This is a genomic window from Kitasatospora paranensis, from assembly GCF_039544005.1.
GTDB classification, from domain to species: Bacteria; Actinomycetota; Actinomycetes; order Streptomycetales; family Streptomycetaceae; genus Kitasatospora; species Kitasatospora paranensis.
In genome coordinates this window covers 2315241-2545926 of the sequence record NZ_BAABKV010000001.1, presented here as the reverse complement: position 1 = coordinate 2545926, position 230686 = coordinate 2315241, and the positions used below count along the sequence as shown (strand labels likewise).

Annotated in this window: 162 protein-coding genes, 1 tRNA gene and 42 pseudogenes (3 of these 205 cut by a window edge); 105 read left to right on the top strand and 100 right to left on the bottom strand. The window is 73.8% G+C overall.

Annotated features, from left to right (window positions below):
• A protein-coding gene (locus tag ABEB13_RS12545; RefSeq protein WP_345705572.1) for a hypothetical protein crosses the window boundary here: on the bottom strand, nt 1–6 show its beginning. 141 nt of this gene lie to the left of the window's left edge; only the first 6 of its 147 coding nucleotides appear in the window; it begins with the start codon at nt 4–6; its stop codon lies off the left edge, out of view.
• A protein-coding gene (locus ABEB13_RS12540) for a LysR family transcriptional regulator (protein ID WP_345705571.1) crosses the window boundary here: on the bottom strand, nt 1–755 show its 5' portion. 4 nt of this gene lie to the left of the window's left edge; only the first 755 of its 759 coding nucleotides appear in the window; its start codon is at nt 753–755; its stop codon lies off the left edge, out of view. Before ABEB13_RS12540 ends, ABEB13_RS12545 begins: the two co-directional genes overlap by 10 nt.
• A gap of 72 nt (nt 756–827) precedes the next feature.
• Here ABEB13_RS12540 and ABEB13_RS12535 point away from each other — a divergent pair, with 72 nt between their 5' ends.
• The 5 genes and pseudogenes from ABEB13_RS12535 to ABEB13_RS12515 all read left to right on the top strand — a co-directional run bounded on the left by ABEB13_RS12535 (nt 828) and on the right by ABEB13_RS12515 (nt 7099).
• Nucleotides 828–1703, top strand: coding sequence for a dihydrodipicolinate synthase family protein (locus tag ABEB13_RS12535; protein WP_345705570.1), 876 nt, complete (start codon nt 828–830; stop codon nt 1701–1703).
• A gap of 239 nt (nt 1704–1942) precedes the next feature.
• Nucleotides 1943–2968 carry an aspartate-semialdehyde dehydrogenase gene (locus ABEB13_RS12530; RefSeq protein WP_345705569.1) on the top strand — a complete coding sequence of 342 codons (1026 nt, stop codon included), beginning with the start codon at nt 1943–1945 and terminating at the stop codon, nt 2966–2968.
• 971 nt (nt 2969–3939) lie between these two features.
• A pseudogene (locus ABEB13_RS12525) lies at nt 3940–5123 on the top strand (NYN domain-containing protein).
• A gap of 175 nt (nt 5124–5298) precedes the next feature.
• Nucleotides 5299–6287, top strand: a pseudogene (locus ABEB13_RS12520) (ABC transporter ATP-binding protein).
• 17 nt (nt 6288–6304) lie between these two features.
• Entirely contained in the window at nt 6305–7099 is a 795-nt protein-coding gene (locus ABEB13_RS12515) for an ABC transporter permease (RefSeq protein WP_345709647.1), read from the top strand.
• Between the two features lie 283 nt (nt 7100–7382).
• On the opposite strand, the gene ABEB13_RS12510 is transcribed toward ABEB13_RS12515, so the two are convergent.
• The 4 genes and pseudogenes from ABEB13_RS12510 to ABEB13_RS12490 all read right to left on the bottom strand — a co-directional run bounded on the left by ABEB13_RS12510 (nt 7383) and on the right by ABEB13_RS12490 (nt 10883).
• Nucleotides 7383–7733, bottom strand: coding sequence for a hypothetical protein (locus ABEB13_RS12510; protein WP_345705568.1), 351 nt, complete (start codon nt 7731–7733; stop codon nt 7383–7385).
• A gap of 217 nt (nt 7734–7950) precedes the next feature.
• On the bottom strand, nt 7951–8445 hold the full coding sequence (gene ybaK, locus ABEB13_RS12505) for a Cys-tRNA(Pro) deacylase (protein WP_100890695.1): 495 nt from the start codon (nt 8443–8445) through the stop codon (nt 7951–7953).
• A 29-nt stretch (nt 8446–8474) separates the two neighbouring features.
• Nucleotides 8475–9203 (bottom strand): LON peptidase substrate-binding domain-containing protein, encoded by a 729-nt coding sequence (locus tag ABEB13_RS12500; protein ID WP_345705567.1) that lies wholly within the window; start codon nt 9201–9203, stop codon nt 8475–8477.
• 85 nt (nt 9204–9288) lie between these two features.
• Nucleotides 9289–10883, bottom strand: a pseudogene (locus tag ABEB13_RS12490) (oxidoreductase).
• Nucleotides 10884–10957: 74 nt separating this feature from the next.
• Here ABEB13_RS12490 and hisD point away from each other — a divergent pair.
• The 8 genes from hisD to hisF are packed head-to-tail and all read left to right on the top strand — an operon-like array spanning nt 10958 to nt 16789.
• Complete coding sequence (gene hisD, locus ABEB13_RS12485) at nt 10958–12265, top strand: histidinol dehydrogenase (RefSeq protein ID WP_345705564.1); 1308 nt, start codon at nt 10958–10960, stop codon at nt 12263–12265.
• Nucleotides 12262–13410 carry a histidinol-phosphate transaminase gene (locus ABEB13_RS12480; RefSeq protein ID WP_345705563.1) on the top strand — a complete coding sequence of 383 codons (1149 nt, stop codon included), beginning with the start codon at nt 12262–12264 and terminating at the stop codon, nt 13408–13410. The genes hisD and ABEB13_RS12480 overlap by 4 nt, the downstream gene beginning before the upstream one ends.
• Nucleotides 13411–13416: 6 nt before the next feature.
• Entirely contained in the window at nt 13417–14010 is a 594-nt protein-coding gene (gene hisB, locus ABEB13_RS12475; protein ID WP_100890700.1) for an imidazoleglycerol-phosphate dehydratase HisB, read from the top strand.
• Nucleotides 14007–14159: a hypothetical protein gene (locus tag ABEB13_RS12470; protein WP_345705562.1), complete on the top strand. Its 153-nt coding sequence runs from the start codon at nt 14007–14009 to the stop codon at nt 14157–14159. The genes hisB and ABEB13_RS12470 overlap by 4 nt, the downstream gene beginning before the upstream one ends.
• A gap of 18 nt (nt 14160–14177) precedes the next feature.
• Complete coding sequence (hisH, locus tag ABEB13_RS12465) at nt 14178–14813, top strand: imidazole glycerol phosphate synthase subunit HisH (RefSeq protein WP_345705561.1); 636 nt, start codon at nt 14178–14180, stop codon at nt 14811–14813.
• A gap of 28 nt (nt 14814–14841) precedes the next feature.
• On the top strand, nt 14842–15567 hold the full coding sequence (priA, locus tag ABEB13_RS12460; protein WP_100890703.1) for a bifunctional 1-(5-phosphoribosyl)-5-((5-phosphoribosylamino)methylideneamino)imidazole-4-carboxamide isomerase/phosphoribosylanthranilate isomerase PriA: 726 nt from the start codon (nt 14842–14844) through the stop codon (nt 15565–15567).
• Entirely contained in the window at nt 15564–16022 is a 459-nt protein-coding gene (locus ABEB13_RS12455) for a RidA family protein (protein WP_345705560.1), read from the top strand. The genes priA and ABEB13_RS12455 overlap by 4 nt, the downstream gene beginning before the upstream one ends.
• Complete coding sequence (gene hisF, locus ABEB13_RS12450) at nt 16019–16789, top strand: imidazole glycerol phosphate synthase subunit HisF (RefSeq protein WP_345705559.1); 771 nt, start codon at nt 16019–16021, stop codon at nt 16787–16789. Before ABEB13_RS12455 ends, hisF begins: the two co-directional genes overlap by 4 nt.
• Nucleotides 16790–16930: 141 nt before the next feature.
• Here hisF and ABEB13_RS12445 read toward each other — a convergent pair.
• From ABEB13_RS12445 to ABEB13_RS12435, 3 genes and pseudogenes are all read right to left on the bottom strand, one after another.
• Nucleotides 16931–17629, bottom strand: a pseudogene (locus ABEB13_RS12445) (VOC family protein); the annotation flags it as partial.
• Between the two features lie 29 nt (nt 17630–17658).
• Nucleotides 17659–18507, bottom strand: a complete 849-nt coding sequence (locus ABEB13_RS12440; protein WP_345705558.1) for a VOC family protein — start codon at nt 18505–18507, stop codon at nt 17659–17661.
• Nucleotides 18508–18610: 103 nt separating this feature from the next.
• The gene (locus tag ABEB13_RS12435) at nt 18611–19249 is read right to left on the bottom strand and encodes a TIGR03085 family metal-binding protein (protein WP_345705557.1); all 639 of its coding nucleotides are present in this window, start codon (nt 19247–19249) and stop codon (nt 18611–18613) included.
• A 123-nt stretch (nt 19250–19372) separates the two neighbouring features.
• Between ABEB13_RS12435 and ABEB13_RS12430 the strand changes: the two are divergent.
• Nucleotides 19373–20064: pseudogene (locus tag ABEB13_RS12430) on the top strand (ester cyclase).
• Between the two features lie 33 nt (nt 20065–20097).
• Here the strand turns inward: ABEB13_RS12430 and ABEB13_RS12425 are convergent.
• A complete protein-coding gene (locus ABEB13_RS12425) occupies nt 20098–20616 on the bottom strand; it encodes a hypothetical protein (RefSeq protein WP_345705556.1) in 519 nt (172 codons plus the stop codon).
• Nucleotides 20617–20814: 198 nt separating this feature from the next.
• Here ABEB13_RS12425 and ABEB13_RS12420 point away from each other — a divergent pair, with 198 nt between their 5' ends.
• The 21 genes and pseudogenes from ABEB13_RS12420 to ABEB13_RS12325 all read left to right on the top strand — a co-directional run bounded on the left by ABEB13_RS12420 (nt 20815) and on the right by ABEB13_RS12325 (nt 43933).
• Nucleotides 20815–21129, top strand: a complete 315-nt coding sequence (locus ABEB13_RS12420) for a type VII secretion target (RefSeq protein WP_380231606.1) — start codon at nt 20815–20817, stop codon at nt 21127–21129.
• Nucleotides 21126–22790 carry a WXG100 family type VII secretion target gene (locus ABEB13_RS12415; RefSeq protein WP_345705554.1) on the top strand — a complete coding sequence of 555 codons (1665 nt, stop codon included), beginning with the start codon at nt 21126–21128 and terminating at the stop codon, nt 22788–22790. The genes ABEB13_RS12420 and ABEB13_RS12415 overlap by 4 nt, the downstream gene beginning before the upstream one ends.
• A 92-nt stretch (nt 22791–22882) precedes the next feature.
• Nucleotides 22883–23359: a hypothetical protein gene (locus tag ABEB13_RS12410; RefSeq protein WP_345705553.1), complete on the top strand. Its 477-nt coding sequence runs from the start codon at nt 22883–22885 to the stop codon at nt 23357–23359.
• A gap of 23 nt (nt 23360–23382) precedes the next feature.
• Nucleotides 23383–23757 carry a phosphoribosyl-AMP cyclohydrolase gene (gene hisI / locus ABEB13_RS12405; protein ID WP_345705552.1) on the top strand — a complete coding sequence of 125 codons (375 nt, stop codon included), beginning with the start codon at nt 23383–23385 and terminating at the stop codon, nt 23755–23757.
• Nucleotides 23758–23844: 87 nt separating this feature from the next.
• Nucleotides 23845–25361 (top strand): annotated as a pseudogene (locus tag ABEB13_RS12400) (anthranilate synthase component I).
• Nucleotides 25362–25388: 27 nt separating this feature from the next.
• Nucleotides 25389–26435 carry a TIGR02234 family membrane protein gene (locus ABEB13_RS12395; RefSeq protein ID WP_345705551.1) on the top strand — a complete coding sequence of 349 codons (1047 nt, stop codon included), beginning with the start codon at nt 25389–25391 and terminating at the stop codon, nt 26433–26435.
• Nucleotides 26436–26548: 113 nt separating this feature from the next.
• Nucleotides 26549–26809 (top strand): HGxxPAAW family protein, encoded by a 261-nt coding sequence (locus tag ABEB13_RS12390; RefSeq protein ID WP_345705550.1) that lies wholly within the window; start codon nt 26549–26551, stop codon nt 26807–26809.
• 87 nt (nt 26810–26896) lie between these two features.
• On the top strand, nt 26897–27253 hold the full coding sequence (locus tag ABEB13_RS12385; protein ID WP_345705549.1) for a DUF2752 domain-containing protein: 357 nt from the start codon (nt 26897–26899) through the stop codon (nt 27251–27253).
• 376 nt (nt 27254–27629) lie between these two features.
• The gene (gene trpC / locus ABEB13_RS12380) at nt 27630–28436 is read left to right on the top strand and encodes an indole-3-glycerol phosphate synthase TrpC (protein WP_345705548.1); all 807 of its coding nucleotides are present in this window, start codon (nt 27630–27632) and stop codon (nt 28434–28436) included.
• 8 nt (nt 28437–28444) lie between these two features.
• The gene (gene trpM / locus ABEB13_RS40515) at nt 28445–28594 is read left to right on the top strand and encodes a tryptophan biosynthesis modulator TrpM (protein ID WP_380231601.1); all 150 of its coding nucleotides are present in this window, start codon (nt 28445–28447) and stop codon (nt 28592–28594) included.
• Nucleotides 28595–28647: 53 nt separating this feature from the next.
• Complete coding sequence (gene trpB, locus ABEB13_RS12375) at nt 28648–29880, top strand: tryptophan synthase subunit beta (RefSeq protein ID WP_345705547.1); 1233 nt, start codon at nt 28648–28650, stop codon at nt 29878–29880.
• 2 nt (nt 29881–29882) lie between these two features.
• Nucleotides 29883–30692, top strand: coding sequence for a tryptophan synthase subunit alpha (trpA, locus tag ABEB13_RS12370; protein ID WP_345705546.1), 810 nt, complete (start codon nt 29883–29885; stop codon nt 30690–30692).
• A 214-nt stretch (nt 30693–30906) separates the two neighbouring features.
• Nucleotides 30907–31197, top strand: a complete 291-nt coding sequence (locus tag ABEB13_RS12365) for a hypothetical protein (RefSeq protein WP_345705545.1) — start codon at nt 30907–30909, stop codon at nt 31195–31197.
• 128 nt (nt 31198–31325) lie between these two features.
• Complete coding sequence (locus ABEB13_RS12360) at nt 31326–31841, top strand: MauE/DoxX family redox-associated membrane protein (protein WP_345705544.1); 516 nt, start codon at nt 31326–31328, stop codon at nt 31839–31841.
• A gap of 56 nt (nt 31842–31897) precedes the next feature.
• Nucleotides 31898–32755 carry a DsbA family protein gene (locus ABEB13_RS12355; protein WP_345705543.1) on the top strand — a complete coding sequence of 286 codons (858 nt, stop codon included), beginning with the start codon at nt 31898–31900 and terminating at the stop codon, nt 32753–32755.
• A gap of 91 nt (nt 32756–32846) precedes the next feature.
• Nucleotides 32847–33793: pseudogene (gene lgt / locus ABEB13_RS12350) on the top strand (prolipoprotein diacylglyceryl transferase).
• A 231-nt stretch (nt 33794–34024) separates the two neighbouring features.
• Nucleotides 34025–34738, top strand: coding sequence for a VIT1/CCC1 transporter family protein (locus ABEB13_RS12345; RefSeq protein WP_345709646.1), 714 nt, complete (start codon nt 34025–34027; stop codon nt 34736–34738).
• A 494-nt stretch (nt 34739–35232) separates the two neighbouring features.
• Nucleotides 35233–39816, top strand: a complete 4584-nt coding sequence (gene gltB / locus ABEB13_RS12340; RefSeq protein WP_345709645.1) for a glutamate synthase large subunit — start codon at nt 35233–35235, stop codon at nt 39814–39816.
• The gene (locus ABEB13_RS12335; protein ID WP_345705542.1) at nt 39809–41269 is read left to right on the top strand and encodes a glutamate synthase subunit beta; all 1461 of its coding nucleotides are present in this window, start codon (nt 39809–39811) and stop codon (nt 41267–41269) included. Before gltB ends, ABEB13_RS12335 begins: the two co-directional genes overlap by 8 nt.
• Nucleotides 41270–41543: 274 nt before the next feature.
• Nucleotides 41544–42408 (top strand): annotated as a pseudogene (locus ABEB13_RS12330) (helix-turn-helix domain-containing protein).
• A gap of 53 nt (nt 42409–42461) precedes the next feature.
• Nucleotides 42462–43933, top strand: a pseudogene (locus ABEB13_RS12325) (aldehyde dehydrogenase family protein).
• A gap of 62 nt (nt 43934–43995) precedes the next feature.
• Here the strand turns inward: ABEB13_RS12325 and ABEB13_RS12320 are convergent.
• Together ABEB13_RS12320 and ABEB13_RS12315 are read right to left on the bottom strand one after the other, a co-directional pair.
• Nucleotides 43996–44508, bottom strand: coding sequence for a GNAT family N-acetyltransferase (locus ABEB13_RS12320; RefSeq protein ID WP_345705541.1), 513 nt, complete (start codon nt 44506–44508; stop codon nt 43996–43998).
• Nucleotides 44487–45464: a hypothetical protein gene (locus tag ABEB13_RS12315; protein ID WP_345705540.1), complete on the bottom strand. Its 978-nt coding sequence runs from the start codon at nt 45462–45464 to the stop codon at nt 44487–44489. Before ABEB13_RS12315 ends, ABEB13_RS12320 begins: the two co-directional genes overlap by 22 nt.
• A gap of 149 nt (nt 45465–45613) precedes the next feature.
• Between ABEB13_RS12315 and ABEB13_RS12310 the strand changes: the two genes are divergently transcribed.
• On the top strand, nt 45614–45850 hold the full coding sequence (locus ABEB13_RS12310) for a DUF6296 family protein (protein WP_345705539.1): 237 nt from the start codon (nt 45614–45616) through the stop codon (nt 45848–45850).
• A 46-nt stretch (nt 45851–45896) separates the two neighbouring features.
• Here ABEB13_RS12310 and ABEB13_RS12305 read toward each other — a convergent pair whose 3' ends face one another.
• The 5 genes and pseudogenes from ABEB13_RS12305 to ABEB13_RS12285 form a co-directional block, all read right to left on the bottom strand.
• Entirely contained in the window at nt 45897–46547 is a 651-nt protein-coding gene (locus ABEB13_RS12305; protein ID WP_198524140.1) for a response regulator, read from the bottom strand.
• Nucleotides 46540–47637: a sensor histidine kinase gene (locus ABEB13_RS12300; RefSeq protein WP_345705538.1), complete on the bottom strand. Its 1098-nt coding sequence runs from the start codon at nt 47635–47637 to the stop codon at nt 46540–46542. The genes ABEB13_RS12305 and ABEB13_RS12300 overlap by 8 nt, the downstream gene beginning before the upstream one ends.
• Nucleotides 47638–47847: 210 nt before the next feature.
• Entirely contained in the window at nt 47848–48633 is a 786-nt protein-coding gene (locus ABEB13_RS12295) for an ABC transporter permease (protein WP_345705537.1), read from the bottom strand.
• Nucleotides 48630–49525, bottom strand: a pseudogene (locus ABEB13_RS12290) (ABC transporter ATP-binding protein). The gene ABEB13_RS12295 and the pseudogene ABEB13_RS12290 overlap by 4 nt, the downstream one beginning before the upstream one ends.
• Nucleotides 49526–49706: 181 nt before the next feature.
• Nucleotides 49707–51528 (bottom strand): annotated as a pseudogene (locus ABEB13_RS12285) (bifunctional metallophosphatase/5'-nucleotidase).
• A 416-nt stretch (nt 51529–51944) separates the two neighbouring features.
• On the opposite strand from ABEB13_RS12285, the pseudogene pyk reads away from it, so the two are divergent.
• Together pyk and ABEB13_RS12275 are read left to right on the top strand one after the other, a co-directional pair.
• Nucleotides 51945–53389 (top strand): annotated as a pseudogene (gene pyk / locus ABEB13_RS12280) (pyruvate kinase).
• Nucleotides 53390–53629: 240 nt separating this feature from the next.
• Nucleotides 53630–54595, top strand: a complete 966-nt coding sequence (locus ABEB13_RS12275) for a hypothetical protein (protein WP_345705536.1) — start codon at nt 53630–53632, stop codon at nt 54593–54595.
• A gap of 58 nt (nt 54596–54653) precedes the next feature.
• Here ABEB13_RS12275 and ABEB13_RS12270 read toward each other — a convergent pair whose 3' ends face one another.
• Both ABEB13_RS12270 and ABEB13_RS12265 read right to left on the bottom strand, forming a co-directional pair.
• On the bottom strand, nt 54654–55439 hold the full coding sequence (locus ABEB13_RS12270; protein WP_345705535.1) for a helix-turn-helix domain-containing protein: 786 nt from the start codon (nt 55437–55439) through the stop codon (nt 54654–54656).
• A 128-nt stretch (nt 55440–55567) separates the two neighbouring features.
• Nucleotides 55568–55650, bottom strand: a tRNA-Leu gene (locus ABEB13_RS12265).
• Nucleotides 55651–55742: 92 nt separating this feature from the next.
• On the opposite strand from ABEB13_RS12265, the gene ABEB13_RS12260 reads away from it, so the two are divergent.
• Nucleotides 55743–56393, top strand: coding sequence for an ANTAR domain-containing response regulator (locus tag ABEB13_RS12260; protein WP_345705534.1), 651 nt, complete (start codon nt 55743–55745; stop codon nt 56391–56393).
• 98 nt (nt 56394–56491) lie between these two features.
• Here the strand turns inward: ABEB13_RS12260 and ABEB13_RS12255 are convergent.
• The 7 genes and pseudogenes from ABEB13_RS12255 to ABEB13_RS12225 form a co-directional block, all read right to left on the bottom strand.
• Nucleotides 56492–57207, bottom strand: a pseudogene (locus tag ABEB13_RS12255) (ABC transporter ATP-binding protein).
• A 16-nt stretch (nt 57208–57223) separates the two neighbouring features.
• A pseudogene (locus ABEB13_RS12250) lies at nt 57224–58054 on the bottom strand (ABC transporter ATP-binding protein); the annotation flags it as partial.
• Between the two features lie 8 nt (nt 58055–58062).
• A pseudogene (locus tag ABEB13_RS12245) lies at nt 58063–59882 on the bottom strand (branched-chain amino acid ABC transporter permease).
• A 16-nt stretch (nt 59883–59898) separates the two neighbouring features.
• A pseudogene (locus tag ABEB13_RS12240) lies at nt 59899–60827 on the bottom strand (branched-chain amino acid ABC transporter permease).
• 127 nt (nt 60828–60954) lie between these two features.
• On the bottom strand, nt 60955–62178 hold the full coding sequence (locus ABEB13_RS12235; protein ID WP_345705533.1) for a branched-chain amino acid ABC transporter substrate-binding protein: 1224 nt from the start codon (nt 62176–62178) through the stop codon (nt 60955–60957).
• A gap of 285 nt (nt 62179–62463) precedes the next feature.
• Nucleotides 62464–63123, bottom strand: coding sequence for a Tat pathway signal sequence domain protein (locus ABEB13_RS12230; RefSeq protein WP_345705532.1), 660 nt, complete (start codon nt 63121–63123; stop codon nt 62464–62466).
• Between the two features lie 106 nt (nt 63124–63229).
• Nucleotides 63230–63654: pseudogene (locus ABEB13_RS12225) on the bottom strand (PaaI family thioesterase).
• A gap of 250 nt (nt 63655–63904) precedes the next feature.
• Between ABEB13_RS12225 and polA the strand changes: the two are divergent.
• Both polA and ABEB13_RS12215 read left to right on the top strand, forming a co-directional pair.
• Nucleotides 63905–66582: pseudogene (gene polA, locus ABEB13_RS12220) on the top strand (DNA polymerase I).
• Between the two features lie 213 nt (nt 66583–66795).
• The gene (locus tag ABEB13_RS12215) at nt 66796–67380 is read left to right on the top strand and encodes a DinB family protein (protein ID WP_345705531.1); all 585 of its coding nucleotides are present in this window, start codon (nt 66796–66798) and stop codon (nt 67378–67380) included.
• A 54-nt stretch (nt 67381–67434) separates the two neighbouring features.
• On the opposite strand, the gene hrpB is transcribed toward ABEB13_RS12215, so the two are convergent.
• Entirely contained in the window at nt 67435–69933 is a 2499-nt protein-coding gene (hrpB, locus tag ABEB13_RS12210) for an ATP-dependent helicase HrpB (protein WP_345705530.1), read from the bottom strand.
• Between the two features lie 5 nt (nt 69934–69938).
• Nucleotides 69939–70853 carry a class I SAM-dependent methyltransferase gene (locus tag ABEB13_RS12205; protein WP_380232176.1) on the bottom strand — a complete coding sequence of 305 codons (915 nt, stop codon included), beginning with the start codon at nt 70851–70853 and terminating at the stop codon, nt 69939–69941.
• A 422-nt stretch (nt 70854–71275) separates the two neighbouring features.
• Here ABEB13_RS12205 and rpsA point away from each other — a divergent pair, with 422 nt between their 5' ends.
• Complete coding sequence (gene rpsA / locus ABEB13_RS12200) at nt 71276–72772, top strand: 30S ribosomal protein S1 (RefSeq protein WP_345705529.1); 1497 nt, start codon at nt 71276–71278, stop codon at nt 72770–72772.
• Between the two features lie 176 nt (nt 72773–72948).
• A complete protein-coding gene (locus ABEB13_RS12195) occupies nt 72949–75192 on the top strand; it encodes an MMPL family transporter (protein ID WP_345705528.1) in 2244 nt (747 codons plus the stop codon).
• A gap of 5 nt (nt 75193–75197) precedes the next feature.
• Here ABEB13_RS12195 and ABEB13_RS12190 read toward each other — a convergent pair whose 3' ends face one another.
• Nucleotides 75198–75341 carry a hypothetical protein gene (locus ABEB13_RS12190; protein ID WP_157818891.1) on the bottom strand — a complete coding sequence of 48 codons (144 nt, stop codon included), beginning with the start codon at nt 75339–75341 and terminating at the stop codon, nt 75198–75200.
• Between the two features lie 125 nt (nt 75342–75466).
• Nucleotides 75467–75943, bottom strand: coding sequence for a MarR family winged helix-turn-helix transcriptional regulator (locus ABEB13_RS12185; RefSeq protein WP_345705527.1), 477 nt, complete (start codon nt 75941–75943; stop codon nt 75467–75469).
• A gap of 62 nt (nt 75944–76005) precedes the next feature.
• Here ABEB13_RS12185 and ABEB13_RS12180 point away from each other — a divergent pair, with 62 nt between their 5' ends.
• Complete coding sequence (locus ABEB13_RS12180) at nt 76006–76647, top strand: MBL fold metallo-hydrolase (RefSeq protein ID WP_345705526.1); 642 nt, start codon at nt 76006–76008, stop codon at nt 76645–76647.
• Between the two features lie 144 nt (nt 76648–76791).
• A complete protein-coding gene (locus ABEB13_RS12175; RefSeq protein ID WP_345705525.1) occupies nt 76792–77424 on the top strand; it encodes a hypothetical protein in 633 nt (210 codons plus the stop codon).
• Nucleotides 77425–77482: 58 nt separating this feature from the next.
• Here the strand turns inward: ABEB13_RS12175 and ABEB13_RS12170 are convergent, their stop codons facing one another.
• On the bottom strand, nt 77483–78400 hold the full coding sequence (locus ABEB13_RS12170) for an alkaline phosphatase family protein (protein WP_345705524.1): 918 nt from the start codon (nt 78398–78400) through the stop codon (nt 77483–77485).
• A 207-nt stretch (nt 78401–78607) separates the two neighbouring features.
• Between ABEB13_RS12170 and coaE the strand changes: the two genes are divergently transcribed.
• Together coaE and ABEB13_RS12160 are read left to right on the top strand one after the other, a co-directional pair.
• Entirely contained in the window at nt 78608–79207 is a 600-nt protein-coding gene (coaE, locus tag ABEB13_RS12165) for a dephospho-CoA kinase (RefSeq protein ID WP_345705523.1), read from the top strand.
• Nucleotides 79208–79273: 66 nt separating this feature from the next.
• On the top strand, nt 79274–79813 hold the full coding sequence (locus ABEB13_RS12160; protein WP_345705522.1) for a GNAT family N-acetyltransferase: 540 nt from the start codon (nt 79274–79276) through the stop codon (nt 79811–79813).
• A 486-nt stretch (nt 79814–80299) separates the two neighbouring features.
• Here ABEB13_RS12160 and ABEB13_RS12155 read toward each other — a convergent pair whose 3' ends face one another.
• Entirely contained in the window at nt 80300–81148 is an 849-nt protein-coding gene (locus ABEB13_RS12155) for an SAM-dependent methyltransferase (RefSeq protein ID WP_345705521.1), read from the bottom strand.
• Nucleotides 81149–81267: 119 nt separating this feature from the next.
• Complete coding sequence (gene soxR, locus ABEB13_RS12150) at nt 81268–81756, bottom strand: redox-sensitive transcriptional activator SoxR (RefSeq protein WP_345705520.1); 489 nt, start codon at nt 81754–81756, stop codon at nt 81268–81270.
• A gap of 90 nt (nt 81757–81846) precedes the next feature.
• Here soxR and ABEB13_RS12145 point away from each other — a divergent pair, with 90 nt between their 5' ends.
• Both ABEB13_RS12145 and ABEB13_RS12140 read left to right on the top strand, forming a co-directional pair.
• On the top strand, nt 81847–82581 hold the full coding sequence (locus ABEB13_RS12145) for a transketolase (RefSeq protein WP_380232181.1): 735 nt from the start codon (nt 81847–81849) through the stop codon (nt 82579–82581).
• An 86-nt stretch (nt 82582–82667) separates the two neighbouring features.
• Nucleotides 82668–83561 carry a transketolase family protein gene (locus ABEB13_RS12140; protein ID WP_345705519.1) on the top strand — a complete coding sequence of 298 codons (894 nt, stop codon included), beginning with the start codon at nt 82668–82670 and terminating at the stop codon, nt 83559–83561.
• Between the two features lie 42 nt (nt 83562–83603).
• Here ABEB13_RS12140 and ABEB13_RS12135 read toward each other — a convergent pair.
• Nucleotides 83604–84779, bottom strand: a pseudogene (locus ABEB13_RS12135) (MFS transporter); the annotation flags it as partial.
• Between the two features lie 248 nt (nt 84780–85027).
• On the opposite strand from ABEB13_RS12135, the gene ABEB13_RS12130 reads away from it, so the two are divergent.
• Nucleotides 85028–85855: an MBL fold metallo-hydrolase gene (locus ABEB13_RS12130; protein ID WP_345705518.1), complete on the top strand. Its 828-nt coding sequence runs from the start codon at nt 85028–85030 to the stop codon at nt 85853–85855.
• Nucleotides 85856–85887: 32 nt separating this feature from the next.
• Here the strand turns inward: ABEB13_RS12130 and ABEB13_RS12125 are convergent, their stop codons facing one another.
• The 4 genes and pseudogenes from ABEB13_RS12125 to glgX form a co-directional block, all read right to left on the bottom strand.
• Complete coding sequence (locus tag ABEB13_RS12125; protein WP_345709642.1) at nt 85888–86982, bottom strand: M20 family metallopeptidase; 1095 nt, start codon at nt 86980–86982, stop codon at nt 85888–85890.
• A 44-nt stretch (nt 86983–87026) separates the two neighbouring features.
• Nucleotides 87027–88761: pseudogene (treZ, locus tag ABEB13_RS12120) on the bottom strand (malto-oligosyltrehalose trehalohydrolase).
• Complete coding sequence (treY, locus tag ABEB13_RS12115) at nt 88758–91127, bottom strand: malto-oligosyltrehalose synthase (RefSeq protein WP_345705517.1); 2370 nt, start codon at nt 91125–91127, stop codon at nt 88758–88760. Before treY ends, treZ begins: the two are co-directional and overlap by 4 nt.
• A gap of 93 nt (nt 91128–91220) precedes the next feature.
• Complete coding sequence (gene glgX, locus ABEB13_RS12110; protein ID WP_345705516.1) at nt 91221–93332, bottom strand: glycogen debranching protein GlgX; 2112 nt, start codon at nt 93330–93332, stop codon at nt 91221–91223.
• A gap of 404 nt (nt 93333–93736) precedes the next feature.
• Between glgX and ABEB13_RS12105 the strand changes: the two genes are divergently transcribed.
• The 3 genes from ABEB13_RS12105 to ABEB13_RS12095 all read left to right on the top strand — a co-directional run bounded on the left by ABEB13_RS12105 (nt 93737) and on the right by ABEB13_RS12095 (nt 97554).
• Nucleotides 93737–95005, top strand: coding sequence for an SAV2148 family HEPN domain-containing protein (locus ABEB13_RS12105; RefSeq protein ID WP_345705515.1), 1269 nt, complete (start codon nt 93737–93739; stop codon nt 95003–95005).
• A 328-nt stretch (nt 95006–95333) separates the two neighbouring features.
• Nucleotides 95334–96611 (top strand): iron uptake transporter deferrochelatase/peroxidase subunit, encoded by a 1278-nt coding sequence (gene efeB / locus ABEB13_RS12100; protein WP_345705514.1) that lies wholly within the window; start codon nt 95334–95336, stop codon nt 96609–96611.
• A 208-nt stretch (nt 96612–96819) separates the two neighbouring features.
• Nucleotides 96820–97554 carry an exonuclease domain-containing protein gene (locus ABEB13_RS12095; protein ID WP_345705513.1) on the top strand — a complete coding sequence of 245 codons (735 nt, stop codon included), beginning with the start codon at nt 96820–96822 and terminating at the stop codon, nt 97552–97554.
• Nucleotides 97555–97597: 43 nt separating this feature from the next.
• Here the strand turns inward: ABEB13_RS12095 and ABEB13_RS12090 are convergent, their stop codons facing one another.
• From ABEB13_RS12090 to ABEB13_RS12080, 3 genes and pseudogenes are all read right to left on the bottom strand, one after another.
• Nucleotides 97598–98506, bottom strand: coding sequence for a polysaccharide deacetylase family protein (locus tag ABEB13_RS12090; RefSeq protein WP_345705512.1), 909 nt, complete (start codon nt 98504–98506; stop codon nt 97598–97600).
• A 185-nt stretch (nt 98507–98691) separates the two neighbouring features.
• Nucleotides 98692–99583: pseudogene (locus ABEB13_RS12085) on the bottom strand (phosphotransferase).
• A 109-nt stretch (nt 99584–99692) separates the two neighbouring features.
• Complete coding sequence (locus tag ABEB13_RS12080) at nt 99693–101930, bottom strand: MMPL family transporter (protein ID WP_345709641.1); 2238 nt, start codon at nt 101928–101930, stop codon at nt 99693–99695.
• 497 nt (nt 101931–102427) lie between these two features.
• Here ABEB13_RS12080 and ABEB13_RS12075 point away from each other — a divergent pair.
• From ABEB13_RS12075 to ABEB13_RS12050, 6 genes and pseudogenes are all read left to right on the top strand, one after another.
• Nucleotides 102428–104586 (top strand): annotated as a pseudogene (locus ABEB13_RS12075) (MMPL family transporter).
• 287 nt (nt 104587–104873) lie between these two features.
• The gene (locus ABEB13_RS12070; protein WP_100890772.1) at nt 104874–105077 is read left to right on the top strand and encodes a cold-shock protein; all 204 of its coding nucleotides are present in this window, start codon (nt 104874–104876) and stop codon (nt 105075–105077) included.
• 208 nt (nt 105078–105285) lie between these two features.
• The gene (locus ABEB13_RS12065; RefSeq protein ID WP_345705511.1) at nt 105286–106962 is read left to right on the top strand and encodes a DEAD/DEAH box helicase; all 1677 of its coding nucleotides are present in this window, start codon (nt 105286–105288) and stop codon (nt 106960–106962) included.
• A gap of 215 nt (nt 106963–107177) precedes the next feature.
• Entirely contained in the window at nt 107178–107498 is a 321-nt protein-coding gene (locus tag ABEB13_RS12060; RefSeq protein ID WP_345705510.1) for a hypothetical protein, read from the top strand.
• Nucleotides 107498–108433 (top strand): WXG100 family type VII secretion target, encoded by a 936-nt coding sequence (locus ABEB13_RS12055; protein WP_345705509.1) that lies wholly within the window; start codon nt 107498–107500, stop codon nt 108431–108433. Before ABEB13_RS12060 ends, ABEB13_RS12055 begins: the two co-directional genes overlap by 1 nt.
• A gap of 14 nt (nt 108434–108447) precedes the next feature.
• Nucleotides 108448–109041, top strand: coding sequence for a hypothetical protein (locus tag ABEB13_RS12050; protein ID WP_345705508.1), 594 nt, complete (start codon nt 108448–108450; stop codon nt 109039–109041).
• Nucleotides 109042–109066: 25 nt separating this feature from the next.
• On the opposite strand, the gene ABEB13_RS12045 is transcribed toward ABEB13_RS12050, so the two are convergent.
• Complete coding sequence (locus ABEB13_RS12045; RefSeq protein ID WP_417466425.1) at nt 109067–109825, bottom strand: helix-turn-helix transcriptional regulator; 759 nt, start codon at nt 109823–109825, stop codon at nt 109067–109069.
• A 190-nt stretch (nt 109826–110015) separates the two neighbouring features.
• Here ABEB13_RS12045 and ABEB13_RS12040 point away from each other — a divergent pair, with 190 nt between their 5' ends.
• Nucleotides 110016–110543: a hypothetical protein gene (locus ABEB13_RS12040; protein ID WP_345705506.1), complete on the top strand. Its 528-nt coding sequence runs from the start codon at nt 110016–110018 to the stop codon at nt 110541–110543.
• 51 nt (nt 110544–110594) lie between these two features.
• Here ABEB13_RS12040 and ABEB13_RS12035 read toward each other — a convergent pair whose 3' ends face one another.
• On the bottom strand, nt 110595–110816 hold the full coding sequence (locus tag ABEB13_RS12035; RefSeq protein ID WP_345705505.1) for a nuclear transport factor 2 family protein: 222 nt from the start codon (nt 110814–110816) through the stop codon (nt 110595–110597).
• Between the two features lie 25 nt (nt 110817–110841).
• Between ABEB13_RS12035 and ABEB13_RS12030 the strand changes: the two genes are divergently transcribed.
• Nucleotides 110842–111018 carry a hypothetical protein gene (locus tag ABEB13_RS12030; RefSeq protein ID WP_345705504.1) on the top strand — a complete coding sequence of 59 codons (177 nt, stop codon included), beginning with the start codon at nt 110842–110844 and terminating at the stop codon, nt 111016–111018.
• A gap of 130 nt (nt 111019–111148) precedes the next feature.
• Nucleotides 111149–111721 (top strand): TetR/AcrR family transcriptional regulator, encoded by a 573-nt coding sequence (locus tag ABEB13_RS12025; protein ID WP_345705503.1) that lies wholly within the window; start codon nt 111149–111151, stop codon nt 111719–111721.
• A gap of 112 nt (nt 111722–111833) precedes the next feature.
• On the opposite strand, the gene ABEB13_RS12020 is transcribed toward ABEB13_RS12025, so the two are convergent.
• Together ABEB13_RS12020 and ABEB13_RS12015 are read right to left on the bottom strand one after the other, a co-directional pair.
• On the bottom strand, nt 111834–112082 hold the full coding sequence (locus ABEB13_RS12020) for a LysR substrate-binding domain-containing protein (protein ID WP_345710005.1): 249 nt from the start codon (nt 112080–112082) through the stop codon (nt 111834–111836).
• A gap of 176 nt (nt 112083–112258) precedes the next feature.
• Nucleotides 112259–112780, bottom strand: a pseudogene (locus ABEB13_RS12015) (LysR family transcriptional regulator); the annotation flags it as partial.
• Nucleotides 112781–112850: 70 nt separating this feature from the next.
• On the opposite strand from ABEB13_RS12015, the gene ABEB13_RS12010 reads away from it, so the two are divergent.
• The gene (locus ABEB13_RS12010) at nt 112851–113585 is read left to right on the top strand and encodes an SDR family oxidoreductase (RefSeq protein ID WP_345705502.1); all 735 of its coding nucleotides are present in this window, start codon (nt 112851–112853) and stop codon (nt 113583–113585) included.
• 145 nt (nt 113586–113730) lie between these two features.
• Complete coding sequence (locus ABEB13_RS12005) at nt 113731–113982, top strand: hypothetical protein (protein ID WP_345705501.1); 252 nt, start codon at nt 113731–113733, stop codon at nt 113980–113982.
• Between the two features lie 32 nt (nt 113983–114014).
• Here the strand turns inward: ABEB13_RS12005 and ABEB13_RS12000 are convergent.
• From ABEB13_RS12000 to ABEB13_RS11950, 11 genes and pseudogenes are all read right to left on the bottom strand, one after another.
• Nucleotides 114015–114805: pseudogene (locus ABEB13_RS12000) on the bottom strand (sirohydrochlorin chelatase).
• 11 nt (nt 114806–114816) lie between these two features.
• Nucleotides 114817–115719 carry an ABC transporter permease gene (locus tag ABEB13_RS11995; RefSeq protein WP_100890784.1) on the bottom strand — a complete coding sequence of 301 codons (903 nt, stop codon included), beginning with the start codon at nt 115717–115719 and terminating at the stop codon, nt 114817–114819.
• Nucleotides 115706–116511, bottom strand: a pseudogene (locus ABEB13_RS11990) (ABC transporter ATP-binding protein). Before ABEB13_RS11990 ends, ABEB13_RS11995 begins: the two are co-directional and overlap by 14 nt.
• A 132-nt stretch (nt 116512–116643) precedes the next feature.
• Nucleotides 116644–117794, bottom strand: a pseudogene (locus ABEB13_RS11985) (aliphatic sulfonate ABC transporter substrate-binding protein).
• A gap of 246 nt (nt 117795–118040) precedes the next feature.
• Nucleotides 118041–119366: a sulfate adenylyltransferase subunit 1 gene (locus ABEB13_RS11980; RefSeq protein WP_345705500.1), complete on the bottom strand. Its 1326-nt coding sequence runs from the start codon at nt 119364–119366 to the stop codon at nt 118041–118043.
• A 2-nt stretch (nt 119367–119368) separates the two neighbouring features.
• Nucleotides 119369–120307 carry a sulfate adenylyltransferase subunit CysD gene (cysD, locus tag ABEB13_RS11975; protein WP_345705499.1) on the bottom strand — a complete coding sequence of 313 codons (939 nt, stop codon included), beginning with the start codon at nt 120305–120307 and terminating at the stop codon, nt 119369–119371.
• Nucleotides 120304–120885: an adenylyl-sulfate kinase gene (gene cysC, locus ABEB13_RS11970; protein ID WP_345709640.1), complete on the bottom strand. Its 582-nt coding sequence runs from the start codon at nt 120883–120885 to the stop codon at nt 120304–120306. The genes cysD and cysC overlap by 4 nt, the downstream gene beginning before the upstream one ends.
• Nucleotides 120886–120941: 56 nt before the next feature.
• On the bottom strand, nt 120942–121640 hold the full coding sequence (locus ABEB13_RS11965; RefSeq protein WP_345705498.1) for a phosphoadenylyl-sulfate reductase: 699 nt from the start codon (nt 121638–121640) through the stop codon (nt 120942–120944).
• On the bottom strand, nt 121624–121800 hold the full coding sequence (locus ABEB13_RS11960; RefSeq protein WP_198524146.1) for a hypothetical protein: 177 nt from the start codon (nt 121798–121800) through the stop codon (nt 121624–121626). The genes ABEB13_RS11965 and ABEB13_RS11960 overlap by 17 nt, the downstream gene beginning before the upstream one ends.
• The gene (locus ABEB13_RS11955) at nt 121797–123521 is read right to left on the bottom strand and encodes a nitrite/sulfite reductase (RefSeq protein WP_345705497.1); all 1725 of its coding nucleotides are present in this window, start codon (nt 123519–123521) and stop codon (nt 121797–121799) included. Before ABEB13_RS11955 ends, ABEB13_RS11960 begins: the two co-directional genes overlap by 4 nt.
• 188 nt (nt 123522–123709) lie before the next feature.
• Nucleotides 123710–123793: a putative leader peptide gene (locus tag ABEB13_RS11950; RefSeq protein ID WP_317634116.1), complete on the bottom strand. Its 84-nt coding sequence runs from the start codon at nt 123791–123793 to the stop codon at nt 123710–123712.
• 346 nt (nt 123794–124139) lie between these two features.
• Between ABEB13_RS11950 and ABEB13_RS11945 the strand changes: the two genes are divergently transcribed.
• The 6 genes and pseudogenes from ABEB13_RS11945 (at nt 124140) to araA (ending at nt 131298) form a co-directional block, all read left to right on the top strand.
• On the top strand, nt 124140–125384 hold the full coding sequence (locus tag ABEB13_RS11945) for a YihY/virulence factor BrkB family protein (protein WP_345709639.1): 1245 nt from the start codon (nt 124140–124142) through the stop codon (nt 125382–125384).
• Nucleotides 125385–125529: 145 nt separating this feature from the next.
• Nucleotides 125530–125790, top strand: a complete 261-nt coding sequence (locus ABEB13_RS11940) for a DUF5133 domain-containing protein (RefSeq protein ID WP_345705496.1) — start codon at nt 125530–125532, stop codon at nt 125788–125790.
• A 288-nt stretch (nt 125791–126078) separates the two neighbouring features.
• A complete protein-coding gene (locus tag ABEB13_RS11935; RefSeq protein WP_380232290.1) occupies nt 126079–127041 on the top strand; it encodes a LacI family DNA-binding transcriptional regulator in 963 nt (320 codons plus the stop codon).
• A gap of 419 nt (nt 127042–127460) precedes the next feature.
• Nucleotides 127461–129091: pseudogene (locus ABEB13_RS11930) on the top strand (ribulokinase).
• Between the two features lie 6 nt (nt 129092–129097).
• A complete protein-coding gene (locus ABEB13_RS11925; RefSeq protein WP_345705495.1) occupies nt 129098–129775 on the top strand; it encodes an L-ribulose-5-phosphate 4-epimerase in 678 nt (225 codons plus the stop codon).
• 14 nt (nt 129776–129789) lie between these two features.
• Nucleotides 129790–131298: an L-arabinose isomerase gene (gene araA / locus ABEB13_RS11920; protein ID WP_345705494.1), complete on the top strand. Its 1509-nt coding sequence runs from the start codon at nt 129790–129792 to the stop codon at nt 131296–131298.
• Nucleotides 131299–131400: 102 nt separating this feature from the next.
• On the opposite strand, the gene ABEB13_RS11915 is transcribed toward araA, so the two are convergent.
• The 8 genes from ABEB13_RS11915 to ABEB13_RS11880 all read right to left on the bottom strand — a co-directional run bounded on the left by ABEB13_RS11915 (nt 131401) and on the right by ABEB13_RS11880 (nt 140540).
• On the bottom strand, nt 131401–132600 hold the full coding sequence (locus ABEB13_RS11915) for an MFS transporter (protein ID WP_345705493.1): 1200 nt from the start codon (nt 132598–132600) through the stop codon (nt 131401–131403).
• A 75-nt stretch (nt 132601–132675) separates the two neighbouring features.
• On the bottom strand, nt 132676–133101 hold the full coding sequence (locus tag ABEB13_RS11910) for an RICIN domain-containing protein (RefSeq protein WP_345705492.1): 426 nt from the start codon (nt 133099–133101) through the stop codon (nt 132676–132678).
• A 152-nt stretch (nt 133102–133253) separates the two neighbouring features.
• On the bottom strand, nt 133254–134489 hold the full coding sequence (gene mmsB / locus ABEB13_RS11905; RefSeq protein ID WP_345705491.1) for a multiple monosaccharide ABC transporter permease: 1236 nt from the start codon (nt 134487–134489) through the stop codon (nt 133254–133256).
• Nucleotides 134490–134492: 3 nt separating this feature from the next.
• Complete coding sequence (gene mmsA, locus ABEB13_RS11900; protein WP_345705490.1) at nt 134493–136055, bottom strand: multiple monosaccharide ABC transporter ATP-binding protein; 1563 nt, start codon at nt 136053–136055, stop codon at nt 134493–134495.
• 99 nt (nt 136056–136154) lie between these two features.
• The gene (gene chvE / locus ABEB13_RS11895; protein ID WP_345709637.1) at nt 136155–137216 is read right to left on the bottom strand and encodes a multiple monosaccharide ABC transporter substrate-binding protein; all 1062 of its coding nucleotides are present in this window, start codon (nt 137214–137216) and stop codon (nt 136155–136157) included.
• Between the two features lie 360 nt (nt 137217–137576).
• Nucleotides 137577–138899, bottom strand: coding sequence for an MFS transporter (locus ABEB13_RS11890; protein ID WP_345705489.1), 1323 nt, complete (start codon nt 138897–138899; stop codon nt 137577–137579).
• On the bottom strand, nt 138896–139384 hold the full coding sequence (locus ABEB13_RS11885; protein WP_345705488.1) for an acyl-CoA thioesterase: 489 nt from the start codon (nt 139382–139384) through the stop codon (nt 138896–138898). Before ABEB13_RS11885 ends, ABEB13_RS11890 begins: the two co-directional genes overlap by 4 nt.
• Nucleotides 139385–139508: 124 nt before the next feature.
• The gene (locus tag ABEB13_RS11880; protein ID WP_345705487.1) at nt 139509–140540 is read right to left on the bottom strand and encodes a methyltransferase; all 1032 of its coding nucleotides are present in this window, start codon (nt 140538–140540) and stop codon (nt 139509–139511) included.
• A gap of 309 nt (nt 140541–140849) precedes the next feature.
• Here ABEB13_RS11880 and ABEB13_RS11875 point away from each other — a divergent pair, with 309 nt between their 5' ends.
• Both ABEB13_RS11875 and ABEB13_RS11870 read left to right on the top strand, forming a co-directional pair.
• Nucleotides 140850–141779, top strand: a complete 930-nt coding sequence (locus ABEB13_RS11875) for a proline iminopeptidase-family hydrolase (protein WP_345705486.1) — start codon at nt 140850–140852, stop codon at nt 141777–141779.
• Entirely contained in the window at nt 141776–142636 is an 861-nt protein-coding gene (locus tag ABEB13_RS11870) for an LLM class F420-dependent oxidoreductase (protein ID WP_345705485.1), read from the top strand. Before ABEB13_RS11875 ends, ABEB13_RS11870 begins: the two co-directional genes overlap by 4 nt.
• A gap of 55 nt (nt 142637–142691) precedes the next feature.
• On the opposite strand, the gene ABEB13_RS11865 is transcribed toward ABEB13_RS11870, so the two are convergent.
• The 6 genes and pseudogenes from ABEB13_RS11865 to ABEB13_RS11840 form a co-directional block, all read right to left on the bottom strand.
• Nucleotides 142692–143207 (bottom strand): GMC oxidoreductase, encoded by a 516-nt coding sequence (locus tag ABEB13_RS11865; protein ID WP_345705484.1) that lies wholly within the window; start codon nt 143205–143207, stop codon nt 142692–142694.
• Entirely contained in the window at nt 143204–144256 is a 1053-nt protein-coding gene (locus ABEB13_RS11860) for a GMC family oxidoreductase (RefSeq protein WP_345705483.1), read from the bottom strand. The genes ABEB13_RS11865 and ABEB13_RS11860 overlap by 4 nt, the downstream gene beginning before the upstream one ends.
• A gap of 83 nt (nt 144257–144339) precedes the next feature.
• A pseudogene (locus tag ABEB13_RS11855) lies at nt 144340–145562 on the bottom strand (beta-ketoacyl-[acyl-carrier-protein] synthase family protein).
• On the bottom strand, nt 145559–145807 hold the full coding sequence (locus ABEB13_RS11850) for an acyl carrier protein (RefSeq protein WP_100890808.1): 249 nt from the start codon (nt 145805–145807) through the stop codon (nt 145559–145561). The pseudogene ABEB13_RS11855 and the gene ABEB13_RS11850 overlap by 4 nt, the downstream one beginning before the upstream one ends.
• Entirely contained in the window at nt 145791–146861 is a 1071-nt protein-coding gene (locus ABEB13_RS11845) for a beta-ketoacyl-ACP synthase III (protein ID WP_345705482.1), read from the bottom strand. Before ABEB13_RS11845 ends, ABEB13_RS11850 begins: the two co-directional genes overlap by 17 nt.
• Nucleotides 146862–146982: 121 nt before the next feature.
• Nucleotides 146983–147789: an AfsR/SARP family transcriptional regulator gene (locus tag ABEB13_RS11840; RefSeq protein WP_345705481.1), complete on the bottom strand. Its 807-nt coding sequence runs from the start codon at nt 147787–147789 to the stop codon at nt 146983–146985.
• 241 nt (nt 147790–148030) lie between these two features.
• Between ABEB13_RS11840 and ABEB13_RS11835 the strand changes: the two genes are divergently transcribed.
• The 11 genes and pseudogenes from ABEB13_RS11835 to ABEB13_RS11785 all read left to right on the top strand — a co-directional run bounded on the left by ABEB13_RS11835 (nt 148031) and on the right by ABEB13_RS11785 (nt 166509).
• Nucleotides 148031–148894: a DUF5829 family protein gene (locus tag ABEB13_RS11835; RefSeq protein WP_345705480.1), complete on the top strand. Its 864-nt coding sequence runs from the start codon at nt 148031–148033 to the stop codon at nt 148892–148894.
• A 124-nt stretch (nt 148895–149018) separates the two neighbouring features.
• A pseudogene (locus tag ABEB13_RS11830) lies at nt 149019–152144 on the top strand (amino acid adenylation domain-containing protein); the annotation flags it as partial.
• Nucleotides 152145–152212: 68 nt separating this feature from the next.
• Nucleotides 152213–154117, top strand: a complete 1905-nt coding sequence (locus ABEB13_RS11825) for an amino acid adenylation domain-containing protein (protein WP_345709636.1) — start codon at nt 152213–152215, stop codon at nt 154115–154117.
• Nucleotides 154114–155895 carry a condensation domain-containing protein gene (locus ABEB13_RS11820; protein ID WP_345705479.1) on the top strand — a complete coding sequence of 594 codons (1782 nt, stop codon included), beginning with the start codon at nt 154114–154116 and terminating at the stop codon, nt 155893–155895. Before ABEB13_RS11825 ends, ABEB13_RS11820 begins: the two co-directional genes overlap by 4 nt.
• 106 nt (nt 155896–156001) lie before the next feature.
• Nucleotides 156002–158284, top strand: a complete 2283-nt coding sequence (locus ABEB13_RS11815) for a MupA/Atu3671 family FMN-dependent luciferase-like monooxygenase (protein WP_345705478.1) — start codon at nt 156002–156004, stop codon at nt 158282–158284.
• Complete coding sequence (locus ABEB13_RS11810; RefSeq protein ID WP_345705477.1) at nt 158242–158550, top strand: phosphopantetheine-binding protein; 309 nt, start codon at nt 158242–158244, stop codon at nt 158548–158550. The genes ABEB13_RS11815 and ABEB13_RS11810 overlap by 43 nt, the downstream gene beginning before the upstream one ends.
• Nucleotides 158550–162788, top strand: coding sequence for a type I polyketide synthase (locus ABEB13_RS11805; RefSeq protein WP_345705476.1), 4239 nt, complete (start codon nt 158550–158552; stop codon nt 162786–162788). Before ABEB13_RS11810 ends, ABEB13_RS11805 begins: the two co-directional genes overlap by 1 nt.
• A 1-nt stretch (nt 162789) precedes the next feature.
• Complete coding sequence (locus ABEB13_RS11800; protein ID WP_345705475.1) at nt 162790–164022, top strand: metal-dependent hydrolase family protein; 1233 nt, start codon at nt 162790–162792, stop codon at nt 164020–164022.
• Between the two features lie 17 nt (nt 164023–164039).
• Nucleotides 164040–164240 (top strand): MbtH family protein, encoded by a 201-nt coding sequence (locus tag ABEB13_RS11795; protein ID WP_345705474.1) that lies wholly within the window; start codon nt 164040–164042, stop codon nt 164238–164240.
• A 30-nt stretch (nt 164241–164270) separates the two neighbouring features.
• Nucleotides 164271–164879 carry an NADPH-dependent FMN reductase gene (locus ABEB13_RS11790; RefSeq protein ID WP_345705473.1) on the top strand — a complete coding sequence of 203 codons (609 nt, stop codon included), beginning with the start codon at nt 164271–164273 and terminating at the stop codon, nt 164877–164879.
• Between the two features lie 25 nt (nt 164880–164904).
• The gene (locus ABEB13_RS11785) at nt 164905–166509 is read left to right on the top strand and encodes an acyl-CoA carboxylase subunit beta (RefSeq protein WP_345705472.1); all 1605 of its coding nucleotides are present in this window, start codon (nt 164905–164907) and stop codon (nt 166507–166509) included.
• 105 nt (nt 166510–166614) lie between these two features.
• Here ABEB13_RS11785 and ABEB13_RS11780 read toward each other — a convergent pair whose 3' ends face one another.
• Complete coding sequence (locus ABEB13_RS11780; RefSeq protein ID WP_345705471.1) at nt 166615–169548, bottom strand: helix-turn-helix transcriptional regulator; 2934 nt, start codon at nt 169546–169548, stop codon at nt 166615–166617.
• A gap of 312 nt (nt 169549–169860) precedes the next feature.
• Here ABEB13_RS11780 and ABEB13_RS11775 point away from each other — a divergent pair, with 312 nt between their 5' ends.
• The 5 genes and pseudogenes from ABEB13_RS11775 to rsgA all read left to right on the top strand — a co-directional run bounded on the left by ABEB13_RS11775 (nt 169861) and on the right by rsgA (nt 174765).
• Nucleotides 169861–170946, top strand: coding sequence for a ferritin-like domain-containing protein (locus tag ABEB13_RS11775; RefSeq protein WP_345705470.1), 1086 nt, complete (start codon nt 169861–169863; stop codon nt 170944–170946).
• Between the two features lie 177 nt (nt 170947–171123).
• Nucleotides 171124–172257: pseudogene (locus ABEB13_RS40510) on the top strand (DHA2 family efflux MFS transporter permease subunit); the annotation flags it as partial.
• Between the two features lie 107 nt (nt 172258–172364).
• Nucleotides 172365–172541, top strand: a complete 177-nt coding sequence (locus ABEB13_RS11760; protein ID WP_345705467.1) for a hypothetical protein — start codon at nt 172365–172367, stop codon at nt 172539–172541.
• Nucleotides 172538–173287 carry an SDR family NAD(P)-dependent oxidoreductase gene (locus ABEB13_RS11755; RefSeq protein ID WP_345705466.1) on the top strand — a complete coding sequence of 250 codons (750 nt, stop codon included), beginning with the start codon at nt 172538–172540 and terminating at the stop codon, nt 173285–173287. The genes ABEB13_RS11760 and ABEB13_RS11755 overlap by 4 nt, the downstream gene beginning before the upstream one ends.
• Nucleotides 173288–173689: 402 nt before the next feature.
• Nucleotides 173690–174765: pseudogene (gene rsgA / locus ABEB13_RS11750) on the top strand (ribosome small subunit-dependent GTPase A).
• A 115-nt stretch (nt 174766–174880) separates the two neighbouring features.
• Here rsgA and ABEB13_RS11745 read toward each other — a convergent pair.
• The 7 genes and pseudogenes from ABEB13_RS11745 to ABEB13_RS11715 all read right to left on the bottom strand — a co-directional run bounded on the left by ABEB13_RS11745 (nt 174881) and on the right by ABEB13_RS11715 (nt 182048).
• Nucleotides 174881–176304, bottom strand: a pseudogene (locus tag ABEB13_RS11745) (GH1 family beta-glucosidase).
• 35 nt (nt 176305–176339) lie between these two features.
• Nucleotides 176340–177176, bottom strand: a complete 837-nt coding sequence (locus ABEB13_RS11740; RefSeq protein WP_100892943.1) for a carbohydrate ABC transporter permease — start codon at nt 177174–177176, stop codon at nt 176340–176342.
• A gap of 5 nt (nt 177177–177181) precedes the next feature.
• Nucleotides 177182–178122, bottom strand: a pseudogene (locus tag ABEB13_RS11735) (carbohydrate ABC transporter permease).
• Between the two features lie 62 nt (nt 178123–178184).
• Complete coding sequence (locus ABEB13_RS11730) at nt 178185–179489, bottom strand: ABC transporter substrate-binding protein (RefSeq protein WP_345705465.1); 1305 nt, start codon at nt 179487–179489, stop codon at nt 178185–178187.
• A 571-nt stretch (nt 179490–180060) separates the two neighbouring features.
• Nucleotides 180061–180534: an ASCH domain-containing protein gene (locus tag ABEB13_RS11725; RefSeq protein WP_345705464.1), complete on the bottom strand. Its 474-nt coding sequence runs from the start codon at nt 180532–180534 to the stop codon at nt 180061–180063.
• 58 nt (nt 180535–180592) lie between these two features.
• Nucleotides 180593–180904: a DUF6980 family protein gene (locus tag ABEB13_RS11720; RefSeq protein ID WP_345705463.1), complete on the bottom strand. Its 312-nt coding sequence runs from the start codon at nt 180902–180904 to the stop codon at nt 180593–180595.
• A 130-nt stretch (nt 180905–181034) separates the two neighbouring features.
• Nucleotides 181035–182048 (bottom strand): LacI family DNA-binding transcriptional regulator, encoded by a 1014-nt coding sequence (locus ABEB13_RS11715; protein ID WP_345709635.1) that lies wholly within the window; start codon nt 182046–182048, stop codon nt 181035–181037.
• Nucleotides 182049–182388: 340 nt separating this feature from the next.
• Here ABEB13_RS11715 and ABEB13_RS11710 point away from each other — a divergent pair, with 340 nt between their 5' ends.
• Both ABEB13_RS11710 and ABEB13_RS11705 read left to right on the top strand, forming a co-directional pair.
• Nucleotides 182389–184074 (top strand): DNA-3-methyladenine glycosylase 2 family protein, encoded by a 1686-nt coding sequence (locus ABEB13_RS11710; protein ID WP_345705462.1) that lies wholly within the window; start codon nt 182389–182391, stop codon nt 184072–184074.
• Between the two features lie 290 nt (nt 184075–184364).
• Nucleotides 184365–184850 carry a methylated-DNA--[protein]-cysteine S-methyltransferase gene (locus ABEB13_RS11705; RefSeq protein ID WP_345705461.1) on the top strand — a complete coding sequence of 162 codons (486 nt, stop codon included), beginning with the start codon at nt 184365–184367 and terminating at the stop codon, nt 184848–184850.
• 111 nt (nt 184851–184961) lie between these two features.
• Here ABEB13_RS11705 and ABEB13_RS11700 read toward each other — a convergent pair whose 3' ends face one another.
• Nucleotides 184962–185456, bottom strand: coding sequence for a MarR family winged helix-turn-helix transcriptional regulator (locus ABEB13_RS11700; RefSeq protein ID WP_345705460.1), 495 nt, complete (start codon nt 185454–185456; stop codon nt 184962–184964).
• A 398-nt stretch (nt 185457–185854) separates the two neighbouring features.
• Here ABEB13_RS11700 and ABEB13_RS11695 point away from each other — a divergent pair.
• Nucleotides 185855–187186, top strand: a pseudogene (locus ABEB13_RS11695) (MFS transporter); the annotation flags it as partial.
• Between the two features lie 372 nt (nt 187187–187558).
• Here the strand turns inward: ABEB13_RS11695 and ABEB13_RS11690 are convergent.
• The 3 genes and pseudogenes from ABEB13_RS11690 to ABEB13_RS11680 all read right to left on the bottom strand — a co-directional run bounded on the left by ABEB13_RS11690 (nt 187559) and on the right by ABEB13_RS11680 (nt 189700).
• Nucleotides 187559–188175: pseudogene (locus ABEB13_RS11690) on the bottom strand (DUF305 domain-containing protein).
• A gap of 149 nt (nt 188176–188324) precedes the next feature.
• Nucleotides 188325–189017, bottom strand: a complete 693-nt coding sequence (locus tag ABEB13_RS11685) for a thioredoxin-like domain-containing protein (RefSeq protein WP_345705459.1) — start codon at nt 189015–189017, stop codon at nt 188325–188327.
• A gap of 116 nt (nt 189018–189133) precedes the next feature.
• Nucleotides 189134–189700 (bottom strand): hypothetical protein, encoded by a 567-nt coding sequence (locus ABEB13_RS11680; RefSeq protein WP_345705458.1) that lies wholly within the window; start codon nt 189698–189700, stop codon nt 189134–189136.
• A gap of 1855 nt (nt 189701–191555) precedes the next feature.
• Here ABEB13_RS11680 and ABEB13_RS11675 point away from each other — a divergent pair.
• Nucleotides 191556–191945 carry a hypothetical protein gene (locus ABEB13_RS11675; RefSeq protein ID WP_345705457.1) on the top strand — a complete coding sequence of 130 codons (390 nt, stop codon included), beginning with the start codon at nt 191556–191558 and terminating at the stop codon, nt 191943–191945.
• Between the two features lie 87 nt (nt 191946–192032).
• On the opposite strand, the gene ABEB13_RS11670 is transcribed toward ABEB13_RS11675, so the two are convergent.
• From ABEB13_RS11670 to ureA, 7 genes and pseudogenes are all read right to left on the bottom strand, one after another.
• Nucleotides 192033–192659 carry a TetR family transcriptional regulator C-terminal domain-containing protein gene (locus tag ABEB13_RS11670; RefSeq protein WP_345705456.1) on the bottom strand — a complete coding sequence of 209 codons (627 nt, stop codon included), beginning with the start codon at nt 192657–192659 and terminating at the stop codon, nt 192033–192035.
• Nucleotides 192660–192854: 195 nt separating this feature from the next.
• Nucleotides 192855–193016 (bottom strand): hypothetical protein, encoded by a 162-nt coding sequence (locus ABEB13_RS11665; RefSeq protein WP_157818894.1) that lies wholly within the window; start codon nt 193014–193016, stop codon nt 192855–192857.
• 165 nt (nt 193017–193181) lie between these two features.
• Nucleotides 193182–194009: a tyrosinase MelC2 gene (gene melC2, locus ABEB13_RS11660; protein WP_345705455.1), complete on the bottom strand. Its 828-nt coding sequence runs from the start codon at nt 194007–194009 to the stop codon at nt 193182–193184.
• Nucleotides 194010–194063: 54 nt separating this feature from the next.
• Nucleotides 194064–194465: an apotyrosinase chaperone MelC1 gene (melC1, locus tag ABEB13_RS11655; protein ID WP_345705454.1), complete on the bottom strand. Its 402-nt coding sequence runs from the start codon at nt 194463–194465 to the stop codon at nt 194064–194066.
• Nucleotides 194466–194847: 382 nt separating this feature from the next.
• Nucleotides 194848–195890 (bottom strand): annotated as a pseudogene (locus ABEB13_RS11650) (agmatine deiminase family protein).
• A 20-nt stretch (nt 195891–195910) separates the two neighbouring features.
• Nucleotides 195911–197628 (bottom strand): annotated as a pseudogene (locus ABEB13_RS11645) (urease subunit alpha).
• On the bottom strand, nt 197625–198335 hold the full coding sequence (ureA, locus tag ABEB13_RS11640) for an urease subunit gamma (RefSeq protein WP_345705453.1): 711 nt from the start codon (nt 198333–198335) through the stop codon (nt 197625–197627). Before ureA ends, ABEB13_RS11645 begins: the two are co-directional and overlap by 4 nt.
• 749 nt (nt 198336–199084) lie before the next feature.
• Here ureA and ABEB13_RS11635 point away from each other — a divergent pair.
• Together ABEB13_RS11635 and ABEB13_RS11630 are read left to right on the top strand one after the other, a co-directional pair.
• Entirely contained in the window at nt 199085–199471 is a 387-nt protein-coding gene (locus ABEB13_RS11635) for an ATP-binding protein (protein WP_345705452.1), read from the top strand.
• A 138-nt stretch (nt 199472–199609) separates the two neighbouring features.
• The gene (locus ABEB13_RS11630; RefSeq protein ID WP_345705451.1) at nt 199610–201853 is read left to right on the top strand and encodes a SpoIIE family protein phosphatase; all 2244 of its coding nucleotides are present in this window, start codon (nt 199610–199612) and stop codon (nt 201851–201853) included.
• A gap of 74 nt (nt 201854–201927) precedes the next feature.
• Here the strand turns inward: ABEB13_RS11630 and ABEB13_RS11625 are convergent.
• From ABEB13_RS11625 to ABEB13_RS11605, 5 genes and pseudogenes are all read right to left on the bottom strand, one after another.
• A pseudogene (locus ABEB13_RS11625) lies at nt 201928–202970 on the bottom strand (DUF2637 domain-containing protein).
• Nucleotides 202971–203100: 130 nt separating this feature from the next.
• Nucleotides 203101–203927, bottom strand: a pseudogene (locus tag ABEB13_RS40505) (iron-sulfur protein).
• 99 nt (nt 203928–204026) lie between these two features.
• Entirely contained in the window at nt 204027–204857 is an 831-nt protein-coding gene (locus ABEB13_RS11615; RefSeq protein WP_345705449.1) for a hypothetical protein, read from the bottom strand.
• A gap of 199 nt (nt 204858–205056) precedes the next feature.
• On the bottom strand, nt 205057–205872 hold the full coding sequence (locus ABEB13_RS11610) for a hypothetical protein (protein ID WP_345705448.1): 816 nt from the start codon (nt 205870–205872) through the stop codon (nt 205057–205059).
• Between the two features lie 169 nt (nt 205873–206041).
• Nucleotides 206042–206602, bottom strand: a complete 561-nt coding sequence (locus tag ABEB13_RS11605) for a nucleotidyltransferase family protein (protein WP_345709634.1) — start codon at nt 206600–206602, stop codon at nt 206042–206044.
• Between the two features lie 205 nt (nt 206603–206807).
• Between ABEB13_RS11605 and moaA the strand changes: the two genes are divergently transcribed.
• Together moaA and ABEB13_RS11595 are read left to right on the top strand one after the other, a co-directional pair.
• Nucleotides 206808–207827, top strand: a complete 1020-nt coding sequence (gene moaA / locus ABEB13_RS11600) for a GTP 3',8-cyclase MoaA (RefSeq protein ID WP_345705447.1) — start codon at nt 206808–206810, stop codon at nt 207825–207827.
• A 126-nt stretch (nt 207828–207953) separates the two neighbouring features.
• Nucleotides 207954–208697: an HNH endonuclease family protein gene (locus ABEB13_RS11595; protein ID WP_345705446.1), complete on the top strand. Its 744-nt coding sequence runs from the start codon at nt 207954–207956 to the stop codon at nt 208695–208697.
• 75 nt (nt 208698–208772) lie between these two features.
• Here ABEB13_RS11595 and ABEB13_RS11590 read toward each other — a convergent pair whose 3' ends face one another.
• On the bottom strand, nt 208773–211082 hold the full coding sequence (locus ABEB13_RS11590; RefSeq protein WP_345705445.1) for an ArnT family glycosyltransferase: 2310 nt from the start codon (nt 211080–211082) through the stop codon (nt 208773–208775).
• Between the two features lie 124 nt (nt 211083–211206).
• On the bottom strand, nt 211207–212388 hold the full coding sequence (locus tag ABEB13_RS11585) for an alpha/beta hydrolase (RefSeq protein WP_345705444.1): 1182 nt from the start codon (nt 212386–212388) through the stop codon (nt 211207–211209).
• 243 nt (nt 212389–212631) lie between these two features.
• Between ABEB13_RS11585 and ABEB13_RS11580 the strand changes: the two genes are divergently transcribed.
• The gene (locus ABEB13_RS11580; RefSeq protein ID WP_345705443.1) at nt 212632–214860 is read left to right on the top strand and encodes an MMPL family transporter; all 2229 of its coding nucleotides are present in this window, start codon (nt 212632–212634) and stop codon (nt 214858–214860) included.
• 92 nt (nt 214861–214952) lie between these two features.
• Here ABEB13_RS11580 and ABEB13_RS11575 read toward each other — a convergent pair.
• Both ABEB13_RS11575 and ABEB13_RS11570 read right to left on the bottom strand, forming a co-directional pair.
• A pseudogene (locus ABEB13_RS11575) lies at nt 214953–217504 on the bottom strand (discoidin domain-containing protein).
• 382 nt (nt 217505–217886) lie between these two features.
• A complete protein-coding gene (locus ABEB13_RS11570) occupies nt 217887–219131 on the bottom strand; it encodes an ROK family transcriptional regulator (protein WP_345705442.1) in 1245 nt (414 codons plus the stop codon).
• Between the two features lie 147 nt (nt 219132–219278).
• Here ABEB13_RS11570 and ABEB13_RS11565 point away from each other — a divergent pair, with 147 nt between their 5' ends.
• The 4 genes and pseudogenes from ABEB13_RS11565 to ABEB13_RS11550 all read left to right on the top strand — a co-directional run bounded on the left by ABEB13_RS11565 (nt 219279) and on the right by ABEB13_RS11550 (nt 223706).
• Nucleotides 219279–220595 (top strand): ABC transporter substrate-binding protein, encoded by a 1317-nt coding sequence (locus ABEB13_RS11565; protein ID WP_345705441.1) that lies wholly within the window; start codon nt 219279–219281, stop codon nt 220593–220595.
• 10 nt (nt 220596–220605) lie between these two features.
• Nucleotides 220606–221510: pseudogene (locus ABEB13_RS11560) on the top strand (carbohydrate ABC transporter permease); the annotation flags it as partial.
• Nucleotides 221503–222345: a carbohydrate ABC transporter permease gene (locus ABEB13_RS11555; RefSeq protein ID WP_345705440.1), complete on the top strand. Its 843-nt coding sequence runs from the start codon at nt 221503–221505 to the stop codon at nt 222343–222345. The pseudogene ABEB13_RS11560 and the gene ABEB13_RS11555, both read left to right, overlap by 8 nt.
• A 20-nt stretch (nt 222346–222365) precedes the next feature.
• Complete coding sequence (locus ABEB13_RS11550; protein ID WP_345705439.1) at nt 222366–223706, top strand: GH1 family beta-glucosidase; 1341 nt, start codon at nt 222366–222368, stop codon at nt 223704–223706.
• A 93-nt stretch (nt 223707–223799) separates the two neighbouring features.
• On the opposite strand, the pseudogene ABEB13_RS11545 reads toward ABEB13_RS11550, so the two are convergent.
• Nucleotides 223800–225753 (bottom strand): annotated as a pseudogene (locus ABEB13_RS11545) (CocE/NonD family hydrolase).
• A 107-nt stretch (nt 225754–225860) separates the two neighbouring features.
• On the opposite strand from ABEB13_RS11545, the gene ABEB13_RS11535 reads away from it, so the two are divergent.
• Both ABEB13_RS11535 and ABEB13_RS11530 read left to right on the top strand, forming a co-directional pair.
• Nucleotides 225861–226253 carry a helix-turn-helix domain-containing protein gene (locus ABEB13_RS11535; protein ID WP_345705438.1) on the top strand — a complete coding sequence of 131 codons (393 nt, stop codon included), beginning with the start codon at nt 225861–225863 and terminating at the stop codon, nt 226251–226253.
• 79 nt (nt 226254–226332) lie between these two features.
• Nucleotides 226333–226743 carry a VOC family protein gene (locus tag ABEB13_RS11530; protein ID WP_345705437.1) on the top strand — a complete coding sequence of 137 codons (411 nt, stop codon included), beginning with the start codon at nt 226333–226335 and terminating at the stop codon, nt 226741–226743.
• A 69-nt stretch (nt 226744–226812) separates the two neighbouring features.
• On the opposite strand, the gene ABEB13_RS11525 is transcribed toward ABEB13_RS11530, so the two are convergent.
• Nucleotides 226813–227631, bottom strand: coding sequence for a hydrolase (locus tag ABEB13_RS11525; protein WP_345705436.1), 819 nt, complete (start codon nt 227629–227631; stop codon nt 226813–226815).
• A gap of 406 nt (nt 227632–228037) precedes the next feature.
• Here ABEB13_RS11525 and nicT point away from each other — a divergent pair, with 406 nt between their 5' ends.
• Nucleotides 228038–229144 (top strand): Nickel transporter NicT, encoded by a 1107-nt coding sequence (nicT, locus tag ABEB13_RS11520; protein WP_345705435.1) that lies wholly within the window; start codon nt 228038–228040, stop codon nt 229142–229144.
• Between the two features lie 324 nt (nt 229145–229468).
• Nucleotides 229469–230686, top strand: the 5' portion of a protein-coding gene (locus tag ABEB13_RS11515) for an endonuclease/exonuclease/phosphatase family protein (protein WP_345705434.1). 1224 nt of this gene lie beyond the right edge of the window; the window shows 1218 of its 2442 coding nt (coding positions 1–1218); its start codon is at nt 229469–229471; its stop codon lies off the right edge, out of view.

Genomic DNA, 230686 nt, shown 5'->3' with positions numbered 1-230686 from the left:
CACCACGCCGGGGGCGGGTCGGCGGCGCCCAGGTGGGGCACGAGGCCGACGCCCTGGCCGACCGCGACCAGGGCGAGCACGGTGGCGAAGTCGTCCACCTGGTGGCGGACCTGCGGGGTGAACCCGGCGGCCCGGCAGGCCCGGACGGCCATCGCGCGGCACAGCGTGCCGGCCGGCGCGACGATCCACGGCGAGCGGCGGTGCCCGGCCACCGTGCCGGCGGCCGTCGCGGCGAGGTACATCGGCTCGGTGAAGACGGGCTGGGTGACTGCCAGGCCCGGTTCCGGCTCGGTGGGCACCAGGTCGTACTCGTGGACGAGGGCCACGTCCAACTCTCCGGCGCGCACCGCGGCAGCCACCGAGGCCGGGTCGACCTCGGTCACCATGGGCTCCAACCCGGGGTGCCGGGAGGCGAGTTGGGCGAGCGCATGGGGGATGATGGCGCGCGCCGCGGACGGGTAGGTGCCGATCCGCAGCGGCCCGGCGAGGCCCCGGCGGGCGTGCGCGAGTTCGGCGACGGCCTGCTCCAGGCGCTCCAGCACGGCCTCCGCGTGGCGGACGAGGTTCTGTCCGGCGGGGGTGAGCGCGACCCGGCGCCCCGTCCGTTCCAGCAGCGGCACCCCGGCCTCGCGTTCCAGCACGGACAGCTGCTGCGAGACGGCGGACGGGCTGAACGCGAGGGCCTCGGCCACCGCGGCGATCGTGCCGTGGTGAGCGAGTTCGCGCAGCAGGCGCAGGCGGCGGACATCGAGCATCGGCTCAGCTTACGAGAAGCCTCGGAAATGTGAACTGGACCTGCACGATCGCCGCGCGGCAGGCTCGTCGTCATGGAACTCCACGGCATCCACGTCCCCCTGGTCACGCCCTTCGCCGAGGACGGCTCCGTCGCGGCCGACGCGCTGGAGGGCCTCGCCCGCGACGCCCTCGCCGCCGGCGCGGCCGGCCTGGTCGCGCTCGGCACCACCGGCGAACCGGCCACCCTCTCCGAGGACGAGCGGCACACCGTGGTCGCGGTCCTCGCCGAGGTCTGCCGCGCGTACGGCGCCCCGCTGACCGTCGGCGCGGGCGGCAACGACACCCGGCGGTCGGCCGACGCCCTGGCCGCGCTGGCGGGCACCGCCGACGCCGCCCTGGTGACGGTGCCGTCCTTCCTGCGGCCGGGCGAGGCCGGCGCCCTGGCCCACCTCGCCCACCTGGCGGAGCGCAGCCCGGTACCGCTGGTCGTCTACCACATCCCGTACCGGACGGCGCAGCCGCTCGGGGCGGCCGCCCTTCGGGAGGTGCTGGCGACGCCGAACGTCGCGGGCCTGAAGTACGCGCCGGGCGGCATCGACCAGGACGCGGTGGAACTGCTCGCGGACGGCCCCGCCGGGGTGATGGCCGGCGACGACGTCTTCCTGTCGCCGCTGCTGGCGATGGGCGCGAGCGGCGGCATCCTGGCCTCGGCGCACCTGGCGACCGGCCGTTTCGTCGAGCTGGCGGACGCCTGGCACAAGGGCGACGCCGCGCACGCCCGCGACCTCGGGCGGCGGCTGGCCCGGCTCTCCGCGGCGGCCTTCGCCGAACCCAACCCGACCGTCGTCAAGGCCGTGCTGCACGCCCAGGGACGGATCCCCACCCCCGACGTGCGGCTGCCGCTGCTGCCCGCCGCACCCGGCCGGGTCGGCCCGGTGCTCGCGGCGCTGGCCGCCCTCGACGACTGATCCGTTCCGGTACGAATCGATTACGGACGAATCCCGGTGCGCGCCGAGCGGCCCCGCAGTTCTTGCGGACACCGCGGACTTCGCCCGCAGGGGCTTGCGGCCCCGGCCCGCAGCGGCCCGGGCGAGGCGGCCCACAGCGTGGGACGCCGCCGCGGCGCACCCGTCTGACAAGGCATGATGGCAGGGCGCGGAGGCGGGACGACACAGCCGGACGCGCACGACACTTCAGGAGGAGCAGGATGAGGATCGGCATCGTGGGTGCCACCGGCCAGGTGGGCGGCGTCGTCCGCAGCATCCTGGCGGAACGGGACTTCCCGGTGGAGCAGCTGCGGCTGTTCGCCTCGGCGCGTTCCGCCGGGCGGACGCTGCCGTGGAAGGACACCGAGGTCACCGTCGAGGACGCGGCCACCGCCGACTACAGCGGCCTGGACATCGTGATCTTCTCGGCGGGCGGCAGCACCTCCAAGGCGCTCGCGCCCAAGGTCGCCGCGGCCGGCGCCGTCGTCATCGACAACTCCTCCGCCTGGCGCCGCGACCCCGAGGTCCCGCTGGTCGTCGCCGAGGTCAACCCGCACGCGATCGCGGACCGCCCCAAGGGGATCATCGCCAACCCCAACTGCACCACCATGGCGGCCATGCCCGTGCTGCGCCCGCTGCACGACGAGGCCGGGCTGGTCTCCCTGGTGGTCTCCACCTACCAGGCCGTCTCCGGCAGCGGCGTCGCCGGCGTCTCCGAACTGCACGACCAGGCCCGCAAGGTGGTGGACGGCGCCGCGGCGCTCGCCCACGACGGGTCGGCCGTCGAGTACCCGGCGCCGAACGTCTACAAGCGTCCGATCGCGTTCAACGTCGTCCCGCTGGCCGGGTCGATCGTCGAGGACGGCTCCAACGAGACCGACGAGGAGCAGAAGCTCCGGCACGAGAGCCGCAGGATCCTGGAGATCCCGGAGCTCAAGGTCTCCGGCACCTGCGTCCGCGTCCCGGTCTTCACCGGCCACTCGCTGCAGGTCAACGCCCGCTTCGCCCGCCCGCTCACCCCGCAGCGCGCGGCCGAGCTGCTGGCCGGCGCGGCCGGTGTCGAGCTCACCGACATCCCGACCCCGCTGCAGGCCGCCGGCCAGGACCCGACCTACGTCGGCCGGATCCGCGCGGACGAAACCGTCGACAACGGCCTGTCGCTGTTCCTCTCCAACGACAACCTGCGCAAGGGCGCCGCGCTCAATGCCGTCCAGCTTGCCGAGCTGGTCGCCGCCGAGCTCGGCTGACCTCCCACGCGCCCGCCGGCGGCCCCGCACCCGTGACCCACGGGCGCGGGGCCGCCGCACGTCCGGGGCCCGCCGTCAGGACGGCCGGACGGGCAGCTCGGCGGAGGCCGCGTCGCCCGTCCACTTGTCGCCGGGGAGTACCACTGGAAGTCGCCGGGCCCGGTGACCTTCGCGGTGGCGGACACCGTGCCGGAGACCGTCGAGACGGCCTTGCCGACCGTCGTCCAGCGGTTCGACCCGGCCGGCCTGAACTGCAGGTACGCCACGCCCTCCGGGTACCCGTGGTAGCGGTTGTCCGTCCAGAAGGAGCGCGCCAGCCAGCCCTTCACGGTGACGCTCTGGCCCGTCCGGACGGCCGTCGGCACACCCGAGCCGGACAGCTTCGCGGCCCGCTTCAGCGAGAACCCGGCCGCGGTCTTGCCCACGTACCGGTCGCCGTCGTTCGCGGTGACCTTCAGGTCCACGAACCAGGTGCCCGCCTCGTCGTTGAAGACCTGCTTGCGCTTCGGGTCGACCGTCACCGTGCCACGGCAGGTGGACGCCTGCGCCGAGGTCGCGGTGCACCGCATCGGGCCGACCTTCAGCACCCCGTAGTTGGGGCCCCAGACGCCGATCGGATCCACCGCGCGGATCCCGGAGCCGTCCCGGGCCTGCACCTCCACCGGGAAGGTCGCCGGCCGGTCCGGGCCGAGCAGGATCGGCCGCCCGCCGTTGACGGTTATCGAGGTGACGGTCGTGTCGCCGTGCGAGGAGTCGGTGGTGATGGTGGGCACTGCGAGGACGGCCACCGCCGCACCCGCCGCCACCGCGCACAGCGCCCAGGAAGTCTTCCGCATGATGCCCCCAGTATCACCGCAACCGGCGGGTGCCCCGGACGCCGGTCCCGCCGTCGCGGTTCGGCGCCCGGCCACCGGGTAAGGCAGTGCCTAACCCCGCCCCACCGGGGGCGCCGCGAGGGAGAGGAGCGGGCCGTGGACCGCTGCGTTGTCCTGGTGGACGCCGGTTACCTGCTCGGCGCCGCCGCCAGCCTGCTCGTGGGCGAGCCCGCCCGCTCCCGGGTGAGCGTCGACCACACCGGGCTGGTCGCGGCACTGCGCGAACGGGCCGAGGCCGAGACCGGCCTCCCCTGCTGCGGGTCTACTGGTTCGACGCCGCCCCCGACCGAAGACCGCTCCCCGAGCACCGCCGGCTGCGGGTGCTGCCGCGGGTCACCGTCCGGCTCGGCGCGCTCACCCGCGCGGAGGGCCGCTGGGTGCAGAAGGGCGTGGACGCCGCGATGCACGCCGAACTCACCGAACTCGCCCGCAACCACGCCTGCTCCGACGTGGTCCTGGTCACCGGCGACGGCGACCTGCTGCCCGGCGTGATGTCCGCCAAGGAGCACGGCGTCGCCGTCCACCTGTGGGCCCTGCAGGCCGCGGACGGCGACTTCAACCAGTCCGAGGACCTCGTCGGCGAGGCCGACGAGCGGCGCGTCCTGGACCGTGCCTGGATCGAGAGCTGGGCGCGGCTGCGCGAGCTCCCCGGGGTCTTCCCCGCCCCCGGCGCCCCGCCCGGGATCGCCGCCGTCCTCGCCGCCCCGCCCGCGCCCCGCCCCGCCGAGCCGGCCCCCGCACGGCCCCAGCCCGCCGCCGCGCTCAAGGTCGTCCCCACCCCGAAGGACCTCGCCGACCGCGCCCCGCTGCCCCCCGGCGGGTCCGCCGCAGTCTCCGCCGCCGGGCCCGTCCTGCGCTGGACCTCCGAACGCGGCTGGCTCGACCGTCCCTACCCGCAGGGCACCCCGGCCTCCCCGGCCACCGCCGGCGACGCGCTGCCCACCCTGGCCCAGCTCACCACCTCCGCCCAGCGCTGGGCGGACCGCGAGGAGGACATCACCAGCATCGGCGGCGATCCGCACGAGGTCGGGCAGGTCTTCGCCCGCCGCTGGATCGACCGCCTCGGCGAGGTCGGCCGGCTGACCGTGCTGTGGACGGACTACCCGCGCATACCGCACCGCCTCGACGGCGAGCTGCTCCGCTACGCCGCCAGGTTCGGCCTGCTCGCCCACAAGGACGACCAGATCGACGAACACGACCGGTACGCCATCCGCGACGGCTTCTGGAAGGAGCTCGCCGTCCGCGTCCCCGGCGGCCAGGCCGCGATGGCCGACGACTAGGGCCGGACGCGGTACCAGGACTCAGGGCTCGTCCGACGACCGGGGCCGGACCGGGGGCAGCGGCCGGTGCGCCCCGGTCGTCCCGGATCGGCCCCGTTGTCCGGTTCGGCGGCGGCGGAGCGTAGAGTCTTCGGTCGTGAGCGACACCGACCGGCAGGCACCCGCGGCCCCGACCCTGGGCGCCGGCGGCAGGCCGGTCCCCGAGCCCTGCTGCACCGTCCGAGGGCTGGCCAAGACCTTCCGCAGCGGCCGCGGCGCCGAGGCCTGCGAGGTCCGGGCCAACGCCGGGATCGACCTCACCGTCGGCCGCGGTGAGATCTTCGGCCTGCTCGGCCCGAACGGTGCCGGCAAGTCCACCCTCGTGCGCCAGCTCACCGGCCTGCTCCGGCCCGACGCGGGCACCGTCGACATCCTCGGCCACGACATCGTCCGCCACCCCGAGCGGGCCGCCCGGCTGCTCGGCTACCTCGGCCAGGAGTCCACCGCGCTGGACGAGCTGACCGTCGCGCTGGCCGCCGAGACCACCGGCCGGCTGCGCGGTCTGACCCGCGCCCGGGCGCGCGCGGAGGCAGCCGACGTCCTCACCGAGCTCGGCCTGGAGCCGCTGGCCGGCCGTCCGATCGCCAAGCTCTCCGGGGGCCAGCGCCGGCTCGCCTGCTTCGCGGCCGTCCTCGTGGGGAGCGTCCGCTGCTCGTCCTGGACGAGCCCACCACCGGGATGGACCCGGTCGCCCGCCGGGCGGTCTGGGCCGCCGTGGACCGCCGCCGGGCGGAGTGCGGCACCACCGTCCTGCTGGTCACCCACAACGTGATCGAGGCCGAGACGGTGCTCGACCGGGTCGCCGTCGTGGACGAGGGCCGGGTGATCGCCTGCGACACGCCCGGCGGGCTCAAGGCGCTGGTCGACGGCGACGTCCGGCTCGACCTGGTCTGGCGCACCGAGGCGCCGCTGGACGTCCCCGCGGTCGCCCGGCTGGCCGAACGCGCCGAGCGCAGCGGCCGCCGCTGGACGGTGCGCACCACCCCCGAACAGGCCCGCGAGCTGGTCGCCGCCGTCACCGGCGGAGCGGCCCTCGCGGCGCTCGACGACTTCACCCTGGCCACCCCGAGCCTGGAGGACGCCTACCTCAAGCTCGGCGGCCGGCACAGCGGACTGGCGAAGTGAGGACTGCCGACGTGACGATGCTCGACGCCCCGGCCCCCGCCGTCCCCGCGACCGCCGCCGAGCTGGCCCCCGCCGCCCGGCTGCTGCCCGCGCTCGCCGCCGTCTACCGGGCGCAGCTGGCCCGGGCCCGGGTGGCCCGGATCCCGCTGCTGTTCGTGGCGACCTTCCAGTCGCTCGGCATCCTGGTGATGATGCGCGGCGTCGTCGATCCCGGTGACAACCCGGCCGCGCACGCCGTGGTGGCCGGCTCGGCGGTGCTGGTGGTCGCCTTCGTCGCGCTCAACCTGCTCGCCCAGTACTTCGGCAGGCTCCGGGCCACCGGCGGCCTCGACCACTACGCGACGCTGCCGGTGCCGCCCGCCGCGGTGGTGCTGGGCGCGGCCGGCGCGTACGCGTCGTTCACGCTGCCGGGCACGGTGGTGACGGCCGCCGCCGGTGCCTGGATGTTCGATCTGCCGGTCGCCCACCTGTGGGTCCTGCTGGCCGTCGTCCCGCTCGCCGGGGCGGCACTGTCCGGGCTGGGCGCCGCCTTCGGGCTGCTCGCGCCGCGCCAGGAGATCGCCACGCTGCTCGGCCAGCTGGGCATGTCGGCGGCCCTGCTGCTGGGCGTGCTGCCGGTCTCCCACCTGCCGGAGCCGGTGCGCCGGCTGCGCGACCTGCTGCCGTCCACGTACGGCGTGGAGGCGTTCGCCCGGACGTTCACGGCCTCGCCCGACTGGGCGGCCGTCCTCGGTGACCTGGCGGTCTGTGCGGCCGTCGGGCTCTGCTCGCTCACGGCGGCGACCTGGGCGTACCGGCGGGCCACCCGCTGACGGGGGACGATCGGACCGCGTCCGCCCGGTCGTGAAACGATGAGCCCGTGACCGTACCGAACACACCTCCGGGGCCGGGCGCCGAGTCGGCCGCCGCGCACGATCCGTTCGCCCCGCCGCCGCTGCCCGAGCGGCCCGCCCGGTCGAAGGCACCGCTCGTGCCGGAGCTGCGGATCGGCGCGCTCGCGGCGGTCGGCGGGGCCCTGCTCGGTGTGGTGCTCGGCCTGCTGTGGCTCTGGCTGGCGCCCAGGGTGGGGCTGGTCGTCAAGGGCGACCAGCTGCTCTACACCGACCCGGAGGGCGAGCAGCGGGCCGGCGCGGACTCGGTGTTCGCGCTGCTGGCCCTCGGCGCCGGGGTCGTCACGGCGCTGGCCGCCTTCCTGCTCACCCGGCGGCGCGGCGGCGGCATCGCGGTCGCGGTCGGCCTCGCCGTCGGCGGGGTGGCGGGCTCGCTGATCGGCTGGCAGCTCGGAATCCGGCTGGGGCCGGCCTCGGACCTGGTGGCCCACGCCAAGCAGGTCGGCGAGGGCGGCCGCTTCTCCGCGCCGCTGGAGCTCGGCGCCCACGGTGCGCTGCTGGTCTGGCCGGTCACCGCGATGGTGGTGCTGCTGGTGCTGTCCGCCGCGTTCGGCAAGCGCGAGCAGGACCCGCCGCCGTACTGGGCCGGCCCGTGGGGCGCGCCGCCGCCGGCCGAGCGCCCGCAGGCCGCCGGCCCCTTCGACGGTGACTCCGCCGATCCCGCCACCGGCCCGCGGGACGCCGGCCCGGACGGCACTGGGCCGCACAGCCCCACCCCTGACGGTCCGCACGGCGGCGGGCCCGGGCGCTTCGGCGCCCGGGCCCGCCCCGGGTCAGCGCCCGATGGCCGCCGTGCCGGCACCGGTGAGGGCGAGCAGGTCGGCCGGGGCGAGCTCGACCTCCAGGCCGCGCCGCCCGGCCGACACGAAGACGGTCGGATGGGCGAGCGCGCTGTCGTCCAGGACGGTCCGCAGCGGCCGCCGCTGGCCCAGCGGCGAGATGCCGCCGAGGACGTAGCCGCTGCTGCGCTCGGCGGCCGCCGGGTCGGCCATCGCCGCCCGCTTGCCGCCGACCGCCGCAGCCAGCGCCTTGAGGTCGAGCGCGCCGGAGACCGGGACGACGCCCACGACCAGGGCGCCGTCGACCTCGGCGACCAGCGTCTTGAACACCCGCTCCGCGGGGACGCCCAGCACCTCGGCGGCCTCCCCGCCGTAGGAGGCGGCGGCCGGGTCGTGGTCGTAGGCGTGCACGGTGAACGCGACGCCCGCACTCTCCAGCGCGACGGTGGCCGGGGTGCCCTGGCCGCCCTTCTTCGTCTTCTTCGCCATCGGTGGCGGCCCTCCTGGTCGGGGCGGGGTCAGTTCGGGCTGAAGGCCTGGCGGGTCAGGTCGGTCGCGGGCACCGACGGCAGCCAGGCCAGCAGGGCCGTCTCCCGGCGCAGCAGCTCCAGCTCGGCGTCGAGGCGCTGGGCGGTGTCCGGGCAGGCCAGCAGCTCCTGCTTGACCGGGGCGGGCAGCACGGCGGCGGCCGCCACCAGGTAGGACAGCACCTGCGGGTCGAGCGGCAGCTCCTGCTCGCCGGCCAGGGTGGACTCCTTCGCCCCGGCCAGGCGCTTGCGGTACAGCCGGAACGCGCGCTCCACCCCGGCGGCCAGCGCGCCGGCGCCCTTGCCGGACTGCTCCTCCAGCTCCTCCGTCTCGCCGACCAGGTACGGGCCGGTGGCGTCGATCGAGAGCAGCCGGAACCGGGTCGTCCCGGTGATCAGCAGTTCGTACCGGCCGTCGGACTGCTCGCGGGCGGTGGTGACGTCGGCGACGCAGCCCACCCGGTGCAGCGCCTCCAGCGGGTCGCCGGTCATGGTGCCGAGGCCGTCCAGCGGCCCGGCCGGGCCCGCGCTCTCCCGGACGGGGGCGACCTCGCGGCCGTCCCGGATCGCGAGCACGCCGAACCGGCGCGGCTGCTCGTCCGGTCCGGCGAGCAGGTCGGCGACGAGTCGGCGGTAGCGCTCCTCGAAGACGTGCAGGGGCATCACCAGGCCCGGGTACAGGACCGTGTTGAGCGGGAAGAGCGGGAGCCGTTCTGTCACGGCGCACAGCGTAGTTGCCCGGGCGCCCCGCGCGCCCGGGCGTTTCGTGGCGCGCCGGGCCCGGTGCCGCCCGGGCCCGTGCCGGTCAGCCGCGCTGGAGCAGCCGGGTGGCGCCGGTCACCACCGTCGTGGCGAGGATCCAGCCGGTCAGGACGAGCCCGGCGGCCACCCACTGGCCGGTATGGCCCGGGTTCCAGCCGTCCTGCCCGAGGTCGACCACCGGCAGCAGCCGGCTCAGCGCGAACAGCGGCGCGTTCCAGGTCGGCACCTCGTCGGCCTTGAGCGCCGGCGGCGGGTTCGCGGCGAAGTACGCGGTGCCCAGCAGCCAGGCCAGCAGCAGCCACAGCGCGGCCCGGCCCGGCCGGTAGCCGTAGCCGACCGTGACGTCCTGCAGCAGCCCCCACAGCCGGGCGTGCACCGGCAGGGCCCCCGCCGCCGGCGCTGCTTGGCGTACAGCACCTCGCGGGCGTCGTCGTCCCGGCCGTCGCGGCGCAGCGCGGAGGCGAGCTGCTCGTACGGCTCGGGCTGGTACTCGCCGAGCGAGGACTCCAGCCAGGCGATCCGCTGCTCGACGTCGAACGGCGCGGCAGGCCGCAGCGAGTCGTAGGCGAAGCCGTCGAGCACCACCAGGCCGGCGCCCGGCCAGGACGCCGGCGTGTCGACCAGGTTGCCGACCTGGGCGCGGGAGAGCGAGACCCGCCCGCCGGGCGCGGTGCGGCAGGCGAAGCGCAGCTCGGGCGTGCGGATCCGGCGCAGGGACAGCTCCTGCTGCGGGGAGAGCGCGAACTCGGCGTCGTGGATCAGGCAGGCGCTCTCGAAGCGGGCGTCGACCAGCCGGACCCCGCCGCGGGCGCGGAACGGGGTCACCGAGGCGCCGGGTGCGATCGGCATGCCGTAGCCGTACCCGTAGTGGGTGGGGGAGGACGTCCAGCTGCTGTCGGCGGAGCCGGTCAGGTACAGCGTGTTGCCGACCGACGTCCGGGCCAGGTTCAGGCAGTTGCGGGTCGGGTCGGCGATGCTCAGCTGTGCGCCGCGCAGCGAGAGCCGCCCGCCGATCCGGCCGGTGCGGATGCCGAACTCGCCGTGCGCGACCAGCCGCTCGGCCTCCAGGTCCTGGTGGACGGTGAGCCCGTCCGCGGCGAACGCCCGACTGTGCCGGTCGGCGCCCAGCACGGCCTGGTTGAGCAGCAGGTCGGTGCCGATCCTCGCGTCGGTGAGCCGGACGCCCTGCGGTATCACGCAGCGGGCCAGGTGCAGGTCGCCGTCGGCGGCCAGCCGGGCGGCCTCCAGCCGCGGTATCAGGCAGCCGATCAGCCGGACGGTGCCGACCCTGGCCTCGGACACCAGCACCGTGCTGTCGAAGCGGCAGCCGTGCATCTCGATGTAGGACGGCACGGTGGCGCCGGCCAGCCGGAGCGGGCCGGTGACGTACGCGCCGTCGAGCCTCAGCCCGGCGACGCGCCCGGGCGCGGCCTCCGGTCCGGACAGCAGCAGGTGGGCGAGCACCTCGGCGCGGACCGTCCGCTCCGGCCCCCAGTCGGCGCCGCCGGCCGCGTCGTCGTCGGCGCCGTCCGTCCTCAGGTCGAGCACTTCGCCGCGCCGGAAGGCCTCCCACAGCCGCTCCTCCACGGGTGTCCAGCCGTGCGGCGGCCCCTCGCCCATCGTCCCCCCAGTGATCATCGGCAGTCTCACCCTTCGTATCACGGACTGAAATGCCGGACCGCCCGATTCGGCCACTCCTTACACTGGGGCCTGTGATCTCTCGAATCGACCTGCGCGGCTCCGTCACGGACCCGCGCGACCTGCTGCCCCGTGCCGAGTTCGACGTGGAGGCCGCCCTGGAGAAGGTGCGGCCGATCTGCGAGGACGTCCGCCATCGCGGGGTCGCGGCGCTGATCGAGATCACCGAGCGCTTCGACGGCGTGCGGCTGGAGAGCACCCGCGTCCCCGAGGAGCGGATCACCGCCGCCCTGGAGACCCTCGACCCGAAGGTGCGCGCCGCGCTGGAGGAGTCGATCCGCCGCGCCCGGATCGTGCACGCGGACCAGCGCCGCACCGGCCACACCACCCAGGTGGTGCCCGGCGGCACCGTCACCCAGCGCTGGGTGCCGGTCGACCGGGTCGGCATGTACGTGCCGGGCGGCCTGGCGGTGTACCCGTCCTCCGTGGTGATGAGCGTCGTCCCGGCGCAGGCGGCCGGCGTCCGCGGCATCGCGGTCACCTCCCCGCCGCAGAAGGCATTCGGCGGCGGGGTGCACCCGACGATCCTGGCGGCCTGCGCGCTGCTCGACGTCACCGAGGTGTACGCGGTCGGCGGTGCCCAGGCGGTCGCGATGTTCGCGCTCGGCACGGAGGAGTGCGAGCCGGTCAACATCGTCACCGGTCCGGGCAACATCTACGTGGCCGCCGCGAAGCGCCTGTTCGCCGGCCGGATCGGCATCGACTCCGAAGCCGGCCCGACCGAGATCATGGTCCTCGCCGACGACAGCGCCGACGCGGTCGAGGTCGCCTCCGACCTGATCAGCCAGGCCGAGCACGGCCCGACCTCCGGCTCGGTGCTGGTCACCGACTCCCCGGAGCTGGCCGACGCGGTCGAGGCGGAGCTGAAGGACCAGGTCGCCCGCACCAAGCACAGCGAGCGGGTGGCCCGGGCGCTCGGCGGCCCGCAGTCCGGCATCATCCTGGTCGACGGCGTCGAGCAGGGGCTGGCGGTCGTCAACGCGTACGCCGCCGAGCACCTGGAGATCCAGACCCGGGACGCGCACGCGGTCGCCGCCGGGGTCCGCAACGCGGGCGCGATCTTCATCGGCCGGTACACCCCGGTGTCGCTCGGCGACTACGCGGCCGGCTCCAACCACGTGCTGCCCACCGGCGGCTGCGCCTGCCACTCCTCCGGACTCTCGGTGCAGACCTTCCTGCGCGGCGTCCAGGTCGTCGAGTACGACCGCGAGGCGCTGGCCGGCATCGCCGCGCACGTGGTCGACCTCTCCACCGCCGAGGACCTCCCGGGCCACGGCGACGCGATCCGCGCCCGCTTCGACTGGACGGTCCCCGGCTCTTGAACATCGACGACCTCCCCATCCGCGACGAGCTGCGCGGCCAGTCCCCGTACGGCGCGCCGCAGCTCGACGTCCCCGTCCAGCTGAACACCAACGAGAACCCGTACCCGCTGCCCGAGCCGCTGGTGGCCCGGATCGCCGAACGGGTCGCCGAGGCCGCCCGGCACCTCAACCGCTACCCCGACCGGGACGCCGTCGAGCTGCGCGAGGGCCTGGCCGACTACCTCACCCGGACGACCGGCCACGCCGTCACCCGGACGCAGGTGTGGGCCGCCAACGGCTCCAACGAGGTGCTCCAGCAGCTGCTGCAGACCTTCGGCGGCCCCGGCCGCACCGCCCTCGGCTTCGAGCCCTCGTACTCGATGCACGCGCTGATCTCGCGCGGCACCGGCACCGGCTGGATCTCCGGCCCCCGCAACGAGGACTTCACCGTCGACCTCGACGCGGCCGTCGCCGCGATCGCCGAGGTGCGGCCGAACGTCGTCTTCGTCTGCTCGCCGAACAACCCGACCGGCACCGCCGTCGCCGCCGACACCGTCCTCGCCCTGTACGAGGCCGCGCAGGCCGCCCGGCCCAGCCTGGTGATCGTCGACGAGGCGTACGTCGAGTTCTCGCACCGCGCCTCGCTGCTGCCGCTGATCGAGGGCCGGCCCAACCTCGTCGTCACCCGCACCATGTCGAAGGCGTTCGGCGCGGCCGGGCTGCGGCTCGGGTACCTCGCCGCCGACCCGGCCGTGGTCGACGCCGTCCAGCTGGTGCGGCTGCCCTACCACCTGTCGGCCGTCACCCAGGCCACCGCGCTGGCCTGCCTGGAGCACACCGACACCCTGCTCGGCTACGTCGAGCAGCTCAAGGCCGAGCGCGACCGCCTGGTCGACGCGCTGCGCGGCCTCGGCCTGTCGGTCACCGACTCCGACGCCAACTTCATCCAGTTCGGCCGCTTCGCCGACACCCACGCCGTCTGGCAGGCGATTCTCGATCGGGGCGTGCTCGTCCGCGACAACGGCGTCCCCGGGTGGCTGCGCGTCACCGCCGGTACGCCGGCCGAGAACGACGCCTTCCTGGACGCCGTCCGCCTCTCCCTCCCGTCGCCCGCCCCCACCCTTGATCGTGCGCGCCTCGCGCGCGCAGCCAGTCAGGAGCTGTAACCCCGAATGTCCCGTATCGGCCGCGTCGAACGCACCACCAAGGAGACCTCGGTCCTCGTCGAGATCGACCTCGACGGCACCGGAAAGACCGACATCTCCACGGGCGTCGGGTTCTACGACCACATGCTCGACCAGCTCGGCCGCCACGGCCTCTTCGACCTCACGGTCAAGACCGACGGCGACCTGCACATCGACACCCACCACACCATCGAGGACACCGCCCTCGCCCTGGGCGCCGCCTTCAAGCAGGCGCTCGGCGACAAGGTCGGCATCTACCGCTTCGGCAACTGCACCGTCCCGCTGGACGAGTCGCTCGCCCAGGTCACCGTCGACCTCTCCGGCCGCCCCTACCTGGTGCACACCGAGCCCGAGTCGATGGCGCCGATGATCGGCGCCTACGACACCACGATGACCCGGCACATCCTGGAGTCGTTCGTGGCGCAGGCCCAGGTCGCGCTGCACGTCCACGTGCCGTACGGCCGCAACGCGCACCACATCGTGGAGTGCCAGTTCAAGGCGCTCGCCCGGGCGCTGCGCTACGCCTCCGAGCGCGACCCGCGCGCGGCCGGCATCCTCCCCTCGACCAAGGGTGCACTGTGAGCAAGTCCGCCGTCGCGCTGATCTTCGTCGGCCTCTTCCTGGCCGGCGGCGTCATCTCGTTCTGGAAGCAGAAGCTGCCCAAGGGCGTCATCGCCGTGGTCGCCATCGGCGCCGTGATGTGCCTGGGCACCGGCCTGATGCGCCTCTAAGAGACGGGATCCCCCTTCATGGCCAAGAACGTCGTCGTCCTCGACTACGGTTCCGGCAACCTCCGTTCCGCGCAGCGCGCCGTCGAGCGCACCGGCGCGAACGTCACCGTCACCTCCGACTTCCAGGCCGCCCTCGACGCGGACGGCCTGCTGGTGCCCGGCGTCGGCGCCTTCGAGGCCTGCATGCGCGGCCTCAAGGCCGTCCGCGGCGAGCAGATCATCGGCCGCCGGCTCGCCGGCGGCCGGCCGGTGCTCGGCATCTGCGTCGGCATGCAGATCCTCTTCGAGCGGGGCGTCGAGCACGGCGTCGAGACCGCCGGCTGCGACGAGTGGCCCGGCACGGTCGAGCCGCTGGAGGCCCCGGTCGTCCCGCACATGGGCTGGAACACCGTCGACGCCCCCGAGGGCAGCCGGCTCTTCGCCGGCCTCGACGCCGACACGCGCTTCTACTTCGTGCACTCCTACGGCGTGCGCCACTGGGAGCTGGAGGTCCACAGCGAGCGGCTGAACCCCCCGCTGGTCACCTGGGCCACCCACGGCCACCGGTTCGTCGCCGCGGTGGAGAACGGCCCGCTGTGGGCCACCCAGTTCCACCCCGAGAAGTCCGGCGACGCCGGCGCCGCCCTGCTGACCAACTGGGTCACCACCCTCTGAAGCCCCTTCCACGCTTGGAGAGCCGTACGTGAGCCGCCTCGAACTCCTGCCCGCCGTCGATGTCCGCGACGGCCAGGCCGTCCGCCTGGTCAAGGGCGCCTCCGGCACCGAGACCTCCTTCGGCGAGCCGCTCGCCGCCGCCCTCGCCTGGCAGGCCGCCGGCGCCGAGTGGCTGCACCTGGTCGACCTCGACGCCGCCTTCGGCACGGGCGACAACCGCGCCCTGGTCGCCGAGGTCACCGGCCGCCTCGACATCAAGGTCGAGCTGTCCGGCGGCATCCGCGACGACGCCTCGCTCGCCGCCGCCCTCGCCACCGGCTGCACCCGCGTCAACCTCGGCACCGCCGCGCTGGAGAGCCCGGAGTGGGTCGCCAAGGTCATCGCCGAGCACGGTGAGAGGATCGCGGTCGGCCTCGACGTCGTCGGCACCACCCTGCGCGGCCGCGGCTGGACGAGCGAGGGCGGCGACCTGTACGAGGTCCTCGCCCGCCTCGACTCCGAGGGCTGCGCCCGCTACGTCGTCACCGACGTCAACCGCGACGGCACCCTCACCGGCCCCAACCTGGAGCTGCTGCGCACCGTCTGCGCCGCCACCGACCGGCCCGTCGTCGCCTCCGGCGGCGTGTCGTCCCTCGACGACCTGCGCGCCATCGCCACCCTGGTCCCGGAGGGTGTCGAGGGCTCGATCGTGGGCAAGGCCCTCTACGAGCAGAAGTTCACCCTCGAAGAGGCCCTGGAGGCTGTGTCCCGATGACCGCAGGATCACCGAGCGGCTCCGCCGGGAGCCCGGCCGCGCCGGGTCCGCACCGGGTCTCCGGCTCCTCCCCCTGGGAGGAGCAGTTCGGGTACTCCCGCGCGGTCGCGGTCGGGGACTTCGTCCTGGTGGCCGGCACCACCGCGTTCGACGACGGCGTCGTGCAGCACGAGGGCGACCCGTTCCTGCAGACCGTCGCCGCGTTCCGGATGGCCTTCAAGGCCCTGGAGCGGTACGGCCTGTCGCCGGCCGACGTGGTGCGCACCCGGATGTACCTCACCCACGTCCGGGACGCCGACGAGGCCGGCCGGGCGCACAAGAAGCTCTTCGACGCGATCCGCCCGGTGGCGACCATGGTCGTGGTGGAGGGCCTGATCGACTCCCGGATGATGGTCGAGGTCGAGGTGGAGGCCTACCGCTCCGGGCTCGCTGACTCCCTGGAAGGCAAGCCGTGACCCTCGCCGTACGTGTCATCCCCTGTCTGGACGTCGACGCCGGACGGGTCGTCAAGGGTGTCAACTTCCAGAACCTGCGCGACGCCGGCGACCCGGTCGAGCTCGCCAAGCTCTACGACGCCCAGGGCGCCGACGAGTTGACCTTCCTGGACATCACCGCCTCGTCCGGTGACCGGGAGACCACCTACGACGTGGTGCGCCGCACCGCCGAGCAGGTCTTCATCCCGCTCACCGTCGGCGGCGGGGTGCGGGCCGTCGAGGACGTCGACCGGCTGCTGCGGGCCGGTGCCGACAAGGTCGGCGTCAACACCGCGGCCATCGCCCGCCCGGAGCTGGTCCGCGAGATCGCCGAGCGCTTCGGCCGGCAGGTGCTCGTCCTCTCGGTGGACGCCCGGCGCGCCCCCGAGGGCACCGCGACGGCCTCCGGCTTCGAGGTCACCACGCACGGCGGCCGCCGCGGCACCGGCCTGGACGCCGTCGAGTGGGCCGTGCGCGCCGCCGAACTCGGCGCCGGCGAGATCCTGCTGAACTCGATGGACGCCGACGGCACCAAGGACGGCTACGACCTGGAGATGATCCGGGCCGTGCGCAAGCACGTCTCCGTCCCGGTGATCGCCTCGGGCGGCGCCGGCAAGCTCGCCGACTTCGCCCCGGCGGTCGACGCCGGGGCCGACGCGGTGCTCGCCGCCTCCGTCTTCCACTTCGGCGACCTGACGATCGGCCAGGTCAAGGGCGCGCTCCGGGAGACCGGCCACCCCGTCCGCTGAGCGGGCCGCGACCGACCGCAGGCGCCGGGCCCGGACGGGCCGCGGCGCCTGCGGGGCGTCAGGACTGCCGGGGTCGGGCGTGATGACCGCGAACTGCGCCCCGAACGGGTCGGCCAGCACCGCGAGCCGGCCCACCGTCGGGATGGTCTCGGCGGGCAGCACCACCGTGCCGCCGCCGGCGGTCGTGGCCGCGACCGCCGCGTCGGTGTCGGCGACCGCGAAGTGCACCAGCCAGCCGGCCCCCAGACCGGGGTGCGGCCCGGCCGCGCCGCCGAAGCCGGCGGCCTGCTGGTCGTCGCCGTCCGCGGTCGACAGGATCGTGTACTCGACGCCCGGCAGCCCGGAGTCCGCCGAGCGCCAGCCGAACAGCGCCCGGTAGAAGCCGAGGGCCGCAGGGAGGTCGGCGCTGTGCAGCTCCGTCCAGCAGAGCGCGCCCGTCTCGCCGACCTCGTCCAGTCCGCGGGTGGTGCCCGCCTCCCAGGCGGCGAACCGCCCGCCGGTCGGGTCGGTGAGCTGGACGAGCCGGCCGGCGTCCATCACGTCCATCGGCGGCACCCGGACGGTGCCGCCGGCCTGCTCGGCGGCCTTGGCGGTGGCCTCGGCGTCGGGCGTCAGGAAGAAGACCGTCCAGGCGGTGGCCGCGCCCGGCTCCTGGAGCGGGCCGGCGGCGGCGACCGTCCGGCCGCCCTGCTGGAGGAAGACGTACCCGCCGGTGTCCGGCCCGGCCGAGACGGCGGACCAGCCGAGGACGGAGCCGTAGAAGGCGGCGGCCGCGTCGATGTCCGGCGTGCCGAGGTCGATCCAGCAGGGTGAACCCGTGCGGAAGTCCGTGGGGGCCATGAGGGGTGCTCCTTCGGTGGCTGGTGGGGTCAGGACTGCGGCATGTCGCTGCGGATGACGGCGAAGACCACGCCGTGCGGGTCGGTGGCCCAGCCGAGGCGGCCGACGCCGGGCACGTCGGAGCCCGCCATCATCACCGCGCCGCCGCCCGCGGCGGCCCGGTCGAGCGTCGCGTCCACGTCCTCGACCTCGAAGTAGGGCACCCACCGGACGGGCTCCCGGTCGCCCTGCAGCGGTGCGATGCCGCCCAGCGAGGTCGCCTGCTGGTCGCCCTCGGCGGGGGACAGCACGACGTAGTTCATGCCGGGCATCTCGACCGTCTCGGTGCGCCAGCCGAACAGCGCCCGGTAGAACGGGACGGCGGCGGCCGGGTCGGCGGTGTGCAGCTCGGCCCAGCAGAAGCTGCCGGGGCCGCCGACCTTGTCCAGGCCCTTGGTGTTGCCGGGCTGCCAGAGCGCGAACTGCACCCCGGCCGGGTCGCTGAGCTGGGCCATCCGGCCCTCGGACATGACGTCGAACGGCTCGGCCCGCACCGTGCCGCCGTGCTGCTCGGCGGTCTTGGCGGTGGCGTCCGCGTCCGGCACCTGGAAGTAGATCATCCAGGCCGGGGTGGCGCCCTGCTCGGTCAGTGCCCCGATCGCGGCGACCGTGCTGCCGTCGTGCCGGAGGTAGCCGTACCCGCCGGCCTCCTCGCCGAGCGAGTGGAACGTCCAGCCGAAGACGTCCTGGTAGAAGGCGGCGCTCGCCGGGATGTCCGCGCTGCCGAGGTCGAGCCAGCAGGGGAGCCGGCCTGGAAGTCCGTGGTGAGCATGGTGACGGGTGCCCTTCGAGGGTGGCGTGGGCGGCCGGGCCCGCCCGCACGGGTGCACGGACGGCACAGCCCCGGGCCACCAGCCAGTGTGACCCGCGCCACTGACAATCGGCGCGTTCAGTGCCGCGCCGGGGGCGCGGGGCACCGCGCAGGCCGCGGACGGGCGCCGCTCAGGGCAGCGCGAGCGCCCGCCGCAGGGCCTCCAGGGCGTTCTGCGGGCCGGCCGCCTCCACCGCCGTCCGCGCACCGCGGCCGAAGGCGAAGAGCACCAGCTCGGCCGGTTCGCCGGTGACCTCGACGGTCGGCGCCGTGCGGTGCGGCAGATCCACCGAGCGGCCGTCGGGCCGCCGGAGCACCAGGCCGACCGGGGACTTCGGCCGGGTCTCCAGCCGGGCCAGCGTCGGCAGCCGGCGCCACAGCTCCTCGGCCGGCCCGGCGGGCTGCGGACCGGGCCGCCACTGCTCCGCGGCCCGGCGGACGTCCTCCGCGTGCACGAAGAACTCCACCAGGTTGGCCGCCGCGTCCACGCCCGGCAGGGCGAACGGCGACAGCGCGGGCGGCCCCTCGCGCAGCATCCGGACCAGCTCCGGGTAGGGCCGGCGGGCGTACCCGGCCTGGACCCGGGCCGTCCAGCCGGCCATCGGCCGCAGCCGGATGCCCGTCGCGGCGTCCGGCCGGCGCTCGCGCAGCACCACGTGGGCCGCGAGGTCCCGGGTCGTCCATCCGGTGCACAGCGTGGGGGCGTCCGGTCCGGCCGCGGCCAGGAGGTCGGCCAGTCGCTCGCGTTCGATCCGTGCAGGGTTCGGCATGGGCACCACCGTAAGGGGCGCGCGCGCGTTGCCGCCGGGCGGGCACCGGAGGATCGTGGAATCCGGGTGCGCGGCGGCCGGCGGACGATCGATGGCCAGGGGGCGGCCACCAGGAGGTGTGCCATGACCTTCGTCCAGATCATCGAGGGCCGGACGGACCGGGTCGACGAGCTCGACCGGCTGATGGACAGCTGGGCCGAGCAGACCAGGGGACGGCGGACGGCGAACCACGCCGTTGTCGGCACGGACAGAGCGGACGCGCGCCATTTCGTGGAGATCGTGGAGTTCGCGTCCTACGAGGAGGCGATGCGCAACTCGGCGCTGCCGGAGACCGACCGGATCTTCCACGAGATGGTCGCCCTGTGCGACGAGCCGCCGACCTTCACCGACCTCGACGTCGTCCGCGACGAGCAGATGAACAAGCGGACGGTCGGCCGGCTCTTCGAGGGCTGCCCGCCGGGAGCATGGACATGCTGGACGGGATGGTCGCCGCGGACTACCGCGACCACGACATCGCCAAGGACGGGGTCACCGAGGGCCGCGACGGGCTGCGGCAGGTGGTCACCGCGTGGCGGACGGGCTTCGACTTCGCGTTCACCGTGGAGAGCCTGCTCGCGGACGGCGACGAGGTGGCCGTCCGGTGGAGCTGGACGGGCATGCACCAGGGCGAGTTCATGGGCCTGCCGGCCACCGACAAGAAGGTGGAGATGACCGGCGTGACGATCTTCCGGTTCCAGGACGGCATGATCCAGGAGGGCTGGTGGCAGTGGGACAACGTGTCCGTGATGCGCCAGCTCGGCCTGCTCCGGCTCTGACCGGGGCCGGGCCCGGGGCGTGCCGGGCGGGCCCTACCGCAGACTGCCCGTCAGCTTGCGGCCGTCCTGCCGGTTGCTGACCGTCATGGTGCAGGTGGCGTCCCGCATGCCCTGCTTGTAGTACTGCAGGTAGGGCCCCAGCGGGAAGCCGTAGTACGGCCCGCCGCCGCCCTGGGCCGCCGTCCGCGCGGCGAGCGGGTCCTTGCACAGGTCGCGCAGCGCCCGGCCGATCTGGAGATCGCTGGTGAGGCCCTCGGGCAGCACCACGTCGGCGATCGCCTCGCCGTCGTGGGGGCCGCTGCAGGGCCGCTCCTCGGCGCGGGTGATCACCTTGCTGAGCTGCGGGTGGTCCAGGCAGGTGCCGGGGGTGAAGAAGGGGTAGGGCAGCTGCTTCGTCGGGCTGGCGGAGGGGCTCGGCGGCGCGCTGCTCGGCGGCGGCGCCGACGCGGCCCGCGGGTGCCGCTCGGGCCACAGCAGGACGGCGGCGACCACGGCCGCCACCGCCACCACGACCACCACCGCGGCGATCCGCCGCCCGCGTGCCTGTGCCACCCCGACCCCCTCGGCTCGCTGCCATTGTGGCCTGCCGCGGGGGCTCGCGTCAGGGGTTCGGGATCACCCGCGGGGAGGGGTAACCCTTGGTGAAAGCTTTGACGACTGATTACTTTGTGTGCGCTCCCATGGGCGGTTCGGCCTGATCATGCCTCAGTAGGATGATCCGTCAATATCGGCACGGGAAAGGCATATGCCATGGGGGACACCGGGTTTCGGGTTCAGCCCGAAGGGCTCGGTCGCTATGCGTCCATGATCACCGAACAGCTCGAGCAACTGCAGCGGATCCTCTCGGCGACCGCTGCCATCACCGTCTCGTCGGACGCCTTCGGCCACCTGCCCAACGCGCAGAACCTCGCGCAGACCTACCAGGAGCACGCGAGCGCCAACGGCCAGAACATCTCCGACCTCGGCCAGGCACTGTCCGGCACCTCGGAGGGGCTCACGTACACGGCCCGCAACTACACCGAGCAGGAGCAGAGCATCGGCGCGGTCTACGGGGGCGGGCAGTGAGCAGTACGCACCAGCGGACCCACACCGTGCCCCACCAGCCGCACCCCGGACCGCACCCGGGCCCGGCGCCCGCGCCGCACCCCGGACCGGCACCCGCGCCGCACCCGCACCCCGGACCGGCACCCGCGCCGCACCCGGGGCCCGCGCCGGACGACGGCCGGCCGAACGACCGTGACCGGCCCGGCCCGGACGACGGGGGCAACGGCGACGGCCCGGACGCGCCCGCCGACCCCCGCGAGGGCTGGATGGCCGGCTACGGCCGGCAGGTCGGCGAGAAGGTCCGCGACAAGGCGGCCGAGAAGACCGGCGACTGGGTCAACGACAAGCTGTTCGGCTCCGACGAGGAGGCCGGCGAGGGGCCCGGCGGAAGCGCCGAGGGACGGGTCGGCGCCGAGGGCGGGGCCGGCGGCGCATACGGCGGCGAGGGCATCGGCGAAGACGGCGGCGAGGGCGAGGCGGGCGCCGAAGGCCTCGGCACGGCCACCGGGGGCGTGGTCGGCGGCATCGCCGGATCCGCGTTCTCCGACCGCATGGTCTCCCCGGTCGGCCCCTACCCCGGCGCGATGCCCGGCGGATCCGGCAGTGCCGCGTACGGCTGGTCCCAGGCCGGTGCGGCCGAGGCCCCGGCACCGCTGGAGGCGGCCGGGCACCCCGACCGCAGCGGTCTCGGCGGCATGCTGGACGAGGCCGTCCAGTGGGCGCTGGAGAAGTCCGGCCTGATGGACGAGCTGGAGAAGGTCACCGGCAACCTGGCCGAGCTGAACGCCGCCGCCGAGGAGTGGCAGGCCCAGGCCCGGGCCGTCCAGTCGGTCGCCGACCAGCTGCGCGGCGGTGCCCAGCCGCTGTCCGGCTCCTGGGAGGGCCAGGCGTCCGACGCCTTCGGCACGCACATGGGCGAGGTGGTCGATGCCCTCGACTCCACCGCCGAGGGCATGTACCAGACCGCGGAGATCATCAGCCGGGCGGCGCAGGAGTGCGCCGTCGCCGAGGGCATGGTGGTCGACATCATCGCCGAGGCGATCGAGGCGCTGATCGTCTCGCTCGCCGCCGAGGCCGTGATCGCCGTCTTCACCGCGGGCATCGGCGTGATCGCCGACGCCCTGATCACCGAGGCCGAGATCGGCGTCTTCGTCGCCCGGGTCGCCAAGGTCTCCACCGAGCTGGCGGAGAACCTGGAGAAGCTGCTCAAGGCACTCAAGGAGCTCGGCCAGGCGGTCAAGGCCGTCCGCAACCTCCGGACGGCGCGGACGGCGCTGGACGCCGTGAAGGACGTCAAGGCGGCCGCGCAGGGCCTGCGCGAGTTCGAGGAGGGCGGCGACGGCCTGATGAAGGCCGGCAAGGCGGCCCTCAAGGACAAGGACTTCTCCGGCCTCACCGACTACGCGGCCCGCCAGGCCGTCAAGAAGGGCGACGAGTACGTCACCGGCAAGGCGCAGGACGCCTTCAAGGGCGCCCTCGGCATGGGCGAGGACGAGGAACTGCCGTCCGGCACGCCCGGCGAGGCGGCCAAGGACGCCGCCAAGGAGGCGGCCAAGAGCGCCTTCCTGAGCGACACCAACAAGGACGCCATGAAGGACGAGGTGCTCACCGACCTCGGCCTGCACCACGAGCCCGCCCCGTACCGGGTCGACCGCTCGCGGATCGAGACGGCCTTCGGCTGACCCGTCCGGCGGGGGTTCCGGACGCTCCGGCACCCCCGCCGCGCCGCCCGCTACGCTGGGGGCGGCACGGCCCGACAAGGGGTCGATTTCTCATGCGCGTCGGCATCACCGGACACGAAGCGCTCTCGGACCTGACCGAGATGCTCGTCCGCGGCCGGATGTGGCAGCTCGTCACGTCCTACGGCTCCTACCAGCTGGTCGGGGTCGGCTGCCTGCGGCCCGGACCGGAGACCTGGTTCGCGCAGGCCGTGCTGGAGCACGGCGGCCGGATCGAGGTCATCGTCCCGGCCGGCGGCCACCGCCGCGGCGTCCCCGCCGGCGAGGACTGGCCCGCGGCCCGGCGCCGCCTGCTCGACCTGGCCGGCGCCGTCCACCGGCTGGCCCCCGGGCCCACCGGCGGACGCGGCGACGACACCTGCCACGCCCTGGTCGGCACGGTCGACGAACTGATCGCCGTCTGGGACGGCCGCCCCGGCAGCGAGCCCGCCCGGGTCGTCGAGGCCGCCCGCCGCGCCGGACTGTACGTCCAGGTGGTCTGGCCGGACGGCTGCGAGAGCCCGGCCGCGTGATCACACCTGCGAGAATGGGCCGCATGTCCTCCACACCCGCCGCCCCCGGCACCACCGCCCTGGACGCCGCCGTCGCCGCCCGCCTCAAGCGCTCCGCCGACGGCCTGCTCCCCGCGATCGCCCAGCAGTACGACACCGGCGAGGTGCTGATGCTCGGCTGGATGGACGACGAGGCGCTGCACCGCACCCTCACCACCGGCCGCTGCACCTACTGGAGCCGCAGCCGCCGCGAGTACTGGGTGAAGGGCGACACCTCCGGCCACGTCCAGCTGGTGAAGAGCGTCGCGCTGGACTGCGACGGCGACACCCTGCTGGTCAAGGTCGACCAGACCGGCGCCGCCTGCCACACGGGCGACCGCACCTGTTTCGACGCCGACGTCCTGCCGTCGGCTCGCTAACCTTTCCCCAGCTCCCGGCACAGCCGGCCCCGGCACAGCCGGCCCCCGGCACAGCCTGCCCCTCCTCCCCGAACGGTGCCCGCCCTCATGGATATCGAGGCCTTCCGCAAGCTCGCCGCAGACACCCGGGTCATCCCCGTCACCCGCCGGCTCCTCGCGGACGGCCTCACCCCGATCGGGCTGTACCGCAGCCTGGCCGGCGAGCGGCCGGGCACCTTCCTGCTGGAGTCCGCCGAACACGGCCGCAGCTGGTCGCGGTACTCCTTCGTCGGCGTGCGCAGCGCCGCCACCCTCACCGTCGGCCCGGACGGCGACGCCCGCTGGCTCGGCACCCCGCCGGTCGGCATCCGCCGGGACGGCGACCCGCTGGCGGTGCTCCGCTCGGCGCTGGCCGCCCTGCACACCCCCGGCACGCCGACGACGGCCTGCCGCCGCTCACCGGCGGCATGGTCGGCTACCTCGGCTACGACGTCGTCCGCCGGCTGGAGAAGCTCCCCGACCTCACCCCGGACGACCTCCGCCTGCCCGAGCTCACCATGCTGCTCGCCACCGACCTCGCCGTCCTCGACCACGCCGACGGCACCGTGCTGCTGATCGCCAACGCGGTCAACCACAACGACCTGGCGAGCGGCGTCGACGAGGCGTATGCCGACGCGGTGGCCCGCCTCGACGTCATGGAGGCGGACCTGCGGAAGCCCGTCGACCCGGGCCTCGCCACCTTCACCCCGACCGCCGCCGAGGCGCACTCGCCGTTCGGTGGCGCGCCCTACCGGGCCGCCGTCGAGACCGTGAAGGAGCGGATCCGGGCCGGCGAGGCCTTCCAGGTGGTGCCCTCGCAGCGGTTCGAGGCGCCCTGCCCGGCCTCCGCGCTGGACGTCTACCGGGTGCTGCGCACCACCAACCCCAGCCCCTACATGTACCTGTTCCGCTTCCCCGGCCCGGACGGCGGCGCCGAGGGCGCCTTCGACGTGGTGGGCTCCAGCCCGGAGGCGCTGGTCAAGGTCACCGAGGGCGAGGCGATGCTGCATCCGATCGCCGGCACCCGGCACCGCGGCGCCACTCCGCACGAGGACGCCGAGCTGGCCGCCGAACTGCTCGCCGACCCCAAGGAGCGCGCCGAGCACCTGATGCTGGTCGACCTCGGCCGCAACGACCTCGGCCGGGTCTGCGAGCCCGGCAGCGTCGAGGTCGTCGACTTCATGGCGATCGAGCGCTACAGCCACGTCATGCACATCGTGTCGACCGTCACCGGCCGGGTCGCCGCCGGCCGCACCGCCTTCGACGTGCTCACCGCCTGCTTCCCGGCCGGCACCCTCTCCGGTGCCCCCAAGCCGCGGGCGATGCAGATCATCGAGGAGCTGGAGCCCACCCGGCGCGGCCTGTACGGCGGCTGCGTCGGCTACCTGGACTTCGCCGGCGACGCCGACACCGCCATCGCGATCCGGACGGCCGTGCTGCGCGACGGCACCGCCTACGTGCAGGCCGGCGCGGGCGTGGTGGCCGACTCCGACCCGCACGGCGAGGACACCGAGTGCCGCAACAAGGCCGCGGCGGTGCTGCGCGCCGTGGCCACCGCCGCCACCCTGCGCCCGCCGGTATCGTGAGGTGACCGGAGGAAGGGGACGGCCGGCATGACCACCGACCCGCACGCGATCGTCCGCGCCGCGGCCGGGCAGATCGGTGCCCAGCTGGGCGGTCGGGGCGAGGTCCGCACCGCGCTGCCGGTCTCCGGTGTCACCGCCGACCTCGCGGTGCTCGCGCCGGGCCCGCCGCCCGTGGTCGAGGCCGTGCTGGACGTCGCGCCGGGCCCTGCCGCGGACGAGGAGGACCGGCTCGCCGGACGGCTGCGGGCGCACGCCGCGTCCGGTGTCCCGGTGTACGTGGTGGTGGACCCGGCGGCGGCGCTCTGCACCGTCCACACCGACCCCGAGCCGTCCGGGCACTACCGCACCGCCGAGCAGCTGCCGTTCGGCACGGACCTCTTCGTCCAGCTGCCCGGCCGGACCCTGGTGATCGGCACCGACGCCTTCCCGGGGACCCCGGCTGACCCGGCCGGCCATGCGGTCGGCGATAGTGGACGGGTGAGTTCCTCCCCTTCGAACAACAGCCGTCGCTCGCTCGCCCTGATGCTGCTGCTGACCGTGCTCGGCGCCGTCCTCGTCCTGACCTCGGTCGGCCGGACGTGGGCCGAGGGCGTGGTCGCCGGCGCCACCGGCGGGCGGACGGCGGTCAGCGCCACCGGCTCGCGGCTGACCGGCCTGCCCGGCGGCCTCGCGCTGGTCGCGATGGCGGCCGCGGTCGCCGTCTTCGCGGTGCGCGGCCACGCCCGGACGGCCGTCGGCGCGCTCGCCGCCCTGGCCGGCCTCGGCGTGGTCGCCGGGGCGCTGATCGGGGCCACCGACACCGCCGGCCTGGACGCCGAGGCGGCCGGCCGGCTCGCCCTGGCCGGTGCGCACGCCGAGCAGGTCGGGCACACCTTCTGGCCGTGGGTCGCGCTGGCCGGCGGGGTGCTGCTCGCCGCCGCGGGCCTGCTGACCCTGCGCTCGGGCCGGGGATGGCCCGCGATGGGCGCCCGCTACGACGCGCCGACCCGGAAGGCCGCCGCGGCGCCCCGGCCGACGGACAGCGCGGCCGAGCTGTGGAAGGCCCTCGACCGTGGCGAAGATCCCACGGGTTGAGCCAGGGGCCGCCTTGGGGATGGGTGTGAGGGCCCGGCACAATGGATGACGTCAACCCGTCGAGCGCCTCGCGGCCGCCCGGCCGGGATCCGCAGAACAAGGAGCACCAACAGATGTCGGCAGCAGCGCACGGCCACACCCCCGCCGCCTGGACCGGCGTGACGATCGCCTTCGTCGGCTTCACCGTCAGCGGCATCGCCATGATCATCCCCAATGTCCTGCTGGTCTGGGCCGGGCTCGCGATCGTCGTGATCGCCGGTGTCGTCGGCAAGGCGATGGCGATGGCGGGCATGGGCAAGCAGCCGAGCCCGCACTTCGCCGCCACCGTCGCGGCCCCGGCCGCCGAGGAGCGCACGGCGGTCAGCGCGGGCTGACACCCGACACGGTGCACCGGACGGCGGGCGCCACGCCCGCCGTTCCCCTTGGCCCCGGCGCCGCCCGGCAGGAGCACAATCGTCAGCGTGAACGCTCCCGCCGCCCCGGTGCCGCTCGGCCGCCGGATGCTCCGCCCGCTGGCCGCCCTGACGGCCGTGGCGCTGCCCACCGCGTACGTCGCCTCCGTGGACCCGAACAGCCCCGGCCACTACCCGGTCTGCCCGGTGCTCCGGGCCACCGGCTGGTGGTGCCCCGGCTGCGGCGGCCTGCGCTGTGTCCACGCCCTCACCCGGGGCGACCTGACCGCCGCCGGCCACGACAACCTGCTGGTCATGGTGCTCGCCGGGGTGGTGGCGGTGCTCTGGCTCCGCTGGGCCTGGGCGGCGCTCACCGGCGGCCCGGCCCCCGGGTGGCGATCGGCGGCCGGCAGACGGTGCTGCTGATCGTGGTGCTCGTGGTCTTCACGGTGCTGCGCAACACCCCCGCCGGCGCCGGGCTCGCCCCTCCGCTGGTGTGAGCCCCGGGCGGCCCCGACGACCTCCGGCGGCCCCTCGGCCAGAGTCCCGGCAGAGGCCCGAACAAGGGTGCGGGTGAGGGCGTGCGCGGCCCGCGGCAGGTCCGCTGGGCGAGACGCGCGCCGGGCGGATGCGCCCCGTGCGCCCGGCGCCCGATACCATCGAAGAGCCGACGGGGGCGCATGCGCACGAGATCCTCACCGGTTCGTGCCGAAAGGCCCCGGCCGGTTCGACCGGACGGCCAGGCCGGACGGGCGCAGACCCGGACCGGCGACGAGCTAGCAGAAATGATGGGGGCGCTCGCGTGAGTGTGCTCGACGAGATCATCGACGGGGTCCGTGAGGACCTCGCCGAGCGACAGGCCCGGGTCTCCCTGGACGAGCTCAAGGAGCTCGCCGCCAAGGCGCCCGTGGCCAAGGACGGCGTGGCCGCGCTGCGCGGCGACGGTGTCCGGGTGATCTGCGAGGTCAAGCGCTCCAGCCCCTCGAAGGGCGCGCTGGCGGCCATCGCCGACCCGGCCGCCCTGGCCCGGGACTACGCGGCGGGCGGCGCCGCCGCGATCAGCGTGCTGACCGAGCAGCGCCGGTTCGGCGGTTCGCTCGCCGACCTCGACACCGTGCGTGCCGCGGTCGACACGCCCGTCCTGCGCAAGGACTTCATCGTCACCGCCTACCAGCTCTGGGAGGCCCGTGCGCACGGCGCCGACCTGGCGCTGCTGATCGTTGCCGCGCTGGAGCAGCCGGCCCTCGTCTCGCTCATCGAGCGCGCCGAGTCGATCGGCCTGACCCCGCTGGTCGAGGTGCACGACGAGGAGGAGATCGCGCGCGCGGTGGACGCCGGCGCGAAGATCATCGGCGTCAACGCCCGCAACCTCAAGACCCTCGAGGTCGACCGCAACACCTTCGCCAACGTGGCCGACACCATCCCGTCCGGGATCGTGAAGGTCGCCGAGTCCGGTGTCCGCGGCCCGCTGGACGTCATCCAGTACGCCAACCTCGGCGCCGACGCGGTGCTGGTCGGCGAGTCGCTGGTGACCGGCAAGGACCCGAAGGCCGCCGTGGCCGACCTGGTCGCGGCCGGCGCCCACCCGGCCCTGCGCCACAAGGGCTGACCCCCGCCATGTCACTCGCGTCCCGACTCGCCCCCGGCTGCCGCCCGCGCGGCTGCCGCGCGCCCGCACGCCGGGTGCTGGGGCGGCGGGTGCGCTACGTGATCGGCTGTGAGCCCGGCCAGGTGCCGGGCCGTCGATGGCGCGGGACGTGCGGCTGAGCAGGCCGCTCCCGTACGTCACCGCACCCATCGACCCAGAAGGACGCTCCACCATGTCCGAGAAGGACTATCTGCCCGGGGCCCAGGTCCCGGACGCCCGCGGCTACTTCGGCGCCTACGGCGGACGTTTCATCCCGGAGGCGCTGGTCGCCGCCGTGGAACAGGTCGCCGAGGAGTACGAGAAGGCCAGGACCGACCCGGCCTTCGCCGCCGAGCTCGACGGCCTGCTGAAGGACTACACCGGCCGGCCGAGCCCGCTCACCGACGTCCACCGCTTCTCCGCGGAGGCGGGCGGCGCGCGCGTCCTGCTCAAGCGCGAGGACCTCAACCACACCGGCTCGCACAAGATCAACAATGTGCTGGGCCAGGCCCTGCTCACCAAGCGGATGGGCAAGACCCGGATCATCGCCGAGACCGGCGCCGGCCAGCACGGCGTGGCCACCGCCACCGCCTGCGCGCTGTTCGGCTTCGACTGCACCATCTACATGGGCGAGGTCGACACGCAGCGCCAGGCGCTGAACGTCGCCCGGATGCGGATGCTCGGCGCCGAGGTCGTCTCGGTGACCTCCGGCAGCCGCACCCTCAAGGACGCCATCAACGAGGCGTTCCGCGACTGGGTCGCCAACGTCGACTCCACGCACTACCTGTTCGGCACGGTGGCCGGCCCCCACCCGTTCCCGATGATGGTCCGCGACTTCCACCGGGTCATCGGCGTGGAGGCCCGGCAGCAGGTCCTGGAGCGCACCGGGCGGCTGCCCGACGCGGTCGTCGCCTGCGTCGGCGGCGGCTCCAACGCGATGGGCATCTTCCACGAGTTCATCCCGGACGCCGGCGTGCGCCTGATCGGCTGCGAGGCGGCCGGCGAGGGCGCCGAGACCCCGCGGCACGCGGCCACCCTCACCAAGGGCGACCCCGGCGTGCTGCACGGCTCCCGCACCTACGTCCTGCAGGACGAGGACGGCCAGACCATCGAGAGCCACTCCATCTCGGCGGGCCTGGACTACCCGGGCGTCGGCCCCGAGCACGCCTGGCTGAAGGACACCGGCCGCGCCGAGTACCGCCCGGTCACCGACGACGCCGCCATGCAGGCGCTGCGCCTGCTGTCCCGCACCGAGGGCATCATCCCGGCCATCGAGAGCGCCCACGCGCTGGCCGGCGCCCTGGAGCTCGGCCGCGAGCTCGGCCCGGAGGCGACCATCCTGGTCAGCCTCTCCGGCCGCGGCGACAAGGACATGCACACCGCAGCCGAGTACTTCGGCCTGTACGACAGCAACGGGGGCAAGTGACCATGGCGTCCAAGCTCAGCACCACCCTGGCCGCCGCCAAGGCCGAGGGCCGCGCGGCGCTGATCGGCTACCTGCCGGCCGGCTTCCCCACCGTGGACGGCGGCATCGCCGCGATCGGCGCCCTCCTGGAGGGCGGCTGCGACGTCGTCGAGGTCGGCCTGCCGCACTCCGACCCCGTCCTGGACGGCCCGACCATCCAGACCGCCGACGACATCGCGCTGCGCGGCGGCGTCCGGATCAAGGACGTGTTCCGCACCGTCGCCGAGGTCGCCGCCGCGCACCCCGGGGCCCCGGTCCTGGTGATGACCTACTGGAACCCGGTCGACCGCTACGGGGTCGCCCGGTTCGCGGCCGACCTCGCGGCCGCAGGCGGGGCCGGCTGCATCCTGCCGGATCTGCCGGTCGAGGAGTCCGACGAGTGGCGCAAGGCCGCCGGCGAGCACGGTCTGGACACCGTGTTCGTGGTCGCGCCGAGCAGCAAGGACGGCCGGCTCGCCGAGGTGACCGCGGCCGGCAGCGGCTTCGTCTACGCCGCCGCGGTGATGGGCGTGACCGGCACCCGTGCCGCCGTCGGCAACCTCGCCGAGGACCTGGTCGCCCGCACCCGGGCCACCACCGACCTGCCGGTCTGCGTCGGCCTGGGCGTCTCCGACGCCGGCCAGGCCGCCGAGGTCGCCGCCTTCGCGGACGGCGTCATCGTCGGCTCGGCGTTCGTCCAGCGGATCCTGGCGGCCGACGGCGACGAGGGCCGCGCCCTCGCGGACGTCCGGGCGCTGGCCGCCGACCTGGCGGCGGGCGTGCGCCGCCGCTGACGCACCCGCTCCCGACCGACGGCCCGTCGCCTTCCGAGGTGACGGGCCGTCGGCGTCGGTCGGCCGTCTGCTTCACCCCAACGAGTGAACGGCGGGCGGGTCGCGCATCGCGCGCGATTGACCGGCGTTGAGTGGAGGGACGGGTTGACGGAGGCGTCGGCCCCGTCCCGCCCCGTGCGCCGTACCGTCCCCCGACATCCCGAAAGGGCTGCCCGTGCCGTGTCTCCACCGTGCCGTACTGCTCCGTGCGGCGGCCGCCGCGCTCGTGCTCGCGACGGCGCTGGGGGTGGAGGCCGCCGCCGGGCACGCCCTGGCCAGGCGGGGTGCCGAGCGGGCCGAACGGGACGCCAGGGCCTGCACGGCGGCCGTGCGGGCCGCCGCCGAGCTCCGCGCGGACCGCTCCGCGGCGGCCGGCCGACCGCTGCCGGGCGAGGCCGCACCGGCCGTGCGCTGCCCGCGGCCGGAGCGCCCGGGCCGCCCGGCGGGAACGGACAACACCCCCTAAAACATCACTCGTTAGGCGTAATTCGCCAAAGTGGAGGAACCGTACCTCTTCCCCTACGGTTCATCCGTCAGGAAGCCGCGCCCGGCGGCCCGCGGCCAGCCCGCGGCGGTGATTTCTAGGGGAGTCCGATGGCCAGCCAGCAGACGGTGCAGGCGCACCGCCCCGGAGCCCTGCGCCGAGTCGTCCAGGGGCCGGCCTCCGAGTGGATCGGCCTGGCCGTCCGGCTGGGCCTGGCCCTCGTCTGGGGCTGGGCCGGGCTGGCCAAGATCTCCGACCCGGCCGAGGCCGCCCAGGCCGTCCGGGCCTACGAGATCCTGCCGGAGTCCCTGGTCAAGCCCATCGGGTACGGCCTGCCCTTCCTGGAGCTCGCCCTGGCCCTGCTGCTGCTGATCGGCCTCGGCACCCGGATCGTCGCCGTCGTCTCCGCCGCCCTGCTGCTCACCTTCATCGCGGGCATCACCTCGGCCTGGGCGCGCGGCATCTCCATCGACTGCGGCTGCTTCGGCGGCGGCGGCGCCGTCGACGCCTCCAAGACCGAGTACCTCCAGGAGATCCTCCGCGACACCGGCTTCCTGCTGCTCGCGGCCTGGCTGATCGCCCGTCCGAGGACACGGCTGTCGGTCGACTCCTGGCTCGCCTCCTGACCACCCTGCGGACACGCCCCCACGAACCGGACCGGCCCACCTTGGACACAGCACCCATGAGCGAGAAGAACCGCGAAGGCAAGCGCACCGCCCGCGAGCGCCTGAAGGCGCAACAGGCCGTCGACGACGCCCGCAGCAAGCGCAAGAAGCAGCTGGCCGTCGGCGGTGTCGTGCTGGCGGTGATCGCCGCCGCGGTGGTGGTCGGCGTGGTGGTGCAGAATCAGCGCTCCAAGCCCGACACCCCGACGGCCGCCCCCGCCGGCACCATCGGCGACAAGAACCTCGTCATCCCGGTCGGCGCGGCCGACGCCCCCTCGGTGCTCACCGTGTACGAGGACCCGCGCTGCCCCGCCTGCGGCGCCTTCGAGCGCGAGTTCTCGCCCACCATCGACCAGCTGCAGGACCAGGGCAAGCTGGTCGTGCACTCCCACATCGTCTCGTTCATCGACCGCTCGCTCGGCGGCAAGGGCTCCAAGACGGCCGCCAACGCGCTGGGCTGCGCGCAGACCGCCGGCCGCTTCCGCGACTACCACGACGTGCTCTACCGCAACCAGCCGGACGAGACCTCCGACGCCTTCGGCGACAAGAAGACCCTGCTCGACCTCGCCAAGCAGGTGCCCGGGCTGAGCACCCCCGCCTTCGAGAGCTGCGTCAACGACGGCACGTACGCGGGCTGGGTCTCCGCCGTCCAGCAGGACTTCGACAAGTCCAGCTTCAAGTCCACCCCGACGCTGCTGCTCAACGGCGAGCCGATCTACCCGAAGAAGGGCGACGAGCAGATCTCCCCGGACAACCTCGTGAAGTGGGTGAACGAGGCCAACCAGGGCAAGAAGCTCGGCGCCACCGGCTCGAACGGCCAGAGCCCGGCGCCGTCCAGCACCGCCGCGGAGTCCAACACGCCGCCGTCGCCCTGAGGCGCTGAGCCGCAGGCCGGGGACCGTTCGGAGAATGTGACCCGCTCCGGTGCCGGTCCGGCGCTCCCGACACGGTAGCGTCGGACCTGCCATGGATCTCGCATACATCCCGAGCCCGTCGCGGGGCGTCCTCCACCTGGGACCGGTCCCGCTGCGCGCCTACGCGTTCTGCATCATCATCGGCGTCGTCGTCGCCGTCTGGCTCGGCAGCAGGCGCTGGGTCGCCCGCGGCGGTGCCAAGCACACCGTCGGCGACATCGCGGTCTGGGCCGTCCCGTTCGGCCTGGTCGGCGGCCGGCTGTACCACGTGATCACCGACCACCAGCTGTACTTCGGCGACGGCCGCAACCCGTGGAACGCCTTCAAGATCTGGGAGGGCGGCCTCGGCATCTGGGGGCGATCGCGCTCGGTGCGGTCGGCGCCTGGATCGGCTGCCGCCGCCGCGGGGTGCCGCTGCCCGCGTACGCGGACGCCATCGCACCGGGCATCGCGCTCGCCCAGGCCTGCGGCCGCTGGGGCAACTGGTTCAACCAGGAGCTCTACGGCAAGCCGACCACCCTGCCCTGGGGCCTGGAGATCCACCACGTGGAGGCGGACGGCACCGTCGTCGACGGCATCTTCCAGCCGACCTTCCTGTACGAGTCGCTCTGGTGCGTCGGCGTCGCCCTGCTGGTGATCTGGGCCGACCGCCGCTTCACCCTCGGTCACGGCCGGGCCTTCGCCCTGTACGTCGCGGCCTACACGGTGGGCCGGTTCTGGATCGAGTACCTGCGGATCGACGAGGCGCACCACATCCTGGGCCTGCGACTCAACGACTGGACGGCGATCATCGTTTTCGTCGGGGCCGTCACCTACCTGGTCGTCGTGGGCCGGACGCGCCCCGGCCGGGAGGCGCCGGACTCCATCGACCCGGCGGCGGGCGCCGACGCGGAGCCCGGCAGCGAGGCCGACACCGAGCCGTCCCGCCCCTCGGACAGCGGTCCCGGTGCCGAGCGCACCGCCGCCGCGACCGACGAACCTTCGCAGCAGCCCACCTGAGCTGCGCCTTTTCCGCACCGCGGCCGCCTGCCACTCGTTGTGGCCGGCGGCCGACGGCGTGTTCGGGCAGCCTTACTTTGCTGGAAAGTACCAGGTCAACGGGCTACGTTCGCAGGGTGAGAGCCCTGCGGGCGGCCAGGATCCACGGTGCTTCGCCGTGGCCGGGTGCGGCAGGGGGGACGTGTCAGGAGAGGGGCCCATCACCATGAGCACTGCGATCGCCGAACCGATATCCGGCGAGCCCAAGCCGCGGATCCCCGCGGAGGGCACCACCGCGACGTCAACGGCGGCTGGCTGCGGCCGGCGGTGTTCGGCGCGATGGACGGTCTGGTCTCCAACCTGGCCCTGATGACCGGCGTGGTCGGCGGCGACGTGGGGCACAGCGCGATCGTGCTGACCGGCCTGGCGGGGCTCGCCGCCGGGGCCTGCTCGATGGCGGCCGGCGAGTACACCTCGGTGGCCTCCCAGCGGGAGCTGGTGGAGGCCGAGCTGGAGGCCGAGCGGCTGGAGCTCAGCCGCAACCCGCAGGGCGAGCTGGCCGAACTGGCCCAGCTGTACGTGGCCAAGGGCGTCGACCCGGACCTCGCGCAGGAGGTGGCCCGGCAGCTGTCCCGCGACCCCGAGCAGACGCTCGCCGTGCACGCCCGCGAGGAGCTCGGCGTGGACCCGGACGACCTGCCGTCGCCGATCGTCGCGGCGGCGTCCTCGTTCGGCTGCTTCGCGATCGGCGCGCTGCTGCCGCTGCTGCCCTACCTGCTGGGCGCGACCGCGCTCTGGCCGGCGCTGCTGCTGGCCGCGGCGGGCCTGTTCCTGTGCGGTGCGGTGGTGGCCCGGGTGACCGCGCGCAGCTGGTGGTTCAGCGGTGTGCGGCAGCTGCTGCTGGGCGGTGCCGCGGCCGGGGTGACCTTCCTGCTGGGTCGGCTGATCGGCGGACAGGTCGGCTGACCGGCGGGTTCGTGCCGCGCACCGGGCCCGCGGGCCCGGTGCGCGGTTTCGTGCGATGCCACAGACGACCGCATGACTATGCCTTGGGTTGCGTGACGTTCCACACATGGGACGCGGTCGAGCGCCTGTCCTAGGCTCGCTGCGGGGCGTACGAACCCTCGGATTCCATTCCGGGGGTGCGCCGCCCGGGTTGGAATCGCAGGCGCCCCTCCCGGGGGTTGATGGCCGGAGCGTTTCGGCGCCGTTTCGCCCGGTGGGCGGTTGGGCACACTGGTGGAAACGTGCGGATCGACGACTGCTCCGCCGCGCCGGTTCTACCCATCGGTAACCGCCGCTGACCTGCGGGTTATGTCCGCCATGTGGACGCCATATTCCACTTCCCGGGATATCCGGCATCATGTAACCTGCACGAAATCGCATGAGGGCCAACGTCGTCCCTATTGCTCACGCACTTGCCAAAGACGACGACGGGAGAGCCGATGCTGTCTGCATCCATGCACTCCGCCAACGAGCCCGAGCAGGCCCCTTCGCGGCCCTACGCGCTCGTTCCGGATGCGCGACCTGCTGCTCAGGGCCTGTACGACCCGCGGAACGAGCACGACGCCTGTGGCGTCGGCTTCGTCGCCACGCTGACCGGCATTGCCGACCACACCGTCGTCGACCAGGCGCTCACCGTCCTGCGCAACCTGGAGCACCGCGGCGCCACCGGCGCCGAGCCGGACTCCGGTGACGGCGCGGGCATCCTGACCCAGGTCCCGGACGCATTCCTGCGCAGCAAGGTCTCCTTCGAGCTGCCCGCCGCCGGCTCGTACGCGGTCGGCATCGCCTTCCTCCCGGACGAGGACACCGCCGACGCCGCCGCCGTCGCCCGCATCGAGGCCATCGCGGCCGAGGAGGGCCTCGCCGTCCTCGGCTGGCGCGACGTCCCGGTCACCCCGGACCTGCTCGGCGCCACCGCCCGCAGCGTCATGCCCCGCTTCCGCCAGGTCTTCGTGGCCGGCGGCGACCGGGCCGGCATCGAGCTCGACCGGGTTGCCTTCGTCGTCCGCAAGCGCGCCGAGCGCGAAGCCGGCGTGTACTTCCCGTCGCTCTCGGCCCGCACCCTGGTCTACAAGGGCATGCTGACCACCGGCCAGCTGGAGCCCTTCTTCCCCGACCTGTCGGACCGGCTCTACGCCTCCGCCGTCGGCCTGGTGCACTCGCGGTTCTCGACCAACACCTTCCCGAGCTGGCCGCTCGCCCACCCGTACCGGTTCGTCGCGCACAACGGCGAGATCAACACGGTCAAGGGCAACCGGAACTGGATGACCGCCCGCGAGTCCCAGCTCGCCACCGACCTCATCCCGGGCGACATCAGCCGGATCTTCCCGGTCTGCACCCCGGACCACTCCGACTCGGCGTCCTTCGACGAGGTCCTGGAGCTGCTCCACCTCGGCGGCCGCTCGCTGCCGCACTCCGTGCTGATGATGATCCCGGAGGCGTGGGAGAACCACGCCACCATGGAGCCCGCCCGCCGCGCGTTCTACCAGTACCACTCCAACCTGATGGAGCCCTGGGACGGCCCGGCCTGCGTCACCTTCACCGACGGCACCCAGGTCGGCGCGGTCCTCGACCGCAACGGCCTGCGCCCGGCCCGCTACTGGGTCACCGAGGACGGCCTGGTCGTCCTCTCCTCCGAGGTCGGCGTGCTCGACATCGACCAGGAGAAGGTCACCAAGAAGGGCCGCCTGCAGCCCGGCAAGATGTTCCTCGTCGACACGGCCGAGGGCCGCATCGTCGAGGACGAGGAGATCAAGTCGGCGCTGGCCTCCGAGCACCCCTACGAGGAGTGGATCGACGCCGGGCAGATCCAGCTCGCCAAGCTCCCCGAGCGCGAGCACATCGCCCACACCCACGCCTCGGTGACCCGCCGGCAGCAGACCTTCGGCTACACCGAGGAGGAGCTGCGCGTCATCCTGGCGCCGATGGCGAAGACCGGCGGCGAGGCGCTCGGCTCGATGGGCACCGACAGCCCGATCGCCGCGCTCTCCGAGAAGCCGCGCCTGCTGTTCGACTACTTCGTGCAGCTCTTCGCGCAGGTCACCAACCCGCCGCTGGACGCCATCCGCGAGGAGCTCGTCACCTCGCTGCTGAGCAACCTCGGCCCCGAGGGCAACCTGCTCGACGCGACCCCGTCGGCCTGCCGCTCGGTCGGCATCACCTTCCCGGTGATCGACAACGACGAGCTGGCCAAGCTCATCCACATCAACGCCGACGGCGACCAGCCCGGCCTGAAGGCGGTCACGCTCTCCGGCCTCTACAAGGTCTCCAGCGGCGGCCAGGGCCTGGCGGCCCGCCTCGCCGAGATCGCCGCCGAGGCCGACGCCGCGATCGCCGAGGGCGCCCGCATCGTCGTCCTCTCCGACCGCCACTCGGACGCCGAGCACGCGCCGATCCCGTCGCTGCTGCTCACCTCCGCGATCCACCACCACCTGATCCGCACCAAGCAGCGCACCCAGGTGTCGCTGATCGTCGAGGCCGGCGACGTGCGCGAGGTGCACCACGTCGCGCTGCTGGTCGGCTACGGCGCGGGCGCGGTCAACCCGTACCTGGCGATGGAGTCCGTCGAGGACCTGGTCGCGCAGAACGTCTTCATCCAGGGCGTGGAGGCCGACAAGGCCATCAAGAACCTGATCAAGGCGCTCGGCAAGGGCGTCCTCAAGGTCATGTCGAAGATGGGCATCTCCACCGTGGCCTCGTACCGCGGCGCCCAGGTCTTCGAGGCGATCGGCCTCTCCCAGGGCCTGGTGGACGCCTACTTCTCCGGCACCACCACCAAGCTCGGCGGCATCGGCCTGGACGAGATCGCCAAGGAGACCGCGGCCCGCCACGCCAAGGCGTACCCGGCCTCCGGCATCCCGGCCGCGCACCGCGCGCTGGAGATCGGCGGCGAGTACCAGTGGCGTCGCGAGGGCGAGCCGCACCTGTTCGACCCGGACACGGTGTTCCGCCTGCAGCACTCCACCCGCACCCGGCGCTACGACATCTTCAAGCAGTACACCGGCCGGGTGAACGAGCAGTCCGAGCGCCTGATGACGCTGCGCGGCCTGTTCAAGCTCGACGGCAAGGGCCGTGCCCCGATCTCCGTCGACGAGGTCGAGCCGGTCTCCGAGATCGTCAAGCGGTTCTCCACCGGCGCCATGTCGTACGGCTCCATCTCGATGGAGGCGCACGAGACGCTGGCCATCGCGATGAACCGCCTCGGCGGCAAGTCCAACACCGGCGAGGGCGGCGAGGACCCGGAGCGCCTGTACGACCCGGAGCGCCGCTCGGCGATCAAGCAGGTCGCCTCCGGCCGGTTCGGCGTCACCAGCGAGTACCTGGTCAACGCGGACGACATCCAGATCAAGATGGCCCAGGGCGCCAAGCCCGGCGAGGGCGGCCAGCTGCCCGGCCACAAGGTGTACCCGTGGGTCGCGAAGACCCGGCACTCCACCCCGGGTGTCGGCCTGATCTCGCCGCCGCCGCACCACGACATCTACTCCATCGAGGACCTGGCTCAGCTGATCCACGACCTCAAGAACGCCAACCCGGCGGCCCGCATCCACGTGAAGCTGGTCTCCGAGGTCGGTGTCGGCACCGTCGCCGCGGGCGTCTCCAAGGCGCACGCCGACGTGGTGCTCGTCTCCGGCCACGACGGCGGCACCGGCGCCTCGCCGCTGACCTCGCTCAAGCACGCGGGCGGCCCCTGGGAGCTCGGTCTCGCCGAGACCCAGCAGACCCTGCTGCTGAACGGCCTGCGCGACCGCATCGTGGTGCAGACCGACGGCCAGCTGAAGACCGGCCGCGACGTCGTCATCGCCGCCCTCCTGGGCGCCGAGGAGTTCGGCTTCGCGACCGCCCCGCTGGTGGTCTCCGGCTGCATCATGATGCGCGTCTGCCACCTGGACACCTGCCCGGTCGGTGTCGCCACCCAGAACCCGGTGCTGCGCGACCGCTTCTCCGGCAAGCCGGAGTTCGTGGTGAACTTCTTCGAGTTCATCGCCGAGGAGGTCCGCGAGATCCTCGCCGAGCTGGGCTTCCGCTCCATCGAGGAGGCCGTCGGCCACGCCGAGCACATCGACGCGGCCGCCGCGATCGACCACTGGAAGGCGGCCGGCCTCGACCTGGCGCCGCTCTTCCACGTGCCCGAGCTCCCCGAGGGCGCGGCCCTGCACAACACCACCGGCCAGGACCACTCGCTGGACAAGGCCCTCGACAACCAGCTCATCGAGCTGGCCGAGGACGCCCTGGAGCGCGGCGAGGCCGTCCGGATCCAGCTGCCGATCCGCAACGTCAACCGGACGGTCGGCACCATGCTCGGCCACCAGGTGACCAAGCGGTACCGCGGCGAGGGCCTGCCCGAGGGCACCATCGACGTGACCTTCACCGGCTCCGCCGGCCAGTCGTTCGGCGCCTTCGTGCCGACGGGCATCACCCTGCGGCTGGAGGGCGACGCCAACGACTACGTCGGCAAGGGCCTCTCCGGCGGCGTCGTGATCGTCCGCCCGGCCCGCGACGCCGCGGCCATCGGCGCCGACGCGCAGAACCACGTCATCGCCGGCAACACCATCGGCTACGGCGCCACCGCCGGCCGCATCCACCTGCGGGGCAAGGCCGGCGAGCGCTTCGCCGTCCGCAACTCCGGCGCTACCCTGGTCGTGGAGGGCGTGGGCGACCACGGCCTGGAGTACATGACCGGCGGCCGGGTGGTCATCCTCGGCGAGACCGGGCGCAACCTCGCCGCGGGCATGTCCGGCGGCATCGCGTACGTCCTCGACCTGCGTCCGGCCAATGTCAACGGCGGCATGGTCGGCATCGAGGCCCCCGACGCGAAGGACCGCGAGTGGCTGCGCGAGACCGTGCAGCAGCACTACGAGGAGACCGGCTCCACCGTCGCCGCCGAGCTCCTGGCCGACTGGGGCAGCGGGGTCTCCCGCTTCTCCAAGATCATGCCCACCGACTACAAGGCTGTGCTCGCCGCCAAGGATGCCGCTGAGCGCGACGGGCTCTCCGAGTCCGAGACCACTCGCAAGATGATGGAGGCGGCACATGGCTGACCCGAAGGGCTTCCTGACCACCCCGAAGCAGCTCGCCGAGCGCCGTCCCGTCGACGTGCGCCTGCGGGACTGGAACGAGGTCTACGTCGAGCGCAGCCTCCTGCCGATCATCACCGAGCAGGCCGGCCGCTGCATGGACTGCGGCATCCCGTTCTGCCACAACGGCTGCCCGCTCGGGAACCTCATCCCCGAGTGGAACGACCTGGCGTTCCGGGACGACTGGACGGGCGCCATCGAGCGCCTGCACGCGACCAACAACTTCCCGGAGTTCACCGGCCGTCTCTGCCCGGCGCCCTGCGAGTCGGCGTGTGTCCTGGGCATCAACCAGGACGCGGTGACCATCAAGAACGTCGAGGTCACCATCATCGACAAGGCCTGGGACCGGGGCGGCGTCGCCGCCCAGATCCCGGAGCGCCTGTCCGGCAAGACCGTGGCCGTCATCGGCTCCGGCCCGGCCGGCCTGGCCGCCGCCCAGCAGCTCACCCGGGCCGGCCACACCGTGGTCGTGTACGAGCGCGCCGACCGCGTCGGCGGCCTGCTGCGCTACGGCATCCCCGAGTTCAAGATGGAGAAGCGCCACATCAACCGCCGCATCGAGCAGATGCGCGCGGAGGGCACCCGGTTCCGTACCGGTGTCGAGGCGGGCGTCGACATCAGCGGCCAGCAGCTGCGCGAGCGCTTCGACGCGGTCGTGATCGCCGCCGGCGCCACCACCGCCCGTGACCTGCCCGTCCCCGGACGGGAGTTCAAGGGCGTGTACCAGGCCATGGAGTACCTGCCGCTGGCCAACAAGGTGCAGGAGGGCGACTTCGTCGACTCCCCGGTCAGCGCCAAGGGCAAGCACGTGGTCGTCATCGGCGGCGGCGACACCGGCGCGGACTGCGTCGGCACCGCCCACCGCCAGGGCGCGGCCTCGGTCACCCAGCTGGAGATCATGCCGCGGCCGAGCGACGCCCGCCCCGGCCACCAGCCATGGCCGACCATGCCGATGACCTACAAGGTCACCTCCGCGCACGAGGAGGGCGGTGAGCGGGTCTACTCCGTCAACACCACCCGCTTCACCGGCGACGAGGACGGCAACGTCGCGGAACTCCACCTCGTCGAGGTCGAGTTCAAGGACGGCACGTTCGCTCCGGTGCCCGGCACCGAGCGGGCGATCCCCGCCCAGCTGGTCACCCTCGCCATGGGCTTCACCGGCACCGACGTGAAGAACGGCCTGGTCGAGCAGCTCGGCGTCGAGCTGGACAACCGCGGCAACGTCGCCCGCGACGGCAAGTTCGGCACCAACGTGGACGGCGTGTACGTCTGCGGCGACGCCGGCCGCGGCCAGTCCCTGATCGTGTGGGCCATCGCGGAGGGCCGCTCGGCCGCCGCGGCGGTCGACAAGTACCTGGGCGGCAAGACCCCGCTGCCCGCGCCCATCCGCCCGACCGACCGCCCGCTGGTGGTCTGACGGCACCGTTCACCCTCACCTGAACCGCCGGGCACTCCCCGGCTGCTCCACACCGCGACCCGTCAGAGCCGCCGGGCCCTGCGGTTTCGGCGCCTGCCCCCTCCCCGACCAAGTGGGGGGCAGGCGCCGACTGCTGTCCGGGCCCGGCCGGGCACCCCGGGGGCTTCCTGGGAATCGGCCGGGAGTCCGACCGAAGGCCACTTCCGGGCACTGCGTGCACCTGGCAGACTGCCGCGGACGGACAACTGCCGCACGGTCCACGGAGGTCGGCGCGATGAGCATGCTCCACACGGGCGGCGGGGCCACCGCGCACCGGCTGCTGCTCGGATCCCGGCTGCGCCGGCTCCGGGAGGCATCCGGGGTCTCCCGGGAGGACGCGGGGTACTCGATCAGGGCCTCCGAGTCCAAGATCAGCCGGATGGAGCTCGGCCGGGTCGGCTTCAAGGAGCGCGACGTCGCCGACCTGCTGACCCTCTACGGCCTGCCGGAGGGGAGGAGCGGGCCGCCCTGCTCGCCCTGGTCGGCGAGGCCAACGCGACCGCCTGGTGGCACGGCCAGGAGGACGTCGTCCCGCCCTGGTTCCAGACCTACCTGGGCCTGGAGCAGGCCGCCTCCGTCATCGCCTGCTACGAGGTCCAGTACGTCCCGGGGCTGCTGCAGACCGAGGCCTACGCCCGGGCCGTGGTGCTGCTGGGACGGCACACCGCCTCGCCCGAGGAGGTGGACCGCCGGGTCGCCGTCCGGATGCGCCGCCGGCAGCTGCTGTCGGCCAGCCGGGCGCCGCGGCTGGAGGCGGTGCTCGACGAGGCGGTGCTGCGCCGGTCCTGCGGGGGCCGGAGGTGATGCGCGGGCAGCTGGAGCACCTGATCGCGCAGGCCGCGCTGCCGGGCGTGGTCGTCCGGGTGGTGCCGCTGGGCAGCGAGCGGCCCGGGGCGGACGCGGGCGCCTTCACCGTGCTGGGCTTCCCCGGGGCGGAACTCCCGGACGTGGTCTACCTGGAGCAGTTCACCACCGCGCTCTACCTGGACCGCCCGGTGGAGGTCTCGGAGTACGCCGCGGCGCTGGAGCGGCTGCGGGCGGCGGCCCTGTCGCCCGAGCGTTCACTCGACCTTCTCCGGACAGTTCTTCGGGACAACTGATCGTCGGTCAGTAGGATGACTTCTCGTCAGATCCGTCAGTACGGACGGAACTCATGGGAAGGCAGCGGATGTCCCACTTCACCGAACTGTCGCAGCAGTACATCGACGGCCAGTGGCGCCCCGGCAGCGGATCGTGGGACATCGTCGACATCAACCCGTACAGCGGCGAGAAGCTCGCCGCGATCACCGTCGCCACCGTCGGAGAGGTCGACGAGGCCTACCGCGCCGCCGAGCGCGCCCAGCGCCAGTGGGCGAGGATCAACCCCTACACCCGCAGGCTGGTCTTCGAGCGGGCCCTGCGGGTCATCGAGGACCGCGAGCAGGAGATCACCGCCACCATCATCGCCGAACTCGGCGGCACCCGGCTGAAGGCGGGCTTCGAACTCTCCTCGCCAAGGACATGCTGCGCGAGTGCATGCAGCTCTCGCTGCGCGCCGAGGGCCGCATCCTGCCGTCCCCCGTCGACGGCAAGGAGAACCGGGTCTACCGGCTGCCGGTCGGCGTGGTCGGCGTGATCAGCCCGTTCAACTTCCCGCTGTTCCTGTCGCTGAAGGCCGTCGCGCCCGCGCTCGCCCTCGGCAACGGCGTCGTCCTCAAGCCCCACCAGGACGCGCCGGTCACCGGCGGCACCCTGATCGCGAAGATCTTCGAGGAGGCCGGGCTGCCCGGCGGCCTGCTCAACGTGGTGCTCACCGACATCGCCGAGATCGGCGACGCCTTCATCGAGCACCCCGTCCCCAAGGTCATCGCCTTCACCGGCTCCGACCAGGTCGGCCGGCACGTCGCCACCGTCGCCGCGAGCCACTTCAAGCGGACGATCCTCGAACTCGGCGGCAACAGCGCGCTCATCGTCCTCGACGACGCCGACCTCGACTACGCCGTCGACGCCGCGGTCTTCAGCCGCTTCGCCCACCAGGGCCAGGTCTGCATGGCCGCCAACCGCGTCCTGGTCGACCGCTCGGTCGTCGACGACTTCAACGCCCGCTTCGTCGCCAAGATCCGCACCCTGACCGTCGGCGACCCGCAGGACCCGGCCACCGACATCGGCCCGCTGATCAACAGCGCCCAGGCCGACGGCATCACCGCCCAGGTCGACCAGGCCGTCGCCGAGGGCGCCGAGGTCCTGCTGCGCGGCGCGACCGTGGGCACCCTGATGGACCCGGTCGTGCTCACCGGCGTCCCGCACGACGCGCCCATCCTGCGCCGGGAGATCTTCGGCCCCGTCGTCGTCGTGGTGCCGTTCGACGGCGAGGACGAGGCGGTGGAGATCGCCAACGACAGCCCGTTCGGACTCAGCGGCGCCGTGCACACCGGCGACATCGAGCGCGGCGTGCGGATCGCCCAGCGGATCGAGACCGGCATGATCCACATCAACGACGGCACCATCGCGGACGAACCGATCGTGCCCTTCGGCGGCGAGAAGAACTCCGGCGTCGGCCGCCTCAACGGCGACGCCACCGTGGACGCCTTCACCACCGTCAAGTGGATCTCCATCCAGCACGGGCGCAGCCGCTTCCCGTTCTGAGCCCGGCGGGTGCGGGCGGCCGGCCCGCCCGCACCCCTCCGGTCACGCGTTCGGCCGTCCGGTCACTCCTGCGGCCGGCCGAGCCGGAAGGCCTCCAGCTCCGTCCCGTACCAGCGGTCCGTGCGGCCCAGCGGGGCCATCCCCAGCCGGCGGCAGACCGCCATCGACGGCTCGTTGCCGGGCCGGACGACCGCCAGGATCTCCGCCAGACCGTCCGCGAACCCCTTCGCCACCACGGCCCGCGCGGCCTCGGTGGCGAAGCCGTGGCCCCAGGAGTCCGGGTGGAAGTGCCAGCCGACCTCCACCTCGCCGTCGCCGTCCGGCATCGGGACGAGCAGCACCGACCCGGCGACCACCCCGGTGTCCCGCCGCTCCACCGCCCACACGCCGTACCGCGGGTCCGCCGACCGGCCCCGAAACCGCTCGATCATCGCCGCGGCCTCCTGCGGCGACTCCAGCACCCGCGGCGCCGCACCCAGCCAGCGGGCGACCTCCCACCGCGCGTACAGGTCGAACGCCCGGTCGCGGTCCTCCGCCCGCCACGGGCGGATCGTCAGCCGCTCGGTCTCCCACACGTCAGCCTCCAGGTCCGGATCCAGGGCCACGATCCTGCCGCACCCGCCCCGCCCCGCGACAGCCCCCGCTCAGCCCCCTGCACCGGCTGCCCGCTCTGCTGGGCCTGCGGCAGCCCCGAGACGAAGTCCAGCACCGCCCGGGAGCCCAGCGGGCGGGTCAGGCGGAAGTCCTGCGGGCCGGCCGTCACCACCGCGGGGCAGGCCTCGCCCCGCCGCGCCGTGGACCGGGTGTGCGCGATCAGCACCACCGCCGCGTCCGTCTCGTACACCTCGCCCGGCAGCACCTCGCTGCACCCGCCGTGCTCGACCATCGCCGTCAGCGTCCGGCCGTCCGCCGACGTGCCGGACCACTGCGCGGACTCCGACCCCGGCCCCGGGCCGGACGGGCCTCCGTCCGGCAGCCGCTCCGCCGCCACCGCCGGATAGGTGAACGGCGCCGCGTACCCGGCGACGCCGAACTCCCACACCGGGATCACCGCGGCCCCGCGGCTGGTGCGCACCGTGCGGGTGGCCGGCCGCGCACCCGTCACCGTCAGTACGGCGTCGCAGTGCCCGCTGCACACCGCCCCGCCCTGCGTCAGCCCCCGGAACACCCGGTCGGCCGAGAGCAGCGGCAGCGACAGCCGGGAGCCGTCCGCCCACACCACCTCGGCCTTCCCCGACAGCGTCTGCGGCAGAGCGCCGCGCAGCACCAGCCGGCCCGACAGGTAGGCGGCCTTGTCCTCCCCGTTGTGGAAGGCGTCCGCCGGCAGCCACTCGGCCGGCACGTCCAGCGGCCAGTAGCCCGTCCGCCACCGCTGCTCCGAGGCCGACCCCGGCCACGCCGCCGCGAGCCGCACCGCGCGGGCGTGCGGAGTCTCCGCCCGGTCGTACCCGGCCGGCCCCATCGGGCCGCCGCACCCCGCCACGACCGCCACCGCCAGCCCCGCCGCCACCGCCGCCCGAATCCCGCGCACGGACATCCCCCTTGTCGGAAAACCGATTTGGCGGCGATGGGACGCGCCGGGCGGCCCGCCGGTTCCCGGAGCGCGCGCCGGGCCGCCAGGGGCCAGACTGGGACGGTGGGCACGCCCGCCCACGCCCGTCCCGGACCAGGAGGTGCCCGGTGCCCGAGTACGAACTGGTCTTCACCCACCCCGGGGAGTCCGACGAGGACGTCGTCGCCGTCCACGCCACCGGCACCCTCGGCCCCGGCGGCCACCCCGTCTACACCGACGACAGCGGCATCGTGCGCGCCGAGATCAGCGACCGCGACGAAGTCCGGATGCTCGCCACCGGCGGCCAGCAGGACCTCTCCGCCCCCGCCGCCGTCCGCCGCCGCCCGCGCAGCCACCACGGCTGACCACCCCGACGGCCTAACACCCCGACGGCCGAACCGCCCCGACGGCTCAGCCGACCGGACCGAGCAGCCCCCGCCGGTACCCGACCGCCACCGCGGCCGCCCGGTCCTTCACCTCCAGCTTGGCGTACAGGTGCAGCAGGTGCGTCTTCACGGTCGCCTCGCTGATGAACAGCCGCACCGCCGCCTCCCGGTTGGTGCAGCCCTCCGCGACCAGCGCCAGCACCTCCAGCTCCCGCGGACTCACCGGCTCCTCCTGCGGCGTCCGGACCTGGCTCATCAACCGCGTCGCCACCGACGGCGACAGCACCGACCGGCCCTCCGCCGCCGCCCGCACCGCCCGGAAGAGCTCCTCGCGCGCACTGTCCTTCAACAGGAAGCCCGTCGCCCCCGCCCGGATCGCCGGCAGCACGTCACTGTCCGTGTCGTACGTCGTCAACACCAGCACCCGCGCGGCGGACCCGCGCTCCGCCAGCGCCCGGATCGCCGCCACCCCGTCCATCCGCGGCATCCGCAGATCCATCAGCACCACGTCCGGGGCGAGCGCCGCCTCCAGCACCAGCGCCTGCGCACCGTCACCGGCCTCCCCGACCACCGCGAACCCCGGCTCCGCCGCGAACATCCCACGCAGCCCGTCCCGGACCACCGGATGGTCGTCCACGATCAGCAGCCGCACCACGCCCGACCCGTCCTCAGCCATGCCGCTCCTCCCGCGCCAGCGCCGGCAGCGCCGCACTCACGGCCGTCCCGCCACCCGGCTCCGACTCGATCTCCAACCGCCCCGCCAACGCCTGCACCCGCTCACGCATCACCGCCAGCCCGTACCCGCCCCGCCCGTCCGCCGACCCCGCCACCCCGGCCGGATCGAACCCCCGCCCGTCGTCCCGCACGTCCAACGTCACCAGCCCCGCCATGTACGACAGCGTCAGCCGCACCCGCGACGCCGCCGCGTGCTTCGCCACGTTCGCCAACGACTCCTGCGCCGCCCGCAGCAGCGCCACCTCCACCTCCGGATGCAGCGGACACGGCCCGCCCGTCACCGCCAGCTCCGCCGCCACCCCGTGCAACCGGCCCCAGCCCGCCACCAGCTCCTCCAGCGCGGCCGGCAGCTCCGCATCCAGCAACTGCCGCGGCCCGAGCGCCGCCACCGCCCGCCGGGCCTCCACCAGACTCTCCCGGGCCAGCGCCGCCGCGTTCTCCAGATGCCGGCCCCGCGCCGCCGGCTGCGCCGTGTGCTGCGCCGCCTGCAACTGCGTGACGATGCCCGCCAGCCCCTGCGCCACCGTGTCGTGGATCTCCCGCGCCATCCGCTGCCGCTCGTCCGTCGCACCCGCCTCCCGGGCCTGCTGCACCAGCTGCGCGTGCAGCCCCGCGTTCTCCGCCAGCGTCCCCGCCAGCCGGGCATTGGCCTGCGCGAGCTCCCGCGCCGCCTGCCGGTGGTGCCGCGCCTGCGCCTCCACCACCCGGCCGAACGCCACCAGCATCCCCGCCACCAGCAGGTTGAAGAACAGCACCGCCAGATAGCCGAACCAGGCGTCCCGGCCGTCCGGAATCCGCCCGCCCACCTGCGACAGCGCCACCGGGCAGGCCGTCAGCGCCACCCCCACCGCCTGCGCCCGCCGCGGCAGGTACAGCAGCGTGTGCAGATAGCCGCCCAGCCCGAGGAAGCCGTACACCGGATTGCCCAGGTTCAGAACGGCGATCAGCACCAGCAGCCCCGCGAAGTGCGCCACCGCCACCGGGCCCGCCGCCCGCGGCCCGAACGCCACCCGGTTCAGCGCCTCCCGCACCAGCAGCCACCCCAGGGCGGCCCCCGACCAGAACAGCGACACCCGCAGCGGCGCCGCCCCGGCACCCGCACCCCGACCGCCAGCGCCGTCGACACCGCCAGCGCCCCGTACGGCAGCACCCCGATCGCCCGCGACAACCGGCGCTCCCGGCGCTCCAACCGCTCGGCACCGGACCCGCCCGGCCCGGCGCCCCCACCTCTGCCACGACCCCTACTCCCACCGGAACGACTTCGCCGCCACCACGCCCACCACGACCGCGAACAGCACCATTGTCGCCACGTCACCCGACTGCGGCCAGCGCCCCTGCCAGGCATCCTGCACCGCCTGCGTCGCCGCCCCGCTCGGCAGGAAGTCCCCGATCCGGCGCAGCACCCCCGGCATCAGCGCCCGCGGCACCCACAGCCCCGAGAAGAACATCAACGGGAAGAACAGCGCCGTCCCCACCGCATTGCCCACCTTCGCCGTCGGCGCCAGCGCCGCCACCAGCAGCCCGCACGCGAACAACGACGCCGCACCCAGCAGGAACACCACCACCAGGGCCAGCGGCTGCCGCGGCAACGCCACCCCGAACCCCGCCCGGCCGACCACCACCACCAGCACCAGCGACACCACCGCCACCACCAGGTACACCAGCGTCAACGCCCCCAGCACCAGCCCCGCCGGCACCGGACTCGCCGACAACCGCCGCAGCACCCCGCGCTCCCGGTACCCGGTGAACACCGGCGCCACCCCGTTCATCGCCAGCATCGTCAGACCGAACACCACCGTGATCGGCGCATACGCCGCCACCGTGCTCAGGCCGCCCAACTCCGGCACCGGCGTACGGAACCCCGGCACACTCCCCAGGATCGCCACCAGCAGCGACGGGAACACCACCGTGAAGAACCACGCCGCCGGCTCCCGCAGGAACAACCGCGCCTCCGACCCCACCAGCGCCCGCAGCGCCCGCCAGGGGAACCTCCGCGCCGCCACCGGCGCCCCGCCCGCCGCACTCACCGCGCACCCCCGACCAGCGCCAGGTAGGCGTCCTCCAGGCCGGCCTGCTCGATCCGCAACCCGGTCACCACCATCCCCAGCCGGGCCAGATGACCCGTCACCTCGTCCACCACCGCACCCACCCCCGACACCGTGACCGTCCCGCCCTCCCGCGACACCCGCCGCACTCCCGGCAGCGCCGCGAGCACCGCCTCGTCCAGCGGCCCCGACGGCCGGAACGACACCGTCGCCCCCACCCCCGCCACCAGCTCCTGCGGCGACCCGCACGCCACGATCCGGCCGCCGTGCAGCACCGCCGCCCGATCGCACAGCGCCGCCACCTCCTCCATGGCGTGCGACACCAGCACCACCGTCACCCCCGCGTCCCTGACCCGGCGCACCGCGTCCCACGCCGCCCGCCGCGCCTGCGGGTCCAGGCCCGTCGTCAGCTCGTCCAGGAACACCACCCGCGGCCGCCCCACCAGCGCCAACGCCACGAACAGCCGCTGCTGCTGACCCCCGACAGCCGGCCGAACCGCACCCCGGCCTGCCCCGCCAGCCCCCACTCCTCCAGCAGCTCGCCCGGATCGCACGGATCGTCGTAGAACGACGCGTACAGCTCCAACGCCTCCCGCACCCGGATCCGCTCCTGCAACCGGGCCTGCTGCAACTGCACACCCACCACCCGCCGCACCGCCGCCCCGTCCCGCTCCGGATCGAGCCCCAGCACCCGCACCCGACCGCCGTCGCGCCGCCGCAGCCCCTCCACGCACTCCACCGCCGTGGACTTCCCCGCCCCGTTCGGCCCGAGCAGCCCGAACACCTCGCCCCGCTCCACCGCGAACGACACCCCGCGCAGCACCTCCACCGCGCCGTACGACTTGCGCAGACCCGACACCTCGATGACCGCCACCACGACCGCCCTCCCCGGCGGGCCCCGCAACCGGCCCCGTGCCGGTCCCTCACCCGCCACCACGAGCCTCCCGCCCCGTGCCCCCGCCCGGCATCGAACGACCCGCCACCCCCGGACACCGGACGGCGGGCGCGGTATCCACCGATCGGTGGATACCGCGCCCGCCGCCCCCGGGTACCGCCTAGAACAACGGCACACCCGCCCGGACGAGGCGCCACGTCACCGCACCGAAGTCCGCGGGGTCGATGACCCCTTCGCCTTCACCCAGGCGATCATCGTGTTGCGGATCTCGTCCGAGCTCGACCACACCGACGCGGCCGCCGCCACGTGCGGGAAGTTGCCGCCCCCGTTCGCCCGGTAGTTGTTCACCGCCAGCACGAACTGCGCCGCCGGATCCACCGCCGCACCCTGGTACGACAGGTTCACGATCCGCGAGCCCACCGGCTGCGCGATGTCGATGTCGTACGACACCCCGAACACCGAGTCGAAGTTGTAGTCCGGCGTCGCCTGCTGGTTGGTCAGCGTGTCCAGGTTCACCGGATCACCCGGCGCCAGCTGCGCGAAGTACTTCGCTGAGAACTCCAGGTAGTCCTTGATCTGCGCACCCGTCAGAATGCGCGCCTCCAGCGTGTTCTCGTAGATGTACAGCCCCGCCGCGTCCCGCAGCCGCACGTCACCCGCAGGAATCACCGCCGTCCGGTTGAACGGCGCCGCCTGCGCCAGCACCGGCAGGCTCGCGTACTGCGTCGACGCCAGCCCCGCCCGCACCGTGTCCGCCTGCACCCGCCCGATCAGATCGATGATCGGCACGTCCTTGTACGGCGCCTCCGCGATCGACAGCGCGCTCTTGCACGTCCCGATCACCTGGTTGACGTACGCCACCACCTTCTTGTGCTGCGCACCGATCAGCTTCACGATCGCCGGGTCCTCCGGCACTGTGTTGGTGTTCAGCACCCGCGACGACACCGCCGTCACCTTCCACGCGCCGTGCGCGAACTCCACCTCGAAGTCGAACGCCGACAGCCGCTGCGCCCAGCACAGCGGCTCCGACAGCACCACCGTCCGCCCGGTCTCCTTGTTGACGATCAGCCGCTGCGCCACCTCCTTGTGGGTGTGGCCGACCAGCACCGCGTCGATGCCCGGCACCGTCTCGGCCATCTCGCCCGACGCGTCCTCGGGCCAGGGCAGCTGGTCGCCGTAGGTGGTCGCCTCGTCGATGCCCGAGTGCGCCGAGACGATCACCACGTCGGCGCCGGCCGCGCGCATCCGCGGCACGTACTTCTTCGCCATCTCCACGATGCCGGGGAAGACCATCTGCCCCGCCACGTTGGCCTTGTCCCAGATCGCGATCCCCGGGTTGGTCAGCCCCAGGATGCCGACCCGCAGCGGGCGGCCGTGCCCGAGGCGCAACTCCTTGATGACGTACGGGGGAAGGCCGGCTTCTCGGTCTTCGCGTGCAGCGCGTTGGCGCCCAGCAGCGGGAAGTCCAGCTGCTCCTCGAAGGCGCGCACGGTCGGGATGCCGTAGTTGAACTCGTGGTTGCCGAGGGCCGCGGCGTCGTAGCCGATCGCGTTCATGGCCTCGGCCATCGGGTGGCGCGGCGGGCGCTTGGCCGCCGTGATCGGCTCCACCCGGGCGTAGTAGTAGGTGAGCTGGGTGCCCTGGATGATGTCGCCGGCGTCGATGAGCAGCGTCCGATGGCGGCCCTTCTCGCTGCGGATCTGCTTCACCAGGGTGGAGATCTTGGCGAGGCCGACGTCGTTGTGCGCCTTGTCGTCGTACTCGGCGTCGGTGAAGTAGTCCCAGTTGAGCACCCGGCCGTGCAGGTCGGTGGTGCCCAGCACGGTGAAGGTCTCCTTCCCGCCGGGCGCGCAGTGGGCGTCGGCGGCGTCCTGGGCCGCGGCGGCCGGGGACGCCGCGGCGACGGAGGCGCCGCCGACGAGGGCGGCGCCGGCCGCGGTGGCGGCCGAACGGGTCACGAAGTCACGGCGGTTCAGGGGCATGGACGACTCCAACGGGGCAGAGGGGACCGTCGGCGGTGGCGCGCGGTCGGGCGGTGCCGTGCCGTCAACGGTGTTGACGCGCGTAGAGAAACGCGCGTAGAAGTCTGCCGCCAAACCGCCGGGTGCGACAGCCCCCGACGTTGCCGACAAGTGAGATCTTGACGACCCGTGGATGACGGCCCGCGGGCGCGGGGCGCGCGCCGTCCGCGCGACGGAGCGTCAACCCGTCGCGCGCCGCTCACCCGGCGGGGGAACCCGTCGCCTGCCCGGCGGCGTCCGCGCAGGTCGCGGAGGGCCGCTCGGCACGGCAACTCGAACTCACACCAAGTGAAGTCACGATGTGTCAGTTTGTTCATCAAAACTTTCTGCAACCGCCGCAGGGGAGCCCTCCGGAACCCCGTTGTTACGCGCCGGTAATGCCTACGCTCTACAGGCATGCGCCGAGCAAAATCGTCTGTACCCTCGGGCCTGCCGCCGACTCGTACGACCAGATCAAGGCCCTGGTCGAGGCCGGCATGGACATCGCCCGACTCAATCTCAGCCACGGCTCCCCACTCGAACACGAGGAGCGCTACCGCCGGGTCCGCAAGGCCTCCGACGAGACCGGCCGCAGCGTCGGCATCCTCGTCGACCTCCAAGGCCCGAAGATTCGCCTCGGCACCTTCGCCGACGGCCCTGTACTTCTTGAACGCGGCGACGAGTTCACCATCACCGTCGACGACGTCGCCGGCACCCGCGACCGCTGCGGCACCACCTACCGCGGCCTCGCCACCGACGTCACCCCCGGTGAACGCATCCTGGTCGACGACGGCCGGGTCTGCCTGGAGGTCACCGCCGTCGACGGCCCCGACGTGCACACCACCGTCGTCGAGGGCGGCCTGGTCTCCGACCACAAGGGCCTCAACCTGCCCGGGGTCGCCGTCTCCGTGCCCGCGCTCAGCGACAAGGACGTCGCCGACCTGCGCTGGGCCCTGCGCCTGGGGGCCGACCTGATCGCCCTCTCCTTCGTCCGGAGCGGACGCGACGCCGAGGACATCCACCGCATCATGGCCGAGGAGGACCGCCGCGTCCCCGTCATCGCCAAGATCGAGAAGCCGCAGGCCGTCGAGGAGCTCGAATCCATCGTCGACGCCTTCGACGGCCTCATGGTCGCCCGCGGCGACCTCGGCGTCGAAATGCCGATGGAGGACGTGCCGATCGTCCAGAAGCGCGCCATCAAGCTCGCCAAGCGCAACGCCAAGCCGGTCATCGTCGCCACCCAGATGCTCGACTCGATGATCCACGCCTCCCGGCCCACCCGTGCCGAGGCCTCCGACGTCGCCAACGCCGTCCTCGACGGCACCGACGCCGTGATGCTCTCCGGCGAGACGTCCGTCGGCAAGTACCCCGTCGAGACCGTCCGCACCATGGGGCGCATCATCGAGGCCGCCGAGGCCGACATCCTCGCCGCCGGCCTGCCCCCGCTCACCGACCGCAACAAGCCCCGCACCCAGGGCGGAGCCGTCGCCCGCGCCGCCGCCGAGATCGGCGACTTCCTGCACGCCAAGTACCTCATCGCGTTCACCCAGAGCGGCGACACCGCCCGCCGCCTCACCCGCTACCGCTCACCCATCCCGGTGCTCGCCTTCACCTACGAGCCCGCCGTCCGCAGCCAACTCGCCCTCACCTGGGGCGTGGAGACCTTCCTCGGACCGTACGTCCCGACCACCGACGACATGGTCGCCCAGGTCGACGCCCAACTGATCGGCCTCGGCCGCTGCCAGAAGGGCGACATCGTCGTCATCACCGCCGGATCGCCCCCGGCCTGGCCGGCTCCACCAACCTCGTCCGCGTCCACCACGTCGGCGAACTCGACAACTGACCCGGCCCGTTCACCCGCGGCCCCCGCCCCGGCGGGGGCCGCACCCGTGCCGGGTCATGCCGTGCCGGGGCGGGGCCGGGGCAGCTCCCGCCCCGCACCGTCACACCACGGCTGCGAACACCCCGACGGCGCACCGGAACCGTCCCCATCCGGTGACAGCCGGCCTCCCGCCCGCCCACCGCGGGTACGTTCCCGTCGACCGGCCCGGCAGCAGGGCCGCCCGAAGGGGGAGCACCGATCATGAGCAGCAGCACCAGACCCCGCACCGCGAGACGCGCCGCCCTCGCCGCCGCCGCCCTCCTCACCGCCGGCCTCGCCACCGCCTGCACACCCGACGGCACCCCGAGCCCCGCCGCGCCGCCCGCGAAGACCGCCACCGCGGCCGCCGGCCACACCGCCGCCGGAACCGCAGCGGCCGGCTCCACCACCATCGGCCGCACCCTCTACTGGGGCGGCCTGCGCTTCGACGTCAAGACCGCCGCCGCCACCCCCGCCACCGACACCACCGGCGGCAGGCTCGTCCTCACCACCACCGTCACCAACACCTTCCGCACCACCCCCGTCAACGACTGGCCCACCATCGGCATCGACGTCAACGGCACGCCCCTCACCGGCGACCACGGCACCGCCGTCCCGCCCACCCCCGGCGCGAGCAACACCCTCCCGATCACCTTCACCACCCCCGCCGGCTTCACCCTCGACGGCGCCTCCCTCGTCCTCGGCGACCCCGGCCAGGCCCAGGCCGTCCTCCCGCTCGGCACCGGCGGCCGCGCCGCCGTCGACCTGAAGCCCCTCGACCTCGCCCTGCCGGCCAACCACACCGTCACCGGCGGCCGCCTCGCCCTCGCCCTCAAGAGCGCCCAACTGCGCGCCGACACCGGCAACACCGCGCTCAAGCTCGGCGAGCGCGCCCTCTACCTCACCTACGACATGACCGGCACCGTCGGCCCCGCCGGCATGGCCGTCAGCGGCGACAGCCTCCGCCTGCGCCTGCCCGGCGGCCAGGAGATCGGCCCCAGCAGCGCCCCCATCGAGGCCATCTACCCGGACCGGCCCACCCGCCAGAACCAGGCCGCCTGGTTCGTTTTCAGCGGCGCCACCGACGGCGACTACACCCTCACGGTCACCGACCCCGACCACAACGGCACCCCCGCCACCGCCGTCTTCCACGTCACCGGCGTCACCACTGCCGGCCCCGTCGGCTGACCGCCCGAACCACCCCTCGACCGACGGCGCAGCCCACCACTGGGGGAGGGCTGCGCCGTCACCACTTGGGCCCGACGTGCGCGTCCAGCAGCGCGACACAGGCCCGCCGGGCGACGGAGATGCCGACCTGGCCGCGCGGACCGGGGGCCGAGGCACGCCACCGCACACCGACCGCGTCCAGCGTCCCGGTGAACAGGGCACGGATGTCCGCGGAGGTGTTGGAGAAGAAGTACCGTGGGTACTCGTGGCAGCGGACAGCCCCGCCGACCGACCGGGTGGCCCGGTTGACGACCCGACAGCCGTCCGAGTGCAGCAGGCCGCGGATCAGCTCCCACGGATGGGCGCCCACGATCTCCTGCTGCCAGGGCTCCAGCGCGATCCGCCGCTCGTGCTTCCTGCCAGGCCCGTGCTGCGGGAACAGACAGGGCAGGTGGGTCGAGTAGACCTTGACGTCGTGGCAGCCCTTGCGCCGGACCCGGCAGGGCGCGTTGTTCGGCAGGACGGCGCGGACGGCCTGCTCCGCGGCATCCATGATGCCGGGCCACCGGTCGTCGCAGCTGATCGTCAGACTGGGGGATCGGTGCTGCGCCGGGTGGGAGATGTGGCCGTCCCCGAGGTAGAGCCCGAGCAGGTAGCCGTAGGCCGCGGTGTCCAGCGCGTCACCGTGGCAGTGCGGACACGTCGACCGCCTGCGGCCGGGCAGCTCACCGCGCTGCGCCCGGTCGCGGTGCTTCCACCAGGAGACCGTGCCGACCGGCACACCCAGCCGCCGGGCCACAGCGGCGTTGGGGACGCCGTCCCGCAGGAGGCGGACGGCCTGCTCGCGCAGCGTGGGTGCGGTCATACGGCCACCATCGCCCGGGCGGGCGGCGGGCGGGTGCGGACGCGGACGGAATCACTCGTCGTGGGGAATCACCCGGCGTGCGGAACGCGCTGCGCCCGCCGTGACGACCGACGGTGGAGGGGGTGCGGTGCCGGGTGCGGGATTCGAACCCGCAAGCCCTTTCGGGCAGATGTGTTTGAGACATCCGTGTATGCCATTCCACCAACCCGGCTCGGTCAGGCGTGAGCAGGATACCGTGTGCGCGTCCCGTGCCGCAGCTAGGTAGGCTCGTGCCTGCAGCACCCCGCCGGAACGAGGAGCCCCGTGAGCACCGCCGACGAGCAGCCAGAGCCGCTTGAGCCCGAGTCGCCCCAGATCACCCGAATCGTCATCGCCGAGGACGAGGCACTGATCCGCCTCGACCTCAAGGAGATGTTGGAGGAGGAGGGATACACCGTCGTCGGCGAGGCCGGGGACGGCGAGACGGCGGTGAGGCTGGTCGAGGAGCTGAAGCCCGACCTGGCGATCCTCGACGTGAAGATGCCCGTGCTCGACGGCCTGTCGGCCGCGGAGCGGATCCACGAGCAGCACCTCGCCCCGGTGCTGATGCTGACCGCGTTCTCGCAGCGCGAGCTGGTCGACCGGGCGCGGGACGCGGGCGCGATGGCGTACATCGTGAAGCCGTTCTCCAAGAGCGACCTGGTGCCGGCGATCGAGATGGCGGTGTCCCGGTACACCGAGATGCGGACGCTGGAGGAGGAGATCGCGGATCTCTCCCAGCGGCTGGAGACCCGCAAGCTGGTGGACCGGGCGAAGAGCGTGCTGCAGACGAAGTTCGGGCTGAACGAGCCGGCGGCGTTCCGCTGGATCCAGAAGACCTCGATGGACCGCCGGATGACCATGGCCGCGGTGGCGCAGGCCGTGATCGAGGAGGGCGAGTCCCAGGACCGCAAGAAGTCCGACACCGAGAGCTGACGTCCGGACGACGTCCCGCCCACGGACGACGTCCCGCCCACGGACGAGGGGCCCGGCCGCGGGATGCGGCCGGGCCCCTCGTCCGTGGGCGCTGCGGGTCAGTCCTCGCCGAGGTAGGCCTTGCGGACGGACTCGTCGTGGAGCAGGTCGGCGCCGGTGCCGGTGAGCACGATGCGGCCGGTCTCCATGACGTAGCCCTGGTCGGAGAGCGAGAGCGCGGCCTGGGCGTTCTGCTCGACGAGCAGGATGGTGGTGCCGGCGGCCTTGAGCTCGACGATGGTCGCCATGATCTTCTGCATCATGAGCGGGGACAGGCCCATGGAGGGCTCGTCGAGCATGAGCAGCTTGGGCCGGGACATGAGGGCGCGGCCCATGGCGAGCATCTGCTGCTCGCCGCCGGACAGGGTGCCGGCGGCCTGCTTGCGGCGTTCGCCGAGGATCGGGAAGAGCGTGTAGGCGCGCTCGACGTCCTCGGTGATGCCGGCGCTGTCCTTGCGGAGGAAGGCGCCGAGGAGGAGGTTCTCCTCGATGCTCATCCGCGGGAAGATGTGCCGGCCCTCGGGGAGTGGGCGAGGCCCAGTGCGACGATCTTGTGCGCGGGGACGCTGGCCAGCGGGGCGCCGTCGAAGGTGATGGTGCCGCCGGCCGGCCTGAGCAGCCCGGAGAGGGTGCGCAGGGTGGTGGTCTTGCCGGCGCCGTTGGTGCCGATCAGGGTGGTGACCTCGCCCTGCTTGACGGTGAAGCTGATGCCCTTGACGGCTTCGATCTTGCCGTAGGCGACGCGGAGGTCCTCGACCTCGAGAAGGGCTGTCACTGGTCTGCCTCCGTGCTTGCTGCCGTCTCGGTGGCGCCTTCGAGGGGGCTCCGAGGTAGGCGGTGATGACGCGCTCGTCGTTCTGGACGGTCTCCTTGTCGCCTTCGACGATCTTCTGGCCCTGGACGAGCACGGCGGTGCGGTCGCAGAGGTTGAAGATGAAGCGCATGTCGTGCTCGATGACGAGGATCGCGATGCCCTTGTCGCGGATGGCGAAGACGAGCTCCTCGGCGGCGCGGGTCTCCTGGGGGTTCATGCCCGCGGTGGGCTCGTCCAGGAGCAGCAGGCCGGGCTCGCTGGCCATGGCCCGGGCGATCTCCAGCTTGCGCTGCTCGCCGTAGGGGAGGTTGCGGGCGAGGTGCTCGGCCTTGTGGTCGAGGCCGATGAACTCGAGGAGTTCCATGGCCTTGTCGCGGCTCTCGGCCTCGGCCTTCTTGTAGCCGGGGCCGCGCAGGATGGCGGAGAAGAGGCCTTCCTTGGTGCGGGTGTGCCGGCCGACGAGGACGTTCTCCAGGACGGTCATGTTGGCGAAGAGCCGGATGTTCTGGAAGGTGCGGGCGATGCCGGCCGAGGTCACCAGGTGGGGCTTGGGCGGCAGGACGGTGCCCTGGTACCGGACGGTGCCCTCGGTGGGGACGTACAGGCCGGTGAGGCAGTTGAAGAAGGTCGTCTTGCCGGCGCCGTTGGGGCCGATGAGGCCGACGATCTCGCCCTTGTTGACGGTGAGGTCGACGTTGTTGACGGCGGTGAGGCCGCCGAAGCGCATGACGACACCGCTGGCGTGCAGCAGGGGGGCGTCGTTCTCGGTTCCGGCGGGCCGCGGGGCCGGGACGGTCTGGGTGCTCATGGTGTCTCTCACGCCCCTGCGGTGGTGAGGCCGGCGGGGGAGCCGGGTTCGGTGCTGGCAGGTGTGGCGTCGGCCTCGGCCGGGGCGTCGTCGTCCTTCTCGTGGAACTCGAGCTGGGCGCGGCGGTTGGCGACGAGTCCTTCGGGGCGCAGCCGCATGAGGAGGACGAGGGCGATGCCGAAGAAGAGGAGCTGGTACTCCTTCAGGAAGACGAGCTTCTCGGGGATGAGGTAGAGCAGGGTGGCGCCGAGGAGCGGTCCGCTGATGGTGCCCATGCCGCCGAGGACGACGGCGGCGACCAGGAAGGCGCTGTTGGGCGGGACGGGTCCGGCGAACTGGTACGGGTCGGGCACGACGCTGTAGCTGACGTGCGCCATGACGGTGCCGGCGAGGCCGGCGAGGAGGCGCCGAGGGCGAAGGCGAGCAGCTTGAGCTTGAAGCCGTTGATGCCCATGGCCTGGGCGGCGGTCTCGTCCTCGCGGATGGCGACCCAGGCGCGGCCGATCCGGGAGTCGTTGGCGCGGCTGAAGATGACCACGACGAACGCGGTGACCAGCAGCATCAGCAGGAAGTAGTTGGCGAACCGGCCCAGGGTGAAGCTGCCGAAGGTGTGCGAGTCGCCGAAGTTGAAGCCGCCGACGGCGAGGTCCGGGATGTTGCGGATGCCGTTGGGGCCGTTGGTGACCTTGGGGCCGGAGATGCCGTCGAGGCTGTTGACGGCGATGCGGAAGATCTCTCCGAAGCCGAGGGTGACGATGGCGAGGTAGTCGCCGCGCAGCCGCAGGGTGGGGGCGCCGATGATGACGCCGAAGACCAGGGCGGCGGCCATGCCGACCAGGGCGGCGGCCCAGAACGGGAGGTGGAGGCCGACCGGCGAGCTGGTGGAGCCGGAGACCAGGGCGGCGGCGTAGGCGCCGACGCCGAGGAAGGCGACGTAGCCGAGGTCGAGGAGGCCGGCGAGGCCGACGACGACGTTGAGGCCGAGCGCGACGGTGGCGAAGATCAGGATGTTGACGCCGACGGAGGCGAAGTGGTCGTCGCTCTGGGTGAAGGGGAAGGCGGCGGCCGCGGCGAAGGCGGCGGCGGTGGTGATGCCGCGGTGGCGGCCGGTGATCGCGGTGAGCCGGGAGACGAGGCCGGCCCGGATCAGGGCCCAGGCGCCGAGGCAGGTGAGGATCAGGAAGCCGATGAACAGCTCGCCGTACTCGGTGACGATGCCGTAGGTGAAGACGGTGAGGCCGAGGGCGGTGGCCGCGATGATGACCAGGGTCTCGGCCCAGCGGTTCAGCGGCTTGGCGGGTGCGAGGTCGGGGCGGGGCCCGACGAGGCGTATCAGGGTGGTGAGCAGCCAGCGGAGCTGCCCGGCGACGCCGGCGACGCGGGGGAAGCCGATGGTGGCGGGCTCCTGGGGCAGGCCGAGGGCGCCGACCACGGGGATGAGCGAGGCGACGCCGGCGATCCAGCCGCCCGGTTCGAGGTTGGCGAAGCCGCCGAGTTCGGTGCCGATGGCGATCAGCGTGAACCAGGTGGTGGCCGCGCCGGCGACGGCGAGGACGAGGGCGGGGGCCTCGGCGCCGGCGGGGGTGAGCCAGCGGGTGCCCTTGACGCCGTAGAGCGGGAGGGCGAACACGATGCCGAGGATGCCGGCGGCGAGGGTGAGGATCTGCAGGCCGCCGGGGTAGCCGTCGACGGTGAGGTCGCCGGGGAAGTCGGAGGTCCACGTCCAGTGGATGAAGGTGGAGGCGGCGGTGGCGACGCTGCCGGCGAGGACGAGGGCCTTGGCCGCTGCGAGGGGGAGCGGCACGGCGGGGCGCTTGGTGGTGGTCATGGTGTGCTCTCCTTCCTCAGGCCCGGTCCGCGACGCGTTCGCCGAGTAGGCCTTGTGGCCGTACGAGGAGGACGACGATGAGGAGGACGAAGGCCCACACGTTGGCCCAGGAGCCGCCGCCGAGCTGGTGCATGCCGGGGACGTCCTGGATGTAGGCGGTGGCGAGGGCTTCGGCGATGCCGAGGACGAGGCCGCCGAGCATGGCGCCGTAGATGTTGCCGATGCCGCCGAGGACGGCGGCGGTGAAGGCCTTGAGGCCGGCGAGGAAGCCCATGCTGGGGGCGACCTGGCCGTAGCGCAGGCCCCAGGCGATGGCGGCGACGGCGGCGAAGGCGGCGCCCAGGGCGAACGCGATCACGATGATGCGGTCGGTGTTGACGCCCATCAGCTTGGCGGTGTCCGGGTCCTGCGCGGTGGCCTGCATGCCGCGGCCGGTGCGGGTCTTGCCGACGAAGGCGGCGAGGGCGCCCATGCACAGCGGGGCGGCAATGAAGAGGAAGAGGTCGGCGGGCTGGAGGGTGACGCTGCCGACGTGGAAGGGGCCGCCGGGCAGCTGGGGAAGCTGCGGCCGGACTTGGCGCCGGGGTAGAACTGCTCGACGACCTGCTGGAGCGCGAGGGAGAGGCCGATCGCGGTGATCAGCGGGGCGAGCTTGGGTGCGCCGCGCAGCGGGCGGTAGGCGAAGCGCTCGGCGCCGACGGCGACGATGACCGAGACGAGCACGCCGCCGAGGAGCATGAGGGGCAGCGCGAGCCAGATGCCGGTCCCGGACGGGAGCACGGTGTAGGTGGTGAGGGCTCCGAACCCACCTGTCATGAAGATCTCGCCGTGGGCGAAGTTGATGAGCTGGACAATGCCGTAGACCATTGTGTAGCCGATCGCGATCAGCCCGTAGAGGGAGCCGAGGATCAGGCCGTTGGCCAGCTGCTGCGGCAGTTCGTGCACCGCTGGGCCTCCGAGGTGGGTTGGAGCGTGGGTTCGCTGGGGGTGGGAGACGGACCGTGGAGCACGGCGGGGACGCTGGTTCGCAGCGCCCCCGCCGGGTGGATCGTGGTGTGGTGCTCCGGGTTCGTCAGCCGGCGAAGGTGCCGGACTTGGCGACCGTCCAGGCGTTGTCCTTGACCTGGTAGACCGTCAGCTGCTTGTTGACGGCGTCGCCGTACTCGTCGAAGGCGACCTTGCCGGTGACGCCGTCGAAGGCGACCTTGCCGACCGCGGTGACGACCTTGCCGCGGGCGTCGCTGGGGACCTTGCCGTTGTTGGCGGCGACGACGGCCTTCACGGCCTGGACGATCGCCCACGCGGCGTCGTAGGAGTAGCCGCCGTAGGCCGCGTACGGGTCGGCGTAGCCGGCCGCCTTGTAGTCGGCGACGAACTTCTGGGCGGACGGCAGGGACTCGACCGGGGCGCCGACGGAGGTGGCGAGGTCGCCGTTGGCGTTCTTGTTGGCCTTGTTGATGTACTCGGGGTCGTACATGCCGTCGCCGCCGAAGACGGGGGCGGTGACGCCGGCCTTCTTGAGCTGGTCGGACAGCGGGCCGGACTGCGGGTACTCGCCGCCGTAGTAGATGACGTCGGCGCCGGCGGCCTTGGCCTTGGTGACGACGGCGGAGAAGTCGAGGTTGTTCTCGTCGATGTGGTCCTGGCCCTTGACGGTGCCGCCGAGCTTGGTGAACTCCTTCTGGAAGGCGGCGACCAGGCCCACGCCGTAGGTCTTCTTGTCGTCGATCAGGTAGACGGTCTTCTTGCCGAGGTCCGTGTACGCGTACTGGGCGGCGAACGGGCCCTGGATGGCGTCGGTGGTGGCGGTGCGGAAGTAGGTCTTGAACTGCCGCTTCTTCTCGGTGTCGAACTTCTCGCCCTGGGTCAGCGCCGGGTTGGTGTTGGCCGGGGAGATCTCGGTGAGGTTGGCGGACTCGAAGACCTGCTGCATGGACTGCGCCACGCCGGAGTTCAGCGGGCCGACGACGCCGACGACGCTCTTGTCGGCGACCAGGGCGGTGGCGTTCTGCTGGCCTTCCTGGGGCGACTTCTTGTCGTCCAGCGCCTTCACCTTGAAGGTGACGCCCGGAACTTCCTTGTTGTCGTTGGCGATCTTGGCGGCGAGCTCGACGGAGTGCTGGATGCCGAGGCCCAGCGCGGAGAGCGGGCCGGTCAGCGGGGCGTCGACACCGATGGTGACGGTGTCGCCGCCGGCGGCGGTGTCGCCGGACTTCCCGCCGCGGGAGCCGCAGGCGGAGAGGGTGAGGGCGCCGACGACTGCGATGCTCACGACAAGCACGGAACGGTTACGCACGAAGTTCCCCTTCTGGATCAGGTAGGCAGTGCGCCGGAGTGGCGGTGCCGGGTCGCGCGCTGGGGCTGGCCCGATCGGTGGCGCGGTGACTGGCCGTGACTCTAGAACGGGTTCGGCGGCTCGGGCAGACCTGCGGGCATGCTGTGATTCTCTTGTTATGAGTTACCCGTGAGGGAATCTCGGATATTGGTCATTTGCGCCCCGTCGTGCGCGGGATGCTAAGGGCCGTCTCGCCCATCGAAACGGCGTCGAGTCGAAAAAGGGCCTGCCACAGGCGTTGTCCGACTATCGGACTGGAGTGTTCGGGGCTTCCGTGGCGGACGTGGGCGTCCGCTGAGCGGAATTCGGGCATGCCGCATGAAGGTTTTCGGACAGATCGCGGGCGTACCCGGCGCCCAGGATCTGACTCACGGTCTCGATTGCGCGCGTGTTACGCAGCGTTACATCCAGGAGAGGCATTCCGGCGTCCGGCGGCGCCCCCGCGCAGTCCGTCACCCGGAAGTCGACCGTCAGCACCGCGGTCCCTCCGGCCGCCACCGCCACCGGCAGCCCGCCCGCCACCGAAACGGACAGACCGGGATAGTTCGAACGGACGGCCGTCACCTCGAAAGGGCTGTCGGCCTCCGCGCGCAGCCGCAGCGCGAAGGAGCCGCCCGGCCCGGCCGCGGCGGCCGCCTGCCCCAGGTAGTGGAAGTGCGAGACCTGCGACGGCGCCGGCGGCGGATCGGCCGCGGCCGGCGGCGGGTGGCGCCCCGGGTGCCGGGCCGCCAGCACCGCCACGACCGCGGCGAACAGGCCTGCCAGTACGAATCTCTGGCGGCGCGTCAGGAGCCGTACGGCCGGCGGGGCGGGGCGTGCCACCGCGGTGCCCTCGGCCGCCTCGACGGGGCCGAGGGCACCGCGCCCCGCGGGTGGACCGTCGCCGTCGCGCCCCCTGCCGGACATGCCACCGCCCCTCGTCCCGGCAAGGCCTGCCCTGGGTGGGCAGTGGTCAAACCAGTGCCCCGGCGACGGGTCCGGGCGAGGGGCGGCCGGGGCCGGGTCGGGCCGGTCAGACGTCGCGCAGCATGCAGGTCAGCCGGCAGCTGGTGATCCGCCGGCCGGTGTCGTCGGTGACCGCGATCTCGTAGGTCGCCGCGGTGCGCCCCTTGAAGACGGCCGTCGCCACGCCCGTCACCAGGCCCGAGGTGGCGGACCGGTGGTGAGTGGCGTTCAGGTCGACGCCCACCGCGTAGCGGCCCGGCCCCGCGTGCAGCATCGCGCCGATCGAACCCAGCGTCTCGGCGAGGGCCGCGGACGCGCCTCCGTGCAGCAGCCCGTACGGCTGCTGGTTGCCCTCGACCGGCATGGTGCCCACCACGCGGTCCGGCGAGGCCTCGACGATGTGGATGCCGAGCTTCTCGCCGAGATGGCCCCGGAGAACGTCTCCACGTTCACGCCGAGCTTGGCGAAGTGGTCGAGGACGTCCTGGGGCACGTTGAGAAGGGGGCCGCGTCGGTCACTGCTGCTCCTGCCGCTGAGGGTTCGCGTCGTCGTACTGCCAGTGATCGTACGACCGGCCGCGGCGGCCCGGAATGCGGGCCGCGGCCGACCAGGCGTCGTGGCGGGGGATGTCGGCGCCGGGACCTAGGATCGGTCACTGGCAGTGGAACCGGCAGGAACGGACGTTGACGTGGCTACGCAGAGTGGGGCTCAGGACGCGGCGGGTGGCGGGGCGCGACGCCTGATGCTGCTCGACGGGCATTCGATGGCCTACCGGGCCTTCTACGCACTCCCGGTGGAGAACTTCAACACCACCACCGGCCAGCCGACCAATGCGGTGTACGGCTTCGCGTCGATGCTCGCCAACACCGTCCGCGACGAGGCGCCCACCCACCTCGCGGTCGCCTTCGACCTGTCCCGGCAGACCTTCCGCTCCGCCGAGTTCCCCGACTACAAGGCCAACCGGGCCAAGACCCCCGACGAGTTCCGCAGCCAGATCGGGCTGATCGGCGAGCTGCTCGACGCCATGCACATCCCGCGGATCACCGCCGAGGGCTTCGAGGCCGACGACATCATCGCCACCCTCGCCACGGCGGCCGCCGCCGACGGCTTCGAGGTGCAGATCGTCACCGGCGACCGGGACTCCTCCAGCTGGTCGGCGAGCAGGTCACCGTCCTCTACCCCACCAAGGGCGTCTCCGAGCTCACCCGCTACACCCCGGAGAAGGTCGCCGAGAAGTACGGCGTCACCCCCGCCCAGTACCCGGACCTCGCCGCCCTGCGCGGCGACCCGTCCGACAACCTGCCCGGCATCCCAGGCGTCGGCGAGAAGACCGCGGCGAAGTGGGTCAACCAGTTCGGCTCCTTCGACGAGCTGGTCTCCCGCGCCGACGAGGTCAAGGGCAAGATCGGCGAGAAGCTCCGCGAGCACCTCGACTCCGTCAAGCGCAACCGCGTCCTCACCGAGCTGGTGCGCGACGTCGAACTCCCGCTCGGCGTCGCCGAGCTGGCCCGCACGGCGTTCGACAAGGAGTCGGTCGGCCGGATCCTGGAGGCGCTGGAGTTCCGCAACCCCAACTTCCGCGAGCGGGTCTACGGCATGGACCCGGCGGGCGGCGCCGAGACCGAGGCCGTGCAGACCGAGGCCGGGCCCGAGGTCGACGGCGACATCCTCACCGGGCCCGGCGCCCTCACCGCCTGGCTCGCCGAGCACGGCCGCGGCCGGGTCGCCGTGACCGCCGTCTACGAGTGGGCGCTGGGCACCGGCCGCGTCCAGGAGGTCGCGCTGACCGCCGGGGAGGCCGCCGCCTGGTTCGACCCGGCCGGGCTCGACCAGGCCGACGACCAGGCGTTCACCGCCTGGCTGGCCGACCCGGCGCACCCCAAGGCCCTGCACATCGCCAAGCACGTGATGCGGGCCTTCGCCGAGCAGGGCTGGCGGATCGAGGGCGTCACCGCCGACACGGCGCTCGCCGCCTACCTGGAGAAGCCCGGCCGGCGCACCTTCACCCTCGACGTCCTCGCCGAGGAGTACCTGGCCCGCTCGCTCGCCCCCGCCGCCACGGCCGAGACCGGCCAGCTCTCCTTCGACGCCCCCGAGGAGGACACCCTCGCCGGGGCCCGCGCCCTGATGGTGCAGGCCCGCGCCGTCCTCGACCTCGCCGAGCTGTTCGACGCCCGCCTCGCCGAGGTCGGCGCCGCCGGCCTGTTCCACGACATGGAGCTGCCGATCGCCGAGCTGCTCGCCCGGATGGAGCGCTACGGCATCGCCGCCGACCGCGAGTGGCTCACCGGCCTGGAGGCGCAGTTCGCGGTCGAGATCCAGCGCTGCGTCGAGGAGGCGCACGCCGCGGCCGGCCACCCCTTCAACCTGGGCTCGCCAAAGCAGCTCCAGGAGATCCTCTTCGGCGAGCTCGGCCTGCCCAAGACGAAGAAGATCAAGACCGGGTACACCACGGACGCCGACGCCCTCACCTGGCTCGCCGGCCAGACCACCAACGAGCTGCCGGTCATCCTGCTCCGCCACCGCGACCAGGCCAAGCTCCGCACCACCGTCGAGGGCCTGCTCAAGACCGTCTCGCCGCAGGGCCGCATCCACACCACCTTCAACCAGATGGTCGCCGCGACCGGCCGACTCTCCTCGCAGGACCCGAACCTGCAGAACATCCCCGTCCGCACCGAGGAGGGCCGCGCCATCCGGCGCGCCTTCGTCGTCGGCCAGGGGTACGAGTCGCTGCTCACCGCCGACTACTCGCAGATCGAACTGCGGATCATGGCGCACCTGTCCGAGGACGAGGCCCTGCTGGAGGCCTTCGCCTCCGGCGAGGACCTGCACACCACCGTCGCCTCCCAGGTCTTCGAGGTCGACCGCGGCGCCGTCGACGCGGAGATGCGCCGCAAGATCAAGGCGATGTCCTACGGACTCGCCTACGGCCTGTCCGCCTACGGGCTCTCCCAGCAGCTCGGCATCCGCCCGGCCGAGGCGCAGGGCCTGATGGACACCTACTTCGAGCGGTTCGGCGGCGTCCGGGACTACCTGCACAACGTCGTCGAGGAGGCCCGCGCGGTCGGGTACACCGAGACGCTGCTCGGCCGCCGCCGCTACCTGCCCGACCTCACCAGCGACAACCGGCAGCGCCGCGAGATGGCCGAGCGGATGGCGCTCAACGCCCCCATCCAGGGGTCGGCCGCCGACATCGTCAAGATCGCCATGCTGCACGTCGACCGGGCCCTGACCGAGGCCGGCCTGGGCTCCCGGATGCTCCTCCAGGTGCACGACGAAATCGTGCTGGAGGTCGCCCCCGGCGAGCGCGAGCAGGTCGAGGCGCTCGTCCGCGCGCAGATGGCCGGCGCCTACCCGCTGCGCGCCCCGCTCGACGTCTCCGTCGGCGACGGGGCGAACTGGGAGGCCGCGGCGCACTGACCCGCGCCGGCCGGATTCCCGACGGCGGGCCCGCCCCTCGGGGCGGGCCCGCCGCTGCCGTGTCGCGGCCCATTCGAGTGAAGGATCTTGCAGCAACTTTCCGAATTTGTTTTCGATCTCCCTTGACCCCGGTCGCCGCCGGGCGGGAGGGTCGACCCGCGGGCGTGCGCGCCGCCCTGCGGCCACCCACCCCGCCCCCGAAAGGCGCCCCGCATGCCCGGACACGCCCCGCCCGTCACCGACGAGCGCCACGCACTGCTCGCCTACCTCGCCCACCAGCGGCAGGGCCTGCGGGTCACCGCCCACGGCCTCACCGACGCACAGGCCCGGTCGGCGCCCTCCACCAGCGAGCTGACCATCGCCGGCCTGCTCAAGCACGCCGCGCGCTGCGAGCGCGGCTGGATGGACCTCGTGCTGCAGCGGACCCGCGGTCCCGAGCGGACGGCCGACGAGGACGACGCCTCCGACTTCGTCCTGGGCCCCGGCGAGACCCTCGCCGGGGTGCTGGAGGACTACGCGCGGGCCGCGGCCGAGACCGACGCCGTCGTGCACGGCATCGCCGACCTCGGGCAGCCGGTGCCCGTCCCCCGGGGCCTGCCGTGGTTCCCCGCCGACGTCGAGGAGTGGTCGGTGCGCTGGGTCCTGCTGCACCTGATCGAGGAGACCGCCCGGCACGGCGGCCACGCCGACGTCATCCGCGAGACCATCGACGGCGCCACGCTCTACCCGCTCCTGGCCGCGGCGGAGCAGTGGCCCGACCCGTGGTTCGAGCCCTGGCGGCCCCCGGCGGCCCTCTGACCGGCGGCCGACCGACGGGCGGCGGGCCGACGGACAGTGGACCGCCGGGGCCGGTCACCGCCGGGGGTTCGTCCGGCGGGTCGGCTCGGCGCCGGCCGGGTCCTCCGGCCACGGGTGGCGCGGGTAGCGTCCGCGCAGCTCCGCGCGGACGGCCCGGTACCCCTCGCGCCAGAACGAGGCGAGGTCGCCCGTGACGGCCGCGGGCCGCCCCGCGGGGGAGAGCAGGTGCACGGTCAGCGGCGCCCGGCCGCCGGCCAGCGCCGGCGCGGCCTGCCAGCCGAACAGCTCCTGGAGCTTGGCGGCCAGCACCGGACGCTCCCCGCTGTAGTCCACCCGGATCCGCGATCCGCTCGGCACGGCGATCCGCTCGGGGGCGAGCTCGTCCAGCCGGCCCGCCTCGCCGCCCGCCCACGGCAGCAGCCGCTGCAGCGCGGCGGCCGTGTCGATCCGCGCCAGGTCGGCGCGCCGCCGCGCCCGGGACAGCTCCGGCTCCAGCCAGTCGTCGGCGGCGGCCAGCAGCGCGGCGTCGGAGACGTTCGGCCAGGGCGCGCCGATCGCGCGGTGCAGGAAGGCGAGCCGCTCCCGCAGGCCGGCCGCCGCGGCCGGCCAGGACAGCAGCGTGCCGACCCCCTCCCGGCCCAGACCGTCCAGCAGGGCCGCCCGCACCAGCGCCGGCGCGGGCCGCGCCAGCGGCTGCTCGGTCAGCTCGACCGCGCCGAGCCGGGCGACCCGCCGCGCGACGATCTCGCCGCGGCGCACCGACCAGTACACCTCGTCCTGCTCGGTGACCAGCGCCGCCCCGGCCCGTCGCGCCGTCGCCTCGTCCAGTGCCACGGCCCGCAGTACCCGGGCCGAGTGCGAGCCCGCCGGCCGGTCCGCGACGGCCACCGCCAGCCACTCGGCGCCGCCCAGCCGGGAGCCGGGGCCGAGCTCGGCGGCGGTACCGGAGGCCATCAGGTAGGGGCCGTCGGCGCCCCGCGCGCGGGCGATCCGCTCCGGGTGGGCGAGGGCCACCACCAGCCCGGCCGCCGCCTCGTCGGACAACGCCGTCCGCCCGCCGCCACCGTCGTCGAGCCGCCGCACCTCCTCCCGCCAGCGCCGGGCGTACGGGTCGCTCGACCCGTCCCGGACGGTGCGCCACACGGCGAGCAGGTCGTCGCCGAGGGCGCGCGGCGGCTCCTCGGAGAGCAGCGCGACCAGTTCGGCCGCGCGCCGGGAGCCGGCCGGGGCGGCGCCGTCCAGCAGGGCCCGGGCCAGGCGCGGGTGCAGGCCCGTCCGGACGATCCGCCGGCCCCGGTCGGTGGCCCGGCCGTCCGGGTCGACCGCGCCCAGCGCGCCGAGGGTCTGCCGGGCGGCGGCCATCGCCCCGCCCGGCGGCCGGTCCGGCAGGGCGAGCGTCCCGGCGTCCGGGTCGCCCCAGCAGGCCGCCTGCAGGGCGAAGGAGGTGAGGTCGGCCAGCGCGATCTCCGGGGTCGGGAAGGGCTGCGCCCGGGCGTCCTCGACCTCGGCCCAGCAGCGGTAGACGGTGCCCGGCGCCTCGCGTCCGGCCCGTCCGGCGCGCTGCCGGGCGGCGGCCAGCGAGACCCGTACGGTGACCAGCCCGGCGAGGCCGCGGGCGTGGTCGGTGCGCGGTTCGCGGGCCAGCCCGGAGTCGACGACCACCCGGACGCCGGGCACGGTCAGCGAGGACTCGGCGACCGAGGTGGCGAGCACGACGCGGCGCCGGCCGCCCGCGGCGAGCGCCGCGTCCTGCACGGCCTGGGGCGCCCGGCCGTGCAGCTGGAGCACCTCGGCGTCGACGGCGAGCAGGCCGGCGACCCGGGCGATCTCGCCGACGCCGGGCAGGAAGCAGAGCACGTCGCCGTCGCGTTCGGTCAGGGCCCGGCGGACGGTCGCCGCCACGTGCTCCAGCAGTACCGGGTCGGTGCGGGTGCCCTGCGGCGGGCGGACGGTGCGCGGCGGCGGCGCCCAGACCGTCTCGACGGGGTGCGACACGCCGTGCGCCTCGACGACCGGGGCGCCGCCGAGCAGCTCGGCCCAGGCCGCGGTGTCGGAGGTCGCCGAGGCGCAGACGAGCTGCAGTTCGGGCCGGAGCGCGGCGCGGACGTCGAGCAGGAAGGCGAGCGCGGTGTCGGCGTCCAGGTGCCGTTCGTGGCACTCGTCGAGGATCACCGTGTCGACCCCGGGCAGCTCCGGGTCGCGCTGGAGGCGCTGCAGCAGGACGCCGGTGGTCACCACCTCCACCACGGTGTCCGGGCCGACCCGGCGCTCGCCGCGCACGGTGAGGCCGACCCGGCTGCCGACCTGTTCGCCGAGCAGCCAGGCCATCCGCCGGGCGGCGGCGCGGACGGCGAGCCGGCGCGGCTCGGCGACCAGGACCCGCCGGGGCGGCCCGTCGAGGGGCTCGGCGAGCCCGGCCAGGGCGAGCGGCACCAGGGTGGTCTTGCCGGTGCCGGGCGGCGCCGCGAGCACGGCCGCGCCGCTGGAGGCCAGGGCCCGGTGCAGGGCGGGGACGGCGGTGCGGACGGGCAGTTCGAGCCCGGCGGGGCGCATGCCGCTCAGTCCCGGACGGCGACGAAGACCGCGGTGCCGGGGATGAGCCGCCCGCGCAGCGGGGACCAGCCGCCCCACTCCTGCTCGTGCCCCTCGGGCCACTCCGGTTCGACGAGGTCGAGCAGCCGGAACCCGGCGCCGGCCAGCTCGCGGACCCGGTCGCCGAGGGTGCGGTGGTGCTCGACGTAGCTGGCCCGGCCCTGCTCGTCCTGCTCGACGTACGGGGTGCGGTCGAAGTAGGAGGCGGTGGCGGTGAGGCCCTCGGGGCCGGGCTCGTCGGGGAAGGCCCAGCGGATCGGGTGGGTCACCGAGAAGGCCCAGCGGCCGCCGGGCCGCAGCACCCGGTGCACCTCGCGCATGAGGGCGGCGGTGTCCGCGGAGAACGGCACCGCGCCGTACGCGGAGCAGGCGATGTCGAAGGAGCTGTCGGCGAAGGGCAGCACGGCGGCGTCGGCCTGCACCACGGCGACGGGCGCGGCGTCGCGGGACAGGTCGATCCGGCGGGAGTGCTGCAGCTGCCGGAAGGAGATGTCCAGCGCGACGGGGCGGGCGCCCCGTGCGGTCAGCCAGCGCGAGCACTGGGCGGCGCCGGCGCCGATCTCCAGCACGTCGAGCCCCTTGAGCGTCCCGGGCTCGCCGAGCAGGTGGGCGTCGGCCTCGTCCAGCCCCTCGGGGCACCAGACGAAGCGGTCGTCGCCGAGGAAGGCGCCGTGCTCGTCCTGGTACTCGTCCGCGTTGCGGTCCCACCAGTGGCGGCTGGCTCGGCTGGACTCGCCGACGCCGGCCGGGCGGCGGATCGCATCGTCGTCGTCCTCCTCCGGAAGGCCCTCCGGAAGGCCCTCGGGAAGGTCCTCGTGGTCGTCGTCCGGGAGGTCCTCCGGGCGGGATCCGTCGGCCGAATGGTCGGGGGTGGTGGTCACGTTGGTCGGGCCCGTCGCGTAGGGTGTCGGATGCGGAAGCGCCGCTGCCGTGAACCGGCCCTGCAAGGGGTCGGGTCGGGGCGGTGGCATCCGGGGAAGACCCCCTGCGATGGCCGCCGTGAGGTGCGCCATCGGAGGATATGGCCTGATCCATCCCGGCCTCTACCGGTCTCGCCGCGTTCGGCGTTGACCGTGCCCGGCTGTCCCCGTATGCTACAAGTTGCGCTGCGGGCCTGCGCGCCTCAGACGGAGCAGGTCGCGCTCGCATCTGTCGAAGACCCCACGGTCGCAAGACGGACACCCCCTGGATCCTTGGGAGAGGTGTGCCGTGTTCTTGGCTGTCCGGCCTTCGGTGGGAGCGATCAGGGCCCTCCGCGTGGCAGTACCTACGACTTCATGTCCGCACCGGAGCCCTTTTCCTAATGACGAGCCCCACCGACACCTCTGTCAGCACCACCCCGCAGGTCGCGGTCAACGACATCGGCGACGCGGAAGCGTTCCTCGCGGCGATCGACGAGACCATCAAGTACTTCAACGATGGCGACATCGTCGAGGGCATCATCGTGAAGGTCGACCGTGACGAGGTCCTCCTCGACATCGGTTACAAGACCGAGGGTGTCATCCCCTCCCGCGAGCTCTCGATCAAGCACGACGTTGACCCGCACGAGGTCGTCAAGGTCGGCGACGAGATCGAGGCCCTGGTTCTCCAGAAGGAGGACAAGGAGGGTCGTCTGATCCTGTCCAAGAAGCGTGCGCAGTACGAGCGCGCTTGGGGCACGATCGAGAAGATCAAGGAAGAGGACGGGATCGTCACCGGTACCGTCATCGAGGTCGTCAAGGGTGGTCTCATCCTCGACATCGGCCTCCGCGGCTTCCTCCCGGCCTCCCTGGTCGAGATGCGCCGCGTCCGCGACCTCCAGCCGTACGTCGGCAAGGAGCTCGAGGCCAAGATCATCGAGCTGGACAAGAACCGCAACAACGTGGTCCTGTCCCGCCGTGCCTGGCTGGAGCAGACCCAGAGCGAGGTCCGCCAGACCTTCCTCACCACCCTGCAGAAGGGCCAGGTGCGCTCCGGCGTCGTCTCCTCGATCGTCAACTTCGGTGCCTTCGTGGACCTGGGTGGCGTCGACGGCCTCGTGCACGTCTCCGAGCTGTCCTGGAAGCACATCGACCACCCGTCCGAGGTTGTCGAGGTCGGCCAGGAGGTCACCGTCGAGGTTCTCGACGTGGACATGGACCGCGAGCGCGTCTCCCTGTCGCTGAAGGCGACCCAGGAGGACCCGTGGCAGCAGTTCGCCCGGACGCACCAGATCGGCCAGGTCGTCCCCGGCAAGGTCACCAAGCTGGTTCCGTTCGGTGCGTTCGTCCGCGTGGACGAGGGCATCGAGGGTCTGGTCCACATCTCCGAGCTGGCCGAGCGCCACGTCGAGATCCCGGAGCAGGTCGTCCAGGTCGGCGACGAGATCTTCGTCAAGGTCATCGACATCGACCTCGAGCGTCGTCGCATCAGCCTCTCGCTGAAGCAGGCCAACGAGTCCCTCGGTGCCGACCCGGCGTCGGTCGAGTTCGACCCGACCCTGTACGGCATGGCTGCCTCGTACGACGACCAGGGCAACTACATCTACCCGGAGGGCTTCGACCCCGAGGCGAACGACTGGCTGCCCGGCTTCGAGAAGCAGCGTGAGGAGTGGGAGCGGCAGTACGCCGAGGCCCAGGCCCGCTTCGAGCAGCACCAGGCCCAGGTCATCAAGAGCCGTGAGGCCGACGCGGCGGCTGCCGCCGAGGCCGGCGAGGAAGCCCCGGTCTCCAGCGGTGGCGGCTCGTCGTACTCCTCCAGCAGCGACGAGGGCTCCGGCGCTCTCGCTTCGGACGAGGCGCTCGCCGCGCTCCGCGAGAAGCTGGCCGGCGGCCAGAGCTGATCGCAGCTGACGCGTAGTCACTGAGAAGAACCCCGCCCGGGGAACCGGGCGGGGGTTCTTCTTTTGCTTAAGTGGTCTTTATGGGCCGGAAATTGTGATATGAGGCTCATCGACCGTCTCTAGGTGGTTCGGGGGCTTGCGCCTACATTGAGATGAACTGCCCGAAAGGCCACTTCATGCGCAAACCCTCCACCGCAGCCGCCGACACCGAGGTCGGCGGTCGGCTCGCAGCTCTCGGTCGAGCGTGTCACCGCCACCGCCGCTGGGTCCTCGGCTTCTGGGCCCTGGTCCTGGTCGCGGGTGTCCTGATCGGGGGCCGGGTCTTCGAGGGGACGGTCGCCGGCGGTGGCGCGGGCGCCTCCGAGTCGGCGAAGGGCACCGCCGTGGTGCAGGCCGCCGACCCGGTGAAGGGCACCGTGACGGCGGTGGTGGACGGGACGCCGGTGAACGGCCCCGCCGTGCGCAGCGCGGTGAGTGCGGCCGCGACGGACGTCGCCCGGCTGCCCGGGGTGGCCTCGGTCGCCGACCCCTACACGAACGGCGGCTCCGCGCTGGTCTCGGCCGACGGCGACGCGGGGCTGGTCTCCGTCCGGATGACCGACGGCTCGACCCCGGCGCAGCTGTCCGCCGTCACCGACCGCCTGGCCGGCATCGAGGCGCCCGGGGCGCACGTGACCGTCGGCGGCGACCTCGTGCTGGAGCAGGAGGTCAAGCAGCAGACCGAGAAGGACACCCGCTTCGGGGAGATCGTCACGCTGCCGCTGACCCTGGTGGTCATGGTGCTGGTGTTCGGCGGTCTGGCCGCGGCCGGTCTGCCGGGGATCGGCGCGATCGCCTCGGTGGGCGGCGCCCTGCTCGCGATGTTCGGCTTCAGCCGGATCATGGACATCGACACCAGCGTGCTGCCGATCGCGACGGTGCTCGGCCTCGGCCTGTCGATCGACTACGCGCTGCTGATGGTCAACCGGTTCCGCGAGGAGCGCGGCCACGGTGCCACCATCGCGCAGGCGGTGGAGCGCACCGCCGCCACCGCGGGCCGGACGGTCGCCTTCTCCGGACTGACCGTGGCGGTGGCCCTGTCCGGACTGTTCGTCTTCACCAGCCCGGTCTTCCGCGCGGTCGGGGTGGCCGGGGTCAGTGTGGTGGTGATCGCGGTGGCGGCCGCCCTCACCCTCGTCCCGGCGCTGCTGGGCTTCGTCGGGCACCGGATCAAGGCGCCGACCGAGCCGGTGCCGGACGAGGGCTTCTTCTCGCGGACGGTGCGCCGGGTGCAGAAGCGCGCGGTGCCGGTGGTGTTGGTCTGTGTCGCGCTGCTGACCGCGGCCGGGGCGCCCTTCCTCGGCGCGCACCCGCGGACCTCGGGGGCGGACGCGCTGCCCAAGTCGTTCGCGGCCCGGCAGGTCGCCGAGACGGTGCAGCAGCGGTTCCCCCAGCAGGCCCAGGCGCCGGTCACGGTCGTGGTGGCGAGCAACCAGCGGGCCGCCCAGGCGTACGCCGACGAGGTGATCGCCAAGCTGCCCGGGGTGAGCGGGGTCCGCTCGGTCACCCCGGTGGGCGCCGACCTGTCCACGGTCGACGTGCTGGTCAAGGGTGATCCGCAGGGCGCGCAGGCCAGGCAGGTGGTCGCCGAGCTGCGCGAGCACCGGGGCGGGCTCACCACCTACGTGACCGGCGACGCCGCGTCCGTGGTGGACTTCAAGCACGAGATCGCGACCAGGGGCCCGTGGGCCCTCGGGCTGGTCGCTTTCGGCACGCTGCTGCTGCTCTTCCTGATGACCGGCTCGGTGGTGATGCCGGTCAAGGCGCTGCTGATGAACGTGCTGTCGCTGGGCGCCTCGCTCGGCGCGCTGACCCTGGTGTTCCAGCACGGGTACTTCAGCGGGCTGCTCGGCTTCACCCCGTCGGGCGGCCTGGAGACCTTCGTCCCGGTGCTGGTCTTCGCCTTCGCGTTCGGCCTGTCGATGGACTACGAGGTCTTCCTGCTGTCGCGGATCAAGGAGCTGTACGACCAGGGGCACGGCTGCACCCGGTCGGTGCAGCTCGGGCTCCAGCGCAGCGGAAAGATCATCACCTCGGCGGCGCTGCTGATGGTGATCGTCTTCGCCGGGTTCGCGGCCGGGCAGATGCTCATGGTCAAGCAGATGGGCATCGCCCTGGCGGTGGCCGTCGCGGTCGACGCGACGTTGGTGCGGTGCCTGCTGGTGCCGGCCGCGATGAGCCTGTTCGGCGAGTTCAACTGGTGGGCGCCGGCGCCGCTGCGCAGGCTGCACCGGCGGATCGGCCTCAGCGAGCACGTGGCGCTGCCGCCGCTGGGCGTGCAGCCCGTCCTGCCGGGCCAGCGCGCCGAGCAGCCGGCGGAGCGGTCGGCCGAGGAGTCGGCCGAGCGGTCGGCGCCGGAGCCCGTCGTCGTCAGGGGCTGACGTCGTCAGCGGTTGACGCAGGCGTTGCCGAAGCCGGGCGCGAGGCCGGCCGCGAGGTCCAGCGGACCGCAGGCCGCGGCGGAGCCGGCGCCGGCGAGAAGCAGGCCGCAGACGGCGGCGAGGACGAGGGCGGTGCGGACGGGGTTCATGGCGGGCGTCCCTTCGGGCGGGCGGTGCTGGGCGGTCTGCCCAACGCGCGGCCCCGGGCCCGGGTAGCGGCGGCGGCCCGCGATTCGCCCGCGCGGGTGGCGTGCGGCCTGCGGCGCGGGCCGGGTCAGGACAGGCGGCGCAGCAGTGGGACGGCCTCGCGCAGCAGGCGCTGCTCGTCGGGGGTCAGCCGCCGGGTGATGGCGGCGGCGATCTCGCCCTCGCGCCGGGCCCGCTGGGCGTGCAGGGCGGCGGTGCCGTCCGGTGTGGCGGTGAGGACGAGCTTGCGGCCGTCGGTGGGGTGCGGGTGCTGGGCGACGAGTCCGGCCTCGGTGAGCAGGGCGACGGTGCGGGCCATCGACTGGTGGCGGACCCGCTGGAGGGCGGCGAGCTCGCTGGTGGTGTGCGGGCCCTCGCGGACGAGACGGCCGAGGACGGCCGCCTGGTTCTGCGGCAGTTCGTCACCGGGGCGCAGTGCGCGGACGAGTTCGCCGACGGCGTTGCGGAGCTCGGCGGCGAGTTCGAGGGTTGCGGCGTCCGGGCCCTCGGCGTCCGGGGCGCCGTGCGCGGTGTGCTCGGCTCGCTGGAGGTCGGCGTCGTCCATGGGGCCATGCTACCCGACGGGTATACAGCGAAACTGTGCAGTCTTGCTGTATTGTTTGCCCCATGCGACTGACAAAGCTTGGGCACGCCTGCGTCCGGATCGAGCACGGGGACACCACGGTCGTCATCGACCCGGGCCTGTTCACCGAGGCCGACGCGCTGCAGGGCGCGGGCGCCGTCCTGATCACCCACGAGCACATGGACCACTTCGCCGAGGACCGGCTGCGCGCCGCCGTCGAGGCCGACCCGGGTCTGCGGATCTGGACCAACCGGGCGGTCGCCGACCAGCTGGAGGGCATCGCCGCCCACGTCCGGGTGGTCGGCGAGGGCGACGCGTTCGACATCGACGGCCTCGACGTGAGCGTCCACGGCGAGTGGCACGCCGTCATCCACCCCGACATTCCGCGGGTCGGCAACGTCGGCTTCCTGCTCGACGGCCGGCTCTTCCACCCCGGTGACGCGCTCACCCTGCCGCCGCACCGGGTCGACACCCTGCTGCTGCCCATCGCCGGCCCCTGGGCCAAGGTGTCCGAACTGATCGACTACACCCGGGAGGCAGGTGCCGGGCGGGCGGTCGGCATCCACGAGGCGGTGCTCAGCGAGGTCGGCCAGATGGTGCACGGCCGGCTGCTCGGCGAGGGCGGTCCCGGCACCGGCACGCCGTTCACCCAGCTCAAGGCGGGGGAGCAGATCGACCTGGGCTGACCTGCCCGGCGGGCCGCCGTGCCGGCGGGCAGTCACGTGGCGCCGCGTCAGGGGCCCGGCACGGCCGCCGCGCCCCGATGCGGTGTCAGGAACCGGCCGCCCCCGCCCGCCGTCCTTCGTCGGACACCCTACGGAGGAGTGACCGTGGACGTCCTGCCCGACCTGCTCGCCGCCCTGCCCGCGCTCGACGCAGGCCTCGACCCGGGCACGCCGTGGCCGCTGCGCCGGGTGGAGCTGCCGGTGCCGTCCGGCGCATCCCTGAGCGTCGGGGATCCGCTGGGCGGTGGCGGCTACGTCCTCGCCGCCCCCCGCGGCCTGGTGGCCTACCTCGTCCTGGGCGGCGACGCCGAGCGTACGGAGGTCGTGGCGGCTCTGCTGCGCCACGGTGAGACCCTCCCGGTCGAGGCGGACGAGGACGGTGACCGGCTCGACACCGACTCGGGCGTCCTGCTGGTCCACGCGTTCCCGGACGGCGGGCCCGCCGCTCTCCTGGCGCGGGCTCTCACCGCTGCCCGCCGCCCGGGCGGGGAGGGCAGCCGCGCGGGGGAGGCGAGCAGTGCGGGGGAGCGAGGCCGGGCGGGGCACCCGGCTGCCGGGTCGGAGCGGGCCGGGGTGTCGGCAGGCGGAGCGGTCGGCCTGCCCGACGACTTCGCGGAGGGCTGGCTGTCGGCGGCCGACGGGCCCGCCCTCGCGCTCCTCGTCGACCCGGACGGGCTCTCGGTCACCGGCTGCCGCGACGTCGAGGGGCGCGAGGTCGCGCTGCTGCTGCACCGCTGACCGCTCGCCGCCGGAGCGCCCGTCCGCCGCCGGACCGCGCCGGACCTCTGCCGCTCCCTCAGCCCGCCGGCACCGGGACCGGACCCGACGCCGGCACCGGGGCGGGCTCCGGCGCAGCCGTGAACGGCCGTCCGTCCAGGGTCCAGTGCGGATCCGGGACGATCTCCAGCGCCGCGTACACGTGCGCGGCGACATCCGTGTGGTGCGGCGGGCGCACCGGCCCGCCCGGCACGATGCCCGGGCCGCAGGCGGCGATCCACGCCGTCCGTTCCAGCTCGCTGCGCCCGCCGTGGCCGCCCGCCGGGACGTGGCCGTGGTCGGTCACCACGATGACCGTCCACTCCTCGTCCGGGTACGAGGCCCGGCCCCGGACGGCCGCCAGCAGCCGGCCCAACCGCCGGTCGGCGGCCTCCACCGAGCGCCGGTACTCCTCTCCGCAGCCCAGGAAGTGCGCGGTCTCGTCGGCCGCCCCGAGGTAGACGAACGAGGCCTGCGGGTCGTCGTCGCTGCGTCCGAGCACGTACTCGGCCTCGGCGGTGACCCGCTCGTCGCACTCCTCCCAGGCCTCCGGAGTGTCCGCGAGCGGCGCGATGTAGGACAGCCGTCCCGGCGCCGCGAACAGCGGGCCGCCGCTGCGGGCCAGGAACAGCGGCTCCCAGCCGCCCGCGGCGAAGGTCCGCCGGCGGTGCACGGCCGCCAGCCGGGTGGTGAAGTCCGGGAAGACGTCCAGCCGGTTGCCGCCGAGATGGTTGCCGAACACGCCGTGCTTGGCCACCCCCACCCCGGTGGTGATCGTCGCCCAGCACGGGCCGGACATGGTGGGTGTCGCCTCGTCGACCTCCACCCGGGCCAGGAAGCCGGCTCCGGCCACCCCGTCCAGGTGCGGGGTGTGCAGTTCGGGCAGCAGGTCCAGGCGGACGCCGTCGACACCGACGACCAGGACACGGCGGGGCCCGCAGGGCCAGGGGGCGGACACGGAGTGCTCCTCTCGACGGATGCGGCGAGTCGAACGGATCGACGTGTCCGAGACCCTAACCCGCCCGGACACCCCCGCCCGGACTGCGGACGGCCCGCCCCAGCAGAGTTCGCCGCCCCGGCACCCGATGTTCACCGTCGGTTCCCGGTGCCGGGCCGGTGCCGGGCCGGATCCGGGCGCGTCCGCGCCGGGCGATAGCCTGACGCCATGCTGAGGATCGGACTGACCGGCGGGATCGGCGCAGGCAAGAGCGAGGTGTCGCGGCGGCTCGCCGCCCACGGCGCGGTGATCGTCGACTCGGACCTGATCGCCCGTGAGGTGGTCGCCCCCGGCACCGACGGCCTGCGGGCCGTGGCCGCCGAGTTCGGCCCCGGGGTCCTGCTGCCCGACGGTGCGCTCGACCGCCCCGCGCTCGGCGCCCTGGTCTTCGCCGACCCCGGCCGGCTCGCTGCGCTCAACGCGATCGTCCACCCGCTGGTGCGGGCCCGTTCCGCCGAACTCGAAGCGGCCGCCGGCCCCGACGACATCGTGGTGCACGACGTCCCGCTGCTCGCCGAGAACGGCCTCGCGGGTCTGTACGAGCTGGTGATCGTGGTGGACGTGCCCGACGACGTCCGGATCGACCGGCTGGTACGGCTGCGCGGCATGACCGAGGACGAGGCGCGGGCCCGGATGGCCGCGCAGGCCACCCGGACGGACCGCCTCGCCGTCGCCGACGTCGTCATCGACAACAGCGGCCCGCTCGCCGACCTCGCCGCCCGGGTCGACGAGGTCTGGCAGCAGCTCAAGGAACGTCAGGCCGGTTAGGGCTGTTCGCGGTTCGGACCCGGGCGGGGTCGAACGTCCCGTGCGGTGGGCGGGTAGCGTGCGGGGATGGAACATCTGGGATCCGTGAGGTGGCCGCCCGAGCCGATCAGGACGGAGAGGCTCGTGCTCCGTGCGTCCGAGACCCGGGACCGCGCGGCCTTCGTCGAGCTGCTCGCCTCGCCGGAGGTGCACACCTACCTCGGCGGCCCCCGTCCCCGCGACGAGCTCGAGCGCGAGCTGCCCGGGGCGCCCGAGCGGTGGCCCGGGAGCTTCGTCGTCGATCTCGACGGGTCGATGATCGGCCAGATCCTGCTCAGGAGGGCCACCGGGCACCGCCGCCCCGCCGCCGCGGGGAAGGCCGATCTCGGCTACCTGTTCCTGCCGCGGGCATGGGGATTCGGGTACGCCGCCGAGGCGTGCGCGGCAGCACTCGGCTGGCTCGCCGGCGCCCTTCCCGGTGAGCCGGTGGTGCTCACCACCCAGACCGCCAACGAAGGCTCGATGCGTCTCGCGGTGAAGCTGGGTTTCACCGAGGTGGAGCGGTTCGAGGCCTGGGGCGCCGAGCAGTGGCTCGGCATGCGGTCCCCGGCCGAACCCTCCCGTTGAGTCCGCCCGGACGGACCGCGGGCGAGCCGCTCCTGCCCGGACCGAGCGCGGGACGAAGCCGGCCCACGCCCGCCTCGGCACGGTCGCTGCCGCGGCCCTCGCGATCCGGCCCTGCGGGTGATCGTCACGGCGGTGCCTGGTCGTTCTGCGGCGCACCGTGGGTCCCGTTCGCCCCGGCAGCCCCAACGGCCGGAGGGACCGGTCAGTGCGACGGTCCGAGCAGCGATGGTGATCGACTCCAGGACTTCCGCGCCCGAGTCGAAGCCGACCGCCGCCCAGTAGTCGTCCGGCGTGGCCCCGACGGACAGCGACAGCGCCGGTCCGGTGAGGCCGTCCGCCTCGACCACGAGCAGGTCGACGTGCCGATCGCCGTGCCGCCCGGCCGGCGCGGCGAGCGCCGGCCAGGCGTCCGGGTTCGGGGTCATGAGGCGGTGTCCTGGTCCTCGGGCTGCCGAGGGGCGGTCCGGAGCCTGTGCCGACGGTCGGTCAGGGCTTGCGGGCGACGCCCGACCAGATGGCGATCTCGGCGTCCTCGGCCGTCGGGGCCTGCTCCGGGCGCCACTGCGGTGCGGTGACCAGGCCGGGCTCCAGCAGCTCCAGGCCGTCGAAGAACCGCTGCACCTGCTCCTTGCTGCGCAGGCTCAGCTGCGCCGTGGCGCTGCGGTAGACCATCGGGCCCTTGGCGGCCTGCGCCGGGTCGGTGAAGTCGCCGGTGGCGTGCGAGAGGGCGAGGTAGCTGCCGGAGGGCAGCGCGTCGACCAGCTGCCGGACGATCGCGTACGGGTCGTCCGCGTCGTCGATGAAGTGCAGCACCGCGAAGAGCAGCAGCGCGACCGGCTGCCCGGCGTCCAGCAGGTCGCGGACCACCGGGTCCGCCAGGATCGCCGCAGGCTCGCGCAGGTCGGCCTGGCGGACGGTGACCGTGCCGCGTCCCGCGCCGGCCAGCAGGGCCCGGCTGTGCACCAGCACGATCGGGTCGTTGTCCAGGTAGGCGACCCGGGCGTCCGGCAGGACGAGCTGCGCGGTCTCGTGGGTGTTGCCGACGGTCGGGATGCCGGTGCCGATGTCCACGAACCGGTCGACGCCGAGCTCGGCGAGGTGCCGGACGGCGCGCTGCAGGAACGCCCGGTTGGCCTGGGCGCTGAGCCGGACCAGGGGGCTGAGCGCCAGCACCTTCTCCGCGGCCTCGCGGTCCGCCGGGAAGTTGTCCTTGCCGCCCAGGTAGTAGTCGTACATCCGGGCGGGGTGGGGTATCTCCGGACGCAGGTCGACCTGCGGGCCGGGCTCCTCGTCGGTGGACATCCACTCCAGCGAGACGTCCTGATTGTCGGTCATGTCCAAGCTCCCCGTGGCTGGTCGGCGCTCACCCGGGCAGCATAGACGGGCCCGCCGCGCCGTTCGCGGGGAACCGGTCGATCGTGATCACCCGATGGCTGGATCCGGACAGCGGACGATCAGTCCTCGGCCGGTACCGGTGCGGGGCCCGCGGCCGGATCCCCGGTCAGCAGGTAGCGCGCACCCGGCCCGGCGTCTCCCGCCCGGTCCTCCGCGTTGTACAGCGAGCAGTGCGTCAGCGACAGGCAGCCGCAGCCGATGCATCCGGTCAACTTCCTTTTGAGAAGTTCGAGTTCGGCGATCTGCCGGTCGATGCGGCTCTGCCAGGTGCCGGCCACCGCGCCCCACTCGGCGGGGCTCGGGGCACGGTCCTCCGGCAGTCGGCCCAGTGCGGTGCCGGCCTCCTCCAGGGACAGCCCGACCCGCTGGGCGGCGCGGACGAACGCGATCCGGCGCAGCGTCGTCCGGGCGTAGCGGCGCTGGTTGCCGGCAGTCCGTTCGGCGTGGATCAGGCCCAGTCGCTCGTAGTAGCGCAGTGCGGAGGGGGCCAGCCCGCTGCGGGCGGCCAGTTGGCCGACGGTCAGCAGGTCGTGGCGGCTCGGTCCCATGCGGAGAGGATAGCGCTTGACCTGAAGTCGACTTCACCTTGCAGGATCGGTGTCATGACCGCCACCACCACCGGGGCCACCGCGCCCGCCATGTCCGCTGCGTCCACCGCGCCCGCCACGGCCACCGCGGCGCCGGGCCGACGGCCGTACGGATTCACCGAACTGCCCTCCCTGATGGGCCTGATGACCGGGGACGAGAAGCACGGCCCGGCCGCGACCTCCACCCTGGACGTGCTCTGGGTCCTGTACGACCGCGTCCTGCGGGTCGGCCCGGAGACCGCCGACGCCCCCGACCGCGACCGCTTCCTGCTGTCCAAGGGCCACGGGCCGATGGCCTACTACGCGGTGCTCGCCGCCAAGGGCTTCCTGCCGGTGGAGGTGCTGCCGAGCTTCGGCGGCTACGACTCGCCGCTCGGCCACCACCCGGACCGGCTGCTGCTGCCCGGGGTCGAGATCGCCTCCGGTTCGCTCGGTCACGGCCTGCCCCTCGCCGTCGGCACCGCGCTCGGGCTGCGGGCCCAGGGCCTCACCGAGCCGTCCGTCTGGGTCCTGGTCGGCGACGCCGAGTTCGACGAGGGCAGCAACCACGAGGCGCTCGCCTACGCCGGTGCCGCCGGCCTGGACCGCCTGCACACCGTCGTCATCGACAACTCCTCGGCCACGCACGGCTGGAGCGGCGGCATCGCGGCCCGCTTCGCCACCGAGGGCTGGTCCACCGCCACCGTCGACGGCCGCGACCACGAGGCGCTGCACGCCGCCTTCACCGCCCCGCACCCCGGGCGGCCGCACGCGGTCGTCGCCCGTGTCGAGCCCAAGAACGCCTGAACACCCGCAGCACCCGCAGTACCCGCACCCCGCAGTACCCGCACCCCGCATCCCGCAGTCACACCCCGCACCCGAGAGGCCCACCGATGGACACCATGCGCGAGCGCTTCGCCGCCGTCACCACCGACCTGCTCGACCGCGACCCGCGGCTGGCCGTCGTGCTCGCCGACATCGGCGTGGACGGCTTCCGGCAGGCCGCCGACCGGCACCCCGACCGGGTGATCAACGTCGGCATCCGCGAACAGCTGCTGATCGGCGCCGCGGGCGGTCTCGCCCTCACCGGCCTGCGGCCGATCGCCCACACCTTCGCCAGCTTCCTGGTCGAGCGCCCGTGGGAACAGATCAAGCTCGACCTCGTCCACCAGGACGTCGGCGCCGTTCTGGTCAGCGCCGCCGGTTCCTACGACTGGCCCGCCGGTGGCCGCACCCACATGGCCCCCGGTGACGTCGCCCTGCTGGACACCCTGCCGGGCTGGACGGTCCACGTGCCCGGTCACCCCGACGAGGCGGAGACCCTGCTGCGGCACGCCGCCGCCGACGGCGACAGCCGTGTCTACCTGCGGCTGTCCGCGCACCGCAACGCGGCGGCCCGGCCGGTGGAGCCGGGCCGCCTGCTGCCGGTGCGCACGGGTGCCCGCGGCACCGTGGTCGCCGTCGGCCCGATGCTCGACGCCGTCCTGGAGGCCACCGAGGGCCTGGACACCACCGTGCTGTACGCCGCCACGGTGCGCCCCTTCGACGCGGCGGGCCTGCGGGCCGCGGTCGGCGACCGCCCGGACGTCGTCCTGGTCGAGCCCTACCTCGCCGGCACCTCCGGGGCGGCCGCCCACGACGCCCTGGCCGACCTACCGCACCGGGTGCTCGGCCTCGGCGTGCCCCGCGAGGAGCACCGCCACTACGGCTCCGTCCCCGAGCATCTCGCCGCCTACGGCCTCGACGCGGCCGGCCTGCGCGCCCGGATCGCCGAGTTCCTCCGGTGACGGCGGTACGACCCGGGGCGCGTGCGGCCGCCCCGGCCGTCCGCGCAGCGGCGAGCGCCGGGCGGCGGCGAGGGCCGCGGCCGCGCCCAGGGCCACGGCGGCTGCGGTGAACCCGGCCGGCGCGCCCGCCCGGTCGACCAGCAGGCCGGCCGCGGAGGAGCCGAGCGCGCTGCCCAGGTTGTACGCCGTGTTGACCCAGGCACCGGCCTCCGTCCGGGACCCGGCCGGCACCAGCACGTCGACCAGCAGATACCCGGTCACCAGCAGCGCGTCCGTGCACGCGCCCGCCAGCACCAGGGCGACACCCGCGCCGGCCGGTGACGGCGCGAGCACCGGTACCGCGTAGCAGCCGGCCGCCGCCGCGGCCAGCACCAGCAGCCGCCGACCCGGACCGGCCCGCCAGGTCCGCCGGCCGTAGGCCAGCGCGCCCACCGCCCCGCCGACCGAGAACAGCGCGAGCAGCGGACCGGCCACGCCCGCACCCCAGGTGGCGACGATCGCGATCTCGTCCAGCGCCAGCGCGCCCGCGACCGCGGCCACCACCAGCAGCAGCGGGGCGAAGCCCGGCGCCCGCAACGGGCCGGTCACCACCCCCGAGGACGACGGCGCAGTCGGTGTGCGGCGGCCGCGCAGCGCGTGCGCGAACACCGCGAAGGCCACCACGAACAGGGCCGCGCAGGCCGCCAGCGCCACCGGGGCGGACCAGGCCGCGACCAGCAGCCCGCCCAGGACCGGGCCGAGGGCGAACACCGTCGACTCGGCGACCGTGTCGAGGCTCAGCGCACGCTGGCGCTGCTCCTCGTCCGCGGCCAGTTCGCCCCACAGGGTGCGCATCAGCGGCCCGACCGGGGGCGGGAACAGTCCGGCGAGCACGGCCAGGACGATCGCGGCCCACACGGGCAGCGTCAGCGCGGCGCCGGCCGCCAGCGCGGTCAGCAGCAGGGCGTGCGCGGCCGCCAGGGCCGGGAGTGCGACCGGCCGGCGTTCGACGAGCCGGGCGCGCAGCGGGCCCAGCAGGGCGCAGACCAGGCCGAACAGGCCCACGGCGGTGCCGGCCGCGGCGTACGAGCCGGTGCCGTCCCGCAGGGCGAGCAGCAGGGGCAGCGGCAGCACGCCGTAGCAGAGCCGGGCCAGCAGGGCGGCGGCGAACGGCGTGCGGGCATGGGGGAGTGCGAGGACAGCGCGATAGCCGGCGCTGCCCCTGACGGGGCGTGGCATGAGGGGTCTCCGGTACGAAGAAGGGGAACTGACGGATCGGCGGCGCCCCGCCCGCCTCGCGTCGGCGAGGGGCGGTGGCGGGGGCGATCCGTCAGTGCGGCCCGGAGATGTCCATACTGGTGATCGTAGGCGATCGGTTGCAGGCGTGACCAGACCCCGGCCGGCCGCCGTTCCGCCCCGCTGCCTGCCTGCCTGCCCGTTCGTCCGTACCGCCGGTACCGCCTGTGCCATCGCCCGAAGGAGTCCCGATGCCCGCCGCCCGGCCGCTCGACGTCCGCTGGATCCACGGCTCCCCGTCGGCGAAGCACGACACCGACCCCGAGATCCAGGTGCACGCCTACGACGAGGACACGTACATCCTGCGGCAGAACAAGTCGGTCGACTACGAAGCACCTTTCCTGTACCTGCTGTTCGGCTCCGAACGGGCCGTCCTGGTCGACACCGGCGCGACCGCCGACCCGGCGCACTTCCCGCTGCGCCGTACCGTGGACGCGCTGATCGACGCCCGGTCGGCCCACGGGTCCGGCAGCGGGTACGGGCTGCTGGTGGCGCATACCCACGGGCACGGCGACCACGTCGCCGGTGACGGCCAGTTCGCCGGACGGCCGGGGACGGAGCTGGTGCCCGCGGGGGAGGCGCTCGCCCGGTTCGGCCTCACCGGCGAGGAGCCGGGCACTCTGGAGCTCGGCGGGCGCACCCTGGAGTGCCTGGCCACGCCGGGCCACCACGCGTCCGCGGTCACCTGGTTCGACCCGAGGACGGGCTTCCTGCTGACCGGTGACACCGTCTACCCGGGCCGGCTGTACGTCGAGGACTGGGCGGCCTTCGTCCGCACCGTCGACCGGCTGGTCGACTTCGCCGCGGCCCGCCCGGTGACGCACGTCCTCGGCTGCCACATCGAGATGACCACCGAGCCCGGCGTGGACTACCCGGTCCGCACGACCTACCAGCCGGACGAGCCGCCACTGGAACTCTCCGTCGCCGACCTGCACGACCTGCAGCGGGCCTGCCGGGAGATCGGCGACCGGCCGGGCCGTCACCCGTACCGCCGGTTCGTCGTGGTGAAGCCGGACTGACCCACTGTCCGGTGCCGCTCTCCGGCGTGCCGTCAGGCGGTGCGGATCGTCTCCACCAGGCCGGCCACCAGGTGCGCGCGCTCGGCCATGGCGCCGACCAGCAGGTACTCGTGGTCGGCGTGCGCACCGCCGCCGACCGCGCCGAGCCCGTCGAGGGTCGGCACCCCCAGTGCGGCCGTGAAGTTGCCGTCGCTGCCGCCGCCGACCGCCCGGCCTTCGAGGCCGGGGAGCAGCCGCTGCGCGACCGCGAAGAGCCCGGCCGACGCCGACTCCGGCATCGGCGGCCGTCCGACGCCGCCCTGCACGGTGATCCTCGCCCCGTCGAGGTGCGGGGCGAGTGCGGCGAACGCCGCCTCGATGCGCGCCGTCTCGGCGGCCGACTCGACCCGGACGTCGACGACGACGGTCGCCTCCGCGGGCACGACGTTGTCCAGGGTGCCGGCGGCCGCGACGGTCGGGGTGACGGTGGTGCCGATCCCCGGCCGGTCGAGCGCGGCGATGTCCAGCACCTGGTGGGCCGCCTCGACCAGGGCGTTGATCCCGGCGGCGGGCTCCAGACCCGCGTGCGAGGCCCGGCCCGCGACGGAGACCCGGAAGGTGCCGCAGCCCTTGCGGCCGGTCTTCAGCGCGCCGCCGTCGGCGGCGCCCTCCAGGACGAGGACGGCGCCGCAGGCCAGCGCCCGTTCCTCCAGCAGGGCGCGGGACGCGCCGGAGCCGACCTCCTCGTCACAGGTCACCAGGATCTCGACGCCCGACCGGTCCTCCAGCGTCGCGAGGCCGTGCACCGCCTGGACGAGGCCGCCGAGCATGTCGAAGACGCCGGGGCCGGTCGCCCGCCCGTCGGCCACCGCGAACGGGCGGCGGGCCAGGGTGCCGAGCGGGAACACCGTGTCGTGGTGGCCGAGCAGCAGCACCCGCGGGCTGCCGCCGCCCGACCAGTGGACGTGCGGCCCGGCCTCGCTCTCGACCAGCACGGCCTGCCCGCCGAGGCGGCTCTCGATGACGGCGGCGACCGTCTTCGCCGAGGCGGCCAGGGCGGCGACGTCCCGTGACGGGGACTCGGTCTCCACCAGCGTCCTGAGGTCCTCGATCATCGCCTCGACGCTCACGCCGGCGGTCCTGTGCATCGTCACCGCGCCAGGGTACGCGGCACGCCGTGGCGGCCCGGAGGTCACCCGACCCGCACCACCGCCGTCGACTCCGCCGCCAGGTGCAGCGAGCCGTCCGACTCGGGCCAGGCGTCGCCGAACAGCGCGAGGGTGTCCGCGTACGGGCGGTCGAGGGCGATCCGGCGCGGCCCGTCGCCGCCGAGGTGCACGACCACCCGGTACGGGCCGCGGTGCACCACCAGCCACTGCTGCGCGGCGTCGTGGTCGACCCGGACGGCGCCGAGATCCGGGTCGGTCAGCTCGGGGTGGGTGCGGCGCAGCCGGATCAGCCTGCGGTACCAGTCGAGCAGCCCGGCGTGCGGTTCGCGGGCGGGCTCAGACCAGTCGAGGACGGAGGCGAGGACGGTCGCGCGGGCCTGCGGGTCGGGGACGTCCTCCGGCCGCCAGCCGTGCTCGGCGAACTCCCGGCGGCGGCCCTGCCGGACGGCCTCCGCGAGGCCGGGGTCGGTGTGGTCGGTGAAGTACTGCCAGGGGGTGGCCGCCCCCACTCCTCGCCCATGAACAGCATCGGGGTGAACGGCGAGGTCAGCACCAGGGCGGCCCCCGCGGCCAGCCGGCCCGGGGAGAGCGTCGCCGACAGCCGGTCGCCGGCCGCCCGGTTGCCGACCTGGTCGTGGGTCTGCAGGTACCCGAGCAGCCGGTGCCCGTACGCCGTCGGGAAGGGCCGGCCGTGCGAGCGCCCGCGGAACGAGGACCAGCCGCCGTCGTGGAAGAACCCCCGGTGAGGGCCTTGGCGCAGGCGGCGTACGGGTCGGCCGCGAAGTCCGCGTAGTAGCCGTGCGACTCGCCGGTCAGCAGGGTGTGCAGGGCGTGGTGGTAGTCGTCGCTCCACTGGGCGGCCAGGCCCAGGCCGCCGGCCTGCCGCGGCGCGGTGGTGCGCGGGTCGTTGAGGTCGGACTCGGCGATCAGGAACAGCGGCCGGCCGCTCGCCACCGCCAGCCGCTCGACCTCCGCGGCGAGCTCCTCCAGGAACGGCAGCGCCCGGTCGTCGGCCAGCGCGTGCACCGCGTCCAGCCGCAGCCCGTCGATCCGGTAGTCCCGCAGCCAGGCGAGCGCGCTGCCGATCAGGTAGCGGCGGACCTCGTCGGAGCCGGGCGCGTCCAGGTTGACCGCTGCGCCCCACGGCGTGTGGTGCCGTTCGGTGAAGTACGGGCCGTAGGCGGGGAGGTGGTTGCCGGACGGGCCGAGGTGGTTGTGCACCACGTCCAGCACCACGCCGAGCCCCTTGCGGTGCGCCGCGTCGACGAACCGCTTGAGGCCGTCCGGGCCGCCGTACGGCTCGTGCACCGCCCACGGCGCGACGCCGTCGTACCCCCAGCCGTACCGGCCCGGGAAGGGGCAGACCGGCATCAGCTCGACCAGGTCCACGCCCAGCTCCACCAGGTGGTCCAGCCGTTCGGCGGCCGCGTCGAAGGTGCCGCCCGGGGTGAAGGTGCCCACGTGCAGCTCGTACACCACGCTGCCGGGCAGCGCCCGGCCCCGCCACGGCACGTCGGACCAGCGGAAGGCGGCGTGGTCGACCGGCCGGCTGGGGCCGTCCGGGCCGTCCGGCTGGCGCGGCGAGCGGGGGTCGGGCAGCAGCGGGCCGCCGTCGAGCCGGAACCCGTACGCGCCGTCGGGGGCGTCGGCCTGCCACCAGCCGTCCGCACCCCGGGCCGGTGCCATCGGGTGCGCGGCGCCCCCGACCTCCACGTCGACCCGCCCGGCCTCGGGCGCCCACACCCGGTACGTCCTCATCGGCCCTCCGTCAGCAGCGCGACCGGGTGGTGCTCCAGCAGCCAGGCGACCTGCAGCGGCCCGCCCTCGTAGTGGCGTTCGGTCAGCTCGTCCGTCCAGCGGCCCGGCGGCAGCTCCAGCACGGTGTCCCGCCAGCCGCCGGAGCGGCGCAGCCCGTACGGCAGCCGGGTGACCGCGGTGATCACGTCGGTGCCGCGGGCGAAGGCCAGCAGGTGCTCGGCGGCCGGCCCGGTCGCGGCCAGCGGCCGGTAGCGGCCGAGCGGGCGGGTGCGCCGCAGGTGCAGGGCGGTGGTGGTCAGGTGCAGCTTCTCGCGGGCGAGGTCGCCGGTGCGCTCGGCCGGCGAGTCGGTGAGCCGCACGGCGGCCGCGCCCAGGTCGACCGGTGCGCGGTTGTCCGGGTCGACCAGGGTGTACAGCGGCTCCTCGCCGCCCTGGTACACGTCCGGCACGCCGGGCACGGTCAGGTGCAGCAGGGCCGCGGCGAGGGTGTTGGACCGGGCGTAGGGGGCGAGGAGCGCCACGAAGCCGGCGATCCGCGGGGTGAGCCCGGGGTTGTCGAGGGCCCCTCGGGCCCAGCCGGACAGCGCCTGTTCGAAGCCCTCGTCGGGGGTCGTCCAGGACGTCCGGAGCTTCGCCTCCCGGGCCGACTTCAGCACCACCTGGACGAGCCGCTCCTCGGTCAGCGGCCAGCCGGCGACCAGGGTCTGCCACAGCATCCAGGCCGCGGAGCGGTCCGGGCAGGGGCCTGCGGCGGACGTCCAGGCGGTGCATTCGGCGGCCCACGCCTCGGGCAGCTCGGCCAGCACGGCGAGCCGGGCCCGCGCGTCGGCGCTGCGCTTGGTGTCGTGGGTGGACAGTGCCGTCATGCCCTGCGGCCAGTCGGCCTCCTGCCGTGCGCACCAGTCGTGGAAGGCGGTGGGGGCGACGCCCGGGTGCGCCGGGTCGCCGCCGACCTCGTTCAGGGCGAGCAGGGCGTTCCACCGGTAGAACGCCGTGTCCTCGACGCCCTTGGCGGCGATCGCCGAGGTGGTCTGGGCGAAGCGGTGGCAGAACTCGTCCTTCTCCGGGCTGCGGCCGAGCCGGCCCAGCACCAGGTCGCGCAGCAGCCGGTCGGCCGCGCCGCCGCCCTCGCCGAGGTGGGCCACGGCCTCGGCCGGGGCCGCCTCGCCGGGCACCACGTACGGCCGGTACACCGGGTGGTCGGTGAGCAGGGCGCACAGCGCGTCCCGCAGCGCCGGCAGCGGGTGGTCGGCGAGGGCCGGCTCGTCGTTGCCGATCCGCTGCACCAGCCGCAGCAGGCGGTCCACCTCGGCGGCGAGTTCGCCGTGCGGGCCGACCAGTTCGGCGCGGCCGCGCCGGGCGGCCTCGGCGGCGGTCGTCCGGTCGGCGACGTCCCGCTGGTAGGCGGCGACCAGGCGGCCCGCCCCCGCGTGGTCGATCAGCACCCCGTCGATCCGGCGCAGCGCGTCGTACCCGGTGGTGCCGGCACACGGCCAGTCGGCGGGCAGCCGCTCCTCGCCGGTGAGGATCTTCTCCACCACCGTGTACGCGTCGCCGGTGGCCTCGGCGAGCCGCCGCAGGTAGCCGCGCGGGTCGGCCAGCCCGTCCGGATGGTCGATCCGGAAGCCGTCCAGCACCCCCTCGTCGTGCAGCCGCAGCAGCACGTGGTGGGTGGCCCGGAACACCTCCGGGATCTCCACCCGGACGGCGATCAGGTCGTTGATGGCGAAGAACCGCCGGTAGTTCAGCTCACTGCTGGCCAGCCGCCACCAGGCCAGCCGGTACCACTGGCGTTCCAGCAGTTCGGGCAGCGGCAGCCGCGCGGTGCCCTCCCGCAGCGGGAAGGCGTGCTCGTGGTAGCGCAGCACCTCGCCGTCGACGGTCAGCTCGCCGAGGACGGCGCCGAGCCGGTCGCCGAGCAGCGGCAGCAGCAGCCGGCCCCGGCCGGGTGCGTCCGCCGGGCCGGGCTGCGCCGTCCAGTCGATGTCGAACCACGGCGCGAACGGCGAGTCGGGGCCGTCCCGCAGCACGTGCCAGAGCGGCTGGTTCAGCTGTTCGGGGACGGGCAGCGCCATGTGGTTGGGCACCACGTCGGCGATCAGGCCCAGCCCGTGGCGGTGCGCCTCCGCGGCCAGCGCGCGCAGCGCCTCCTCGCCGCCGAGCTGCTCGCTGATCCGGCTGTGGTCGACCGTGTCGTAGCCGTGGGTGGAGCCGGGCGCGGCCTCCAGCAGGGGCGACAGGTGCAGGTGGGAGACACCTAGCGCGGCCAGGTACGGCACCGCACGCTCGGCGTCCCGCAGGGTGAACCCCGGCTGGAGCTGGAGGCGGTAACTGGCCGTCGGAGGGCGTGCGGCGGCGGAGGTCATGCCGTGATGCCTACCCGCCCCGGACGGCGGCTATGGCCGCTGTCGTACGAACGGGGGACGGTGCGTCCGTGCGGGCGCACCGCCCGGGCGGCGTCAGGCGGGCCTCTGGAGCACCATCAGCGAGCGGTCGGCCAGCCAGAGGGCGTCACCGGCCTTGACCCGGGTGCCGGTGCCGCGCGGCGGCAGCACGGGGAGCGTGGTGTCGACGACGATCTGCCAGGCCTCGCCGTGGTCGGCGGGGACGCCGAACTCCAGTGGCTCCGAGTGGGCGTTGAACATCAGCAGGAAGGAGTCGTCGACGATCTTGCCGCCGCGTCTGTCCGGCTCGGAGATCGCGTGCCCGTTCAGGAACACCGTCAGCGACTTGGCGTAGCTGGTCGACCAGTCCTTCTCGGTCATCTCCTCGCCGCCCGGCGTGAACCAGGCGATGTCGGTGAGGTCGTCGTGGGTGCCGGAGACCGGCCGGCCGTGGAAGAACCGGCGGCGCCGGAACACCGGGTGGTCCCGGCGGAGCCAGATCATGCCCTGGGTGAACTCCAGCAGCTCGCAGCTCGCCCCGGCGGGCCACTGCACCCAGGTCAGCTCGTTGTCCTGGCAGTAGGCGTTGTTGTTGCCCTGCTGGGTGCGGCCGAGCTCGTCGCCGTGCGCCAGCATCGGCACGCCCTGGGAGAGCATCAGGGTGGCGATGAAGTTGCGCTGCTGCCGGGCGCGCAGCTCGACCACCGCCGGGTCGGCGCTCTCGCCCTCGGCGCCGCAGTTCCACGAGCGGTTGTGCGACTCGCCGTCGCGGTTCTCCTCGTGGTTGGCGGTGTTGTGCTTGTCGTTGTACGAGACCAGGTCGCGCAGGGTGAAGCCGTCGTGGCAGGTGACGAAGTTGATCGAGGCGATCGGGCGCCGGCCGTCGTCCTGGTACAGGTCGGAGGAGCCGGTCAGCCGGGAGCCGAACTCGGCGAGGGTGGCGTTCTCGCCGCGCCACAGGTCGCGGACGGTGTCCCGGTACATGCCGTTCCACTCCGTCCACAGCGGAGGGAAGTTGCCGACCTGGTAGCCGCCCTCGCCCAAGTCCCACGGCTCGGCGATCAGCTTGGCCTGGGAGACCACCGGGTCCTGCTGGACGAGGTCGAAGAACGAGGACAGCCGGTCCACCTCGTGGAACTGCCGTGCCAGCGTCGCCGCGAGGTCGAAGCGGAAGCCGTCGACGTGCATCTCGGTGACCCAGTAGCGCAGCGAATCCATGATCATCTGGAGCACGTGCGGACTGCGCATCAGCAGGCTGTTGCCGGTGCCCGTGGTGTCCTCGTAGAAGCGGCGGTCCTTCGCCAGCCGGTAGTACGAGGCGTTGTCCAGCCCGCGGAACGACAGCGTCGGCCCCAGGTGGTTGCCCTCGGCGGTGTGGTTGTAGACCACGTCCAGGATCACCTCGATCCCGGCCGCGTGCAGCGCCTTCACCATCGACTTGAACTCCTGCACCTGCTGCCCGCGGTCGCCCGTCGAGGAGTAGGAGGAGTGCGGGGCGAAGAACCCGATGGTGTTGTAGCCCCAGTAGTTGGACAGCCCGAGATCCCGCAGCCGGTGGTCCCGGACGAACTGGTGCACCGGCATCAGCTCGATCGCCGTCACGCCGAGCTTCGCCAGGTGCTCGATCAGCGCCGGGTGCGCCACCCCCGCGTACGTCCCGCGGATCTCCTCCGGGATGCCCGGGTGCAGCTTGGTCAGGCCCTTCACGTGGGCCTCGTACAGCACCGTGCGGTGGTAGTCGGTGCGCGGCGGGCGGTCCGTGCCCCAGTCGAAGTACGGGTTGATCACCACCGAGTGCATGGTGTGCGGCGCCGAGTCCAGGTCGTTGCGGCGCTCCGGCGCCCCGAAGTGGTACCCGTACACCGACTCGTCCCAGTCGATGTCGCCGCTCATCGCCTTGGCGTACGGGTCCAGCAGCAGCTTGGCGCTGTTGTGGCGCTGGCCGAGGCCGGGGTTGTGCGGGCCGTGCACGCGGAAGCCGTACCGCTGGCCCGGCTGGACGCCGGGCAGGTAGGCGTGCCGGACGAAGGCGTCCGTCTCGCGCAGCTCGATCGCCGTCTCCGAGCCGTCCTCGTCGAGCAGGCACAGCTCGATCCGGTCGGCGCTCTCGGAGAAGACGGCGAAGTTGGTGCCGGCCCCGTCGTACGTGGCGCCGAGCGGGTAGGGCTGCCCTGGCCAGACCTGCATAAGACCTCAACTTCCCTCAAAGCAACGGGAACCGGCGTCCCCTCGCACATGCCCGGCCCGGCGCCGGTCCATGTGCGGTCGTGTCCGTACCGTGACGCACGGCACACGTCGCATCCTCCCCGCCCCCTGCCCGCCGACCGAACCCATTCACCTGTTGTTCGCCCGAACGGGTGTCCGCGAGCCGAAAACCGGGCGCTCGGACCCTGCCGTCCGACCCGCCCGCGCCATTGTTGTGCCGTCAACAGGCTGCGTCCCGGCCGGGCCGGGCAGTACTCTTGATCGTCGGTGGGGCACACCTCCGGCCCCCGTGCGGCGACAGGCCGGGCCCGCCCCGCCATGGTTGAGAACCTGTCAGTGGACGGACCGTCGCCGCGCGTGGGCTACGGCCGAGAGTGAGGTAGTGCATGGGGTTCCCCGCCGACGGCCGGGGCGACGGCTTCGACGGGCCGGAGCCGGGCCGCAGCGAGGCCCCGACCGTCGTCATGCGCTCCGGCCCGCCCGGCCGCACCACCGGCCCCGGCCACCCCGGGCCGCCCGACGGCGCCCCGCTCGCCTGGTCGGCCGGCGAATGGGACCTCGCCTACCGGCGCGTCCGGCTCACCGGCCGCGCCTACGTCTGGCTCAACCTCGTCGAGCAGCGCATGCGCGCCCTCGTCGACGAGGCGCTGCGCCCCGTCTACGCGCCCGCCCACGGCGAGGACTGGGTCACCGCCGCGGCCGGCCCGGCCGGCGAGGAGTGGGTGCTGCGGGCCGGCGCCGTCCGCGAGGTCAGCCGCCGCAAGGGCTACCTGCTCGACCCCGCCGACGACGACCCGCTGGTCTTCCTCACCCTGCCCCAGCTGCGCGAGCTCATGGTCCAGCACTGGCCGTGCTTCGAGCCGTACGTCGTCGACCGGCGCGAGCTCGAGCTCGCCCTCGACGAGCTGGAGGTCGCCCGGCACGTCGTCTCCCGCAACCGCAGCCTCTCCCAGACCGTCCTCGACCAGACCGAGCGCGCCGCGGCCCGGCTGCTCGGCCTGCTCGACGGCGGTGGCGGCGGCGTGCCCGCCGACGTCGTCGAGGAACTCGTCGCCGGCCGCTACGCCGACGTCGTGGCGGTGCACGCGGACCGGGTCCGGCTGCAGCGCGAGCTGCCCGTCGAGGACCTGCTCGACGGGGCCCGCCGGCTGGACGCGGTCGGCATCGGCCTCGGCATGCTCTGCCAGAACTACACCGGCAAGCGGCTCGTCCGGCTGGCCACCGAGGGCTGCCGGGTCCGGCTGCTGTTCCTCAACCCGGCCAGCAGCGCCGTCCGCCGCCGCGAGCGCGAACTCGGCATCGGCCGCGGCGAGCTCGCCCGCTCCATCGAGATGAACATCATGCACGCCCGGCGGGTGCGGGCCCGGCTGCGCGACCCCGGTGGCTTCGAGATCAGGGTCTCCGACGAGATGCCCCGCTTCACCGCGTACCTGGTGGAGGGGCCGCGGATCCCCGGCCAGACCGGCGGCCGCCGCCGCTCGGGGGACATCGGCATCGTCCAGCCGTACCTGCGGCGCGCCCGCGGCATCGAGTCCCCGGCGCTGGTCCTGCGCGGCGGCGCCGGGCAGGCGCCCGGCGGCACCGAGCCGGGGCTGCTGGAGGTCTACCGCGAGGAGTTCGAGGGCTCCTGGGCGGACTCCCGCGCGGTGTCCTGACCGGCCGTCCGGCCGTCCGGCTGCTCGGTCCTCCGGCCGGCCGCCCGCCCGGGCGCCGGCGCACGGCCAGTCGGCGCACCGCGGCGACCCGTGCGGGTGGTCCGGCGCCGGCCCGCCCGGCCCGGCACCCGCCGCCAAGTCCCCTCCCGCGAAAGCCGGTTCGCGGCTGCGGCCGGGTCGTCCGGGCCGGCCCCCGGGCCCGCCGGACGGCCCGGCCGGCGGCACGGTTGACGTGGACGCGGAGCGTCCGGCGGCGGCACCCTCCGACGCGCCCGCCCGACGCTCCCGCCGTCCCGACCGACCAAGCCGAGACCCCGGAGTCCGCCCGATGCCCAGCCAGCCCATAGCCACCGGCTCCTGCCCCTTCCCGCACACCGCGCCCGCCGAGCCCGGCGACGCCCGGCCCGGGGCCGACCGGCGCAGCTTCGTCAGGGCGGCCCTGGCCGCGGGCGCCGCCGGGGGAGCCGTCCTCGCCGGCGCCCGGCCGGCCGCCGCGGCCGCCCCGCGGACCGACCGGGCCGCGCACGGCGCCGTGCCCTTCCACGGCGCCCACCAGGCCGGCATCACCACCCCCGCGCAGGGCTACGCCACCGTCGCGGCCTTCGACGTCACCGCTGCCGACCGGACCGGCCTGGAGCAGCTGCTGCGCACCCTCACCGACCGGATCCGGTTCCTGACCGCGGGCGGTGACGCACCGGGCGGCGACAGCGGACTGCTCGGCCCGGTCGTCCCGGCCGACAACCTCACCGTCACGGTCGGCGTCGGCGCCTCGCTCTTCGACGACCGCTACGGGCTCGCCGAGCTCCGGCCCGCCCGGCTGACCCCGATGCGGACCTTCCCCAACGACGCCCTCCAGGACGCCGAACTGCACGGCGACCTCTCGCTGCAGATCTGCGCCGACAGCCAGGACACCGTGCTGCACGCCCTGCGCGACCTCGTGCGGGCCGCCGACGGCGCGCTGCGGGTGCGCTGGCGGGTCGACGGCTTCCAGAACGGGGCCCGGCCCGACGGCGCCCAGCGCAACCTGCTCGGCTTCAAGGACGGCATCGTCAACCCCGACACCACCTCGGACCGCCTGATGGACAGCCTGGTCTGGGTCCGGGCGGACGGCGGCGAGCCCGCCTGGACGGCCGGCGGCAGCTACCAGGTGCTGCGCATCATCCGGATGAGGGTCGAGGCCTGGGACGGGGTCACCGCCGCCGGACAGGAGCGGATGATCGGCCGACACAAGGACAGCGGCGCCCCGCTCGGGGGCCGGTCCGAGACCGACCCGCCGGCCTACGCCAAGGACCCGGACGGCGCCGTCATCGCCCTCGACGCGCACATCCGGCTGGCCAACCCGCGGACGGCCGCGACGGCCGACTCGCGGATCCTGCGACGCGGCTTCAACTACGACCGGGGCGTCGACGGTTCCGGCCGGCTCGACATGGGCCTGCTGTTCTGCTGCTACCAGCAGGACGTGGCGCGGCAGTTCGAGGCCGTGCAGACCCGGCTCGCGAACGAGCCGCTGGCCGACTTCCTGGCGCCCGTGGGCGGCGGCTACTTCTTCGCCCTGCCCGGTGTGCGCGACGACTCCGACTGGCTGGGCCGGGCGCTGCTCGGCTGAACCGGCGTCCACTGCCGTCCCCTCGCCCCGTACCGCCTCCCCCGTCCCCGACAGCCCCGCCGGTGCCCCGCCCGGCGGGGCTGTCACAGGTGCAGGCGATGATGGTCCCCGTCATGCCAGCAGCGACGGAAGGACAGGCAGATGACGCGACGCAGGAGGCGGCCGACCGCATCCGCCCGCCACGCCGGCACCGGGCGGGGGCGCCGCGATGAGCTGGCTCGGCGCGACCCTGCTGGCCTTCGACCTGGAGACGACCGGCACGGACATCGAGCACGACCGGATCGTCACCGCGGCCCTGGTCCGGCTGGAGCCGGACGGCACCGTCTCCGCCGAGCGGCACTGGCTGGTCGACCCGGGCATACCGATCCCCGCCGAGGCCAGCGCCATCCACGGCATCTCCACCGAGCAGGCCCGGGGCGGCGTGCCGGCCCGCGAGGCCGTCGAGGAGATCACCCGGGCGATCGCCGAGGCCCTGGCCGGTGGCGTGCCGCTGGTGATCATGAATGCCCGCTACGACCTGTCGCTGCTCGACCGCGAGTGCCGCCGGCACGGGGTCCTCCCGCTCTCCGCCCGGGTCGGCGGCGCACCGGCGCCGGTCATCGACCCGCTCGTCCTCGACAAGCACGCGGACCGCTACCGCCGGGGCAAGCGCAACCTGCAGGCCCTGTGCGAGCACTACGGGGTCGTGCTGGCCGACGCCCACGAGGCCGGCGCGGACGCCGTCGCGGCCGCCCGCGTGGCCCGCCGGGTCGGCGAGGCCTTCCCCGCCGTCGGCGCCGTCCGGCTCGCCGACCTGCACGCGCTCCAGATCCGGGCCGCGGCCGAGCAGGCCGCCTCCTTCCAGCAGTACCTGCGCCGCACCTCGGATCCGCAGGCCTCGATAGACCCCGCCTGGCCGGTCGTGCCGTACGGCGCCGGCGATCCGCTCGCGGCGGCCGGCTGACGGTGCGGGCCGGCCACGGGGGCCCGGCGGGTCCGCGGGCGGGTCAGCCGCCCGCGGGGAAGTCGAAGGTGTAGCCCTGGGCGACCAGCCACGGCAGCAGCTGCCGCAGGGCGGCGATGGTCTGGCTGCGGTCGCCGCCGCCGTCGTGCATCAGGACGACGCTGCCGGGGCGCACGTGCTGCTGCACGTTGGCGACGATCGCGGGCACCCCGGGCCGGGACCAGTCGCGCGGGTCGACCGACCAGCCGAGCGAGCGCATGCCGTGGTCGGCCGCGATCTGCTCGTTGTCGGCGCTGAAGTCGCCGCCGGGCGCCCGGAACCACGCGACCTGCGTGCCGGGGCCGCCGGCGTCCACGATCCACTGCTGGGCGTCGGCTATCTCGTGCACCTGGCGATCGTGCGGCTGGGTGTGCATCGGCTGCGGGTGGTCGACGGTGTGGTCGCAGAGCCGGTGGCCCTCGGCGAGGATCCGGCGGACGGCGCCCGGGTCGCGGGTGACCTCGTTGCCGACCTCGCAGAAGGTGGCGTGCGCGTGGTACTCGGCCAGCAGGTCGAGGATCGGGCGGGTGGCCGGGCCGGGCCCGTCGTCGAAGGTCAGCGCGACCGTCCGGCCGCCGCTCGCCGTGGTGCGGATGATGTGGTTCGGCCGACCGGAGGGGCTGCCGGCCGGTGTCGTGACGCCCGCGGAGGGGGAGCCGGCGGTGGAGGTCGGCGCGGCCGGCGCGGTGGTGCCAGGGGAGTCCGGCGCGCCGTCGCCGTCCGAGCCGGTCGGCGCGGTCGCGGTCGCGGTGGGGGAGGGCGTGGCGGAGGCGGTGCGCTGCGCGGGGATCCCGGTGGCCGCCGCCGCGCCGGTGCTGCCGACGGTGCCCCGCGGGGTGACGGCCGCGGCGGTGGTGCGGCCCGCGTCGGCGCTCGTCCGCTGGGCGGGCAGCGATCCGCAGCCGGCGATCACGGCCGGGGTGAGCAGCGCGGCGAGGCCGATGCCGAGGGCGCGCCGGGATCGGGGGTGGGCTTGCGCATGGTGACGACTCCTGACGTCGTACCGGCCGCCCGGGTGGGGGCGCGTGCCGGGGACGACGTCCCGCGGAGAACCGTCGGTTCCGTCGTCTTCGTACGAACGGACGTGGTCCGTGGGTCTCAGAACGGATACCAGCGTACGGAGGTCTCCTCGTCGCGCAAGGAGGCCACCCGGCGGCCGAACTCGGCCGCCGCGGCCGGGTTGCCGGGCACCTGCTGGGCGACCCACGCGGCGCTCGCGGTCTCCCGGGTGCCGCGCAGCACCGCGAAGCCGTCCCAGTCCCGGACGTCCCAGCCGTAGGCGGCGGTGAAGGCCCGGTACTCCTCGGCCGGGACGCCGTAGCGGTCCTGACTGAGGGCCAGCACCACCAGGTCGTGCTCGCGGAGGTCGTCGGCGACGTTCTCCAGGTCGAGCAGGACGGGGCCGGCCGGGCCGACGTGGACGTTGCGCGGGAGGGCGTCGCCGTGCACCGTGCCGGGTGCCAGGTGGGGGTCAGTGCGGCGGCCGCCGTGACGAACCTCTCCCTGCGGGCCCGCAGGAACGCGGCGTCCGCCGGATCGATGTGGCCGTCGGCCGCGGCGAGCCACCGGTCGACCGGGGCGAGCAGGTCACGGCGGCCCAGCGGGGCGGGCGGCGCGGGCGGGGCCGGCAGGGCGTGCAGGGCCCGCAGCAGCGGCGCGAGGTCGGCGGGCCGGGCGGGCCGGACGGCCGGGGGCAGGCGCCGCCAGAAGGTGACCGGGTGTCCCTGGGCGGTCACCGGGTCGGTCAGGTACGGGCGGACGACCGGGACGCCCCGGTCGTCCAGCCAGCCGGCGACGGTCAGCTCGCGGGCGGCGCGCGGGAGCAGATCGGGGCGCGGCCGACCTTGGCCACCACCGCGGGGTCGCCGAGGTCGAGGACGGCGTTCTCGCCGAGGGCGAGCATCCGGGCACCGTCGGGTGCGGGGAGGCCGGCGGTACGGCAGGCCTCGGCCAGCAGGACGCGGGCGCGGGCTTCGTCGAAGGCGGGCATGGGACTCCTCTGGGCGCGTTCCGCACCATCCTGGCGCACCGGCCGCACGCGCGTCGGCCGGGCCCGCAGGTGGCGGGGCCCGGCCGGGCGGGGCGGGCGACGGCCCGGGTCAGACCCGGACGTCGCTCGGGAACGGGCCGTCCGGCAGGTGCAGGCCGGCCGGGTCTGCCGCGGCCGGGGTGACCGGCGGCAGGGGCGCGCCGTGCGACAGGCTCGGCAGCCAGGACAGCCAGCGGGGCAGGTACCAGTTGCGCTCTCCGAGCAGGCTCATCACGGCGGGCAGCAGCACCGCGCGGATCACCGTGGCGTCGATCAGCACCGCCACCGCGAGGCCGACGCCCATCTGCTTCATCGACTGCATGGACAGGGTGCCGAACACCCCGAACACCCCGACCATGATCACAGCCGCGCTGGTGACCACGCCGGCGGTGGAGCGGATGCCGTACGAGACGGCGGCCCGGGTGGCCAGACCCCGGTCGTGGGCCTCCTTGATCCGGGAGACGACGAACACGTGGTAGTCCATGCTCAGGCCGAAGAGGATCACGAACAGGAAGAGCGGCACCCAGGACTCCACCGCGCCCACCCCGGCGGTGCCGAACAGCGAGGCACCCACGCCGTGCTGGAAGACCAGCGCGAGCACGCCGTACGCGGCGCCGACCGAGAGCAGGTTGAGCACCACCGCGGTCAGGGCGATGCCGAGCGAGCGGAACGAGCAGAGCATCAGCAGGAAGGCGAAGGCCACCACGAAGCCGAAGACCGGGATCATCGCGTCGGACATCTGCCGGTTGAAGTCGTGCGACCCCGCGGTGCTGCCCGTGACCGGGGCTTCGGTGCCGGGCACTTTGAGCACCGTGGTGGCGACCACGTCCGTGCGCAGCGCCGTGAGCGCCGCCGTGCTGGCGGCGTCGTTGCCGCTGCCCGCGAGCGGGATGTCGATCACGGCGATGTTCTGCTCCTTGTGCACGGTGACCTGGATCGGCCCGTGCATCCGCCCGGTGGCGAGGGCCTTCGCCTGCAGGTCGGCGATGGCCTGCCGCATGGCGGGGGAGTCGATGGCGGTGGCCTTGACCACCACGGTGGCCGGGGCGGGGCTGCCGGGGAAGGCCGCCTCGATCCGCTTCGAGGTGGCGACCAGGGCGTTGTCGGCGGGCAGCTGCTGCTGGAAGGTCAGGTTGGCGGTGTGCATGGTCAGCATCGGCGCGGCCAGGCCGAGCAGCAGGCCGCCGGCGAGCACGGTGGCGGCGAGCGGACGGCGCAGCACGGGGGTGAGCAGCGCGTTCCAGACCCGGCCGCCCGCCCCGGCCGCGCTGTCGGGCCGGCGCAGCCGGTGCAGCAGCGGCAGCCGGCCCTTCTCCACGCGGTCGCCGAGCATCGACAGCAGGGCGGGCAGCACGGTCAGCGAGCCGAGGACGGCGGTGACCACCACGACGATGGTGGCGAACGACATCGCCTGGAAGTCGGCGATCCCGGTGAGGAACATGCCGGCCATGGCGACCACCACGGTGACGCCGGAGACCAGCACGGCCCGGCCGGAGGTGGCGGCGGCAACCTGCAGGGCGGTGGCGGCGTCGCGCCCGGCGGCGCGCTCCTCGCGTTCGCGGCGCAGGTAGAACAGGCAGTAGTCGACGCCGACGGCCAGGCCGACCAGCAGCATCACCGAACTGGCGTCGTCACTGGTGTGCAGCATCCCGCTGGCGAGGGCGACCAGGCCCCCGGCGGCGATGAAGGCCGTCAGCGCGAGCACCACCGGCAGCACGGCGGCGACCAGGGCGCCGAAGGCGATGAGCAGGATGCCCAGCGCCAGCGGGACGGCCGTCCACTCGGCGCGCTGGAAGTCGTTCTTGAACTGGTCCTGGACCCACTTGCCGGAGCTGGCCTCGCCGAGCTCCTCCACGGTGGTGTCCCGGTGGGCGGCCTGGACGCCGGCGACGGCCGAGAGCACGGCCGGCACGTTGGCCACCGCCTCGTCGCGGTCGGCGCCGACGACGGTGAACTGCAGCAGCGCCGAGTGCCGGTCGGCCGAGACCGCCCCGGTGTCGTACGGGCTGCGGACGTCGGCGGCCTTGCCGGTGGCCCGGACGGCGGCGGCGGTCTGCTCGACCACGGCGCGGAAGGCCGGGTCGTCGGCGGTCGCCGCGGCACTCTGCACGAGCACGGTCTCGCCGGCCGGGGTCTTGATGCCGGCGTCGTCGAGGATCTTCGCGGCCCGGGCGACCTCGCCGGGCATCGACTCGGAGTCGGTGACCTTGGTGCTGCCGTGCACCCCGCCGAGGTAGGCGGCGAGGACGACGAAGAGCAGCCAGCCGAAGACCGCGGTCTTGCGGTGTCTGGCACTCCACGCGCCCATGGCGGCGGCGAGTCCGAGCTTGGGTTTCACGGGATTCCCCCAGGGAGAGCGACGGCCTGCGGCCGCCTGAGCCGGTGCGCCGGGTGCCCTCCGGCGGCACAACCGAGCCTAGGAACGGCGGCTCTGACGAGGAATCGGGCCAGCAGGTGAGTCGACCCTGGGCCTGCCCGGAGGGCGGGGGTGGGGTTGTCCCTACCCCTCGTCTCCTCCTGAGGGTCGGCGCGGCATCCACCCCGAGGGGGAGGCGGATCCACCCAGGGCAGGAGGAAAACCGGTTGTGGCGCAGGTCAGGATGGGACGGGGGTCGCGGTGCGGTCCCCTAGGGGTGTCCGGAACCGGGGTTCCTTGCCGCGCGGCAAGTGGCGTCGCATAGGATGCCTCCACGTCCTTACCTGCCGACCGGCTAGGGGCGGCGATGCCGTCCCCCGCCTGGTCCTGCCGTCGCCCGTCCCCGTCCCCAGGGCTGCGGTGAACCATGCCCAGGAGGCATCACGAGCATGTTCCACCGAATCGGAGACTTCGTCGTCAGGCGGGCCTGGTGGGTGATCGCCGCCTGGGTCGTCGCGGCCATCGCCATCATCGGCACGGCGCCGACGCTGACCGCGCAGACCGACGAGAGCGCCTTCCTCCCGAAGCACTACGAGTCCATCCAGGCCGCCCAGCTCCAGAAGACGGCCTTCCCGGCCAACTTCACCCCGGGCGCGATCGCCATGTTCGAGCGTACCGACGGCGGCAAGCTGGACGACGCGGACAAGGCCACCATCGCCAAGGCGGTGAAGGGCCTGGCCGACAAGCACATCACCTCGGTCGAGACGGTCCTGCCGGTCGGGGCGAAGTCCTACGCCGCCGACGGCAACTTTGCCATGACGCAGATCGCCATCGACCAGAAGGTCCTGCAGAAGCCGGAGTCGGCCGACGCCGCGAAGGGCCTGCGCGACGAGGGCCGGAGGCTCACCGCCGGCACCCCGGTCACCATGAAGCTCGGCGGGCCGGCCGCGATGGCCCTGGACCAGCAGGACTCCTCCCAGCGCGCCAATGCCCTGATCGGCATCGGCACCGTGGTGATCATCCTGCTCACCCTCGGAATCATCTTCCGCAGCCCGATCGTCGCGCTGCTGCCGATCGTGTCGATCGTCGTCTACTCGATGGTCGCCAACGGCCTGATCGCCGACGCCAGCAAGCTGTTCGGGCTCAAATCCGACAGCTCGATGTCGGCGATCCTGGTCGTCGTGCTCTTCGGCGTCGGCACCGACTACTTCCTGTTCCTGATGTTCCGCTACCGCGAGCGGCTGCGGGCCGGTGACGACCGCAAGGCCGCCGTGGCCAACGCGGTCGGCCGGGTCGGCGAGGCGATCGCCTCCGCGGCCGGCGCCGTCGCCGTGGCCTTCGCGGTGCTGGTGCTGTCCAGCCTCGGCATGTTCACGGCGCTCGGCCCGTCGCTGGCCATCGCCGTCCTGGTCACCGCGATCGCCTCGGTCACCCTCGTCCCGGCGATCCTCTCGCTCATCCCCGAGCGTGTGCTGTTCTGGCCGTCCAAGGCCTGGCAGCGCGAGCCAGGCAACGCCCGTTTCGCCGCCGTCGGCCGGTTCGTGCAGCACCGCCCCGCCGTCGCTGTCGTCGGTTCCGGCGCCGTGCTGCTCGCCCTCGCTCTCGCCTCCTTCGGCTATCAGGGCACCTTCGACCTCGCCGGCAGCTCGATGCCGAAGGACAAGGAGTCGATGGTGGTGACCTCGACCCTGATGAAGGGCTTCTCGGCCGGCGCCGCCGACCCGAGCCAGGTCTACCTGACCTCCGCCAAGGACGCCCCGCTCGACCAGTCCGCCCTCGGCGGCTTCCGGACGGCCCTCGCCGGGACCAAGGGCGTCGACCACGTCGACCCCCGGTGCTGAGCAAGGACGGCCGGACGGCTGACTTCGCGGTCGTCCTCAAGGACGCGCCCGCCAGCAACAAGGCGATCGACACCGTCGGCGTGCTGCGCGGCAATGCCCACAGCGCGGCGCCGGACGGCACCAAGGCCTACGTCGGCGGCTCCAGCGCCGTGTACAAGGACATCAACACCGCGATGGCGCACGACTACTCGCTGGTGTTCCCGATCGCCGCGCTGCTGATCATGGTGATCCTCGCCCTGCTGCTGCGCAGCGTGGTGGCGCCCTGGTACCTGATGGCCTCGGTCGGCCTCGGCTTCGGCGCCACCCTCGGTGCCACCACCCTGGTGTTCCAGAACTTCCAGGGCGAGCCGGGCCTGATGTTCATGCTGCCGATCTTCATCTACCTCTTCGTGGTGGCGATCGGCACCGACTACAACATCCTCATGATCGCCCGCCTGCGCGAGGAGGTGAAGGAGGGCCACAGCCCGCGGGCCGCGGCCGGCGAGGCGGTCAAGCACGCCGGTCCGACCGTCGCGGCGGCCGGCTTCATCCTGGCGGCGACCTTCGGCACCATGCTGCTGGCCGGCAACTCGCTCTTCAGCGAGCTGGGCTTCTCCATCGCCTTCGGCATCATCGTGTCGGCGTTCGTGATGGCGATGTTCTTCACCCCGGCGCTGACCGCGCTGCTCGGCCGCGCCGCCTGGTGGCCCGGCCACGGCGACGCCGCCGACCGGCCGGCGCTGAGCCTGGTGCGCGACGGCGAGCCGGAGCCCGCGGCGCGGGTCTGACCGTCGGAGGCGTTCCGCGGGCGGGACAGGGGTTTGCCCCCTGCCCCGCCCGCGGCACCTTCAATCCCGGGTGTGACGAGGCAAACTCTCCCGATCATCACAGGTTCGGTCGTGCTACAGTCGAACCAGTTGCAGTTTTGGTTCCCATGAACGTGAGTGTGCGCCTGCTGGTTCCAACGGCCAGGCGCATTTGTTTTTATCCGGTGTTTTGTCTCCGGATGGGGATCGCGGCTACTCGGGGTCTGCGAGGTGCAGTCCCCTGGTTCCCCCAGAAAGAGGAGACGGTTATGGCTACCGGCACCGTGAAGTGGTTCAACAGCGAAAAGGGCTACGGCTTCATCGAGCAGGACGGCGGCGGCGCCGACGTCTTCGCCCACTACTCGAACATCCAGACCCAGGGCTTCCGTGAGCTCCTCGAGGGCCAGAAGGTCGAGTTCGACGTCACGCAGGGCCAGAAGGGCCCGCAGGCCGAGAACATTCGCCCCATCTGAGTCCGGCTCCACGCCGACTCACAGTGCGAAGCGAGTGAGGGTCCGCACCCCCGGGTGCGGGCCCTCGCCCATTGCCGCCGTACGGCCGGGGCGGCCCCGTATCCACTCCTGACGGCCGATCCTCCTCCCGCGTTCCGCCGGGAGGCAATCCCAGGACCGCAGCCACGGCAGCCCCGTGGCCACCGGCCGATCAGGACGGAGCACCACCTTGACCGATCAGTCACGCCCGCAGCGCGGCTCCCGCCGACCCGACGCCCGCGCCGGTGACAACGCCGGCCGCACCGGCCGCCCCGCGCGCGCAGGCGGCGGCGACCGGTCCCGCAGCCCGCGCCCCGAGCGCACCGGCGGCCCCCGCCGGGCGCCCCGCACCGCGCCGGCCCCCGCCGACCAGGAGTTCACCGTCGTCGAAGGCACCCCGGCCCGCCCGCCGGCGGCCACCTTCGCCGAACTCGAGATGCCGAAGGCGCTGCTCACCGCGCTCACCCGGGAGGGCGTCACCGAGCCCTTCCCGATCCAGTCCGCGACGCTGCCCGACGCCATCGCCGGCCGTGACGTGCTCGGCCGCGGCCGCACCGGCTCCGGCAAGACCCTCGCCTTCGGCCTGCCGCTGATCGCCCGCACCGCCGGCAAGCGCGCCGCCCCGCGCAGCCCGCTCGCCCTCGTCCTCGTCCCCACCCGCGAGCTCGCCCAGCAGGTCACCGAGGCGCTCACCCCGTACGCGAACGCCGTGCAGCTGCGCATCGCGACCGTGGTCGGCGGCATGCCGATCGGCCGCCAGGCCAACCTGGTGCGCCGCGGCGTCGAGGTCCTGGTGGCCACCCCGGGCCGCCTCGACGACCTGATCAACCGCGGTGACGCCCGGCTCGACGACGTGGCGGTCACCGTCCTCGACGAGGCCGACCAGATGGCCGACATGGGCTTCCTGCCGCAGGTCAGCAAGCTGCTGGAGCAGGTCGCCGAGGGCGGCCAGCGGATGCTGTTCTCCGCCACCCTGGACCGCAACATCGACCGGCTGGTGCGGCGCTTCCTGACCGACCCGGTGACCCACTCGGTCGACCCGTCGGCCGGCGCCGTCACCACCATGGACCACCACGTCCTCCAGCTCGACCCCGCGGACAAGGCCTCGGCCACCGCGCACATCGCCTCCCGCGAGGGCCGGGTGATCATGTTCGTGCACACCAAGCACGGCGCCGACCGGCTCGCCAAGCAGCTCCTGGCCACCGGGGTGCGCGCCGCCGCGCTGCACGGCGGCAAGTCCCAGCCGCAGCGCAACCGGGTGCTCGACCAGTTCCGCGACGGCCGGGTCACCGCGCTGATCGCCACCAACGTGGCCGCCCGCGGCATCCACATCGACGGCCTCGACCTGGTCGTCAACGTCGACCCGCCGATCGACCACAAGGACTACCTGCACCGCGGCGGCCGTACCGCCCGCGCCGGCGAGTCCGGCACCGTGGTCACCCTCGTGCTGCCCGAGCAGCGCCGCGAGGTCAACCGCCTGATGGGCACCGCCGGCATCCACCCCACCGTCACCCGGATCCGCCCGGACGACGCCGAGCTGCGCCGCATCACCGGTGCCCGGACGCCCAGCGGCGTCCCGGTGACCATCGTGGTGCCGGAGCCGGCCGAGGCCGCCCCGGCCGCCGCCGCGAAGGCCGGCGCGCCGCGCCGCCGCCCGGGCAAGCGCTCGGCGCTGCCCAAGGACGTGGACGCCAGCGGCAACGCCCGTACCCCGCGCCCCAAGCAGCGGATGGGTCAGGCCGCCGCGGGCGGCAGCCGCACGGCGGCCGGCTTCATCGGCCGGTCCTCCGGCCGCTCCAAGCCGGGCTCCGGGTCGCGGACGGGCGGCAACTACGGCACCGGCCGCCAGCGCCACTCGTTCGACTGACGGACCGTCCGAAGGGGCGCCGGGACCACCAGGTCCCGGCGCCCCTTCGGCGTTTCCGGGCCCGCCCCCGAACCTTCACGGACGCTCACACCGCCCCCTGCGACGCGATCGGACCATGTGTTAGTTTCTTTGTCCGTTCATGGCATTCATATGACCTTGGGTATGCCAAGTCTTTGCGCGTCGCACCGGCGCACACACGGGGGAGAGGGATCATCGTGTCTGGGGAGTACCGCGTCGACCCGGAGGCCCTGCGGAGATTCGCCCGCACCTCCGCCGCCCGATCCGACCGGCTGCGCGCCGTCCGCGCCGACCTCGGCGCCCACCGGCTCCCGCCGCAGGCCTTCGGCAAGCTGCCCGAGGCCGACGAGACCGGCCGCCACTACACCGAGCGCGCCGAGTCCGCCCTCGACAACCTCACCTCCGCCGCCGACACCATGGCCAGGATCGACGACCACGCCCGAGGCCTCGCCCACTCCTACGAGCAGGCCGAGACCGCCACCCAGGACGCCTTCGGCGCCATCGCCAGGGGGCTGTGATGAGCGGACCGATCGGCGGCGCCGTCGACGCCTACACCAAGGTCAACCAGTGGATGAGCCCGATGGGCAGCGTGATCGACGAGATCATGCGCCCCATCGTCGAACCGCTCGCCGAACCCCTCGAATTCGTCACCGGTGATCCCGAGGGGCTCACCGCCGCCGCCGGACTCTGGCGCCGCCAGGCCGCCGCACTCCGCGAGGTCGTCGCCGACCAGCGCCGCGACCGCGCCGGCCTCGCCCACGACTGGCAGGGCGCCGCCGCCGACGCCTTCCAGCGCGAACTCGCCGAGTACGAGACCGCCCTGGAGGACGAGGCCGACGACATGGACGCCACCGCGGAACTCCTCGACGAGGCCGCCGCCGAGAGCCGGATGGCCCAGGACCTCGTCGAGACCGTCATCCGCGAACTCATCGAGTGGGCGCTGATCACCCTCGCCGCCTCCCTCGCCTTCAGCGTCGTCACCGCGGGGATCTCGCTCGCCGCCGAGGCCGCCGCCGCAGCCGCCGAGGGCGGCATCGCCTCCGCCCGCATCGCGAGCCTCGTCGCCAAGCTCGCCCGCGCCCTCAAGAAGATCGAGGACGCCCTCAAGGCCCTCAAGGCCGTCTCCAAGCGACCCCACCTCAACCCCAAGAAGCCCTGGACGTGGAACCGGCCGATCGACGTCCCGGCCTACCTCGCCAAGAAGGGCACCAAGATGATCGGCAAGGCCGCACTGCACGGGATCGGCCTCACCGGCGACCCGGTCGGCCAGACCGTCCAGCAGGCCGTCCAGTCCGGCGCCGGCATCCTCGCCGGCGAGGCGGACGACCGGATCGCCGGCAACCCCGGCCCCAGCACCGCCGCCCGGCAGGCCGCCCGCATCGCCCAGCCCGAACAGCCCCCGGAGCTCAGCCCCGAGGAGCGCCGCCGCCGCTTCGACGAAGCCTTCGGCTGAGAGGGGCGCAGCCCGTGCTGAACCGCGACCGCGACATCGTCACCCCCTTCCTCGACCCCGGCGAGCAGCTGCGCGCCGCCGCCCCCGTCACCCTCGCCCCCGGCATCCCCCACCCGCCCGCCGAGCTCCTCACCGCCCGCACCCCCGGCGCGCTCGAACAGCGCCTCGACCGGCCGTTCCGCCTGCTGCGCCGCGCCTACGGCGTCGTCGACCCGGTCGGCGCCGCCGTCGGTGCCGTCGAGGACCGGGTGATCGACGCCGTCCCCGACGCGGTCTGGCACGGCGAGGGCATGGCCGGCGGCTGGCCGTCCGACGCCGGACGCTTCGTCGCCCGGATGCACGACGAGGGCGCCCACGGCACCGGCACCCTCGCCGTCACCGACCGCCGCGTCCTCGTCACCGTCGACCGCTCCAGGCTCTGGCAGCTCCTCGGCGAGCAGCACGCCCTGCACTGGCAGCTGCCCCGGCACGCCGTCGCGCTGCACCGCAACCCCACCGGCGTCCTTCAGCGCGGCCGCGTCGACCTCCGCTTCGCCGACCGGTCCTGGGCCGCCGTCACCACTCCGCTGCCCGCCGCGGCGGACGAGCTGGCCCGCGCGGCCGCCTGACCGCCGTCGGTCGGGCCGGCGTCGCTCAGGCCGGCGCCGCCCCCGGGACGAGCCGTCCCATCCGTCGCGCGCTCTGCTCGTCGCGGGGGCTGAAGACCACCAGCTGGAAGCCGCCCGGCGCCCGCAGCACCACCTGGTCGATCCGCAGCTCGCCCACCACCTCGTGGCGCAACTCCTTGGCGGTGCCCACCCGTTCGGTCACCTGGTGCTCGTCCAGCCAGCGGTCCGCCTCCGGGAAGGACGCCCGCAGCCGGCGGATCAGCGCCGCCAGCCGCGCCGCCGCCGGGGAGCCCTCGCCGCGCTCGCCGTACGCCGCCCGCAGCTCCGCCAGGGTGCGCCGGGCGTGCCGCTCCCAGTCGACGGTGCGCGCCCGGTGCACCTCGTTGGCGAACACCACCCACGCCAGATTGCACTCGGCGGGCGACCACTGCGAGAACGAGAACAGTGCCTCGGCAGCCGCGTTCCACCCCCGGATGTCCCAGTCCGTGTCGACCAGGAAGGTCGGCGCGGGGGCCTGCGCCCGTACGAGCCGCAGGAGCGCCGGCGGCACCTCGCCCCCCGCCGGCTCGGCCGGCCAGGTGGCGCACCCCGCGAGCCGGAACAGGTAGGCCGTCTCCGCCTCGTCCGGCCGCAGCGTCCGGGCCAGGCCGGACAGCACCTCCGGCGACGGGTTGATGTCCCGGCCCTGTTCCAGCCAGGTGTACCAGGTCACCCCCACCCCCGCCAGCACCGCCAGCTCCTCGCGCCGCAGCCCCGGGGTGCGCCGCCGCACCCCGGGCGCCATGCCCACGTCCTGCGGAGTCAGCCGCGCCCGGCGGTTGCGCAGAAAGCTCGACAGCGCCGAGCGCCGGACCTGCGAGCCTGCTGTGCCCCGGACACCGGCCGCACCCCGGACACCGGTGCGCCGACGGACCGCTTCACCCTGCGTAGGCTGTGACCCGACCACCGCCGCACGACCACGGGGACGGGGACGCATGGACCGCGCCGCCAGGCTCGACCTGCAGGAACACAGCCTGGACGGGCTGCTGACGGTGCTCGGCCTGAGTACCGCGCCCGAACCCGATCCGCGGGTGGACCGGCTCGCCCGGCTCGAACCGCTCTACCCGCAGTACCACCGGATCGGCCACAAGCGGCAGGCCGCGTACCGGGCACTCGCCGCCGACCGGGCCCTGGCCCGCAGCCACGCCGACGCGGTGTACGCGGCGCTCGTCCACGACGACGACCCCAACTCCCCGCGCTGGCTCACCTCCGTCCTGCTCACCGCGGTCGGCCGCCGCCGCCTCCAGGAGCGCCTGCTCGGCACGGTCGCCGTCGGCACGCCCTACCAGCGGGCCTGCGCGGCCGGCGGCTGGCGCTGGGCCGATCCCACGCCCGGGGACGACGCCCGACTGCGGACGGCCTGCGCGGCGGCGGCCGTCGACTGCATCGACCCGTGGGCCCGCGAGCGGTTGACCGCCGCCGCCCGTCCGGACGGCGCGGGGCGGGAGGACGCGGGGCGGTAGGACGCGGGGCCGCCGGGCGGGTCCTCCGTGCGGTCGGCTTTTTCGCCCGCGCTACTCGCCGCCCAGTGCCGCCACCAGCTGCGGCAGGGCGCCGCCGGCCACGGCGAGGGCGAGGTGGTCGTGGAAGTCCCGGCTGCGGACGATCAGGCCGTCGCGGACGGTCAGCACCTGGATGTTGGCGCACTCGAACGTCCGCCCGGTCGTCCGGTGGTGCACCCGGTAGTCCCACTCGGCGACGATCACCTCCGGGTCGCCGGTCTCCCGGATCACCACGTTCGCCGGTGTCAGCTCCAGGGGTGTGCGCGGCGACCGCCGCGAACCGCTCCGCGAGTGCGGCCCGTCCCTCGATGCGGCGCGGGCCGGCCGGCTCGAAGACGGTCTCCACCACGGCGTCCTCGGCGTAGAGCCGGGCGAGCTCGGTGAACCGCCCGGCGGCGATGCCGTCGAGCAGTTCCTCGAAGACCTCGCGCGGTGACAGTGTCTCGGACATGATCAACCCCCGTGGGATGCGTCGCTAGAATCGGACCAGCGAGTCCGTTTCGACGATACGGACTGGCCACTCCGCTTGTCCAGGGGTGGCGCGCGGTCGAGGAAGGGCGAGAGGGATGAGTGGTGCCGGGGAACGCCCGCTGCGGGCGGATGCGGCCCGCAACCGGGCCAGGCTGCTGGACGTCGCCACGGAGGTGTTCACCACCCGCGGCGTCGGGGTGCCGACCGAGGAGATCGCCCGGGCCGCCGGGGTCGGGGTCGGCACGCTCTTCCGGCACTTCCCGACCAAGGAGGCGCTCCTGGAGGCCGTGATGGTGCGCAGGCTGGAGGCGATCGCCGCCCGGACGGCGCTGCTGTCGGCCGAGCCGGACCCGGCCGAGGCCTTCTTCGCCTGCTTCCGCCTGGTGATCGAACAGTCCGCGGGCAAGAACGAGTTCGCCCAGGCGCTGGCCGCGGCGGGCGTGGACGCGCATGCCGCCCTGCAGGAGCCCAGCCAGGTCATCCGGGCCCAGCTGGCCCGGCTGCTGGACGGCGCGCAGCGGGCCGGGGCCGTCCGCAACGAGCTGGGCCTGCCGGAACTGATCGCCCTCCTGGCGGGTACCGGCGCCGCGATGGAGCAGCTCGGCGCCGACCCGGCGGCCCGGGAGCGGATCCTCGACGTGGTCCTCGACGGGCTCCGGCCACGCTGACCGGCAACACCCTTGCCGGACAGGGGGCTTGAGGGACGTCGGAACGGAACCCGGCGCCATCCGGGCCGGTGCCCCCGGTCAGTGGGTCGGTGCGGTCACGCGGTCGGTGCGGTCACGCGGTCGGTGCGGTCACGTGGTCGGGGTGGTGGGCGGCGACATCGTGGGCGGCCCGGACGAAGGCGGCGACGGCCGTGGACCGCGAGGTCTCCGGCCAGGCGACCACGACCGCGCTGGGGCTGAGGCCGGCGACCGGACGGTAGGCGATGTCCGGGCGCTGGTGCCGCTTGGTGGTGGAGAGCGACAGGAACGCCACCGCCTGGCCCAGCGCGACCACCTCCAGGAGTTGCTCGACGCTGGCCACGAGCGGCCCCTCGGGAGCGTCGGCCGGCGCCGCGCCCGCGCGGCCGTCATCCGCTTCCGCCCCGTCACATCCCGTGTAGTAGGCGGTGGCGGAGGGGCGGCCCCTCTCCACCGTGGGATCGGTTCGCCCTCGAGGTCGGCCAGTCGCAGCCGCCGGCGTCCGGCCAGGGGGTGCGCGGCGGGGAGGACGGCCAGTCGCGGCTCGACCACGAGCGTCTGGGAATCCAGCCCCTGATCGTCGAACGGGCTGCGCAGCAGCGCCACGTCGGCACGGCCGTCCCGCAGCATGGCGATCGGCTCCCCGCTGCCGCCGACGACGACCTCGGGCGGCGGCAGATGCGGACCCGCTCCCCGGTAGGCGTCGAGGATCTCCCGCAGCAGCCCGGCATCGCCTTCCGGCTTGACCGCCACGACGAGGTGGGGCGTCGGCTGACCGGCCCGGCGCGCTCGCCGGGCCGCCGCGTGCACCGCGTCGACCGCGATCCGGGCCTGGTCGAGCAGCACCCGACCGGCGTCGGTCAGCCGCACCTGCCGGGTGGTGCGCTCCAGCAGGCGCACGCCGAGCCGGGACTCCACCTGAGCGATCGCCTTCGACAGCGGGGGCTGCGCCATCCCCAGGCGCTGCGCGGCCCGGCTGAAGTTCAGTTCCTCGGCGACCGCGATGAAGTACCTCAGCTCCCGCACTTCCAGCTCACTCATATCTGTGGACTATAGATCCAGAGCCGTCCGGTCTTTCCCTCACGCCCAGGGGGACGGGAGGCTGGGGGCCATGACGACATCGCAGAAGACCGCTCTGATCACCGGCGCGAACAAGGGCATCGGCAAGGAAACGGCACGCAGGCTCGCAGCCCTCGGCATCACCGTGCTGATCGGCGCCCGCAACGCCGAGCGCGGCGAGGCGGCGGCCGAGGAGCTTCGCGCCGACGGCGCCGACGTACGGTTCGTACCGCTGGACGTCACCGACGAGATCACCGTCCGGGCCGCCGCCGAGCACATCGACGCCACGTTCGGCCGCCTCGACATCCTCGTCAACAACGCCGCGATCGCCGCCGGACCGCAGAAGCCGAGCGAGACCCCCGCCGCCACCGTCCGGCAGGCCTACGAGACCAACGTGTTCGGCGTCGTCGCGGTGACCCACGCCATGCTCCCCCTGCTGCGCCGCTCCGCCGCCGCACGCATCGTCAACATGTCCAGCGAACTCGGCTCCCTCACCCACCTGGCCGACCCGGGCAGCCCGTGGTCCGCCTACTACTCGGTTCTTCTCCCCTACTGCACCTCGAAGAGCGCGCTGAACGCGATCACCGTGCTCTACGCCGATGAACTGCGCGCCGAAGGGATCCTGGTCAACGCGGTGAGTCCCGGCTACTGCGCGACCGACCTCAACCGCCGGACCGGGATGCGCACGGCCGAGGAGGGCGCGGCCGTCGTGGTCGACCTGGCGACTGTGGGCGACGACGGCCCGACGGGCGCCTTCCTGACCGAGGACGGCCCGATTCCCTGGTGAGACGAGGCCGCGGTCGAGCCCGCCGGGGAGATCCGTCCCCCTGGCGCCGCCGTCACTGCCGTCGCGGTTCGGACGGGCCGAGAACGCCTCGGCGATGCCTCGGGAGAACGCACGGGATGCCGCACGAAGGCCTAGGCTTCGGGGCATGCGATGCGGCGTGTGCGGCTCGGAACGGCTCAGCCCCCTCGGGGAGTTGATCTCCGGCGAGAAGTGGGGCGAACGCCTGCGGCTGCGCTTCGCCCGGCCCGGACTGCTCAAGCCCAGGCCGGAGTTCGAAGCGGGCCTGGCCCGGGCCTGCCTCGACTGCGGGGCGCTGCTGCCGTTCCTCACCGAGGAGGCCCGCCGGCGGCTGGAGGCCGCGGCCGCCACCCTGACCGGCCCGGAGCAGCCGGACTGACGGCGGGTCGGACGAGCGCCGGGGCCGGAGGGTCAGGCGGACAGCGCGGTGCGGCTCCCGGCAGCAGCCCGGACGGCGTCGCGTGTCGCCTCGTACCGCTCCAGGACGAGGGCGGCGATCTCCGGGGCGGCACCCAGGACGGGCGCCAACAGGTCGGCGGACCCGGCCGCCGCGGCGATCCGGTCCGGCAGCAGGCCGGGCGCCAGCAGGTAGGGGAGACCGCGACCCGGCGGGCGCCCGCGGCGCGCAGGGCGGCGACGGCCTCCGGCACCCGCGGCCCGGCCGCGGAGGCGTACGCCACCTCGACACCCGCCCAGCCGCGACCGCGCGCCCAGTCGGCGGCCAGCGCGCGGGTCGCCGCGTCGGCGGCGGGGTCGGAGGAGCCGGCCGCGGCGAGCACCACGCCGGTGCGGGCGCGGACGGCGGCCGAGCCGGTGTCCAGCCCGCTCTCGTGGAGGCGGCGGTCCAGGGCGTCGAGGAGCAGCGGGGAGGGGCCGAGGACGTCGGCGAGCGGCAGGTCGGCGCCGGCCGCGCGCAGCGCGGCCGGGATGTCGCTCTTGGCGTGGAAGGCCCGGTTGAGCAGCAGCGGCACCGCGACGGCGGTGCCGAGGCGTCCGGCGACCTGGCCGATCCGCGGTGCGCAGTGGTCGAGGTAGGCGGTGGCGACGGTGGGGCCCGGGCGCAGCGCCCGGACCTGCCGGACGAGGGCGTCGACGGTGGCGGCGTGCCGCGGGTCGCGGCTGCCGTGGGCGATCAGCAGCAGGGCGGGGCCGTCCGCCCCGCCGGTGCGGCGGGCGGGGGCGGACGGTGTGCCGGTGCGCATGGCAGCGGGCCTCAGCGGGTGGTGACCAGCAGGCCGCGGTTGCGCAGCACGCGGCGCTCCAGCGGGGAGAACACGAGCAGGTCGATGGCGACGCCGACGACGAGGATCAGGACGATGCCGAGCAGCACGCCGGACATGTCCGAGAACTCGCGCTGGTTCTCCAGATAGCGGCCCAGGCCGACGCCCAGGTCGGGGGAGGCGGCGATGAGTTCGGCGGCCATCAGGGAGCGCCAGGAGAACGCCCAGCCCTGCTTGAGGCCGGCCAGGTAGCCGGGCAGGGCGGCGGGCAGCAGGACGTGGCGGGCACCGGCCAGGCCGGTGGCGCCGAGGGTGCGGCCGGCCCGCAGGTAGATCGGCGGGACCTGGTCGATGCCGGCGATCAGGCCGTTGGCGATCGACGGGACGGCGCCGAGCAGGATGACCGCGTACATCGCCGAGTTGTTGATGCCGAGCCAGATGACGGCGGCGGGCACCCAGGCCACCGACGGCAGCGACTGGAGGCCGGAGAGGACGGGCCCGAGGGCTGCGCGCAGCGGCTTGACCCGGGCGACCAGCAGGCCGATCGGGGTGCCGATGACGACGGCGGCGAGGAAGCCGGAGATGCCGCGCCACAGGCTCGTCCAGATGATCGAGAAGAGCGTGCCGGCGTACCAGAGGTCGGTGAGCGAGTGCCAGACGTCCGCCGGGCTGGGCAGCTTGTCGGGCGTGGTGACCTTGAGGCTGTAGGCGAGCTGCCAGGCGGCGAGGACGACGACGACGCCGAGGACGGGCGGCAGGACCTTCTGCCGGAGCACCTCGCCGAGCGGGGTGCGCTGGATCTGGACGGTGTCCAGGGCGTCGAGGCCGGCCTCGACGCTGGCGGAGTCGGCGCTGCGGTCCTTGACCGGGGCGGTGGTGGTGTCAGTGCTGGACATGGCGGCGGATCTCCCCACGCAGCTCTTCGGTGATCTCGATGGACAGGTCCGCGACGCCGGCGTCCTCGATGCGGCGCGGCTGCGGCAGGTCGATCCGCCACTCCTTGGCGACCCGGCCCGGCCGGGAGGAGAGCAGTACGACGCGCTGGGCGAGCCGGACGGCCTCGCGCACATTGTGCGTGACGAACAGGACGGTCAGCTTGCGCTCCGCCCAGATCCGGGTGATCTCGTCGTGCAGGACGTCGCGGGTGATCGCGTCGAGCGCGGCGAACGGCTCGTCCATCAGCAGGACGGTGGAGCCCTGGGCGAGCGAGCGGGCCATCGCGACGCGCTGGCGCATGCCGCCGGAGAGCTCGTGGACGCGCTTCTTGTACGCGCCGCCGAGGCGGACGAGCTCCAGCAGGCGCTCGGCCTCGGCGCGCCGCTCGTCCTTGGGGACACCGGCCAGCCGCAGGGCGAGCTCGATGTTGCGGCCGGCGCTCAGCCACGGGAACAGCGCGTGGTCCTGGAACATCAGGGCGGGGCGCCCGCCGGGCACCTCGATGTCGCCGGCGGTCGGCCGGTCGAGGCCGGCGACCAGGTTGAGCAGGGTCGACTTGCCGCAGCCCGAGGCACCGAGCAGGGTGACGAACTCGCCGGGGGCGACGTCGAGCGTGATGTCGTCCAGGACGGGGTGGCGCTGCCGGGACGGCCGAACGACTTGTGCACGTGGGTGAGTCGGACGGCGGGCCGGGTGATCGTGGACTCGGCGGCGGTGGTGACGTTCTCCGAGGTGGTGAGTGCCGGGGTCATTCCGGACACCTCCTGCGTGAGTGGACTGGCTGCGGGCTGGTGGCTGGGGGCCGGGGTCCGGCCCCGCCCCGCCCGGTGACTGGGCATCGACTGGGCGGGGGCGGGGCGGACCGCGGGGCTATCGGGTGCGGGTCACTTGGTGCCGAGTCCGGCGTCCGCCACGGCGGGCTTGCCCTGGGCCTGGAGCACCTTGTCGAGCAGCGTCAGGTCGTAGATCCCGGCCAGGTTCGGCTTCTTGAGCAGACCGGCGGTCACCGCGTGGTCGGCCTCGGCCTGCAGGGTGTTCGCCAGCGGGTCGTCCAGGAAGTCGATGTCCTGCCAGGCCGGGTCGAGGATCTTGGCGTCCAGCGCGTTGCCGGCCGCCTCCTTGATCGCGGCGTTGGCGTCGGCCTTGGCCTTCTCCGGGTTGGCCTTGATGAAGGCGTTGGTGTTCACCGAGCCGCGCAGCACGGCCTCCACCACGTCCGGGTGCTCCTTGAGGAACTTCTGCGAGACGATGATGTTGGTGATCACGAACTTGCCCTCGGGCCACACCTCCTTCTCGTTCAGCAGCACCTTGGCGCCGAGCGTGACGAGCTTGGAGGCGGTCGGCTCGGGCACCCAGGCGCCGTCGATCGAGCCGGACTTGTAGGCGTCCGGGGTGACCTTGTTGTCGGTGCGCACCACGCTGACGTCGCCCGCGCCGGACTGCGCGTCCACCTTGTAGCCCTTGGTGGCCAGGTAGTTGAGCAGCGCCACGTCCTGGGTGTTGCCGAGCTGCGGGGTGGCGATCTTCTTGCCCTTGAGGTCGTCCAGGGTCTTGATCTTGTCCGGGTTGACGACCAGCTTGACGCCGCCGGAGGCCGAGCCGCCGATGATCCTCAGCGAGGTGCCGTTGGACTTGGCGAAGCCGTTGATCGCGGGGAGGGGCCGATCCAGCCGATGTCGATCGAGCCGGCGTTCAGCGCCTCGATCTCCGCCGGGCCGGCGTTGAAGATCTGCGGCTTGATCGTGGTGGCGCCCAGCTCCTTCTGGAACAGGCCCTCCTTGATGCCGACCAGCGGGGTGCCGTGCGTCAGGTTGGCGAAGTAGCCGATCTTGACGCTGCTCGCGGAGAGCTTGGCACCGCCGGTCGAGGCGGCCGCGGCCGGGGCGGCGGCGGTCTTGTCGTCGCTCTTGGAGCCGTAGCTGCAGGCGGAGAGCAGGCCGGCGGCGGTCAGGGCGGCGACGGCGACCGCGGCGGGCCGTCTGAAACGGCCGGTGCGGGCCCGAACGGAGGTATGCGTGGTGGAGTCGTGTGCCATGGGAGTCGTCCCGTCCATGGGTGGGGCGCCGGAGGGCGCCCGCCGGAAAGTGGTCGCGGTGCTGTCGGCATGTCGCATGCCGGGCAAGCCGGGTCGGCAGCTGCTGTGGGAAGTGCCGCCCGGTGACAGGGGATCAGCGCCCCTGTCCGCCCCCACATCGCGTCAGGCCGCCCTGGCCGCTGCCGAGGACGCCGCTGCCGATGCGGCCGCCTTCCTTGTCCATGCCCGAGAACGCCTCGCTGGGCATCAGACCCAGTCCTCCCCGTCGGGTTCGGTGGTGCGTACGGTTTCGAAGGCCTCGCCCGCCATGCCGGCGGTGAGGGTGGTGCCGTCGGCCGGGTCGATGAGCAGGAACGAGCCCGTCCGGCGGTTGTCCGCGTAGCTGTCGAGCGCCAGCGGCTCGGCGGTGCGCAGCACCACGTGGCCGATGTCGTTGACCTCCAGGCCCTCGGCGCCGGAGCGCTGCTCGAGGGTGTCGATGTCGATCCGGTAGGAGATCTCCTTGACCAGCGCGCGCACGGTGCGGGTGGTGTGCTTGAGCAGCACCTTCGCGCCCGGGCGCAGGGTGCGCTCGTTGAGGTGGCAGACGGTCGCCTCGATGTCCTTGGTGGGGACGGGGGCGGGGCCGGCCGCGATCAGGTCGCCGCGGGAGACGTCGATGTCCTCGGCGAGCCGGACGGTGATCGACTGGGGGGCCCAGGCGATGTCCGTCTCCCTGCCGAGCGCGTCGATCCCGGCGACGGTGGTGGTGTGCCCGGAGGGCAGCACCGTGACCTTGTCGCCGACCCGCAGCACACCGGAGGCCAACTGGCCCGCGTAGCCGCGGTAGTCGGGGTGCTCCTCGGTCTGCGGGCGGATCACGTACTGGACGGGGAAGCGGGCCGGCTCGCTGCCGGCGTCGCCCACGACCGCGACCGTCTCCAGGTGCTCCAGCAGCGTCGGGCCGCCGTACCAGTCCATGTGCGCGGACGGTTCGACCACGTTGTCGCCGGCCAGTGCCGAGATCGGCACCGACACGATGTCCTTGACGCCCAGCGAGGCGGCGTACGCGGTGAACTCCTCGGCGATCGCCGCGAAGACCGGCTCCGCGTAGTCCACCAGGTCCATCTTGTTGACGGCCAGCACCACGTGCGGCACGCGCAGCAGGGCGGCGACCGCGGCGTGCCGGCGGGTCTGCTCGACGACACCGTTGCGGGCGTCGACCAGCACCACGGCCAGCTCGGCGGTGGAGGCGCCGGTCACCATGTTCCGGGTGTACTGCACGTGCCCCGGGGTGTCGGCGAGGATGAACCGCCGCCGGGCGGTGGCGAAGTAGCGGTACGCGACGTCGATGGTGATGCCCTGCTCGCGCTCGGCGCGCAGGCCGTCGGTGAGCAGCGCCAGGTCGGGCGCCTCCTGGCCGCGGCCGAGCGAGACGCGCTCGACGGCCTCCAGCTGGTCGGTGAGCACCGACTTGGAGTCGTGCAGCAGGCGGCCGACCAGGGTCGACTTGCCGTCGTCGACGCTGCCGGCGGTGGCGAACCGCAGCAGCGAGGTGGCGCCGCTCTCATCGGTCAGGTGGGCGGTGGTCATGGCTAGAAGTACCCCTCGCGCTTGCGGTCTTCCATCGCGGCCTCGGACAGCTTGTCGTCGGCGCGGGTGGCACCGCGCTCGGTGAGGCGGCTGGCGGCGATCTCGGCGATCACGTCGGCGATCGTGACGGCGTCGGAGTCCACGGCGCCGGTGCAGGACATGTCGCCGACCGTGCGGTAGCGGATCAGGCGCTGCTCGACGGGCTCGCTGTCCTTCGGGCCGCCCCACTCACCGGCGGTGAGCCACATGCCGTCGCGCTTGAACACGTCGCGGTGGTGGGCGTAGTAGATCTCCGGGAGCTCGATGCCCTCGCGCTCGATGTACTGCCAGACGTCCAGCTCGGTCCAGTTGGAGAGCGGGAAGACCCGGACGTGCTCGCCGACCGCGTGCTTGCCGTTGTACAGCGACCACAGCTCGGGGCGCTGGCGGCGCGGGTCCCAGGCGCCGAACTCGTCGCGGAGCGAGAAGACGCGCTCCTTGGCGCGGGCCTTCTCCTCGTCGCGGCGGCCGCCGCCGAAGACGGCGTCGAACTTGTTGCGCTCGATGGCGTCCAGCAGCGGCACGGTCTGCAGCGGGTTGCGGGTGCCGTCCGGGCGCTCGCGCAGCCGGCCGTCGTCGATGAAGTCCTGGACGTGCGCGACGTGCAGGCGCAGGCCGTGCTCGGCCACCGTGCGGTCGCGGTACTCGATGACCTCGGGGAAGTTGTGCCCGGTGTCGACGTGCAGCAGCGAGAACGGCACCGCGGCGGGCCAGAACGCCTTCAGCGCCAGGTGCAGCATGACGATGGAGTCCTTGCCGCCGGAGAACAGGATCACCGGCCGCTCGAACTCCCCCGCCACCTCGCGGAAGATGTGCACCGACTCCGCCTCCAGGGCGTCGAGGTGCGACAGGGCGTAGGGATTCTCCTGGGTGGCCAGAAGGCTGTCCGTGGCGGTCGTCATGCCAGACCCCTCTCGGTCAGGAAGGCGTGCAGCTCGGCGGCGGAGTCGGCGACCGCGCGGCCCTGCGTCTGCAGGCGCAGCTCCGGGTCGGCCGGTGCCTCGTACGGGTCGTCCACGCCGGTGAGACCGGAGATCTCGCCGGCGGCCTGCTTGGCGTACAGGCCCTTGACGTCGCGTTCGGCGCAGAGCTCGACCGGGGTGGCGACGTGGATCTCCAGGAAGTCGGTGCCGTGGGCGGCGTGCCGCTCGCGGACGGCGGCGCGGGAGTCCGCGTACGGGGCGATCACCGGGGCGAGCACCTTCACACCGTTGGCGGCCAGCTTCTCGGCGACGAAGCCGATCCGCGTGACGTTGGTGTGCCGGTCCTCCTTGGTGAAGCCGAGCCCCTTGGAGAGGAACTCGCGGATCTCGTCACCGTCCAGGACCTCGACCTTGTGGCCCTCGGCGCGCAGCCGCTCGGCCAGGGCGAAGGCCAGGGTGGTCTTGCCCGCGCTGGGCAGCCCGGTCAGCCACACCGTGGCGCCGCGCTCGCAGGGGGCGGCCGCGGAGGCCGCCTCTGCGGCTTCCCCGGCGGCCAGTGTGTCGGCTGTTGTCACGGTGGGATCTCCTGGGTTCGTGTCGGACTGACGGGTGGTCAGAGGTGGATGCCGCACTCGGTCTTGCCCGAGCCGGCCCAGCGGCCGGCCCGGCCCTCCTCGCCCTCGCCGGGCTTGGCGGTGCAGGACAGCGGCGAGCAGCCGATCGAGGTGTAGCCCTCCCACAGCAGCGGGTTGAGCAGCACGCCGTTGGCCTGGACGTAGGCGTCCACGTCGTCCTGCGTCCAGCGGGCGATCGGGGCGAGCTTCACCTTGCGGCGCTTCGCGTCCCAGGCCACCACCGGGGTGTCGGCGCGGGACGGCGACTCGTCGCGGCGCAGCCCGGTCGCCCAGGCGTCGTACGCGCCCAGGCCCCGGTTCAGCGGCTCGACCTTGCGCAGCGAGCAGCACAGGTCCGGGTCGCGGTCGTGCAGGTGCGGCCCGTACTCGGCGTCCTGCTCGGCCACGGTCAGCTTCGGGGTGAGCGTGATGACGTTGACCGGCATGGTCGCCGCCACCGCGTCGCGGGTGCCGATGGTCTCCGCGAAGTGGTACCCGGTGTCCAGGAAGACCACGTCAACGCCGGGCAGCACCGAGGAGGCCAGGTGGGCGACGACCGCGTCCTCCATGGAGGAGGTGACGCAGAACCGCTTGCCGAAGGTGTCGGCGGCCCAGCGCAGGACGTCCTGCGCGGAGGCCTCCTCCAGCTCGCGGGCTGCGGCGGCGGCCAGCGCCTCGTAGTCAGTCGCGGTGCTCATCGGTGTTTCCCCCGTTGGTCGGTGACAGCAGGCCCAGGAACTTCAGCTGGAAGGCGCGGAGGCATCCGCGGCATTCCCAGCAGCCGTGCCCGGCCTCGGAGGGACGCAGGTCCTCGTCACCGCAGTACGGGCAGTGGAAGGGTGCCGCACGCTCACTCACGACAGCTCCTCCTCGCTCGCCCGGGCCGTCCACTGCGCGAACCGCTCGCCCTCGTTCCGCTCGGCGCGGTAGCGGGTGAGCAGCCGCTCGACGTAGTCCGGCAGGCCGTCCTTGGTCACCTTGAGGCCGCGGACCTTGCGGCCGAACCCGGCCTCCAGGCCGAGCGCGCCGCCCAGGTGCACCTGGAAGCCCTCGACCTGCTCGCCGTTGTCGTCCGTCACCAGCTGGCCCTTGAGACCGATGTCCGCGACCTGGATGCGGGCGCAGGCGTTCGGGCAGCCGTTGATGTTGATGGTCAGCGGCTCGTCGAAGTCCGGGAGGCGCTGCTCCAGCTCGTCGATCAGGGTGCGGCCGCGCTCCTTGGTCTCGACGATGGCGAGCTTGCAGTACTCGATGCCGGTGCAGGCCATCGTGCCGCGGCGGAACGGGGACGGCTTGACCTGGAGGTCCAGCGCCTCCAGCCCGGCGACCAGGGAGTCGACCCGGTCCTCGGCGACGTCCAGGATCAGCATCTTCTGCTCGGCGGTGGTGCGCAGCCGGTCGGAGCCGTGCTCGGCGGCGAGGTCGGCGATCTGGCCGAGGACCTTGCCGCTGACCCGGCCGACCCGCGGGGCGAAGCCGACGTAGAAGCGGCCGTCCTTCTGCCGGTGCACGCCGACGTGGTCGCGCCAGCGGGCGACCGGCTCGGCGGGCGCCGGGCCGTCGACCAGCTTGCGCTGCAGGTACTCGTCCTCCAGTACCTGGCGGAACTTCTCGACGCCCCAGTCGGCGACCAGGAACTTCAGCCGGGCGCGGTTGCGCAGCCGGCGGTAGCCGTAGTCGCGGAAGATGCCGATGACGCCGCCGTAGACGTCGGCGACCTCGTCCAGCGGCACCCAGGCGCCCAGGCGCACGCCCAGCTTGGGGTTGGTGGACAGGCCACCGCCGACCCAGAGGTCGAAGCCGGGGCCGTGCTCGGGGTGGACGACGCCGACGAAGGCGACGTCGTTGATCTCGTGCGCGACGTCGAGCTGCGGGGAGCCGGAGACCGCGGACTTGAACTTGCGCGGGAGGTTGGAGAACTCCTTGTTGCCGATGAACCGGCGCTGGATCTCCTCGATGGCGGGGGTGCCGTCGATGATCTCGTCCTGGGCGATGCCGGCCACCGGGGAGCCGAGGATCACGCGGGGGGTGTCACCGCAGGCCTCGGTGGTGGACAGGCCGACGGCCTCCAGCTTCTGCCAGATCGAGGGGACGTCCTCGATCCGGATCCAGTGGTACTGGACGTTCTGCCGGTCGGTCAGGTCGGCGGTGCCGCGCCCGTACAGCTCGGAGACCTCGGAGATCGCCTTCAGCTGGGCGACGGTGAGGCGTCCGCCGTCGATGCGCACGCGGAGCATGAAGAACTCGGCGTCCAGCTCGTGGGGCTCCAGGATGGCGGTCTTGCCGCCGTCGATGCCCTCCTTGCGCTGGGTGTAGAGGCCCCACCAGCGCATCCGGCCGCGGAGGTCGGCCGGGTCGATCGAGTCGAAGCCGCGGTGCGCGTAGATCGTCTCAATGCGCGTCCGCACGTTGAGACCGTCGTCGTCCTTCTTGAACTGCTCGTTGGCGTTCAGCGGCGTGTAGTGACCCATGCCCCACTGGCCCTCGCCGCGGTGGCGGGTCACCTTGCGGGCGGCGGCGGGACGGCGCACGGGGGCGCCGGCGACCGAGGGCTCGACCGGTTCGGGAGTAGGGGCCATGGTGTCAGTCCTTTGGCAGCTGGCTCTGAGGAGGGATGTCGGCATCCCCGGGCGCGGAACTGCCTTGACCTGCGCTCTTGCTGCAGGCCTCAGGTGGCAGTGACCCTGGCCGGAGGGCACCCGCACATCCGCTTCGGCGGGGATGGCGAGGTGGTGGCGCCGGTGCGGTGGTGGCGGCGGGGTGGGGCTCAGGTCACCGGACAGATGGCGCTGGACACACGGAGGAGGTCGACGTGCAGTCGACCTACGAGGGTGGCTCCGGCGCTTGGCATGGCAAGAGATTCGCACGGCGAACGACTCTCGGTCCACTAACGTCCGTATTGTGGACGCAGTCGTGTCGCACTGTGAGACAAGAGGGAAAGACTCCGTCGTCGGAGCGGTGCGAGCTGTCGGCGGCAGCCTACCCGGGGGCCCGCGGACCCCCGCCGCGCGGCCCCCGGCGGCCCTCGCGCGCGGGCGCGCGGAGGCAGTGGACGCGGCCCAGTACCGTAGGGACGTGCAAGCAGCAGGCAGTACCCCGCGGGAGACCCCGGACCGGCCGCCGAGCGGCCCCCGCGTCGCCGGGGCGGCCGTCGTCGCGCCGTCAGGCGCAGTACCTGGCGCCAGACCGGCTGGGGCCTGCTGAAGGACACCACCAACACCTGCGTCGAGTACCGGGTCACCGGCCTCGCCGCGGAGGCCGCGTTCTTCACCCTGCTGTCGATCCCGCCGCTGCTGCTCTGCCTCGCCGGCACCCTCGGCTACCTCGACGACATCCTCGGGGCCGGCACCATCGACAAGCTCAAGTCGGACATCGTCTCGGCATCCGGGACGGTGCTCTCACCGGAGTCGATCCACCAGATCGTCGAACCGCTGCTCGCCAAGGTCTTCGACACCGGCCGGCCCGACCTCATCTCGATCGGCTTCCTGCTGTCGCTGTGGTCCGGCTCGCGCGCGCTGTACATCTTCATCGACACCATCACGGTGATGTACGGCCTCGACGGCAAGCGCGGCATCGTGAAGACCCGGACGATGTCGCTCGGCCTCTACCTCGGCGCCCTGGCCATCGGCTCGCTGGTGCTGCCGCTCCTCGTCGCCGGCCCGGGGCTGGTCATCGGTGCCCTGCAAGGGTCCGCCGGGCTGGTGAACGCCCTCTACTGGCCGGTCGCGATCCTGCTCCTGGTGATCTTCTTCACCACCCTCTACCACGTGGCTGTCCCGGTCAGCACGCCCTGGCGCGAGCACTTCCCGGGCGCGCTGACCGCCCTGCTGGTCCTCGTGGTCTGCAGCGTGGCGTTGCGGATCTACCTGGTCAGCTCGGTGGAGGGCCCCAGCGTCTACGGTTCGCTGGCCGCGCCCGTCGCCGTGCTGCTGTGGATCTTCGTGATGGCGCTGGCCGTCCTCATCGGCGCCGCCATGAACGCCGCGATCGACCGCCGCTGGCCGAGCGTGGAGACGGCCGACGCCCGCGCCGAGAACGTGCGGGCGCACGAGGAGGCGGCCGCCGTCGTGGTCCGTGAGGCCGCCGCCCGCCGCGCCGTCGAGCGGGCCCTGCTGGTCCGCGAGCTCGGTCTCGCCGACGGGGGCGAGGACGAGGACGAGGACGACGACCTGCCGCCCTCCGAGTACCCGGAGCGCTGGGCCGACGTCCTGCCGCACCGCAGCCTGCGCAGCCGCCTCACCGGGGGCCGCCGCCCCCGCCGCCCGCAGCCGCCGCCGGACAGCGACCGGCCCGCCGCGCCGCCGCGGCCCTCGCCGCACCACCACCCGCAGCCCCCGCCGCTGTACCCGCTCGGCGGTCCGGAGCCGCTGCACCCGCCGCAGCCGCCCCAGTCGCCGCCGGTGCCGCCCCGTACCCCGTGGGACGGCCGCTGGGGGTCCTGACCCGCCCCGCGCCGCCCCGATGACGGAGAAAGAGTGAAGGACGTGCACCCATTCGGCGGAGCACGGCTTGGCGTCGGGGTCGCCGGGTAGCCGCTGCAGCGAGGATTCGGAACCGGTCACTCCACTCGTCGCGGGAGGCTGCCCCATGCCGCTGATCAACTACGTCGCGCTGCGCGCACTCGTCGAGGAGCTGGACGCCCTCGGTGCGCACCCCGCCCCGGACGCCGCCGCACGGCGTCGACTCGAGGACGCCCAGTACACGGTCTGCGTCTATACCGGCGTACGGGATCCGCGCCGGGCGCTCGGCCGTGCCCGGCGACTGCTGGCCGAGCGTCCGCCGACGGCCGCCGCCGGTGCCGCGCCGCTGGTGGCGGCCGAGCCGGTGCCGCTCGGGGCGGCCGGCTGACCGGCTCCGCGCGCCACGGCCCGCCGTCCGGGGCCTGTCCGGCATGCGGTCGCTCCGCGTCCGGCCCTCGGACGGCCGGGCGCGGCGGCCGCGCCGTGCGGCAGGTCGCGTCACGGATGCCCCGGTCGCCGGAGTGTGAGCGCACACAACTACACTCCCCCGGCACTCGTGAGACAGTGGCAGCGCGCGACTGGCTCTGCACCGATGAGGGGGCTGTGAGTGGGAAACGAGACTGCCGGGGCGGAGCCCCGACAGCCCGTGATGGCGGACGTGGCGAAGCTGGCCGGGGTGTCCCATCAGACGGTCTCGCGCGTCCTGAACGGCGCGCCGCACGTCCGGCCCGACACCCGTGACCGGGTGCTGGCCGCCATCCGCGAGCTCGACTACCGGCCCAATTCGGCCGCCCGCGCCCTGGTCACCCGGCGCTCCCAGACCCTCGGGGTGGTGAGCTTCGCCAGTACCCTGTACGGCCCGGCCTCCATGCTCGACGGCCTCGAACAGGCGGCCAGGAGCGCGGGGTACTTCGTCAGCGTCGCCAGCCTGCGCTCGCTCGACAGCAGGTCCCTGCAGGAGGCCGTCGACCGGCTGCGCGACCAGGGCGTCGAGGGGGTGGTGGTGATCGCCCCGCAGGTCTCCGCGGTCAGTGCGGTCGCCAAGCTGTCCAGCGCCGTCCCGGTGGTGGCGGTCGGCGCGGGCAGCCGCTCGCGCGTCCCGACGGTCTCCGTCGACAACCTGGCCGGTGCTGCCGCCGCCACCCGCCACCTGCTGGACCTCGGCCACCGCACCGTCCACCACGTGGCAGGTCCGGCCGGCTGGCTGGAGAGCCAGGACCGCGAGGACGGCTGGCGCCGCACCCTGGAGCAGGCCGGGGTCGAGGCGCCGAAGGTGCACAGCGGCGACTGGAGCTCCCGGGCCGGCTACGAGGCGGGCATGCGGATCGCCGGCGACCGGGACGTCACCGCGGTGTTCTGCGCCAACGACCACATGGCGCTCGGCATGCTCCGGGCGCTGCACGAGGCGGGCCGCTCGGTGCCCGGCGACATCAGCGTGATCGGCTTCGACGACATCCCGGAGTCCGCCTACCTCATCCCCCCGCTCACCACCGTCCGCCAGGACTTCGCGGAACTCGGCCGCCGTGCACTGGAGTTGCTGGTCGACGAGCTCGCCGGCGCAGGCCACCTGCGGGACCGGGTGCTGATCTCCCCGGAGATGGTGCTGCGCAGGTCGGCCGGCCCCGCGCCGCGGGGCTGACCCGCTCCGCGGCGGATCGGCGACCGCTGCGGCGGCTGTCCGCCTCCCCGGCGGGCGGCCGCCCCGGCGTCTCCCGGCCGTCCGGCGCGCCCCGGCGCCGCCCCGATGCTCCGCCCGCCCCTGCGGCGGACCTTGACAGCCCAATTGTGAACGTTAACAATCGCTGTGCGCGCTCCCGCCGCCCTCACCACCCGCACCGCCGGCACGCCGGCCGCCCGGCCCGGCCCCGCCCCGGCCGCCCGCTCCCGCCCGCCCGGTGCGGACACGGAGCACCGGCCGACCACCGGCCCCGCGAGGGCGCGGACCGAGCCGCCGCCCGCCCGACGCCCCCGTCGTACGAAGGATGAGACCGTGACCGATACACCCCCGCTCCGGCCTCGGACGCGGAGACCTACGTCGTCGGCGTCGACTTCGGGACGCTGTCCGGGCGTGCCGTGCTGGTGCGGGTGCGGGACGGCGAAATCCTGGCCTCGGCCGTCCACGACTACCCGCACGCGGTGATCGAGGAGCGGCTGCCCGGAACGGGCGCCGCCCTGCCGCCGGACTGGGCGCTGCAGCATCCGCAGGACTGGCGGGAGGTCCTGCAGAGCGCCGTTCCCGCCGCCCTGGCGGCCTCCGGCGTCGACCCGGCGCAGGTGGTCGGGATCGCCACGGACTTCACGGCCTGCACCGTGCTGCCGACCCTGGCGGACGGCACCCCGCTCGCCGAGACCGCGCAGTGGCAGGCGAGCCCGCACGCCTGGCCGAAGCTGTGGAAGCACCACGCCGCGCAGCCGCAGGCCGACCGGATCAACGCCCTCGCCCACGCCCGCGGTGAGAAGTGGATCCACCGCTACGGCGGGAAGATCTCGGCGGAGTGGCAGTACGCCAAGGCGCTCCAGGTCCTGGAGGAGGACCCGGCCGTGTACGCGGCGGGCGAGCGGTGGATCGAGGCCGCCGACTGGATCGTGTGGCAGCTGACCGGCACCGAGACCCGGAACACCTGCACCGCGGGCTACAAGGGCATCCACCAGGACGGCGGTTACCCCACCGAGGAGTACCTCGGCGCGCTGAACCCCGGCTTCGCCGACTTCGCCCGCACCCGGCTGGAGCACCCGCTGATCGCGCTCGGCGCCCGCGCCGGCTCGCTGACCGCCGAGGCCGCCGCCTGGACGGGCCTGCCCGAAGGGATCGCCGTCGCCGCCGGCAACGTGGACGCGCACGTGGCCGCGCCCGCCGCCCGGGCCGTCGACCACGGCCAGCTCCTCGCCATCATGGGCACCTCCACCTGCCACGTCGTCAACGGCGCCCACCTCGCCGACGTCCCCGGGATCTGCGGTGTCGTCGACGGCGGCATCATCGACGGTTCCTACGGCTACGAGGCCGGGCAGAGCGCCGTCGGCGACATCTTCGCCTGGTGGCTGCGGCAGGGCGCACCCGCGGAGTACCTGCTGGAGGCCGAGCAGACCGGCGAGGACCTCCACCAGCTCCTGACGCGCAAGATCACCGGCCAGCCCGTCGGCGGCCACGGCCTGGTCGCCCTCGACTGGATGGGCGGCAACCGCTCCACCCTCGTCGACGCCCACCTCTCCGGCGTGATCATCGGGATCACCCTCGCCACCCGGCCCGAGGAGATCTACCGCGCCCTGCTGGAGGCCACCGCCTACGGCACCCGCACCATCGTCGAAGCCCTGGAGGCCGGCGGCGTCCCCGTCACCGAGTTCGTCGTCACCGGCGGCCTCAGGAAGAACCCCTCCTCATGCAGATCTACGCCGACGTGCTGCGCCGCCCGGTCTCCCTCGCGGTCTCCGAGCAGGGCCCCGCCCTCGGCTCCGCGATCCACGCCGCGGTCGCCGCCGGCGCCCACCGCGACGTGCGCGCCGCCGCGGCCGCGATGGGCCGCGTCCAGCGCCACGCCTACCTCCCCGACGACGCCCGCGCGGACGCCTACGACGCGCTGTTCGCCGAGTACCGGCTCCTGCACGACCACTTCGGCACTGGCCCCGACAAGCAGCTGCACCGCCTGCGCGCGATCCGCAACGCCGCCCTCACCCACAACAGCGAGGACTGACCTGCCGTGAGCGACTCCATCGATCTCCTCCGCGAGCAGGTCTCCGACCTGCACCAGGAACTCGTCCGCTACAACCTGGTCGTGTGGACGGCCGGCAACGTCTCCGCCCGGGTGCCCGGCGAGGACCTGTTCGTGATCAAGCCGAGCGGCGTCCCGTACGACGAGCTCACCCCCGAGAACATGATCCTCTGCGACCTGGACGGGACCGTGGTGGCGGGGGAGCACAGCCCGTCCTCGGACACCGCCGCGCACGCCTACGTCTACCGCCACATGCCCGAGGTCGGGGGAGTGGTGCACACCCACTCCACCTACGCCAGCGCCTGGGCCGCCCGCGGCGAGGCGGTGCCCTGCGTGCTCACCGCGATGGCCGACGAGTTCGGCGCCGAGATCCCGATCGGCCCGTTCGCCCTCATCGGCGACGACTCCATCGGCCGCGGCATCGTGGAGACCCTCACCGGCCACCGCTCGCCCGCCGTGCTGATGAAGAGCCACGGCGTGTTCACCATCGGCAAGGACGCCGAGGCCGCCGTGAAGGCCGCCGTCATGTGCGAGGACGTCGCCCGCACCGTCCACATCTCGTGCCAGCTCGGCGAGCCCCTGCCCATCGCCCAGGCCGACATCGACGCCCTCAACCACCGCTACCGACACGTCTACGGCCAGCAGACCGCGCCCGTGGCCCGGTGAAGGAGAACCACCCCATGAACAACCCCACCGAAGGCCGCCGGATCTGGTTCCTGACCGGCAGTCAGGGCCTCTACGGTCCGGAGACGCTGGAGCAGGTCGCCGAGCAGTCCCGCGGTGTCGCGGCGCAGTTGGAGGCGTCCGGGGATGTCCCGGTGCCGGTGGTGTGGCAGCCGGTGCTGACGGATGCCGCGGCGATCCGGCGGATCTGTCTGGAGGCGAACGCGGACGATGCCTGCATCGGGCTGATCGTGTGGATGCACACGTTCTCGCCGGCCAAGATGTGGATCGCCGGCCTGGATGCGCTGCGCAAGCCGCTGCTCCATCTGCACACGCAGGCCAACACCCATCTGCCCTGGTCCACCATCGACATGGACTTCATGAACCTGAACCAGGCCGCGCACGGCGACCGCGAGTTCGGCTACATCCAGTCCCGCCTCGGCGTCTCCCGCAAGACCGTCGCCGGCCACGCCACCGATCCCCGGGTTGTCGGGCGTGTCGGTGACTGGGCCCGGGCCGCGGCCGGCCGCGCCGAGCTCGCGAGCCTGAAACTCGCCCGCTTCGGCGACAACATGCGCGACGTCGCCGTCACCGAGGGCGACAAGATCGAGGCCCAACTCCGCCTCGGCGTCTCCGTCAACACCTACGGCGTCAACGACCTCGTCGCCGTCGTCGACGCGGTCACCGACGCCGACGTCACCGAACTCGTCAAGGACTACGACGACCTGTACCGCCTCGCCCCCGAACTGCGCCCCACCGGCGACCGCCACCACGCCCTGCGCTACGCGGCCCGCATCGAACTCGGCCTGCGCACCTTCCTCACCGACGGCGAGTTCCGCGCCTTCACCACCAACTTCGAGGACCTCGGCGGCCTGCGCCAACTCCCCGGCCTCGCCGTGCAGCGCCTGATGGCCGACGGCTACGGCTTCGGCGGCGAGGGCGACTGGAAGACCGCCACCCTGCTGCGCACCCTCAAGGCCGCCGCCGAGGGTCTGCCCGGCGGCACCTCCTTCATGGAGGACTACACCTACCACCTGGAGCCGGGCCAGGAGCTGATCCTGGGCGCCCACATGCTGGAGGTCTGCCCGAGCATCGCCGCCGACACGCCCTCCTGCGAGGTCCACCCGCTCGGCATCGGCGGCCGCGAGGATCCCGTCCGCCTCGTCTTCGACGCCGCCCCCGGCCCCGCCCTGGTCGTCGGACTCGCCGACATGGGCGACCGCTTCCGCCTCGTCGCCAACGAGATCGACGTCGTCGCACCCGTCGAACCGCTCCCGCAGCTGCCGGTGGCCCGCGCCGTCTGGAAGCCCCGCCCCGACTTCCGGACCTCCACCGAGGCCTGGCTCACCGCCGGCGGCCCCCACCACACCGTGCTGACCAAGGCGCTCGGCACCGACGTCCTCGACGACCTCGCCGAGATGCTCGCCGTCGAACTCGTCACCATCGACAACGACACCACGATGCGCCGCTTCACCCGCGAACTCCGCTGGAACCAGGCCTACCACCGCCTCGCCCAACACCTCTGACCCACTGGCACACACCGCACCTGTACCACCGCGCCCCGGGCCCGGCCGGCCCTGACACCGGCCGGTGCCCGGGGCGCGGTGCGTGGCCGCCGCCCGGGGGCGTCAGGCCGCGGGGGCCGGGCGGCGGACGAGGTGGAGGCAGGCCAGCGCGGCGAGCAGGGTCATGCAGCAGATGAACGCCACCCCGGCGTCCTCCAGCCCGAGCGGCCCGGTGAGGACGCCGATGCCGATCACCGGGATCGAGATGCCCAGGTAGGCCACCACGAACAGCGAGGACAGCGACCCGGCGCGGTCCTCGGCCGGTGCGGCCGCCGCCACGGCGCCGACCGACCCGCGCAGCGACATGCCCTGGCCCGTCCCGCCGACCAGTGCGCTCAGCACCAGCAGGAGGAGGGTCTCGCCCAGCAGGGCGCCGCCCAGCAGGGCCAGCCCCGCGATCAGCGTCGCGCAGCCCAGCGGCAGGGCCCGTCGGACGCCGATCCGGCCCGCCACCAGCTGACCCGCCGTCGAGGCGAGGAACGCGGCGCAGACGATCAGCCCGACGATCGCGCGGTTGTGCACGTCCAGGGTCTGGGCCAGGAACGCCGGTGACACCGAGGTGAACACCCCGAGCAGGGAGAAGCCGGTGAAGGCCGCCAGCGAGGCCGGGACGAAGACCTTCCGGACGGGCGGCGGCAGGCTGGGGCGTTGCGGGCGGAAGGACCGGACGGGCCGGCGCCCGGTGACCGACTCCGGCAGCCGGAACACCACCGCGGCCGCGGTGGCGACCAGCACCAGGTGCACCACGAACGGCAGGACCAGCGGCCGCGGCGCGTACTGCGCCAGCAGCCCGGAGAGCAGCGGGCCGAGGCCGAGGCCGCCCATGTTGGCCGCGGTGGCGGCGAACGCCGCCCGCGACTCCTTGCCGCGCGGCGCCAGTTCCATCACGTAGGCCGTCGCGGTACCGGTGAACAGGCCCGCGGACAGGCCCGACAGGAACCGCCCGAGGTAGAGCAGCGGCAGCCCGCCCTCCAGCAGGAAGCAGGCGGCACTGAGCGCGGCGAGCCCCAGGCCGGTGAGCAGCACCGGGCGCCGGCCCACCGTGTCGGAGACGTTGCCGGCGATCAGCAGCGCCCCGATGACGCCGAAGGCGTACACCGCGAAGACCACCGTGACGATCAGCTCGGAGAAGCCGAGCTGCTCCTGGTAGAGCCCGTACAGCGGGGTGGGCAGTGTCGTCCCGGCCATGCAGACGGCGAAGGCGCCCGCAGCGCCCAGATAGGCGGTCGAGCGGGCCGGCCGGACGTACTGACGATCACTCATCCGTCCACGCTAAGTGCTGCCGCTCCCCGGCGTGGGGATTCCGCCCGGCCTGCCGGGCGCCCCGGGGCCGGAGCCTCAGGCCGGTTCCAGCCGCCACCACTGCGCGGGGGTGTCCGCGTCCTCCTGCTGGCGGACGGAGCCGTCCGCGCCGCCCTCCATGGCCTTGCCGCTGATGATGGCGATCACGGTGAAGGTGCCCGGTGCGTCCACGTGCTGCTCGAACAGCCACTCCTGGGCGCCGAAGGCGTTCGCCGACCACTGCTGGATCGGCGCGCCGTCGTCCGTCCGGGCGCCCATGACGTCCAGCCGCTTGCCGCTGGCGGCGTTGTCCAGGTGGTACAGGCTCGCGCCCGGGTGGACGGCCGCCACCCGCCAGACCTGGGCGTCGGTGCCGTCGTCCGCCGCGTGTCCGGCCTTCGCCCCGCTGCCGGCCCGCCCGCCGGGGATCTCCAGCAGCAGGCCGCTGCCGACGTTGCGCAGCCGGTACCGGCCGTCCGCCACCGGACCGAGGCGCGCCGCGCCCGACCGTGTCCTGCCCATCGCCCCGGCCCCCGTCGTCGCCGCCGATCGTCCGCCACCACGCTACGCGCCCGGACCGACAGCACGGCTCCGCCCGGCGCGGAGCACCGGGCGGAGCCGTGGGAGCGGCAGGGTCAGGAGCCGACCTTGCGCTTGTTCCAGACGTCGAAGCCGACCGCGGCGAGCAGCACCAGGCCCTTGATGACCTGCTGGTAGTCGGTGCCGACGCCGACCAGCGACATGCCGTTGTTGAGGACGCCCAGCACCAGGCCGCCGATGATGGCGCCGAGCACGGTGCCCACGCCGCCGGAGGCGGAGGCGCCGCCGATGAAGGCGGCCGCGATCGCCTCCAGCTCGAAGTTGATGCCGGCCTGCGGGGTACCGGCGTTGAGCCGGGCCGCGAAGACCAGGCCGGCGAGTGCGGCCAGCACGCCCATGTTGACGAAGGCGAGGAACACCACCCGCTTGCTCTTCACACCGGACAGCTTCGCGGCCGGCTCGTTGCCGCCGATCGCGTAGGTGTGCCGGCCGATGATCGAGTTGCGCATCAGGTAGCCGAAGCCGACCAGCAGCACGCCGAGGATCAGCAGCACGATCGGCGCGCCGTGGTAGCTGGCGAGCAGCATCGTGAAGACCAGCACGGCGGCGGTGATCGCGGCGAGCTTGGCCAGGAAGAAGCCGAGCGGCAGCAGTTCCAGCCCGTACGAGGCGGACTGGCGGCGGCCGCGGATCTCCTGGAGCACGGCGATCGCCAGCACGCCCAGGCCCAGCAGCAGGGTCAGGTTGTGGTAGTTGGTGTGCGGTCCGACCTCGGGCAGGAAGCCGCTGCTGATCTTCTGGAAGCCCTTGGGGAACGGCGCGATCGACTGGCCCTGCAGCAGGATCTGGGTGCCGCCGCGGAACAGCAGCATCCCGGCCAGGGTGACGATGAACGACGGGATGCCGATGTAGGCGATCCAGAAGCCCTGCCAGGCGCCGGCCGCGGCCCCGATCAGCAGCGCGGCCGCGACCGCCAGCGGCCACGGCACCTGGTGCTTCACCATCATCACGGCGGCGGCGGCGCCGACGAACGCGGCCAGCGAGCCGACCGACAGGTCGATGTGCCCGGCGATGATGACGATCATCATGCCGATCGCCAGGATGAGGATGTAGCCGTTCTGCTGGATCAGGTTGGTGATGTTCAGCGGCTTGAGCAGCGTGCCGTCCGTCCAGATCTGGAACAGCACGACGATCAGCGCGAGCGCGACCAGCATGCCGTACTGGCGGACGTTGCCGCGCAGGGCCCGGGCCAGCAGGGTGCCGACGGACGGGCCCTGGGCGGGCCGGGCCGGCTCGGCCGGGGGCTTCGGGGTGGTCTCGGTCTGGGCCATGCCTTACACCTGCTCGGTTCGGGATGCGGGGATCTGCGGGGCGCCGCCCACGGTCATCAGGCGCATGAGGGACTCCTGGGTCGCCTCGGCGCGGGCCACCTCACCGGTGACCCGTCCCTCGGCCATCGTGTAGATGCGGTCGCACAGGCCGAGGAGTTCGGGGAGTTCGGAGGAGATGACGAGCACCGCCCGGCCCTCGGCGGCCAGGTCGGCGATCACCTGGTAGATCTCCGCCTTGGCGCCGATGTCGATGCCGCGGGTCGGCTCGTCGAGGATCAGCACCTGCGGGCCGGCGAAGATCCACTTGCTGAGGACGACCTTCTGCTGGTTGCCGCCGGAGAGCTTGCCGGTCTGCGCGAACACCGACGGCGCCTTGATGTTCATCGTCCGGCGGTACGACTCGGCGACCTTCGCCTCCTCGTGCCGGTTGACGATGCCGCGCCGGGCGACCTTGCCGAGCGCGCTCAGCGAGATGTTCCGGCTGATGTCGTCGATCAGGTTGAGCCCGAGGTGCTTGCGGTCCTCGGTGACGTAGGCGATGCCGTGGCCGATCGCCTCGGGCACCGTCCGGGTGCGCACCTCGGTGCCGTTCACCAGGACCCGGCCGCCGGTGTACCGGCCGTAGGAGCGGCCGAAGACGCTCATCGCGAGCTCGGTGCGGCCGGCGCCCATCAGCCCGGCGACGCCGACGATCTCGCCGCGCCGGACGTTGAGCGAGGCGCCCTCGACGACGTTGCGCTGGTGGTCGATCGGGTGCTGGACCGTCCAGTCCTCGACGGCGAGCGCGATGTCGCCGATCTCCGGGGTCCGCTCGGGGTAGCGGTGCTCCAGGTCGCGGCCGACCATGCCGCGGATGATCCGGTCCTCGGCGATCCCGTCGGCGCCGACCGGGATGGTCTCGATCGTCCGGCCGTCGCGCAGGATGGTGACGGAGTCGGCGACCTGGGCGATCTCGTTCAGCTTGTGCGAGATGACGATGCAGCTGATGCCCTGCGCCTTGAGCTCCAGGATGAGGTCGAGCAGCTTGCGGCTGTCCTCGTCGTTCAGCGCGGCGGTCGGCTCGTCCAGGATGAGCAGCTTGACCTCCTTGGCGAGCGCCTTGGCGATCTCCACCAGCTGCTGCTTGCCGACGCCGATGTCGGCGACCCGGGTCTGCGGGTGCTCGTGCAGGCCGACCCGCGCCAGCAGCGTGCGGGCGTGGGTGAGGGTCCGGTTCCAGCTGATGATGCCGCGGCTGGCGTGCTCGTTGCCGAGGAAGATGTTCTCGGCGATCGAGAGGTACGGCACCAGGGCGAGCTCCTGGTGGATGATCACGATGCCGCGCTGTTCGCTGGCCCGGATGTCCTTGAAGCGGCAGGGCTCGCCCTCGAAGAGGATCTCGCCCTCGTAGCTGCCGTCCGGGTGGACGCCGCTGAGCACCTTCATCAGGGTGGACTTGCCGGCGCCGTTCTCGCCGCAGATCGCGTGGACCTCGCCGGCGGCGACGCTGAGGTTGACGTCGGACAGGGCCTTGACGCCCGGGAACGACTTGCTGATCGAACGCATCTCGAGGACGGGTCCGGCCATGGGGTGCTTTCCGATCTCTGGGGGCGGTGCGGTGCGGACGGCCGTGGTGCCGGCGGTCCGCACCGCACCGCCGGCTCGGTACGGTGCGTTCCGCGGGGGCTACTTGAGCTGGTCGGCGGTGTACTGGCCGCCCTCGACCAGGACCTTGGCGTAGTTGTCCTTGTCCACGCTGACCGGCTGGAGCAGGTAGGCCGGCACGACCTTGACGCCGTTGTTGTACTGCGTGGTGTCGTTGGTCTCGGGCTTGCCGCCGGTCAGCAGGGCGTCGCCCATCTGCACGGCGACCTTGGCGAGTTCGCGGGTGTCCTTGTAGACGGTCTGGGTCTGCTCGCCCGCGATGATCGACTTCACCGAGGCCAGCTCGGCGTCCTGGCCGGTGACGATCGGCAGCGCCTTGCCCGCGGTGCCGTAGCCGACGCCCTTGAGCGAGGAGAGGATGCCGATCGAGATGCCGTCGTAGGGGGACAGCACGGCGTCCACCCGGGCGCTGGTGTACGACTTGCTCAGCAGGTTGTCCATCCGGGACTGGGCGAGGCCGCCGTCCCAGCGCAGCGTGGCGACCTGGTTGAAGGCGGTCTGGCCGCTCTGCACGGAGAGCTTCTTGCTGTCGATGTACGGCTTGAGGACGCTCATCGCGCCGTTGAAGAAGAACTGCGCGTTGTTGTCGTCCGGCGAGCCGGCGAACAGCTCGACGTTGAACGGGCCCTTGCCGTCCTTGAGGCCGAGCTTGTCGGCGATGTAGGTGCCCTGGAGCACGCCGACCTTGAAGTTGTCGAAGGTGGCGTAGTAGTCGACGTTCGCGGTGCCGCGGATCAGGCGGTCGTAGGAGATCACCGGGATGTGGGCGTCGGCGGCCTTCTGCAGGACGTCGGTCAGCGAGGAGCCGTCGATCGCGGCGACCACCAGCAGCTTGGCGCCCTTGGTGATCATGTTCTCGAGCTGCGACACCTGGTTCTCGACGACGTTGTCGCCGTACTGCAGGTCGGTCTTGTAGCCCTTGGCCTGGAACTGCTTGACCATGTTGTCGCCGTCGTTGATCCACCGCTCGGAGGACTTGGTCGGCATGGCGATGCCGACCAGCCCGCCCTTGGCGCCGGTGCCGGCCGACGCGGCGCCGTCGCCGACGCCGTTGGCGCTCTGGCCGCAGGCCGCCAGGGACATCGCGAGACCGGCTGCGGCGAGTGCCGTCGAGAGCTTCCGCACAGTTCCTCCAGTGATTGGCAGCGACCGGGCCTGCACGGGGGCCGTCGGATCGGTCGAGCGGGGGTTCATCGGGCCCGGGGTGCTGGGGTGGCCCCTGGCCTGGCGTTACACGAGTGTTAACGCTCACAGAACGGCCGTCAAGGGGGCCCGGATCACCGTTGGGTCTCGCGTCGGCATAGATATGGAAGTCTCGTGCGGGCGCATTGACGGCCAGACTGTTAGCGTTAACAATCAGCCCCGGGCGGACGTGCCGGCGCCCCCGCTCGGCGGAGCGGGGGCGCCGACGCGCAGGGGCTGCCGTCCGGGGCCGCGGTCTCGTCAGCGGACTCCGCGGATGCGTCGGACCAGCACCGCGCCGAGCAGGCTCAGCCCGGCGGTGACGGCGAACAGTGCCGGGTACCCGCCGAGGCGGGTCACCAGGACGGCGGCGATCACCGGGCCGAGGACGTGCGGCAGTGCGTTGGCGATGCCGATGACGCCGAGGTCCTTGCCGTGGCTGTCCGGATCCGGCAGCACCTCGGTGATCAGCGCCTGGTCGACCGACACGTACACCCCGTAGCCGAGCCCGAACAGCGCGGCCGCCGCGATCGACGTCGGCCAGGACGGCCGGACGGCCAGCAGCAGGGCCCCGGCTGCGATCACCGCCCCGGCCGCCGTCACCGGCGCCCGCCGGCGGCCCGTCCGGTCCGAGACCATGCCGCCGACGAAGGCGGCCAGCACGATCGCGGCCGAGTAGAGGCCGACCAGCACCAGCAGGCCCTGCTCGGCGCGGCGGCCCGGGAAGAGCGTCTCGTAGTGGATCCGGTCGCGCAGGAAGTAGAGGAGGTACAGCGTCCCGGTCGCGTTGCCGAGCTGGATCAGCAGCCGGGTGAGCCAGGCGAGCGCGAAGTCCGGGTGCCTGCGCGGACTCACCCAGAACGCGCGCAGGAACGCCGCCGGGCCCGGCCGGGCCCGCCGCACCGCACCGCCCCCGGCCGGCGCCTCCCGCAGGGCCCGCAGGAACGGCAGCTGGGCGAGCAGCAGGACGGCGCACAGCGCCAGGTAGCCGGCGCCGGTACCGGCCGCCACCCCCGTCACCAGGGCGGTGCCGACCAGCACGGCGAGCGGCTGGGTGGCGCCGACCCACGCGCTGACCAGGCCGCACTGCGCGGCCGGCACCCGGGCCGGCACGACCGCCACCAGCGCCGCCAGTGCGGACCCGATGCCCAGCTGGACGAGGGCCCAGCCGGCCACCAGTCCGGCCACCGTGTGCTGGACGGAGAGCAGCGCCAGGCCGCCCGCGCCGCCCAGGGCGCCCAGGGCCAGCCATGGCCGGCGCCGCCCGAAGCGGGAGGCCGTCCGGTCCGACAGTGCGCCGGCCAGCGGGCCGACGACCAGTGCCACCAGCGCACCGACGCCCGTCACCAGGCCGAGTGCCGCCTCCTTGTGGGCGGGCGCGACCACCTCCAGCTGCCGGGCGAGCAGGACCTGCACGGGTGTGTACAGGGCGGCCCACAGGCCCAGCGAGGCCAGCGCGATGCCGCCGACGAAGCCGCCGCCGACCCGGTCCGGGCCGGCCGGGGCGGTCGCCCGGGCCGGCCGCAGCGGCGCCGGGCGGTGGTCGGTGGACCCGGGGCTCCGCCCGGTGACGGGTCCGTTCACAACAGGGTCTTCGCCACGGTGTGGAACTCCGGTGTCCAGGGGGTCGGCCGAAGGGTGCCGGGGTCGATCCGCACGTGCACCCGGCGGCCCTCGGCGTGCACGGTGCGGCCGTCCGCCGAGAGGACCCGGAAGGCGTACTCCGCGGTGGAGCCGGTCAGCCGGGTGATCCAGAAGTGCACGCCGACCTCGCCGATGCCCCGGATCGGGGCCCGGTAGGAGACGGCGAACTCCGCGACCGCCAGGAAGACGTCCGGGCGGCTGTACGCGCCGTCGGTGAACGTGAAGCCCTGCCGCGCCCAGAAGGCGGTGAGGGCGTGCTCCAGGAAGACCGCGTACCGGGAGTTGTGCACGAAGCCCATCGCGTCGAGATCGTCGAAGTGCGCGAACACCGGCTCCACATGCCCCTGGGGCACGGTGGACTCCGGGCCGTCCGGCCGGGTGGTCGCGGTACGGTCGTCGTTCTCCGGGATTTCCTGACCTGTCATCACATCTCCCTGAGGGGTGGGACGGTGCGACCGTCGGGCCGGACGCGCCGGTGCCCGCGACGGTAGCAGCGGGGCCCGCCGGAGGGCAGCGCTCCGCGTCCGGGCGGCCCGTCGTGGACGGGGCTCACGCGAGGCCCGCCTCGACGATCGACACGGTGCCCGGCGTCGGCAGGGTCCGCAGCAGCCGCAGCCCCGCCCCGGCCAGCAGCACCTCGAACTCCCGCTCCGTGCGCTCCTTGCCGTCGAAGATCGTCATCATCGCGATGTCGTACAGCTTGGCCGGATGCGGGTCGTTGCCCGCCGGCACCACCGCGTCGACGATCAGCAGCCGCGAGTCGGCCGTCATCGCCCGGCGGCAGGCGCGCAGGATGTCCAGGCAGTGCGCGTCGTCCCAGTCGTGCAGCACCCGCTTCAGGACGTACAGGTCGCCGCCGGTGGGCGCGCTGCGGAAGAAGTCGCCCTCGGCGGTCTCCCACCGGCCGGCCACCGCCGGGTCGTCGAGCTGGTGCTTGGCCAGCACGGACGCCTGCTCGTACAGCACACCGCGCAGCCCGGGGTTCCCGGCGAGCACCGTCCGCAGGAAGCCGCCCGGCCCGCCGCCGACGTCCACCACGGTGCCGGTCGCCGGGAACGGGTAGCTGTCGGCGATCCCGCCCTGCTCGATCACCGACAGGTCGGCGATCCCGCGGTCGAACGTCTCCGCCGCCTCCGGATCGCGGTCCAGATGGCCGAACAGCGGCGCGCCGAAGATCTCGTCGAAGACGGTGCGGCCGCGCCGCACGGTGTCCTCCAGCCGCCCCGTCGCGTCCCAGTACATCCGGTCGGTCAGCAGCAGTGCCGTGCTCCGCACGGAGTACGGCACGTCGGTGCGCAGCACGTGCGAGGCCGCCGTGAGGTGGAAGGCGCCCGCCGCGTCCTCGCGGAAGACACCACGGGTGGCGAGGAACCGCAGCACCCGGTGCAGGGACGCGGCGTCCGCCCCGGCCTCCTCGGCCAGCCGGGCGGCGTCCTTCGGGCCGTCCAGCAGCAGGTCCGCCACGCCGAGGCGGACGGCCACCCGCAGGGCCGCCGGATAGAGATAGCCCAGGCAGTCGCCGAGGACCTGCCGGACGGCAGCCCCGATCTCCTCGGGCTCAGGGGGCCTGACCTCGTGCACGGTTCCTCCCGGCGTGGGGCGCGGGCGGCGGCCTCGGGCCGCCGCGAGGGCTCTTCCGGCGGTGCTCCGCCCGCCGGGCGGGCGGCGCGGCGAGGGGCGCGGCCCGGGCACGCCGGCCGACGGCGCGGCGTTCCGCGGTCATCGTGGCAGCGGGCGCTGACCGGACGCTGACGGCAGCCCGACCGCCGCCCCTGCCGCCCGCCGCCCGCCGCCCGCCGCCCGGCGCCGGGGACGCCCGCCGCGCCGTCAGCACGCCGTCAGCACGCGATCCGATGATGGGTCCTCGCGATCGAACGGGGAGGCAGCACGGTGGAGTCGGGGCACGCGCAGCGGACGGCGGCGGGGGAGGGCGTGCTGCACGGCCGCCACGGGCGGACGTGGTACCGCGTGGTCGGCCGGTCGAGCGGCGGGCGGCTCCCGGTGGTGCTGTGCCACGGCGGGCCCGGCCTCACCCATGACTACCTGCTGCCGCTCGCCGCACTGGCCCGCACCGGCCGGGCCTGCGTCCTCTACGACCAGTACGGCAGCGGCAGGTCCGACCACCGGCCGGACGCACCCCGGGAGTTCTGGACACCGGAGCTGTTCGTCGAGGAACTGGCCGAGCTGGTCGACCACCTCGGCATCGCGGACGGCTTCCACCTGCTCGGCCACTCCTGGGGAGGCCTGCTGGCCGTGGAGTCCGCGCTGACCGGGCCGCCCGGCCTGCGGTCCCTGGTGCTGGCCGACGCGTTCGCCTCGTCCGCCACCTACATCGCCGAGGTCGGCCGCCTGCTGGGTGAACTGCCTTCGCCGGCCCGGGAGATCCTCGAACGCCACCGGGCGGGCCTGCCCGTCGACGCGGACGACCACCGGGCGGCGGCGACGGCCTTCAACCGGCGCCACGTCCTGCGCGCCGGGCCGCCGCCGGCGGGGCTGCTGCGCACCATGGCCGCACTCGCCGCGGACCCGACGGTCTACCACGCGATGATGGGGGAGAGCGAGTTCAGCATGACCGGCACGCTGCGCAGCTGGGACGCCACGGCCCGGCTCGGCCGGATCCGCGTCCCCGCGCTGGTCGCCGCGGGACGCCACGACCAGGTCACGCCGCGGGCCGTGGACGAGCTCCACCGCGGGCTGCCGCGGGCCCGCCGGATCGAGTTCGCCGACTCCGGCCACCTGCCGCACCTGGAGGAGCCCGAGGCCTTCCGCGCGGCCGTCGAGGTGTTCCTCGCCGAGGTCGAGGGAACACCGACGGGGTGATCACCTCTCCCGCGATCGGCCTGTTCGGGGCCAACCTGGGCCCGCTCGCCGAGCCCGCCGCCGCCGCCCGGACGGCCCGCCGGGCGGAGGCCCTCGGCTACGAATCGCTGTGGGCCGCCGACCACGTCGTGCTGCCGCGCCCGCGCACGCCCGAGTCCCCGCTGGAGCCGGATCAGCCGCTGCTGGAGCCGGTCGTGGCGCTGACCCACCTCGCGGCCCGTACCGAACGCATCCGGCTGGGCACCGGTGTCGTCGTGCTGCCGCAGCGCAATCCGCTCGTCCTCGCCAAGCAGCTCGCCTCGCTCGACGTGCTCAGCGGCGGCCGGCTGCTCTTCGGCACGGCCGTCGGCTACCTCGAACCTGAGCTGCGGGTGCTCGGCGTGCCGCCGTCCGAGCGCGGCGCCCGCACCGACGAGTACCTGCGGGCGCTCCGCTCGCTCTGGGAGGACGAGCAGCCGGCCTGCCACGGTGCGTTCGTGGACTTCGCGGGGGTGGACGCCCGGCCCCGGCCCGTCCAGCGGCCCCTCCCGGTGATCGTCGGCGGCCACAGCCCGGCCGCCCACCGGCGCGCCGTCCGGTACGGCGACGGCTGGTTCGGGTTCCGGCTGACGGAGCGGCAGACCGCCGACCACCTGCGCGGGCTGGCGAAGGCCGCCGAGGAGGAGGGGCGCACGGGACCGCCGCTGCAGATCACCGTGGCCCCGGCCGGGCCGCTCGACCCGGCGCGGGTGCGGGCGTACCGCGACCTCGGCGTCGACCGCCTGGTCGTGGTGCCGCCCTACGACCCGCCGCTCGCCGTCCTGGCGGACTTCGTCGAACGCAACGCCCCGGAACGGCTCGGCGTCGACCCGCGCTGAGGCCCGCACCGCCCCGCACCGCGCCGGGCCGTTCATCCGGCGGCGGTGCGGACCGTCAGGCGGCGCCGGACCAGGAGGCCCCGTGGTCGGCGGCGATGAACGCCGCCGCCTGCTCCCCGACCATCAGCGCGGGGGCGTGCGTGTTGCCGGTCGTCACCGCGGGGAACACCGAGGCGTCGGCGACCCGCAGCCCGCGGACGCCGTACACCCGCAGCCGCGGGTCCACCACGGCGTCCGCGTCCACCCCCATCCGGCAGGTACCGACCTGGTGGTGGTAGCTGGAGACGCTGCGCCGCACGTACGCGCGCAGCTGCGCGGCGTCCGCCGCCGCCTCCGGCCCCGGGTAGAGCTCGTGCGCTCCCCACTCCGAGCGCAGGACGGGGGCGTTGCCGAGTTCGCGGCAGAGCTCGACCGCGGCGACCAGCCGGTCGACGTCGGCGGCGGTGCGCAGCACCGCCGGGTCGATGAGGAGTTCGTCCTCCGGGTCGGCACCCGTCAGCCGGACGGATCCGCGCGAGGACGGCCGCACCAGCCCGGCCTGGAGGGTGAAGCCGCTGGACGGCCCCGTCATGCCCGGCAGGTACATCGGCACCGGGAAGTGCAGCGGCTGGAGGTCCGGTCCGGCCAGGCCGGGGCCGCTGCGCCAGAACAGGTGGGTCTGTGCCGGGCCGAGGCCGTCGGACGGCCGCCCGGGGAGCGCCCGGTGCCGAACAGCACCGGCACCAGCAGGTGGTCGTGCAGGTTCTCGCCGACCCCGGGCAGGGCGGCGACCACCGGGACGCCGACCGCCTTCAGCCGCGCCGGCTCACCGAGCCCGGAGAGCATCAGCAGCCGCGGCGACTCGATCGCGCCCGCGCTCAGCACCACCTCCGCGCCGGCCGACGCCGACTCGACGCGCCCGTCGCGCACCCACTCCACGCCGGTGCAGCAGTCGCCGTCCAGCAGCAGCCGCCGCACCCGCGCCCCGGTGACCACCGTCAGCCCGGGTACCCCGCCCGGGCGGTCCAGGTACGCCGCCGCGGCGCTCCGGCGCCGGCCGTCGGCGATGGTGAACTGGATCTGCGAAACCCCTTCGGGTCGACCGCAGTTGTAGTCCTCCTGGTGGCCGATGCCGATGCTCTGCGCCGCCGCCAGGAAGGCCTGGTGGATCGGGTCGGGGCGGTAGCGGGTGAGCACCGGCAGCGGGCCGCCGGCGCCGTGCAGCTCGTCGCCGCCGGTGTCGTAGTCCTCGATCCGCCGGAACACCGGCAGCACGTCCTGCCACGACCACCCGGCGTTGCCCAGGTAGGCCCAGTGGTCGTAGTCCAGGGCCGAACCGCGGGCGTAGATCATGGCGTTGAGTGCGCTGGAGCCGCCCAGCACCCGGCCCCGCGGCCAGTGCAGCCGCCGGTCCGCAGCGTCCGGCTGGGGCGCGGTGCGGTAGGCCCAGTCCTCCGGTCCGAACCACAACTCGCCGAAGCGCAGCGGGTCATGGATGGCCGGGTTGGTGTCCGGGCCGCCGGCCTCCAGCAACAGCACCCGCGCGCCGCAGTCCGCGGTGCGCCGGGCGACCGCGCACCCGGCGGAGCCGGCGCCGACCACCACGATGTCGTACCGATTGTTGACGAGTGTCTCGCTCACGGGTCCTTCTCCGTTGTCGGGGCGGTCATCGGGGGCCGGCGGCACCGGGGCGCGCCTGGGACACGCCCGGGGCTGCCGGGCGGCTACGCGCGGCCGACGACCAGGACGGCGTTCTGGCCGCCGAAGCCGAAGGAGTTGCTCACCGCGATCTCGATCCGCTGCTCACGGGGAGCCTTGGCGACCAGGTCCAGGTCGATCTCCGGGTCCGGCACCTCCAGGTTGGCGGTCGGCGGGGCGGTCGCCCGCTGCACGCTGAGCACGGTCAGGGCCGCCTCGATCGCGCCGGCCGCGCCGAGGAGTGCCCGAGCACACCCTTGACCGAGGTCACCGAGGCTCCCGGGCCGATCACCCGGCCGAGCAGCCGGGCCTCCGCCGCGTCGTTGAGAGGGGTGGACGTCCCGTGCGCGTTGACGTGGCCGACGTCGCCGGGCGCGACACCCGCGTCGGCCAGCGCCGCCGTCAGCGCCCGGCCCTGGCCGACGCCCTGCGGATCGGGTGCCGTCATGTGGTGGGCGTCGGCCGAGGCGCCGAAGCCGAGCAGCCGGGCCCGGACCCGGGCCCCGCGCGCCCGGGCGTCGGCCTCCCGTTCCAGGACGAGGACGCCGCTGCCCTCGCCGATCACGAAGCCGTCCCGGTCCGGGCTGAACGGCCGGGACGCGGCCCGCGGTTCGTCCGTCCGCCGGGAGAGCGCACCCATCTGCGCGAAGCCGGTGACGATCAGCGGGCTGACCCCGGCCTCGCTGCCGCCGGCGATCACCACGTCGCAGCTGCCGTCGCGCAGCAGGCCCATCGCGACGCCGATCGCGGTCGAGCCGGACGCGCAGGCGGTGGCCGTGACCAGGTTGGGCCCGGTCACCCTGAACTCCATCGCGAGGTGGCCGGCCACCATGTTCGGCACCAGCATCGGGATCAGCAGCGCGGACACCGCGTGCGGGCCGTCCTCCAGGAGGTTGCGGCTCTGCCGCTCCCAGGTGGACACGCCGCCGAGGCCGCACCCGATCACCACCCCGACCCGGGCGCCGTCCCAGGTCGCCGGGGAGAGGCCGGTGTCCCGCACGGCCTCCCGGGCCGCCGTGATCGCGAGCTGGGTGAACCGGTCGTGCACCAGGGCGCTGCGCCGTCCGACGTGCCGGGCCGGCGCGAACTCCGGGACGGTGCAGGAGATGTCGACCGGAAGGCCGGCCAGCGAAGGATCCCGCCGGGCGGTGGAGCTCCCGGCGCAGACGCCCTCCCAGGTGGCCCGGCGGCCGATCCCGGCCGGGGTGACCAGGCCGACGCCGGTGACGGCGATCGGGACGCCGCTCATGACGCCGACGCGGCGGCGACCTGCTCCTCGATCGCCTCGGCGGCCCGCCCGATGGTGTCCCGCGGGGTCGCGGTGTCGTCACCGATCGCGACGCCGAGCTCCTTCTGCACGACGATCAGCAGCTCGACGAGGAACAGCGAGTCCATCTCCAGGTCCTCGAAGGTGACGTCGGGACGGATCTCCGCGCGCTCCACCTGGAAGTGCTCGACCATCAGGTCGGCGAGGGTGTCATACATGGTGGCCATCGGTGGCTCCTTCGGGTCGGGTGTTCGGTGCGGGGCACGGGTGGACGGGCTCCCGGTCCGTGGCGGGCCGGGGCCAGGTGAGGACGGCGGAGCCCCAGGTGAGGCCGCCGCCGAAGGCGGTGAGCAGGACGCGGTCGCCGGGGCGCAGCAGCCCGGCCGCGGCGGCGTCGTCGAGCGCGAGCGGGATCGACGCCGCGGAGGTGTTCCCGACCTCGGCGATGTTGCCGATCCCGCGCTCGCGCGGGATCCCGAGATCGTCGGCGAGCCGGTCGAGGATCCGGCGGTTGGCCTGGTGGCCGACCAGCCAGCGGACGTCCGAGGTCCGCCAGCCGGCGCGCGCCAGCACACGGGCGGAGGACTGCGACATCCGCAGCACCGCGTGCCGGAAGACCTCCTTGCCGGCCATGGAGAAGTAGCCGTCGCCGCGCTCCGGCGGGCGCTCGGACAGGCGCTGCGCCGAACCGCCGCCGCGGACGGTGATCAGGTCGTAGCCGTCCCCGTCGCTGCCGAGGTCGAAGGGCCCGAGCGCGCCGGGTTCGTCCGGCCGACCGGCCCGCAGCACGGCCGCGCCGGCGCCGTCGCCGAAGATCACCGAGGTGGAGCGGTCCGCCGGGTCGAGGATGCCGGAGAAGGTGTCGGCGCCGATGACCAGGACCCGGTCGGCCGTCCCGGTGGCGATCAGCCCGGCCGCGGTCGCCAGGGCGTACACGAAGCCGGTGCAGACCGCCGCCACGTCGTAGGCGGCGGCGCCGGCCAGGCCGAGCCGGGCGGCGACCAGCGGCGCGGTGGCGGGCAGCACCCGGTCGGGGGTCGCGGTCGCGACCACGACGGCGTCCACGGCGCTCCCGCCGGCGTCCTTCAGGGCGCGCTGCCCCGCGCCGACCGCGAGGTCGGAGGTGGCGGTGCCGGGCTCCGCCCAGTACCGCGCGCCGATGCCGGTACGCGAGCGGATCCACTCGTCCGAGGTGTCCAGCAGGGCGGCGAGGTCGTCGTTGCCCACTCTCCGGCCGGGCAGGCAGCTGCCCGTGCCGCACAGGACGGCCGCGCGGGTCACCGGGGGCCGCCGCGGTGACGGTCCGCCGGTCGGCGGTCGGGGGTCGGTGCCATGGCCGTGCACTCCTTCGACGGGGACGGGGACGGGGACGGAACGGGTGGGGCGGGCCGGCACACCGGGCTCAACCGGCCGCGGCGACCGGGACGGGCACACCGGGACGCCCCTGCGTCAGGGCCGGGTCCTGGGTGAGGATCTCCAGGTACCGCCGCTGCAGGTCCGCCCCGGGCGTCAGGCCGAGCTCCGCGTCGAGCCGGCGGCGCGTGCGGTGGTACAGCGTCAGCGCCTCGCTCTGCCGGCCGGACCGGTAGAGCGCCACCATCAGCAGCTCGCACAGCCGCTCGTGGGTCGGCCGGTCCACCACCAGCGGGTGCAGCTCGGCGACCGCCTGCCGGACGTCGCCGACCGTGAGCAGCGCCTCCGCCAGGTCCTCCCGGGCCGCCAGCCTCCGCTCGTCGAACAGCGCCGCGGCGGCCGCGCAGCGCAGCCCGTCCCCGGCGTCGAACAGGGCCGGCCCCCGCCACAGCCGCAGACCGGCCCGGAGCAGCGCCAGGGCCCGCTCCGGATCGCCGGACCGCTGCGCCGCCGACCCCTGGGCACAGAGGTCCAGGAAGCGGGTGCCGTCCACCCGGTCACGGGGCAGGTCGAGCAGGTAGCCGTGCTGCACGGACCGCAGGACACTGCCGTCCCCGCGCTCGCACGGCGGCCCCTCCAGCACGTGGCGCACCCGGGTCACGGTCGCCTGGAGGGCGTTGCGCAGCCGGACCGGAGGCCGGTCCGACCACAGCTCCTCGGCCAGCGCCCGGTGCGGGACGACCCGGCCGACATTCAATGCGAGAACGGCGAGAAGAGTACGGACCTTCTGCGCGGGAATTGTCTGCTCGAAGCCTTCCGGGCCGGCCGAAACGGCACCCAGGATGTTGATCTGCACAGCGCCCCCGAATCCAGGTCGAACGGACCGGAAATCGATGCTCACCGCGATTCCCGGCAATGTCAAGGCCGGAACTGCCGGTACAGGGTCGGACCCCGGGGGTGGACCCAGGGTGCCCAGGGATTCCCCGGTGTTTCGAACCCGGGGCCGATGCAAGACTTCGTGGCGCCGGAAGGCCCGGCCGTCCGGCGCGGAACACCGCGGGCGGCGGCGGGCCGCCGAATCGAGATCGGAGTGGCCCATGACGAGCGGACGGGAACCCGGCGGGCTGCGGCCGCGGCCGCGCATCGACCACGTGATGGTCCTGGTGGACGAGCGCGTGCTGCTGGAGGCCGCCTCGAACCCGCTGGTCGAGGAGCGCCTCGGACGGGTCCGGCGCAAGGTCGCCGACAGCTCGGTGGCCGGGTCCTACAGCACGCTCGGCGTGGCCGGCCACCACACCCTGGTCGAGTTGTTCGGCGCCGCGCTGCCCGCCGAGTCGCCGCTCACCGGAGGCCTGGTGCTGTCCTTCGAGGAGCCCGGCTCCTCCCGGGCCGCCCACGCCCTGCTGGACGCGGCCGGGGTCCGCCACCAGCACCGGCCGGTCACCCGCGCCGACGAGGCCACCGGCCTGCAGCAGCCCTGGTACCAGCTGATCAACGCCGATCTCGGGGAGGGCAGCCGCCTGCTGCTGTTCCTCAACGAGGTCCACCCCGCCTACTTCGCCTCGCTCGGCGCCGTCCCCGCACCCGACGGCTCGCTCGGTCGCGGCGCCTACCTGGACGCCGTGCTCGGCGGCCCGGCCGGCGAGCGGCGGCTGCTGCGCGACATCACCGGCGTCACCCTGGCGGTGACCGCCGAACGGGCCCGCCGGCTCGCCGCCGTGCTGGGCGTGCTCGGGTACGAACTCCTCACCGGGGGTGCGGCGCCCGTGCTGCGCGGCGAGGACTTCGACATCGTTCTCGACATTCACGAGAACGCGCGGGAGCGGGTCGAGGAAATCCGGCTCGAACTCACCCGTGATATTCCGGACGACCTTCCGGACGTCATCCCGTTCGGGCCTTCGTCGCGATTGGTGTTCGATCGCCCGGGCGGCGCCCGCTGGATTTTCGACGAATCCGTCTGAATTCCGCCGGAACTGCATCGGGGGCGGAGCCCGGCGGTCCATTTCCCGCGCCTGAACCGGCGCGGTCCGGACAGAACCGGCATACCGGCAGAAGCCGAGAACAATACAGGGGGAACTCGCACAGATGGCAGAGCAGACTCCACTTCTCCTCGACGCGTTCGACCGCCGGGTCGAGGCCGACCCGGACGCCGTCGCGGTCGAGTTCGGTGACCGGCGGCTCTCCTACCGCGAGCTCGCCGACCGCGCCGACGCACTGGCCGGCGAACTGATCCGGCAGGGCGTCGCCCGGCACGGGCCGGTCGGCATCGGCACCCGCCCCTCCCCGGAACTCCCGATCGCCGTCCTCGCCGTGCTGCGGGCCGGCGCCGCCTGGCTGCCGCTCGACCCGGCCTACCCCGCCGAACGGCTCCGCTACACGGCCGCCGACGCCGGAGTCCGCCTGCTCATCGGCGACGCCGGACTCCCCGACGCCCCGCCCGTCCCCGGCCTGCCGGTGCTCGACCCCGCCGCGCCCGCCGGACCGCCGCCGGCCGGCGGACGGCCCGCCATCGCGCCCGGGCACCGCGCCTACGTCATCTACACCTCCGGATCGACCGGCCGGCCCAAGGGCGTCGCCGTCAACCACCGGGGCCTGGCCAACCTGGCGCACGCCCAGGCCGCCGTGTTCGGCGTCCTGCCCCGGCACCGCGTCCTGCAGTTCGCGCCGACCAGCTTCGACGCCTCGGTGTTCGAGACGGTCATGGCACTGGCCGCCGGGGCCACCCTCGTCCTCGCCCCCCGCGACACCATCGCCCCCGGCCCCGGCCTCGCCGACTTCCTCCGGGCACGCCGGATCAGCCACCTCACCCTGCCGCCGTCCGTGCTCGCCACCCTGCCCCCCGCCGACCTGCCCGACCTCGAAGTGCTGGTCTGCGCCGGCGAGGCGCTGCCCGAGCACCTCGTGGACCAGTGGCTGCCCGGCCGCCGGATGTTCAACGCGTACGGCCCCACCGAGACCACCGTCTGGGCCACCACCGCCGAACTCCTGCCGGGCGGCGGCAAACCGTCCATCGGCCTGGACATCCCCGGCGCCCGCACCGCCGTCGTCGACGAGCGGCTGCGCCCCGTACCGGACGGCACCCCCGGCGAACTCCTCGTCGGCGGCGCCGGCGTCGCCGACGGCTACCTCGGCAGGCCGGCGCTCACCGCCGAACGCTTCGTCCCCGACCCCGACGCGGCCGACCCCGGCGCGCGCCGCTACCGCACCGGCGACCTCGTGGTCCGCCGGCCCGACGGCGCCCTGGAGTTCCTCGGCCGCATCGACCACCAGGTGAAGATCCGCGGCTTCCGCATCGAACCGGACGAGATCGCCCGGCGCCTGGCCGAGCACCCCGCCGTGACCGACGCCGTCGTGGTCGCCCGGGACGAGGGCGCCGGCCCGCACCTCGTCGGCTTCGCCACCGGCGAGCGCCTCGACGCCGAGCAGCTGCGCGCGCACCTCGCCGCCACCCTGCCCGCGCACATGGTCCCCGGCACCGTCGTCGTCCTCGACCGGATGCCGCTCACCCCCGGCGGCAAGGTCGACCGGGCCGCACTGCCCGCCCCCGCCCGGGCCGCCCGCGCGGCCGCCGACGGCCCGCACACCGCCACCGAACGCGCCCTGGCCGCCATCCTGGCCGACCTGCTCGCACTCGACGGCATCGGCCGCGACGAGGACTTCTTCGTCCTCGGCGGCCACTCCCTGCTGGCCGGCCGGCTCGCCGCCCGCGTCCGCTCCGAACTCCACCGCGAACTGCCGCTGCGCCGCATCCACGAGGCCAGGACGCTCGCCGCGATGGCCGCCTTCCTCGACTCGCCGGACGCGGCACCCACCGTCCCGCCGATCACCGCCGCCGCGCCCGCCGACGGCGCCTCGGCGCCGCTCTCCTTCCCGCAGGAGCGGATCTGGTACCTGGAGGCGCTCGCCCCCGGGAACCTCGCCTACAACGCGCAGGCCACCGTCCGGCTGCGCGGACGGCTGGACCGTGCCGCGCTCAACGCCGTGCTCACCGAGATCGTGCGCCGGCACGAGGTCTTCCGGACGGCCTTCCGCGCCGTCGACGGCAGTCCGCGGCAGTTCCCGCAGCCGCCCGAGGCCGTGGACCTGCCCTACCACGACCTGCGTGCCGTCCCCGCCGACCGTCGCGAGGAAGCCGCCGAGGCCGTCGTCCGCCGGATCGTCGACGCACCCTTCGACCTCGCCGAACCACCCCTGGTGCGCTGGGCGCTGATCCGGCACGCCGACGACGACCACACCCTCGTCCACGTCGAGCACCACCTCGTCCACGACGGCTGGTCGTACGCCCTCTTCCTGCACGAACTCCAGGCCCTCTACCCGGCGTTCGCCGAAGGACGGCCCTCCCCGCTGCCCGCGCCGCCGATCGGCTGCACCGACTTCGCCCGCTGGCAGCGCGACTGGCTGCAGGGGCCCGTCCTGGACGACCACCTCGCGCACTGGCGGGCCGAACTCGCCGGTGTCCCGGCCGCGCTGGAACTCCCCACCGACCACCCGCGACCCGCCGACCAGAGCTTCGCCGGCGGCGCCGTCCGCGCCGACCTGCCCGCCGAGCTCGCCCGGCGGCTGCGCAGCCGCTGCCGCGAACGCGGCATCACCCTGTACACCGCCATGCTCAGCGGCTTCGCCGTCCTGATGTCCCGCTACAGCGGGCAGCACGACCTGGTGATCGGCAGCGGCATGGCCAACCGCCGGCTCGCCGAGATCGAGCAGATGATGGGCATGGTGGTCAACACGGTGCCGCTGCGCGTCGACCTCTCCGGCCGGCCCGGTTTCGACGAACTCACCGACCGGGTGCACGCCACCACCGGCCGCGCCCAGCAGTGGCAGGACACCCCGCTCGACCGGCTCGTGGAAGCCCTCGACCTGCCCCGCGACCCCGCCCGGAACCCGCTGTTCCAGGTGATGTTCAGCTTCCACGACTCGCAGCTGCCCGACCTCGCGTTCGCCGGCCTGCAGGGCACCGTCTTGGAGCGCCACAACGGCTCCGCCAAGACCGACCTCAACGTGGTCGTCCTGCCGCGCGCCGAGCAGCGCGCCGGCCACGGCGTCGCCGACGACGACGCGCCGATCACCCTGATCTGGGAGTACGCCTCCGACCTCTACGAGCCCGAGACCGCCCGCCGCATGGTCGACCACTACCTGACGGTGCTCGCCGCGGCCCTCGACGACCCCGTACTGCCCGTCGGACGGCTCCGGCTGCTCACCCCGCGGGAGAGCGACGCGATCACCGCCCGGGCCGCCGGAGCGGTCACCCCTTCCCCCGGGACGCCACCGTCCCCGGCCTGTTCGCCGCCCAGGCCGCCCGGTGGCCCGCGAAGACCGCCCTGGTCCACGGCCCGCGGACGGTCAGCTACGCCGAACTGGACGCCGCCTCCGACCGCCTCGCCGGCCTGCTGCGGGCCGCCGGCGTCCGCCGCGACACCCCCGTCGGCGTCCTGCTGGAACGCGGCGCCGACATGGTCACGGCCCTGCTCGCCGTTCTCAAGGCCGGCGGCGGCTACGTCCCGCTGGACCCGGGCTACCCGCGCGAACGGCTCGCCGCCATGGTCGCCGACGCCGCCGTGCCCGTCGTCCTGACCCGGACGGGCCTCGAAGGCCTGCTGCCGTACGGCGCCGCCCGGACCGTCCTGCTGGACGTCCCCGCGCCCGACACCGCGCCCGACACCGCGGCCGTGCCGGCCGCCGTCCGGGACCCCGCCGACGGCCCCGTGCCCGGCAGCCTCGCCTACGTCCTCTTCACCTCAGGTTCCACCGGCCGGCCCAAGGGCGTCATGGTCGAACACGCCTCCGTGCTGCGCCTCGTCCGCGACACCGACTACGTCGCCTTCGGGCCGGACGAGTGCTTCGCGCAGATCGCCGACGCCTCCTTCGACGCGCTCACCTTCGAGGTCTGGGGCGCGCTGCTGCACGGCGGGACGCTCTGCATCGTCGACACCCCCGACCTCCTCACCCCCGGCGGGCTCGGCCGGGCACTGCGCCGCCACGGCGTCACCAGCATGTTCATCACCTCCGCGCTGTTCACCGAGATCATGGGCTCGCACCCGGACACCTTCGACGGCCTGACCCACCTGCTGGTCGGCGGCGACGTCCTCAACCCGAGCCGGATCCGCGCGCTCCTGGACCGCCCCGCCGGGCAGCGCCCGGCCCGGCTCGTCAACGGCTACGGCCCGACCGAGACCACCACCTTCGCGCTCTGCCACCCGATCGACGCGCTGCCCGCCGGCGCGGTCTCCGTCCCCATCGGCCGCCCCATCGCCAACACCACCGCCCACGTGCTCGACACCGGCCTGCGGCCCGTCCCCGACGGCGTGCCGGGGGAGCTGTACCTCGGCGGGCCCGGCGTCGCCCGCGGCTACACGGCGCGCGCCGCGCTCACCGCCGAACGCTTCCTGCCCGACCCGTTCGCCGGCGGCGGCGCACGGATGTACCGCACCGGGGACATCGTGCGCCACCGCCCCGACGGCACCGTCGAGTTCCTCGGCCGGGCCGACAATCAGGTGAAGATCCGCGGCTTCCGGATCGAGCCCGGCGAGGTCGAGGCGGCCCTCGCCGCGCACCCCGCGGTCGCCCAGACCGCCGTGGTGGTGGACGAGGCACCGGCCGGCCGGCGGCTCGTCGCCTACGTCGTGCCCACCGCTGCCGGCCTGCGGATCGAGGAGCTGCGCGACACCCTGGCCGCCGCCCTGCCGCCCTACCTGATGCCCGCCGCCTATGTGCGGCTCCCGGCGATGCCGCTCACCGCGAGCGGCAAGGTCGACCGGTCGGCGCTGCCGCCCGTCCGGGACGAGGACCTGCCGTCCGCAGGCCGCGTCGAGCCGCGCACGGCGACGGAGCGCGCCGTCGCCGCCCTGGTCGCCGACCTGCTCGGGCTGGCCGCCGTCGGAGCCACCGACGACTTCTTCGCCCTCGGCGGGAACTCGCTGCTGGCCATGCGCACGGTCGCCAGGATCAACGAGACCCACCGCACCGACGTCCAGCTCCGACGCTTCCTGCAGACCCCGACGGTGGCCCGGCTGGCCGCCGACATCGACGCCACGGCGGGCCCGGCCGACCGCGACACCGGGGCCGCCCCGCACCCCACCGGGGCCGGACGCGACGAGGCCCTGCTGGACCGTCTCGACGAACTGACCGACGACGAGGTCGACGCCCTGCTGCGCGACCTGGCCGAGAACGAGGTTGACCGATGACCGACGCCACCACCGGCAGCGCCGCCACCGGCGCCACCTCCGACGAGCGGCGGGCCCTGCTGGCCGCACGGCTGCGCCGGCGGATCGCGGAGCAGCACCACCCGCTCTCCTACCCGCAGCAGCGCCTCTGGTTCCTCGACCAGCTGGACCCGGCCAATCCGGTCTACGTCGTCCCGCTCGTCCACCGGATCAGCGGCCCGCTGGACGTCGACGCCCTCCGTCACGCCCTCACCGCGGTCGTCCGCCGCCACCAGGTGCTGCGCACCGTCTTCCGCCCGGTCGACGGCGCGCCCCGGCAGTTCGTGCGGCCGGCCGGCCCGGTGCCCGTCCCGGTCGTCGACCTCACCGACCACCCCGACCCGCACGCCGAGGCGGAGCGGCTGGCCGCGGAGGAGGCCAGGCGGCCGTTCCGGCTGGACGAGGACCTGATGGTCCGGCCGCTGCTGCTGCGCCTGGCACCCACCGAGCACCGGCTGTGCCTGAGCCTGCACCACATCGCCTGCGACGGCTGGTCGCTGGGGCTCCTCGCCGACGAACTCTCCACGTTCTACCGGTCGTTCCTCGACGGCACCGAACCCGGCCTGCCCGCCCTCGACATCCAGTACGCGGCCTTCGCCGAACAGCAGCTGGCCCGGCTGACGGGCGAGCCCCTCATGGAGATGCTCGACCACTGGCGCCGCCGGCTGGCAGGCGCCCCGGCGCTGGCGACCCTGCCCACCGACCACCCCCGCCCGCCCACCCAGAGCCACGCCGGAGCCCACCTCGACTTCACCGTCGACCCGCAGGCCGCCGACCGGGTCGGCGCGCTGGCCCGGGAGTGCGGGGCCACCCCGTTCGCGGTCCTGCTGGCCGCCTTCGCCGCCCTCGTGCACGCCTGCACCGGCGCGGCGGAGGCCGTCGTCGGATCCCCGGTGGCGGGCCGCACCCGGGCCGAACTCCAGCACCTCGTCGGCTTCTTCGCCAACACCGTCGTGCAGCGCGTCGACGTCTCCGGCAACCCGACCTTCCGCACCCTGGTGGAACGGGCCCGGGACGAGAGCCGGGCCGCCGTCGCCCACCAGGAACTGCCCTTCGAGAAGCTGGTCGAGGAACTCAACCCGGCCCGCGACCCGGCGTACAACCCGCTGTTCCAGCTGATGCTGAGCTACCACGAGGGGGAGTCGGACGCCCTGGCGCTGCCCGGCTGCGAAGTCCGGATGGTGCCCGGCGACACGGCCACCGCCAAGTTCGACCTCACGCTGGGCCTCACCCGCGCCGGCGAGCGGCTGACCGGCCGGCTGGAGTACAGCACCGACCTGTTCGACGACGGGACGGCGCAGGCCCTCGGCGAGCAGTTCCGCACCGTCCTGGGCGCCGCCGTCGCCGAGCCCGACACCCCGATCGGCCGGCTGCCGGTGCTCCCGCCCGGGGAACTGCACCGCATCCTCGCCGACTGGAACCCGGCACCGTCCGAGGCGCCCGGGCGCCTCGTCCACGAGCTCATCGCCGACCGGGCCGCCCGAACCCCCGACGCGCCGGCGCTGGTGGCCGCCGGCGACAGCCCCGAGGACGCCATCGACTACCGCGAACTCGACCGCCGCGCCGAGGAACTGGCCGTCCGGCTGCGCGCCCACGGCGTGCGGCCCGACGTCACCGTCGGGCTCTACCTCGACCGGTCGCCCGACCTGGTCGTCGCGCTGCTCGCCGTCCTCAAGGCGGGCGGCGCCTACCTCCCCTGGACCCGGGATACCCCGCCGAGCGCCTGGCGTTCATGGTGGCGGACTCCGGCACCCGGGTGATCCTCACCCGCGGCCCGCTGGCCCGCCGGCTGGCCGACTCCCCGGCGACCGTCCTGCGGCTCGACCGCCCCGACGAGCGGCCGCCGGAGCCCCCGCCGGCCCGCCGGTGCCGCAGAACCCCGACCACCTCGCCTACGTCATCTACACCTCGGGCTCGACCGGCCGGCCCAAGGGCGTCATGCTCTCGCACCGCAACGTCCAGACCTTCTTCGGCGGCATCGACCGGCTGCTCGCCGGGGACGAACCCGCCGGCTGGCTGGCCGTCACCAGCATGTCCTTCGACATCTCCGTCCTGGAACTGCTCTGGACACTGGCCCGCGGACACCGCGTGGTGCTCCGCGGCGACGAGCCGACGGCCGACACCTCCCGGGCCGGTTCCGCCGCCGTCACCGCCGCCGTGCAGGCCCGGCCCGTCGAACTCAGCCTGTTCTACTTCGGCGGCGACCGCGGCGGCAGCGCCGACGACGCCTACCGACTGCTGATGGACGGCGCCCGGTTCGCCGACCGCAACGGGTTCCGGGCGGTGTGGACGCCCGAGCGGCACTTCCACGAGTTCGGCGGCCTCTACCCCAACCCGTCGGTCACCGCCGCGGCCGTCGCCGCCGTCACCGAACGGGTCGCCGTCCGCGCCGGCAGCGTCGTGCTGCCGCTGCACGACCCGCTGCGGGTCGCCGAGGAGTGGTCCGTCGTGGACAACATCTCCGGCGGCCGGGTCGGCCTCTCCGTCGCCTCGGGCTGGCAACCGGACGACTTCGTGCTCGCACCGGAGCGCTACCAGGACCGTAAGAAGATCATGACGGCCGCCCTGGAGGAGCTCCGCCGGCTCTGGCGCGGCGACACCGTCCGCCGGGTCAACGGTGCCGGGGCCGAGACCGACGTCCGGATCTTCCCCGCGCCCGTCCAGGACGAACTGCCGGTCTGGATCACCAGCGCCCGCAGCCCGGAGACCTTCCAGCTCGCCGGCGAGGCCGGCGCCGGCCTGCTCACCCACCTGCTCGGCCACAGCGCCGACCAGCTCGCCCACAAGATCGACCTCTACCGGCAGGCCTGGCGCGCGGCCGGCCACCCCGGCGAGGGCCACGTCACCCTGATGCTGCACACCTTCGTCGGCACCGACCGCGACGCCGTCCGGGAGACCGTCCGCGCCCCGCTGTGCGCCTACATCAAGTCCTCCGTCGACCTGCTCGCCGGACTCGGACAGGCCGCCGGCCGCGAACTCGACCTGCGCACCCTCCCCGAGGACGAACTCGACCAGCTGGTCGCCCGCGCCTTCGACCGGTTCTTCGACACCTCCGCCCTGCTCGGCACCCCCGAGGACTGCGCCGACCAGCTCGACCGGATGAAGGCCGTCGGCGTCGACGAGGTCGCCTGCCTGATCGACTTCGGCGTCCCGCACGGCCAGGTCCTCGATGCCCTCCCGCGGCTCGCCGAGGCCCGCGACATCGCCGAGGAACGCCGCCGCACCGCACTCGCCGACGAGCCGATGGCCCGCCAGCTCGTCCGCCACCGGGCCGCCGGCCTCCAGTGCACCCCGTCCGTGGCCGGGATCCTGCTGCGCGACGACGACTCCCGCACCGCCCTCGGCGGACTGCGCCGCCTGCTCGTCGGAGGCGAGGCCCTGCCGACCGCCACCGCCGACGCACTCGGCCGGCTGCTGCCCGGCGCCGTCCACAACATGTACGGACCCACCGAGGCCACCGTCTGGGCCACCACCGCCGTCGTCGGCGGACCGGGCCCGGTCACCATCGGCCGCCCGCTCGCAGGCGTCCGCGCCTACGTCGTCGACGCGCACCTGCGCCCCACCCCCGACCGCGTCCCCGGCGAGCTCCTCCTCGGCGGCCACGGCATCGCCCGCGGCTACCTCGGCCGCGCCGCGCTCACCGCCGAGCGCTTCGTCCCCGACCCGTTCTCCGGCGAACCCGGCGCCCGCCTCTACCGCACCGGCGACCTGGTACGCCGCCGCGCCGACGGCGACCTGGAGTTCCTGGGCCGCCTCGACCACCAGGTCAAGGTCCTCGGCCACCGCATCGAACCCGGCGAGATCGAGGCCGCGCTCGGCCGCCACCCCGCCGTCGCCGACGTCGTGGTCACCGTCCGCGGCAGCGAGGGCGAGAGCCGGCTCGTCGCCTACTGCGTGCCCGACACCGCCGGCGGGACGCCGACCCCGCCGCCCTCAAGGCCTTCGCCGCGCTCACCCTGCCCGACTACATGGTGCCCGCCGACGTCGTCCTCCTGGACGCGCTGCCCCGCACCCCCAACGGCAAGACCGACCGCGCCGCCCTCCCCGACCCGCAGAGCCGCCGCACCGTCGGCTACGAACCGCCCGCCGACGACCTCGAACGCGCCGTGGCCGAGGCCCTCGCCGACGTCCTCGGCACCGAGCGGCTAGGCGTCGAGGACAACTTCTTCGAGGCCGGCGGCAACTCCCTGCTCGCCGTGCAGGCCCGGGCCCGCCTCCGGCCCGTCCTCGGCGAGGACCTCTCGCTCGTCGACATCTTCCGCTACCCGACGGTGCGCGCCCTCGCCGCCGCGCACGGCACGGCGGCCGACCGGCCGCAGGACCGGCAGATCGAGCAGGCCCGCGCGGCCGGCGGCCGCCGCGCCGCCGCCCTGGCCCGACAGGCCCGCGCCCGGCGAGACCCCAAGGAGGCGTGATGAGCAGCACCGAGGAACTGCCCGACGGCATCGAGCCGATCGCCGTCGTCGGCATGGCCTGCCGGGTGCCCGGGGCCCGCACCCCCGACCGGTTCTGGCGCAACATGCGCGACGGCGTCGAGTCCATCACCTGGTTCGGCCGCGACGAACTCGCCGCCGCCGGCGTCGACCCGCAGTCCCTGACCGACCCGGACTACGTGCCGGCCTCCGGCCACCTGCCCGACGCCGACACCTTCGACGCCGCCTTCTTCGGCCTCAACCACCGCGAGGCCGAGACCATGGACCCGCAGCAGCGGATCTTCCTGGAGACCGCCTGGCACGCCGTCGAGGACAGCGGCCACGACCCGGCCCGCCTCGGCGGCCAGGTCGGCGTGTTCGCCGGGGCGTTCATGAACAAGTACCTGATGGCGAACCTCAACACCAACGAACGCTTCCTGCGCTCACCGATGGCCCCGGTGGCCCGGATGTTCAACGACAAGGACTTCCTCGCCACCCGCGCCGCCCACGCCATGGACCTCACCGGCCCCGCGTACACCGTCCAGACCGCGTGCTCCACCTCGCTCGTCGCCACCCACCTGGCCTGCCAGTCCCTGCTCAACTACGAGTGCGACACCGCCCTGGTCGGCGGCGTCGCGGTCAACGTCCCCCTGAAGAGCGGCTACCCGGTCGCCGACAGCGGCCTGTTCAGCGCCGACGGCCACTGCCGTCCGTTCGACGCCGCGGCCGGCGGCACCGTCCCCGGCAACGGCGCCGTCGTCCTGGTCCTGCGCCGGCTCTCCGAGGCACTCGCCGACCGCGACCACGTCTACGCCGTGATCCGCGGCTCCGCCGTCACCAACGACGGCTCGCTCAAGGCCGGCTTCGCCGCCCCCGGCGTCGACGGCCAGGCCCGCGCCATCGCCGCCGCCCTCGCCGTCGCCGGCGTCGACCCCGCCACCATCGGCTACGTCGAGGCCCACGGCACCGCCACCCGGGTCGGCGACCCCATCGAGGTCACCGCCCTCACCCAGGCCTTCCACGCGCCCGGCACCCGGCCCGGCCAGTGCGCCCTAGGGTCCGTCAAGGCCAACATCGGCCACCTGGACGCCGCCGCCGGTGTCGCCGGACTGATGCGCGCCGCCCTCGCCGTCCACCACGCGGTCATCCCGCCGACCGCCAACTTCCGCACCCCGAACCCGGAACTGCGCCTGGAACAGACGCCCTTCCACGTGCCGTCCCAGGCCGTCGACTGGCCCGGCGGCGCGGGCCCGCGCCGCGCCGGCGTCAGCTCCTTCGGCGTCGGCGGCACCAACGCCCACGTCGTCCTGGAACAGGCGCCCGACCCGGAACCCGGCCCCGGCCGGCCCCGGGCCTGGCAGCTGCTGCCGCTCTCCGCCCACAGCCGCCAGGCCCTCGACGACGCCACCCGGCGCCTCGCCGACCACCTCGCCGACACCGCCGACGACCGGCGCCTCGCCGACACCGCCTTCACCCTCCAGGACGGCCGTCGCGCCTTCCCCGTCCGCCGCTTCGCGGTGTGCACCGACCCCGCCGACGCGGTCGCCGCCCTGCGCGGCACCGACCCCGACCGGCTCACCACCCGCACCGCCCCCGCCGGCCGCCACGAGGTCGTCCTCACCTTCCCCGGCGGCGGCATGCAGCACCCCGACATGGGCCTGGACATCTACCGCTCCGAACCGGTCTTCCGCGACGAGGTCGACCGCTGCGCCGCCCTCCTCGAACCCCGGCTCGGCTACGACCTGCGCCGACTGCTCTTCCCGTCCGCGTTCACCCCGCTCGACGGCCACCGGCTGCGCGGCGGCGCCGCCACCATGGGCCGCGACCAGGGCGCCGGCGTCGTCTCCTCCCTGTTCACCGTCGAGTACGCGCTCGCCCGGCAGTTGGAGGCCTGGGGCATCCGGCCGGTCGCGATGCTCGGCCACAGCCTCGGCGAATACGTCGCCGCCTGCCTCGCCGGCGTGTTCACCCTCGACGGCGCGCTCGACATCACCCTCGCCCGCGGCGAACTCTTCGCCCGGATGGACCCCGGTCGCATGCTGGTCGTCCAACTCCCCGAGGAGCGGTTGCTGCCCCGCCTCACCGACCGGATCTCGGTCTCCGCCGTCAACGCCCCCGACCTCACCGTCGTCGCCGGACCGGACGAGGACATCGCCGCCCTGCTCACGACTTTGCGCGCCGAGGGCGTCGACTGCCGCAAGGTCGGCGTCCCCGTCGCCAGCCACTCCTGGATGGTCGAACCCCACCTCGCCGAGTTCACCGAGGCCGTCGCCCGGCTGCACCTCAGCGCGCCGCAGCGGCCGTTCGTCTCCAGTGTCACCGGCGCACCGATCACCGACGCCGAGGCCACCGACCCCGCCTACTGGGCCCGCCACCTCCGCCGGCCCGTCCGGTTCGCCGACGGCCTGCGCACCGTCCTCGACCGCCCCGGCCGCGTCCTGCTGGAGGTCGGACCGGGCCGCGCTCTCACCGCCCTCGCCGCCGCCCAGCGCCTCGCCCCGGCCCCGACCGCGATCCCCACCATGGGCCTGCCCCGCGACCCGATGCCCGACCTCGCACACCTCGTCGGCGCGGTCGGCCGGCTCTGGCAGCACGGCGTCGACATCGACTGGCAGGCGTTCCACGGCGACGCCCGCCCGCACCGCGTCCCGCTGCCCGGCTACCCCTTCCAGGGCGCCCGGTACTGGGTCGACCCCGGCGCCGCCGCCGGGCAGGCCCGGCCCGGCCCCGCCGCGACCGACGACCGGGACGACCGCACCCCGCAGCCCGAAGCCGCCGACAGCCGCACCGCGCCCCGCACCGACCGCGAACGCGAGGTCGCCCGGATCTGGTGCGACCTGCTCGGCCTGGAGCACATCGGCGTCGACGACGACTTCTTCGACCTCGGCGCGCACTCCCTGATGGTCACCCAGGCCACCCGCCAACTGCGCCGCACCGGTATCACCGGCCTGTCCGCCCGGGACGTCCTGCGGGCCCCCTCGGTCGCCGCGCTCGCCGCACTCGTCGACCGCCTCGCCCACGGCGAGCAGGCCGCGGCGCCCGCCGGCCCCGTCCTCGAGGACGAGGTCGTGCTCGACGAGGCCGTCACCGCCGCCGGCCTGCCGCCCGTCCCCGACACCCCGCCACGCACCGTGCTGCTCACCGGCGCCACCGGCTTCGTCGGTGCCTTCCTCTGCGCCGAACTGCTGGCGGGCACCGACGCCACCGTGCTCTGCCTCGTCCGCGCCGCCGGCCCCGCCGAGGGCCGGGAACGCCTCCTGGCGGCCCTCGACTCGTACGGGCTGCCGCAGCGCCACCGCGAGCGGCTCCGGATCGTCACCGGCGACCTCGCGGCACCGCTGCTCGGACTCGGCGAGGACGGCTTCGCGGCGCTCGCCGAACGCGTCGACGCCGTCTACCACTGCGGCGCCTGGGTCAACTTCGTCCGCCCCTACCGCGCCCTGAAGGCCGCCAACGTCCTCGGCACCCAGGAGATCCTCCGCCTCGCCACCACCGCCCGGCTCAAGCCCGTGCACCACGTCTCCACCCTCGCCGTCCTCGCCGGCGCGATGACCGGCGACACCGAGGTGCTCCACGAGGACGACCCGCTGCCGCCCCCGACCGGCCACGACACCGCCTACAGCCAGAGCAAGTGGGTCGCCGAAGGGCTGATCGCGCTCGCCCGCGAGCGCGGCGTCCCGGTCTCCGTCTACCGGGCCGGCGGCGTCCTCCCGGACAGCCGGAGCGGCGCCGCCAACAGCGAGGACTACATCACCAAGGTGATCCAGGGCTGCGTCCAGCTCGGCCTCGCCCCGGCCCGGCAGTACCTGCTGTCCGTCGGCACCGTCGACCACGTCGCCCGCCAGATCGTCGAACTGTCCGGCAACCCCAAGGCCCTCGGCCGCACCTTCCACACCATCGACCCGCGGCCGCTCGCCTGGAACGACATCTTCGACCGGATCCGCGACTTCGGCCTCGACGTGCGCAGCGTCCCCTTCGAGGAGTGGCGCACCGCCCTCGTCGACCGGGTCGACCGGGACGGCGACGACAGCGCCCTCGCCCCGCTCATGGCGATGATCGGCGAAACCGCCGACCGCCGGATGCCGGACACGGACAGCCGCAACGTCCTCGACCTCACCGATCCGCGCACCGCCGCGGCCCCCGCCCTGGACGCCGCCTACTTCGACCGGATGCTCGCCTTCTTCGTCCGCCGCAGCCTGCTCCCCGCACCCGAGCACCCCACCACCCCTACGGAGAACTGACATGGCACTGCTGCTCACCGGCGCGACCGTCGTCGACGGCCTCGGCAACGACCCGGTGCCGCGCGGATCCGTCCTCGTCGAGGGCGACCGGATCACCGGGATCGGCGTCGACGGCCCGGTCGGAACCGAAACCGTCGACCTCGACGGCCTCACCCTGCTGCCCGGCCTGATCGACGCCCACGTCCACATCGGCCACTCCAGCGAGATGCGCGCCGTCCTCAACCTGGAACTGTCCGTCGCGGAGCGCGCCGCCGACATCTTCCGGACCCTGCGCGAGACCCTCGACGCCGGCTTCACCGCCGTCCGCGACTGCGGCGGCATCGACCACGGCGTGCTGCGCACCGTCGCCCGGGGCCTCGTGCCCGGCCCCCGCATCTGGGCGTCCGCCTCGCCGCTCGTCCAGTGCGGCGGGCACGGGCACCTCGGCTCGCCGTTCGCGCCGCCGGACGACACCTTCCACTTCCGGGTCCGCGGCCTGACCGCGGTGGGACGGATCTCCGACGGCAACGACGAGGTCCGCAAGGCCGCCCGCGAGTGCTTCCGGCAGGGCGCCAGCTTCCTCAAGATGGCCGTCACCGGCGGCGTCGTCTCCATCGCCGACTCCCTGGACGACACCCAGTTCACCGTCGAGGAGATCGCCACCGCCGTGGCCGAGGCCCACGCCCGGCACACCTACGTCACCGTGCACGCCCACAACGTGGCCGGGATCCACAACGCCGTCACGGCCGGCGTGGAGTGCGTCGAGCACGGCACCGGCATCGACGAGGAGACGGCCGCGATGATGGCCGCCCGCGGCGTCAGCCTGGTGCCGACCCTGGCCATCGCCAAGGTCCTGGAGGAGAACTTCGACCAGCACGGCCTGCCGCCGCAGATCCGCGAACGCGTCGGCGACACCCTCCAGGGCATGACCGACGGCCTGCTCGCCGCCCGCGAGGCGGGCGTCCTGGTCGGCTCCGGCTCCGACCTGATCGGCCCCCGGCAGGACCGCCGCGGCCTCGAGATCGCCCTCAAGGCGAAGATCATCGGCGCCCACGAGGCCATCGTGTCGGCCACCTCCGTCAACGCCCGCATCATGCGGGTCGCCGACCGCATCGGCTCCGTCGAGACCGGCAAGCTCGCGGACCTGATCGCCGTCGACTTCGACCCGCTGACCGAACCCGAACTCTTCGACGACCCCACCCGTGTCGTCCTGGTCGTCAAGGGCGGCCGGATCGTCAAGGACACCCGCAAGTGACCCGGAAGGAAACCGTCATGACGGACCAGCAGACCACCGAGCCGCTGTACCTCGTCGTCGCCAACCACGAGGACCAGCACTCCCTCTGGGACGCCGACCTCCCGCTGCCCGACGGCTGGCACCCCCAGGGCTTCAGCGGCACCCGCGAGGAGTGCCTCGGCCACATCGAAGAGGTCTGGACGGACCTGCGTCCGCTCAGCCTCCGCACCACCGACTGACGCGCCGGACACAGGGGGAGAGACGTGGAGATGGTGGACTGGCCGGACCGCACACGGCCGCTCGTACTGGGCATCGGAGGAACGGGCCGACCCGACTCGACGACCGAGCGCGCCCTGCGCACCGCACTGCGCGGCGCCGAGCAGGCCGGAGCCGAGATCGCACTCCTCGACGGCCCCGGCCTCGCCCGGCTGCCGATGTACACCCCGCAGGGGAGCGAACGGACCACCGCCACCGAGCAGTTCCTCGCGACGGTGGCCCGGGCCGACGGGCTGGTCCTCGCCAGCCCCAGCTACCACGGCGGGATCTCCGCCCTGGTCAAGAACGCCCTCGACCACCTGGAGGACCTCCGGCACGACCGCCGCCCCTACCTCGACGGCCGCGCCGTCGGCTGCATCGTCACAGCGGCCGGCTGGCAGACCGGCGGCAGCACCCTGGCCGCCCTGCGCGCCACCGTGCACGCCCTGCGCGGCTGGCCCACCCCGCTCGGGATCACCGTCAACTCCGCCGAGCAGCAGCTGCGCACCGTCGAGTACGAGGCGGACCGCCGCTGCGTCGAACAGCTGGAGACGGTCGGCCGGCAGGTCGCCGGGTTCGCCCACGCGCACGCCCGGACCAGGCCCGCCGAGGTGACCTCGTGACCATCGGCACCCCCGCCACGGACCGGTGCGAGCCCGCCGCCGGTCACCAGCCGCCCCCGGGCCCGCCCGCCGGCCCACCACCGCGGAACGGCTCGCCGAGCACCAGCAGCGCCGGCAGGCCGCCCGCGAGCCCGGCTCACCGCGCGCGGCCCGCCGCCGCCGGGCGCTCGGCAAGTTCACCGCCCGCGAGCGGATCGACCTGCTGCTCGACGCCGGCTCCTTCCTGGAGACCGACCCGCTGGTGCGCCACCGCTCCACCAACTTCGGACTCGACGCCCAACGCCCGCCCGGCGACGGCGTGGTGACCGGCATGGGCACCGTCGACGGCCGCCCGGTGTGCGTGTACGCGCAGGACGCCACCGCCCACAACGGCAGCGTCGGCGAGATGTTCGGCGTGAAGGTCGGCAAGCTGCTCGACCTCGCCCTGCAGACCGGCTGCCCGGTCATCGGCATCAACGACTCCAGCGGCGCCCGCCTCCAGGAGGGCGTGCTCTCGCTCGCCGCCTACGGCCAGGTCGCCCGCCGGGTGGTCACCGCCTCCGGGGTGATCCCGCAGATCTCGGTGATCATGGGCATCTGCGCCGGCGGCGCCGTCTACACCCCGGCCGCGACCGACTTCGTCGTCATGGTCGAACGCACCTCGCACATGTTCGTCACCGGACCCGACGTGATCAGGACCGTGACCGGCGAGAGCGTCGGGCTGGAGGAGCTCGGCGGCGCCGCCGTCCACGCCCGCCGCACCGGCAACGCGCACTACATGGCCGCCGACGAGGAGGACGCCCTCCTCTACGTCAAGGAACTCCTCTCCTACCTGCCCGCCAACAACTGCGACACACCGCCCGTCCTGCCGGCCGCCGCCCCGCTGGGCACCACCGCGCGGGACACCGAGCTCGACCACGTCGTGCCGGACGCCGTGGAGCGGCCCTACGACATGTTCGAAGTCCTGGACCGCATCCTCGACGACGGCGAACTCCTCGAAGTGCACGCCGAGTTCGCCCCCAACATCCTCTGCGGGTTCGCCCGCGTCGAGGGCCGCCCGATCGGCGTCGTCGCCAACCAGCCCAAACACCTCGCCGGCTCGCTCGACATCGACGCCGCCGAGAAGGCCGCCCGCTTCGTCCGCTTCTGCGACGCCTTCAACCTGCCGATCCTCACCCTCGTCGACGTCCCCGGCTTCCTCCCCGGCACCGTCCAGGAGTACGCCGGCATCATCCGCAGGGGCGCCAAACTCGGCTTCGCCTACATCGAGTCGACCGTCCCCAAGGTCACCGTCATCGTCCGCCGCGCCTTCGGCGGCGGCTACGCCGTGATGGGCTCCAAGGAACTCGGCGCGGACCTCTGCCTCGCCTGGCCCACCGCCGAGATCGGCGTGATGGGCGCCCGCGGCGGCATCGACGTGCTCTTCCACCGGGAGATCGCCGCCTCCGCGGACCCGGAACCCACCCGGCGGCTCCTCACCGACGAGTACGAACAGACCCTCACCAGCCCGTACGTCGCCGCCGAACGCGGCTGCATCGACGACGTCATCGCCCCCTCGGAGACCAGGGCCGCCGTCGTCAAGGCGCTGCGCGCCCTGCGCAACAAGAGGATGGCGCTGCCGTTCAAGAAGCACAGCAACATTCCGCTCTGAGGGGGACCAGTGACCGCACGGCGCACCGCCCGCCGGGCCTGTTCGGCACGTCAACGCGCCGAACAGGCCCTGAACGCCCGGCTGGAGACCTTCATCCAGAACATCTCAGGGCTGCCGCCCGCCAGCCTGGACCCGACCACCGGCGTCGGCGTCCACCTCCAGCCGGTCCCGGGTGATGATGGCCGAGACCGCCGCCCGGTTGGCCACCCCGAGCTTCGCGAAGACGTTGGACAGGTGCATCTCCACCGTCTTCTCGGAGATGTGCAGCCCCTTCGCGATCAGCCGGTTGGTCAGACCGTCACCGACCAGCTCGGCGATCTGCCGCTCGCGCCCGGTCAGCCCGGTCACCGTCCGCGGTGAGTCCGCCGTCCGGCTGCGCGGCACTCTCGCCGCCAGCCGCCGGCGCTCCGAACGGGCCATCCTGGCCAGCGCCGCGGCGCCGAGGAGTTCGAGGTTCAGCTGCGCGGCCTTGAGCTCCCGGCCCGCCTCCTCGTGGTGCCCGTCCTGCCACAGCGCCGCCCCGAGCACCACCCGGGCGCGCAACGCGTCGATCGTCCGCCCCGCCGCCTCCAGCCCCCGTACGGCCCGCCGGGCGGGCGACAGGGCGTCCTCCCGGTGGTCGGTCAGGGCGATCCGCGCCTGCGCGAGCTCGGCCAGCGCGTGCCGGCCGGGCTGCGCCAGCGCGGCGGCCGCCGCCACCGCCCGGTCGGCCCAGCCCGCCGCGGCCGCCTCCCGGCCGGCCGCCAGCTCCGCGCGGGTCAGCAACTCGTACCAGGCCACCCGCGAGCCGGCGTCGGCCGCCGGCAGCTCGGGGCCGCCGGCCTGGGCGACCAGGGCCAGACAGCCCTCCGCATCCCCGTTGAGCAGCTTCGCCTCGGAGAGGATCCGCAGGGCCAGCGTCTCCTTCCAGCCGCCCGCCGACCGCGGCGGCTGCACGCTCGCCCGGCCGGCGCTCTCCAGCGCCTCCTCCAGCCGGCCGCGGGCCAGATCCACGTACGCCAGCATGGCCCGGGAGTTGACCAGTGCCTCCGGGCTGCCGGACAGCTCCGCCAGGTGGACGGCCTGCTCGGCGGCCGCATGCGCCTCCGGCAGCCGGCCGCGGTCCCGGAGTACGAACGCCTGCCCCGCGAGCAACTGCGGCAGGAACAGCAGCGAGCCCGAACGGGTGGCGAACTCCGCGCCCTTGTGGAAGTGGCGCAGCGCGTCGTTCCACCGCTCCAGCAGCACTCCGCTCCAGCCGATCCACACCGCGGCGTCCAGGCTCTGCGCCAGCTCGCTGTCCAGCATGCTGTCGAGGATGGCCGTCGCCCGCGCGTGGTGCTCCAGGGCGGGGTGCGGCCGCCCCGACGCGCTCGCCGCCATCGCCATCACCCCCAGCGCCGAGGCCTCCAGCGGGCGGTGCCGCAGGCGTTCGGCGATCACCAGGACCTCCTGCGCCCACCGGTAGCCGCCGTCCGGGTCGCCGCCGTGCAGGCGGCCGGTGGACAGCTCGAACCGCAGCATGGCGCAGGCCGGCGTCGGATCGTCGCCGACCGCCTCCAGCTCCCGGTGCAGCATCGCGGCGGTCTCCTCCGGCCGCCCCAGCAGCCGCTGGACCCGGGCCACCGAGGCGACCGCGATCGCGTGCTCCGCGACGTCGTCCGTGGGCAGCATCCCCAGCGCCTCGTGCATCAGCTCGCGGGCCTGCGGCAGCCGGCCGGAGGTGGCCTGCGCCTCGGCGAGCCGGAGCGTCAGGCGGGCCCGCCGGGCGTCGTGGCGCTGGTGGCGCGGCAGGGTGCGCAACGCCGTCGACAGCCACGCGGACGCCGTCTCCGGCTCGTTGAGGGACGCCGCCCGGGCGGCGCTCTCCAGCAGGCCCAGCCCGTCCAGGTCGCCGTACTCGATGCACTGCTCGACGTGCGGCGCCCGCTCCAGCGAGGAGGCGCCGCGGGCGCACAGCACCGTGTCGACCTGCGCGTGCACGCCGACCCGCCAGCTCAACTCGCTGCCGTGGTAGACCGCCCGGCGCACCACCGGGTGACGGAACGTGAAGTACTGGCCGGGGATGACCGGCCGCACCAGGTCGCGGCGGAGCAGCTCCCCGATCGCCCGGAGCACCAGGGTCGGCGTGCGGCCGAGCAGTTCGGCGACCAGGCCCACCTCGAACTCGTCGCCGACCACGGCCGCGGTCTCCGCGACCGCACGCGTCTCGGGGCACAGCGGCGCCAGCTCGTGCGCGAGCGCGGCGTAACCGCCGACCCTGGAGGGCTGGTCCGTCCGGCCGCCGTCCAGCGGCACCGGGTGCTCCGCCTGCTCGGCGAGCAGCACCTTCAGGTAGGCCGGGTTGCCACCGCTCTCCCGGTGCAGCGTGCGCCGGGCGAACGCGGTCGCCGCACCCGCCAGCAGCTCGTCGTAGTCCTGCTCCAACAGCGGTTCCAGATGCAGGTGTTCGACGAACATCTGCTCCGACCGGCCGCCCAGCGCGCGCAACAGGCCGGTGGTGGTCTGCCGGTCGCGGTAGCCCAGCACGAACAGCATGTCCGGCCTCGGCGGGCGTCGTAACAGGTCGGCCAGCGCATCCAGCGAGCGGGCGTCCGCCACGTGCAGATCGTCCAGGATCAGCACCAGCGGGCCGGCCGGCAGGGTGTCCAGGAGCGCACGCACCACCCGGCCGCTGCTCGGACCGGCGTGGTCGCCCTGCGCGGCGAGCCGCCGCTCGCCCTGCTCGTCGAAGGCGTCGGCGACGGTGCTGAACGGCGTCTCGGCCCACTCCTCGCGGGCCCGGCCGTTCAGCACGATCGCCTCCGTGGCCCGGGCCGTACGGGCGAACTCGGCGAGCACGGCGGTCTTTCCGGCACCGGCGTCACCGGTCACCTTCACCAGGCCCACGGCCCCGCTCCGGCCGTTCACCTCCGCCATGCACTTCGCGAGCGTCGCCAGGTCCGGAAGGCGTCCGACGACACTGGCCGGCTCCGTCGCGGGGCTGCCGCCCACCCGTGCCGCGCGCCCCGCCGTCGCGCCGTCCGCTCCTCGATGATCTCGTCGCCTGCCGGTACTCATCGGATCCCCCGTCGTCGTGTGAACGCGTCCATCACAGCAGGTACAGGTCAATAGCCGGTCGATTCCCGTTCGTGTCGCCTCTCTTGCCCGCAGCAGGACAACGCGCGTCGACCGCACAGGCGTTCCACCGGACTCCGCCCCCGCGGGCCGCCCGGGCGGAACGCCGCGGCCCGGTGCCGCGCCGAGCCACCGCACCCAGGGTAATCCCCACTGCACTCCAGGTGCGCGAGCGGCCAGACTTGATCCGTACTCGGGCTGCCCGATGACACGCCGTCGTGACCGTCCGACCGGCCCATCCCTGGAAGGGGACCCGTGAGCACACGCATGTACGCCCTCCCGGTCGAACAGACCAGCTGGGTCGTCCCCGGAGGCGGCACCACGGTCTTCGACTGGGAGTACGACGAGGGCAGGGACCGGCTGCTGAGCCTCTACGAAAAGGGCAAGCAGCGCCAGTGGGACGCCAACGAGCGCCTGGACTGGTCGATCGAGGTCGACGTCAACGACCCCATGGGCGTGCCCGAACAGACCATCGCCATCTACGGCTCCCGGGTCTGGTCCTCGCTCGGCCCCCGCGAACGCGGCATGGTCCGCCACCACCTCACCGCCTGGCAGTTCTCCCAGTTCCTGCACGGCGAACAGGGCGCCCTGATCTGCTCCTCCAAGATCGTGCACACCGTTCCCGACCTCGACTCCAAGTTCTACGCCGCCACCCAGGTGATGGACGAGGCCCGGCACGTCGAGGTCTACTCGCGCTACCTCCGCGAGAAGCTCCACCTCGCCTACCCGATCAACCCCGGCCTGAAGGCCCTGCTCGACGACGTCATCTCCGACTCCCGCTGGGACATGACCTACCTCGGCATGCAGGTGCTGATCGAGGGACTCGCGCTCGCCGCCTTCGGCCTCATCCGCGACTCCGCCACCGAGCCGCTCGCCCGGGCCCTCAACACGTACGTGATGCAGGACGAGGCCCGGCACGTCGCCTTCGGCCGGCTCGCCCTGCGCGACTACTACCCGCAGCTCACCGCCGCCGAGCGGGCCGAGCGCGAGGAGTTCTGCACCGAGGCCTGCCACCTGATGCGCCAGCGCTTCATCGGCGAGGAGGTGTGGCGCAACCTCGACGTCGACGCCGACGAGTGCATGGAGTTCATGAAGAACTCCGAGCACTTCCGGATGTTCCAGAGCCACCTCTTCTCACGCATCGTCCCGACCCTCAAGGACATCGGCCTGTTCGGCGACCGGATGCGCGACACCTTCGCCCAGATCGGGATCATCGGCTACGAGGGCCACGACATCGAGGCCCTGATGGAGCAGGACGAGAAGATCGCCGGCGACCTCGACCGCGCCCGGATCCTCCAGGTCGAGCAGGCCATCGGCCTCGGGGCCGAGGAACAGGTCTGACCCCCGTACCTCCGGGACAACCCGCAAGTCCGGGGCAACCCGCACCTCCGGGGCAACCCGCCCCGCCACGCCTCCAGCACACGGGAGAACGCAGCAGTGACGACGTCCGCACCCACCCGAACCGCGCGGGAGTACCGCCTGGTCACCCTGACGGCGTCGGGAGGAACCTTCCTTGCGATGCTCGACTCGACGGTCACCAACCTGGCCGTCCCCAAGCTCCACCACGACTTCGCGACCGCCTCGCTGCCGCAGCTCTCCTGGGTCATCACCGGCTACGCCGTCATGTTCGCGGCCCTGCTCGCCCCGGCCGGGCGGATGGCCGACGTGCTCGGCCGCCGCCGGCTCTTCGTCTTCGGCATCGGCACGTTCACGGTCGCCTCGCTGCTGTGCGCCGTCGCGCCCAGCATCGCCGTCCTGATCGGCACCCGCGTCCTGCAGGGCGTCGGCGCGGCCGCGATGATCCCGGCCTCCCTGGCGATCCTGCTGCTCGACGGGCCGGCGGACGGACGGGTGAAGTCCATCGGCCTGTGGAGCGCCGCCTCGGCACTGGCCGCCGCCGTCGGCCCGACCGTCGGCGGCATCCTGGTCGACCTGCTCGGCTGGCGCTCCGTGTTCTACATCAACCTGCCCTTCGGCATCATCCTGACCGTCTCGGCCCTGCGGCTGCTCGCGCCCACCGCCCGCCCCGCCGGTGCCCGCCTCCCCGACCCGCTCGGCACCGTCCTGCTGGCCCTCGGTGTCGGCGCCCTGACCCTCGGCGTCACCGAGGGCAGCACCTGGGGCTGGCTCGACGCGAGCACCGTGGGCGTCCTGGCGGCGGGCGTCGTCGCCGTCGCCCTGGCGGTGATCCGCTCGCTGCGGCACCCCGTCCCCGCCGTCGAGACCTCCCTGTTCCGCAACGGCGGCTTCGCGGCCACCAACGTGGTCTCCGTGCTCTACGGCATGGCCCAGTACCCGTGGCTGCTGGTCGGCGTCCTCTACATCACCGACCTGTGGCACTACTCCGAGATGGAGGCCGGCCTCGCCATGACCCCCGGCGCCATCGTCGCCTCCATCACCGCGCTGAACATGGGCAAGCTGGCCCCGCGGATCGGCGGCCCGCGGGGCGTCACCCTGGTCGGCCTGGTCGCGATCCTCCTCTGCGGCCTGCTGATGATCTTCGGGCTGACCGACCACGCCGCCTTCCTGGCGCTGTGGCTGCCCGCCGGATTCATCGTCGGCATCGGCATGGGCGCCACCACGATGGGCACCTCCAGCGCCGCCGCGTTCTCCGCGCCGCCGACCAAGTTCGCCGTCGGCAGCGGCGTGAACACCATGTCCCGCCAGTTCGGCGGAGCCCTCGGCATCGCGGCCCTCGCCGTCATCCTGCAGACCAGCGGCAACGGCAGCCGCCCCTCGACTCCTACCGGGACGTCTACGTGTTCTGCACCGTCGTCGTCGTGCTCGCCCTGCTGGTCAGCTTCGTCTGGCTGCGGCTCACCCCGGCCGCCCCGCCGGCCGCCGCACCCGCGTCCGCCCCGGCCGCCCAGAGCGCCGCCGCCGGCACGGCCCCGGCCGCCGCCCGGCAGGGCGAGGCCGCCGAGGGAGCGCGATGAGCACCCCGACCGCCGCGGACACCCCGGTGGCCCTGGTCACCGGCGCCGCCCGAGGCCTCGGCCGGGAGACCGCCCGGCAGCTGGCCGCGCTCGGCTTCACCGTCCTCGCCACCGCGCGCGACGAGGAACGCGGCCGGGCCGCCGCCGCCGAACTGGCCCGGGGCGGCAGCGACATCCGGTTCCTGCAACTGGACGTCACCGACCCCGCGTCGGTCCGCGCCGTCGCCGGGCACGTCGCCGCCGACTTCGGCCGCCTCGACGTCCTGGTCAACAACGCCGGTGTCACCGGCATCCCGCGCGGCACCCGCCGCACCGTCGACGAGCTCACCGCCGACGACCTCCGCAGCACCCTGGAGACCAACCTGGTCGGGCCGTTCGCGCTCACCCAGGCCCTGCTGCCGTACCTGCGCAAGGCCGGCGGACGGATCGTCAACCTCACCAGCACCCTGGCCACCTTCGCCCGCACCGGCCCGGGCACCACGCCCGGCCGCCCGGACCTGCTCCCGTACTGCGCCTCCAAGGCGGCCCTCAACATGGCCTCCGTGCTGTGGGCGTCCGCCCTGCGGGACTCCGGTGTCACGGTCTGCGCCGTCTCGCCCGGCTTCGTGGCCACCGACATGAACAACTTCACCGGCACCAGGACGGTCGCCGAGGGCGCCGCCGTGGTGGTGGCCGCCGCCACCGCCCCCGCCGACGAACTCCCCGACCGCGCCTTCGTCACCGACACCGGGACGGCACCCTGGTAGCCGCCGCCGGCGTCGCCCCGGAGCCCCGGACGCACCACGCGTCCGGGGCTCCGCCGCACCCGCGCGCGCCACGTCGACGCGCCGCGAGCCGTGCCGCCGGGCGCCGCGGAAGCCCGGCGCCGCAGGAAACCCGGTGCCGCGGAAACTCCGGTGCGCCCGACCGCCCGGTCGGCTAGCGTGTGCTCCGTTCGTGCGGCCCGTCCGGGCTGCCGCCGTGAGCCCGACCGGTGCTCCACAGGGACCAGGAGGTGAGGACCGTGATGACTGTCATTGCGATGGGCGCTGCCCGCGTCCGCCAGTTCATCGTTCCCACCCCCGTGGTCTCCGGCTGACACCCACATCCATCGACGCGCCGCACCGGCGCGCAGGCCGGGGCCACCCTTCCGAAGGGTCACCCCCGAAGTGAACGACACCTCTGTCGCCCACCCGCTGTCCGGCTACGGCTGGACGGAGGACCGGGCCGCCGAGTTCACCCCCTCGCCGAGGCCGGGCTCACGCCCGCCCGGATCGTCCGCGTCGACCGCGGCCGCTGCGACGTCCTGCTCGCCGACCCCGCCACGGGCGAGGCCCGCACCGTCCGCGCCGACAGCAGGCCGGTCGGCGACCCCGACCCGGTCAGGTCGCCCTGCACCGGCGACTGGTGCGCCGTCGACCTCGCCGCCGCACCGCTGCCGACCGTCGCCGCACTCCTGCCGCGCACCACCGCGGTCGTCCGCAAGACCTCGGGCAAGCGCTCCGACGGCCAGGTGCTGGCAGCCAACGTCGACACCGTCCTCATCGCCGTCTCGCTGGCCGCCGAACCCGACCTCGGCCGGGTCGAGCGCTTCCTCGCGCTCGCCTGGGAGAGCGGCGCCGAACCGCTGGTCGCCCTCACCAAGGCCGACCTGGTCGACGACGCCGACCACATCCGCGCCGACGTCGAGGGGATCGCCCCCGGCGTCCCGGTCGTGGCCGTCAGCGCCGGCACCGGCGAGGGCATGGACGTCCTGCGGGCCTGCCTGCACGGCTCCACCGCGCTGGTCGGCCAGTCCGGCGCCGGCAAGTCCACCCTCACCAACGCCCTCGTCGGGGCCGACGTCATGACGGTCCAGCAGACCAGGTCCGTCGACGAGAAGGGCCGGCACACCACGACCACCCGCGAGCTGATCCCGTTGCCAGGCGGGGGCGTGGTCATCGACACCCCGGGGCTGCGCGGCGTCGGCCTGTTCGGCGGCGAGGGCGTGGCGATGGCCTTCGCCGACATCGACGACCTCGCCGGGCAGTGCCGCTTCGACGACTGCAGCCACCGCTCCGAGCCGGGCTGCGCGGTGGCGGCGGCGCTCGCCGACGGCACCCTCCCGCAGCGCCGGATGGAGAGCTTCCTCAAGCTGCAGCGGGAGAACGAGTGGATCGCCTCCCGCAGCGACGCCCGGCTCGCCGCCGAGCGCACCCGCCGCTGGAAGATGATCACCAAGTCCGCCCGGACGGCCCGCCCCTGACAGGCGGGCCGCCGCGCGCGGGCCGACGACAAGGCGCGGCCGCCGGGTGCCAGTACCCGGCGGCCGCGCGGCCGTCCCTGCCCCGCCCCCACAACACGCGGGGCAGACCGGCGTCTCAGGCGGGCAGCTCCCCGGTGCGGACGACCTCGGCGTACCAGTGCGCGCTGGCCTTGGGCGTGCGGCGCTGGCTGGCGAAGTCCACGTGCACGATGCCGAACCGCTTGCCGTACCCGTACGCCCACTCGAAGTTGTCCAGCAGCGACCAGAGGAAGTAGCCGCGCACCGGCGCCCCGTCCTCGATCGCCCGGCGTACCGCGTTCAGGTGCCTGTGCAGGTACGCGATCCGCTCCGGGTCCTTCACCGCACCCGACGGGTCGCAGTAGTCGTCGTACGCCGCGCCGTTCTCGGTGATCAGCAGCGGCAGGCCCGGCAGGTCGTCGCGCAGCCGGGTCAGCAGCTCGTACAGGCCGTCGGCGTCCACCGGCCAGCCCATCGCCGTCCGGCTGCCGTCGGCCGGCAGGAACCGCACGCCTCGGTCGGCGGGCCAGGGGGACAGCTCCCCGGCGTGGCCGTCCTGCCGGGCGGCGGGCGCGTCCGGATCGTCGGCGCCGACCACGGTGGGCGTGTAGTAGTTGATCCCCAGCGAGTCGATCGGACGGGAGATCTCCGCCAGGTCGCCGTCGTGGACGAACGACCAGTCGGTGACGGCGGCCGTGTCGGCCAGCACGTCCGCCGGGTAGCGACCGTGGAACACCGGGTCGAGGAAGATCCGGTTGGCCAGGCCGTCGATCCGGCGGGCCGCGTCCAGGTCGGCCGGGCTCCCGCTCAACGGCCGCACCGCGGCCAGATTGAGGGTCAGCGACACCTCGGAGCCGGCGGGCAGCTCGGCGCGCAGCGCGGCCGTGCCGAGGCCGTGCGCCAGCAGCAGGTGGTGGTGGGCGGCCAGGGCGTCGGCCGGGTCCGTCCGGCCCGGCGCGTGCACGCCGCTGCCGTAGCCGAGGAAGGCGCTGCACCACGGCTCGTTGAGCGTCGTCCAGGTGGGGATCCGGTCGCCGAGGCGGCGGGCGGCGACGGCCGCGTACTCGGCGAACCGGTACGCGGTGTCGCGGTTCGTCCAGCCGCCGGCGTCCTCCAACTCCTGTGGCAGGTCCCAGTGGTAGAGCGTGGCGACGGGGAGATCCCGGCGCCGAGCAGTTCGTCCACCAGCCGGTCGTAGAAGTCCAGGCCGGCCTCGTTGACCGGGCCGCGGCCGCCGGGCACGATCCGCGGCCAGGCCAGCGAGAAGCGGTACGCGCCCAGGCCGAGGCCGGCCATCAGGGCGACGTCCTCGCGGTAGCGGTGGTAGTGGTCGGCGGCGATGTCGCCGGTGTCGCCGTTGCGGACCTTGCCCGGGGTGCGGCTGAAGGTGTCCCAGATGGACGCCGTCCGGCCGTCCTCGGCGGCGGCGCCCTCGATCTGGTAGGCCGCGGTGGCGGTGCCCCAGACGAAGCCGGTCGGGAAGCCGGTGCGGACGGGGGAGGGGAGGGCTTCGACGGACATGTCGCCTTCCGTGGAGAGATGGGGTGGAGGCTGGTTCAGCCCTTGACTGCGCCCTGCATGATGCCGCCGACGATCTGCCGGCCGAGCAGGGCGAAGACCGCCAGCACAGGGAGTGTGCCGAGCAGGGTGCCGGCCATGACGATCGACTGGTCGGGCACGTACCCCTGACCCAGCGACTTCAGTGCGACCTGCACCGTCGGGTTCTGCGAACTCAGCGCCACGATGGGCCAGAAGAAGTCGTTCCAGGTCGCCATGAAGGTCAGCATGCCCAGCACGGCCATGCCGGGCCTGGCCACCGGCAGCACGATCGACCGGAAGATCCGCAGGGTGGACGCGCCGTCGACGCGCCCGGCCTCGATCAACTCGTCCGGCAGCGCCTGGATGAGGAACTGCCGCATGAAGAACACGCCGAAGGCCGAGACCAGAGCGGGCAGGATCACCGCAGGAAGCTTGTTCTGCAGGTCCATCTTCACGATCACCATGAACAGCGGGATCACGCCCAGCTGTGGCGGGATCATCATGGTGCCGACGGTCAGCGCCAGCAGCAGACCCCGCCCGCGGAAGCGCAGCTTCGCGAACGCGAACCCGGCCAGCGTGGAGGAGAGCACCACACCCGCGGTGACCGCGGTCGACACCACCAGTGAGTTCCACAGCGCGGTGCCGATCGCGGCCTGCTGCAGCGCCTCACCGATGTTGTGGAACAGGTTCGGGCCCGGCGTCAGCGCCGGACGGGCCGCGCTGAGCTCGGAGTTGGTACGGCTGGCCGCGACCAGCGTCCAGTAGAACGGGAAGACGAACATCAGCGTGGCGCCGATCAGCACGGCGTACGCCATCGGGCCGCCCTGGAGCGGGGAGCGCCGGGTGGATTTCATGTCGGTCACCGGTCCGTACGGTTGCGCCGGGCGGCGATCGCCGCGTTCAGCAGGGCGAGCACGACGATCAGCAGGAACATCACCCAGGCCACGGCCGCCGCGCGCCGAGGTGGAAGAACGTCCAGCCCTGCTCGTACATGTAGAGGCCGAGGGTCTGGTACTGGTGCGAGATGCCGCCGCCCGCGTTGCCCTCGTACAGCAGCGGTTCGCCGAACAGCTGGGTGGCACCGATGGTGGAGACCACCACGGTGAACACGATCGTCGGCCGCAGCCCGGGGATCGTGACGTGCCGGAACTGCTGCCAGCGCGAGGCGCCGTCCATCGCCGCCGACTCGTAGAGCTCGCCCGGGATGGCCTGCATGCCGGCCAGGTAGATCAGCGCGTTGTAGCCCGTCCAGCGCCAGGTGACGATCGCGGAGACGCCGAACTGCGAGGCCCAGGTGCTCGCCTGCCAGTCCACCGGGTCCAGACCGACCGCGCCGAGCAGCCAGTTGATCAGCCCGTAGTCCCGGCCGAAGAGCTGCGCGAACACCAGGGTGGCCGCGGCCACCGACGTCGCGTACGGCATCAGCATCGCGACCCGGAAGAACGTCCGGCCGCGCAGGCGGTAGTTGAGCAGGTGCGCCAGGCCCAGCGCCATCAGCAGCTGCGGGACGGTGGACAGCACACCGATGGTGAACGTGTTCCGCAGGGCGTTCCAGAAGAACGGGTCCTCGAACAGCCGGGTGTAGTTCTGCAGACCCAGCCAGTCCATGTGGTCGGAGGTCTGCAACTCGACCCGGTGCAGCGACACATAGGCCGTGTAGAGCAGCGGGAACAACCCGAAGGCGGCGAACAGGGCGAAGAACGGCGCGACGAAGCCGTACGGGGCGAAGCGCCCCGCCGGGCGCCGCCGGGCGGTGCCCGATGCGGCGGCCGGCAGCCGCGCGGAGGAGGTGATGGCCATGGAAGGTCCTTCGACGGGGCCCCCGGTCCCGGCACGGGCCGGGACCGGGGGCCGGTGTGACGTCAGTTGCCGTTCGCCTTCTTGACGTTGTCGAGCGCGTGCTGCCAGGCGGTGGCCGGAGCGGTGTTGGTGCGCTCCACCTCACCCAGCGCGTCGGTGAACGCCTTGCCGACCACACCGTCGTCCGTCCCGAGCACCTGCGCGGGCATCGCGGCCGCCGACTCGGAGAAGATCTTGCCGATCGGCGCGTTGTTGAAGTACGGGTCCTGCACCGAGGTGATCTCCGCCTGCGCACCCGTGCTGGACGGGAAGGAGCCCTGCTTGGTGAAGAGCTTCACCTGCTGCTCCTTGGCGTTCAGCCACTGGATCAGCTCGGCCGCCTCCTTCGGGTGCTTCGCGGTCCGCGGCACCGTCAGGTACGAGCCGCCCCAGTTACCGGTCTTGCCGGGGCCCGAGGCGATGTCCCACTTGCCCGCGAACGCGTCGCCGGCCTGGCCCTTGATGTAGCCGATCATCCACGCGGGGCAGCTGAGGGTGGCGAACTTGCCGGTCGAGAACGCCTTGTTCCACTCGGGCGTCCACTGCGGCAGCTTCGCGGACAGGCCGTCGGCGACCAGCTTCGTCGAGTCGTCCCAGGCGGTCTTCACCGCCGGGCTGCTGTCGTAGACGGCCTTGCCGCTCTCGTCCGCGTAGCGGACCTTCGACTGGCCGACCTCGGCGGTGAACATGCCCGCCGCGCTGTCCGTCCAGGCGTTGCCGGCCTGCGCCTTGGCCGCGTACTGCTTGCCCAGGTCGAGGTAGCCCTGCCAGGTCGACCACTTGGCGGCGAGCTCGGTGCGGTCGGTCGGCAGGCCGGCCGCCTTGAAGAGGTCGGTGCGGTAGCAGATCGCCTCCGGGCCGATGTCGGTGCCCGCGCCGAGCACCTTGCCGTCGGCGGTCTTGATCGCCGCGCCCTTCCACGGCACCAGGCCGTCGTTGACGCCGCCGGCGCCCAGGGTCTTGAGGTCGTAGAACTTGTCCGCCTGCTTCTGCACCACGCTCGCCACCCGGCCGACCTCCAGGCCCTGGATGTCGGCCAGCCCGCCGCCGCCGGCCAGCTTGGTCTGCAGCGCCTGCCAGTACTGGCCCTCGTCCTGGGTGTCGGACTGCTTGATGGTGATGTTCGGGTGCAGCTTGCTGTACTCGTCGTACAGGCCGGTCTCCTTGAAGCCGAACGTGCCGAAGAGGTCGATCGTGAGGGTGACCTTGCCGTCCGCGGCGTCCTTCGAGCCGGTGGTGCCGGAGCTGCTGCAGGCGGTGAGCAGCAGCGCCGCGGCGAGGACGGTGGTGCCAAGGGCTGCGGAGCGTCGGGCTCTGAACGGGCGCATGGGGAGGTCTCCTGACCGGGGCAGGCGGGGGTGGTGACGCGGCGAGCGCTGTTCAGGCGGAAATCTGAGAGCGCTCTCAGCGATGAAAGGAGAGTGCCGGGGCGCCGGTCCGGCCGTCAAGGGGTCGAAACCTGACCGTAACCTCGGCGATCGGGGGAGCGGGCCGGCCGAGGGCCCGGTGTGGGTTCGATTCGGTGAAGGCCGGACGGATTCCGTTCAGAGCGTTGACAGTCCAGCAACACGGGCCCTACCGTCCCTTTTTTGAGAGCGCTTTCACTGTTGGGTCCGAGGCCCCGCCCAGAGGTGGACCGGATGAAGGTCGGTCCGCTGCACGACCGGCTTTTCGGTGGGCTTGGCGACCGGCTTCGCGATCGGCGCGCTCGGGGGCCCCGGCTCCGGCACCGGCGCTGTCCGACCGGAGCGGGTCCGACCGGAGTGGGCCGGCCGGCCGTCGGCGAATGTCCTCGCGCAGCTGCGGACGGGCGCCACCGAGGCCCGGACGGGGGGATGCGTGTCGCTGTCGTGCAGCCCGCTCGACTGACCGGCCCCGCCTGTCCGCGCGATGGGACTCTCAGCCGGCGGCGGCGGGCCCGGTCGCTCCGGCGTCAGCCCGGCCCTGCCCGGTGACGTGCTCGACGACGCGGAACCGCTGGAGGACGAGGAGGGTCGTGTCGTCCACGGTGAAAGCGGCGTCGCCCAACTCGTCGCGGACCGCGGCGCTGTGCCAGAACCGCTCGTGCCCGGCCCGCCATTCCGCGACCGAGGAGTGGCCCTCGCCCTCGTCCACGGCGTGCGCCAGGTCGACCTCCGCGAGCGGCGCGATCCGCACCTCGGTCAGCTCGATCACCGCGACCACCCTGTCCGCGGAGTCCACCACCGCTTCCCGCCCGCCGACGGCCGGCAGCTCCTCGCCCAGCCGCTCGTACCCGGCCAGCAGCGCGGTCGTACTCGTCTTGGAACCGTCCAGGATCGCCGCCACCAGCGCATCCCGCAGCGGCCCCGGGAAGGCGAACTCGGCCTTCGGCAGCCCCTGGTGCCCACTCATCGTGCCGTCCCTCCACGCGCGGCGCGGGTGGCGCGTCGGGGCTGCGCCCAGGGCTCGCTCACCGGGGCTGCGGCCCGAGCCAGCGGCCGTCCTCGAACTCGGCCGGAACGTCGTCCGTCCACGGGTCGATCCCGAGCCGCTCCAGCTCCTCGAACCAGCGGTCGCGCTGCGACTCCGGGAGCGCCCGCCCGCACCACGGGCAGAAGGCGATGGTGATCGCGGACCGGCCGCCGTCGTGGACGATCAGGCCGTACTCCCGGTGGGCGGGGTCGAAGCGCACCAGCGCGTCCGGGCAGTCGAACGGGTCGGCGTGCAGGTCGCAGCTCCGTCCCGCATGAGCGGTCATCGCGGCGCAGCAGTGGTCGGTCATCCGGCCAGCTTCGCGCAGAACGGGATCCGGGCGAAACCGGTTTCCGCGGACGGCCGGGCCGGGCCGGGCCGGGTGCGAGGGGTGACGGTCCGGGCCGGGCGTGAGGATGACGGGCGGGGTGGCGGAGGTGTCAGGCCGAGTTGCGGACCACCAGTCGGGTCGGGGTGATGACGGACGTCGGTCCGGGACGACCGGGGCCGTCCGAGCCGCCGGTGAGCCGCCGCAGGAGCAGCCGGGCCATCAGCCGCCCCATCTCCTCGATGTCCTGGCGGACGGTGGTGAGCGGGGGCTCCGTCCAGGCGGCGATCTGCTCGACGTCGTCGAAGCCGACCACGGCGACGTCCTCCGGGACCCGTCGGCCGGCCTCGCGGAGTACGCGCAGGGCGCCCGAGGCCATCGCGTCGGAGGCCGCGAAGACGGCGTCCAGGTCGGGGCGGCGGGCGAGCAGTTCCGCCATCGCCCGGCCGCCGCCGTCCGGCGTGAAGTCGCCCTCGGCGATCAGGTCCGGGTCGCCGTCGGGGAGCAGGTCGCGGTAGCCGTCGAGGCGGTCCAGCGAGGACGTCTGGTCCAGCGGGCCGGTGACGGTCGCGATCCGCGTCCGGCCCAGGTCGCGCAGGTGCTGGACGGCGATCCGGGCGCCGCCGCGGTTGTCGCTGTCGACGTAGACCAGGTCGCGGTCCGACTCGGCGCCGGGCCAGCCCGGGCGCCCGCCTATCACGAAGGGCAGCCCCACCCGCCGGGCCATCTCGGGCAGCGGGTCGCTGTGGTGCAGCGAGAACAGCAGGGCGCCGTCGACGTGGCCGCCGGCCAGGTAGCGGCCGACCCGCTCGTAGTCGGCCTGGTCCTCGATCAGCAGCAGGACCATCTGGTTGTCGGCCGCGGACAGCTCCCGGCTGATGCCGCGCAGGTGCTGGGCGAAGAACGGATCGGAGAACAGCCGGCTCTCCGGCTCCGCGACGACCACGGCGACCGCGCCGTTGCGACGGGTGACCAGGGTCCGGGCGGCCAGGTTGGGGACGTACCCGAGCTCGTCGACGGCCTGCTGCACCTTCTCGCGCAGCGACGCGCGGACACCGGCGCCGCCGTTGACCACCCGGGAGGCGGTGGCGCGGGAGACCCCGGCCAGCTCGGCGACCGACTCCAGGGTCGGCCGCGGCGCGGCGCCCGAGGGCTCGGCGGTGGAGGGCCCGGTACCGGTACCGGAGGGCTCGGTGCCGGGGCGCTGGTGCTGGGACACCGGGGGCTCCTCTCTGCGTGCTGATTGCTTCGGCTGCGTGCTGATCGCTCTGTCGGGTGCGCCGGCTGCGTTCCCGTCGCATGATTCCCGTGTTTCCTTCGCTTCTGAGCCTATCGGGTGGGGGAGGGGAATGAGAGCGCTCCCAGTGGGGCGTGTCCGGCAGTGTCCGTCCGCGGGGGCCCGAGGCCGGACGGCCACGTCCGATTTCCGCCAGTCGGGCCCCGGGCAATGGCGCAGACTGGGAGGCGTGATCGACGACGAGACCAGGTACCGCGCCGTGGACAGCCGGGACGCCCGCTTCGACGGCGTGTTCTTCACCGCCGTCCGCACCACCGGCATCTACTGCCGGCCCAGCTGCCCGGCGGCGACCCCCAAGCGCATCAACTGCACGTTCTTCGCCACGGCGGCCGCCGCTCAGGGCGCGGGCTTCCGGGCCTGCCGCCGCTGCCGCCCCGACTCCGTCCCCGGCTCGCCCGAGTGGAACCACCGGGCCGATCTGGTGGGCCGCGCCGTCCGGCTGATCGGCGACGGGGTCGTCGACCGGGAGGGTGTCGCCGGCCTCGCCGACCGCCTCGGCTACAGCGCCCGCCAGGTCCAGCGCCAGCTCACCGCCGAACTCGGCGCCGGACCGCTCGCCCTCGCCCGCGCCCAGCGTGCCCAGACCGCCCGGCTGCTGCTCCAGACCACCGCGCTGCCGGTCACCGAGGTCGCCTTCGCGGCCGGCTTCGCCTCCGTCCGGCAGTTCAACGACACCGTCCGCGAGGTCTACGACCGCACCCCGAGCGGTCTGCGGTCCGAGAACGCGACCGGCCACCCGAAGGCTGCCACCCCCGGCACGATCACCCTGCGCCTCGCCTACCGCGGCGCCCTCGACAGCGACCACCTGCTCGACTTCCTGGCCCTGCGCGCCGTCCCCGGCGTCGAGGAGGTGGTGGCCGGCGACCGCCCCGGCGTCCGGACCTACCGCCGCACCCTCGCCCTCCCCTACGGGCACGCGGTGGCGGAGGTGGACGGACTGGCGGCGGCCGACCCGCCCACCCGGGGCTGGCTGGACTGCCGGCTCACCCTCACCGACCTGCGCGACCTCACGACGGCGGTGCACCGGCTGCGGGTCCTGTTCGACCTGGATGCCGACCCGGACGCGGTCGACGAGCAACTCGGCGCGGACGGGGTGCTCGGCGCAGCCGTCCGCAGCCGTCCCGGCGTGCGCTCGCCGGGGCACGTCGACCCGCACGAACTCGCCGTCCGCGCCGTCCTCGGCCAGCAGATCACCGTCGCCGCCGCCCGCACGCTCGCCGCCCGGCTGAGCGAACGCTACGGCGTCGAACTGCCCGAACCCAGCGGCGGCCTGCGGCTCCTCTTCCCGACGCCGCAAGCCCTGGCCGAAGCCGCCGACGAAGACCTCGCGATGCCCGCCTCCCGGCGCCGCGCCCTGCGAGGGCTGTGTGCGGCCCTGGCCGGAGCCGGAGCCGGAGCCGAAACCGGAGCCGGAGCCGGAGCCGCGGACGTGGGGGATGTCGGGAGCGCCGAGGGTGGTGGGCGTGGGGGAGTGAGTGTCGGCTCCGGCGTTGCAGTCGGTGTGAGGCTCGACGCGGGCGTGGACCGGGAGGAGGCCGCTGCGGCGCTGCTCGCGCTGCCCGGCATCGGGCCGTGGACGGTCGGCTACCTGCGGATGCGCGCCCTCGCCGACCCCGACGTCTTCCTTCCCGGTGACGCCGGCGTCCGGCACGGCCTGCAGCGCCTCGGCCGACCGGGCGACCCTGCCGCTGCGGCGGCGGCAGCGCGTGCCTGGGCGCCGTGGCGCTCCTATGCGGTGCACCGCCTGTGGCTGGCCGCGGGGACGCCTGCGCCTGCCTCGGCGCCCGAGTCGACGCCGCGACGGGCGGCCCGTCGGGCGACCGACGGCCTCGACGAGGTAGGAGTACGGGCGTGAACGGGACGGTCGGTGCTGGTGCCGGTCGGTGTGGTTTGAGTGCCGGGGCGGGGAGGCCGAGCCGCGCGATGATGGACAGCGAGGTGAGCAAGGTGAGCAAAGTAGGCGACGTGGGCGAGCGGGCGGATCTCGGCAGGACGGCCCGCGTGGGTGTGCGTCCGGGTGCCGGCGCCGGTGCCGGCATCGGCGGTGGTGCGGGCGCGAGCGCGGGCGCGGGCGCTGCGGCGGGCGAGCCCGGCCGTGGGAGGGGCGGCGCGCCGGACGGGGCCGCAGTCACGGTGTTCACCACGATGGCCAGTCCGATCGGGCAACTCCTGGTCGTCGGTAGGGTCGTCGGCGACGGCCCGGCGGCGCTCGTCGCGGTGACCGCCCCCGGGCAGCGCGGCGCGGTCGCGGAGCCGCAGGCGGACTGGCTTGCCGACCCGGAGGCCCTGGCACCCGCCGTCGAGCAGCTGACGGCCTACTTCGCCGGCGAGCGCACCGACTTCGATGTGCCGCTCGCCCCGGTCGGCACGGACTTCCGGCAACGGGTCTGGGCCGCCCTGGACGACATCCCGTACGGCGCCACGGTGACCTACGGCGAACTCGGGGCCGCGGCAGGGCTGTCCCCGACGGCAGTCCGGGCAGTCGGCCAGGCGGTCGGGGCAAATCCGCTGCTGGTGGTGCGCCCGTGCCACCGGGTGGTCGGGGCGAGCGGCGCACTCACCGGGTTCGCTGCCGGTGTCGAGAGGAAGCGCTGGCTGCTGGACCTCGAACGTGGGGCGGCGCTCTTCTGAGGGCGGCGCGCGCCGGGCTGCGGCAGATGGCGGGCGGCGCCCGGGCGGGTCCGCCTCGCCCGGTTCGGCTGGTCTGACCGACCGACCGGTCGGTCAGACCGGTCTGGGGTGTCAGACGGTGCGGTCGTCGGTCCCGGCGAGGGCCCGGGCCAGCTGTTCGAGGCCGGGCAGCGCGCCCATCACCGCGTCGCGATCGGTGGTCGAGAGGCTCTCCAGCGCATCGGCCAGTCGGCGTTCGTGGGCGCGACGCCAGTCGAGGAGCTGGCGCCGGCCGGCTGCGGTGAGTGCGATCCGGGCCGTACGTCGGTCGCCCGGATCGGCCTGCCGGTCGACGAACCCGGCCTCCAAGAGCTTGCCCACGAGGCCGCTGACCGTGTTGGGCGCAAGGCGTTGGCGGGCTGCCAGCTCACCCACCCGCAACGGCGCCGCGGCAAGGGTCTGAAGGAGTTCGACCTGGGCCATCGGCAGCGACTCCCAGGGGTAGTCGGTGCGGATGCTGCTGCGCAGTGCCCGGCGCAGCCGGGTGATCACGTCGGTGAGCCGTTGTGCGCGCTCGATCCCGGCAGCCTCCTCGATCGAGGAGAACTCCGAAACGGACTGTGGCACGGGGTGAGACGGCTCCGACATGGCGGACAGCGTATCGGCTCGGTGCCCCTGCCTCGGCCATCGACCAGGGCGGCAGCCGACAAGGTCGGTGGCCGAGAGAAGCGTCTGCGGGTCGGCCGCATACTGAGTCGGGTGCAGCCGGGCTCGGCCGCCGAGTCGTGAGGATGCCTGGGCCTTCGGGCACCGAGGTGTGCGGATGCCGATGTACGCGGGCAGTGAAATACGCGGCATCCGACTCTCGCGGACAGCGACGGGCCTCGATGCCGATGGACGCGGTCAGGGATCCGTACGGACGCGGAGACGTGCGCACGCCGACAGGCTCTGGTGGCGAGCAGTAAAGCTCCTTTGACGAGATGGTCTGATGGCGACTATGTCGCTTGCCGATATAACATTCAGCCGTGCCCTCACCTCATCCTCGCTCCCGGCTGCTCGACGGAGCCCTGCAGCTCGCAGAGCGCCCTCGACCACGTGCCGTCGCGGCTTGGCCGCACGCGCACTGGCTCGCCGTTGCGACGGTCTGTCTCGGTGCCTTTCTCGGCCAGTTGACCGCGAGCATCACGGCCCTGGTCTTTCCGGCTCTGGAACAGCACTTCCGTACGGGCTTCGCCTCCGTCGAGTGGGTCTCCCTCGCCTATCTGCTGGTCCTCGTCGCCCTGCTGGCGCCGGTCGGCCGGCTCTCCGACTCCGTCGGTCGCAAGACCATGTACCTGGGCGGATTCGCCGTCTTCGCCGCCGCGTCGCTCGCCGCCGGGCTCGCCGGAGGGCTGTGGACGCTGGTCGTCTGCAGGGCCGTCCAGGCGGTCGGCGGCGCAATGATGCAGGCCAACAGCGTCGCTCTGGTGGCTCGCGGCGTGCCGGCGCCCGCAATGCGGACCGCGCTGGGGATTCAGGCGGCCGCCCAGGCGCTCGGCCTCGCACTCGGTCCGTCAGTCGGAGGGTTCCTGGTCGCGCACGCCTCGTGGCGGTGGGCCTTCTGGATCAACGTCCCGATCGGCGTGCTGGGTCTGCTCGCGGGCTGGTTCCTGCTGCCCCGCAGCAATCCGCCGACCCCAACGATCCTCCTCCCCACGGCCGCCACCCCCGCGGCGACCACCTCCACCATCGGGGCAGCCCGGAGCGTCCCGCCGACCCTCGTGGACGGGGCCCGCGGTGAGGCCCGCTTCGACCTGCTCGGGCTGGGTCTGCTGGCCGGGGCGTCGACCGCTCTGCTGCTGGCTCTCTCGGCGGCGTCCGGACTCCCGCTGCCGGGCTGGGCGGTGGCCGTCCTCTTCGCGGCCGCCGTGGTGCTCGCGGTGGCGCTGGCGCGGCAGGAGCAGCGGGCCGACCGTCCGATCATTGCGCCCGGCCTGGTGAACACTCCGGGTGTGCGGGCCGGGCTGGGGGTGGCGCTGATCGGCTACCTGCTGCTGTTCTGTCCGCTGGTGCTGGGCCCGGCGATGCTGTCCGATGCGGGCGTGCCGGCTGCGACGGCCGGCCTGGTGATCACGGCGCTGCCGGCCGCGTTCGCGCTGGCGGCCACGGCCGGGTCCGTCCTGCTGCCCGGGCGGTGGTGCGACGGGACGCGCGGCCGGGTGGGTGCTCTGGTGGCGGCGGCCGGACTCGGTGCCCTGGCAGTCCTGCCGCTCTCGGCGGTGCTGGCGCCGTTGCCGCTCGCGGTGGCGGGCTACGGCCTCGGGCTGCTGCTGCCGGCGAACAATGCGCTGGTCATGCGAGCCATTCCGGCGAAGAGTTCGGCTGTCGGCGGTGGCATGGTGAACATGGTGCGCAGCCTGGGAACTGCACTCGGCACGGCGCTGCCCGTGCTGGGCGTGCACGTCGCCGGTGCGGTCGCCGGGGGCGTGCGGTGCTCGCGCTGCTCACGGTCACTGCGCTGGCCGCGGTCCGTCTCTGCGTTCCCGGACGGGACGTCCGCCGCTAGCGCGGGCCGGTGGACGCTTCCGGGCTTCCCGCCGTGCCGCAACCCGCGCCCGCCAGGCCCCGCCACATCGACGGTGCAGGCAACGACGCAGGCGACGACGAAGGCGGGGTGGACGGGGCCGCCCGGCCCCGTCCACCCCGCCTCGCGTGCCCTGCTCCGGGCGTTCGCCCGGTGCGGGCGACGCTCAGGAGAGCGGCTTCGCGCCCCGCTTCTGCAGCATGTCGGTCATCAGGTCGATCTCGCCCCGCTGACCGTTGACCATGCTCTGGGCGAGCCGCTTCTCGACCGCATTGGTCGAGCGGTCGACGTAACCCTGGGCCATGGCCACACCACCCTTGTGATGTTCGATCATGAGCTGGAGGTAGTACACCTCGGCGTCCTTCCCGGACAGCGCGCGCAGCTTGTCCAGGTCGGCGTTGGTCGCCATGCCGGGCATCAGCGAGCCGTCGTGGGCCTCGTAGGTGTGGTCCATCCAGGCCATCGGCTTGGCCGCGGTGCTCTGGGTGAGGCCCCACTGGTCGAGCCAGCCCATCATCATCCCGCGCTGGTTGGCCTGGGTGTTGATGATGTCGAACGCGAGCAGGCGGACCGCCTGGTCCTGGGTGCGGTCGCGGACGATGAACGACATGTCGATCGCCTGCTGATGGTGCGTCGACATGTCGCGGGCGAACCCGGCCTCGGGGAGTCGGAGGCCGGCGCGGCCGCCACCGAAGACCCGCTGGCCGAGCCGCTGCCCGCGACCAGTGCCGGCAGCCCCAGGCAGAGCGCCACCACGGCCGCCAGCGCGGCGGGCCACCACATCATCCGCCGACGCGAGGGCCGCGCCGCGGTCACCGCACCCGCGGTCACGGCCGCGGCCGTTCCGTCGTCGAGGCCGCCGCCGAAGCCCTCGTCGAGCCCGCGGTCGAGCTCGTCGCCGCGCCCGGCCGTCCGGGCCTTGTTGCGGCGGGTCACTGCATCGCACCCTGGCTGCAGGAGGCGCCGGGCTCCTGCGTCTGCGGACCCTCGACGTACTTGGTGAAGAACTGCTCCACTCGCGGGTCACTGGCGCTGTCCACGACCAGCTGGGTACCCCAGGCGCTCAGGGTGACGGTGCCCTTCTCGTCGGGGTAGGGGCTCATGAACGAGTACGGGGTGGCCTTCACCTTGGTCGACAGCGTCTTGATGTCGGCGGCCGAGGCCTTGCTGTTGTAGGTGACCCAGACGGCGCCGTGCTCCATGGAGTGCACCGCGTTCTCGTTCTGGACGGGCTTGTCGTAGACGTTGCCCATGCAGGTCAGCCAGACCGGGTTGTGGTCGCCGCCGACCGGCGGGGTCTGCGGGTAGGTGACCTTGGTCTCGACGTGGTTGCGCGACAGGTTGCTGTACGTCTTGACGCCGGTGATCGGGGCCTTGGCCGCGGCGGCCTTGGCGTCCTTGGTGTGCTTGGCGTCCAGGGCGATCCAGGCGCCGGCGCCGATCATGCCGGCCACCAGGACGCCGGCCACGCTGAAGGCGATGATCTTGTTGCGGCGGTCGCGACGCTTCTCGGCCTCGCGGAGTTCGGCGATCCGGGCCTTGCGGTCGGCCTGCCGGTCGGCCTGGCTCTGGCGGTTGCCGGGGTTGCCCGACGTGGGCTTGGACTGCTTGGAGGCGGAACCCATGAGTTGTCCTTGTCTCCGCCGCGCGCTCGGGCACGGCAGTGTGGCGAGAGGGGTGGGGGTGGCGGAGCCGACGGGCACCCCGGGGCGTCCCGGTGGCGTCCGTCGGTGGGTTCCGCTCAGGACCTGTGGACCTGCAGGACATGGAGATCGGGCGCCGGGCCGGACACGAAGGGCGTGTCGACAGGCACGGCGGCCGGTACTTCGTGGGCGGCCACCAGCAGCGGCAGCGCGACCGCGCCGGGCTGCGGCGGGGCGTTCGGCAACTGCGCCCCCGGCCCGCAGAACGGGTGGCTGGTGCAGCCCTTGCCCGGCCCCGGAACGCCGCCGTCGGCGGTGCACCAGATGTCGGACCGCCCCGGGAAGTCCGCCCACAGCGCCGCCTGGTGCCCGTCACTGTGGGGAGCCCGGGACATGGCGGCGATCCCGTTCTGCCGTGCGGCAGCCGGGTCAGGGGCGGAGGCGGAGGTGGATGCCGCGGCCGAAGCTGCGGGGACTGCGCCGGCCTTGGCGGCCGCGTGGGCGTGGGAGGCCCGCGCGGCGAGGCCCACGGCCTTCGCGTTGCCCGCGCACGGCAGGAGCGCCAGCAGACCTGCAACCAGCAGCACCGACAGCACCACTGCCGGGTGGCCGCCCACGCGGACGGGCCTCTCCGGCTCGGCGGTCACGGGTGCGGGCGCGGTCATGCGCACATATTAATGGGCTGATCGAGTGATGCGATGCCCCTCTTGGACCATGTATTCGCGGCCTTCGGAGCACCCGTCGCTCCCCGTCGCCCGCAGGGCCGCCCGCCGGCCGCCCGCCGACCTCCCGCTCGATGTCTGCTCGTCGGAGGCAGGCCGGCCCTGTCAGCCCGCGGCCCAGGTGGCCGGAACCCGACGGGCCGCCCCGTCCAGCGAGCGGCGGGTGTCCCCGAATCCCGGACACCGTCGTTCTCCTTGGGGAGAATCGACGTCGAGTCCGGCAACACCCAGCCTGCTCGGCAGACGGCAGACACGGTACGAGGAGCCGCCACGTGAGCAACCAGGGCGCACCCGCGCAGCACCGGTCGGACGACGGCTGGTGGCACTCCGTCTACACGGGCCCGGCCGGCACCCTGCCGGACACCCCGGGCGCAGAGGCGGGCGAGGGCAGCGTCGACGACTGGTTCGACACCGCGGCGACCCTCATCGGCCCCCAGCGCACCGCGCCGCCGGGGCCCGACCCGGCGGAGTCCTCCGAGGCCCCCGAGCCGGTCGACTTCGTCGAGCCCCCGGCCACCTCGGCCGACTCCGATCAGGCCAGCGTCCCCGACTCCGAGTCCGACCCGGACCCGGACCCGGACCCCGACCCCGTTCCCGCACCGTCCGAGCCCAGCGTCGACGACTGGTTCGACTCGGCGATCGGCGTGATCGGATCGCCGGCCGCCCCGCCGACGCCCGCGCCGGTGCCGGACCTGCGGAAGGAGCCGGACCCGGTGACGGAACCCCGGTCCGAGCTCCCGCCCGAACGGGAACTGCAGTCCGAGCCCGAACGGGAGTCGCAGCCCGAACCCGAGCCCGAGGCCGTGGTCGCGCCGCCGCCGCCACTTCCCGAACGGCGCCGCCCGCGTCCCATGCCGGCACCGGCCCCCTACACCCCGCCGTCGAAGCGCCAGGACCGTCCGGAACGCCAGGACCGTCCGGATCGCCCGGACCCGAGGGCGGCCGCCCGACCCGACCGGCGGGCGGGAACCCCTGCGACCCCGGCAACCCCGGCGCCTTCCGCAGATCCCACGCCGCCCGTGGCGCCCGCGAGCCCCGTACCCACCCCGGCCGCGGGGCTCTCCGAGCCCGGCGCCGCTCCGGTTCGGCCGTCCCCCGTTCCACCCGCCACCCCGTCCGAGGCCGAGCGGTCCCCCACCACCCCGTCCCAGGTCACCCCGTCCCCCGCTGCGCCGCAGCCCTCGCCGCGCCGCGCGCCGGTCGAGCCGCCGGTGCCGTACGTCGGTGAACGGCCGCCCACCTACGGACCGGAGCCGACCGCCCTGCCGGCCGCCGAGCCGGACGGCATGGCGGCGATCGTCCCGGACACCGTCGTCGACGGCGCCCAGTACGGGGCGGCCATACTGCGGGCGGTGTCGGTGCGCGGCGACTCGGCCCGGTTCCGCGGGGAACCGCGGCGGGACGCGCTGCTGGTGACCAGGTTCGGCGAGGGTGCGGACGGCCTGCTGCTCGCGGTGGTCGCGGCACCCGGCCGCGGCGACGACGCGGCGGCAGGTTCCGCGGCTGCTGCCGAGGCGGCGCGCCAGCTGGCCGCCGCGATCGGCCGCAGCCGACTCGAACTCGCCGCCGACCTCCGGACGGGCGCCCGCGATCGTCTCCGCTACGGCCTGCAGCGGCTCACCGTCCGCGCCGCCGCGCCGTTCCGCGCGCCCGACGGCCTCGCCGACGCCGACGGCCCGACCGGCGCTGTGCCCGGTGACCCGCCCGGTGGCCGGGCGGGCGGGCTGCGCGACGACATCGGTACCGAGGGCGGCGGTCACCCGGCCGAGGGGAGTCCGGGTCGCTGCACTGCCTGCTGGTGTCGTTGGACCCGGAGGCCGGCTACCGGGCTGCCTTCGGGACCGGGCCCGGCGGCCTCTACCTGCTGCGTTCGGGCCACTGGATCGACGCCTACGCCGCCCGGCTGCTCCACCACCCGGACGGCGAGCCGCCGCTCGCCGCCGTATCACCGGTGGCGCCACGGCCGTTCCGGTTCCGTCTCGTCCCGGCGACCAGGGGGGACATCCTGCTGCTCTGCACCCCCGGCCTGGCCGGGCCGATCGCGGACGAGCCCGCCGTCGCACGCTTCCTGTCCGGTCATTGGGCGCATCCGCACCCGCCGGGCACGGTCGACTTCCTGCGGCAGGTCCAGGTCCGCGCGAAGGGCTATGCGGACGACCGCACCGCGGCGGCGCTCTGGACGGAGTGACCCCACCGGAGCCCCGTACCCCGGCGCACGGCCCGGTGCACGGGCCCGGCGGGCCGTCCGGTGGCCGGCTGCTCGTGGCCGTCCGATTCAGCCGGCTCCGAGCAGGGCGGTCGTCACCGACGCGACCTGGGCGAGCGCGTCCGCCCGGTCGGCCCCCGGCAGGCCGATCGCGAGCGGGACGGCGAACCCGTCCAGGACGGCGCGGATCTGGCGGGCCCGGCCCTCGATGCCGGCGCGGTCGCCCGGGCGGCCGTCCGGGATCCGGAACTCGCCCCCGTCGATGCCCTCCTGGAGCAGGGCGACCAGGTCGGCCTGCCACGGTGCCTCGATCTCCAGCTGGCCCTGACGGATCTCCGCGCTGGCGGGCGAGCGCCCCCACACCTCCACCCACAGGATCCAGCGCGGGTCGCCCGGGCCCTCGGGCAGGTAGAGGTCGCCGTACGCCGTGAGCCGCTGCCGGACGTCGAGATCCGGTCGGGCGAGGGCGGCGCGGCGGCGTTCACCGAGCTGGTCCTCGCTCCACCGCAGGGTCTCCAGCAGCAGCTGGTCCTTGGAACCGAAGTAGTAGAGGAGGTGGCCGGCGCTCATCTGCAGCTGCTTGCCCAGTCCGGCCATGGTGAGCTTGTCGAGGCCGTGTTCCGCGATGGCCGCCCGGGCGGTCGCGAAGACCTCCTCGCGCGGACGGGCGGGCCGCCTCGCCCGTGGTTCGGCCATCGCTCGTCCTCCCGTTGGTCGGCTGGTCGGCTGGTCGGCTGGTCGGTTGGCCGACTGGTCCGCCGGCCCGCTGCTCGGGCGCACCGCCGCTCCGGAGCCGGCCACCGCAGCGGCTCTCACGATACGTGCACACCCGCAGCCGCCCGTGCGCCGCCCAGGTCCCGCCCACGCGCCGCCCGGCCACCGGCACGGCCGTCACCAGCCGCTGTGCTCGCCGCCCTCGGCCGCCTCGCGGTGGCCGGCTTCGCGGCCGGCCTCGTAGACCTTGCGGACGAACTCCGCGGCACGCGTCTGGTCGAGGTCGTCCGTGATCCTCATCAGTTCGTCGGTGAACTCGATCAGCCAGTGTGTCGTCATGCCCTCATGACACCGTGAGCGGCGGCGCGACGCCCGCCGGACACCGTCCGGCAGGCGCCGCGCCGCGTGGGTTCCACTCGTCCGGCGGCCCAGAAGCCCAGACGCCCGGCAGCCCAGAAGCCCGGCGGTCATGAGGTGGGAGGTGGGAGCACCGCCGTCGGAGCGTCAGAACGTGCTGTCGTACGTGTAGTGCCGGGTGTGGTCCAGCATGTCGGCCGGGGTGGTGTCGTTCCACGGCTTCATCGGAGTGCCGAGCGCGCACACGTCGGGCGTCGCGACCGTCGGCAGGTAGCCCTGGTCGGGGTGGCGGCGCTGCCACTCCGCCCACAGCTTGTCGATGAAGCAGTGGTGCAGCCAGAACACCGGGTCGTTGGGCGACATGCCGGTGCCCATCAGCCCGCCGACCCACACGTGGACGCGGTTGTGCAGGTTGACGCCCCGCCAGCCCTCCAGCTGGTTGCGGAAGCCGTCGGAGGAGCTGTTCCACGGCGCGGCGTCGTACGTCCGGACGGCGAGGACGGACTCGACGTCGGCGCGGGTGGGCAGCTGGCCGACACCGGTCCCCAGCGAGCGGCGCAGGTAGTCGCGGCTGTCCGGCCGCACCGAGATCGGCCACTGGCCGCCCGCGCCGGCGAACGGGCCGGTGGTGACCCGGCCGTCGCCCGGCCGGCCGCTGCCGCCCAGCAGGTCGGCCCCCCACAGGCTCGCCGAGGTGGTGCGGTCGGCCGTCCAGTCCCAGTAGGGGAGGGTCACCGCGGGGTTGACGGACTGCAGGTCCTGCTCGAACTGGAGCAGGAACCGCCGGTGCCAGGGCAGGAACGACGGCGAGCGGTGCCCGGTGCGCTCGCCGTTGTCCGTGTCGCTGACGATGAATCGGTTGTGGGTGCTGACGTAGCCGTCGTACCGGCCGAGCCGCTTGAGCTGGAGCACCGCGTCGACGAAGTCGCGCTTCTCCTTGGCCGTCAGGGTCGCCTGGTTCTTGCGCACTGCCATGGGTCGTCCTCCTGGGTGGGACGGGTTGGTCGGGGATGGGGCGGGGAGGACGGTTCAGGCGAGCGGGACGAGGGCCGCGCCCTGCAGCTCCGCGACGGCGGCGCGGGCCAGCGCGCGCGGCGTGGGCTGCGGCTGGTAGTGGTTGATGACGCTGATCCAGGTACCGTCGGCGTTGCGCATGCTGTGCAGTTCGCGGCCGTTGACGAGCACGGTGTACTCCGGCCCGCCGTGGTGGTGGTGGCCCGTGCCGCCGGCTCCGGGCAGGCCCTGGATCCGGCGGCCGCGGTAGATCTCGTCGAAGGGTTCGGTGCCCTCCGTCCCGGCTGCGGCGGCGGGTGTGCCGGCCGGGCCGGTGAGGCCGATGACGGCGGTGCCGACGGCGGCGGTGAAGGCGATGCCGGCGCCCTGGAGCATTCGGCGGCGGGTGAGGTCGGTGCTGTGACCGGTGTCGGACACGGGTGGTCCCCCTGGGTGAAGCGGATCTGATGGATCCTCGGCTCCGGCACGTGCTTCTGGCATATGCAGAGCTGTCGGGTCCCTCATGCTCGCAAGCCGACCGCCTGCTCCGTAACCGGCGAACGGAGGGGGCCGAACGACAGACCGATTTCCGGACATCGATGAACGGTGAACGAACCCGGCGCCGGTCCGCCCTGATCCCGCACTCCGGTGCCACCCTGGCCCCGCACCCCCAGTGGCCGCCCCGGCCCCGCGGTCGCCGCCCCGGCCATCCCGCCCGCCCGATACGCCGGCGGGGCGGCCGGCACCCTCGTCAGGTGCCGGCCGCCCCACTCGACCGTCGCGGCGCCGGGCGCGCTCGGCCGCCCGGACCACCCGGGTGTCAGGCCTTCGGCTGCTGCTGGGTGATGCAGTGGATGCCGCCGCCGTTGGCGAAGATCTCCCGGGCGTCGACCAGCTCCACCGTCCGGCCGGGGTACGCCTCGGCGAGGATCGCCGCGGCCTCCTCGTCCCGCGGGTCCGCGAACGCGCAGAGGATCACCGCGCCGTTGGCCACGTAGTGGTTGATGTACGAGTAGTCGACCGGCTCGCCCTCCTCGTCCAGCAGGACGGTCGGTGCGGGCAGTTCGATGACCTCCAGCCGGCGGCCCTGGGCGTCGGTGGCGGCGCGCAGGATCGCGACGAGCTCCCGGCAGACCTCGTGGTCGGGGTGGGAGGGTCCGGCTGGACGTGTGCGACGACCACGCCCGGCCTGACGAACGAGGCGACGATGTCGATGTGGCCGCGGGTGCCGAACTCGTCGTAGTCACGGGTGAGTCCGCGCGGCAGCCAGATCGCCTTGGTGGTGCCGAGGAAGGCGTGCAGCTCGGCCTCCACCTCCTCGCGGGTCCAGTCGGAGTTGCGGCCCTCGCCGAGCTGGACGGTGTCGGTGACCAGGACGGTGCCCTCGCCGTCGACGTGGATGCCGCCGCCCTCGTTGATCAGCCGGGACGCGAAGCGCTGCACGCCGGTGAGCCCGGTGATGTGCTCGGCGATCTGCTCGTCCTTGTCCCAGCGGGCCCAGGACTGGGCGCCCCAGCCGTTGAAGATCCAGTCGGCGGCGGCGACCCCGCCCTTGCCGTCGATCAGGAAGCTCGGGCCGATGTCGCGCATCCAGGCGTCGTTCAGCGGCCGCTCGACGATCTCGACGTCGGCGGAGACGTACTTCCGGGCGTCCTCGCTCTCACCGGTGTTGACGACCAGGGTGACCGGCTCGTAGCGGGCGATGGTGTCGGCGACCCGCGCCCAGGCCTCGCGGCCGGCGTGCAGGTGCTCCGGGCTGTCGAAGGTCGGGTTCTCGGTGGGGAAGGCCATCCAGGTCCGCTCGTGCGGGTGCCACTCGGCGGGCATCCGGAAGCCGTGGGCGGCGGGGGTGTTGCTGGTCATGTGCGTCAAGTCCTTGGGGATCAGAGGAAGTAGAGGCGGCTCAGCGAGACCGAGTCGGCAGGGTCGGAGCGCAGCGGTTCGCCGTCGAGGGAGACCAGGCCGGTGTCGGCCTCGACCTGGACATGGCCGATCCGGGCGTTGCGGAGCATGTTCCGCGGGCCGATGCCACGGGTGTTGCGGACTCCGACGCGCCGTCGCCGGGTGGGGAGTCGGTCGGCGGCGACGTCGAGGTAGGAGCCGTCGGCGGCGGCCTGGGCGACGAAGGCCACCGAGATGTCGGCGGCGGTGGCGCCGTGGGCGCCGAACTGCGGCCCGAGCACCAGGGGTTCGCACCGGTCGGTGGACGCGTTCGGGTCGCCGGTGACGCCGTAGGCGGGGAAGCCGGCCTTCAGGACGAGCTGCGGCTTCGCGCCGAAGTACTGGGGCCACCAGAGCACGATGTCGGCGAGCTTGCCGACCTCCAGCGAGCCGACCTCGTGGGCGAGGCCGTGGGCGATGGCGGGGTTGGTGGTGAGCTTGGCGATGTAGCGGAGCACCCGCTCGTTGTCGTCGCCGCTCTCGGTGGTGCCGTAGCCGCCGTCGAGGGGGCCGAGTTCGGACTTCATCTTGCCGGCCATGGCGAAGGTGCGGCGGACGGTCTCGCCGGCGCGGCCCATGCCCTGGGCGTCGGAGGAGGTGATGCCGATGACGCCGAGGTCGTGCAGGACGTCCTCGGCGCCCATGGTGCCGGCCCGGATCCGGTCGCGGGCCATCGCGGCGTCGCCGGGCAGGTCGACCTTGAGGTCGTGCGCGGAGACGATCATGCCGAAGTGCTCGCCGAGGGCATCCCGGCCGAACGGCAGGGTGGGGTTGGTGGAGGAACCGATGACGTTCTCCACGCCGGCCATCTTCAGCACGTTCGGCACGTGTCCGCCGCCGCAGCCCTCGATGTGGAAGGCGTGGATGGTGCGGCCCTCCAGCACGGCGAGGGTGTCCTCCACGGAGAGGCACTCGTTCAGGCCGTCGGTGTGCAGGGCGACCTGGACGTCGTACTCCTCGGCGACCCGCAGGGCGGTGTCCAGGGCGCGGGTGTGCGCGCCCATGTCCTCGTGCACCTTGAAGCCGGAGGCGCCGCCCTCGGCCAGGGCCTCGATCAGCGGGGCCGGGTCGGAGGACGAACCGCGGCCCAGGAAGCCGATGTTGACCGGCCACGCGTCGAAGGCGTTGAACGCGTGCCGCAGCGCCCAGGGGAGTTCACCCCGACGCCCCAGACCGGGCCGAACTCCTGGCCGATGATCGTGGTGACGCCGGAGGCGAGCGAGGCCTCCATGATCCGCGGCGAGAGCAGGTGGACGTGGGTGTCGATGGCGCCGGCGGTGGCGATCATTCCCTCGCCGGAGACGATCGTCGTGCCGGTGCCGACCACGACCTCGACACCGTCCATGGTGTCGGGGTTGCCGGCCCGGCCGATCGAGGCGATCCGGCCGTCGATCAGACCGATCGACGTCTTGCGGATGCCGAGCACCGCGTCGATCACCACGACGTTGCTGATCACCACGTCGCAGGTCTCGCGGACGGCCGCGGCCTTCAGGTGCAGGCCGTCACGGGCGGTCTTGCCGAACCCCGCCAGGAACTCGTTGCCCGGCTCCTGCGAGTCCGACTCGACCCGGATGATCAGACCGCTGTCGCCGAGCCGGATCCGGTCGCCGGTGCGGGCGCCGTGGACGGCGATGTAGTCGTGGGGGGTGATCGAGCTCACGACTCCACCTCCGTGTCGTCGAAACGGGTCAGGTAACCGGTGGCGCGGGCCTTCTCCAGGGCGGCCTCCTTGGCGCCGGGCGCGTCGAGCGGCCCGTCGACCAGGCCGGCGAAGCCGATCGCGACCCGCTCGCCGCCGATCGGCACCAGGCCGACCTCGACGGTGGCGCCGGGGTCGAAGCGGACGGAGGACCCGGCCGGCACCGCGAGGTGGGTGCCGTAGGCGGCCGCCCGGTCGAAGGCCAGGCGCGGGTTGGACTCGAAGAAGTGGAAGTGCGAGGTGACCGAGATCGGCACCGCGGCGGTGTTGTGGACGGGCAGGACGACGGTCTCCTCGACCGGGTCGTAGCCGATGCCGGCGCCGGGCAGGGCCGTGCCGGGGGCCTCCTCGCCGAGCGAGCCGGCGCCGCGGAACGGGTCGTTCACCACGGCGAGCCGAGTGCCGTCGTCGAAGACCGCCTCGACCTGCACGACGGTGACCACGTCCGGCACGCCGGGCAGCACGTCGGCGGCGCTCAGCACGGAGCGGCCGGCCTCGATGGCCTCGGCCAGCCGCCGGCCGTCGCGGGCCGCCTCGCAGACGGTGTCGGCGATCAGCGCGGTGGCCTCGGGCACGTTGAGTCGTACGCCGCGGGCGCGGCGGGCGCGGGCCAGCTCGGCTGCCGTGAAGATCAGCAGCCGGTCCCGTTCGGTGGGGGTGAGTCGCACGGTTCCTCACTCGAGGGTGGCGGTCGGGGGGCGGGTCGGTCGGAGCGTGGTGGCGGGTCGCTGTTTAGAACGTCGTTCAAACTTCCGTGGCCATTGAAACCCGGCCGGGGCTCGCGTGTCCAGCGTTGCGCGCGGTCGCCCGCCGTGCCCGTCGGCGCGGCCGGTGCGCCCGCCCCGTCTGCAAAGTGCTCGGTGTTCCGGTCGCGCGCCGCCGCCGTGCCCCGCCCGTGGCGCGGGCCGCGCCCGACGGCCCCGCTGCCTCCGGGGCACGCGGCCGTCCGCCTGGAGTGCTCCCGTCAAACCTGCTCCCGTCAAACCTGCCCCCGCCCGCCGGAAGGATCACGCCGGCCGCTCCGAGCCCCGCTTCACCCCAGGTGACCGGGGATGCACTGTTGCGGAGCGGATGGAATGGGCATGAGGATGTTCGACAGTTGGACGCCGCCCGGAGGGGGACCGGAGGGCGTTCCGGAGAGGGGCGGGGGCGTATTGATGGACAGTCAGGCAAGGTTTCCGCGGCAGCGGTCGGGGGATCGGACGAGCCGGCTCGGCACCGCGCAGGACCAGCAGCCCTCGGTGCAGCCGCCCGCGGGCACCCGGTCCGCGCCGTCCGGTTCCGTCGGGGGGCCGCCGGCCGTGCACGAGCCGGGCTGCGCGCTGCACCGCACCCTGCACGCCTCGCTGGACCCGGCGGACCTGGTCGCGGTCGGCGCGATCCGGCACCGGCTGCGGGCGGCGCTCGACCGCTGGGGGTGCCCGAGCTGGCCGACACGGCCGAGCTGCTCGCATCCGAGCTGGTCACCAATGCGCTGGTGCACACGGCGAAGGGTGCGGTGTTCGAGGCGGTGCTCACCCCGGCCCGGCGGCTGCGCATCGAGGTCCACGACGGCACCGCCCGGATGCCGGGCCGGCGCGCGCCCGCCGACCACGCCACCTCGGGCCGCGGGCTGCTGCTGGTGGAGGCGCTTGCGGACGACTGGGGGTGCAGCTGCGCGGGGACGGCAAGGTCACCTGGTTCGAGCTCGGACCGTCCTGACCCGGAGCGCTGTGAAACGTGCACGAACGGTCACGGCTGCGGCAGATTCGCCACCCGGATGGCGCCACGGGATTGCCGCCTTGCCGAACATACGAGAGGCTAGTGAGAATGTGTGCGCGGGAAACCCCCGGCGGGAAGATCGGATTCTCGACCGGTCACCCCCTCCCGGCACACCGATCCGACACCACTCGACCACTGCGGTCCGCCCTGGACCGCCCGGCACGGCAGCGGCAGGAGAGACATGGCGACAGAGCCCGAGCCGCAGGGGCCCGCGCGCCGCATCCCACCGGCACAGACGGCCAGAAGCGCCGCCGGGCACGCACTGCGGACGGCGACCGCCGGCATCTCCGTCCCCGCCGGCAACCACGGGCTCCCCACCCGCACGGGTGACTCCACGCCCGACTGGCTCGAACCGGCGATGGCCGCCAACGGCATCGGCTCCTTCGACTGGGACATCCGCCGCGACATCCTGGAGGGCGACCAGCGGGCCTGCGCCATCCTCGGCCTGGACCAGAACCGCTTCGACCGCAGCTCCGCCTCCTTCCTCGCGCTCCTCCACCCCGAGGACGCCCCGGTGGTCCGCCGCCGCGTCGAGCGGGCCGTCGCCGAACTCGGTCAGTGCGGCGCCTACTACCGCACCGTCTTCCCCGGCGGCGAGATGCACGCCGTCCGCTTCCGCGGCCGGGTCCTCGCGGACGCCTTCGGCCGCGCCTCCCGGATGGTCGGCTTCGTCTGGGACGCCACCGTCGAACTCCACAAGCGCGAGCGGGCCGGCGAGATGGCCGCACTGCGCGAGGACCGCTCCCGCTTCATCAAGGAGGCCGCCCGCGCGCTCTCCGAGGCCGTGACCGTCCGCGACGTCGCCCGGGTGTTCACCGAGCTGCCGCTGCCCGGTCTGCCGCCCGACGGTCTGGTGCTCGCCTCGCTGGAGGCCGGCCGGCTCGCCATCCTCGGGGCCAGCGGCTACCGCAGTGAGCACATCGCCCAGTTCGACCGCTCCCCGCTCGCCGCCGACCACCCCATGTCGGACGCCGTCCGGCACCGCGCCCCGGTCTTCATCGCCCACCGCGACGAGTACCGCGAGCGCTACCCCGAGGCCTGGGCGCAGATCGCCTCCGGCGTCGGCCGCAGCTCCTGGGCCTTCCTGCCGCTGGTCGTCAGCGGCCGGGCCATCGGCGTCTGCACCGTCAGCTTCGACGACGACCGCGAGCTCGACACCGACGAGCGCACCCTGCTCTCCACCCTCGGGGGCCTGGTCGCCCAGTCCCTCGCCCGCGCCCAGCTGCACGACGCCGAGCACGAGCTCGCCGCCAGCCTGCAGCGCGTCATGCTGCCCCGCGCGGTGCCCTCGGTGCCCGGCGTCACCACCGCCGTCCGCTACCTCGCGGCCGGCTCCGGCCTGCAGATCGGTGGCGACTGGTACGACGTCGTGCCGCTGCCCGGCGGCCACGTGGGCCTGGTCATCGGCGACGTCCAGGGCCACGACGTGCACGCCGCCGGCATCATGGGCCAGCTGCGGATCGCCCTGCGCGCCTACGCCGCCGAGGGCCACCCGCCCGCCGCGGTGATGGCCCGCGCCTCGCGCTTCCTCGCCGACCTCGACACCGACCACTTCGCCACCTGCACGTACGCCGAGGTCAACGTCGACTACGGCGTGGTCTACGCGGTGCGGGCCGGACACCTCGACCCCGTGGTGCGGCGCGCCGACGGCACCGCCTCCGTCCTGCCGGTCGCCGGCGGTCTCCCGCTCGGTGTCGACCCCGACGAGGAGTACCGGGTCACCCGGTTCAGCCTCGATCCCGGTGAGACGGTGGTGCTCTGTACCGACGGCCTCGTCGAGGCCCGCGGCATGGACCTCGACACCGGCTTCGCCCGGCTCTGCCATGCCGTCTCCGGGTACCTGCCCGCGCCCCACGAAGGGGCCCGCGAGCCGTTGGAGGAGCTCGCCGACCGGGTCGCCGCCGGCGCCGCAGACTCCAGCGAGCGCGAGGACGACATAGCGCTGCTGCTGCTCCGCTGGGACGGCCCGGCAGGCGGCCTCGCCGCCCAGCAGCTGCGCCGCCGGATCGGCCAGGCGGACTTGGCGCGCATCGCCGAGCTGCGCGGCGAGCTGCGGGACGCCCTGCGCCGCTGGGGCGTGCCGGAGCTGATCGACACCGCCGAACTGCTCTCCTCCGAGCTGGTCACCAATGCCATCCGGCACACCGACCGGGACGCGATGTTCACGGCCCGGCTCTACCGCGAGCCCGCGGCGGCCGAGAGCGAGGCGGGCGCCGGTGCCGAGCGGGCCCGGCTGCGGGTCGAGGTCGAGGACGAGTCAGACCTCTGGCCGACCCGCCGCACCCCGGGCGAGCAGGCGTCCTCCGGGCGCGGGCTGATGCTCGTCGAGGCGCTGGCCGACGCCTGGGGCGTCGAGCCGCGGGGCAGCGGCAAGCGGATGTGGTTCGAGCTGTCCGCCGAGGCGGGTGCCCCCGCGGACGACTGACGACCGGTGGCCGACGGCCGGCCGGTGCCCCGGCCGCCGCCGTGGGCGTGCCGGGGCCGGGGGCCGGTGCGGTCTCAGCCGAACTGCTGCTCCAGGTCCTTGAGCTTCTGCTCCAGCGAGTCCAGGCGCGGCAGGGTGATGGTGTCGTCGTCCGGTGTCAGGTCGATGCTGCGCGGGGCGGGCCCGCTCGCGGCTGCCGGACCGACGCTGCGGGGGGCGGGCCTGACGGGGAGTCCGGGGAGGCGGCCGGGCCCTCGGCGGGGGCCGGTTCGGCCGCTATGGCGGGCTCCGTGCCGCCGGGCTCCAACTGTCGGGCGGCCGTCCGGTGCCGCCAGCCGCCCTGGTGCCGGCCGATCGCCCGGATCTCGGCGCGCTCGCGACGGTGCGCCAGCCGACGGCGCTCACGGTCCTCGGCGGCCGTCCGCTTGTCGTCGCGGACCTCCTCCACCGCCTCGTCGAGCGTGCGCACGCCCTCCAGCAGCATCAGCGACCACGCCGCGTACGTCTCCAGCGGGGCCCGCAGCCAGCGGACGATCCGGATCTGCGGCAACGGCCTTGGCACCAGGCCCTGTTCGCGCAGGGCGGCGCGGCGGGTCTGCTTCAGCGCCCGGTCGAACAGGACGGCGGCCGAGAGCGACATCCCGGCGAAGAACTGCGGTGCCCCGGCGTGCCCGAAACCGCGCGGCGCGTGCACCCAGTTGAACCAGGCCGAGGCGCCGGCGAACAGCCACACCAGCAGCCGGGAGCCGAGCGCCGCGTCGCCGTGGCTGGCCTCGCGGACGGCCAGCACGGAGCAGAACATCGCGGCGCCGTCCAGCCCGAACGGCACCAGGTACTCCCAGCCGCCGGAGAGGTTGAGGTTCTGCACGCCGAATCCGACCAGGCCGTGGAAGGAGAGCGCCGCGGCCACCGCCGCGCAGCAGAACAGCAGGGTGTACGAGGCGCCCCCGTACAGGGATTCCTTGCGGCGGCGGCGGTCCTCCGAGCGCTCCCAGGAATCCGAACCGCCCGCGGCCGAGGTGGCCCGGCTGCGGGCGAACGCGACCAGCACGGCGACGACCACCAGGACGGCCACCCCCGTCACGGCCCAGCCCAGCGGTATGTCGGACAGTCTCATGACCTGAACCAGCCTCGCTTTCCTGCGTAGGGACGGCGGGACCATCATGGCGGAGAATTCCGGCGGGATCGGCCGGATCAGCCGCAATGCACCGCCCCGGGGGAAATACCGGCGAATACCCGAATGGAAATCACATGGATTGCCGACGCGGACAGGTGAAACAGGGCTCCTCCGGGCGGACGGTGTAGAACAGACAACAGGTCGTCCGAGTACGTGTACGCATGGCGTCCTCGTGGCGGAATCCGGCGGCGCCGACGAACGGGGCCGGACCGTCGCCCGGCAGCAGGGCGGTCAGCTCCGCCGCCGCGCGGTCCTCCTCGCCGAACAGGCCGCCCAGGTACCACAGGCCCTCGACGACGTCGTCGGTGACCATGCCCCACAGCGTCCGCGGCCCGCGGCGCACCCGCGGACGGAACGCGGCCACCACGGGCGCCAGGTGCTCGGCGACGGCGGCCAGGAGTTCGGCGCGCAGCGCGGCCTCGTCCGGCACCACGCGCACGTCCGCACCGCCGGCGCGGGCCCTGCCGCCCACGGCCGCCGCGGAGGCCGGCGGGTCGCCGGGGAGCACGACCGACTCGACCGGCCGGACGGCCAGTTCGCCGGTGGACCGGTTGATCGCCACCCGGTCCGGCGGCAGTCGGGGACCCGGCGTTCCAGGAACCACGGGACGGTGAAGGCCAGGGCCACCGGCCAGGCGTAGCGGTGCAGGCTGAATCCGGCGGCCACGTCGGGCCGCAGCGGCACCCCGTGGTCGCGCTCGCCCGCCCGGGAGTCCAGGTCGATCATCGCCTGCACGGCCCGCGGGTCGGCGGCCAGGGTCGAGCCGCGCACCCAGCCCTCGCCGGCGGGCGGCTCGCCCGCCCGGATCCGCAGGGCGGGGTAGGCGGCGGCGAGCCGGCGGTAGCCCTCCCCGACAGGGTCGCCGGTGGCGGACGGCTCGGTGCTGATGGCGGTCATGCGGACCCCGGGGGAGATGCGGGCCCGGGTGCGGCGCCCGCGGTCGGCAGCGGCTTGCCTGTCCGGGGCACTGCTCACCCCGGACAGGTAAGGCTTACCTTATCGGAGTCCGTCCCCGATGTGCTCGGGCGGCCGCTCCCCGCTCGGCCGCTCCCCGCTCGGCCGCTCCTCCTGCGACCGCTCCCCGTGCGTGCGTCCGTCCGCCGGGCCGCCCGGTGCGGGCAGCCGGGCCACCAGCCAGACCGGCACGCCGCCGAGTGCCTGCACCAGCCGGGCCGCCTCCGCGCGGAGCCGGGTCGCCTCGGTGGGCTCGGCCACCTCCGCCAGCGAGGCCAGGGCCGGTGCCACGCCGACGGTGAATCCCAGCTCCTCCCGCAGCCGCAGTGACGTGCGGAAGCCCTCCGCCGCCCGCGCCCGGTCGCCCGCCGCCTGGGCCAGCCCGGCCAGGTGCCGCCAGGTGTACGAGCACAGCAGTCCGTCGCCGCGCTCCGTCGCGGCGTCGTGCGCCCGCCGGTACGCCATCCTGGCCGCCGCCGGGTCGTGCAGCAGGTTCTCGGCGACCAGCCCCCGCCGGAAGTCGAGCAGCGGCCGGCCCGGGGCGTCCGGCGGCAGCAGTGCCGATGTCCGCCCCAGGGCCGCCTGCGCCTCGTCCAGCCGGTCGCGGCGGCCCAGCACACTGGCCACGTACGCCAGGAAGCCGCGGGCGCAGGCCGCCGCGGCCCGCTGCTCCGGGCCGCCCGCGACCGCCTCCGCGAGCCGCAGTGCGGCCTCCGCCTCGGCCCAGTTCGCGGCCGTGAACATGCACTGCTCGATCAGAAGTTCGGCCCGTTCCAGGGCTGCCGCCGGATCGCGCGCGGCAGCGGGCCGCAGTAACTCCGCGGCCTCCTGCCAGCAGCCGCGCGACCGCAGCCGCCACACGGCGTCCGCCATGCCCCCCGGGGCCGTCCTGTGCTCCGACAACGCCACCTCCTTGTGTGCGCCATCCAGCAACGCCCGGCCGTCCCCTCGGTCCTGCGCTGTGGCGGCAATTCAACACGGGGGCGAGCTTGTGCACCAGATCACGAGCGCGACGGAATTGCGGAACCGCCCCTTCCGCTCCGTGCGCGGACGGGCCCCGGGGCGCGTCCGGTCAGGACGTCCAGCCCGTCTCCACCAGGGCCTCGGCCGCGCCGTTGGCCGGCTGCGGCTGCCCGGTCGCGTCCAGGGCGAACAGCGCCACCAGCAACTGCTCGCCGCGCACCACCGCCTGGTGCGAGTACCCGGAGACGCTGAACATCGCCGCCGCCATCTCCTCGCTGTGCAGCGTCTGCATCCACAGGCACTCCACCGCCTTCACGTCCGCCGACTCCGTCCAGGTGTCCACCTGGGCCACCAGCCGGCTGCCCAGCAGCGTCGCCCCCTCGCGGTCCTGGCCGTCCGTCAGCTCCAGATCCTCGAAGCCCAGCCACTGCAGATAGCGGGCCGCGGCCAGCACCGCGTCCTGCGGCGAGTGCACCGGCTGCGGGCGGAACGGCGGGCGGAGCAGCCGGTGCCGCCCCGGCGGCAGCGACGGCTCCGGCGGCGGGCCGGCCGGCGGCCGCGGGCCCGCGGCGGGCCGCCCCACCGGGCCGGACGCCGGCAGTCGCGGCGAGCGGTCCACCGGCAGCCGCACCGTGGCGCCGCAGTTGCAGGTGAACTCCGGCTGCGGCCACTGGTCGCTGCGCCCGCAGTGCGGGCAGCGCATGCTCAGCCAGGAGTCCTCCCAGGAGCGGAACCGCACCTGCACCGGCACGCCGCCGCGCAGCAGCGGCACCCGCAGCTGCTGCCCGCACGGACACGGCAGGCTCGGGGGCTCGTACAGGTGCTCACGGCGGCAGGCCGGGCAGCGGATCGCGGAGGCGCCCGCCGACGGCACGGGCCCGGGCGCCTGGTCGCTGAAGTCGTCGGGCAGCGGCACTGCGGTCATGGCTGGCACCGTCCGTTCGGTGTCGGCTGGGCAGGTTCAGCCCCAATCCTCCCTGATCCGGGCAGGTGAGGGAACGGAATACGGCAAACCTCAGGGTCTCTTAAGGGGCGTACGACCGACTCGGCGGCCCCTCCCGGCGGCGCCGGACGAGGCCGGATCTGACGGGAAGTCAGCTCCGGCCGCCGCCGGACGGGGCACCGCCGGCGCGCCCCTCGGCCGTCCAACACGCCAGGTCGGCAGGGGTGTCCAGATCGTCCGGAACGGCCACGTCGCCGCACTCCACCAGCCGCAGCTCCCCGGGGTGCGCGGCGAGCAGGGCGCGCGCCCCCGCATCGCCGCGCGCGCCCTGCGCCGCCTCCGCGAAGTACCGCGCCCCGATCAGTACCGGATGGCCCCGTCGCCCCCCGTACGCCGCCGCCACCAGCTCCCCGCCCGCCCGGTGCGCCGCCAGCAGCCGGGCCACCGCCGCCGGCGTCACCCCGGGCGTGTCCACCAGCATCACCAGTACCGCCGGCGCCTCCGCGGGCAGCGCCGCCAGACCCGCCCGCAACGACGAGCCCATCCCGCTCTCCCAGTCCGGGTTGTCCACCAGGACGCAGTCACCGGTCTCCGCCGTCGCCCGGACCTGCGCCCGCGCCGCCCCCAGCACCGCCACCACCGGTCCGCAGCCGGCCGCCCGCACCACCCCCAGCGCATGCTCCAGCAGCGGCCGCCCCCGGAAGGGAAGCAGCGCCTTCGGCCGCCCGCCGAGGCGCCGCCCGCCCCCGCCGCCAGCACCACCGCCGCCACGCCCGGATCCGTCATGCCCCCAGTCTCCCGACCCTCGCCCGGCCCCGACAGCTGTGCGATCGTACGAGGGGACGCCGCAGGTCAGCGCCGCACCCCGGTGCTTCGGCCGCTGGCCCCGGACGCTCCGGCCCCCTTGTACTTGGTCCATGGCACGACTGGCACCCCGTACCGAGCAGCCGCACGGCTCACCCCTGGTCGACCGCTACGGCCGGATCCACACCGACCTGCGGATCTCCCTCACCGACCGCTGCAACCTGCGCTGCACCTACTGCATGCCTGCCGAAGGCCTCTCCTGGCTGCCCAAACCCGAGCTGCTCACCGACGCGGAACTGCTGAGGCTGGCCCGGATCGCCGTCACCCGCCTCGGCATCCGCACGCTGCGCCTCACCGGCGGCGAACCGCTGCTGCGGCGCGGCCTGCCCGGCCTGATCGCCGAACTCGCCGCCCTCGGCCCCGAGCTCTCCCTCACCACCAACGGCATCGGCCTGGCCCGCACCGCCGCCGACCTCAAGGCTGCCGGGCTGCACCGGGTCAACGTCAGCCTCGACACCCTGCGCCCCGAGCGGTACGCCGAGATCACCCGCCGCGACCGCATCCACGACGTGTTCGCCGGCCTGGCCGCGGCCAGGGCCGCCGGCCTCGACCCGGTCAAGATCAACGCCGTTCCCGTCCGCGGCGTCAACGACGACGAACTCGTCGACCTCGTCGACTTCGCCGCCCGGCACGGGTACCGGATGCGCTTCATCGAGTCGATGCCGCTGGACGCCCAGGGCGCCTGGGAACGCGACCGCATGATCACCGCCGACGAGATCCTCGACGTCCTCGGCCGCCGCCACCGCCTCGTCCCGGTCGGCCGGCACGCCAACGCCCCCGCCGAGGAGTGGCGGATCGCCGGCACCGACACCGTGGTCGGCGTCATCGCCTCCGTCACCCGCCCCTTCTGCGGCGGCTGCGACCGCGTCCGGCTGACCGCCGACGGGCAACTGCGCAACTGCCTGTTCGCCACCACCGAGTCCGACCTGCGGGCGCTGCTGCGCGACGGCTCCGACGACGACCGGATCGAGGCCGCCTGGCGGGTCACCGTCGCCCGCAAGGGACCCGGCCACGCCATCGGCACGGCCGACTTCGTCCGCCCCGACCGCCCGATGTCCGCGATCGGCGGCTGACGACCGACCGCCCGCCCCGGGCGCCCCGGCCGGATGCCGCGGTGCGCGACCGAACCGTACTTGACCCGGCATGAACCCCCTGGTCTGCTGGTGCGCCGTCACCAGCCACACCCTCGGGGAGAACCCGTGCGCGCCCGCCGTACCGCCGTCCTGTCCGTCGCCCTGCTGCCCGCCCTCGTCCTGACCGGCTGCAGCAGCGGCAAGTCCGCCTCCACCGACGCCGCTGCGCCCTCCGCCGCACTCGGCACCAGCCCCCTGCAGAACCCCGACGGCACCCGCCCCGGCCTCGCCCCGCTCACCTCCGCGGCCGACCGCGCCGCCGGCCGGGCGCTCGTCGCGAAGGTCCGCACCGCCGCCGCCGGCCCCAAGACCGGCTACGACCGGGACCAGTTCGGCCCGGCCTGGACGGACAACGTCGACGGCACCCCGCTCGGCCACAACAACTGCGACACCCGTAACGACCTGCTCGCCCGTGACGGCCGCTCCGTCCAGCACAAGGACGGCTCCGCCTGCACCGTCACCTCGATGACCATCCACGACCCCTACACCGGCAAGAACGTGCAGTGGACGAAGGCCCAGGCCACGAAGATCCAGATCGACCACGTGATGCCGCTCTCCTACGACTGGCAGCAGGGCGCCGCGAAGTGGGACAAGGCCAAGCGGGTCCGGATCGCCAACGACCCGCTCAACCTCATCCCCGCCGACGGCTCGCAGAACGCCGCCAAGGGCGACTCCGGCCCCGCCGAGTGGCTGCCCGCCGACGCGCGGATCCGCTGCGCCTACGTCGTCCGGTTCGCCCAGGTCTCCCTCAAGTACGACCTGCCGGTCACGCCCGCCGACAAGCAGGCCATGCTGCAGCAGTGCGCCTGACCGTCCCGTCCCGGACACGCGTCCGGCCCGCCGAGGGGAGACTCGGCGGGCCGGACGGCTCGGTGCGGTGGTGCGTCAGCCGGTGGTGCCGGCCGTCTTGGGAGCGGTCAGGTCGTAGACGGTGGCGCTGCCGACCGTCTTGGCGGTGAAGTTCGCCGCGACCCAGGTGGAGATCTGCGTGGAGTCGGACGAGCCGCCCATCCCGCCGCCACCGCCGCCGCCGAAGCCGCCGCCGCCGATGAACCAGTGCACCTTGCCCTCCTTCACGTACTGCTGGAAGGCGCTCAGGCTCAGCGACGGGTCGGTGCCGTTGAAGCCGCCGAGCGCCATCACCGGCTCACCGGTGGCCAGCTGGTAGCTGGCCTGGTTCTGCGAGCCGACGGCCGCGGCCACCCAGGTGTAGCTGCCCGCGTCCTGCTTCAGCAGGGCCGCCAGCTCGCTGCTGACCCGGGCGCCGTCGAGCAGGCCGCCCATGCCGCCGCCCATGCCGCCCGCACGGCCCTCGCGGAACCCGCCGGTGCCGCCCTGGCCGGTCGTCCCGGGGAAGCCGCCCTGGCCGCCGCCACCAGGGGCACCGCCCTGGCCGGTCGTGCCGTTCGTCCCGGGGAAGCCGTTGGCCGCCCCGCCGTTGCCCGCCCCGCCGTTGCCCGTGGCTCCGCGCATGCCGGGGAACCCGTTCGCGCCGCCCGGCATCTGGCCGCGGAAGCCGCCGCGCCCGCCGCCCGGCCCGCCGAAGCCGTTGGAGCCCTGCACCTGCGGTCCGGCCGTCACGATCGAACCGGAGTGCCCGGTCGACACGGTGTCCAGCGCGTACGCCGTCGGGCCGCCCAGGGTGGCGGCCAGCGCCGCCAGCCCGGCCACCGCGGCCAGCCGGCCGCCCGTGCGTCCGCCGATCCGGCCGACCGCCGGCAGCGCCGCACCGGCGACGATCCCGCCGATCAGCACCGCCCAGCGCAGCCACGGCAGGAAGGTGGAGCTGCGGCCCAGCAGCACGAACGCCCAGACCGCGGTCACCGCGACCGTGCCGCCCAGCAGCGCCGCGTACGGCAGCCGGTGGCGCGCCCGCCACAGGCCGTCGGTGCCCATGCCGACCAGTGCGGCCACCGCCGGGACGAGCGCCACCGTGTAGTACTGGTGGAAGATGCCCGACATGAAGCTGAAGGTCAGGCCGGTGCAGAGCAGCCAGCCGCCCCAGACCAGGAACGCCGCCCGGGCGCTGTCGGTGCGCGGGTAACGGCGGGTCGCCCACAGGCCGACCACCAGCAGGATCAGCGCAGCCGGCATCAGCCAGGCGATCTGGCCGCCGATGTCGCCGTCGAACAGCCGGGTGATGCCGGTGGAGCCCCACATGCCGCCGCCGTTGCCGCCGCGGCCGCCGCCACCGCCGACACTGCCGGTCTCGTTGCCGGTGAGCCGGCCGAAGCCGTTGTAGCCGAAGGTCACGGAGAGGAAGTCGTTGTCCTGCGATCCGCCGATGTAGGGGCGGGCCGACGCCGGGACGAGCTCCACGACCGCCACCCACCAGCCGGCCGCGGCCACCATCGCCAGCGTCCCCCACAGCAGCTGCCGCACCCGGCGCCCCAGCCCGGTCGGCGCCACCACCAGGTACACCAGCGCGAAGGCCGGCAGCACCAGGAAGGCCTGCAGGGTCTTGGTCAGGAAGCCGAAGCCGAACATCACGCCGGTGAAGAGCAGCCACCGGGTGCTCGCGGTCTCGGTCGCCCGCAGCACCCCGTACGCGGCCAGCGTGAGCAGCAGCACCAGCAGCGCGTCCGGGTTGTTGAACCGGAACATCAGCGCCGCCACCGGGGTCAGCGCCAGCGCCGCACCGGCCACCAGCCCGCCGACCGGCGAGAAGCGGCGGCGCACCGCCGCGTACACGGTCGCCACCGTGCCCACCGCCATCAGCACCTGCGGCGCGAGGATGCTCGCCGAGCTCAGCCCGAAGAGCCGCACCGACAGCGCCATCGGCCACAGCGACATCGGCGGCTTGTCGACGGTGATGAAGTTCGCCGCGTCGGAGGAGCCGTAGAAGAAGGCCTTCCAGCTCTGCGAGCCGGCCTGGACGGCGGCCGAGTAGAAGGAGTTGGCGTAGCCGGAGGCGCTGAGGTTCCAGAAGTACAGCACCGCGGTGGCCGCCAGCAGGGCGAGGAACGCCGGGCGCACCCACTGCGGGTCGTCCTCGCGGCCGCGCCGGGCCCGGCCGGGGAGGGTGCGCAGGCGGCCCGCCCACGAGGACGGGCCCTTGGGTCCCGTCGGCGGCAGCGCGGCCGGCGGGAAGATCGGATCGACCGTGGCCGGCGCGGCCGGCGCCGCCGGCGGCGGATAATCCGCGGCCTCGGGCCACGCGACACTGGTCGGAGGGACGGAACTGGTCTCGGTCATGGGCGATACGCTCCCCGCCCGGGCTGAAAGGTTGATGAGAGCCGGGTATGAGCGGGGTGTGTTCTGTCACCGCCGGTGACCGGCCCGCCGGGAGCGGGCCCGTTCGGGCCGTTCGGGGCAGGCGTCAGGAGGCGCCGGGCACCGGGGGCGCGGTGGTCGGGCCTGCGCCGGGGCCGGCCCCGCCGGGCTGCTGGGGCGGGGCCAGCCGCTTGCCGAGCCACTCCAGGGCGGGCGGGATCTCGCGTGTCCAGGTGCGGAAGTTGTGGCCGCCGGTGTCCAGGGTGATGGTGGACAGCTGGGTGGGCGCCCGGAACGCCGCGATCATCTTCTGGGTCGCCGGGTAGTTCTTCTCGTCGAGGCTGGTGGCCAGCAGCAGCGAGACCGGCTCGGGCGGCAGGTTCTTCAGCCGCCACAGCAGGTCGTTCTCCCGCTTCAGCGCGGGCTTGCCGCCGAACAGGTCGCCGGTGGTGGGGTCGTTCGAGGTGCTGTAGTAGCCGGAGAGCGAGATCGCCGAGCGGTAGCTGTCGGGCTTGCGCAGGGCGAACTTCAGCGCGCAGTAGCCACCGGTCGAGTCGCCGACCGCCGCCCGGGCGTCCGCCCGGTCCAGCACCCGGTAGCGGGAGGCCATCGCCTGCGGCACGTCCTTGGTGAAGAACGTCTCGACCTGCGGGCCGCCCGGGATGTCCATGCACTCGGTGTCCCGGTTGCTGTCCACCGTCGGCCGCATCATCAGCAGCACGGTCGGCGGCATCTGCCCGGCCTGGATCGCCTTCAGCGTGGACGCCGGGTACTCCAGCAGGGAGATCAGCTTCTCCGCCGAGCCAGGGTAGCCGGAGAGCACCAGCATCATCGGGAACCGGGCGTGCGCGTAGCCGGGCTGGAAGTACTGCGGCGGCAGGTACACGTAGGCGGGCGAGCCGATCAGGCCGGTGGACTCGCCCTGGATGCGGACCTGCTCGATGGAGCCCGAGCGGTCGGGGGCGGACCCCTGCGAGGAGTACACCTTCTGCTGCCCGGTGACCGACAGCGCCTTGCCCGCCGGCTGGTGGTCGACCACCATGCCCGGCCCGCCACCGGTGCCCAGCAGGTCGCCCCAGGTGCTGTAGAAGCCGAAGTACGCGTTGGCCACCAGGCCGAGCGCGGCGAGCACCGCCAGCTGCGTCCCGAGGAAGGCGCTCAGCCGGCCGAGCCAGGCCCGCCACCCGGCGCCGGCGAGCCGGGGCCACAGCCACATGGTGGCGGCGAAGGCGCCGACGGCGAGCACGACGGCGATGACGCGCAGGGGAAGTCCCGTAAGGCTGAACACAAGGCGATCGTAGTTGACTGCCAGAATCCACTCAGACGACCCCCAGGTTCCGCACAGACGGTGCACGCACCGCCCCGGGCGGGCAACGCCCCGCCGCTCCGGGGTGCCGCCACCAGGAGGACAGGCGGTGTGTCGGCCGGCCCGAGCGGCAGGGTGCCTGCCTACGCTCTGAGCAGCCGTCAGCCGATGGCGTGCCCCCCGCCACCGCGGTGCGGGCGGGCCTGGTCCCCCGGGGAGACGTTCATGCCGTCCGCACCGAGCCCCGGCGGGGCTTCCGCCACCCGTCCGGCCAAGCCGGGCGCCCTGCGCAGACTGGGCACCTGGTGCGCCCGGCACGGCGTCCTGGTCCTCGTCCTGTGGCTGGTGGCCGTCGGCGGGGTGCAGGTGCTGAACCGCGCCTTCGGCGGGGACTTCTCCGACAACTTCTCGCTGCCGGGCAGCCAGTCGCAGAAGGGGGCGGACGTCCTCCAGGCGAACGACCCGGCGGCGGGCGGCACCGGCTCGCAGATCGTGCTGCACGACGCCCAGTCGCTGACCGGCTTCCAGAACCAGGTCGGGCAGGCCGTCACCAACCTCCAGCACCTGCCGCACGTGCTGTCCGCGCAGAACCCGCTGCAGGCCCAGCCGTCGCCGACCGGGCCGATCTCCACGTCGGGGACGACGGCGTACATCTCGGTGAAGTTCGACACCACCCCGGCCGCGCTCGGCCCGGACTACCTGAACCAGGTCTACGCCGCCGTCGCCCCGCTGACCCAGGCCGGGGTGCAGGTGGAGTACGGCGGCCCGCTCGGCGAGGCGGCCAGGCCGAAGGCCGACGACCGTTCGAGTGAGGCGATCGGCTTCCTGGTGGCGATCGTCGTGCTGCTGGTCGGCTTCGGCAGCATCATTGCGGCCGTGATGCCGCTGGTCACGGCCCTGATCGCGGTGATCGTCGGGCTCGGGCTGCTCGGTCTGCTGGCGGCCGCGCTGACCTTCGCGACCGTGTCACCGACGCTCGCCACCATGATCGGCCTCGGCGTGGGCATCGACTACGCACTGTTCCTGCTGACCCGCTACCGGCAGGACATCATGGACGGCGCCGACCCGGCGGAGGCGGCCGGGCACGCGACATCGACCAGCGGCCGGGCGGTGCTGGTCTCCGGCTGCACGGTGGTCATCGCGCTGAGCGGCCTGTCCGCGTCGGGCGTCTCGTTCATCTCCAAGCTGGGTCTCGCGGCGGGCATCACCGTGGTGACCGCGGTGCTGGGCGCGCTGACCCTCGTGCCCGCGCTGCTGGGGATCGTCGGACGGCGCATCGACCGGTACCACGTGCGGACGCCGGTCGCCGAGACCTCCGCCGACCCCGCGGCGGAGGCGAAGGGCACCTGGCACCGGTACGCGCAGCGGGTGGAGCGCCGGCCGTGGTGGTTCCTGACGGGCGGCGTGATCGTGGTCGGGATCCTGGCGATCCCGCTGTTCTCGATCCAGCTGGGGCACATCGACGACGGGGCGGATCCGACGAGCTTCACCGACCGGCGGGCCTTCGACCTGATGTCGGACGCGTTCGGACCGGGTTCCAACGGCCCGCTGACGGTGGTGATCGACCAGACGAACGTGCCCTCGGGCGACCGGGCGGCGCTCCAGGCCAGCACGCAGCAGGCCCTCACCGGGCTGCCGAACACCGCGTCGGTCAGCCCGCCGCAGGCCGCCGGCAACGGGAACGTGCTGGTCTCGCAGGTGATCCCGACCACCCGTCCGCAGGACAGGCAGACCACCGACCTGGTGAACACCCTGCACGACACCGCCCTGCCGAAGGCCGTGGCGGGCACCGCGGCCACCGCGTACGTCACCGGCACGACCGCGGCCCAGGTGGACTTCCTGGAGATCGTCTCCAGACGGCTCCCGATCATCATCGCGGTGGTGGTCGGCCTGGCCTTCCTGATCATCCTGGCGGTCTTCCGCGGCCTGCTGGTGGCGGTGAAGGCGGCGGTGCTCAACCTGCTGTCGATCGCCGCCTCGTACGGCGTGGTGGTGGCCGTCTTCCAGTGGGGCTGGGGCGGGCCGCAGCTCGGGGTGAACGGCAAGGTGCCGATCGAGAGCTATGTGCCGATGATGATGTTCGCCATCGTCTTCGGCCTGAGCATGGACTACGAGGTGTTCCTGCTCTCCCGGGTGCACGAGGCGTGGGTGCGCACGGGCGACGCCAAGGAGGCCGTGGCGCACGCGCTGGAGATCACCGCGCGGGTGATCACCTGTGCCGCGCTCATCATGTTCAGCGTGTTCGCGGCGTTCGTGGTCAGCGACAACGTGGTGGTGAAGATGCTCGGGCTCGGTCTGGCCTTCAGCGTGCTGATCGACGCCACGGTCGTCCGGCTGCTGATGGTGCCGGCGGTGATGACCGTGCTGGGCCCGCGCGCCTGGTGGACGCCGCGCTGGCTGGACCGGATCCTGCCGCACATCGACACCGAGGGCACGGGGCAACCGGCAGCCTGAGCCGCCGCGCCCTGGGCGCCCGTGCCGCAGCCGCCCCCGGAGCCGGGGGGCGGCCGTGTCACGGTGGTGCGTCAGCCGTGGTCAGCCGGTCGTCACGGGTAGGAGACGACGTTCGACGGGGTGGTGGAGGTGCCGGAGGTCGCGGCGCCGGTGTCGTTCACCACGTGGTTGAACTGGCCGTTGCCGCCGAGCGAGTTGACCAGGATGTCGTGCAGCTTGACGTTCGGGGTGTTGGGCACCTCGAAGCCGTGGTCCACGACGATGGTCGGGTCGACGTTGAAGTAGCAGTAGCTGCCCAGGCCCCAGGCCTCGTGGCTGGTGACGTTGTTGTCGACCTTGTAGGCGGCGAAGCCCTTGGTGGCGCCGTTCTGGACGGCGGCCTGGTTCGGGGCGTCGTAGGCGATCTCGTTCTGGAAGAAGATCGTCTTGCCGCCGTTGCCGGACCACTCGACGTCGTACTTCTTGAAGTGCTCGACGAACAGGCCGGTCGCCAGGACGTTGTTGCCGCCGACGAGCATGCCGTAGTCGGAGGCGTTGACGTCCCAGCCGACGCCCGCGCCGTGGTCGGCGCGCCAGATCCAGGTGTGGTCGATGATCGTGTTGTTGCTGTTGATCACCATGCCGGCGGTGGTCTTGCCGGCGCCCGCGCCGCCGACGCGGACGAAGACGTCCTGGATGACGGTCGGGTCGTTGGTGTGGTCGGCGCCCGGGCCGGAGCCTCCCACCTGCAGCAGCGACGGGGAGTTGACGGTGCCGGCGTCCAGCAGCAGGCCGGCGACCTTGACGCCGTCGACGTCGGCGACCTTCATCGCGGTCACGCCGTTGTCCGGGATGACGGTGGCGAGGCCGAGGCCGAGCACCACGGTGTCCGGGCGGGTGATGTTGATGCTCTGGTCGACGTGGTAGACGCCGGGGGTGAAGAGCAGGTTCAGGCCCTGGGCGAGCGCCTGGTTGATGGTGGCCGCGGTGGCGCCGGCCTTGACCACGTAGAACTGGCTCAGCGGGAGCGAGCTGCCCTGCGGGGTGCCGTTGCCCCAGGAGGTGCCGCGGGCGTTGGTGCGCTTGGCGGGCACGAACACCTTGTAGTCGCTGCCGTCCAGGTACAGGAACGGCTTCTCCTGGGAGACCGGGGTGGTGTCCAGGGTGGTGTACGGCGGGTTCGGGAAGCCCTGGGCGGGCGCGCCCTGGACGCCGGAGAACACCTGGTTCCACACGCCGTTGGAGAACCCGCCGATGGAGCTGTCGCGGGTGTACCACTGCTGCTGCGAGTAGTTGCCGACCTGGCCGTCGATCTTCGAGTCGGCGATGTAGCCGCCGGAGGCCCAGCCGTAGCCGGACGGGGCGAGGTTGAGGCCGCCCTCGACGTGCATCCGGCGGAACGGCGCGGCCTGCGCGACGGCCCAGCGGTCGGTGCCGCTGACCGGCTTGAGGTGCAGGTTCTCCGCGGAGCGCCAGAAGTTCTGGGTGGCGTTGCCCTGCATCCAGCCCGCGTCGACGGTGACGTCGCCGTTGAAGGTGGTGTCGTCCGGGTTCAGGCCCAGGCCCGCGATCGAGGTGTAGAAGCCGATCTGGGCGTTGATGTTGTTGTACGTGCCGGGCTTGAACAGCAGCGCGTACCGGTCGGTGCCGAACTGGTTCGACTCCTGCTTGGCGAAGACCTGGTCCACGGTGGCCTGGATGTTGGGCGTCGACGGGTCGAAGACCAGCACGTTCGGGCCGAGGTCGCCGCCGCCCTGCACCGGCGGAACGGTGGAGGTGGGGGAGGGGACGGCGACGGGGTGCCGCTGCCGCCGCCGGTGTGCACGCCGAACTCCCAGAGGGAGTAGCCGTATCCGGTGCCGCGCTGGGTGCCGTACAGCCGGACGTAGCGGCCGGAGCCGGCCACGTTCAGGGTCTCGTTGCCGCCGGCGCCGGTGGTGGTGGAGTACAGCGTCGTCCAGGTGGTGCCGTCGTTGGACGACTGGATCTGGTACGCCTTGCCGTAGGCGGCCTCCCAGTTCAGGGTCACCTGGCAGAGCTGCTGGACGGAGCCGAGGTCGACCTGCAGCCACTGCGGGTCGGCGGCGGCGGAGGACCAGCGGGTGCCGGTGTTGCCGTCGACGGCGGCGGAGGCCGGGGTGCCCGCGTTCTCGGTGGAGGAGGCGGTGGCGGTCCCGCCCTGGGCGGCGTTGGTGGTGCCGCAGGACGGGGTGGAGCCGGTGAAGGACCCGAAGACCTGGAACTCCCAGAGGGAGTAGCCGTATCCGGTGGCCCGGGCGACGCCGTTCATCCGGACGTACCGGCCGCTGCCGGTCACGTTCAGGGTCTCGGTGCCGCCGGCGCCGGTGGTGGTGGAGTAGACCGTCGTCCAGGCCACGCCGTCGGCGGAGGTCTGGATCTGGTAGGCCTTGCCGTAGGCGGCCTCCCACTGGAGGACGACCTTGCTGATCGATGCGGACTGGCCGAGGTCGACCTGGATCCACTGCTGGTCGGTCGCGGCCGAGGACCAGCGGGTGCCGGTGTCGCCGTCGACCGCGTAGGCGGCCGGGGTGCCGCCGTTCTCGACGGACGAGGCGGTGACCGTCCTGCCCTGCGAGATCAGGGTGTCGGCGGCGTGGGCGGCGGTGCCGGGGAGCGCCAGGACGGCGCCCGAGAGCAGGGCCATGCCCAGCAGGGCGGCCGATCCGCGGCGGCCGACCCGGGTACCGGGGCGTGCTGAAGTGAGCCTCACGGGCTTCTCCTGCGATGGGGTGGGTGGGGGTGGGTGGGGGCGCGACGGTCGGGGCGTCGGCGGGGGACCGGCCCGAACAGCCGGGCCGGCGCGGCGCAGGGGCGCCGGACGGAGTGGGGTCGGAGCCTCGCCGATCGTTCGGCCGAGCTCGGGAGAGCGCTCCCCCGGCAGGAGTCTCGGGGGCTCCGATCGTGGGTGTCAAGTCCTGCGACCGGAGTTCCGGTACGGATCAACCGGCTTGCCCTGGGCTCTGGTTGACCCGCCGCCAGGGCCGGTGGCGGGCGGGTTTCCGCAGGTCGTACGGGGTGATGCAGGGTCAGCGCAGGAGTGCGGTGGGGGCCGCCAGGCGCTGCGGAAGATCGCCGCCGGATTCGAGGAAGTGCCACAGCGGGAGCGTCGCCGCGCCGACGGTGACCGCGTCCGGCCCGAGCCGCCCGAGCTCGATCGAGGTCTGCGCCCGGGGGAAGCGCAGCGCGTACGAGGTGGCGGCGGACCGGATGTCGGGCAGCAGCCGCGGGCCGAGCATCAGGCCGGCCCAGCCGCCGATCACGATCCGTTCGGGATTGAACAGGTTGATCAGGTCGGCGATCGCCGCGCCGAAGTACTCGGCGGCCTCGGTGAGCAGTTCGACGGCGTCGCTCTCGCCCGCCTCGGCGGCGGCCAGCAGGGCGGCCAGCCCGGCCTTCTCGCTGGAGCCCTCGGGGGCCCGTCCCCAGCGTTCGACCAGGGCCTCCGCGCCCACGTAGGCCTCCAGGCAGCCGCGTGAGCCGCACCGGCACAGCCGGCCGCCGACGTGCACCTTGGTGTGGCCCCACTCGCCCGCGCTGCTGGTGGCGCCGCGGAAGCGGGCGCCGTCGGCGATCACGCAGGCGCCCACGCCGGAGCCGAACAGGGCGACCACCGCGTGCCGGGCGCCGCGGCCCGCGCCGAACCACATCTCGGCCTGGCCGAGCGTCTTGGCGCCGTTGTCGACGTAGAGCGGCAGGTCGGTGCCGGCCCGCAGCAGGCGGCCCAGCGGGACGGCGTCCCAGTCGACGGTCTGGCTGTGCACCACGATGCCGAGCCCGTGCTCGGCCGGGTCGCCCTGTTCGACGATGCCGGGCACGCCCACGCCCACGCCGAGCACCGTCGCCGGGTCGGTGCCGGAGGCGGCCAGCACGTCGGTCAGCCCGGTGCGGATCAGCTCCACCACGTGGTCCACGTCGTGGCCGCTGTCCGACAACGGGTGGTCGCTGGCGGCGAGTTCGGTCAGGCCGAGGTCGAAGAGCGCGACCCTGACCTGTGTCTCGCCGACGTCCACGCCGACCAGGTGGGCCCGGCCGGGCGGCACCCTGAGCAGGATCCGCGGCCGGCCGCCGTCCGATTCGACCGATCCGCACTCCTCGACCAGCCCGTCCGCGAGCAGTTCGCCCACCACGTTGCTGACCGATCCGGCGCTCAGACCGGTGATCCGGCCCAACTCCTGCCTGCTGAGCGGTCCTTCGAAATACAACCGTTGCAAAAGGGTCGATCTGCTGTTGCGCCGCAGGTCGCGGACCGTCTGCTTGCCTCGCTCTGCCATCGGTACTCCCTCCTGCAGTGAATCTATCGCTGCACATCCTCTTGACGCCAGCTTTTCTCACACGTTAAATCACGCCCTGAAGTAAGCCACTCATCGGCCCGCTTCAACCCCCACCACGCCATACACCCGCCCGAGAGGGGCATGGTCATGCGTATCAACCGTCTGGCTGCTGCGACCGCCGTCGTCGCCACCCTTGCACTCACCGCCACCGCCTGCGGCGGCGGCTCCGGCTCTTCCGGCTCCGGCGACAACAGCAGCCCCAAGACGCTCACCTACTGGGCCAGCAACCAGGGCCCGAGCGTCGAGGCGGACAAGGCGACCCTGGAGCCCGAGCTCAGAAAGTTCGAGCAGCAGACCGGCATCAAGGTCAAGCTCGAGGTCATCCCGTGGTCCGACCTGCTGAACCGCATCCTGGCCGCCACCACCTCCGGCCAGGGCCCCGACGTCCTCAACATCGGCAACACCTGGTCCGCCTCGCTGCAGGCCACCGGCGCGCTGCTGCCCTTCGACGACGCCACCTTCGGCAAGATCGGCGGCAAGGACCGCTTCCTGCCCGCCACCCTCGCCTCGGCCGGCGCCGCCGGCAAGGACCCGGCCGCCGTCCCGCTGTACTCGATGGCCTACGGCCTCTACTACAACAAGAAGCTCTTCCAGGCCGCCGGCATCCAGCGCCCGCCGGCGACCTGGGACGAGCTGGTCGCCGACGGCCAGAAGCTCACCAAGGACGGCAAGTACGGCCTCGCCGTCGAGGGCGGCAACGGCTCCGAGAACGTGCACCACGCGTTCACCCTCGCCAAGCAGCACGGCGCCGACTTCTTCGACGCCTCGGGCAAGCCCACCTTCGACAGCCCCGCGGCCGTCGCCGCGGTCAAGCAGTACGTCGACTTCATCGCCAAGGACAAGATCGCGGCCGCCGGCAACGCCGAGTACGCCAACAACCAGTCCGTCACCGACTTCGCCACCGGCAAGGCCGCCATGCTGATGTGGCAGGCCGCCGGCGCCAACCTCAAGTCGCACGGGATGAACCCCGACGACTACGGCGTCGCGCCCGTCCCGATCCCGGCCGGCGCCTCCGGTGCCCAGGCCACCAGCTCCATGGTCGCCGGCATCAACCTCGCCGTCTTCAAGAACAGCAAGAACCTCGACGGCGCCCTGAACTTCGTCAAGTTCATGACCGGCAAGGACGAGCAGATCCAGCTCAACAAGACCTACGGCTCCATCCCGCCGGTCACCGACGCGCAGGGCGACGCCGCCTTCGCCACCCCGGAGCTGGAGGCCCTCACCAAGGTCCTCGGCACCAGCGCCCAGCCGCTCCCGCAGGTCGCCAACGAGAGCCAGTTCGAGACCCTCGTCGGCACCGCGGTCAAGAACCTGTTCGCCTCGGCCGCCGCGGGCAAGCCGATCACCGACGACTCCGTGAAGGCTGAGCTGACCAAGGCCCAGCAGCAGATGCCGGCCAACTGACGTGCGACAGCGACTGCGCCGAATCGGCCTGCCCTACCTGCTCCTGCTCCCGGCGCTCGCCCTGGAGCTGCTGATCCACCTGGTCCCGATGGTGGTCGGCATCGTGATGAGCTTCAAACAGCTCACCCAGTTCTACATCCGGGACTGGTCGTCCGCTCCGTGGACTGGCCTCGGGAACTACCGCATGGCGGTGGACTTCAACGCCCCCGTCGGCCAGTCGCTGCTCAACTCGTTCTGGGTGACCTGCTCCTTCACGATCCTCGCCGTCGGCCTCTCCTGGCTGGTGGGCACGACGGCGTCGATCATGATGCAGGACGCCTTCCGCGGCAGGGGCTGCTCCGCGCAGCCTTCCTGCTCCCCTACGCCCTCCCGGTGTACGCGGCCGTGATCACCTGGTCGTTCATGTTCCAGCGGGACACCGGGCTGGTCAACCACGTCCTCCACGACCAGCTCCACCTCACTTCCGACAAGCCGTTCTGGCTCATCGGCGACAACAGCTTCACCGCCCTGGTCACCGTCTCGGTCTGGCGCTCCTGGCCGTTCGCCTTCCTGACCCTGACCGCCGGGCTCCAGAACATCCCCCGTGAGCTGTACGAGGCCGCGGCCATGGACGGGGCCGGCGTGTGGCAGCAGATCCGCCGGATCACCCTGCCCTCGCTGCGCCCGGTCAACCTGGTGCTGATCCTGGTCCTCTTCCTCTGGACGTTCAACGACTTCAACACGCCGTACGTGCTGTTCGGCAAGTCGGCGCCGGAGGCCGCGGACCTCATCTCCATCCACATCTACCAGTCCTCCTTCGTCACCTGGAACTTCGGCACCGGCTCGGCCATGTCCGTCCTGCTGCTGCTGTTCCTGCTGCTGGTGACGTCGGTCTACCTCTTCATCACCTCGCGTCGGAGGGGCGCCGATGATTAACCCGCCCGCGTCCTTCCGCTGGTTCCGGAGGATCTTCCTCTTCGTTCTCGCGGTCTTCGTCCTCGTCCCGGTCGGCGTGATGGTCAGCTCCTCGCTGAAGCCGCTCCAGGACGTGCAGGGTCCGTTCCGCTGGATCCCCAGCACGCTGACGATCCGCCCCTACTTCGACATCTGGAAGACCATCCCGCTCGGCAGGTACTTCGTCAACTCGCTGATCGTGGCGGGCGGCGCGACCTTCTTCTCGGTGCTGATCGCGATCCTGGCGGCGTACGCGGTGAGCCGCTACCGCTTCCGCGGCCGCAGGCTGTTCACCATCACCGTGCTGTCGACCCAGATGTTCCCCGGCATCCTGTTCCTGCTGCCGCTGTTCCTCATCTTCGTCAACATCGGCAACTCGACCGGCGTCGCGCTCTACGGCAGCCGGGGCGGCCTGATCCTCACCTACCTGACCTTCTCGCTGCCGTTCTCGATCTGGATGCTGGTCGGCTACTTCGACTCCATCCCGCGCGACCTCGACGAGGCCGCCCTGGTCGACGGCTGCGGCCCGGTCAAGGCCCTGATCCGGATCATCATCCCGGCCGCCGTCCCCGGCATCATCGCCGTCGCGGTGTACGCCTTCATGACCGCCTGGGGCGAGGTCCTGTTCGCCTCGGTCATGACCAACGACGAGACCCGCACCCTCGCCGTCGGCCTCCAGGGCTACGCCACGCTCAACGACGTGTACTGGAACCAGGTGATGGCCGCCTCGCTGGTGGTCAGTGTCCCCGTGGTCGCCGGCTTCCTCCTCCTGCAGCGCTACCTCGTCGCCGGTCTGACCGCCGGCGCCGTCAAGTGACCCTGATTGAAAGGCCAGTTGTGAACGACCTCAATGCTCTCCCGGACGACTTCGTCTGGGGCGCGGCGACCTCCGCGTACCAGATCGAGGGTGCCGTGGACGAGGACGGCCGCGCGCCCTCCATCTGGGACACCTTCTCCCACACCCCCGGGGCGATCGACAACGACGACCACGGCGACACCGCCTGCGACCACTACCACCGCTACGCCGAGGACACCGACCTCATGAAGCGGATCGGCCTGGGCGCCTACCGCTTCTCGGTCGCCTGGCCGCGGGTCGTGCCGCAGGCCGACGGCCGCGTCAACGCCGAGGGCCTCGCCTTCTACGACCGCCTGGTGGACGGCCTGCTGGAGGCCGGCATCACGCCGCACGGCACCCTGTACCACTGGGACCTCCCGCAGGCCCAGCAGGACCGCGGCGGCTGGCCCGAGCGCTCCACCGCCGAGCGGTTCGGCGAGTACGCGGCCGTCGTCGCCGACCGCCTCGGCGACCGGGTGACCCACTGGGCCACCCTGAACGAGCCGCTCTGCTCCTCCTGGATCGGCCACCTCGAAGGCAAGATGGCGCCGGGCTGGACGGACCTCCGGGCCGCCGTCCGCACCTCGTACCACCTGCACCTGGGCCACGGCCTGGCCGTGCAGGCGCTGCGCGCGGCCATCCCGGACGCGCAGGTCGGCATCGTCAACAACCTCAGCCCGATCATCCCGGCGTCCGACAGCGAGGCCGACCGCCTCGCCGCCGTCCGCGCCGACGGCCACATCAACCGCTGGTGGCTCGATCCCGTCCTCGGTAGGGGCTACCCGGAGGACATGGTCAAGCTCTACGGCGTCGAACTGCCGGTGCAGGACGGCGACATGGAGCTGATCTCGGCCCCGCTGGACTGGATGGGACTCAACTACTACTTCCGCCAGTTCGTCGCCGACGACCCGACCGGTGCGGCGCCGTTCTTCCGCCAGACGCCCGGCCCCAACGCCGAGCACACCGCGATGGGCTGGGAGGTCGACGCGGAGGGCATCCACCAGCTGCTGATGCGCCTCACCGAGGAGTACGGCGTCCGGAAGATCTTCATCACCGAGAACGGGTCGGCGTACCAGGACGTCGTGACGGCCGACGGCCGGATCGAGGACCCGGAGCGCACCGCCTACCTGGAGGGCCACCTGGCCGCCTGCGCCCGCGCGGTCGCCAAGGGCGCCCCGCTGGCCGGCTACTTCGCCTGGTCGCTGCTGGACAACTTCGAGTGGGCGTACGGCTACGACAAGCGGTTCGGTCTGATCCACGTCGACTACGACACCCAGAAGCGCACCCTGAAGGCGAGCGGTGAGCGGTACGCGGAGCTGATCCGCGCCCACCGCGCCCGCTGAGACGGGAACGCGGCACCGCGACATCACCACGGCAGTGACAGTGAGGGGCCCGACGGCGGTCGGGCCCTCACCCCGTTCCGGGGCCGGGGCGTCTCAGGGCCCGGGCAGCCTGCGCCGCCAGTCCCGCTCGAAGACCACCGCGCCGCCCTCCAACGCCCGGACGTGGTCGTGCAGCACCAGGTGCGGCCCCTGGGCCCGGCACTCCGAGCGGATCTGGACGGTGACGTCCCAGCCGATGTCCGTCCGTTCCAGCCGCAGTGTCCGGTCCGTGCGGGCGACCGCGGAGAGCGGGTCGTCCGAGCGGATCCGGTAGCCCTCCAGGACGTGCTCCTCGGCCACCAGCCCGTCGGCGTGCAGCAGCGGCCCGTCGCCGACCGCGACCTCCAGCCGCCACTCGCCGGCCGCCACGTCGTGCACCACCGTCCGCTCCGGCCGGGCGGTGAGCGGCTCGGCCCGGCCGGCCGCCGGCGCACCGGCGCGCTCGGGCGGATCGAAGAGGATCGGCCCGCTGCCCGCGTCCGCCGCCAGGTGCCGCACCGGCAGGGTCAGCACCGAGGCGCCGGGGTCGAGTTCGAAGCCCGCCCGGTCCGCCGACGGCCACAGCCACGGCCAGTACGCCGACGACAGCGCCAGCCGGATCCGGTGCCCCGCCGGGAAGGCGTGCGCCACGGCCGCCAGCGGGAACGCCAGGTCGCCCGCCGCCGTGACGGCCGCCGCGCCGCGGCTGACCAGCGTCGAGGTGCCGTCCGGTGCCACGTCGCACAGGCGCGCCGCCACCTGCCCCGGCCGCACCCTCCCGCACGTGCAGCCGCAGCGACGCGGCGCCCAGGACCTCGGTCGGCTCCGGCAGCGGCGCCGAGTCGAAGCAGACCGAGCGCCCGTCCTCCGCGCGCTGGTCGGGCGGCAGGTCGGCGGCCCGGCCGGCCGGCCGCACCGACCCGCCGTCGATCCCGGTGTGCTGCGGCGAGCGGACGGGCACGTACCGTTCGCCCGACGGCGTCCCCGCGGTGCGCAGCGCGTCGTCCAGGCCGTACCGGATGTCGCGGACGTCCGGCGAGGGCCAGCCGTCGTCGCCGATCCAGCGGCCGGGCCGGTTGGCGTAGGCGGTCGCGGGCGGCACCGACTCGTTCATCCACGTCCGCAGCGCGGGCTCCTTGAGGACGCCGGTGTCCACGTCCCGCAGCCAGTGGTCCCACCAGCGCAGGGTCTCCTGCAGGAAGCCGATCGCGGGGCCGGGCGGCCGGCCCTGGTCGGGGTACTCGTGCGGCCACGGGCCGATGATCCCGCGCACGGGTGCGGTCATCTCCCGGACGAGCCGCAGCACCGTCTCCGGGTACGGGTCCGCCCAGCCGCCGACGGCCAGGACGGCCGCCCGGATGCGCTCCCGCCGGACGGGGCCGGGTGTCCCGGGGGCGTCCGGCGACCCGTCGCCGGACGGGTCCAGGGCGGCGAGGCGCTCCAGCCACAGGCGCCGCCAGTCGTCCCCGGCGCGCTGCGGATCCGGCGGGCGGCAGGCGGCGGCGAGGGATGCGGCCGCCGCCCGGTGCGCCGCCGCGGCGAGCGGGGCGCCCCCGGCCGTCCGCGGTACGGCGTGGCGGTCGTCGTCGGCGCAGACGGCGACCACCGCCGCCAGCGGCTCGGGGGCCAGGGCGGCCAGGGCGAGCGCGGCGGTGCCGCCCCGGCCGAGTCCGAAGGCGCCGATCCGGCCGGTGCACCAGGGCCGGCCGGCCAGCCAGCCGAGGACGGCGACGGCGTCGGCGAGCCCGGCGTCGGAGGCCGGGTCGGTGGGCGGGCCCGGTGAGCAGCCGTGCCCGCGGGAGTCCACCCGCAGCGACGCGTAGCCGTGCCCGGCGTACCAGGGGTGGCGCTGGGCGTCCCGGGCCTCGGTGGTGTCGCCGATCCCGCCGGCCTGGTACTCCAGCAGCGCGGGCACCGGACCGTCGGTCACCGGCCGCCAGAGCCGGGCGGCGAGCAGGGTGCCGTCCGGCATCGGGATCCGGACGTCCGTGCGGGTGGTCCGGTACGGCTGGGAGGCGGTCTGCGGCATGGGCGCTCCCCGGGGGTGGTGGGCCTGACCCCACCAGGATGGGCGCCGCCGCCCGCCATTTCCACCGGGCGGCCGGGGGCTGCCCGGGCCCGTGGTGTGATGGCGGGGTGAGCCGTGCCGCCGAGGAGACGAACCGCCGGATGCTGCGGGCCCGGGACGCGATGGACCGCGCCTACGCCCAGGCGCTGGACGTGCCGGCGCTGGCCCGGATCGCCCATGTCTCGCCGGCGCACTTCAGCCGGACCTTCCGGGCCACCTTCGGCGAGACACCGCACCGGTACCTGCAGCGCCGCCGGGTGGAGCGGGCGATGTTCCTGCTGCGGGAGACCGACCGCAGTGTGACGGACATCTGCTTCGAGGTCGGCTTCGGCAGCCCGGGGACGTTCAGCCGGACGTTCCGCGACATCGTCGGCCGCCCGCCGCGGACGTACCGCAGGGAGGCGGTGCCGACGGGCGTGCCGACCTGCTTCACGATGGCGTGGACGCGGCCGGGCGGCTGACCGCCGGGGCGACCGCAGCCGCCCGGGCCGAGCAGTTTCGGAGAAGTTTTCGGCCGGGCCGCCGAGTAGCGTGAACGTCATGTTCAACGCCATCACGCACTCGCAGATCTACGTTCTCGACCAGGACGAGGCCCTCGACTTCTACGTCGGCAAGCTGGGCCTGGAGGTCGCCGCCGACGTCGACCTGGGCTTCATGCGCTGGCTGGCCGTCAGCGTCCCGGGCCACCCGGAGCGGCAGGTCCTGCTGGAGAGGCCGGGCAGTCCGGCGATGTCCGAGGAGACGGCCGCGCAGGTCCGGGAGCTGGTGACCAAGGGCGCGATGGGCGGCTGGCTCATCCTCACCACGGACGACTGCCGCAAGACGTACGAGACGCTGCTGGCCAAGGGCGTCGAGTTCACCGAGGAGCCCACCGACCGTCCGTACGGCATCGACTGCGGCCTGCGCGATACCTTCGGCAACCGCCTCCGCTTCACCCAGCCGATCGGCTGAGCCGGCTGCCGGACGGGCGTCCCTCGGTCCCGGCCGTTCTGCGGCCGGGACCGGGAGGGACGCCTGGGTTCAGGAGGCCTTGCTGAGCCAGGCGGTGGCGTTGAGGGCGAGCGCGGCGTCGGTGCCGGCGGGGTCGTCCCAGCCGTTGTAGAGGGTGTTGCCGCTCTGTCCGGTGCCGTCGTCGATGGTGGAGCTGTCGCCCCAGATGGCGACGCGGCCGCTGCCGAAGGTGCTGGTGACGAAGAAGGCGCCGGTGTTGCCGCTGTATCCCGTCCGGTAGACCAGGCCCTTGACGGCGGCGTTGTCGGCGGGCTTGAGGGTGAAGGTGGTGCCGTTGCGCAGGATCGAGCCGCTGACGGTGCCGAAGCTGCCGTGCAGCACCGGGTTGGTCGAGTCGCCGATCGCCCGGGGGTTGTCGGTGGTGATGTTGAGGAGGTCGACGGAGAAGCCGAAGGGATCGGTGTTGTCCACGCCGTTGCTGGTCAGCAGATCGTTGATGATCTTGGGGGAGTCCCAGCCGTCGTTGTTGCGGTCGCTGGCGGTGTGGTCGGAGATCAGGAACAGGCCGCCGCCGTTCTGCACGAACTTCAGCACCGCGGTCTTCTCGGCGGTGGAGAGGCGGACGTTCGGCTCCGGGAGCACGAAGGTGTCGAAGTTGGCGAGGTCGAGCGCGCCGCCGGTGCCGTAGGTGATGGTGGAGCCGGCGGGGAGCGTCTTGAGGCTGTAGGCGCCGGTCTTCTGCAGGGCGACGCCCCAGGCGGAGAGTGCGCCCGTCCAGCTCTTCTCGGTGGTGGGGTTGGCGTTCTGGGCGAGCGGGTCGGGCTGGCTGGTGCTGATGATCCAGTCGGCGTTCCCGGCGGTCTCCGCCTTGGTGTTGTCGAAGAGCACCCGGTGGGGGTGGCGGCGACGGCCGCGTGGGCATGGGCGGGGGCGGCGAGCCCGGTGGCGGTCGCCGCCAGGACGGTGGCCGCGGCGGCCAGGGCCGCCTTGCTGCGGATGGTGCGAGTGTCGATCATCTGCCGTTCCTCCGTGGGGAGTCGAGGGGGTGTGGGGGATCTCGGGTGGCAGTGGTATTCGCGCGTAGATCCGAGTGTCGGCGGGTGGACGGGGCCGATGGAAGGCGCGCGAGGTTAAGGGATCGGGTACGTCGTGTGACATGTCCTGCACGAGATGCGCCGGGGCTGCATCCGCCCAGGTGGGTGCGCCCCCATTGGGTAGTTGCGCATGGCTTGCAATTACCTGGCCCGACGGGAAAGGATGGCCCAGCTCATCCGTCCACTGCCGGGAGGACCCCATGCCCACGCCACGCCGTCTCCGCGGCCGGCTCACTCGGGACGAGTGGACGCGTCTCGCCGGAATGGGCGGCTTCGTGCTGCTGCTGCACGTGGTCGGCTGGTTCACGCTGCTCGCGATCGTCGCCCCGCGCCACTACGACGTCGGCGGCCAGGTCTTCGGCGCCGGCATGGGCCTGACGGCGTACACCCTCGGCATGCGGCACGCCTTCGACGCCGACCACATCGCCGCCATCGACAACACCACCCGCAAGCTGATGGGCCAGGGCAAGCGCCCGCTGTCGGTCGGCTTCTGGTTCTCGCTCGGCCACTCCTCGATCGTCTTCGGCCTCTGCGCGCTGCTGGCCTTCGGCATCCGCTCGCTGGCCGGGCAGGTCGAGTCGGACGACTCCGCGCTGCACAACGCCACCGGCCTGATCGGCGTGAGCGTCTCCGGCGTCTTCCTCGTCCTGATCGGCCTGATCAACCTCGGCGCCTTCAACGGCATCCTCAAGGTGTTCCGGCGGATGCGCGTCGGCGAGTTCGACGAGGCCGAGCTGGAGCGCCAGCTGGACCGCCGCGGCTTCCTCAACCGGATCCTCGGCCGGGTCACCCGCGCCGTCACCAAGCCCTGGCACATGTACCCCGTCGGCCTGCTCTTCGGCCTGGGCTTCGACACCGCCACCGAGGTCTCGCTGCTCGTGCTGGCCGGCGGCGCGGCCGCGTTCTCGCTGCCCTGGTACGCGCTGCTGGTGCTGCCGGTGCTGTTCGCGGCCGGGATGAGCCTGCTGGACACCATCGACGGCTCGTTCATGAACTTCGCCTACGAGTGGGCGTTCTCCAAGCCGGTCCGCAAGATCTACTACAACCTCACGGTGACCGGCCTGTCCGTCCTGGTGGCGCTGGTCATCGGCGTGATCGAGCTGGTCGGCCTGCTCGCCGAGAAGCTGAACATCACCTCCGGCCCGATCGGCTGGATCACCGGGCTCGACCTGAACGCGGTCGGCTACGCCATCGTCGGTCTCTTCGTGGTCACCTGGGCCGGCGCCCTGGCCTTCTGGAAGTTCGGCAAGGTCGAGCAGAAGTGGTCGGCCGGGATGCGCGAGACGGCCGCGGCGGAGGCCGACTGACACCTGCCGTCCGGGCCCGGCGCCCGGCAGCGACGGCGAGGGCCGTCACCGGAACCATCCGGTGACGGCCCTTCCGTTTTTGCTGACGGCGTACCAACTGTTAACGCGGGACGTCTTGTCGCGTCATTTTCTACGCGCGTATCTTGGGCGCCCGGGGGAGCTGCAGACCCCTGATCTACGCGGGTAGTGAACGGCGCCCCGCGGCGCCGCCGCCTGCCCCGGCCCACCCTCGACCGCACCCGGCGACCCCACGTCGTCCGGGTGGCCATGCTGCCCCGGCGACGCCTCACCGCGACATCGCGGGCAGATTAAGGAGCCCTTCCGGTGACCGAACCCACCGCCCGCAACCCCCGTTCCCGCAGGACGCTGCTGCGCGCGACCCTGCTGCCGTCCGCCGTGGCGGCCTCGCTGGTCCTCGTCCCGCTGCCGTCCGCGGTGGCCGCGCCGTCCGCCGACGCGGTCATCTCCGAGGTCTACGGCGGTGGAGGCAACTCCGGCGCGGTCCTGAAGAACGACTTCATCGAGCTCGCCAACAAGGGCGGCGCCGCGTTCGGCCTGGACGGCTGGAGCGTCCAGTACATCTCCGGCACCCCCGGCGCCACCAGCCAGTGGGGTGTCACCCCGCTGACCGGCGCGGTCGCCCCCGGCGGCCGGTTCCTGATCGCCGAGGCCGCCGGCACCGGCGGCACCGTCGCGCTGCCCACCCCCGACGCCACCGGCACCCTGGCGCTCTCCGCCACCTCCGGCACCGTCGCGCTCGTCCAGGGCACCGACCCGCTCACCTGCAAGACCGCGGCCGACTGCGCCGCCGACAGCCGGGTCCGCGACCTGGTCGGCTTCGGCACCGCCGTCGTGCACGAGGGCACCGCCGCGGTGCCCGGCGCGAGCAACACCGCCTCGGTCGCCCGCGCCGCCGGCCTCGCCGACACCGACGACAACGCCGCCGACCTGAAGGCCGGCGCGCCCACCCCGGTGAACAGCAAGGGCGAGACCGCGGACACCGGGGACGGCGGCGGCTCCACCGGCCCGACCGAGCCCGGTACCGTCCGCATCCACGACATCCAGGGCGCCACCCGCCTCTCGCCGAAGACCGGCGCCACCATCGCGGGCATCCCCGGCATCGTCACCGGCGTGCGCACCTCCGGCTCCAAGGGCTTCTGGATGCAGGACCCGAACCCGGACGCCGACCCCGCCACCAGCGAGGGCATCTTCGTCTTCACCGGCAGCGCCGCCCCCACCGTCAAGGTCGGCGACTCCGTGCTGGTCACCGCCAAGGTCAGCGAGTACTACCCGGCCTACAGCGGCGGCGGCCAGTCCGTCACCGAGCTGAGCGGCCCGAAGACCACCGTGGTCTCCTCCGGCAACCCGCTGCCCGCCGCCGTCCGCCTGGACAGCCGCGCCATCCCCGGCGCGTACGCGCCGGACGCCGCCGGCGGCTCCATCGAGGGCCTCACCCTCCAGCCGAAGACCTACGCCCTCGACCTGTACGAGTCGCTGGAGGGCATGCGGGTCGAGGTCGACAACGCCCGCGTCGTCCAGGCC

Coding starts and splice junctions, on each gene's coding strand:
- ABEB13_RS12535 (WP_345705570.1), top strand. CDS start 828: ATGGAACTCCACGGCATCCACGTCCCCCTGGTCACGCCCTTCGCCGAG.
- ABEB13_RS12530 (WP_345705569.1), top strand. CDS start 1,943: ATGAGGATCGGCATCGTGGGTGCCACCGGCCAGGTGGGCGGCGTCGTC.
- ABEB13_RS12515 (WP_345709647.1), top strand. CDS start 6,305: ATGCTCGACGCCCCGGCCCCCGCCGTCCCCGCGACCGCCGCCGAGCTG.
- ybaK (WP_100890695.1), bottom strand. CDS start 8,445: ATGGCGAAGAAGACGAAGAAGGGCGGCCAGGGCACCCCGGCCACCGTC.
- hisB (WP_100890700.1), top strand. CDS start 13,417: ATGTCCCGTATCGGCCGCGTCGAACGCACCACCAAGGAGACCTCGGTC.
- hisH (WP_345705561.1), top strand. CDS start 14,178: ATGGCCAAGAACGTCGTCGTCCTCGACTACGGTTCCGGCAACCTCCGT.
- ABEB13_RS12455 (WP_345705560.1), top strand. CDS start 15,564: ATGACCGCAGGATCACCGAGCGGCTCCGCCGGGAGCCCGGCCGCGCCG.
- ABEB13_RS12435 (WP_345705557.1), bottom strand. CDS start 19,249: ATGCCGAACCCTGCACGGATCGAACGCGAGCGACTGGCCGACCTCCTG.
- ABEB13_RS12420 (WP_380231606.1), top strand. CDS start 20,815: ATGGGGGACACCGGGTTTCGGGTTCAGCCCGAAGGGCTCGGTCGCTAT.
- ABEB13_RS12410 (WP_345705553.1), top strand. CDS start 22,883: ATGCGCGTCGGCATCACCGGACACGAAGCGCTCTCGGACCTGACCGAG.
- hisI (WP_345705552.1), top strand. CDS start 23,383: ATGTCCTCCACACCCGCCGCCCCCGGCACCACCGCCCTGGACGCCGCC.
- ABEB13_RS12395 (WP_345705551.1), top strand. CDS start 25,389: ATGACCACCGACCCGCACGCGATCGTCCGCGCCGCGGCCGGGCAGATC.
- ABEB13_RS12390 (WP_345705550.1), top strand. CDS start 26,549: ATGTCGGCAGCAGCGCACGGCCACACCCCCGCCGCCTGGACCGGCGTG.
- trpM (WP_380231601.1), top strand. CDS start 28,445: ATGTCACTCGCGTCCCGACTCGCCCCCGGCTGCCGCCCGCGCGGCTGC.
- trpB (WP_345705547.1), top strand. CDS start 28,648: ATGTCCGAGAAGGACTATCTGCCCGGGGCCCAGGTCCCGGACGCCCGC.
- trpA (WP_345705546.1), top strand. CDS start 29,883: ATGGCGTCCAAGCTCAGCACCACCCTGGCCGCCGCCAAGGCCGAGGGC.
- ABEB13_RS12360 (WP_345705544.1), top strand. CDS start 31,326: ATGGCCAGCCAGCAGACGGTGCAGGCGCACCGCCCCGGAGCCCTGCGC.
- ABEB13_RS12355 (WP_345705543.1), top strand. CDS start 31,898: ATGAGCGAGAAGAACCGCGAAGGCAAGCGCACCGCCCGCGAGCGCCTG.
- gltB (WP_345709645.1), top strand. CDS start 35,233: ATGCACTCCGCCAACGAGCCCGAGCAGGCCCCTTCGCGGCCCTACGCG.
- ABEB13_RS12335 (WP_345705542.1), top strand. CDS start 39,809: ATGGCTGACCCGAAGGGCTTCCTGACCACCCCGAAGCAGCTCGCCGAG.
- ABEB13_RS12305 (WP_198524140.1), bottom strand. CDS start 46,547: ATGGCTGAGGACGGGTCGGGCGTGGTGCGGCTGCTGATCGTGGACGAC.
- ABEB13_RS12275 (WP_345705536.1), top strand. CDS start 53,630: ATGAGCAGCAGCACCAGACCCCGCACCGCGAGACGCGCCGCCCTCGCC.
- ABEB13_RS12270 (WP_345705535.1), bottom strand. CDS start 55,439: ATGACCGCACCCACGCTGCGCGAGCAGGCCGTCCGCCTCCTGCGGGAC.
- ABEB13_RS12230 (WP_345705532.1), bottom strand. CDS start 63,123: ATGTCCGGCAGGGGGCGCGACGGCGACGGTCCACCCGCGGGGCGCGGT.
- ABEB13_RS12215 (WP_345705531.1), top strand. CDS start 66,796: ATGCCCGGACACGCCCCGCCCGTCACCGACGAGCGCCACGCACTGCTC.
- hrpB (WP_345705530.1), bottom strand. CDS start 69,933: ATGCGCCCCGCCGGGCTCGAACTGCCCGTCCGCACCGCCGTCCCCGCC.
- rpsA (WP_345705529.1), top strand. CDS start 71,276: ATGACGAGCCCCACCGACACCTCTGTCAGCACCACCCCGCAGGTCGCG.
- ABEB13_RS12195 (WP_345705528.1), top strand. CDS start 72,949: ATGCGCAAACCCTCCACCGCAGCCGCCGACACCGAGGTCGGCGGTCGG.
- ABEB13_RS12190 (WP_157818891.1), bottom strand. CDS start 75,341: ATGAACCCCGTCCGCACCGCCCTCGTCCTCGCCGCCGTCTGCGGCCTG.
- ABEB13_RS12185 (WP_345705527.1), bottom strand. CDS start 75,943: ATGGACGACGCCGACCTCCAGCGAGCCGAGCACACCGCGCACGGCGCC.
- ABEB13_RS12180 (WP_345705526.1), top strand. CDS start 76,006: ATGCGACTGACAAAGCTTGGGCACGCCTGCGTCCGGATCGAGCACGGG.
- coaE (WP_345705523.1), top strand. CDS start 78,608: ATGCTGAGGATCGGACTGACCGGCGGGATCGGCGCAGGCAAGAGCGAG.
- ABEB13_RS12160 (WP_345705522.1), top strand. CDS start 79,274: ATGGAACATCTGGGATCCGTGAGGTGGCCGCCCGAGCCGATCAGGACG.
- ABEB13_RS12155 (WP_345705521.1), bottom strand. CDS start 81,148: ATGACCGACAATCAGGACGTCTCGCTGGAGTGGATGTCCACCGACGAG.
- soxR (WP_345705520.1), bottom strand. CDS start 81,756: ATGGGACCGAGCCGCCACGACCTGCTGACCGTCGGCCAACTGGCCGCC.
- ABEB13_RS12145 (WP_380232181.1), top strand. CDS start 81,847: ATGTCCGCTGCGTCCACCGCGCCCGCCACGGCCACCGCGGCGCCGGGC.
- ABEB13_RS12140 (WP_345705519.1), top strand. CDS start 82,668: ATGGACACCATGCGCGAGCGCTTCGCCGCCGTCACCACCGACCTGCTC.
- ABEB13_RS12130 (WP_345705518.1), top strand. CDS start 85,028: ATGCCCGCCGCCCGGCCGCTCGACGTCCGCTGGATCCACGGCTCCCCG.
- ABEB13_RS12125 (WP_345709642.1), bottom strand. CDS start 86,982: ATGCACAGGACCGCCGGCGTGAGCGTCGAGGCGATGATCGAGGACCTC.
- treY (WP_345705517.1), bottom strand. CDS start 91,127: ATGACCTCCGCCGCCGCACGCCCTCCGACGGCCAGTTACCGCCTCCAG.
- glgX (WP_345705516.1), bottom strand. CDS start 93,332: ATGCAGGTCTGGCCAGGGCAGCCCTACCCGCTCGGCGCCACGTACGAC.
- ABEB13_RS12105 (WP_345705515.1), top strand. CDS start 93,737: ATGGGGTTCCCCGCCGACGGCCGGGGCGACGGCTTCGACGGGCCGGAG.
- efeB (WP_345705514.1), top strand. CDS start 95,334: ATGCCCAGCCAGCCCATAGCCACCGGCTCCTGCCCCTTCCCGCACACC.
- ABEB13_RS12095 (WP_345705513.1), top strand. CDS start 96,820: ATGAGCTGGCTCGGCGCGACCCTGCTGGCCTTCGACCTGGAGACGACC.
- ABEB13_RS12080 (WP_345709641.1), bottom strand. CDS start 101,930: ATGGGCGCGTGGAGTGCCAGACACCGCAAGACCGCGGTCTTCGGCTGG.
- ABEB13_RS12070 (WP_100890772.1), top strand. CDS start 104,874: ATGGCTACCGGCACCGTGAAGTGGTTCAACAGCGAAAAGGGCTACGGC.
- ABEB13_RS12055 (WP_345705509.1), top strand. CDS start 107,498: ATGAGCGGACCGATCGGCGGCGCCGTCGACGCCTACACCAAGGTCAAC.
- ABEB13_RS12045 (WP_417466425.1), bottom strand. CDS start 109,825: ATGGCGCCCGGGGTGCGGCGGCGCACCCCGGGGCTGCGGCGCGAGGAG.
- ABEB13_RS12040 (WP_345705506.1), top strand. CDS start 110,016: ATGGACCGCGCCGCCAGGCTCGACCTGCAGGAACACAGCCTGGACGGG.
- ABEB13_RS12025 (WP_345705503.1), top strand. CDS start 111,149: ATGAGTGGTGCCGGGGAACGCCCGCTGCGGGCGGATGCGGCCCGCAAC.
- ABEB13_RS12010 (WP_345705502.1), top strand. CDS start 112,851: ATGACGACATCGCAGAAGACCGCTCTGATCACCGGCGCGAACAAGGGC.
- ABEB13_RS12005 (WP_345705501.1), top strand. CDS start 113,731: ATGCGATGCGGCGTGTGCGGCTCGGAACGGCTCAGCCCCCTCGGGGAG.
- ABEB13_RS11995 (WP_100890784.1), bottom strand. CDS start 115,719: ATGTCCAGCACTGACACCACCACCGCCCCGGTCAAGGACCGCAGCGCC.
- ABEB13_RS11980 (WP_345705500.1), bottom strand. CDS start 119,366: ATGACCACCGCCCACCTGACCGATGAGAGCGGCGCCACCTCGCTGCTG.
- cysD (WP_345705499.1), bottom strand. CDS start 120,307: ATGACGACCGCCACGGACAGCCTTCTGGCCACCCAGGAGAATCCCTAC.
- ABEB13_RS11965 (WP_345705498.1), bottom strand. CDS start 121,640: ATGAGCACCGCGACTGACTACGAGGCGCTGGCCGCCGCCGCAGCCCGC.
- ABEB13_RS11955 (WP_345705497.1), bottom strand. CDS start 123,521: ATGGCCCCTACTCCCGAACCGGTCGAGCCCTCGGTCGCCGGCGCCCCC.
- ABEB13_RS11950 (WP_317634116.1), bottom strand. CDS start 123,793: ATGCCAAGCGCCGGAGCCACCCTCGTAGGTCGACTGCACGTCGACCTC.
- ABEB13_RS11940 (WP_345705496.1), top strand. CDS start 125,530: ATGCCGCTGATCAACTACGTCGCGCTGCGCGCACTCGTCGAGGAGCTG.
- araA (WP_345705494.1), top strand. CDS start 129,790: ATGAACAACCCCACCGAAGGCCGCCGGATCTGGTTCCTGACCGGCAGT.
- ABEB13_RS11915 (WP_345705493.1), bottom strand. CDS start 132,600: ATGAGTGATCGTCAGTACGTCCGGCCGGCCCGCTCGACCGCCTATCTG.
- mmsB (WP_345705491.1), bottom strand. CDS start 134,489: ATGGCCCAGACCGAGACCACCCCGAAGCCCCCGGCCGAGCCGGCCCGG.
- mmsA (WP_345705490.1), bottom strand. CDS start 136,055: ATGGCCGGACCCGTCCTCGAGATGCGTTCGATCAGCAAGTCGTTCCCG.
- chvE (WP_345709637.1), bottom strand. CDS start 137,216: ATGTCCCTGGCGGCCTGCGGCCAGAGCGCCAACGGCGTCGGCGACGGC.
- ABEB13_RS11885 (WP_345705488.1), bottom strand. CDS start 139,384: ATGACAGGTCAGGAAATCCCGGAGAACGACGACCGTACCGCGACCACC.
- ABEB13_RS11865 (WP_345705484.1), bottom strand. CDS start 143,207: ATGACGGGGCCGTCCAGCGGCTTCACCCTCCAGGCCGGGCTGGTGCGG.
- ABEB13_RS11850 (WP_100890808.1), bottom strand. CDS start 145,807: ATGGCCACCATGTATGACACCCTCGCCGACCTGATGGTCGAGCACTTC.
- ABEB13_RS11835 (WP_345705480.1), top strand. CDS start 148,031: ATGACGAGCGGACGGGAACCCGGCGGGCTGCGGCCGCGGCCGCGCATC.
- ABEB13_RS11820 (WP_345705479.1), top strand. CDS start 154,114: ATGACCGACGCCACCACCGGCAGCGCCGCCACCGGCGCCACCTCCGAC.
- ABEB13_RS11805 (WP_345705476.1), top strand. CDS start 158,550: ATGAGCAGCACCGAGGAACTGCCCGACGGCATCGAGCCGATCGCCGTC.
- ABEB13_RS11800 (WP_345705475.1), top strand. CDS start 162,790: ATGGCACTGCTGCTCACCGGCGCGACCGTCGTCGACGGCCTCGGCAAC.
- ABEB13_RS11795 (WP_345705474.1), top strand. CDS start 164,040: ATGACGGACCAGCAGACCACCGAGCCGCTGTACCTCGTCGTCGCCAAC.
- ABEB13_RS11790 (WP_345705473.1), top strand. CDS start 164,271: ATGGTGGACTGGCCGGACCGCACACGGCCGCTCGTACTGGGCATCGGA.
- ABEB13_RS11780 (WP_345705471.1), bottom strand. CDS start 169,548: ATGAGTACCGGCAGGCGACGAGATCATCGAGGAGCGGACGGCGCGACG.
- ABEB13_RS11755 (WP_345705466.1), top strand. CDS start 172,538: ATGAGCACCCCGACCGCCGCGGACACCCCGGTGGCCCTGGTCACCGGC.
- ABEB13_RS11740 (WP_100892943.1), bottom strand. CDS start 177,176: ATGAAATCCACCCGGCGCTCCCCGCTCCAGGGCGGCCCGATGGCGTAC.
- ABEB13_RS11730 (WP_345705465.1), bottom strand. CDS start 179,489: ATGCGCCCGTTCAGAGCCCGACGCTCCGCAGCCCTTGGCACCACCGTC.
- ABEB13_RS11725 (WP_345705464.1), bottom strand. CDS start 180,534: ATGAGTGGGCACCAGGGGCTGCCGAAGGCCGAGTTCGCCTTCCCGGGG.
- ABEB13_RS11720 (WP_345705463.1), bottom strand. CDS start 180,904: ATGACCGACCACTGCTGCGCCGCGATGACCGCTCATGCGGGACGGAGC.
- ABEB13_RS11705 (WP_345705461.1), top strand. CDS start 184,365: ATGGCCAGTCCGATCGGGCAACTCCTGGTCGTCGGTAGGGTCGTCGGC.
- ABEB13_RS11685 (WP_345705459.1), bottom strand. CDS start 189,017: ATGGGTTCCGCCTCCAAGCAGTCCAAGCCCACGTCGGGCAACCCCGGC.
- ABEB13_RS11680 (WP_345705458.1), bottom strand. CDS start 189,700: ATGACCGCGCCCGCACCCGTGACCGCCGAGCCGGAGAGGCCCGTCCGC.
- ABEB13_RS11670 (WP_345705456.1), bottom strand. CDS start 192,659: ATGGCCGAACCACGGGCGAGGCGGCCCGCCCGTCCGCGCGAGGAGGTC.
- ABEB13_RS11665 (WP_157818894.1), bottom strand. CDS start 193,016: ATGACGACACACTGGCTGATCGAGTTCACCGACGAACTGATGAGGATC.
- melC2 (WP_345705455.1), bottom strand. CDS start 194,009: ATGGCAGTGCGCAAGAACCAGGCGACCCTGACGGCCAAGGAGAAGCGC.
- ABEB13_RS11630 (WP_345705451.1), top strand. CDS start 199,610: ATGGCGACAGAGCCCGAGCCGCAGGGGCCCGCGCGCCGCATCCCACCG.
- ABEB13_RS11615 (WP_345705449.1), bottom strand. CDS start 204,857: ATGGCGGACGCCGTGTGGCGGCTGCGGTCGCGCGGCTGCTGGCAGGAG.
- ABEB13_RS11610 (WP_345705448.1), bottom strand. CDS start 205,872: ATGACCGCAGTGCCGCTGCCCGACGACTTCAGCGACCAGGCGCCCGGG.
- moaA (WP_345705447.1), top strand. CDS start 206,808: ATGGCACGACTGGCACCCCGTACCGAGCAGCCGCACGGCTCACCCCTG.
- ABEB13_RS11590 (WP_345705445.1), bottom strand. CDS start 211,082: ATGACCGAGACCAGTTCCGTCCCTCCGACCAGTGTCGCGTGGCCCGAG.
- ABEB13_RS11580 (WP_345705443.1), top strand. CDS start 212,632: ATGCCGTCCGCACCGAGCCCCGGCGGGGCTTCCGCCACCCGTCCGGCC.
- ABEB13_RS11570 (WP_345705442.1), bottom strand. CDS start 219,131: ATGGCAGAGCGAGGCAAGCAGACGGTCCGCGACCTGCGGCGCAACAGC.
- ABEB13_RS11565 (WP_345705441.1), top strand. CDS start 219,279: ATGCGTATCAACCGTCTGGCTGCTGCGACCGCCGTCGTCGCCACCCTT.
- ABEB13_RS11555 (WP_345705440.1), top strand. CDS start 221,503: ATGATTAACCCGCCCGCGTCCTTCCGCTGGTTCCGGAGGATCTTCCTC.
- ABEB13_RS11530 (WP_345705437.1), top strand. CDS start 226,333: ATGTTCAACGCCATCACGCACTCGCAGATCTACGTTCTCGACCAGGAC.
- nicT (WP_345705435.1), top strand. CDS start 228,038: ATGCCCACGCCACGCCGTCTCCGCGGCCGGCTCACTCGGGACGAGTGG.